The sequence below is a fragment of the Sorangium sp. So ce295 genome (assembly GCF_051527405.1).
GTDB classification, from domain to species: Bacteria; Myxococcota_A; Polyangia; order Polyangiales; family Polyangiaceae; genus Sorangium; species Sorangium cellulosum_B.
Genome location: NZ_CP150324.1, coordinates 806105 through 1036790, shown reverse-complemented (window position 1 = coordinate 1036790; position 230686 = coordinate 806105). Strand labels below are relative to the sequence as shown.

The window sequence follows — 230686 nt, the reverse complement described above, 5'->3', positions numbered from 1 at the left end:
CTTTCCGCGCCGCGATATGGGCGAGCGCATGCTCCACAGCTGTCCGCTGCCGGAGCACGGCGCGTCCTGGCCCGGTCTGCTGCAACTTCCGGAACTTGCCCTGCAGAGCTTCATCCTCGGCGATGGACACGGTCCGCCCTCGCCCCGAGGCAGCTTGCGTGCACTTGGCTCGGAGGGGGCACGCGCCACACTCCTCAGGGTCAAACTCGACCGTATCGCCCGGTTCGAACACCTCGATCTGTCCCGCTGGACACGTGATTGTCTTGGCGCGCAGGTTGATCTTGAAGTCGCGCTTGCTGAATAGATCGGGGCTGCGAGCCCGCTGCCCCCAAGGCTTCGAGAACACCTGGCCGCCCGCTCGGATCACGTCATCGACGACGGGACTGTTCACGTAGGCGCGATCGATGTGCAGTTCATCGAGGCGCAGCCCCTGATGCTGGACGTCCTTGGCGATCGGCGCGGCCCCCTCCTCTTCGGGCCGATTCGCCGGCGTGACCGCGCAGGCGACGATGACCGGAAGGTCAAGGTCGCGCGCGATATGTTCCTTATAGCCGTCGAAGCGCTTCGAGCGGCTCTTGCGACCGTGGCGCATCTCGGCGTCTTCAATGGAGACGCGGCGGTCAGGGGCAACGCCTTGCCGGATGCGAACGGTCCCATCCTCGGCTGTTTCCAGGTCCTGGTCTCGAACCTGTGTGACCGCCTCCAGATAGGTGCGAAGCGGCTGCTCGACGACGTCGTCCAGGTGGCGGTCGACCCACTGCTGCAGCGACGACACCTGCCGCTCCAAGATCTGAATCGCTGCCGCCTTCTGTTTCGGGTCGCTCCAGTCCAGGTCGAGCCCGGCCTTGATGCTGGGAGCCAGAAGCAGCGGGATGCCCGCCTTGCGGCAGATCTCCTCGGGCGGACGCTCCGTGATCTTCGACACGACGCGGACGATGCTGCGTGCAGCGTGGCCGAGCAGGTTGATCGTGTCCTCAACCCGCCCGGCTCCCGCTAAAGGGCGGCTATCGATGGCCACGCGCAGCGCCTTCGACACCGCACGCCTCTCGCCCTCGGTCATCGCGCCGGACCGAACAAGGGCCACGGTCCGCTCCAGCAGCATCCGGTCCATCTCGTGCGCGACCATCCGCTCTCGGAACGCCTGCAGCGCGCCCTGCGAGAACGGCGGCGTCGCCGCACCCAGGCAGCCGAGCACCATCTGCCAGCGCAGGTCGACGACGGACAACTCCACCGCTTCGGCATCCGATGCGCCGACGTAGCCTTGCAGCAGCGTGACCATGCACATCAGCGCCGGTGGATGCGGCGGCTCGCCTGCTCCCGTCGTCCGGTACATGCCCTCCAGCTGCTCCTGGAACGTCTCATCGAACAGCTCGTGCCGGTGCTGCCTGAGAAAGCCGAACAGTGCTCTCACGCGCGTCAGCCGCTTCATCAGCGCCTGTTCTTGCCGCGACAGCTCCACCGGCGGCGACCATCGTTCCATCCGTGCACCTCCGGACGCGGACGAGATCATGGCGCGACGAGACCGTCGAGCCTTGCATCGAAGCGACCAGAATTATCGCAAAATCAACCTGATCGGTCCTCTAGCAGTACGCCACCGGGCGAGGAGACGGACAAGGGGACAACGATTCGAGTTTATCAACGGCGGAGCGCCGCGATCTACGTCGACGACGTGGTGCGGGCCATTGCGTCCCTGGGCGAGGGGGGAAGGGCATGGGTCGAGTCGCGCGGCTCAGTCACCCAACGAGGCGTCGTCCGGCTTGACGAGCTCCTGCCTCGGAGCAGGGAGATCGTGCCCCCGCTGCCGCTCACGAGCGAATCAAACTCCTAGGCTCAGTTCGGAGCCATCCCGGGGGGGGGGTGAACAGCGGCCCTGACCATCCGCCTATAGTTTAATGATATAGTTTACCGACACATTTCGAGGACGCGTTTCTGAACCGCCCGAAGAGTGGGTCGAATAGTTTCTCGTCATCGGATGATTACGATTAGAGTTGGTATCCAAGCCTGCGCCATCAAACCCGTCACCACCTTTAGCCTGAAGGTGAACACCTGAAATATTGCGCGGGTGAGAACCGACGCCATCAGCCTGATATGTCCCAACCGCGTTCCCCGAATTACCCGTGCCATTTGCTCCCATTGGTCCACGGCTACTCGCGTCGGGATCCCGTCCCGAATTGCCACTCACACCACGGAGAAAAACACCACGATAATCAGGTATCTGGAAAGTCGGGCTTGCGCTCCCACCGTGGGTTGTCCCGATAGCGGCGAACAATCGCTTGTAACGCGCATCATTCCTATCGAATGATTGCCCGTTGCAAAGCAACCATCCCGGCGGTGCTTCGCTGCCAGCGTACGCAACAACTGTCCCCGCCGGCACCAGATCGATGGCCTGTGCTTGAGCCCTCCCTAGCGCTGCGTATGCTTCGTCAAGCGCAAGAAGTCCCTTATTGAAGCACTCGACGTGACTACCACACGCATCTGGGTACTTAATCGGCGGCGTCCGCTCTTGTGCGCATCCCGATACAAAAATAACAACAACGACAGAAAGATACTTCACTGAACGTCCCTCTGTTGAAGTCGCCGAAAGAATGCAGCGCGATTTTGGTACAGGTAAAGTTTTTGGGCCATTTCCGCCTTTGCAGCCGGAGTCGGCGCTGCACAACGCGCCGTGTTTGCCATCTCTGAAAGCTTGTCGTATCCCGCAGCGGTCTCACCCATCGACGTAGGGCTCGTAGGATCAATACGATTCAGCTTTAGCTCATACTCGCAGAGTTCTCCCGCGAAGTACTCCCATCGCCGAAATACCGCGGACGACGGGTCCTCCCGCGCACCAAGGAAACGGCTATAACAATGGGTGCGACGCGGCCATTTTACAGTTATCTCATCGTTGCCGCTGAAGGGACCCAAGGAAATTTCAACCCGTCCGTCCGGCATGACACGACAAAGAGTGCTATCTAGCAATGCTTCGAGCCGCGCAAACGTCCGATCGAGATTCTCTGAAAGCTGGGCGAAGAATGCAGCATTCAGCTCATGCGCGCGGGTTGCGGCACGATCAATTATTTGATTCAAAGAGCTCTCGAGCGTGCGAATGGTCACTAGCGCCCCTTGTGTAGCCTGTTCGATTCGCTCTTCCAGGATCTTGTCTACGCGACTGACGAGAGGATCCACTTTCTCGTCAATGAACTTGTTGAGTTCGTCGCGAAGCCCCTCTCCTGCTCCACTCGCGAGCCCCCGTACGACACCGCGAAGCCCCGAGACTGTTGCCAAGCCCGCGCCGAGCTCGTCAAAGACATTGGCTGAGGCTGTCTGTGGGGGCCAAATGATGGCAAACAGAAATGCCACCATTGTGATAATGGTCATGCACTTTCGCGGCACCTTCACCTCCCAAGATCTACGGTATACCTACAGTTGAACACAGTCAACAGGCGTTCGGGGCCACTGCCATACCGGGCCTTCGGTCTTTCGGGCACCGTTCGGGGATTCTCGACACGGGCGACGACCACCGGCTACTCATCGAAGCCGAATGTTCATTACGTCCGCCAGTTTGAACGGGAAGAAGGAAATCCGATTTTTTTGAAGATGTCAAGCCTCAACTGTGCCCCCGGGAGATCTCAAGATTGGCGTCGCATTCGCCTGGGAAATGCCAATAGGCTTGAGGTAGCCGGACCAGATTTTTTTGAATGCATCACGTTCATGAGCGCGTTCCGTTTTTTTCGGCTCCGAGCTGCTGCTGCGGCGGTGACGACGCGGCGCCCCTAATCGCGGTCGTTGGGGGGTGACGAAGCGCAACGCCCTGTAGCGAGAGTCGCCCTTATACCGGGCCACGAACGCGCCAACCCAGGCGCGCGCTTGGTCGAACGACACGAAGGGCGCAGGGTACATCCGGCCGGCACTTGACGATGCGAAACAGCGCCTCGAAGAAGGCGTTCTCAGCGCTGAGGCCAGGACGACTGATCGAGATGCACACGTCAGATTGGCCCAGGGTGGCGAGCATCATCGAGCCACCATGTAGGCGCCCCTCGCAGAGCGGTGCTCTTACATGGCGACAGGAACTGCCTTGCGCACTCCGCCCCTCTCCTAGAAGACGGACACCCGCTAAGGCGGCGGCCAGCGGACGCCGAGCCCCTGGTGCGGCGAGTCGGCGCTCAAACGGACGTCGTCCGCTGGAGCCGGCAGCGCGCGCCACACGTCGGGGTGCTGATCGGGCTGCTTGCCCTGGCTCTCGGCGAGCGCCTCGTAGAGCGCGCCCTGGTGGAGGACGTAGGCGCCCTTGGGGTACGTCACGGCGCGCTCGTCCGGGCTGAGCGTCGCGCGGTCGGTCCACCACTCCAGGCGCCGGTAGTCCTCGTCGAGGCCGCCCCCCATGAAGTCTCGGAAGCGGACCCGCTCCACCGCGACCATCGGATTGTCCTCGGCCTGCACGCTGTCGAAGAGCCACTTGATGAACGGATAGGGCCCGTCCACCTGGTTGCCCTTCAGGATGTGCGGGTTCGGCGCGTTGCTGCCCACCGCGAAGACCTGCACAGGCTCGTCCGCGTCGGGGTACACCTCGCCATAGTTGAAGTGGAAACCGAGGAAGACGTTGCGCTCGAAGCGTATCGTGGCGCCGGTGTCCACCGCGTGCGTGTACACCCCGCTCAGCGACGTGTCGGCGAAGTAGTTGTCCGTGAACGAGGCCGTGTCCGACGGCGAGCGCGGATCGCCGTCCACGCGCGTCGGGAACAGCTCGACGAAGAGGTCGCCCGTCCCGATCACGAGGTTGTGGTGGAAGCTCGAGCTGCCGTAGCGCTGGCCGAACTGCACGTTGCCATCCTGGTAATGGTCGAACGCCGACCGCCACCGGACCGCGCCCGGCCCGATGACGTTGTGGTGGATCTCGCAGTCCGAGCCGAGCTGCCCGACCTGCAGCGCCTCGGTGCCGGTGCGGAGGAACCGGTTATCGTACACCTCGAGGCGCTCGAACGCGTGCTGCGGCTGCGCCTGGGTGCTGCCGAAGTAGATCCCCTCCGAGCCGACGTCGTGCACGTAGAGGTCGTGGATCTTGACGTTGCGCATCGTGGCCTGCCCGTCGTCGTCGGTCTTGGCGACGATGCCGGCGAACTCGGCGCGCGTGACCTCGAGGGTATCCAGCTCGAAATCCGACGCTCCTCCGCCGATGGCCAGCCCCGAGAGGCCCTCTTTGCTGAACGCGTCGTCGATGAAGATGCCGTACGTCCCCTGGCCATGGGCGAACGCGCCCTCGGCGTGCCCCCGGAACCCCTCGTCTCCGGTCTTCGAGACAGGGTCGTGGCGGCCCGTCAGGATCCAGCCCTTTCCGCCCTTGATCACGAACACGTAGTTGGCGGCGTCGCCCCCGACCTTGACCTGTCCGCCGAGGTTCGTGATCACGAGCGGGCGCTCCGCGCTCCGCTCGGGCAGGCCGCCGAGCAGGATGCTCCGGTAGTGGCCAGCCGGAATGTAGAGCCGATCGAGCGCGCTCCAGTCGACCTCCGGGAACGACCCGGCGAGATCGGGATAGGCGATCTCGGGGAGCTCCCCCTCCCTCGGGGCCGGCTCCGGCAGCGTGAAGGTGATCGTCGGCTGGCCGAAACGACCGTAGGCCGGGACGCCCGGTGTCGAGCCCCCCGCGCCGGGCGAGGAACCACCGGCGGCGCCCGCGCCCGACGTGGAGCCGGAGGCGGCGCCCGCGCCCGGCGTGGCGCCTCCGGCGCCAGCGGTGGACTCCGCATCATCGCCATCGCCGCCGCACGCCGCCATCGCGACGAGCAGGACACCTATCCTCGCGCCTTGCCGCATCCGCAGGAGGATACGCCATCAACCGGGCACACCGCGCCGAAAGCCACGTACCGCGCGCCGGCGCGTGGGAGCTGGTGTTCCAATCCGGGTGGACATGATACCAGCTGCGCCGCTCAGCAGCGCTTCCCTCTCGTCAACCCACGCGTCTGACGGTGTGCGCACCGTCGTGCTGCCGCCTCGCCTGCCGGTAGCCGAGGGGGCTCACGCCGTGGGCGCGCGCGAAGGCGCGCCCGAACGCGGGCTCGCTTTCGTAGCCGACGCGGGCAGCGACGAGCTTCACCGGGAGCGTCGTCTCGCCGAGCAGGACCGCGGCGCGCTCGAGGCGCAGCCGGCGCACGTGATGGCCGAGCGGCTCGCCGAGGAGCGCCGTCGCGCGCGCCGCGAACGCGGATCGCGAGAGCCCGGCCGTCCGCGCGAGGTCCCCGAGCTCCCACGCGCGCTCGGGTGAAGCGCGCACCTGCGCGAGCGCGGCCGCGATCGGCTCGTCCCGGAGCGCGTCCCGCCGCGGCAGCGACGCCGCGGGGTCGCGCAGCGCGCTCGCGAAGAGCGCGTGCGCCCACGCCTCGCCGACGGAGCGGCGCAGCGCCGCCGACAGGGCCTGCGGGCCGGCGAGCAGCGCGAGCGTGTCGTTGAGCCAGCGCGCGAGCCCCGGCGTCGCGCCCGCGACGTGCACCGCCGGCGGCAGCAGGGCGACCCACGGGGCGCCCGCCGCGTCGACGTGCAGGTCGACGACGACGAGGCGCGTCTCCGGCGGGGCCTCCGTGGCCAGGGCGTCGTCGGCCACGGCGCGCATCCCGCGGCAGAGGGCCTCCGGGTGCGCGAGCGAGGTCGTCGGCCGATCGCGGATGGCGTGCTCCTCGGCGCGCGGCAGGAACACGAGCTCCCCCGCGCCGAGCGCGAGCCGCCGGCGCGCGACGTCGATCCACCCGCCGCCGCCGAGCGCCGCGTACACCCGGGCGGCGGCGCGCTGCGCCGGCTGCCGCTTGCCCCAGCGATCGCCGAGCGCGAAGCGCCTCACCTCGGCCTCGCGGAGCACGACGCTCCGGGCCAGCTCGTCGAACGCGGCGGACATGGCGCGATCGACTCTACATCACGCGGCGGGCCGCGCCACGCCGGCGCGCGCGACCCGCCGCGCGGGCGGCGCCGGCCGTGGACCGTGGACGCGCGGATCGGGGAGCTGGACGCGCGGCAATCGCGGCGTCCCTACGCTGTCCTCGTCGACACGAAAGGAAACGACATCCCATGACGCACCCCCCGCCGCATTCCGGGCCGCTCGACGCCGCGCAGGCGCTCGACGCGCTCCTCGATCTCATCGGTCGTGACATGAATCGCTGGCTCGACCTCTTCGCCGACGACGCGACCGTCGAGTTCCCGTATGCGCCGGCGCTCGGCGCGCCGGCGCGCCTCGAGGGCAAGGCGGCCATCCGGCGCCATTTCGAGGGCATCCTCCAGAGCTTCCACGGGCTCGAGCTCCGCGACGTGCGGCGGTATCCGACGACCGATCCCGACGTCGCGCTCGCCGAGGTGCACGGCTCGGCGACCATCGGGCCCGCGCGCAAACGCTACGAGCAGGACTATGTGATGATCGTCGCGACGAGGAACGGCCGAGTCGTGCGCTACCGCGAGTACTGGAATCCAGCGCCCGTCCTCGAGGCCTTCGGCGGCGAGCTCGACACGCATCGCGAGGGGGCGTCATGAGAACGCGCGCAGGGAGCGATGGGCCGCTCGTCCTGATCACCGGCGGGACGGGCACCACCGGGCGAGCCCTCGCCGCGCGGCTCGCGGCCGCCGGCGCGCGCGTCCGCACCGCGAGCCGGACGGCGACCGCCGCCCGCGACGGCGTGGAGCACGCCCGCTTCGACTGGGCCGACACCGCGACGCACGACGAGGCGCTCCGCGGCGCCGATCGCGTGTACCTCGTGGCGCCCGCGATGGTCGAGGATCCCTCGGCGCTCATGCTGCCCTTCGTCGAGCGCGCGCTCGCGAGCGGGGCGCGCCGCCTCGTCCTGCTCAGCGCGTCGCCCGTGGCAGAGGGGGGCCCCGGGCTCGGCCTCGTCCACCGCGCGCTCCGCGAGCGCGCTCCAGAGTGGACCGTCCTCCGACCGTCGTGGTTCATGCAGAACTTCATCGACCCGCGCCACCCGCACGCGGCGGCGATCGCCGGGCGAGGCGAGCTCACGACCGCGACGGGCGGCGGCCGCGTCGGCTTCGTCGACGCCGACGATATCGCGGAGGTCGCCGCGCGGGCGCTCCTCGACGGCGCGCCGCACAACACATCTCACATCATCACCGGCCCGGAGGCGCTCAGCTACGATGACGTGGCGGCCATCGTGTCCCGCATCACCGGCCGGGCGATACGCCACGTCCGCGCCGGCGAGGAGGACGCCCGCGCGTACCTCGTCAGCGCGGGTATCCCATCGCCCTACGCCGCGTTCCTTGTGAGCCTCGACCTCGCCATCCGCGACGGGGCCGAAGACCGCGTCACCGACGTCGTTCAGCGCGTGACAGGCCGCGCGCCCCGCGCCTTCGGCGATCTCGCGCGCGCCCACGCGCACGTCTTCCGCGGGGAGCCCAGCGCGCGCCGCGGCGGCCCGGCCGCGTAGCGACGTCGAACCGCCGAGCCCGCCGCATCCAGCCGACAAGCGAGCTCCACGACAACCCGCCTTCACGCTCTCCTGAGTTGTGCCCGACCCCACGGAGGCGACCACACCCCTCGTCGAGCTCCCCATTCTCCTGTAACCTGAGCAGCTGCGGGCAGGCAGCGCCTTCGCGGACACGGCACCTCAGGCGCTCATCGGGCCGGACAAGTCAAGGTCGAAGCACGACCGGGGGAGAGTGGCGATGGGGACGAAGGACCGCGTGGAAGACTGGCATGACGTCCTGGACAACGCTTCGCTCGGTGTCCACCTGGTGGACGCGAACGGCAAGATCCTGTGGGCGAACAAGCTCGAGCTCGAGCTCCTCGGTTATACGCGCGAGGAGTACATCAATCGACACGTCGCCGACTTCCACGTCGACAAGGACGTGATAGACCAGATCCTCTGCTCGCTCGCGGGCACCGGTATCTCGGAGACGGTCGATGAGCAGCTCAAGAGCGAGATGCTCCGGGGGCGTCGTGCCGGGTGAGCGGGCGCAGGCGATCCTACGCTACATCGAGCAGCTCAAGGAGGGAGACGCGGACGCAGCGCTCGCCGAGGGATCGGACCCTGGCGACGATCTCGGCGCGATCGCGGCGGCGCTGGGGGAGCTCGGGGATGCGCTGAGGGAGCGGGAGGAGCTCGTCCAGATCGCCCAGGCTGTCGCGGCGAGCAACCTGAGGCGGCTCGACGACCTCGCGCAGGAGCTCTCGCGCACGAGGGCCGTCAACGCGGAGCAGCAGGCGACGATCCGCACGCTGTCGGCGCCGATCATCCAGGTCTGGGAGGGCGTGCTGATGATGCCGGTGCTCGGAGCGGTCGATCTCTACCGGGCGGACCAGATGATGCAGGGGCTCCTCGGCGCGGTGTCGAACACCCATTGCAGGGTGGTGATCATCGATCTGACAGGCGTCGACTCCATCGACGCCTCGCTCGGGAACACCCTTCTGTCGCTGGTCCGCGCGGTGGAGCTCCTCGGGGCGAGGGGGATCATCGTGGGCATCCGGCCCGACGTGGCGCGCGGCCTCCTCGTGGACGGCGTGGACATGTCGCGGGTATCCACCTTCGCGCGGCTCCGCGACGCGCTCGTCCTCGTCATGAAGCAGGCGCCGCGGCGCGCGGGCCCGCTCAACTGACGCGCCGGGCAACGCCGGACGCGCGTCACCCGTGCCAGAGCTCCTTCACCCCGTCGGCCATGAACTGCACGGCGATGGCGGCCAGGATGAGGCCCATGACGCGCTCGAGCACGGCCATTCCGGACGCCTTGAGCGCCCGCTGCACGAGCCCCGCGCCGCGGAGCACGAAGTAGGAGGCCACGAAGGTGATGGCCACGCCGGCGAGCACCAGCCCCATGGCCACGGGGTCGTTGCCCTCGCGCGCCATCAGCACCATCACCGTGGCCAGGGCGCCCGGCCCGGCGAGGAGCGGCATGGCCAGGGGCACGAGCGCCACGTCCTCCTTCGCGATGCCCTCCTGCTCCTCGGACGGGGTGGTGCGCGTCGCCGAGGAGCGGGCGCGCAGCATGTCGAGCGCCGTGACGAGCAAGAGCAGCCCGCCCGCGACGCGGAACGCGGCCAGCGAGACGCCGAAGACCTTGAAGACGACGCCGCCGAAGAGGGCGAAGAACAGCATGAGCCCGCCGGCGACGGCGCACGCCCGCCGCGCCGTGCGCCGCACCTTCTCCGGCGGATCGCCCGCGGTCATCGTCAGGAACAGCGGCACGATGCCGAGCGGATCCACGACGAAGAAGATCGCCGACAGCGACACGAGGAAGACCGAGACGTAATGGGCCATGCTCATCGGATGCGTCGCGGCCCCCGCGGGCCAGGCGCATCTCCCACATCCCGGGCGGCCGCGCCAGAACAGCGCCGCGAGGGACGATGGTGCGGTAGCGAACCGGCGTGATCCGTCGGATCCCACGGGACTTCGGTGGGACGTGACCACGGATCGCATCCCCTCGGCACGACGCGATCGGGCGGCGGCTCGATCTGGCGACAGCACCGGAGGGGTGAGCAAGCTTGGGGCGTCGGTCGGGCCCAATTCCCGGATACCCCCACCAGCGTTGGTCTATCGTCCTGGATGAGGCGCGGTAGCTCCGCGGTGTGCCTCGTAGGCCCCCGGAGACGAGCAGGATGGGACGAGCAGGATCTCCATGGGCTCACGCCTGCCCGTCCGCTCGCTTCATCCGTCAAAGCCCCTCACCAGCGGAGCTCGTCCGGCAGGAACTCCGCGATCAGGTCCTTGTAAAACGGCTTCAGCCGCTCAACGTCCGGCGGGGCATCGGCCTTCGAGTACAGATCGTACGGGTTGAAGCGCCGCACCCATTCCATCATCCGCCGATCTTGCTCGTTCATCAGGTGCCCGTACGCGCCCTCGCGGTGCGCCGCGTAGAACGAGTGATATCGGATCATGGCGAGCGCCTCGAGCGGCAGGTGGTCCTTCACCACATGATAGAGGTACTCGTCGTGCCCCCACGACATGTGTATCCGGGAGAGCCCCGCGCCCTCCTCGTAAATCCCGCATGGCGTCTGGTACACCGGGTTGGCCATGTCCGGGTTCCGCGCGAAGAGCTCGGGGAAGACGATCCGGTCCGAGGTCGCACAGCCCACCGGGAAGGTGTCGCCCACCACGGCCCATTGCGGCTCGCCCCACGTGCACAGGATCTTCCCGGCGTCGTGGATCAGCGCGGTCAGCACGAACCACCGCGGCTGCCCGTCCCGCCGCGCCGCCTCCGCGGACTGGAGCGCATGTGCGATCTGCGACAGCTCCGTGTCTGGATCGCTGTCGTCGACCACCCGATCGAGCAGCTCGAGCGCCTCCCACATGCCCATCCGGCGCCGGTCGAGGCCGAGGTACTGCCGCTCTTTCTCCTGCACGAAGGCGAGCGTCTGCCCCTCGTGGTTCAGGCGGTAGAGCTCCTTCACGCTCGGCCGCGCGTCCTCGCGGTAATCGCGGAACGCCGAAATTTCCCTCTTTTCCGCTGCTGCGCGCGCGGCGCTCCCCTCCACACCCGACGTCTGCTCACGCTTCTCGCTCATCGCTCAGGCCCATAGCGTACCCCCCCAATCCAGCGCCAGCGCCTGAGACCAGCACGATATCGGAACGGCAAGTACGATCCGCGCGATCGGCTCGCGGTGCTGCGGGTCACCAACGTTTACGTTGTCGCTCAGTCGAGCGGCACCGGCGAGGACGCCGAGACGACCAGGTAATCGCGCGCGAAGGCCCCGCGCTCCTTCGCGAGGGCGAGCGGGACCGGCCGGTAGAGCAGCGTGGCGGTGACGTTCGCGGTCGCCGAGCAGCCCGCGGGGATCGCGAAGCCGTGCGACGTCACCGCGACGCTCCCCGGCGCGATGCGGTTGTCGCTGGCGATATCGACGGCGCGGTGCTGCGGCGCGTGCCGCGCGCCCGCCGGATCGACGAGCACCTTGGCGAAGGTATACCCCGCGGCGCCGGCGAACGCGGCGGCGGGCTGGCCGTCGGCGGGCGCAGCGGCGAGGGGCGCGCCGAGGTAGACGATATCCCCGTCCTGCGCGGGGATCGCGCCGCTCAGGGTGATCACGCCGCCGTCCGCCGCGACCACCCGCGCCTCGCCGACCGGCGCGCGGACCTCGAGGCCCTTGTCCGCGGCGTCGAGCGACGGGTCCGCGAAGCGGCCGATGCCGGTGTAATCGTCGTAGACTCCGGTCGGGCGGACGATCCGCACCACGTCGCCCGCCCTCGCGCGCGCCGCGCCCTCGTCCCAGGCGAGCTGGGCGCCCGTCAGGGCCGCGCCCTGGCCCACGCGCGCCTCCGCGAGCGCGCCCCCGGTGTCGTTCACCGTCATGCCGCTCGACGGCGAAAGGGGCGCGCGGCACGCCTCCGCCGCGACGAGCAGCACGAGCGCGCGCATCGGCTCCCCGGTCGGAACGGCGTGGCCCGCCGCGCCTCCGGCCAGGGAGACCGTGACCGCGAGCTCGCCCGACGCCGTTGATGCGTCGATGCGGACGTCGACCGCGCCCCGGATGAGCCGCGGGGACCCCTCCAGCGGGCCCCGGAAAATATGGGAGCGGACCGTCCCCGCCGGGCGGACGAAGCCGAGCGAGACGCTCGCGTTCGCCTCGTTCGTCACGTCGAGGCTGCTCTTCAGCGAGAGGACCCCTGGCATGTGGCAGGCCTGGCATTGCGTGGCCGGGCGGTTCCAGGAGCTCGCGGCCCACTCGGAGAACGTCTGATGGATCGGGAGCCCGTCTGGCCAGCGGACCGGATCGAGCGCCGCGCCCGGCAGGAGCGCCGCCTGCTTCTGCTCGTGGCAGCCGCCGCAGAACTCCGAGGCCGAGAACTTCGGCTGGTAGCTGCCGCCCATGAACCTGTTCGGCACGTCCGGCCGCGGGCCGAACATCACCTCCAGGAGCCTCGACGAGGGATCGGGCGAGCTCCTCTCCTGCGGGCGCTGGACGATCAGGGCCCCGGCGACCCCGGGCGGCTTGCTCAGATCGACGTCGCGGATCTTGTGGCAAGCGTCGCAGTGGTCGCCCTTCTCGAACGCGATGCCGGTGGCCTCGAGGAGGTCTCGCCCGCCCGCGGGGCCGTCGATCCCCGCAGCGTGGCAGTCGGCGCACGCGCCGAACGCCGCCGGGCGCACGGCCTCGGGCAGCGCGGGATCGTCGCACGAGGGCTGCGCTTCCCCGCCGCACGAGGGATTGAGATCCGGCAGCACGCCGCTCCCGAGATAACACCGCATCGCAGCGCCCCCCTCGCTGCCAGGGACGCGTCCGGCCTTCCAGCGCCCGCCCGCGGCGCCGCACGAGGCCTCGTCCGTGTGGGCCATCGAGACCCCGGCGTAGATGGCCTGGAGGAGCGGATTCCTGGCCGACCGCGCGTGCCCCGACTCGAGGAACTGGGCCACGAGCGTCGTGTGGCAGTGATCGCAGAACCGCGTCGAGTTGTGCGGGTCGCCGTCGCCCGGATCGCCGTAGGTGTAGCCGAGCGCGTTGTCCGGCGGCGACGCGCGGCGAAGGGCGATCTCCGCCGGCCCGTCGGGGACGACCTCGAATTCGATACCGTCCGTCCGGTATCCGATCTTCGCCGCGACAACGGTCGGCTGGCCCGGGATGTCCCGCGTGATCTCGATGGAGAACGCGCCGTCCGGGCCGGTCACGAGGGCCGGCTCCCCGCCGGCCTGCATCACGATGGCGCCCTCGAGCGGCGCCGCGCCGTCGGTGACGACGCCGGTCACCGTGAACACACGCGGCAGCTCCTCCAGGGCGCCTCCAAAGCCCGTGGCCGCGCTCACGTACGTGGTCGCCGTCACCGGGTGCGCGCCCGCGCCCTGGCCGCCGCCGCCGTGGCCGCCCGGCGGCGCCTCCCCCGCGCACGCGCCGCCGAGCACACAGGCGGCGAGCGCCGCCGGAAGCGTGGAGGTTCGCAGCCGGGTCAGGGGTCGCGCCGCCGTTCGCATCCCGGGGATCGCCACCGTAGACCCGGCGCGACCTCCTGTCGACGGCGAGAGGCTACCGCGACGTCCGGAGCTCCGAATACGGAGACGCCGGCGCTCCGGCCTTCGAGGGCTGCGCTACCGGTCGTTGCGGCGACGGCGAGGGCGGCGGGACAACCCCCCGCGACATCGGCCCCCACGACGGCGGGGGCGCCGGCGGCGGGGGCGCCGGCATCAGGGGCTGCCCCGGCGGATCGCCCAGCTCGGCCGCGCTGAGCTGCTGCGTGCTGCCATCCCCGGACAGCGTTGTCTCCGTCGCGGCTGCATAGGCCTCGGCGTGCTCGAGGACCCGCACGAAGTTCCCGCCCATCAGACGGAGGATGTCCGCATCCGAGTAGCCGCGACGGATGAGCTCCAGCGTGAGGTTCGGGGCCCCGGCGCTGCCTGCGAGCCCCTCCTTGAGCGCCTCGCTCCCCTCGAAGACGGAGCCGAGGGCGACATGCTCGATCCCCGCGATCTTCACCACGTGATCGATATGGTCGATGATCCGCCACAGCGGCGGCGTCTTCTGCCCCTCCTGGGTCCTGAGCTTCTCGATCTCCTCGCGGAGCGCCTTCGTGTCGCCCGGGAGCCTCTCGCCGAGCTCCTTGAGGTGCGCCCCGTACTTCTGCGCGAAGCGCGCCGACTGCTCGGCATATGCCTCGTCCAGGAAGAGCGCCCAGGAGTTCACCATGACGAGGCCGCCGTTCTCCGCGATCGCGCGCAGCATGTAATCGTCGAGGTCGCGGCGGCGGTGGCCGGCGGCGGGCATCGTGGAAGAGGTGATGATCGGCGCCCTGGCCACCTTCATGACGCCCTGGAACGTGCTGTCCGATCCATGCGAGACGTCGACAAGCATGCCGATCCGTTGCATCTCGCGGACCACGGCCTCACCGAAGGGGGAGAGGCCGCGGTCGCGGACGTACCCGGGATCGAGCGCGCCTCCCGCGGAGCCTGCCCAGTCGTTCGTGGTCATGTGCGTGAGCGCCATGGTGCGGACGCCGAGGCGATAGAACGAGCGCAGCGCAGGCAGGGAGTTCTCGATGGCGTGCCCGCCCTCGATGCCCATGATCACGGCGATCCTGCCTTCGCGCTCGGCGCGGCGCACGTCTTTCGCGTCGCGCACGAGCATCAGCGTCTCGCGGTGGCGCTCGATCTGACGGTGGGTCGCTTCGATGAGATCGAGCGCGCGGCGCGCGGCGCTGCCGCCGAGCCGCGAGGACGAAGGCGGCGCGGGCGCGCCGACGTGGATCGGGAAGAACGCGCCGGTGACGCCCGCCGCCTTGTTCCTGGCGACCTCCGCGGCCATCAGCTCGTCGTCCGAGCTCACCTGCGCGAACGAGCCGCCGAGGAGCAGCGAGGGCACGCCGCTGTGGCCATCCACGAGGATCGCCTTGGCTTGCAGCCGCGCGGCCCGCTGCTCCGGCGTCTCGAGCCCCGGTGGGGTCGCCGTGAGGTCGGGCGCCGACGTGTACCAGGGCCCGACGTCGGCGGCGGACGGCGCGAAGACATCGGGCGCCGCCGCGGGCGCGGGGGAACGAACGCAGGCCGCGAGCGACGCGGCGGCGAGCAGCGCGAGCATTGGCGAAGTGCGCATGACCGGATCGTACCATGCGAGCTCGGCGGGAAAGCCAGCCATGAAGGTGGCAGGATCGTGCGCCGGAGAGGCGAGGCAGCACCGCCGCTGGGCGCCGACATATCGGTCCAGGTGGCCCCTATGCCTTGATGACCCCCGTTGTGAGCCACCGGTGGAGCAAGGCTGGTGCCGCCGGCGCGCGCCGCGGAGCCGCGATCGGCCAGAGCAACCAACGGGTCGAAACCCCGGAAAAGAGCAGGGTCTTGAGCCGCCGAGGCGCCAGGGACGCCGAGAGAGTGCTCTGTTCTTGGCGGCAGGCGGCTCATTTCTCGCTCGATCGACGTGTTCGGCGCTCTAGACTCGAACGGAAGACCCGATGTCGCTCCGACAGCGCGATTACCTCCTCCGCATGATCGAGCAGCTGGCCGAGGCCATCGGCCGGATCGCCGGGCTCCGGCGCGCCGGCCAGCTCGACGAGGCGGAGCTGCTCGTCCGCACCACCGCCGACGGGCTCTTCGGCCCGATGCGGGACATGCTCGACCGGCTCGACGCCGCGGGCGCGGCCACCCTGCTCGGCGACCACGAGAAGATCGGCGCGTACGCGGCGCTCTGCGCGGAGCAGGCCGAGATCCTCGAGCTCCGGGGCCGGGCCGCGCCGGCGCTCGCGGAGCGCAGGCGCGCGCTCGAGCTCTACCTCGAGGCGGTGAGCCGCGCGCCCGAGGGCAGCCCCCGCGCGCAGGAGGCCGCGCGCGCGCTCCTCGGCCGGCTGGACGCCGCGCGCCTGCCGGAGCGGTACCGCGCCCTCGCCGCGAAGCTCGGCTGATCGGGGCAGCGGGGCTCGCCTGCCGCGCGCGCTGCGCCCCGCGGTGAATGCCAGGTTGCAACGGCGCTGGCGCGCGACCATGACATGGGGAACCCCTGTGGAGACGACCCCCTCGTCCGCCAGCTTCGCCGCGCTCGGCATCGCGCCTGCCCTCCTCGACGTGCTCGCCCAGCTCGGTTACGAGGAGCCCACGCCGATCCAGCGCGAGGCGATCCCCCACCTCCTGACCGGGCGCGACCTGCTGGGGCAGGCCGCCACCGGGACCGGGAAGACGGCCGCGTTCGCGCTGCCGCTGCTCCAGCGCCTCCAGATCGGCGGCGAGCCGCCCGGCCCCCCCCAGGCGCTCGTGCTCGTGCCGACCCGCGAGCTGGCGATGCAGGTGGCCGAGGCGATGCACCGCTACGGCCGCCGGCTCGGCGTGCAGGTGCTGTCCGTGTACGGCGGCCAGCCGTTCGGGCAGCAGCTGCGCGCGCTCCGCCGCGGGGTCCACGTCATCGTGGCCACGCCGGGCCGGACGCTCGACCACATCGGGCGCGGCACGCTCGCGCTCGACGGCATCCGCACCGTCGTGCTCGACGAGGCCGACGAGATGCTCGACATGGGCTTCGCCGAGGCGCTGGAGGAGATCCTCTCCGCCACGCCGGCGGCGCGGCAGACCGTGCTCTTCTCCGCGACGCTGCCCCCGCGGATCGCCGCGATCGCCGGCCGGCACCTGCGCGAGCCGGTGCGGGTCAAGATCGCGGGCGAGAAGGCGGCCCCCGGCGAGCTCCCCCGCGTCCGCCAGACGGCGTACATCGTGCCGCGGGCGCACAAGTCCGCCGCGCTCACCCGGGTGCTCGACATGGAGGACCCGTCGTCGGCCATCCTCTTCTGCCGCACCCGCAACGAGGTCGACGAGCTGACCGAGGCGCTGCGCGCCCGCGGCTACGAGGCCCAGGCGCTCCACGGCGGGTTCTCGCAGGAGCACCGCGATCGCGTGATGGCCCGCTTCCGCGCCGGCACGGCCGAGCTGCTCGTCGCCACCGACGTCGCGGCGCGGGGGCTCGACATCGAGCATGTCTCGCACGTCATCAACTACGACGTCCCCTGCGCCCCCGAGGTGTACGTCCACCGCATCGGCCGCACGGGGCGCGCCGGCCGCGAGGGCGCTGCGATCACGCTTGTCGAGCCGCGCGAGCACTACCTGATCCGCAACGTCGAGCGGCTCACCGGGCAGCGCATCGAGGCCGCCACCCTCCCGACCGTGGCCGACCTGCGCGCGCGGCGCCTGGAGCTGACGCGCGCCTCGCTGCGGGAGGCGCTCATCGAGGGCGGCGCCGAGCGGTTCCGGGTCGTGGTCGAGGCGCTCGCCGACGAGTTCGACGTGATGGACATCGCGGCGGCGGCGGTGAAGCTCGCCCACGACGCGACGGAGGGGGACCGGGAGGAGGACGAGGCGGAGATCCCGTCGTTCCGGCCGCCTCCGCGCGGGCCGGAGCGCGCCCGCGACGACCGCGCGCCGCGCGGGCCCGCGGGGCCGCGCGGGCGCCCGGGCGAGGCGCAGGCGCGGCCGCGGCGGGAGACGCGAGAGGGGCGGGAGACCGACGGCAACGTCGCCCGGCTGTACGTCAGCGCGGGGCGCGCCGCGGGCATCCGGCCGGCCGATCTGGTCGGCGCCATCGCGAACGAGGCGTCGCTGAGCTCCCGCGACATCGGCGCCATCGAGATCGCCGACGGCTTCTCCACGGTGGAGGTCCCGGCCGACGCGGCCGACGCCGTCATCGAGGCGCTGCGCGCCACACGGCTGAAGGGCCGCAAGGTCCAGGTCCGCCGGGACGACGCGGGGTCCCGCGAGGCGCGAGGCGGGGCGGCCGAGGCCCGAGGCGGGACGGCCGAGGCCGAGCCGCGCGCCGGCTCATCCGAGACCCGGAACGGCGCGGCGGGCATGGCGCCCCCGCGGCGTCGCCCACGGGCCTGAGCTCCATGACAGCCAGCGCTGGCGTCTGCTCCGCTGGAGAGCCGGAGAAGCGGTTCGTCATCACGACAGCTTTTTGTTCCTGGCGGCGCTCCAAGCGTCCCTGGCAGCCCTCACTGTGTGTCCCTGGCGGTTCGCGCGCCGCGCCGCTTCGCGTCGTTATCAGCCGCGGATGGCCAGCCCGCGTGTACCGAGGACGGTGAGATCGCGGGAAAGGGTCTCCGATGCGGCAATGTTAGCCGTGGCCTTTCGTTGCCCTTCGAATCGGTAGGATCCGGACCCGCGTCGTCGTCCCATCGACGGTGACAGTGCTCGAGGGTCGCCGACTGCAGACCAGTGAACGGCCTCTATCCCTTCGCCCTTCAGGAACGGTGCCCAGGTCGGCGAGAGGTTCATGTCCACCAGAACTTTCATGAAGCCTTCAGCGGGAGCTCGACCTCCTCGACACGCCATGCCGCATAAGAGAGCGCCGCCATCACGTCATCCCTCTCGAGGTAGGGATAGAGCTCGAGCACCTCCTCGACCGGGTGCCCCGCAGCCAGCAGTCCCAGCATGGTGCCCACCGTCACCCTCATCCCTCGGATGCAGGGCCGGCCCCCCATCACCGCGGGGTCGTGCGTGATCCGTTCCAGCAGCTCCGTCGGCATGCTGGCGAGGCTACCTCATCGTCGGCTCCTCGCTCCCGTCAGTTGCTTTCTCGGTGAATGCGCGACCGCACCGCCGGGCGGGCACGGCCGGCGCCCAAGCTGCCGCGGCCGGTCGCGGTGGCGGTAGCGGCGCGTTTCATGCTCACAGCAACGCGGGCATGGCCCCCCCGCGGCGCCGCCCCCCGGGCCTGAGCGCCACCGCCCCCCCGGGACGCCAGGCTCAGTCGGCGGTGGTCTTCCGCCGCTGGAACTGGGCGAACAGCGTAGCGCGGACGTCGTCGTGCAGCGGCTCACCCGGGAGCCCCTGGAGCGCGTCGATCGTCAGATCCATCTGCTTCAGGTAGGTGCGGCACCTGTCGCACCACGCGAGGTGCCGCGCGCAGCCCTCCTCCTGCTCGGAGGACAGCTTCCCCTCGCTTCTGTCGGTGATCATCTCGGTCAGCTGACAGCACGTGACGATCATGCGCGCTCACCCCCTCGTCATGTAGCGCTCGAGCGCGGCCCTGAGCTTCGATCGGCCACGGTGCAGGAGGACCCGCTGGTTCGCCTCGCCGATACCCAGGATCTCGCAGACCTCGTCGGACGGACACCCCTCCACGTCGCGCAAGAGGACCACCGCACGCTGTCCAGGCGCCAGCGTCTCGAGCTCTCGCTGAAGCACGGCCCCTATCTCCTTGCGCAGCAAGAGCACCTCCGGGCTCTGCTCCGTCCACGGAACAGGCGGAGTCGCCCAGTCACCGATGCTGTCGAATCGGGCCGGATCGACCGCCGGCTCGCCGCCGTGATCCCCGTCCTCCAGCCAGGAGACAGGGACCATGCGCTTCTCTCGAGCGCCCCACGTCCTGGCGCGGTTCGTCAGGATCCTGAACACCCATTCTTCAGCGCGGAGCGCCCCTCGAAGCGCACGAGCCCATCGAAGACCGCCGCCCAGGTGTCCTGGACGACCTCCTGCGCGCCGGCGGGGCCGGCGACCGCGCGGGCGAGCCGGAGCATGGGTGTGTGGAGCTGGGTCACGAGCTGCTCGAAGGCCTGCTCGTCCCCCGCGAGCAGCCGGCCGACGAGCGCGATGTCGTCCGCCGGCGCCGCGCAGCCGGGCGCAGCCGCGTTGCCCGGCGCGGCGGGCGCGGTGGGCGCGGCGGGCGCGAGGAGCGGGCCTATCTCGGCCGATGCGCGCTGCGCCGTTGCGGCCTGTTTGCCGTCGGCGGCGGCCGAGGGGTCATGGGACACGCGGAGCAGGGTATCACGCCGCCGAGCCCCGCATCAATCGACGCGGATCCGGGGCGGCTCGCCCCGCGGACGACGACGGCCGGCGCCCCGGTCAGAGCGATCTCAGCGCGTCCGCGACCTCCTTCGGCTTCGTCAGGAAGGGGGCGTGGCCCGCGTCGATCGAGATGACCTTCTCGCAGGGCAACGCCGTGTACTGCTGCTTCTGCTCTGCAGGGCTGATGGCGAGATCCTTGAGCGCCTCGATGTAGACCCGGGGGACCCTCCCCCACCTCTCCTCCGTGACATGGATCGGCTCGTCGAACGGCTTCGCGGGCTCCTCGCGCAGGTGGCTCTCGAGCCGCGCGACGTCCTCTGGAGAGCAATCCTGGCAGAAGGCGTCCGCTGCCCACCCCTCCTTGAAGGTCAGCGTCGTGCCGTCCTCCGAAGCGGCCGCGTACGCCTTGATCGCGGCCCCTTCGTCGTCGGCCCACTCCTGGCTCAGCGACTGGCCGTCTTTCATCAGGAAGGCGGTCAGGTAGACGAGCTTCTTCACCTTGTCGGGCCGCTGCTCGGCGGCCTGGCTCACCACGGTGCCGCCCATGCTGTGACCGACGAGGATCACGGGGCGCGAGGCGCTGTCGATGGCCTCCACCACGGCGTCGGTATAGGCCTCCAGGCCGGCGTCCGCGACGGGCGTCTGGTCCTCGCCGTGAGCCGGTAGATCGAGGGCGATCACCTCGTTGCCGCCGGCCTCGAGGAGCGGCACCACCTTGTCCCATGCCCATGCGCCCACGAAGGCGCCGTGGACGAGGACATACGTGTTCTTGTCCGAGCCCTGGGGCCCGCCGCCCCCCGTGCTCCCGTCCGTGTCGCTGCCGCCGCAGCCGGGCAGCGCGGACGACATGAGCGCAGCGGCCGAGATCATGGTGCCAGACCGCAGGACCTTGCGAAGCAGACCGTTCATGGATGTCTCCTCATCGTCGCGAGGCTCTCCTCGAGCGCGACGTCATCGGTATTTCGACGTGCGATGGATGCGCGCGCCCCTGCGCCCGGGCGTGTCCCCGGCGCCGCGACGGCTATCCCGCTACCTGCACAGTCTCGGAGGGGGGCCGAACGTTACAGCCCGATCAAGGAATCGTCCGAAGGCGGCCGGAGCCGCGTCCGCCAGTGGGATGGCGCCGCGCGCGGAGGCGCGGTGACAACCCGCGCGCCCGGCGGACCTGGTGGCGATGCGCGTTCTGGGCTAGACGCCTCGCCATGCCATCGGAGAGCGCCCTGCCTGGCGGAGACGATCTCGTCGCGCGCGACCGCCGCTGCGTGATGCACCCGTACGCCGCGCCCATCTCGAGCGCGCCGCTCTTCGCGGTCGAGCGTGCGGAGGGCGTTCGCCTCACCCTGACGGACGGCCGCGAGCTCATCGACGGCATGGCGTCCTGGTGGGCCGCCATCCACGGCTACGCGCACCCGGCGCTGACGGCGGCGATCAGCGCCCAGCTCGGGCGGATGAGCCACGTGATGTTCGGCGGGCTCACCCACGCGCCCGCGGTCGAGCTGTGCGAAACGCTGGTGGCGCTCACGCCCGAGCCGCTGACGCGCGTCTTCCTCGCCGACTCCGGATCCGTGTCGGTCGAGGTGGCCATCAAGCTCGCTCTCCAGTTCTTCATTGCGCAGGGGCGGCCCGAGAAGCGCCGCCTGATCAGCGCGCTCGCCGGCTACCACGGCGACACGTTCGGCGCGATGGCGGCCACCGATCCCGTCAACGGCATGCACCACCTCTTCCGCGGCGCGCTCGCGCAGCACCTGTTCGCGGAAGCGCCCGGGCCGGCGTTCGACGCGCCCTGGTCGCCGGACGCCCTGAGCAGCATGGCCGCGCTGCTCGAGCGGCACGCGCACGAGGTCGCCGCCGTGATCCTCGAGCCGATCGCCCAGAACGCCGGCGGGATGCGCTTCTACCACCCGCAGTACCTGCGCGAGCTGCGCGCGCTCTGCGACCGCCACGGCGTGCTGCTCCTCTTCGACGAGATCGCGACCAACTTCGGCCGCACCGGGGAGCTGTTCGCGTGCCACCACGCGGACGTCGCGCCGGACATCATGTGCCTCGGCAAGGCCCTCACCGGCGGCACGATGACCCTGGCCGCCGCGCTCTGCACGGAGCGCGTGGCCGCGACGATCGCGGGCAACGAGCCGCGCGTGTTCATGCACGGCCCGACGTACATGGGCAATCCGCTCGCCTGCAGCGCCGCGCTGGCCAGCATCCGGCTCCTGCTCGCCTCGCCGTGGCGCGCGCGCGTCTCGGCCATCGAGGCGCAGCTCCGCCGCGAGCTCGCCCCGTGCCGCGCGCTCGACGCGGTGGCCGACGTGCGCGTGCTCGGCGCCATCGGCGTTGTCGAGCTCAAGCAGCCCGTCGACACGGCGCGCGTGCAGCCGGCGTTCGTGGAGCGCGGCGTCTGGTTACGGCCTTTCGGGAAGCTGGTCTATACCATGCCGCCTTACATCATCGAGCCAGCCGACCTATCGCGGATCAGCGAAGCGATCGTGGGCGTGGTGTCGGGGCTCTGAGCCGCGGGACGGCGCGCCTCGGGTGAAGGGCGCCCTTGAATCGAACCTGGACGCCCGCCTGGTAACTCCGCCGTGCTAGCGTGCGCGCGCAAGCCATCGCTCCGGCGCACACGGAGCCCGCACGACGACGGGAGGTACGAACATGACCAAGGGCGCATGTCTTTGCGGAACGGTCCGCTTCGAGATCGACGGTCCGTTCCAGACCATGCTGAACTGTCACTGCTCGATGTGCCGTAAGTTCCACGGCACGGCGTTCACCACGGCCGTCGTCGCGCCGCTGCCCGGCTTTCGCTGGCTCGCCGGCGAGGACGCCATCCGCCCCTCCTGCGCGAGCGACCGCCGCTCCTTCTGCGCCACCTGCGGCTCGGCCACGCCGATGCTCCTCCCCGAGAGGCAGCTCGCCGTGCTCCATGCCGGCAACCTGGAGGGCGATCTCGGGATCGAGCCGAAGTTCCACCAGTTCGTCGGCTCCAAGGCCCCCTGGTACACGATCACGGATTCCCTGCCGCAGTTCGAGGAATGGCGGCCCGAGATGCAGGCGCCGGTCGTCTCGCGCCCAGCGGCCCCGCCGAAAGAGGGTGTCACCCAGGGGAGCTGTCTGTGCGGCGACGTGGCCTTCGAGTTCGATGGCACGCCCCTCCGCATGGTGAGCTGCCACTGCACGCGCTGTCGCCTAGGGCGCAGCGCCGCGCACGCGACCAACGTCTTCGTCGCCCTGGACAGCTTCCGCTGGATCCACGGCGACGCGCAGATCGCGAGTTACAAGGTGCCCGACGCGCGGTTCTTCACCGTCGCGTTCTGCAAGCGCTGCGGCAGCGCGGCCCCCCGCCTGTCACCCGAGCGCGGCTTCGCCGTGGTGCCCGCGGGCACGCTCGACACCGATCCCGGCATCCGCCCCGCAGCCCACATCTTCGTGGACTCCAAGGCGAGCTGGTTCCCGATCACCGACGACCTGCCGCGGTTCGCCGAGTACCCGCCCCAGGCCTGACGACGGCATCACGCGAGCTGCCACGGCACCGTCACCGTACGAGCAGTCCTGCAACGACCCCGTGCGCACGCGCGGTCACTCAGGCATCCGGGCGCCGCCCTGCCCGGAGCGCGTCTCGCCGAGCGAGCAGCCACGTGTGCGCCTCGCCCTCCGTGTCGAAGAGCTGCTGCGGGTAATGCCGTCCCGTGATCATCTGCACGCCCTTCGCGAGGAGGGTCAAGACGACGCGCAGGGAATAGCTCGCTCCGATGATCGCGACAGCATCGATGCGCGCTGCCCGCGCTCCTTCCGTCACCACCTTGCGCGCCGGCGCCGAGAGGGGGCCCGTGTGGCGCATGTCGGCGAGCACCAGGACGTCGCGGCCGCTCTCCGCCACGCGCCGGATCACGCCGAGGACAGCGCGCGCTCGGTCTTCCGTGACCTCGCCGTGGATCGCCACCCGCAGGATGCCGTCGGGCTCGTCACGAACGTCGGGGCTCACGTCGTTGAGGCCGAGATCGCTCATGCCACCCATGCTAGCGCCTCGACCGCGCGGCGGGGTGGCTACTCTCACGGTCCGCCGGGCTCGGCTCGATGTCCGAGGCGAGCCCGACGCCGAAGCGGGCCGCGCTCGCCCGGAGCGGCAGGAACAGCCCGACGACGGCGGCGGCGTGCACCGGGGCGAAGTAGGCGATCGCGACGAGGCGTGTGCTGCCCTTCAGGGTGGATCTCCCATGGCCTCACGCGGCCGCGCTGGAGCGGCCCGCCCGGCGGGGCCGGATCCGCGCGAGGCCGCGCGGATCCGCTCTGCAGGACGACGCCTCGATGCGCTGCGGCTCGAGCCCGAGCTCCCGCATCTTCTCCGCGTCCCAGGCCTCGATCGGATCGCGCCCGGCGATGTAGCTGCGTGATCGGTTGGCGAGCGGCGCGCGCAGGCTCATCACCTCGGGCGCCGACATGACGACGCACGCTTTGTAACGGGGCAGATCGCTCGTCATCAGCCGATTCCACACGTGGCGGCCCACGTTGTGGAGGCTCCCGAGCGCGCGGCTCAGGCGCTGGAAATGGTCGATCACCTCGGAGGGGTGCAGCCGGGGCGGGCGGTGGCAGAGGGTGTATCCATCGAGGTCCCGGCTGATCACCCCGGGAAGGAGCCGGCCCTCGGCCGCCACCTGCGCGAAGAAGGGCGTCTCCGGGTACGGGCAGACGATGCCCAGGAAGGTCGGGCAGTGATCGCCGAGATCATGCAGGTACTCGGGCACCCGCTCGAGGTAGTCGTTGGTGTCCCCGTCCGCGCCCACGAGGAGCCCGAAGGAGAGGACGATCCCGCTCGCGAACGCCCGCTGGATGACCTCCCGCACCTCGCTCAGCTTGTTCTGGCCCTTGTTCATCGAGCTGATCGACTCGGGGTTCAGCGACTCGAGCCCTGTGTAGACGTAGCGGCACCCTGCCCGCCCCATGAGGCGGACGAGCTCCGGGTCGCGCAGCACGTTGAACGTGAGCGCGCAGCCCCAGATCTTCTTGAGGGGCATCAGCGCCTCGCAGAGCTCGCGCAGGTAGCGAGGCGAGCCCCCCAGGTTGTTGTCGAGGAAGCTGAACACATTGTTGGTCACCCCCGGGATGCGCTGGTTGAAGATCATCCGGTCGCGGATGTCCCGGATCACGTGGTCGATGGGGCGATAGCGATACTGTTCGTGCCCGGTCAGCACGCAGAAGTTGCAGGAGAAGGGGCACCCGCGCGACGCCTCGATGCCGGGCAGGCGGACGAGGTTGTTCCGGTAATCGACAAGGTCATAGCGGTAGGTGGGGATCTGCTCCGGGGGCACCGGCGGGAGCGCATAGACGGGCTGGAGCTCGCCCCGCCGGAAGTCGGCGATGAGGGCCGGGAGGTTGGCCTCCGGGTCCTCCGCGACCACGGCGTCGAAGTGCTGCAGCGCGTCCGCGCGGAAATGGCTCGCGTGCCGCCCGCCGGCCACGGTGGTCATGCCTCGCCGCCGGAACAGCGTGGAGAGGACCTTGGTGTGCTCGTAATAGGCGTGCAGGTACGAGAAGAAGACCAGGTCCCAGTGGCGGTCGAGCGGGATGTCCGTTTCCTTCTCGTTGTAGAGCTCGATCTCGGCGTCGGGCGGGCACAGGGCCGCGAGCAGCTCGGGCACGGACGATTGCATGATCGAGCGCTCCTTGCGGAGCAGTCGGCTCGGGTGCGTATAGGTCGAGATGATTGCGATGCGCATCGAGGACACTCCTGGTTCAGTTCAGGACGTATCACACCCTCGAGGCAAGGAGGACGGAGACGAGGAGGCGGGCAGGAGCGGCACAAATGCGCACTACACTGGGCAGGGGTCAGCCCAGCGAGCACTCCACACGACATGAGGACACAGGAGGAACCTTGGTCGGCCCCCGGATCCCGAGGCGCTAACCAGGCTCGTCCGGTCGCGCGAAGGGCCCCGCTCCACCCCACCATCGGTCACCAACGTGGTCGTTCACGACCACGACCACGTAAACGTTCAGAGGCAGCAGAACGCGGCGCGAATCTTCGTTAACGCCTAGGCCCGGGTCCCACCCCCGTCATGGTCGCGTAGACGAACCGCACGATTTAGATGTAATTCACATCACAGTCTTCAACCAGATGATCATCGAATCGAAACATCTCCTCGCGCAGCATCCCGGGCTCCGGGGGTCGGCCGGACTGGCCAGTTGCGATTTCATGGAGACGTGACATTCACAACGCGCGTTCCAGCATAGCGTGAAAGTGGCCGCTGCTGTCTGCGTCGGCCATTCCTTGCAATCGTCTTCGAAGGCCAACAGGTGTCATCGTGCTAAAGTTACCCTTGTTCCCGCGCGCCCTCTCGCGCGCGGGGTATTCTCTTCTTCGGCGTGACCGCGTTCGATGGACGGCGGCCATGGCGCTCGCGACCGCCTGGGGCTGCGGCGGCTCGCCGGAGCTCGGTGAGCTCGGGACCGCCGAGCAGCCCGGCGATCTCGGGACCGCCGAGCTCGCCGCCACCCTCCCGAGCGGGCGCGTGGTCATCAGCCAGGTGTACGGCGGCGGGGGCAACGCTGGGGCCGTCTTCACGCACGACTTCATCGAGCTGTTCAATCGGTCGAACGAACCGGTGTCGCTCGCGGGGTGGTCCATCCAGTACGCGAGCGCCAGCGGCACGGGCGCCCTCGGGGCCACGACGACCCAGCTCACGGAGCTGCCCGCGATCACCCTGCAGCCCGGACTGTACTTCCTCGTGCAGGAGGCCGGGGGCTCGGGCAGCGGTGCGCCGCTCCCCGCCGCCGACCTCGTCGATCCGACCCCCATCAACATGAGCGGCTCGGCCGGCAAGGTCGCCCTCGTCCGGCAGGCCACGGGCCTCGGCTGCAACGGCGGCACCGCGCCCTGCTCGGCGGCCCAGGAGGCGCTGATCGAGGATCTGGTCGGCTTCGGCGGGGCGAGCTACTTCGAGGGCGCCGCGCCGGCGCCGGCGACCGCCAACGCGACGGCGTCGCTCCGGCAGGGCGCCGGCTGCCAGGACACGGGCAGCAACGTCGACGACCTCTCGACCGGGGCGCCTACCCCCCGCAACACCTCGACCGCCGCGCTCGAATGCGGCGGCGACACCCCACCGGCGGTGACCTCGACGGCGCCCGGCGACGGCGCGACGGGCGCCGACCCGACCGCGAGCCTGAGCGTGACGTTCAGCGAGGCGGTCGTCGCGGCGGAGGCCTTCGAGCTCTCCTGCGCGGGCAGCGCGCGCCCGATCGCGGTCAGCGGCGGCCCCCTCGCCTTCACGCTCACGCCGGCCGAGCCGCTCCCCCCGGGCGCGGCGTGCCTCCTCGTCGTGCGGGCGAGCGGCGTGCAGGAGCAGGACCCGGGGAGCAACGGGACGATCGACCCCTTGCCCGCCGACGTCTCGGTCTCGTTCACCACGGCGCAGGCGGCGCAGGCGCTCGCGATCCACGACATCCAGGGGCGCGCGCACCTCTCGCCGCGTTCGGGCGCGGTCGTGAAGACGACAGGCCTCGTGGCGACCTTGCGCAGCAACGGCTTCACCGTGGAGTCGCCGGCGCCGGACGCCGATCCGGCCACCTCCGAGGGGCTGCTCGTCTTCACCGGCGCCGCGCCGTCGGTGAGGGTCGGCGACCTCGTCGAGCTCACCGGCGAGGTCACGGAGTACCGCGCCGGCTGCGCGGACCCGTGCACGCCCTCCCGCGGCAGCGCGTACCACAACCTGACGGTCACCGAGCTCGCCCGCCCGCAGATCACCGTCCTCTCGAGCGGCCACGCGCTGCCGGCCCCGGTCTCGATCGGCTTCGCGCCCGGCGCGCGCCGCCCCCCGACGCAGGTCATCGAGGACGACGCCAGCGGCAGCGTCGAGGCCGCGAGCGGCTTCGACCCCGAGGCCGACGGCATCGATTTCTGGGAGAGCCTCGAGGGCATGCGGGTGAGCATCAACGCCCCGGCCGTCGTGGGCCCCACCCGCGAGTTCTCGAGCTCCGGGACCGCGGAGATCGCGCTGGTCCCGGGCGACCGCGACGCGGCCACGGGCGACGCGGCGGGCCTGCGCAGCGCGCGCGGGGCCGTCGTCGTCAGCCCCGGCGACTTCAACCCGGAGCGGATCCTGCTCCAGATCCCCCTGCGCGCCTCGCCGCCCGCGCTGGACGTGGGCGCCACGTTCGCCGGGCCCATCGTGGGCACGGTCGACTACAACTTCGCCAACTACAAGCTCTTGCCGGTCGACGAGGCGCTCCCCGCGGCGACCTCGACGCTCTCGCGCGAGGTCACGTCGCTCGGACCGCGGACCGCCGACGACCTCGACGTGGCCGCCTTCAACGTCGAGAACCTCGATCCGGGCGATCCGCAGGACAAGTTCGATCGCCTCGCGCGGATCCTCGTCGACAACCTCGGCAGCCCCGACCTCGTCGCGCTCGAAGAGGTCCAGGACAACAGCGGACCGACCAGCAATGGAGTGGTGGACGCCTCGACCACGTTCGCTCGGCTCATCGCCGCGATCGCGGCCGTGCCGGGCGGGCCCAGCACCTATCAATTCCGCAGCATCGATCCGGCCGACGGCACGGACGGCGGGGAGCCCGGCGGCAACATCCGCGTTGGCTTCCTGTTCCGGACCGACCGCGGGCTCGAGTTCGTCGATCGCCCGGGCGCCGGCGCCCTGACGCCGAACGAGGTGCTCGGCGGCGCGGGCGGCGTGTCGCTGCGCTACAGCCCCGGCCGCATCGACCCGGGCAATCCGGCCTTCGCCAGCAGCCGCAAGCCGCTGGCGGGCGAGTTCCGCTGGAACGGACAGCCGCTGTTCGTGGTGGCCAACCACTGGAACTCCAAGGGCGGCGACGAGCCGCTCTACGGGCGCTTCCAGCCCCCGACCCTCTCGAGCGAGGCCCAGCGGCGGCAGCAGGCCACCGTGGTGGCCGGCTTCGTGCGGCAGATCCTCGACAGCGATCCTTCCGCCAACGTCGTGGTCCTGGGCGACCTGAACGACTTCCAGTTCTCGGCGCCGCTCGGCATCCTCAAGGACGCCGGGCTGACGACGCTCATCGAGACGCTCCCGCCGGAGGAGCGCTACACGTACGTGTTCGACGGCAATGGCCAGTCGCTCGACCACGTGCTGGTCAGCGCCAACCTGGCCGGGCCGAAGCTCATTGGCTTCGACGTCGTCCATGTCAATGCGGAGTTCGCCGACCAGGCCAGCGACCACGACCCCGGCGTCGCGCGCTTCCGCATCGCGCCCGACATGGATGGCGACGGCGTGCCCGACGCGAGCGACAACTGCCCTGCCGAGCCCAACGCCGCTCAAGGCGACTCCGACGGCGACGGCCTCGGCAACGCATGCGACCTCGAGTGCATCAGCGTTCGTCGCGGCGCGTTCGGCGCCGTGCAGGACTCCTTCGTCGAGGGTCCCACGACGGGCTGGGCGTACGGCGCGTATCCCTACCTCATCACCAGCGCGAGCGCGGTCCAGCCGGCGACGGCGGTCCTCGCCTACGATCTGTCGTTCATCCCGGAGGGCTCCAGCGTGACCTCGGCGACGCTATCGCTGTCTTATGCCTGGAAGCCCGCGGGCAGCGTCGTGACCGTGCACCGCGTGAACGGCGCCTGGGAGGAATCGACGCTCCATGGGGGCGGGTTCAGCGGATACGGCCCTGCCGTCGAGGCCTCCCTCGCCACGCTGGCGCAGACCGACGCGTTCGTCACCGCCGATCTGACGTCCCTCGTGCAGGGCTGGGTCGATGGCGCTCAGCCGAACCACGGTGTCGCGCTGGTCGACGAGAGCAACAGGACGGACTTCCGCGCGAGCGAGTATCCCGACGCCGCGCGCAGGCCGAAGCTCGACGTCTGCTATCACGCGGCCGAGTGATCCGCCGGCTCGACAGCGCCTGTCCGCCCCATCGCTCTCGGTGACATCCCTCAGCCGCCGCGCCGCCCGCGGCTCCCGCGCCTGCGCAGGAAGTCGATGAACGCCGAGAGCTTGGGCGGCACGTGCGCCCGGCTCGGATAGTAAAGGAAGTACCCCGGGAAGGGCGGACAGAAGCCCTCGAGGACGCGCGCGAGGCGCTTGCCGCGGAGCTCGTCCCGCACCGTCGCCTCCAGGACGTAGGCGAGCCCGATGCCGTCGACCGCGGCGCGGACCATGAGATCGGGATCGTTGCACACGAGAGGCCCGCTCACGGCGATGTCGAAGTCCTTCCCGTTCTCGGTGAACTCCCACCTGTAGACGTTCTGGCTCGTGATCTGCCGGTAGTTGATGCACGCGTGCGCGTGCAGGTCGCGCGGGTGCTTTGGCTTGCCGCGCGCAGAGAGATACGCCGGCGACCCCACGACGGCGATGCGCTGGTCCTCGCTGACGCGGACCGCGATCATCTCGCTGTCGAGCGTCTCGCCGAGGCGGATGCCCGCGTCGAACCCTTGCGCGACGATATCCGCGAGCCCGTCCTCGATCGCCACGTCGACGCGGATCTCCGGGTAGGCCGCGACGAACGCCGCGAGCACCGGCTCGATCACCTGCCGGCACGCGATCCTCGGGACGTTCAGCCGCAGCGTCCCGGCGGGCCGATCGCGCAGCTCGTCGAGCGCCTCGAACGAGGCGCGGACCTCGGCGAGCGCGGGCCGGAGCCGCTCGAGGAAGCGGGCGCCGGCCTCGGTCAGGCCCACGCTGCGCGTCGTGCGCTGGAGGAGCCGCACGCCGAGCCGCCGCTCGAGCCCGGTGATCGTCTGGCTCACCGCCGAGGGCGTCACGCGCAGCTCCGCCGCCGCCCGGGTGAAGCTCCGCTTCTCGGCCACGACGAGGAGCACCGACAGGCCCGCCAGGTCGTCCTGGATCATGAAGCGCAGCTTAACATCCCGTGCAGATTCACCCCGTTATTCGGCGCAGCGCCGCGGCGTAGGCTCCCCGTCGAAGGCAGAGGAGAGAGACCCATGAGCACTGCAAACAGCGGATCCAGGATCTGGTTCATCACCGGCGCGTCCTCGGGCTTCGGCCGCGCGATCGCCGAGGAGGCGCTCCGGCGTGGCGACTCGGTGGTGGCGGCGGCGCGCGGCGAGGGCGCGCTCGCGGACCTCGCGGGCGAGGCGCCGGGGCGCGTCGAGGCCGTGAAGCTGGACGTCACGAAGCCGGACGACATCCGCCGCGGCGTCGCGGCGGCGCTCGCGCGCTTTGGCCGGATCGACGTGCTGGTGAACAACGCGGGCTACAGCCTGGTCGGCGCGGTCGAGGAGACCAGCGACGAGGAGCTCCGCGCCGCGATGGAGGCGATGTTCTTCGGCGCCGTGGCGCTCACCCGCGAGGTGCTGCCGCACATGCGCGGCCGCGAGAGCGGCGCGATCGTCCAGATCACGAGCATGGGCGGCCTCACGACGGGGCCCGGCTTCGGCGCCTATTGCGCCGCGAAGCACGCGCTCGAGGGGCTCTCGGAGTGCATGGCCGCCGAGCTCGCGCCGCTCGGCGTCCGCGTCCTCATCGTCGAGCCGGGCGCGTTCCGCACGCGCCTCTTCGGGGGCGCCTTCCGGTCGATGCCGGCGCTCGACGCCTACGCGCCCACCGTCGGCGCGACGCGCGCGTACGCGGCCGGGTCCGACGGATCGCAGCCGGGCGATCCAGCGAAGGCGGCGCGCGCGATCGTCGATGCGATCGGGCTCGACCCGATGCCGCTCCGCCTGCCGCTCGGCGCCGACGCGGTGAGCGGCATCCGCGCGAAGCTCGCCCGCGTCGCGGCCGACGTCGACCGCACCGAGGCGATCGCGCTCGACACCACGGTGGACGCCGCGGCGACCGGCGCGGAAACTTCCTAGCTCACCCCATTCCCCTCTTGTCGCAATTTTCTCAGCTGGCGAGTTTTCGTTTCCACCAGGATCAGCCCCGCCATCCGCTGGAATTCACCCCGGTCAAGGTACGTGATTCGTACCTGGAAAGGTCGCTGATCCATGATTCGCCACGTGCTCCTCGGCAGTCTGCTCCTCGCCGCCCTCGCCTCGTGTTCAAGCTCACCCTCCGAAGGATCGGACAACGCCGGTGGCGCTGGTGGTGCTGGTGCCTCTTCGACGGTGGCAAGCTCGAGCGGAACCGGCGGCTCTCCTTCGAGCTCCGCTTCGAGCAGCAGCTCCGCGGCCGCCAGCTCCGGCTCCGCCGGGGGCGGCGGTTCGGCGGCCAGCAGCGGCTCCGCGGGGGGCGGCGGTGGCGACGGTGGCTCGTCCGGGGAGGGCTGCTCGAAGGACATCAAGATCCCGACCCTGGCCGAGCTGACGGCGAACCCCAAGATGCCCGATCCGTTCACCTTCCTGGACGGCACCAAGGTGACCTCGAAGGCCGACTGGGCCTGCCGCAGGAAGGAGATCAGCCTCCTCGCCCAGGAGTTCATCTATGGCAAGAACCCTGGAAAGCCCGAGTCCATCGAGGCCACGTTCAGCGAGGGGAAGCTGGCCATCACCGTCTCCAACGGCGGGAAGTCGATCCAGTTCTCGGTGAGCATCAAGGCGGCCACGGGCGGAGGTGGCGGGCCCACGCCGGCGATCTTCAGCATCGGCGCGTCGGCGCCGGCCGGCGTGGCGACGATCGACTATGGGAGCGTCGGGGAGTCGCTCGCCAAGTCGACAGGGAGCCAGGGGCGCCGCGCGCCCTCGGGGTTGTTCTATGAGCTCTACCCCGACCACAAGTCCACCGGCTCGCTCATGGCGTGGGCCTGGGGAGCGAGCCGCGTCATCGACGCCCTGGAGATGACGACGGGCCACAACATCGACACGACGAAGCTCTCGGCGCTCGGTTGTTCGCGCAACGGCAAGGAGGCCGGCGTCATTGGCCTCTTCGACGAGAGGATCGCCCTCGTGGCCGCGCAGTCGCCCGGCTCCGGGCTGGCGAGCGGCTGGCGCCCCGCGGAGGCGGAGAAGGCCGCAGGGGCGAACGTCCAGACCGCCGCCCAGATCTTCGGGGAAGAGAACTGGATGGGAGACGCCTTCGAGGACTTCGGCAACAGCAACGTCAGCAAGCTGCCCATCGACCAGCACGAGGAGCTCGCGCTGGCCTGGCCGAGGCCGATCATCATCATGGAGGGCACGAACGACGGCTGGAACTGCCCGAAGTGCGTTTACACGACGATGAGGTACACCCAGATGATCTACGACGCGCTCGGCTCCAAGGACTACCTGGGCTTCCCTCACCCGAACCATGGTCACTGCGCTCAGGCGGGGACCTTCGCGGTGGAGTACTGGAACAAGTTCGTCGACCGGTTCCTCAAGGGACAGTCCGTGAGCACGGCCGACCTGTTCACCGAGAGCTTCACGTTTGACGTGGCCAAGTGGCAGGACGGGGACATCCCCACGCTGGATTGACGCGCTTCAGGCTTGCGCGCTCGCCTTGGGCCGGCGCGTCACTTCGCGCCGGCGCGCCGCAGCACCTCGGCGCGCTCGGCGTCGGTCGGCTCGCGCTGGCAGTCCTTCCCGGCGCTCTGCAGGACATCGAGCTGGCGGACGAGATCCTGGGGATCCACGCTCAGGCATCCTTCCTCGAACTCGGAGCACTCGGCGACCGAGAGCGCCGTCCCCGCGACATAGCGGCAATCGGGATCCCCGGGTGGGTACCTCAGGAAGGTGGAGGCATTCGTGAGGAGACACGCCGCGTCCGACGGCGTGTTCGCCTTCTTGCAGCGCGCGGCGGCGATGCGCGCCATCCGGTCCAGCTCGGCCGCAGGATACACGGGAACCCGGGGGCGGGCGGGCTCGGCGCTCGCGGCGCCGGCGGCCCGCGGGCCCGCGGCGGGCTGCGGCGCTCCGGAACACGCGCTGGCGAGGAGCGCGCACGCGCCGGCGAGGACGAGCAAGGACCCCCCAGGCCTCATGGAGCGACAAGTACCATACCCGCTTCATCGCCCGCAACGCAGCGAGGCTCCTCCAGCCCTCGCCGTCGCGCGGTCACGGGGGGACCGTGACGATGCGCCGGCCGGCGCACGCGTGGCTCGAGACGTGAGCAGACGGGGGCGACGCGACGAGGTAGAACCAGGCGGAGTGAACAGGGAGAGAAACGTGACCGCCGCGAAGTCCACCCGGAACGATGTGCAGGGCGCCCTGGAGCTCGCGGTGTTCGCCGGGGGCCGCGTGACGCGGCACCCGCTGCCGGCCGAGGGCCGGGTGTCGCTCGGGCGGTCGCCGGAGAACGACGTCCCGATCGACGACAGCTCCGTCTCGCGCCGGCACGCGATCCTCCACCTCGGCCCGCCCATCGCGATCGAGGACCTCGGGAGCGCGAACGGGACCCGCCTCCGCCGCGAGCGCAGCGTCGGGCCGACGACCAAGCTCCTCGAGCTCCAGCCCGAGGAGGGCAAGACGATGGAGCTCTCGGTCGGGGACGCGGTGAACCTCGGCTCGACGCTGATCGTGATCCTGCCGCGCGAGGGCGCCGCGAGCGCGGCGCCGGGCCAGGGGCAGGGCCAGCCCATCGTGCTCGACCCGGCCATGGAGCGGCTCTACGCGCTGGCCGAGCGCGTGGCCGGCGCGCCGATCACCGTGCTCTTGCTCGGCGAGACGGGCGCCGGCAAGGAGGTGCTGGCCGAGCACATCCACCGGCGCTCGCCGCGCGCGCAGGGGCCCTTCGTGCGGCTCAACTGCGCGGCGCTCTCGGAGTCGCTCCTCGAGAGCGAGCTGTTCGGCCACGAGCGGGGCGCGTTCACGAGCGCGGTCCAGGCGAAGCCGGGCCTCCTGGAGACGGCCGAGAAGGGCACGGTGATGCTCGACGAGGTGGGCGAGCTGCCGCCCAGCATCCAGGTGAAGCTCCTGCGCGTGCTCGAGGAGCGGAAGGTGATGCGCGTCGGGGGGCTGAGCCCGCGGCCCATCGACGTGCGCTTCATCTCGGCGACGAACCGCGATCTGGCGTCCGAGGTGAAGCGGGGCGCTTTCCGGGAGGATCTGTTCTTCCGGCTGAACGGCATCGCGCTGACGATCCCGCCGCTCCGGGCGCGGATCGCCGAGATCGCGCCGCTCGCTCGGGCGCTCGCCGATCGGACCGCGGGCGCGCTCGGGCGCCCGGCGCCGGCGTTCGCCCCCGAGACGCTCGCCGCGCTGGAGTCGCACCGCTGGCCCGGCAACATCCGCGAGCTGCGCAATGTCATCGAGCGCGCGGTCGTGCTCTCCGGCGGGGACACGCTGCTCCCGGAGCACCTCCTGCTCGACGCCGCCGCCGCGCTGCCGCCCTCCGAGGCGCGCCCCGCGGCGGCGCCCGTCGAGGCGCGCCCCGCGGCGGCGCCCGTCGAGGCCGCCGCGGCCTCCCTGGCCGACGTCGCGGGCGGCTTACGGAGCGAGCTCGACGCGATCGAGCGGCGGCGGATCGTCGACGCGCTGGAGCAGTGCGCGGGGAACCAGACGCAGGCCGCGGCGCTCCTCGGCATGCCCCGCCGCACCTTCGTGGCCCGGCTGAGCGCGTACGGCATCCCGCGGCCGCGCAAGGGGAAGGCCACGCGCTGACGCGGCGGATGGCGTAGCCCTTGAGCCATGGCACGAGCGGTGTGCTGACGAGGCGTCCGGATGGATCGAACGACGCGCAGGAAGTTCTACAACCTCTGCAACCCGGAGGAGGCGCTCGCGCCGTCGGATCCTCGGTGCGTCGATGTGGATGCGCCCGCCGGGGGCGCCCGAGGCATCCGCTGGGCGGCGGCGCTGGCGCAGGGCATCGAGCTCTCGGACCGTCCCGTATGCGAGCTCTTCACGGGGTTGCCGGGTGCCGGCGTCACCACCGAGTTCCGCCGCCTTGCGGCGCGCCTGAGCGACGACCGGGAGGCGAACCTGCTCGTCGTCCACATCGACGCGCACGAAGTGCTCGATTTCTCGAGCCCCATCGAGACGCCCGAGGTGCTCCTCGCCATCCTTCAGAGGACCGAGGAAGCGGTGGCCGCGGCGAGCGGAGCTTCATCGAAAGACCGGCTCCCGCGGCTGCAGAGGTGGCTCGCGGCCGCAGCGCCCGAAGGCGGCTGGGCCTCCGAGGAGCGGCCTGCCGAGCGGCTTCGCGCCAGCCCGGACGCGCGCGCCCGGTTCCGCGCGCGCGTCGAGCCCGAGCTGTCGAGCTTCGTCGACGAGGTCAGAGACGAGCTGATCCTCCTCAACGAACGGGCGCGCCGCGGCGGCCGGCGCGGCGTCGTCGTGATCCTCGACGGCCTGGAGAAACTGCGGGGGATGAGCACGAACCGGCGTGAGGTGCTGGACAGCGCCGAGCGCGTGCTCGTCCGGGGCGCTCCTGCGACCACGCTACCCGTGCACGTCGTCCTCACCATGCCGCCCGGCCTCGCGCTCAGGCTCGACGGACCGCCGCGCTTTCTCCCGATGATCGCTGTCGCCAATCGCGAAGGCAGGCGAAACGAGCAGGGACATGCCGCGATGCTGGAGATCGTCCGGCGGCGCGTGCCGGAAGAGATCCTCGTGGAGGTCTTCGGGGCGGAGGCGCAGGCCGGGCACCTCGAGCAGATGCTCCACGCCTCCGCGGGATGTCCGCGCGATCTCGTGCGTCTGCTCCGGGACTGCATCGCCGCGCAGCCGCTGCGCGAAGCCGAGTTCCGCAGGAGCCTCGCGGAGGTGGGCGAGGCGCAGCTATCGCTCGTTCCGGAGAGCGCGATCCCGTTGCTGTCCCGGATCCACAGGACGAAGGCGCTGGCGCCCAGCGGGCCAGAGGAGCGCGAGATCCTCGAGCGGCTGCTGTCGGACGGGGCGCTGCTCCGATACCAGCTGGACGGCGAGGCCTGGTACGACGTGATTCCAGCCGTCGGCCGCATTCCAGGCGTCTCCGTCGAGGGTTAGGGGCCCGTGGCCGGCGTGTGATACGGTCTACGCGCCATGGCGGACCGCGTTGTCAACGTAAAGCTTCGCAAGAAGTACTACAATCTCTGCAATCCAGACGAGTCGCTGCCTCCCGACGACTCGCGTTACGTCGACATCGACACGAAGAGCCCGGACGCGCGTGGCAGGAACTGGAGCGACGCCCTCGCCAATCGGATCGAGCTCTCTGAAAGCCGGTCTGCGAGTTCTTCACCGGCCTTCCTGGGTCAGGGAAATCGACCGAGCTCAAGCATCTTGCCGCACGTCTGAAGGACAAGGACGGCGCGAAGCTCCTGCCGGTGCTCATCGACGCCGAGACAGAGGTGCTGACGAGCGCAGAGCGCGTGTTCACGGGCGGGGCTCCTTACCTCCAGCTTCCTGTTCACGTCATCTACACGCTCCCGCCGGCGCTGGTCCTTCGCCTGAGCGAGCCGGTCCACTTCCTCCCGATGCTCAAGCTGTATGATCGGACGGGCAAGCGCGCCGATGGGTTCGAGGCGGCGCGCCAGATCGTCCGGCAGCGTGTGCCGGACGATCGGAGTTCTTCGGTGCGACGAGCGGCGAGGACAGGGTGGAGCGGCTCATCGAGTGGTCAGGCGGGTATCCCCGGGAGATCGTGCGGCTGCTCCAGACCTTCGTCGCCGAGTCGTCCCTGGATGAGCCGCTGTTCAAGCGCCTCCTCTCGATCGCGGCGGACCAGTATCGCAGGACGGTGCCCGAGAACGCGCTGCGGTGGCTTGCGCGCGTTCACGTCGAGAAGCGGCTGATCATCGACGATGACACGCACCGCGCCACGGTGGATCTGATGGTGCAGAACAATGTGGTCCTGCGATACCTGAACGATGCGGAGTGGTTCGATCTCCACCCGGCCGTGCGGGAGATGCCAGCGCTCCGCGACGAGATCACGCGCTTCCGGGCGGAACAGGAGGAGTTGCGTGAAGAGCAGGAGAGGTCAGCCCGGTCAGGAGGTTGAGGCGGTTTGGCCGAGCAAGTGGATCCCCTGACAGACGCGCTCCGGAGCGACGAGGGCCTCCTCCGGCTGGCGCACGGGCTCGCGCTGTCCGAGCGGTTCCATTTCTACCTGCTCGTCTGCGAGACGCCGCGCGTGGCGAGCGCGGCCCTGGACGTCCTCGCCGTGGAGGTCGCGGCCGCGCGCGAGGAGCCAGTGCGGCTGGTTCGGCTCGATCCGTACCGCGCGCACGCCGCGCTGGACAGGCCGATCCCGTTCGAGCTCCTGGCCGAGCAGGTGCTGGCGAGGCTCGTCTCGCCGGCGCCGGACGAGCGCGCGCCCGGCGTGATCTTCGTCGTGGATGCCTCGCGCGCGCTGCCGCAGGACGACGAGGGCTGGAGCCAGCTCTTCCAGCGGCTGAACGAGCAGCGAAACGGGATCGCCAAGGCCCTCGAGGGGCCGCTCGTGCTGGTGGTACCAGGACGGCTGGAGGCGGCCTTCGCGCACGCGGCGCCGGATTTCTGGTCCATCCGTAGCCTCGCGGTCGTGGTGGACGCGCCGCCGGGTGTCAGACCGGAGGCCGTGGAGCCGGCGGAGGAGCGACGAGAGCGGCTCGTCGAGCCCGCGCCGGAGCAGGCGTGGAGCGCTGCCGAGATAGAGGCCGAGGTCGCGGCAGCGCGGGCGCGCCTCGCGGACGCTACCGAGGACGAATCCGCGCTTTCGTCGCTCATCGTGTGGCTCGGCCGGCAGGTGCAGCATGAGATGGACCGGGGCACGCTCGACAGGGCCTTGCGGGCGGCCGAGGAGAGCTTGCTGCTGGAGCGGCGACAAGCCGAGAAGCATCCTGGACGCGTGGAGTGGCTGCATGACCTCTCCCTCAGCCTTGATAACGCCGGCGACGTCTATCGCGCTCGCGGCAACCTCGAACGAGCCCTGGCGGCCTATGACGAGAGCCTGTCCCTGCGACGACGCCTGCTTGCTCTCGACTCCGCGCGGCCGGAATGGCTACGGGACCTCTCCAGTCTGTCCTTGCGACGACGCCTGCTTGCTCTCGACCCCGCACGGCCGGAATGGCGGCATGACCTGGCCGCGTCGCTATCCCAGCATGCCATCACTGCCGAGGCGGCCGGGCGCCCTGCCGACGCGCTTTCCTTCTGGCGGGCAGCCCTCGACGAGCTCGACGATCTCACCCGCCGGCCAGCTCCGCTCGAGGCCTGGAACACGGCAGCCGCCACATGCCGCGCGGAGATCTCACGCCTCGAGGAATCACTCCAGCCGCATGATGCCAGACGCAGCGATCCACCCCCCGCATGAATGCGGAGGCGTCCGGCCTTTGCTCCCCACCATCCGGCACGACCCATGCGACCCGCGCCGCAGCTCACCGCGCCCCGACGGCGCAGGGCCTCACTTCGTGCCGAGGAGCTTCAGCAGCTCTGCCCGCTCGGAGTCGGTCGGCTCGCGGCTGCAGTCCTTGCCGGCGTTCTGCAGGGCCGCGAGCTGGTGGTCGAGATCCTTCGCGTCCACGCTCTGGCAGCCCTCCTCGAAATCGGAGCACTCCGCGACGGACAGCGCGGTCCCCGACACGTAACGGCAATCCGGGTCCTCGGGCCGGTATTTGAGGAATGGTGTGGCCTCGGTGAGGAGACACGACGAGTCCGAGGACGCATTCGCCTTCTTGCAACGCGCGGACGCGACGCGAGCCACCCTCCGCAGCTCCTCCAAGGGATAGCGGCGGCTCCGGGGACCGGCGGGGCCCGCCGCGGCGGTGTCGCCGGCCGGGGCCGCCGGCTGAGCGACGGCCACCCCCGGGGCACCACCCCCCAGGCTCTCCGGCGTCGACGGCGAGGGCGGCGGAGAGGAAGCGCACCCACAGGCGAGAAGCGCAGCAACTGTGATGAGATGAATTCCCCCAACCTTCATAGGCGACACATATCACACCTCGTCTTGCACTTTCAATGCAGAGCTCACCCGCCGAGCGCCGATCCGCGCGTCAAGCATAAACAGAAATTTACAGTACGAACACCCTATCGGACGACGAGGTGAGGTCCACACTCGGAACGGCTGTCGAGGACGCGCCGCGCGGCGCTCGCGCAAGCGCCGCTCGCGCAGGTCCTGCTCAAGTCGAGCGAGGGTGACCCGACCTGCTGCGCCGGGGCGCGAGAGCTCCTCGGATCCGGCCCGAATCCTCGTTTCCTCGCGGTGGCACGACGCCTGCTGAAGGCCAATCGCCGCGCGCAGCGCCGCTATCTCGGCAGGAGAGCGCGCAGGCACACCTCGAAGGGAGCTCTCTCATGATGCGTGCACTGTTCGCTTCGTTGTCCTTCTCGTTGCTCGCTGGTTGCGCCGTCGCGCCCGCTGGAGAGTCGGCCGCGGAGGAGCTCGCCCCGCCGGACGCGGGCGAGCAGGCGGCAGCCAGCGACGCTGTCGCCTTCTCCGGCTAACATTCCGAGCTTCCACACACGAGACGAGGAGTTCATCAAGCCATGAGCATTGAATCAACCACGGGCGAGCTGGGTGTCACGCGGGGAGACCTCCTGCCCAAGGGGACGGATGACCCGGGCCGAGCGCAGATCCCCATCGACTCGAAGCTCCGCTTCATCGAGACGAGCACCGGGACCCCGCTCGTCCATGTGGCCGTGTCGGGCTTGACGCCCCCCAGCGGATTCACGGCGAAGACCGAGTACTGGTCGAGGCTGACCCCCTTCAAGTCGAGGGCGATCACCCTGGTCTCGTTCGGGTTCACGAACCGCCCGGGAGCGCCGGATTACCCCAAGGAGTTCCGGGACTGGCTCGTCGGGGGCAGCGTCCTCTCGACGGGCCAGGAGGCGTCGGGGCAGCAGTGGACTCAGGGCGTCTACCAGCCGACCTCCCCGGCCAGCGCGCTCTACTGGGCCGTCGATCCGGACGGGCCGCTCGGGCGCCGGATCGGCCTCCTCGTGGAGCTCGGCAGCGCCGGCGAGCTGCGCAACGCGATCTGGTACAAGATGGATCGGCCCCAGAACGGCCTCATCTTCCAGAGCACCCCGAGCAAGCTGAACTTCACGCAGGTGTTCGTGGGGGATACGCCGTCGATCGATCCGCACCACATCGACCCTCAGAGCGCCTGGTACTACTACCATGGCTTGATGAGGCCCGCGTGAGCGGCCAGCGCGCTTGACGCCTCGCCCGGCGGCGCCGCCCCAGGCGCGCCCGGGCAGGCCTCCAGCGCTGGGCAGCGGAGCGCCGCGAGCCGCTCACCCCGGCGCGGGGCGCGCCAGCCGGAACCCGATCCCCCCGAAGCGATCCCCGGGCTTGCCCGCGAAGCGCCCCGCCGCCCGGCAGAGGTTCGGCGACGTCGACCACGCGCCGCCCCGCGCCGCGCGGAAATCCGCGTCGCCGTCGTCGGCCGGATCGAGCAGCACGACCCCCGCTTCGGTCCGCGTCCCCTCGCGCTTCCACGCGTTGATGCACCAGTCGCGCACGTTGCCCGCCGCGCCCCGCAGGCCATAAGGGCTCTCGTCCTGCGGGAAGTCGTCGACGGGCCGCCGGCCGGCGACGCCCTCGTGGCTGCCCAGCATGCAACCCCAGGTCGGCTCCAGGAAATCACCCCAGGGCATGCACCGGCCGTCGACGCCCCGCGCCGCCTTCTCCCATTCGAGCTCGTTCAGGAGGCGCCACGGCGCGCCCGTCCCGGCGGCGTACCACGCCGCATACCGCATCGCCGCCCGCCAGTGGACGAACGCGACGGGCATCCTCGGCTCCTCCTGGACGTCGGTCTGGATGCACCCGAGCCGGAAGCGGCCGTCGTCTCCCCGCTCGAACCGGAGCGAGTCCGGGCTCGATCCCGAGGCGGCGCGGCCGAGCGAGAGGCGCGGGCAGCACTCGAGGGCCTCGGCTTCCCGCCCGCTCGCGACGAGCGCGTTGAGGAAGGCGAGGTACTCGGCGTTGGTGACCGGGTGCCTCCGGACGATGAAGCCGTCACACCAGAGCCGCGTCCGCGGGAGGCTGTCTCCCGCGTCCGGATCGCCGCCGGCGAGGAACCAGCCCGCCGGCACGTAGAGGTCGTCCTCGCCCAGCTCGCCGAGGCGAAGCAGGCGCACCGGGTGGGCCCCCTCCCCGCCTGGCCGGACGCCGTCCCAGCGCCGCCCGCGCTCGATGAGCACGGGATACGACGCGTCGTGGTACCCCGGCGCGCGCAGCGTGAGGAGGTAGCTGCCGCGCGGGAGCGCCACCTCGAGCAGCGGCGTGGGGCCGAGCTCGCGCGCGAGCTCGGGCACGAGCCTCCGGTCGCGCTCGACGTAGCAGTGGAGGGAGACCTGCGCCCCCGCGGGCACGGTCGCCAGCGTGAGCGCCCCGTCGCCGGCGAGCAGCACCGCGTGGCGCCCGCGGTCGTGCTGCCGGAGGAGCGCCTCGGCGCGCGCCGCGCCCCGCGGATCCCGCGCCTCCTCGGCCTGGGTGAGCTCCTCGGCGTAGTGGTCGGCCAGCGCCTCGTGCGCCTCGCGGAGATCCGGCGCCTCGTTCAGCGCCGAGCGGAGGACCTGCATCCACTCGACCTGGCCGAGCGACGCCTCCCGCTCCAGGCGCTCCGCCTCGTCCTCGAGCCGCCACCCGCGCGCCTTCTGCTCGGCCGGATCGAACGAGCTCAGGCCGTCGAGGATCGCCCGCGCCTCGTCGCGCAGCGCCCGGGCGCGCGCCCGCGTCGCCTCGATCTCCGGCCGGATCGCGCGGGCATGGTCCACGATCGCGAGCGCGCGCTCGCGCCGCCGCGCGCCGTCGAGCCAGCTCCGGACGTCGGCGGCGAGCGCGCCCGCGTCCGGGGTGCGAGCCTCCGGGGCGAGCGCCATCGCGCGGGCGCAGATCGCCGCGAGCTCCGCGGGCACCTCGTGAGGGGCGCTCGCCTCGACCGGACTGAGCCGGCCGGTGAGGAGCGCGCCCCAGACCGCCGCAGGCTGGCCGCCGTAAGGGTGATGCCCGGCGAGGATCTCGTAGAGCACGACGCCGAGCGCGTAGACGTCGCTCGCCGCGCCGAGGCGATCGCCCTCGCCTCGCGCCTGCTCCGGGGCCATGTAGAGCAGCGTGCCCAGCACCTCGCCGGGCTGCGTGAGCGGGGCCGCCTCGATCACGTCCGCCGCGCCCGCGGCCCCGGGCGACCCGCGCAGCGACGCGGAGGGCCGCGCGAGGCCCCAGTCCATCACCAGGACCTCGCCGAACTCGCCGATCATCACGTTGGCGGGCTTGAGGTCGCGGTGCATCACGCCGCGGCTGTGCGCGTACGCCACGGCCTCGCAGACGCGGAGGAACGTGTCGACCGCCCGCCGCAGCGCGACGGGCGAGAGGCTCCCGCCGCCGGCCGCGTACGCCTCGGCGATCACCTCGCCGAGCGTGCGCCCGCGCACCTCCTTCATCGTGAACCACAGCCGCCCGTCCGCGAGCTCGCCGCACTCGTGCACCGGCACGATCCCCGGGTGCTGGAGCGCCGCGGTCAAGCGCGCCTCGGCGAGGAAGCGGGCGCGATCCGGCGTCGCGTCGCGCGTCTCGGACGACTGGATCTTCATCGCGAGCACGCGCCCCAGGATGCGATCGCGCACGCGGCGCACCTCGCCCATGCCCCCGCGCCCGATGCAGCCGAGATCCTCGTAGCGCTCCTCCGCGGACAGGCGCTCGGGGGCCGTGACGGAGATGGGCGGCGGCTCGGGCGCCGCGGCGCCCGGGGTCTCGCGCAGCCTGAACGTGACGTCCGACGCCGCGCCGGCCGGCGGCGCGCTACCCGCGTCGGTCGGGGCGGACGCGCCGCACGCGGGCTGCGTCAGCGCCATCCGCTCGCGCTCGCTGAGGCTCATGCGTCGTCCACTCCGCGGATCGCGCCGGGGAGCTCCCCAGGGCCGAGGTCCGCGCCGACTCTATCGTCCGGGCGCGCTGGGCTCAACCCGACAGGGGCTGAAAGACCCGATTTTCGCCCCCGTTGAGTCCATCCTCTCGCAAGCGATCGCTCTTCGCAAGACTGGTTCTTCGCGAACGTGGATCCACCTTGTCCGCCCCGCCGCGCCGACCCGGACCCGGGCGCGGCGGCACCCAGGAGGACTCCATGAGCGACGTCACCATCCTCTTCGGAAGACCCCATGTCCCTCAGCTCGCCGAGGATCGCTTCGAGATCGACGTGCTGGCCGCCGAGGAGCTCGGCATCGAGTCGTACGCGATCCCGCTCGATCCCGTCGTGAACGGCGAGCCGGAGCGCGCTTTGCGCCGGCTGCCGAGGCCCCGGCACCGGACGTGGATCTACCGGGGGTGGATGTTGAGCGAAGAAGAATACACGGGCCTGTACGAGGCCATGCAGGACCGCGGCGAGGAGCTCGTCGTCGATCCGGAGAGCTTCGCCGAGGCGATGTACATGCCCAACTACGTCCCGCTGCTCGGCGACAAGACGGCGCCCACGCGGTGGACCGAGGGCGAAGACATCCGGGAAGCGTGGGAGGCGGCGCTGGAGCTCGGGCCGCCGCCGTGGGTGGTCAAGGACCACGTGAAATCGGTCAAGGAGCTCTGGCATCGTGCGTGTTTCGTGCCCGAGGGCGCCACGTACGACGACTTCGCCGAGGTGTGCGAGAAGATCCTGGAGCTCCGCGGGGACCGCTTCGAGCGGGGGTTCGTCGTGAGAAAGTACCTTAACCTGGCGACGCTGCCCGGCTGGGCGCCCGGCCAGCGCCGCGTGACCGACGAGCACCGCCTCGTGTTCTGGGAAGGGCGGCTGGCGGCGCACGCGCCGTATTACGACGTGGACTCGACGCTCGAGCATCCGGCGCAGTTCGCCTATCTCGGCCAGGTCATCGGCTCCCCGTTCTTCACGGCGGACGTGGCCCGGCTCGAGCGAGGTGGGTATACGGTGATCGAGATCAACGACGGCGGCTGTTCGGTCTTCCCCGAGCAGATGGATCCGCGCGACTTCTACGGGGCGGTGCTGGGCTGAGGCGCCGGGGGCGGCGGCACGACGAGCCGACGGACGGCTCGCTCAGGAAAGATAGAGCGCAACGACGCTCCCGAAGAACGCAAGCATGCAAATCGCGACCCGCAGCCTGTGCCAATCACCCCAGCGCTCGAGCTCCGCCGGCAGGTCCTTGGGGTCGATGGATGCCTGCGCGAAGGCGGCGTTGGCGCGCTTGAAATAGCCGAAATAGATCGCGACCAGCGAATTCGCCAGCACAGCGGCGACCGTCGACACCCACGCAGCCCGGCTGGCTGCCAGCCAGGCAAAGACGGCCGCGACCAATGCGGCGGCAGGAGTTATCGCCGTGATAGGCGCAAAGAAGCGAAACAGGCGCGGCGCGTACTGGGGATGCAGACGATAGAACTCCTCCGCCTTCAGGGTCTTCCAGTAGGGCACCAGCAAAGCGCCTTCAGCCCAGAGCGCTCCCGCCAGCAAGCCCAGCAGCACCACGCTCACGACCAGACAGATCTCGAACAGAAAGTTCATTCCAGTCTCGCAAGAACCATGTCATTCGCGAACATGAGCCACGCGCAGCGCGCCAGGGACCGCTGAGCAGCCACCGGGAGCGTGCCGGCAAGATAGCTGCCCCGGGGCAGCGGCATGAGGGTGAGGGAGAGACATGGTCGGCCTCGACGATGCCCGAGACGGCGAAGCGTGTCGAGGTTGACGGAGCCGGGCGCGACACGACCGGCGACGTCTCTGTCTTTGCCTGTTTGCGGGGTCGTGGGGCCACACATGCCCCAGGCAGGATCCGGCGCCGGGTCTTCGGCGCTCGCGCGCAGGACGGGCGCCGGCGGCCTAGCTGCGCAACGCGGCCGTGGCCTGGGGCCGAAGCGCGGCGGGGCGCGGGCGCTTGACCATCTCGGCCTTCTTCGGCACGGACGGCCTCGCGTCGGCTCTCCAGGGCTGGAACCGCTCGTCCTTCCACATCACGAGGCCGCCCGACAGGGGCGCCTCGGGACCCGCATCGTCCTCGGACCGCAACCAGACGAGCGGCCGCGCCTCGAAGACGGGCTGCGTGCACGCGATGTCCTCGAACGCCGCGGACCAGGAGCCGGTGTTCCCGAAGAACACCCCGCCTTCCCAGCTCCCCTCCGGGTTGTGGGTGTGCCCGAAGATCACGGCCTTGGCGCCGTGCGCCCTGGCCACGGACCGCGCCGCCCGGTTCACGCCCTGCCAGACAGCGTCGAGCGTGGGCTTCGGCACGGCGCACTCGTACGCGACGAGGAGCGTCGGCGCGAGCAGCGCCGCCGCGGCGAGCCCCCCCGGCATCCAGCACAGGCACGCGAGCGCCGCGAGGATCCCGACCGCCGCGAGCCCGAGGCGATCCAGCCAGAGCTCGCGCGCCACGCGGCCGAGGCAGTCCTCGGCCGGCCGCGCGAACAGCCGCGCGTGCTTGACCACCGCCGGGAAAGGCGCGCCCGTCTCGCGGGCGGCCGCGGCGAGGTCCGCGCGCCGGAGCGCCCGGCGGCTCGGGTCGCGCCGGCGCACGAGCTCGATCATCGTGCGCAGCGCGCCCACGCCGAAGGCGAGCACGAGGGAGCGGCCAGAGAACAGGTAGTACCGCGTCCAGTGAGAGAGATAGCCGAAGCCCGAGAGCATGAACGACGAGTCGACGTGCGGGTTGAAGTACCCCATGCGCGACACGAGCAGGCGGCTCACGAGCGAGCCCATCGTCGGCTGGATCTCCCCCGGATTCCGGCCGAACGGCGCCATCGGGTAGCGATAACAGCAGTACGAGTCGTACTGATTGCCGTGCTCGACGATGACGCCGTCGTGCGTGCGGTGGAACCAGGCGCGGAAGGCCACCCGCGCCGCGAGCGCCGCGCGGAGCTCCTCGGTCGATCCCGCCGGAAGGCCGCCGTCCCGGGTAGCGAGCTCGTGCATGGCCGCGTCCACGACGCTCCGCTGCACCGCCTCGCGCACCTCGGGCAGCGTGAGCTGGATGTCGTGGTTGCCCGCCACGAAGACCGCGGTGTGCCCGTCCGCGACGATCCGGCCGACGGCCGCGACGAACACCGGGTGATCGCGCAGGATGGCCTCCATCGCCGGCACGGCGTGCTCGGCGGTGCGCGGCAGGTCGTGGACCACGCTCTCGTTGCCGATGACCCGAGGCGCATCCAGGTCGAAGATGTCGCCGTTCAGGACCAGCGTCAGCTCGTCGCGCTCCGCGCCGAGCCCCCCGGAGCCGCCCGCCCCCTTCCGGACCTCTCCCCGGAGCGCGTCGAGCATGGCCGCGATCTCCCCGTCCGGGGAGTACGGCGCCTGCCGATAGCGCATCCAGAGACCGTCGGTCGGCTCGAGCTCACATAGATGGATGTCTGAGATAGCCACCGTGTGATGCATCGGCGGGAAAACTGACATGAGCACGTCTCCACGCCAGCCACAGGACCGTCAAGACTTGGTGTCACCGGGCGTGGAGAGCGCCCTGCTGCAGTGCGCCCGGAGCGTGATCCAACGCGCAAACACGCTCAGCACACCTGTTCGCCACGGTGCATTCCCGTGAATGTCGCGCGCCTGCCACGAGCGGACTCGGAACGATCGAGCGCGAAGGGCATTGAGCTCTCGGCTCCTGGATTCTCACCAAGAGAGCAATCGACGAGCGGCCCCCCTCTGGTTGGGGCTCAGTCGCGCCGGAACACATGATGTTGTGGTCCTCCCGGACGCGGCGAAGCCCTGGCGAGCTCGACGAGCGGCCCCATCTTTCCTGGGCGGTCGCCGGCGCGATGTTCCGTCCGGGGGCGCGCGAGCTCTGGGGGCGCCGGCCTCTGGTACGATGCACACTGGCGGAGCGAGGTGGACGCAAACCATACTCGGTGGACGGACTGTCGAGCCCGTGTGGTGTTCCGCGGGGGAGCTCCGCGACAGAGAGGTGACCATGTCGACCCATTTCATCGACGGCAGCTGGGTGACCGGCGCGGGCGAGCCGTTCGCGAGCCGGAACCCCGTGACGCAGGCGGTCGTCTTCGAGGGGCGCGCCGCGAGCGAGGAGCAGGTCGACGCGGCCGTGACGGCGGCGCGCGGCGCGTTCGCTGCGTGGCGCGATCGCGGCCTGGAGGAGCGGGCGGCGCTGGTGAAGCGGTTCGCCGGTCTCCTGGGGGAGCACAAGGCCCGGCTCGCGGACGTGATCGGGCTGGAGACGGGCAAGCCGCGCTGGGAGGCGCTCACCGAGGTCCAGACGATGATCGGCAAGATCGACGTGTCGCTGATGGCCTGGCGCGAGCGGACGGGCGAGCGTCAGGCCGAGGCGGGCGACGCGACGGCCGTGGTGCGTCACCGGCCGCACGGCGTGGTCGCTGTGCTCGGGCCCTACAACTTCCCGGGCCACCTGCCGAACGGACACATCGTCCCCGCCCTGATCGCGGGCAACTGCGTGGTGTTCAAGCCCTCGGAGCTCACGCCGAAGGTCGCGGAGGAGACCGCGCGGCTCTGGGAGGAGGCGGGGATCCCGGCCGGGGTGCTCAACCTGGTCCAGGGGGGGAGGCGCACCGGCGTCGCGCTCGCCGGTCACCCGGGCATCGACGGCCTCTTCTTTACAGGCAGCTCCGGCACGGGCAACGCGCTGCACCGGCAGCTGGCGGGCCAACCGGAGAAGATCCTCGCCCTGGAGATGGGCGGCAACAACCCGCTCATCGTGCAGGACGTCGCGAACACCGAGGCGGCGATCCACCATATCCTTCAGTCGTCCTTCATCTCGGCGGGCCAGCGGTGTACGTGCGCGCGGCGGCTGCTCGTGCCGGCGACGGCGGAGGGCGACGCGCTGTTGGCGCGCCTGGTCGACGCGGCGTCCCGGCTCAAGGTGGGCAGGTACGACGACGCGGAGCAGCCCTTCATGGGCGCGGTGATCTCGCTCGCGGCGGCGGATCGGCTGCTCGCGGCGCAGGCACGGCTGGTCGCGCTCGGCGGCGAGGTGCTGCTGGAGATGCGCCGGATCGAGGAGGGAACCGCGCTGCTCTCGCCCGGTATCCTCGATGTGTCGGCGATCAAGGAGCTCCCGGACGAGGAGCATTTCGGGCCGCTCGTGCAGGTGCAGCGCTATGGGAGCTTCGATGAGGCGCTCTCGCTGGCCAACCGCACGCGTTATGGGCTCGCGGCCGGGTTGATCTCGGATCGCAGGGAGCTCTATGAGCGGTTCTGGCGGGAATCGCGGGCGGGGATCGTCAACTGGAACAAACCGCTGACGGGGGCGTCGAGCGCCGCGCCGTTCGGGGGGGTCGGGAGCAGCGGGAACCACCGGCCGAGCGCGTATTACGCGGCGGACTACTGCGCGTATCCGGTCGCGGGGCTGGAGGCGGCGGCGGTGGCGCTGCCTGGGCAGCTGGCGCCGGGGATGCGGCTCAACAGCTAGAACCGGCCGCCGGGGAGAGGGGAGGGGGCGCGCGGGGGCGAGGGGGGCCCTTCCCGCGGACTCGCGCCTTGTGGTGGGCTATGGCCGGCTGCGCGGGAGAGGGAGATCTGGGGGGACTGGCTGCGGAGCGGGCCGGCGCTCGGATCCGCGGGGCCCTTCCCCCTCGCCCCCGCACGCCCCCTCCCCTCTCCCCGGCGGCTCCAGGGTGGAACCAGGCGGGTTGGAGAACGGGGTGACGGGGGTCAGGAGGCGGAGCTCTGCGGGCCTAGCTCTACCGGGAGGGCGGTGAGGCCGCGCATGCCGGGGCTCATGCGCCAGGTCAGCGGCCCAGGGGAGAGCTCGGCGTCGGGGAAACGGCGCAGGAACGTGGAGATGACTGCCTGGGCCTCGACCCGGGCGAGCGCGGAGCCGGCACAGTAATGGACGCCTACGCCGAGCGAGATGTGACGGATGTCCGTGCGGCGGAAGTCGAGCTTGTCGGGGTCGGGGAACTGCGCGGGATCGCGGTTCGCCGCGCCGAGCACCAGGAAGGCACGATCCCCCTTCGGGATCCGCACGCCGTCGAGCTCGATGTCGTCGAGCGCGACGCGGCTCATCCACTGCACCGGAGAGTCGTACCGGAGCAGCTCCTCCACCGCCGGGCCGATCAGCGACGGGGTAGCGCGCAGCGCTTCGCGCTCGGAACGGTGGAGGAGGAGCGCGAGCAGGCCATTGCCGATGAGGTTCTTCGTCGTCTCGTGGCCGCCGAAGAGGAGCATGCAACACGTCGAGAGCAGCTCCTGCTCGCCGAGGATCATGCCCTGCTCCTCCGCGAGGATGAGCTGGCTGAGCAGGTCGTTGCCGGGGCTCTGCCGCCGGGCCGCGATCACGCCGCGGAAATAGTCCTCCAGCTCGGCCACGGCGCTCAGCGCGCCCCCCGCGATCTCCAGCGTCGGCCGGCCCGCGCCAAGGAAGCCGCTGAGCGCGTTGGACCAGCCCTTCAGCCGGTGACGATCCTCGGCGGGTACACCGAGCACCTCGCCGATCACGAGCAGCGGCAAGAGGTCGCCGAGATCGCGGAGGACGTCCATCCGGCCCGTCGGGGCGACCGCGTCGAGCAGCTCGTTGACCAGCGTCTCCACCCGGGAGCGCAACCCCTCGACGAGCCGCGGCACGAACGCCTTGTTGATCAGCGAGCGGATGCGCGTGTGCTCCGGCGGATCGAGCAGCAAGGCCCACGACGCCAGGTTGCGGCGCAACGGCTCCAGCCGCTGCCGCACCTCCTCAGGCAGCTTCGTCACGAAGGCGCTGGAGCGCTTCGCCGACAGGCGCGGGTCACGAAAGCCCGCCGCGACCTGGTCGTAGCGGGTGATGAGCCAGCCGTTGTAAGCCGCGCTGAAGTACACGGGCGCTTCCTGGCGCAACCTGGCGTACACGGGGTACGGGTTCGCGAGGGTCTCCGGCGACTGGAGGCGAAACGGATCGAGATCAGCGTCCGCCGCTGGATTGGCCGCGGGCGGTGCGTCGGGCTTCGGTGCGTCGGGCGAGTTCATCGGGCCAGGGTACGACGGTCACGCCCGCTTGGGAACCGGCGCGACCCACGCCCCCGCAGGCCCGCCCCAGGCCGGCCTCCCCGCCAGCGCACGGCCGCGCGTCCGCCCTTGGCTACAGCGGCTTCCGCCCCCCTCTGCACAGCCGCAGCAGAGCGGCGGTCTCCCGCACAGGAGACGGGCCCAGATCGGCGTTTTCGGCGCGCAAGCGCACTCCGGTGCGCTGAGCACCGAAAACGCCGAGGTGGGCCCGTCTCCGAAGCGGGTGACCGTCGCTCTAGGCCCAGAGCTTGATTCCGCCGAGCAGGCCAGCGACGTTGTCCACCACGACGGCGTTCTCGGGCAGCTTCGAGGCATCGAGCAGGCGCGCGTTGCCGCCGCCGAGGTAGAGCTTGCGGTAATTGAAGATCGGCTCGAGCTGCTCGATCATCTTGCGCACGCGCTTGTTCCAGCGCTTCGGGCCGATGCGCTTGCACTCGGCGTCGAACACGCGGTCCTCGTACTTCAGGTCCCTCTTTCCGTACGGATGGTGCCCGAGCTCGAGGTTGGGCACGTAGCGGCCGTCGATGTACAGCGCGCAGCCGAGCCCCGTGCCGAAGGTGAGCACCATCTCGAGCCCCCTGCCCTCGATGACGGCGAGCCCCTGGATGCCCGCGTCGTTGGCGACGCGGACAGGCTTGCCGAGGCGGCGCTCGACGGCCTCGCCGAGCGGGTAGCCCTTCCACTTCTCGTTGTCGAGGTGCGGCGCCGTCTTGGTCACGTTCTCCATCACCACCCCGGGGAAGCCGATCGAGACGCGATCGAACTCCCCCTGCGCCCTGGCGATCTCCTCGATGAGGTCGAGGATGGGGTCCGGCGAGGCCGGCTGGGGCGTCGGCACGCGCACGGGATCCGTCATCGGAGTCCCCTGCTCGTCGAGGATGGTGGCCTTGATCCCCGTTCCGCCGATATCGATACAAAGCGTGCGCATGGATCCCTCTGTCTCCCCCCGGAGCTCTTCCTCCGGGGCCGCCGCGGATGCGCCCACGCGCCCGCGTTCGCGGCGGACATAATCTAGAGCTCTGGCTGCGCGTCAACTGGCGCCGCGACGCCGCACGCCTGAGCGGGCGACCACGCCCCCTGCGCCCGCCCTCCCGCGCACACTCCGCCCGGCGCCGACCAGCGCGCACCCCGCCCCTCGGTGCCCGGCCGCCGCGCCGCCCGCCCCCGGGCGACGCTCAAGGCGAGCCGCAAGCGTCGCACGCGACGCTCGGCGGCGGCGCACCGTTTGCGAGCCCGTCGAGCCATTGCACGAGGCGCGATCCGCGCGACTCGAGGGTGTAAAATTCCGGCCGCCAGAGGATGCAGTGCGCGGAGCCGGCGGCAAGGAACGACCTGAAGTTCGGCGTCGACGCCTCGATCTCGGCGATCTCTGCCCTCATGGCGTCTGACCACGCCTGGGCGCCGCCGCCGCCCATCGCGTTGAAGAAGAAGACCTGGTCCTCATCATAGGCGGTGTTGTACTGCGACAGGCGCATGTCCGGGTAATGGGCGCCGATCTTCTCGTAGAGCACCGACAGCCGCGCGAGCTCGGCCGGATCGAGGCCAGGTATCCATGTGGGGTAAGCGCCCTCGGGCTTCCAGGAAGGAAGGCTATCCCTGAAGAACGTCTCCGTGATGATCCCTGCCCCGCTGTCGGCGAACTCGATGACCGACGCGCCCTTGTAGTGCTCTCGCAGGTGCGCGGACCAGAGGATGGCGCCATACGCGCCCGCGCTGCAGCCCGTCACGAAGATCTTCTCTGGCGCGGGGACGTTCTCGTAGATCCAGCCGAGCGCCGCGCGGACGTTGACGGCGCCCTTGTGCTGGATGGTGACGGCCTGGCTCCCCTCCCCATACGTGGCCACGTTGTCGCCCCAGTGGACGTCCCCGGTGCAATAGGGGATGTACACATGGTGCCACTCCTTGAAGGGGTTGTCCGGGTTCTCATGATCGTAGATCCCGGTCGTCAGGGCGTCCTCGCCGACCGTCTCCTGGAAGAGCGATCCCGCGAACGAGCACGTGGTCGCGTCCCAGCACGCGCCGCCGCCGCGGAACTCGACGATGAGGCGATTGACGGTGCCCGGACGGACGAAGTACTTGAACGGATCACCGCGCGAGCACGTCGTCTCGCCGCCCGGCTCGATGGAGCTCCAGCCGGACGGCAGGCTCAGGATCCCGCCCCGCGGCTCGCGGCTCGGATCTTCGTGCTCGGCGGACGTGCCGCCACAGCCGAGGACAGCGAGCGGGCAGAGCAGGAGTTGAACCGGAAGGGGCGGAACGATCGTGAATCGCATGGAGGGCAGAGAATACCACTCCATGACGCACGGGCATCACCCGCCGGTGACGGCCCGCTCGTGCCCTCGCGTCATGGCACAGGGGCGTGCTCTGCCCACAGCTGCGCGGCGGCCTCGCCGACCGCGCGGCGGATCGACCCCTCGTCGAGGCGGGCGCGGTCGCGCGGCGCGAGGGCGGCGCAGATGCCGAGCGCGACGAGGTAGAGGGCGCCGATGAGGCCGATCCAGCGCAGGCCGGACGCACCCAGGCGTGAGATGATCTCGATGGGCACGATCTGCGCGCGGATCTGGACGGCCCCGATCACGAGCACGGCGCGGTCGCCTTCCTGGAGCTCGATGTCGGCCGGGCCCGTCAACAGGCGCGCGAGCCCGTCGGCGCCGTGGAGGCGCGCCCGCGTCCGCCGCGGGACGTGCAGCACGTAGCGGGCGCCGATCACCTCCGCGATGACCGGAGCCGCTCTATCGAGCTCCCCCGACGGCACGCGCACGATGGACGCGGGCGTGTCTCCGATGTGCGCGCGCCCCTCCGCGAGCACGTGGCGGACGCCGAGCACGTCTTTGCCTCGGACGGCGACGAGCTCCAGCGCGCGCCGCGCAGAGGCGCTCGCCGCGGGCGGCCGCGACCTCCGGTCGCTGATGGGTTCGGCCGCCGATGCCTCATTAGGCCCTTTCGCCATACTCTCCAGCCCCCTTCGTCGGCCACCGGCAGGGCTCGACTCGACATGTCACCTGAAGACCCTGCCCCCGCGGCGCCGCCCCGCGCGCTTCCGCATCACGCCCCTTCCCTGGCTCTCTGGCATGGAGCGTTCCGTGGCCGAGCGCGCAGGGACGTGGCGGCCCGACGACCCGCGCCGGCCGGTGAGGCCCCGGAGGACGCGCCCTGCGACCGCGCGCCGAGGCGCGACGGGGGACGCCCTCCCCGGGGCAGCTCCGCCGCTCCAGAGGGGCGCGCGACGCGGCGCGCCGTGCCCGGCGCTCCGCCCCAATTTCGTGGCGCCCTCCCGGCGCTGGTGTAGATCGCCGCCCGTGAGGAAGCGCCCCCTCGGCAAGACGACCCTTCAGGTCTCGGAGCTCGCCCTAGGCACCTGGGGACTCTCCGGCGACGGCTACGGTCCCGTCGCCGACATCGAGATCGATCGCGTCATCGATCGCGCGCTCGCGGTCGGCATCGACCTCTTCGACACCGCCGACGTCTACGGCCGCGGCGAGATGGAGCGCTGCCTCGGCAGGCGGCTCCAGGGCGCCGGCGCGACGTTCGTCGTCACCAAGATCGGCACCGTTCGCGACGGCGATCCCCCGACGAAGCGCTTCGACCCCGCCCACCTCCGCACCGCGTTCGAGCGGTCGCAGGAGCGCCTCGCCCGCGAGGTGGTCGACGTCGTCCTGCTCCACAACCCCACCGTGGCCGCGATGCAATCGAAGGAGGCCCTCGCCTTCCTGAAGGACCTCAAGCAGGCCGGGAAGATCCGCGCCTACGGCGTGAGCGCCGGCTCCGCGGACGTCGCCCGCTCCGCGCTGCGCGACGAGGTCGACGTCATCGAGATCGCCTACAACGCCTTTTTCCCCGGCGACCTCCACGACGTCGCCGGCGACGTCTCCGAGTCCGGCGCGGGCGTCCTCGCCCGATCGGTGCTCGCGCACGGGCTGCTCGCCGGCCAGTGGAGCTCCGAGCGCGAGTTCTACCTCGACGATCACCGCTACCAGCGGTGGACCCGCGACGAGCTCAAGACCCGCATCCGCCAGCTCGACGCGCTCAGGCCGCTGGTCTCGGGCGCCGTCACGTCGCTCCGCTCGGCGGCCCTGCGCTTCGTCCTCGCGAACCGCGTCGTCTCGTCCGCCGTGCTCGGTCCCCGCTCGGTCGCCCAGCTCGACCAGCTCGTCCGCGAGGCCGGCATGCCGCCCTACCTCCAGGACACGGCGCTCACGGAGCTCTCCGTGCGCCTCAGGCAGGCCGGGATCGAGGTGTGAGCACGATGGACCAGAACGACAGGGAGCTCGACGAGATCGTCCGCATCGCGCGCGCCGCGGCGGCGATCGTGATGGACGTGTACGCGACGCCGTTCGCCGTCGAGATGAAGGGCCCCGGCGACCCGGTGACCCGCGCCGACCGCGAGGCGAACACGCTCATCTGCAGCGCGCTCGAGGCCGCGTTCCCCGGCGAGGCGATCCTCGCCGAGGAGAGCGTCCCGACCGGCGACGAGCTCGCCTCGCGCCTGCGGAAGGAGCGGGTGTTCTTCGTCGACCCGCTCGACGGCACGCGGGAGTTCGCGGACAGGAACGGCGAGTTCGCCGTGATGATCGGGCTCGCGGTCCGCGGCCGCGCGGCGCTGGGCGTCGTGGTGATGCCCACGACGGGCGAGGCTTTGGCCGGCCGCGCCGGCGAGGGCGGCGCCGCCTTCCTCGAGGCGAGGGACGGCAGCCGCAGGCCGCTCCGGGTCTCGGACGTGAGCGCGCCGGCCGACGCGACGCTCATCATCTCACGCTCGCACCGGCCGAAGGAGCTCGATCCGGTCCTCGCGCGGCTCGGCATCTCGAAGGTCGTCCCGTGCGGCTCGGTCGGCGTGAAGATCGCCCGGATCGCGACCGGCGAGGTCGACCTCTATGTGCACGGCGGGGGCGGCGCCAAGCTCTGGGACAGCTGCGCGCCCGAGGCCGTGCTCCTCGGGGCGGGCGGCAGCTTCACCGACCTCTCGGGCGCGCCCATCGACTACAACGGCCCCGGGCTCAAGCTCGGCCGCGGCATCATCGCCTCGAACGGCGCCCTCCAGGCCGCCGTCGTCGCCGCGGCGAGGTCGGAGCTCGGCTGAGGCGCGATGCGGGGGCAGGCCGAGATCGTCATCATCGGCGCGGGGATCATGGGCCTCGCGATCGCGTACAACCTCGCGCGGCACCACGGCGTCACCGACATCGTCGTCGTCGACCGGAGTTACCTCTGCGGCGGCGCCAGCGGGCGCAACGGCGGCGGGGTCCGGGCGCAGTTCTCGAGCGAGGGCAACATCCGGCTCATGCAGGAGAGCATCCGCATCTGCCGGGATTTCGCCCGCGAGATGAAGATCAACATCTGGTTCCGGCAGGGCGGCTACCTCTTCCTCGTGCGCAGCGAGGCGGGCCGCCGGACGCTCGAGAAGAGCGTCGCCGTGCAGAACGCGTGCGGCCTCGGGACGCGGATGCTCACCGCCAACGAGGCGCGCGCGATCGTGCCGCAGCTCTCGACCGACGGCGTCGTGGCGGCCAGCTACAACCCCGACGACGGCGTCGTGTTCCCGTGGCCGTTCGTCTGGGGCTACGCCGAGCGCGCGCAGAAGCTCGGCGTCGACATCGCCACCTTCACGAACGTCCTCGGCTTCCGCACGCAGGGCGCGCGGATCGAGGCCGTGGTCACCGATCGCGGCGAGATCCGGACGAACAAGGTCGTCAACGCGGCCGGCGCGTGGAGCCCCGAGATCGCGCGCATGCTCGGCGTGGAGCTGCCCAACCACCCGCACCGCCACGAGATCTGCTCGACCGAGCCGCTCAAGCCCTGGCTCGGCCCGCTCGTCGCGGATCTCTCGAACGGCCTCTATTTTTCCCAGTCGATGCGCGGCGAGATCGTGGGCGGCATCTCCAACGAGGACGTCCCCGACGGCCTCGACATGGGGTCGAGCCACAAGTTCCTCGCCCTGTACGCGCGGGCCCTCGTCACCGCGTGTCCCCTCCTCGGCAGCGTGAAGGTGCTGCGGCAGTGGGCCGGCTGTTACGACCTCACCCCGGATCAGAACCCGATCGTGGGCGGGGTCGACGAGGTCGAGCACTTCTACCAGGCCTCCGGGTTCATGGGGCACGGCTTCATGATCGCGCCCGTCATGGGCAAGCTCCTCGCGCAGCACATCGCCGAGGGCGCCTCCCTCCCCCTGTTCGACCGCTGGAACCTGCGGCGCTTCAGGGAGGGCCGGCTCCTCAGCGAGGCGATGATCATCGGCTGAGCGCCCGCCCCGGCGGCGCGGCGGCGGCGGCGGCGGCGGTTCGACGCGGCGCACGCGCCTCACGCGCCGCACGCGCCGCACGCGCCGCACGCGCCGCACATGCCGCGCCCCGCGCTCCCCCGCCGCGTCGCGCTTCGCCTATACTCGCGCCCCTTCGCCATGGGTCACCTCGTCCTCGTCACCGGCTCCTCGAGCGGCATCGGCCTCGCGACCGCGGTCGCGTGCGCGGCCGCGGGCCACCGGGTCATCGCCACGATGCGCCGCCCCGAGAAGGCGGGCGCGCTCCTCGCCGCCGCCGGCGCGCGGGGCGTCACGCTCGAGATCGAGCAGCTCGACGTCGCCGCGGCGAGCGCGCCCGACAGGGTCCGGGAGATCCTTCGGAAGCACGGCCCCGCTTACGCCCTCGTCAACAACGCCGGCATCGCGGTCGGCGGCGCCTTCGAGGAGCAGGCGGACGGCGACGTCCGGGCGCAGTTCGAGACCAACGTCTTCGGGCTGATGGCCGTGACGCGCGCGGTGCTCCCCGCGATGCGCGGCGCGGGGCGCGGCCGCATCGTCAACGTCTCGAGCCTCTCCGGGCTCATCGGCCTCCCCGGCGTCAGCGCCTACGCGGCGACGAAGCACGCCGTCGAGGGCTTCAGCGAGGCGCTGCGCTGGGAGGTCGCCCCGTTCGGCGTCCACGTCTGCCTCGTCGAGCCCGGCACCTTCAAGACCGAAATTTTCTATGAAAACCAGCGACGCGGCGCCCACGTCTCGCTCGACGGCCCTTACGGCGCGATGACCAGGGCGATCGAGCAGATCGTCCTGAAGGACGCCGCCAAGGCGCCGCCGCCCGCCCCGGTCGCGGCCGCGATCCTCCGCCTCATCGACGACGCATCGCCGCCTTTCAGGACCCTCGTCGGCCGGGACGCACGCGCGCTCGTCGCGCTGCGCCGTGTCATCCCCGACCGGCTCTTCGCCACGGGGATCCGCCGGCTCGTCTCGGCGCCGCGCTCGCGTTGACACGTTCTCTGGCGGCGAATAGCGTCGGCTTCGCCGTTTCCATGGCGGAGCGGCGCCACGTCGTGGCCGAAGGGGGGCCGCGCCCCCTGCCGCGCGCTGTTTTTGTCCACTTTCGTCCCCTCAGGCTAACGAAGGCTAGCCGCTGACCGCCTCTCCTGAAGCGCGCCGTGCGACGGCGAGGTCAGGCCGGCAGCATCACCGAGGTCCCGGAGGAAACACCATGTCCCGCTCAGCACGCAGCATCCTGCCGCTCCTTCGCTCGCTCCTCCTGGGGGCCGCCACCGCGTCGTCGATGGCGCTCTCCGCAGGCGTCATCGTCGGATGCGGCGACGAGAACGACCCCGAGACGCACGTCAAGCGGCTCGACGACCCGGCCACGCTCACCGCCTCCGTCAACCGGCTCGTCCAGTTCTTCGAAGACGCGATGACGCGTGACAACAAGGACCGGAACGGCCCGACCGTGAAGCCGCTCCTCGACAAGATCATCGAGCCGATGACGCAGAAGTGCGTGACCGGCGATCTCGACGAGCGCACGAACTCCAAGCTCATCAAGTTCATCTCCGACACGAGGGACCCGCGCGGCGAGGCCTGCCTCATCAAGGCGCTCAAGGACTACAAGCCCGAGTCCACCGAGGAGGACGTCCGCTGGGCCGTGCGCGGCCTCGGCGCGATGAAGTCGGAGAAGGCCGCCGAGCCGCTCATGGCCGTCTTCTCGAAGCTCCAGCACGGCAAGCCCAAGGGCTCGACGATCTCGCGCGACGTGCACGACGCGATGGTCGACATCAACAGCAAGTCCTGGGAAGACGGGCTCATCACGATGATCGGGCGCCCGATCAACGACCCGAAGGACGTCGGCACGATGCGGAACGAGCTGTTCTGGCAGATCACCGCCGCGGAGCTGCTCGGGTGGCAGCGCAGCGAGAAGGCGGTCGTGCCGCTGCTCAAGGTGGTGCTGTCGCCGTTCAAGGCCGACGCGGCCACGACGGCCATCCTGGCGCTCACGAAGATCGGCAAGCCCGCGATCCAGCCGACGATCGCGCTGCTCCAGGGCGATCAGAAGGAGCTCGTCGAGTACTCGAAGGTCGAGAACCTGAAGGGCGCCGGCGGCGACAAGGCGAACGCGGAGCAGAAGAAGGCCGCGGAGACCGCCCACGTCGCTGCGGCCGCGCTCGTCCTGGCGACGATCGGCCGGCAGGAGTCGTCGCAGCCGCTGCTCGCCGCGCTCGGGAAGGCCGAGGACGTGCCGCGCGCCATCATCGCGCGCGAGCTGACCAAGGTGCCGAGGACGCCGGAGACCCTCGCGGCCTTCCAGGCGGCCTACGAGAAGACGCCCGCGGGGCTCGAGATGCCGCCGGCCGGCATCAACGCGCGGGTGATGCTCGCCGAGGCGGCGAGCAACTTCTTCGACGCGAGCCTCGTGCCGTGGCTCGTGAAGACCGGCCTCGAGGCGCGCGGCGAGGAGGACGACGTCGCGCAGATCCGCGACGTCTCGCTGCAGACGGCGCTCAAGCTGATGAAGCCCGACCAGATCGCCGACGTCGACCGGCTCGCGGGCACCCGCACGAGCGGCGGCGGCACGGTCGGCAAGTCGATGGAGAAGGAGATCAAGATCGCGAAGGAGCTGCTCGGGGCCTGCGGCACCAAGCTCGAGTGTTACGTCGGCAAGCTCGGCGAGCCGGCGTCGCAGGCGAAGGAGACGCAGTTCCAGGGGATCAAGTCCGCCTACATGGCGGGCGTGCTCGGCACCCCCGAGGTCCGGCAGCAGATCATCGACGCGATGCCGAAGGTCTCGAACGCGGCCGTCCGCTTCGTCTCGGTCTCGGTCATCGACGCCCTCTCGCCGAAGGGCGACGCCGAGGTCGCGACCAAGCTGCAGAAGATCGTCGACGAGGGCGAGGCCTCGAAGGATCCCGAGAAGATCGCCGGCAACGCGCCCTTCAAGACGGTCATCTACCGCCTCACCGCCCGCGCGCAGTGACCGCCGCAGCGCAGTGCGCCCCGTCCGCGGTCGGGGCGCCTGGAGCGCCTGGAGCGCGCATGCGGGCACATCACCTGGATCCAGATTTTCCTTGATTGGCGCCGCCTGGGCGCGATGCTTGCGCGAGCTTCACGCGAAGCTCGCGCGAAGCTTGCGCGAGCTTCACTGACGCGCCTGGCTCCTGATTTTTCCTGGCGTCTCCGCCGTCTTGACGGTTTACTCCGGCCCTTGTCACGGGGTCTTTCCGGCTGAAGAACGAACCATGATCGTGCTCGAGGTAACCCAGGGTCTCGCTGCCGGGCGCACCTTCGAGCTCCAGGGCGAGCTGATCACGCTCGGGCGCTCGTCGGACAACCGCGTCGTCCTCGACGATCGCCACGTCTCCGGGGCGCACGCGCGCATCGTGAGCGGCGCCGACGGGGTGATCCTCGAGGATCTGCGCTCGACGAACGGCACGAGCGTGACGCGGCGAGGCGAGCGGCTGGAGCTCGGCGCGGGGCGCAGCGCGCTCGCCCTCCAGACGGGGGACGTCATCGAGCTCGGCTCCGGGGACGCGGTCACCCGGATGGTGGTGAAGATCCCGGAGGAGGCCGACGACGCGCGGGTCGTCTCGATCCGCCGCCTCGACGAGATCGAGCCTGCCGAGGCGAAGATCGAGCGCGACCCGAGCGCGCTGTCGGCGATGTACGCGGCGCAGAAGCGCATCGGCGCGGCGACCGATCTCGACGAGGTGCTCGCCGAGATCGCCGACGCGGTGCTCGCGCTCGTGCCGAGCTCGACCCACGTCACGGTGGTGCTGCGCGACGACGACCAGGAGCCGGGCGCGGCGCCGGCGGCGTTCGTGCCGGTGCTGACGCGGGTCCGGTCCGCGTCGGGCAAAGGGGGGCCGCCTGCAGGGCCCGTCCCGATCACGCGCAGCGTGTACCGGAAGGTGATCAAGGAGCGGGCGGCCGTGCTCGCCGCCGACGCGCCGATCGAGGTCGGGCAGTCCGAGTCGCTGATGGGCGCCTCGATCCGCAGCACGCTCGCCGTCCCGCTCTGGAAGGGCGAGGAGATCATCGGCGTGCTCCAGGCCGACAACCGGAGCGTGCCCGGGATGCTGAACGCCGGCGACCTGGAGACGCTCCTCGTGCTGGCCGCCAACGCCTCGCTCGCGGTGGCGAACGCCCGGCTCATCAAGCGGCTCGTGCTCGCCGAGGAGCGGCTCCAGAAGGAGAACAGCTTCCTCAAGGGGCGCGAGGAGCGCCGCCGGGGCGGCAGCGGGGGCGCGGTCGACATCATCGGCAACAGCGACGCGATGCGCAAGGTCATCGGGCAGCTCGACAAGGTCGTCGACACGCGCGTGACGGTGCTGATCGAGGGCGAGACGGGCACGGGCAAGGAGCTCATCGCCGCCGCCGTCCACTACCGCTCCCGCCGCCGCGACAAGCTGTTCGTCGCGCAGAACTGCGCGGCGCTGGCCGAGAGCCTCCTGGAGAGCGAGCTGTTCGGGCACAAGAAGGGGTCCTTCACGGGCGCCACCGAGGAGAAGAAGGGGCTGTTCGAGATCGCCGACGGGGGCACGCTCTTCCTCGACGAGATCACCGAGACGCCGCTGTCGCTGCAATCGAAGCTCCTCCGGGCGCTCCAGGAGGGCGAGATCCGGCCCGTGGGCGCGACGAGCCCGAAGCACGTCAACGTGCGCATCGTCGCCGCGACGAACCGGAACCTCGAGGACGAGGTGGCCAAGGGGCGGTTCCGCGAGGACCTCTACTACCGCCTCAAGGTCTTCCCGATCCGCCTGCCGCCGCTGCGAGAGCGGCGCGACGACATCTCGCTGCTCGCTACGCACTTCCTGGAGCGCTACGCGGACGAGATCGGCAAGCCCTGCGGCGGGTTCAGCCAGCAGGCGATGGAGCTCATGGTCGCGTACGACTGGCCGGGCAACGTCCGGGAGCTCCAGAACGAGGTGCAGCGGATCGTCATCCAGCTGGAGCCGGGGGCGTTCGGGACGCCGGAGCTGCTCTCGCCGAGGATCCGGCAGGTCGAGGGGCTCATCGCGCGGGCGGGGACGCCGAAAGGGTCGCTCAAGGAGATGATGGACGCGGTCGAGAAGTTCTTCCTCCTGGAAGCGCTGCGCGGGCACAACAACAACAAGACGAACGCGGCCAAGTCGCTCGGGATCACGCGCGAGGGGCTCCACAAGAAGCTCCGGCAATACGGGATCTGACGGGACACGGGACACGGGACGGAGAGGGCTTCCCGGGACGCGGGGGAGCCCTCGGGAGGGGGTGTCGCGCGCGGGGCCGACGGGGGGCCCTTCCCACGAACTCGCGCCTTGTGGTGGCTATGGCCGGCTGAACGGGGGAGGGAGAACCAAGGGCGAGTGGCTTCGATGCGGGCCGGCGCTCGGGTTCGTGGGGCCCTTCCCCCGCCGGCCCCGCGCGCGACACCCCCTCCCGAGGGCTCTTTCCGAGGGATGGGAAGAGCGGTTTCGAGGGGGCGCGCAGGCGGGCGGGGGCGGGGGGAGGATGCGGGGGATTTGCTGGGGGTGTCTACGCGGCGTGGCGGGGACGCTGGGGTCTGGCCGCGGGGGCGGGAGGGCGGCTCCGCTTATCGCTTCGGATTGGCGCGCATCTGCTTCGAGATCTGCTTCCAGCGCCGCTTCTCCTCGATTTTCGCGCGCACGTCCTGCTGGCCGGCGAGGTAGCGGCGCTCCGCACCCAGCTTGAGGTAGGCGCCGAGACGCTCGGGATCGAGGTCGCCGTCCTTGATGGCACGGAGCACCGCGCAACCGGGCTCGCCGTCGTGCGCGCAGTCCCGGAAACGGCAGGCCGCGGCGTGGGCCTCGACGTCGTCGAAGCCGGCCGGGGCGCTGCCGCCCGCGGACCAGACGCCGAGCTCCCGTATGCCCGGCGTGTCGATGAGGAGGCCACCTCCAGGGATCAGGAACAGCTCCCGGTGAGCCGTCGTGTGGCGGCCACGCTCATCCGACGCCCGGATCGCGCCCTCGAGCTGGACCTCCGCGCCGAGCAGGCGATTGCTGAGCGCGGACTTCCCCACGCCGGACGAGCCGACGAGGGCGATGGTCTCCCCTGCCCCGATCTCGGCGCGAAGCGCGTCGAGGCCGGCACCGGAGAGCGCGCTGACGAGCGCGATCGGCGCGGCAGGGGCGACATCCCGCGCCGCGTCGATGTACCGCTCCGGATCCGGGCAGACATCGGCCTTGTTGAGCACGAGGACCGGGCGAGCGCCGCTGTCGAGGACGGCGTCGATGTAACGCTCGATGCGGCGCAGGTTGAAGTCGGCGTTCAGCGACGTGACGATGAACACCTTGTCGATGTTGGCCGCGAGCACCTGGGCCTCCACCGTGGGCCCCGCGGCCTTGCGGCGCAGGCACGTGCTCCGCGCGAACGTGTGCACGATGTACGAAGGCCCAGCGCCGTCGCCCGGCCTGAGGCCCACCCAGTCACCGACGGTGGGGAGCGCCGCGCGGTCGGCTGCCTCGTGCGCGAGGCGACCGCTGACCACCGCGATGCGCGGGCCATCCGCCGTCTGAACGTGGTGCCTGGACGCGGAGGCGAGGACGACGCGCGCAGGCTGCACGGCATCCTTGAGACAGGCGAGCTGGCTCGCGAAGAAGGGAGTCCATCCAAGCCCGACCAGATCGGGCTGCATTTCGTGCTGCGAAGACGGATCAACGAGAGAATCGAGGCGAGTTTGCATGACGGACGAGCGCTCCATGGCGTTCGGCCGCGCCCGAGCTTCGGCGCGCGGCGATCGACGGACAGGGCGCGGCGGCGCACAAGCGCGCACGCGCCGGCCATTCCACGCGCGGGGCCGCCGCGGAGCGGAGCTCGTCGATCGATCAGGACGTCACGCCAGAAGGCACACCCGGCCAGGGCAGATCCCTGGGAGGGGCACGCGCTCAGGGCACACACGCGCCCCTCAGGGCACGCGGGCGACGTCGCGGAGACGTGGAGACGAGCTCAGCCGGCCGCGGCGGAAACGACGGCGGCGGCGCAATGGGTGTGCGATGTGTTGGCACTCATGACCTGACCTCCGCGTTCGGCTCACGTCACCACGACGCGACAGCACCTAGAATCCTATGGCCCCGCGCCGACGTCAAGCGCTCTCGGCTCGGCCCGGCCGCATGGGCAGCGAGCACAGCGCGCGCGTACGGAGCGCGCGTCATGCAACGAGCGCGCGGAGCCCGCTCTGGGGTGCAACGAGCGCGCGGAGCCCGCTCTGGGGTGCAACGAGCGCGCGGCGAGGCGCGGCGCATGCGGCGAAGCGGGGACGAGCGTGGGCCGGACGGAGGCGCGCGGGACGACGTGGGGCGCCCTCGTTCCAGGTGAACGACAGTGGGTCGACAATTTCCGCTCGGCCGATGGTTGCCAATGGTTGCCGATAGTTGAAAGACCGACGAAGCCGGACGAAGCCGGACGAGACCACGCCTTGCCGGCGAGGCCACCCCGCCCTCCGGCCCTGACGGCCGCGGAGGTTGCGAGGAGCGCCTCGCCGCACTAGGGTCCTCCGCTCCATGCCCACACACTTCGAGCTCGTCTCCGAATTCAAGCCGTGCGGTGACCAGCCTCGCGCGCTCCAGGAGATCTGCTCCGCTTTCGAGCAGGGCGAGGCCTTCCAGGTCCTCCTCGGCGTCACGGGCAGCGGCAAGACGTTCACCGCCGCCAAGGTGATCGAAAAGCTGCAAAAGCCGACCCTCATCATGGCGCCGAACAAGACGCTGGCGGCCCAGCTCTACGGCGAGATGCGGGACCTCTTCCCCAACAACGCCGTCCACTACTTCGTCAGCTACTACGACTACTACCAGCCCGAAGCCTACGTCCCGACGAGCGACACGTTCATCGAGAAGGACGCGATCATCAACGACGCGATCGACCGCATGCGCCACGCGGCGACGCACGCGCTGCTCTCGCGGCCGGACGTGATCATCGTCGCCTCCGTGAGCTGCATCTACGGCATCGGCTCGGCCGAGAGCTACCACGGGCTCCTGATCAAGCTCGAGCGCGGCACCGAGATCCGTCGCGACGAGCTCCTGCGGCGGCTCGTCGACATCCAGTACACGCGGAACGACGTCGATTTCCACCGCGGGACGTTCCGCGTCCGCGGCGACGTCGTCGAGATCTTCCCGGCCTACGAGGAGGCGCTCGCGATCCGGGTCGAGTTCTTCGGCGACGAGATCGAGGCCATCAAGGAGGTCGACCCGGTCCGCGGCAAGGTGGTGGGCCAGCTCGATCGCTACGCGGTCTTCCCCGGCTCCCACTACGTCACCGAGCAACAGCAGCTCAGGCTCGCGATCCAGGCGATCCGCGAGGAGCTGCGCGAGCGCATCGACTTCTACGACAGGGCCGTGCGCTTCCTCGAGAAGCAGCGTATCGAGCAGCGCACGATGTACGATCTCGAGATGCTGGAGCAGATGGGGTTCTGCAACGGCATCGAGAACTACTCGCGCCACCTCTCGGGCCGGAAGGCCGGCGAGCCCCCGCCGACGCTGATCGACTATTTCCCGAAGGACTTCCTCCTCATCATCGACGAGTCGCACCAGACCGTCCCGCAGGTCGGGGCGATGTACCGGGGCGACCGGGCGCGGAAAGAGACGCTCGTCGAGTACGGGTTCCGGCTCCCCAGCGCGCTCGACAACCGGCCGCTCAAGTTCGAGGAGTTCGAGCAACACTACGCGCAGGTCCTCTTCGTGAGCGCGACGCCCGGCGACTACGAGCTGCAGAAGTCGGCCGGCTCTGTCGTGGAGCAGATCATCCGGCCAACCGGGCTCATCGATCCGCAGATCCAGATCCGCCCGGTGTCCGGTCAGGTCGACGACCTGCTCGCGCGCATCCGGGAGCGGGTCGGCCGCGGCGATCGCGTGCTCGTCACCACGTTGACCAAGCGGATGGCCGAGGATCTGACCGAGTACTACACGGAGCTGGGCATCCGGGTCCGCTACCTCCACTCGGACGTCGACACGCTCCAGCGCGTGGAGATCCTCCGCGATCTCCGGCGCGGCGAGTTCGACGTGCTGGTCGGCATCAACCTGCTGCGCGAGGGGCTCGATCTGCCCGAGGTGTCGCTGGTCGCCATCCTCGACGCCGACAAGGAGGGCTTCCTCCGGAGCCCGCGCTCGCTCATCCAGACGATCGGCCGCGCCGCACGCAACGTGAACGGCGAGGTCGTGATGTACGCCGATCGCATCACCGAGGCGATGAAGCGCGCGATGGACGAGACGAACCGGCGGCGCGCGATCCAGGAGGCGTACAACAAGGAGCACGGCATCACGCCGGCCACGGTGAAGAAGGCGATCCTCGACCTGTCGCCCACCTCGGGCACGCGCGACTACTACGCCGTCCCGAAGGGCCCGGCGAAGCCCGCGGCCGATGCGGCGCGCGCCGCGGTGGACCTGGTCGACCAGATCGACGCGCTCCGGCAGGAGATGTTCGCTGCGGCGGAGAACCTCGAGTTCGAGAAGGCGGCGCGGCTGCGCGATCAGCTCCGGCAGCTCAAGGCACAGCAGGGGGACGGGGACGCCGGCGCGGCGCGCGAGGCGGCCGAGGAGAAGCCGGCGCGGGCGGGGCGGCCGGCGAGCCGGCGCGGGCCGGGCGGCAAGGGGGGCGGGCGGCCGGCGGCGGGCGGCAAAGGGGGCGGACGGGCGGCGGCGGGGCGAGGGGGCGGGCGCTACCGATAGCGACGGAGCCCGCGGGGGAGGAGGCTGCGCGCGCGGGGGGGCGGTGGGCCCTCCCACGAACTCGGGCCTTTTGGGGGGGCTGTTGCCGGCTGGACGGGGGAGGGAGGACCGCGCGGATGGGGCTGCGGGGCGGGCCGGCCCTCGGATTCGTGGGGCCCGCCCACCGCCCCCCCGCGCGCGCAGCCTCCTCCCCCGCGGGCTCTTTGTGGGGGGTGGGGGGGATGGGAAGGCTGCAGGCGCGCAGGCGGGGCGGGCCATGCGGAGCAGGAGGGCGTGGAGCACGGAGGGGGAGCGGTGGTTTGGCAAACGCTCTTTCGGTGAAGCATCGTTTTGCTTCGTGCAGCGAGCTATCGGCGTCGACCCTGCCGCGCGGCGCTGTTAAGGGGGCTCCGGCATGGCAGTCTCGTCCGATCCGATACTCGTCACCGTCACCGGCAGGGACCACCCCGGCATCACCGCTCGGCTCACGGGCATCCTCAGCGATATCGGCGCCACGCTGCTCGACATCGAACAGGTGGTGGTGCACGGAAACCTGAACCTCGCGCTCCTCGCGCTCTTCCCCGAGACACGCAGCGGACTCAAGGAGCTGCTGTTCGCCGCGAAAGAGCTCGGCGTGACGCTCGACTTCAAGCCGCTCGACGGGGGCGCGCCACGGCGCGCGCCAGGGAGCCGGTACGTGGTGACAGCCATCGGCCGCGAGCTCGGCGCAAAACCGCTGCACGACGTGGCCTCCACACTCGCTGCCCACGGCGCGAACATCGAGAAGATCGCGCGGCTGTCGGTCGAACGCCTCTCGTCGGTGGAGATCCAGGTGCTGCTCCAGCGCGAAGAGGAGGCCGACACCCTCAAGCAGGCCCTCCTCGCCCTCGCGACGCAGAACAGCTTCGATCTCGCGCTGCAACGCGAGGGCCTCTTCCGCCGGAGCAAGCGGCTCGTCGTGATGGACATGGACTCGACGCTCATCCGGATCGAGGTGATCGACGAGCTGGCGCGCGCGAAGGGCGTGGCGGAGGAGGTGGCGAAGATCACCGAGCGCGCAATGCAAGGGGAGATGGATTATGACGAGTCGCTCCGCCAGCGGCTCTCGCTGCTCCGCGGCCTCGACGTCGGCGTGCTGCGGAAGCTCGCCGCAGAGCTCCCCATCACCGAGGGCGCAGAGACGCTCATCCGGGTGCTGAAACGGCTCGGCTACCGGACGGCGGTGATCTCGGGCGGCTTCTCGATCGCAGCGGAGGCGCTGAAGGCACGGCTCGGGATCGACTACGCCTACTCGAACGCGCTCGAGGTCGCGAACGGACAGCTGACCGGCCGGGTCACAGGGCCGATCGTCAACGCGCAACGCAAGGCCGAGCTGCTCGAGACCATCGCCCAGGCAGAAGGCGTGTTGCTCGATCAGACCATCGCCGTGGGCGACGGCGCCAACGATCTCCTGATGCTGCAAAGGGCCGGCCTCGGCGTCGCGTTCCGCGCAAAGCCCAAGCTGCGAGAGGCCGCCGACACGTCCCTCTCCGCAAGCGGCCTCGACGCCATCCTCTTCCTGCTCGGCATCACCGAACGCGAGCTCCTCGAGGTGGCGTGAACAGCGCGACACGGCCCGTCCGCCCAGCAGCGGAGTCCCACGGGACACAGCGCCCCGCTTGACAGCGGCGCGCTGACCGGGCCCCCGCGGCCGTCCAGCACGGCGCCTCGCCTGGCCAGGCGACGGTGTGGGAGGGGCTGCGCTGGGCTCGTCGCTCGCTCGCGGCGCTCGGCCCTGCGCGGCGTTCGGCTCGCCAGCGGGCCGTCGTGCTATCCACCGGGGCCATGCGGCGGAGCGGGTTCACACGGCAGGCACGCTCCGTCGCCTGGAGCGGAGGTGATGCGTGAAGCGTCCGACGATCACGGACATCGCGTGGCGGGCGGGGGTATCCAAAGGAGCGGTGTCGTATGCGCTGAACGGCAGGCCCGGCGTGTCGGAGCCGACGCGCGAGCGGATCCTGGCCATCGCGGCGGAGCTGGGCTGGCAGCCGAGCAACGCGGCGCGGGCGCTCTCCGACGGCCGCGCCGGCGCCGTCGGCCTGGTCATCGACCGGCCCGCGCACATGCTCGGCATCGAGCCGTTCTTCATGCAGCTCATCTCCGGCATCGAGGCGGAGCTGTCCGAGAAGGCCGAGGCGCTGCTGCTCAAGGTCACGGAGGATCGCGTGGCCGAGGTGGAGACCTACCGCCGCTGGTGGGCCGAGCGGCGGGTCGACGGGGTGATCCTCGTCGACCTCTGCGACGACGATCCGCGCGTGAAGCTGATCGAGGAGCTGAAGCTCCCGGCGGTGGTGATCGGCGGCCCGGCGGGCAAGGGGCAGCTGCCCGCGGTGTGGAGCGACGACGCGAGCGCCATGCGGGCCGTCGTCGACTACCTGGCCGCGCTGGGCCACCGGTCGATCGCGCGGGTCGCCGGCCCGGCCGAGTTCGTGCACACCGCGGTCCGCACCAAGGCGTTCACCGCAGCCGCGCGCCAGCGGCGCCTGGATCGGGTGCAGACGGTCCACGCCGACTACACGGGCGAGGCAGGCGGCCAGGCCACTCGGCGGCTCCTGGCCGAGGCCTCGCCGCCCACAGCCATCGTCTTCGACAACGACGTGATGGCCGTGGCCGCGCTCGCGGTCGCCCACGAGATGCGCGTCCCCGTGCCGGAGCGCCTGTCGATCGTGGCCTGGGACGACTCGGCGCTGTGCCAGCTCGTCCACCCCGCCCTCACCGCGGTGCGCCGCAACATCGCCGAGCACGGCTCCCGCGCCGCCGCGCTGCTCCTCCGCCTCGTCGCAGGAGAGCCGGTCACCGACGACGAGTGCAGCGCGCCGACGCTCGCGACGCGGGGCAGCACCGCCCCGCCCCCCCGCGCATGAGCCGGCCTGGCCCGAGCGAGAGCCCGGCCACCCGCACGGGCACATAGACTGAACCGATTAAGTAACGTAAACTGAACCGATTAAGTAACCTGCCCGCCGCTCGCGCCGCGAGCGCCCGGCCCGCGCCGCGAGCACGGGGACGGACGGTGTTCGAGAGCGCCGCTCTGCATGATCAGGACGTGAGGACTATGCACCGCAATTTCGCCAAAGTCGCAGTTCGTCTACAGGCGGTCACCTGGCTGGGGGCCAATTTCTGGTCGCGGCGCGGCGGCCCGCTCATGTGGCAGAGCTATGATCCGTTCGTGGTCCGCGAGGAGCTCCGGGTGCTCGCCGATCACGGCCTGACCATGACCCGGTCGTTCTTCTACTGGCCGCACTTCATGCCGGAGCCGGACCGGATCGACGAGGACTGCGTCGCGCGTTATGCCGATTTCCTCGAGGCGCACGTCGAGGCGGGCCTCACGACGATCCCGACCCTCCTCGTCGGCCACATGTCCGGCGAGAACTGGGACCCGGCATGGCGGCGCGGGCGGGACCTCTACGGCGACGTGTGGATGGTGGCCCGGCAGGCCTGGTTCGCCGAGCAGATGGCGCGGCGCTTCGCGGGGCACCGGGCGGTGACGGGCTGGCTCGTCTCCAACGAGATGCCGATCTACGGCGAGCGCGAGCGCTCGATCCGCGAGAACGTCACGAGCTGGGCGAGCCTTGTCGTGCAGGCGCTGCGGGCCGGAGGGGCGAGCCAGCCGATCTCGATCGGCGACGGCGCGTGGGGCATCGAGGTCACGGGGAACGACAATGGGTTCTCCGTCCGCGATCTCGGCGCGCTCGTCGACTTCCTCGGCCCGCACGTGTACCGGATGGAGAACGACCTGGCGCGCCAGCACTACGGCGCGGCGTTCGTCTGCGAGCTCACGGGCTTCCTCGGCAAGCCCGTGGTGCTGGAGGAGTTCGGCGTGTCGTCGGCCTTCGCGTCCGACGAGAACGCCGCGCATTACTACCGGCAAGTCCTCCACAACACGCTGCTGGCCGGCGCCACCGGGTGGATCGGCTGGAACAACACCGATTTCGATCTCATCCACCAGGATCCCTACAGGCACCACCCCTTCGAGCTCCACTTCGGGCTGACGACCGTCGAGGGCCGCCCCAAGCCGCAGCTCGAGGAGATGGCCCGCTTCGCCAAGGTGCTCTCCGACATCGACGTCCTGGGCTGTGAGCGCGAGCCGGCCGACGCGGCGCTGATCGTCCCGTCGTACCTGGAAGGCGCGTTCCCGTTCACGGAGGCCGAGGACCGCAGCTACCTGTTCACGATGCTGCGGCAGGCCTACATCGCGGCGAAGGAGGCGGACCTGCCGGTCGGGCTGACGCGCGAGCGGGACGGGATCGCGGAGGACTGCCGGCTTTACCTGCTGCCGTCGGCCAAGCAGCTGACCGCGCCCACATGGCACCTCCTGGAGCGGCTCGCGTCCGCCGGCGCGGTCGTCTACGCGTCGTACTGCCACGGCACGCACGGGTCGCAGCGCGGGCCGTGGTACGCGCACCTCAACGCGATGTTCGGCGTCGAGCACCAGCTGCGCTACGGGATGATCGATCCGATCGAGGACGATCGCGCAAAGCTCACCTTCGAATGCCAGTTCGGCACGATCGCGGCGGGCACGACGCTCACGTTCCCGGTCTCCGGCACCGAGCACAGCCGCGCTTACCTGCCCGTGCGCCCGAGGGGCGCGGAGGTCGTCGCGGTCGACCAGCGCGGCCGGCCGGCGCTGCTGCGGCGCAAGATCGGGAGCGGCAGCGTCGTGCTCTGCACGTATCCGATCGAGCACTTCGCCGCGGCGACCCCGCGGATCAACCCGGAGCCGACCTACAGGATCTACGACGCGCTCGTCGAGCTCGCCGGCGTGAAGCGACCGGTGACGGTGGACGACCCGCGCGTCGCAGCCGACACGCTGCGCCACCGGGATGGCCGCCGCTTCGTGTTCCTTGTCAGCCAGGCGGATCAGCCGCTCACCGTGAAGCCCGCCGCGGCCTCAGGGCACCTGACGGAGCTGGGCGGCAAGTCCCCAGTCCACGCCGTGGAGCTCGCGCCGTACGACGTGCGGATCCTCGAGCTGCGGCCAGAGCCGCGGTAAGCGCGGGCGTGGCTCCCCAGGGTGCTGGTGCGCGATTCCCCTCCACGCGCGCTCGCACACCACCACCGCGTTCGCCAGCTTCAGTCGTGTCCCCCACCGTCTCCGGAAGCGCCGGTCCCGCGGCGATCGCGCGCTTCCATCTTCGCCTTCCCTTCCGGTTCCGGTTCCGGCGCGCTCGGCGCCGAGAACCGGAGCAGGAGCAGCCCGGCCAGCGAGACGACCATCCCCGCGAATGTGATGCTCCACGGCAGGACCTCTCCTTCGAGGAGGCCTTGCGCCCATGACGGCTTGAAATAGAGGAGCGACACCGCGAGCCCGTTGTTCAGGGCGTGAAGCAGCGCTCCGGGCAGCACGGAGCCGGTGCGGTGGCGCGCGTAGCCGAGCGCCAGCCCGAGCGAGAACGTCGGCAAGAGCCGGTACACCGACCCGTGCGCGAGCCCGAAGAGGAGCGCCGATACGCCGATCGCCACCGCGGGCCCGGCGCGGCGCAGGCCTGCGTAGACGAGGCCGCGGAACAGGAGCTCCTCGCAGACGGCCGGCGTGACGGCGACGAGCAGCAGGACGACCGGGTACGGCTGCCCGCCGAGCAGCACGAGCTCGCCCAGCTCTCGGGCGAAGGGCTCCGGCGCGGGGAACCACCGGAGGACGGTGCCGCCGATCGCGGCCCACGCGGCGACCCCGAGGAGCAGCGCCCCGGCGAGGCCCCGGACCGAGGCCGGCCTGAGGCCGAGCGTCGCCCGCGGCGAGTAGCCGAAGCCGGCGACCAGCGCGAGGGTCGGGACCAGGAAGAAGCCGACCTGCGAGACCGCGAGCTGGACCGCCACGCTGGTGCGGGCGATGAGCAGGCTGCCATAGAAGAAGAGCACCTGGACGCCCGCGAACGCCGCCAGCGAGAAGCCCGCCGAGGGCGCCCCGCCGGCCCGGCGCCCCAGGCCGAGCACGGCGCGCGCCGGCTCGTGCCCCCCGAGGAGCACGCTCTCGCGCTCGAAGACGCGCGCGGCGAAGAGGAGCGCGAGGCAGGCATAGAGCGCCGAGGAGACGAGCGCCGTGAAGAGGAGATCGGCCGGCGCCTCTCCGACGAACAGCGCCTTGATCAGCACCGCGATGTTGAGGACCGGGGCGTAGGCCGTCCACGGGTTGAGCTCGACCACCGGCAGGGCCGTGATGCCGGCGAGCAGCGAGAGCGGCAGGTACGCCGGCATGAGCGCGTTCTGACCGTCCTTGAAGTCCTTCGCGAACACGGCGAGCGCGAGGAACAGCGCCGAGAACAGGAGCGTGACCGGCACGAGCAGCACGAACGTCAGCGCGAAGGTGCCGGGGCCGACGACCATCGCGTCGGGCAGCAACCGGCTCACCGTGAGCGACATGCTCACCACGTTGCCGAGCGCCGTGAGCAGCGAGATGACCCACACGGCCAGGAACTTGCCCGAGATGATCTCGATGGGCCGCACGGGCGCGCACAGCAGCGTCTGCATCGTGCCGCGCTCCTTCTCGCCCGCCGTCAGATCGATCGCCGGGAGGAAGCTGCCGAGGAGCGACATCAGGATCAGCAGCATCGGCATCATCGCGCCGAGGATCTGGCCGACCTTGCGGCTGTCCGCCGCGACGTCGCGCGGCACGACGTCGAACGCGCGCGAGAACCCCTCGGGCAGGCCGCGCTCCGCCTCTCGATCCGCCACGATGGCCCTGCGGGCGCGCTGCAGCGCGCCCGCGAGGCGCGCCTCCGCCGTGGCCGAGTCGGCGCGGACCGAGTCGAAGTAGATCGCGACGGCGCCCTTCCCGCCGCGCCCGAGCTCGGCCCCCATCGAGGGCCACGGCACGAGCACCGCGTCGACCTTGCGCTCGCTCACGGCGGCGCGCGCCGCGGCGAGCACGGGGTTCTCCGGCTCGATCCACCTCGGCGGCTCGGCTTCGGCCTCGGGGGGCGCCGCCTCGCCGTCGTCCGGCGCGGGCTCTGGCCCCGCTGGCGGCGCGAGCGCCCCGGAGAGGAGCCCCTCGCGCACGTCGGGGGGCGCGCCGGCCCACGGCGCGAGCTCGATCTTGCCCGCCGCGGAGAGCCTCGCCTGCAGGCCCTCGGCGAGCTCCCCCCAGACCGCGATCCTGGACGGGCGCGCCTCGCGCGCGGCCGCCTCGACGCCGACGAGCTTGCTCATCGCGAGCGCGAAGAGCGGATAGAGGAGGAGCGGGACCACGACGAGGCGCACGAGCGTGCGCCGATCCCGGAGCGACTCGACGAGCTCCTTGCGGAGGATCGTCCAGACGATGGCGAGCCTCACGGCGCCTCAGCCCCCTGGCGCGGGCGCGCCGGCGCGCTCGGGCGTGTCGCGCGCCGCGCCCGGGCGGCTCCGCTCCACGTGGTGGAGGAAGGCGTCGGTCAGGTTCGTGGTGCCGGAGCGCCCGAGGAGCTCGGGCAGGGTGCCGGCGTCGACGACGCGCCCCTCGTGCATGAGGGCGATGCGGTCGCAGAGGTACTCGGCCTCGCTCATGATGTGCGTCGAGAAGAGGATCGCCCTGCCCGCGGCGCGCTCGCGCCGGATCGACGCGACGATGAAGCGGCCGCTGAGGATGTCGAGCGCGGTCGTCGGCTCGTCGAGGATCAGCACCTCCGGCTCGTGGAGGAACGCGCGCGCGATGTTGGCGCGCTGCTTCTGTCCCGTGGAGAGCGTGCCGCACGGCCGCGAGGCGAACGCGTCCATCTCCAGGTCGGCCACGAGCGCGTCGATCCGGCGCGAGAGCGCCGCCTCCTCCATGCCGTACAGCCGACCGAAGTAGCGGAGCACCTCGCGGGGCGTGAGCCGCTGGTAGAGCTGCGTGTCCCCGGAGAGGAAGCCGAGGCGCTGCTTCGCCTCGAGCGGCCTCGCGGCCAGGTCGACGCCGCCGACCAGGATCTGCCCCTGGTCGGGCGACAGGATGCCGGCGAGCATCCGCAAGGTCGTCGTCTTGCCCGCGCCGTTCGGCCCGAGCAGCCCGACGACCTCCCCGGCGTACACGGCGAGATCGACCCCGTCCACGGCCGTGACGCCGCCGTACCGCTTCACCAGACGCTCGGCGTACAGGGCGGGGCGCATGGAAGCGTCTCCTAGTTCGGCCCGCGGCGCGGCGCAAAGCGCCCGTCGGACGGACCCGCACGCAGCGCGTGCCGCGGCGCGCCGCCCCCCTGCTCGTGCCGCCCGGTCGCCTCCGTCCTGGCGGCGTGACGGCGCCGCCCCCTCGACGTCCGCCGCGGGCCCCCTAGACTACGCTGACGTCCATGCCAACGAGCCCGTCGATGCCCTATCGCGACCGTACGACGCCCGAGCCGGTCCAGTGCCCCTGCGGCCACGGTCGCGATCATTACATGGTGAGCGCCGAGGCGGAGTACCGCGTCCTCGGGTACATCCAGCTCGCGTTCGGGATCTCGGCCCGGCCGACGAAGGTGAAGTACAGGTGCCGGCGCTGCGACACGGTCTTCGCGACGACGAAGGATCCCGCGGTCCTCGACAAGCATTACTGACGCAGAGGCCTCCAGCGCGGTCAGGCACCTCCCCCTGCCGTGGTCGCCTCGCTCGGCACGCCCTGTGGCATACTCGTCGCCGATGCAGCAACGGCTCTTCACGATATCGCTCGTGATGCTCGGCGCGGCGGCCCTCCCGAGCGGCTTCCTGGCAGTCGCCTGCTCACCGGCGGAGCGCTCGTTCGGCGACAGCGGCGGCGGCGGGAGCGGCGGCGCGTCGCCGACCGGCAGCGGCGGTGCATCGCCGACCGGCAGCGGCGGCGCGTCGCCGACCGGCAGCGGGACTGGGGGCGGCGTGAGCGCCGGCGAAGGCGGGGGAGGAGGAACGGGCGCAGCTGGCGGAGGGGACACGCAACCATTGCCCCCGGAGGTCGTCGCCACCGGCCTTGACGACCCGTACTCGATCGCGGTCGACGACCAGAGCGTCTTCATCCTCTCCACTTCCACGCTGCTGCGTTGCCCCCTGGCAGGCTGCCCGGCTCCGGTGGTCCTCGCCGAGGGGCTCGGGCCTCCCACGACCGCCGCCATCGCCACTCCGTACCTCATCGGGGTGGATCCGAATTTTGTTCACTGGCTGAGCTCCCCCAACGATGGCGGGTCGCGCCGCTACTATCGGTGCCCGGCGGCCGGCTGCGTCTTCAAATCGCCGGTGGAAGTGTTGGAGTCCATCGTGAGCAACCTGAATCAAATCCAGGTGAGCGATGACGGCGTGGCGCGCATCTCGGACAAGTTCGATGTCCTCGAGTGCGATAACGGCCAATGCGAGCGGATCCGCTGCGTGAGCGCGGATGGGATCCGTTCGTTCGTCATGGATGGGACGACCGTCTACTGGGCCCACGCCACCGATCCAGGAGGCGTCTATTTCTGCGATCCCGGCACTACGGACGGCGCGATCCAGCTCCACGCCGAGCACGGCGTCGTCATGGCAATCCACGACGGGATTCATTACGTGATGAACGCGGCCAAGAGCACCATTTTCGCGTGCAAGAAGACCGGGTGTGGCGGCAGCCCGACGACCTTCGTCGAGGGCGAGCCGTCGTTGACCAGCATGGCTGTCGGCCCCACAGGCGTGTACTGGACCGCTCTCGGCACGGGCATGAGCGCAGACGGCGTCGTCAAGATGTGCCCGCTGGACGGCTGCGGCGGCGGCCCCCGGGTCATCGCCTCGAACCAGGCGCGGCCGACGAGCGTCCGCCTCCGGAACGGCTTCGTCTACTGGTCCAACCGCGGCTTGGCCGGAAGCCCGATGTCGGGTGAGATCGTGCGCGCTGGCCTCTGACGCGCGGCCGGGATCGCGGCGCGGGCGCCTGCGCTCGCGGCGGCGAGCAGAGCGCTCGACCTGCCGCCGGCCCGACCTCCCTGGCCGGCGGCCCGCGGCCCTCTCGCGCCGCCAGCAAGAACTCCTCGCCACTCGCTGCGTTTCAGGACACCCTGCGCGCTCGCCATGCGCGCCTCTCGCAGCTCGCTCCCCGCTCTCCCAGCGCACCTGCCGCGCGGGGGCCGACCGGCCTCCGCGACCGCCCGCCGCCGGAGCGCGCCATGAAAGGACGCGTCCTCATCGTCGCCGGCTCCGACTCGGGCGGCGGCGCAGGAATCCAGGCCGATCTCAAGGCGGTCACCGCGCTAGACGCGTTCGGCGCGACGGCGATCACCGCGCTCACCGCCCAGAACACCCGCGGCGTCGACGCCGTGTTCCCGGTGCCGCCCGACTTCATCGGTCGCCAGATGGAGGTCGTGCTCGACGACATCGGCGCGGACGCCATCAAGACCGGGATGCTCCACTCGGCCGAGGTCATCGACGAGGTCGCGCGCGTCTACGAGCGCCTCGGCCGCGGCGCGCCGCTCGTGGTGGACCCGGTGATGGTCGCCAAGGGCGGCGCCCGGCTGCTGAAGCCCGACGCCGAGGGCGCCCTGCGCGCCCGGCTCCTGCCGCTCGCGGCGCTGCTCACGCCGAACATCCCCGAGGCCGAGGCGCTGACCGGCGTGGTCATCGACAGCGTGGACGCCATGCGCAGCGCCGCAGCGCGGCTGCTCGCCATGGGTCCGCGCGCCGTGCTGCTGAAGGGGGGCCACCTCCCGGGCGCGACGGTCGTCGACGTCCTCCGGGTCGCGCCGGGGCCCGGCGGCGCCGGGCTGCCGGAGGGCGAGCAGCTGTTCGAGGACGCGCGCATCGAGACGCGCGCGACCCACGGCACGGGCTGCACGCTCGCCTCGGCCATCGCCGCGGGTCTCGCCCAGGGTCTCGCCCTCGTCCCGGCGATCGGGCGCGCGAGGCGCTACCTCCGCGAGGCGATGCGCTCCGCGCCGGGGCTCGGCCAGGGCCACGGGCCGCTGAACCACGCCCACACGGCGCGGCCGTTCCCCTGAACAGCGCGGCGCGCCGCGCGCGTCTGTGGACGGGCGCGACGGCCGCCACGACCACGGCGGCCCCGCGCCGCGGGCCCCGCACGGCGGCCCGGCGGCTCTGCGAAGGAGCGGCGGGGCGGCCCGGTGCGGCGCCGGACGGGCCGCGTGCAGCGCTTGTGCAACGACTCGTTGCGCCCGGCGCTCGAATGGACGACCCTGCGCGCAGTCCGTATCGGCGTCCCGGCGCGTCTCCTTCGGCGCCGTCGCGGAGCTCTTCCTCACCCTTCGTGCGCCCGTGGCCGTGACCAAAGATCCCCTCCCTCCCATCGACGTCGGAACGGTCATCAACGACCGCTACGAGGTCCTGAAGAGCATCGGCAAAGGCGGCATGGGGGAGGTGTTCTTGGCCTTCGACCGCCTGACCCAGCAACAGGTGGCGCTCAAGGTGGTGCCCGAGGCCTCCGCCATGCCCGGCGACGACGAGGCGCTGCGGCAGGAGGTGATCCTCGCGCAGAAGGCCCGCCACCCGAACGTCTGCCGCGTGCACGACCTGGCCCCGAGCCCGTGGGGCCCCATCCTCGTGATGGAGTACATCCCCGGGCAGACGCTCCACAACCACATCCGCAAGCGCAAGACGTCGGGCGGGTTCAGCGCCGACGAGTTCCGAAAGATCTCGACCGACGTCTGCGCGGGGCTCGCCGCGATCCACCAGCAGGGGCTCGTGCACGGCGATCTGAAGCCCGGGAACGTGATGGTCGCCGACGATCGGGCGGTCATCCTCGACTTCGGCTTCGCGAAGGAGCGCGCCCGCGCCGCCGTGCGCAAGCCGGGGGCGCCTCCGGACGGCGGGACGCCTCACTACATGTCGCCGGAGCGGCTGCGCAGCGGCGGCGCGAGCCCGGAGGACGACGTCTACGCGGCGGCGCTGACGCTCTGGGAGATGTGGACCTGCCGCGTCCCCGAGCCCGGCTACAAGCCGCGGCTCAAGACGATGAAGCAGCAGATCACGTTCGACGTGCCCGCCGCGCTGACGAACGACGAGATCAGGCAGATCTTCCGCGCGCTGAACCCGGATCCGCAGATGCGCCCGCAGGCGCGGCACATGCGGTTCTTCAACCCGACGCAGACCACGACCGCGCCGATCCAGCTGCCGCGCGAGCGCATCGATCCCGGCCCCGCGCCTGGGCGGGCCATCAAGACGCAGTTCACGCCCGGCGCGCAGTCGCTGCTCATCACGTACGCCACGAACGCGCCCGACAGCGTCACCACCCTGTTCCCGCTGCAGAAGCCGGTGCTCTCCATCGGCCGCCGCAGCGATCAGGACCTCGTCCTGGCCGAGGCGACCGTCTCCGGTTCACACGCGCTCCTCCGCTGGCAGACGGGCTCCTGGCTGGTCGAGGATCTCAACAGCACGAACGGCACGTACGCGGACTTCCCCTTCGAGCGCAAAGCGCAGGTCTCGCTGCTCCATGGGGCCGAGGTGCAGCTCGGCGAGTGCCGTCTCATGGTGGTCACGTTCGGGCCCGACTCGCCGCACCACGACAAGGCGAAGCGTTACCTCGCCCGGCGCGACGGCCTCACGGGGCTGCTCGTGCGCGAGTACCTGATGAAGGCCATCGACGAGGACGGCTTCTTCGCCGAGTGGGCCGAGGTGCCGATGCAGATCGCGCGCTTCGAGCTCCGCGGCCAGAACGGCCTCGTGAGCTTGCGCCCGACGATCCTCGAGATGCTCGCGCTGCGCAAGGCCGCGCTTCAGGTCGTCGATTTGACCCAGACGCTGCTGCTCAGCCTGACGCCGGCCGCGGCCGGGCGCACCGGCCCGCTCACGTTCGTCGTCTCCATCGTGGGTCCCAACCTGGACGAGGCCCAGCACGTGGTCGAGCAGGTCGTCGCGCAGGTGCAGGGCACGCTCCCCGAGACGCTCGAGCTGACCGCCACGCTCGTCAAGTGCGAGCCTGGCCGCCCCGCGCGCACGCTGATCGACTGAGGCAGACCGCCGGGTCGTCGCTCGACCGTCGCTCGACCACCGGGCGGTTGCTCGCGCGCGCGCTCCGTCACGAAGGCACGGAGCCCATCACCAGGCGCACCGCGCCGGCAGCACGCCACGCAGCACTGCACCCAGCGAGCGCTCTTGCGCAACGGGGCCGCTCCCAGGCCGGAGCAGCAAGCGGCTACTGGACGGCGAGCGGATGCTGGGCGGTGAGCGGCTGCTGGGACGGCCCGCTGCAGGCCTCGCCCGGAGCGGCGACGCGATCGAGCACCACCTCGCCGGCCGACTTCCGGACGTCGATCTCGCCCTGCCAGACGAGCTCTGCGCTGCCCTGAGCGTCGACGACGTCGCGCAGCAGCCGCACGTAGACCTTGCGCTGGGCGACCTCGGGGATCGCCACCGCGAAGTCGAACGCGCAGACCGAATCACACCTCGGGTTCGCCGCGTCGGGCTCGTCCCGCTCGGTGATCTCGTAGATGCTGTCGATCCTGTCGACGTGCATCGCGCGCTGGCCGCAACAGTTGAGCAAGAGCCGGCTGTTCGCGATCTTCAGAGCGCCGCTCGACGGGTCGTAGCGCCAGCGCAGGACCTCGGCCCCGCAGTAGCTCTCCTCCCCCTCGGAGGCGAGCCGCCGCTCCGGCTCCACGAACCCGCCGGCCTCGCTCACGAGCCCCACCTGCGCGGGCTCTGCCTCCAGGCACGCGCTCAGAGCAAGCAGCGACCCCACCGTTGCAAGCGCTCCACAGACCCCCAGGTACTTCATGCCCCGATTTCCTTGGCTGTCCCGCGACACTGTCAAAATACGCCCAAAAGGCAAAGAACCAGGGCCTCTAGAAACGCGCTTCACGTATCCGCTACTTGCGCCTAGGGATTCAGCTGCAAGCCAACGTACATAAGGTGCGCACATGCGCCGCACCCCGGAGCAGCTGCACGCACATTCGAGTATGATCTACGGGTTTCTGGAAACCTTGTCCAGGCGAAAGTGGCAGAGTTAGCCCGATTCTCTGACCATGAACGTCATGGTCGACCAAGCTCCTCCATCATCCTCCACCATCCCACCCCATGACGCGCTGCCATGCGCTGCCATGCGCGGCGGCACATTCGCGAGGTCCCCCCTGTCGACCGCGGATGCGAGGTGCTGCGGAGCGATCCGAGGGCGTGTGTTCAGCGCCTCATCGCGCGGCGACCGTCTTGCTGCGCTGGCGCGGGGAGCCCTTCGCCTGGCAGCCGGCTTCCGCGGGGGTTTCGTCGAGGACGACCGCACCGGCGGAGACACCCAGATCGAGGGAGCCGCTCCAGATCACGGCCGGGCCGCCCTGCTGATCGACGACGTCGCGCAGCAGCTTCACGTAGACCTCGCCCCGCGGGACGTCGCGCACGCCGACGGACAGATCGAAGGCGCACTGCTCGCTGCAGCGACCTCCGGCGCCGTCCGGCGCGTCCCGCTCGGTGATCTCGAAGAGGCTGTCGATCCTCTCGACGTGGATCGCGCGCTTCCCGCAGCAGTCGAGCATCAAACGGGCATCGGCAAGGCGGAGCGTCGCCGCCGGCTCATCGTACTGCCAGCGCAGCACCTCGGCGCTGCAGTAACCTCCGTCCTCTGCCGCGGCGAGCCGGTGCTCCGGGTTCCTGAACCCCCCCTGCTCGCTGATCCTCGCCTCCTGAACCGCCGCCACCTGGCTGCAGCCACCGGCGCAGAAGGCCCAGACGATCGCGATGGCGGTCCAGATACGGCTCGACACCATGCACTTCTCCATTTCCTCTTGGCTGGCTGGCCAGGGCGGTTCGTCCCAGTTTCGGTGCAATTTTCCAGCCAACTCTCCCCCTGAGCAGTCCGGAGGCTAACCGCGACCGACGCGGCGGGCCAAGGAAGCGGGGCTGCGAGCGGTCTCCCTTCACCTTCGCTCGCAGCAGGGGTGTGGGAGGGCGCGCAGGAACTACCCACGTTAGACGTGCCCGGACGTAAAAAGTTGTCGGGGAGAGAACGCCTGGCTCAGCCACGATGCGGGCGGCCCTCGTTCGGACACACGCCGGATGTCCGGGCCGTGCCCCGAGGCTCGCCCGCGTCAGTTCTTCGCTTCGACGGCCTTGCCGGGCGGAAGGGGATCCCAGCGCAGCGAGTCCCCGAGGAGGTTCGAGATGCGCTTCGGGCGCTGCCCGTCGACGCGCATGACGTAGAGCCCTGGCCCCTCGCCGGAGGTGCGCGTGGAGAAGAACGCCACGAGCCGCCCGTCGGGGCTGCAGGCCGGGTACCCGTTCCTGCCCTGATTCTGGGTCAACCGCACGAGGCCGCCGCCCGTCTCCCCCGAGGCGACGAGGTCGGTGTTCTTTCCCACGCCGACGGCGTAGACGGCCTTCACGCCGTCGGGGTGGTTGCAGAACGTGGGCGCCGAGGCGAAGAGCCCGTCCGGAGAGATCGCCTTGCCGCCGACGTAGATGCGCTGTCCGTACCTGCCCTCGCCGGAGAAGGCGAGCTTGCCGGTCGGCGTGAACACCGGGTGGAGCGCCATCCCCACCTCGGACGCCGGCTTGATGCTCTGGAGATCGGGCCCGGAGAACAGCTTGATCGTCGACCCCACCCCGATGCTGAGGGCGACCTGGGCGCGATCCTTCGAGAACGCGATCCCGTAGACAGAGCCCTTCACGGGCAGCGCGAGCGGGCCGCCGGCGGGCGTGAAGACCTTGTACTCGTCGCCCTTCACGCTCGCCGCGTAGTGGAGCTGCTCGTTCTTCCCGAACGCAGGGGCGATGGCGGTCTGGTCGGGCGGCGAGACGGCCCTGGCGTCATGGCCGTCGGCGTCGATCGTGAAGACACGCCGCAGCGCGCCCGAGCCCGAGGCGAACGTCATGTGGCTGGCGAAACCGCCGTTCTGGCCGGTGAGGGCGCCGATCAGCTGGTCGGCCACCCGGTGCGACTCGAAGCGCACGTCGCGGAGGGGCACGATGAACTTCTTGTCGAACACCGGGGCCTGCCCGCGGTTCACCAGGAACGCCTGGCCGACGAGCTCGACCTTGTCAGCGGCGACCTTCTTGCCGCTCACGCTCACGACCGCCTCGACCCCCTTCGCGGACCACGCCTTCACGTCCACTGGGCTGTCGGAGAGGTACAGGCCGTCGGGCGCGGCGCTGTCGGGCAGCACCTCGAACTCGCCGCACAGCTCGAGGTCGCGCCGGACCACGCTGTGGATCGTCACGTCCTCGGGGTCCGAGACGAGCGACGGCAGGACGCCGATCTTCGGGAGCGGACGCGTCGCGCCGGCCACGACCGTGATGTGGCCGAGCAGCTCGTCCGGGTTGGGCGGCGCCGCCGAGGAGGCCGGCGCCTGCGCAGGAGCAGGGGGAGCAGCGAGCGCGGCGGCGGCGAGCGCCAGGGCGCCGAGGGCGTATCGAGCTAGTCGCATGTGGTCTCTCTACAGACGAACGTGACGCTGACCTGCTTCTGCCCGAGGTTGGGATAATTCTCGGGCGGCGGCGGCAGCGCCTGCCCCTTCGCCGCCTCGAGGGTCGCCTGCGCGGCCGCGTCGAAGGCGGGATTCCCGCTCGGCGTCAGCGTGTAGCTCACCATCTGCCCGTCGGACAGCACGATGACCGCGCGCGGCTTGTGCTTCGTGAGCTCCTCCGGCGGGAGCCCCGAGCCGTTCACGCGGAACCTGCTCGAGAACCAGCCCGCGATGCGGGCCAGGTACAGATCCACAGCGCGCGCCTTGAGGGGATCGGTCTCGGTCCCCTCCTTCACGCCGTCCTCGTGGCCCTCCTGGTCCACGTTGGCGGCCGGGGCGGCGTCGGTCTTCGGATCGAGCTCGGTGTCGACCTGCTTCGCGATCTCGGCGTCGGGCGGCGGCGGCGCGGTGCCCGCGTCCGCGATCTTGACCTCCGGGGGCGGGATGTCCGCCTCGGTCTTGCCCGCGCTCGGCGACACGAAGGCCTTCTGCTCGACGCGCGGCTTGGGCGTCTGGCGCACCCACCGGTCGGGCAGCTTCATCTTGTCGCGCGTGCCGCCCAGCTTGAGCAGCGGCGTGTCCATGTCGAGCACCGGCACGACCTTCACCGGGACGCTCGGCCCCTTCTCGATCTCGGGCGCCGCCGCGGGCACCGTGAGGTCGGCCAGGCTGACCGCGACGGCGGCCCCCGCCTGCACGGCCATCGCCACCGCGACGGCCAGCGCGATGTCCCGCGGGCGGAAGTCGCTCGCAGGCCGGCGCTGCCCTGACGGCGTCCTCGGTCCGGGCGCGCGCGCCGCAGCCGTGCTCACGGCGCCGATCCCCCGGGCCGCGGCGCGGCTCCCCCGGGTCGCGGCGCCGTTCCCCCGGGTCGCGGCGCCGTTCCCCCGGGCGGCGGCGGCGCGCCCTCCGGCTCGATCTCCGGCTGGACGAGGAGGTTCAGGCCCTCGACCCCCGCGGCCCGGGCGGCGGCGACGACGCGCGCCACGGCGCCGTAGCGGGCGTCCTTGTCGGCGCGGATGTAGAGCTCCTTCTCCTTCTGCACGCGCCCGTTCGAGGCGAGCACGCCCTCGATGTCGGCGGTCGCGTCGTCCTCGCCGAAGAGGATCTTCTCTTCCTTCGTGACGGTCACGACGAGCTTCGTGTCCTTCGTCGGCGCCTCCTCGGCGGAGACGTTGGGCAGCTCGACCCGGAGCCCGGCCGTGAGCAGCGGGGCCGTGACCATGAAGACCACGAGGAGCACGAGCATCACGTCCACGAGCGGCGTGACGTTGATGTCGCTGAAACCGCCGCCGCCGCGCCGCCTGCGCCCTCCACCGACCGACATGCCCATGATCCGCCCCGCCCCTCAGCCCTTCGGCATCACCGGCGTGGGCCGGTCGCTCGACCGCTGGAGCGCCAGCGGGATGGACTCCTGCATCCCCCGCGCGGAGAGCGACGCGATCTCCACCCAGCCCTCGCTCGCGGCCTCGAGCGCGGCGAGCAGGTCGTCGACGCGCTTGTTGATCCCGTTGTACGCGATGACCGCCGGGATCGCGGCGAACAGCCCGATCGCGGTCGCGATGAGCGCCTCGCCGATGGCCGGGGCGACCACGGGCAGCGACGCGCTCTTCTGCTGACCGATGCGGAGGAACGCGTCCATGATCCCGTAGACCGTGCCGAACAGGCCGATGAACGGCGACGCCGCCGCGATCGACGAGAGCGTCGGCATGAGCGCGCTCGCCCGCTGCGTCTCGGTCACGATCGCCCGCTTCGCGATCGAGTCGAGGAGCCGGCTCGTCCCGACGCGGCGGCTAAGCTCCATCACGACGCGGGCGCCGGGCGCGTCCGCGTGCCGCTGCGCGAGCGCGAACAGCTGATCCGGCGAGTGGGCGTGCGCCGACTCCTGCTCGAACCGCGCCTGCAGAGAGGCGAGCCGCGCGAGCTGGAGGACCTTGAGGACGGCGATCACCCAGACGAGGATGGCCGCGAAGATCAGCAGCCACACGACCAGGAAGACGGGACCGGAGGCGTGGAGGACCAGGGAGACGGGATCGAGCTTGATCGGGACCGTCGTCGCCGGGTCAGGGGCGCTCTGCAGGAAGGCCATTTCGATCTCTTCGGGTCAGGGAGTCGGCTCGTCAGGGTTCCGCGCGCGCGGCCCCGTTCAGTGGAGTTTGCGGCCGCGGCGCCCTCTCTCGCCTGGAAGCGCGGCCGTGGCCCTCTTCAAGTTCGCCCGGCGCCGCACGCGGCGCGCGGTGCTCAATCCGCGAGCAGGATGTCGACCTTCCGGTCGCGCGCCCAGCCCTCTTCGTCCGTGCCGGTCGCCTCGAACTCGCCCTTCGACGAGGTCGCGATGCGGCCCTGCTCGAGGCCCTTCTTGCCGAGGTACTCCGCGACGCTGCCGGCGCGCTTCTGGCCGAGGCCCAGGTTGTACTCCGTCTCCCCGCGGGGGTCGGCGTGGCCGATGAGCTTCATCCCCTTGCCCTTGAGCGGACCCGAGACGAAGCAGCGCGCGAGCGCGTCGAGCGCGCCCGCCGCCTCGCCCTCGATGGACGTCGAGTCGAACGCGAAGCGGGCGGTCGGTAGATCGCCGCAGGCCTTGAGGATCTTGTCGTCGATGCGGATCGAGCCGCTCGTCGGCTTCTCGGTGTCCTGCTTCGGGGCAGGCGGGGCGGCGGTCTTCGCCACCGGAGGGGGCGCGACGTCGCTGGCGACATTGGCCGGCGGCTGCGGATCGGAGCCGCAGCCGGCCGCGAAGGCGGCAAGGGGCGCCGAGACCACGAGGATCAACGCAGGCAGTTTTGTCATGGGCATGCCGTTACCACGCCGGGAGGCGCGTTGCAGCATTTTGAGCGCCCGCCGGCGAGCCGGCGCGCCCGGAGGACAGGCATTCCGTTAAAGTGCCGCGATGCATCGCGCGATCCAGGCGCGGGAATATTTTGGGCACCAACGGGTTGGCCCGCCCCGCGCCCCCCGGGCCCTCGGCTCCGCGCTCCTCTCGCTCGGCGCAGCGGCGTCGGTCGCGCTCGCCGCCCCTCACCCGGCGCGGGCCGAGGCGCCGGTGCAGCGCACGTTCTTTCGCCTGCCCTCGTCGAACGGCTTCGGCGCGGTGCTCCTCGATCTGGGCGCGGCGAGGCTCACCCACTTCCGCGAGCGCCTGTTCGCCACCGAGGAGCCGCTCCTCGACGAGCGCGGCGAGGAGGTCTGGATCGGCAACCAGCCGCAGGCCGTACGCACGCGCGATCTGCTCTACGACGCGTACTTCGGGCTGCGCTCCGACGGGCACCAGCGGTGGCTGACCGAGGTCCCCGTCGACCTCGACGCGAGCGGCTACGCCGGCTGGACCGACGGGCAGCGCGGCGGCACGGGCGTCGTCACAATGGTGCAGCGGGTCGGCAACCTCGAGTGCACCCAGCTCTTCTTCGCGCCGCAGGGCCTGCCGCAGGCGGGGTTCGTGATGGCGATGCGGGTCGAGAACCGGGGCGAGCGGCCGGCGGAGGGCGTGTCGGCGTTCTCGCTGCACAATTTCCACCTCGGCTTCGGTCGCCCGGGCGTGATGGCGGACATCGGCGAGTCGGGCGAGACCATCACCTACGACGCGAGCCAGGGCCGGCGCGACTTCCTCGAGCGCGCCTTCGCCGGCGTGGTGGTCGCGCGCGCGCTCGAGCCCCCCGCGCGCCACGGCGCCTCCAGGGCGGGCAGCCCGCCGGACCTCGACGTCTACCGGATCGTCGCGGACGACGGCGGCGCCGACCTGCCGGACCTCCACGGAGCCGCGCCCACCGCGGACGGCGCCGTGAGCGCGTTCCAGTGGGACCTCGGCAGCATCGGCCCCGGCGAGGCGCGGTGGGTCGGCGCGGCGTTCGCGCACCACGGCGACCCCTCGGGCGCGGCGGACCCGCTCGTGCAGGGCGCCCTCGACGCGTACCTCGGCGCGAAGCGCGCGGCGGAGGTGGTCGCGGACGAGATCGCCGCGTACCGCGCGTTCCAGGGCTCGATCCGGGTGCCGCCCTCGGCGTCGCCCGAGGAGGCGGCCTTGCTCCGGCAGTCGGCCGTGACGCTCCGGATGGCGCAGTCCCGCGAGAGCCACGCCTTCTTGCGCGAATACCTGACGCGGGACTTCGAGCCGCGCGCCACGCGCTTCGGCGCGACGCTCGGCGGACCGCCGGCCACGCTGCCGGCCACCATCGCCCACCGCGGCCACGGCGCCGTCCTCGCGAGCCTCCCGCCGGGCGAGTGGACGGTCGCCTGGATCCGCGACGGCGCCTACGCCACCGTCGCGATGGCCGCCCTCGGCATGCAGGCGGAGGCGCGCGACGCGCTGGGATTTTACCTCGACGCGGAGGCAGGGCGCTTCCAGGGCTGGAGCGAGCTCGCTTCGTACGACATGCCGCCGTACCAGATCAGCCTGGTGCGCTACCACGGCTTCGGCGTCGAGGAGACCGACTTCAACGACTTCGGACCGAACCTGGAGCTCGACGGGTTCGGCCTGTTCCTCTGGGCGCTGCGCCAGTACGAGGAGCTCACCGGGGATACGGGCTTCGTGGACGAGCGCTGGGCCGCCGCGTCGACGAAGGTCGCGGACGCCCTCGTCGCGCTCATCGATCCGGACACGGGGCTCGTCCGGAAGGACTCGTCGATCTGGGAGACCCACTGGAACGGGCGCGAGCGGTCGTTCGCGTACACGAGCATCACCGCGGCGCGGGGCCTGTGCGACGCGGCGGCCATCGCGGAGCGGCGGGGCGAGGCGGACCGGGCCGCGGCGTACCGCGGCGCAGCGGAGCGGCTGCGCGCCGCGATCGCCGCGCGGCTCACGGACGCCTCGGGCGCGCTCGCCGCGAGCCTGGAGGAGCTCGCGTCGGGCGCGGGCTACTGGGACGCGGCGGTGCTCGAGGGGATCGCGATGGGCCTGTTCGATCCGCAGGGGCGCATCGCCGCGGCCACGCTCGCCGGGCTCGACGAGCACCTGCGCGTCCCCGCGGGCGCCGGGTGGTCCCGGAACGACGACCGCACCGATCACGCCGGCGCGGACGACCTGAGCCCCTGGGGCAGCGAGTACGACAGCGCCGAGTGGGTCGTGACCGACCTGCGCGGCGCTGTCGCGGCGCGGCTCATGGGGGACGTCGCGCGCTCGGACCGGCTGCTCCGGTGGGTGCTCGATCAGTCGGCCGCGAACTACCTCGCGATCGCGGAGACCTACGACGAGATCCGCGGCACCTACAAGTTCAACGCGCCCATGGTGGGGTTCGGCGCGGGCGTCTACGCGCTCGCGCTCGCGGCGCGCGACGGGCTCGTCGTCGGCCCGGCCTGCGGCGCGTACTTCGAGGAGAGCGCCGCGAGCGGCGGCGCCGGCGGCGGCCCCCCGAGCACCGGCGCCGGCGGGGCGAGCGCCGCCGGAGCGGGCGCCGCCGGCGCCGACGCCGCCGGCGGTAGCGGCAACGACAGCAACGGCGGCAGCGACAGCAGCGGCGATCTCCGGGAGGACGCCGGCTGCGGCTGCCGCCTCGCGAGCAGCGGCCCTGGCGCCGCGCCCTCGGCGCTCGCGGCGGCCATGGCCGCCGCTGGCCTCACGCGACGGCGCCGGAGGGCGCGGCGCTGACGCTCGCCGAGCGCGCGCCCTCGGCGCGGGCTATTCCTCGCTGGTGTCGGCCTGGCGCTGCGTCTCCGCAGCGGCGGGCGCCGGAGGATCGGCGACGGCTGCAGCCATCGCGTCGGTGAGCGACATCGGCGCCTGAGGCCGCGACACCTCCTCGGACGCGAGCGAAGGCGACGGCTGACGCTCAGGCCGGGCGCGGGCCCCCGAAGCGGCGGGCGGGCGCACACCCGCCCCGGAGGCCTCGCGCGCGCCCGCCTCCGCTGCGGCGCGCGGCTGCGGCGCCGTGGCGGGCTCGGCGGCGCTGGCCTCGTCCTCGTCGGCCGCTCGCGCGCGCGCGTCGAGCCCGCGCAGCGCCGTCCTCCGGGGGCCGGGCGCCTCGACCGGCGCGCGCACCTCGCGCGCGATCTCCCCGGCCCGGGATACGCCGCGCTGCGCTGCAGGCGGCACGTCATCCCTCGGCGCACGCGACATCCGGCCGACGATCAGCGTGAGCCCGACAGCGATCACCAGGGCGGCGGCCACGGTCGCCGCCGCGAGGATGCGCACGCGGGCCCGTGATCGCGCCAGCGAGGGCACCGCGACGGGCGCGAGCGCGTCGTGGACGCGCATCACGTCGCTCACGCTCGGCGCATCGAGCCCGACCGGCGCCGTGCCCGCGAACGCGCTCGAGGCGGTCGCCGCGGTCGACTCCGCGCCCCGGATCGCCTGTGGCGTCGTCAGGCCCACCGCCGCCGGAGCGACCGGGCCGCTGCCCGGCGCGACCGAGCCTGCCGCCGGCGCGCTCGTCGGCGGCGCGGCGGGAAGCGTCGCGATGAACGACTTCAGCGCGAGCGACCGGAGATCCATGATCGTCGGGTCATCGTCGCTCCGTGGCACCGAGGGCGCGATCGATCGCCGGAGCGGCGGAGGAGGCCGGCTCGATCGCCGGCCGGCGCCTCCCGCCGGGGGCGCTGCCGCACCCCTCCCGTGCGCACGGAGCATCGCACCGCCGCAGACGCTGCACTCGAGCGCAGCCCCGCCGCGCGCGTCGCTCGACACCGTGGTGACGATTCCGCAGATTTCGCAGGTAACGTCCATGAGCCCCCCGCAGGCCTCGCGACACGACAGCGCCGAGCGCCCGCCACGCCAAACTGTGATTCAAATTACATCTTGAGTATGGCGCGCGAGGGGCGGCCATGCATGCGGTCTCCGCGCGGCATTTCCGAGAATCGAGCGCGTGACGGCGTTGCAGTGCCATCCCGGACGGTCGACACCGGCCGAGAGCCGTCCTGGACCGAAGGTTTCCCGGCTGGGCGCTTGCGATGCCGGCCTTCGGGCCGCTGTGGTAAGAGCCGCGCTTCGATGTGGTCGGGAGCGGACCACCGGTCCGCTCGACGTGGTCGCCGCTCCCTGCCGGGGGTCACGCTGACATGGGTCTGGGGGCCGCGACCGGCCTCCGAGTCGCCCGGAGGAGTTCGAGAATGGGTCTCAGCGAAACGCTGCTCGATGCGAACAAGAAATCCAAGGTCGTCGCCGACTGTTGCACGCTGGTCGACGAGGAGGTGGCTTCGAAGAGCGGACTCTCCGGCCTGGCGGTCAAGGCCGGCTACGCGGCCGTGAAGGGCATCAAGCCCGGCTTCATCCAGCAGGTGGTCGAGAAGCTCCTGCCCGAGTTCGCCAAGAAGCTCGATCCCATCTGGACCGAGGCCACGAGCAGCGGCAACCCGAGCTCCTTCTTCACGTCGAACCGCTCGCGGATCGCCGACGCGCTCCTCAGCATCACCGACGAGAAGGCGAAGTCGTCGTCGAGCGGCGTGGTGCGCGGCACCTACGAGAAGCTGCGCGGCTCAGCGAAGAAGAACGTCGAGGAGGCGGTTCCGCGCCTCGCCCAGCTGATCCAGAAGCACTCAGCCTGAGCGGCTCGGCGCAGCGGGCCCGCTTCGCGCCGGCCTGCTGCGCGCCGCACCGAGGCGCCCCCGCGGCCGCGTGCGCGGCGGAGGGCGCCCCTGCGATCGGCGCTCAGCCAGGCTCGCCGAAGCTGCGCGCGAAGAGGTCGCGGATCGCGTCGCGGCCGGCGTCGTTGAGATCCTGCGTGCCGATGCCGGCGAAGTTCTCGCAGGTGATGCTCGGCTGCCGCGCCATCTCCCAGGCCGAGCCGCTCCAGCGGAACCAGCCGCGCTTCTCCTGATCGTAGACGAACAGCTGCTTCTTCCAGAGGCGCGCGAGCTCCGCGCCCCAGCCCGTGCCGCCGCGCACGGTGCCGTCCTCCTGGAGCGTGCCCACGACGAAGACCTGGCTGGCCGCGTTGATCTGGTGCCAGATCGTCTGGAGGATGTTGCGCACCAGCGGGATCTCGCTCAGCACGCGGCCGAGGCGCCGCGACACGTAGACGAGGCTGAAGTCGCCCTTGCGCAGCTCGTCGTCCCCCAGCACGACCACGCCGCGCTGGCGCTCGAGGAGCCGGTGGCCCTCGAAGCTGTAGTTCAGCTCCTGCACCCCGTACCGCTCGGCGCACGCCCCGAACTCGGCCTCGGCCCCCTTGGCGCCGCCCGAGTGCACGCGGAAGGTCCGCGGGTCCTTCGGCCGCTCCGAGGGGGGCCGCACGTCCTCGTCGATGACGCGCATCGAGTGGGGATCGAGCCGCAGGTGGAGATCGGCGAGATCCTTGTTGCCGTGGTCCTTCAGCAGCCGCAGGCGAACCACGTCGCGCTCCGGCTGCAGGTAGACGACCACGTTGAGGTGCCGCTCGACCTTCTGGAGCGCGGCAGGCAGCTTGCCGGGAGGGCCCGCCTCGTCGACCTGGGCCGCGACCCAGACCTCGGCGGAGCGCTCCTTCGCGAGCCGCCCGAGCGCCTCCATCGCCTGGTCCGACGCGACCGCCACGTCGAAGCCGTCGACGATGATCACGTCGGGCTCGAAGTGGGCGACGCCGCGCGCGAACGCCACCGTCTCGAGCATCTTCTCGACCCACAGGCGCGCCGCCTCTTCCGGCGCGTCGGCCGACGCCTTCACGTGGCCGAGGTGCGAGTAGATCTGCCGGTGCCGCTCGACCTCGAGCCGGACGGCCTCCGGCTCCTCGAGCCGCATCGACTGCGCGAGATCGTGGAAGATCTCGTCGTAGTACGCGCGGACGTGATCGACCGCGTTCTCGTGCGAGATGTGGAGCACCCGGCGATCCCGCAGCAGATCGTCGAGCGCGATCTGCACGAGCAACGCCGTCTTGCCCACGCCGGGCCGGGAGACGATGACGCCGACGTTGCCGCGACCCAGCCCGCCGTGCATCGACCCCTCGAAGACCCGCATGGGGCTCCGCTCGTTTACCTCTTTGCGGTACATGCCGACCCCCTCACTTGGCCTTCTTCGCCTGCTCTTCCCGGTATTTCTTGATGAGCTCCTCACCAAGCGCCGCCGGAAGAGGAGCATAGCGCGAGAACTCCATCGTGAACTCGGCTTTGCCCTGGGTGGCGGAGCGAAGGACCGTCGAGAAGCCGAACATGTCGGAGAGCGGCACCTCGGCCTCGACGCGGCAGAAGCCGTCTGCCTCGGTCGAACCGACGATGATGCCGCGCCGCTGCATGAGGATGCCGACGATGCCGCCCTGGTACTCGCTCGGCCCCTCGCAGGCGACCTTCATCAGCGGCTCCAGGATCTGCGGGCCCGCCTTCGGGTAGGTCTCGCGCCAGGCGCCGCGCGCGGCCTCCTGGAAGGCGATGTCGGACGAGTCGACCGCGTGGGCCGCGCCGTCGTTCAGCGTGACCGACACGCCCGTGACGGGCGCGCCGATGAGCTGCCCCTTGGCGAGCATCGACACGAAGCCCTTCTCGACCGCCGGGATGAACTCGCGCGGGATCGCGCCGCCGACGACCTGATCGTCGAACCGGAACGGCGCCTCCGTCCACGGCTCGATGAAGCCGCCGACCTTGCCGTACTGACCGGAGCCGCCGGTCTGCTTCTTGTGCGTGTAGTTGAAGTCGACGCGGCGCGTGATCGTCTCGCGGTACGCGACGCGCGGCGGGCTCGTGACCACCTCGGCCGCGTACTCGCGCTTCATGCGCTCGATGTAGACGTCCAGGTGGAGCTCGCCCATGCCCTGGATGATCGTCTCGCCGCTCTCCGGATCCGCCCCGACGCGGAAGGTCGGGTCCTCCTTGGTGAAGCGGCGCAGCGCCTTCGACATGTTCGCCTGGGCCTTGTTGTCCTTGGGCGTCACGGTGAGCGAGATGACGGGGTCGGGCACGTGCATCGACGTCATCGCGACGCTCAGGGTCCCGTCCGTGAAGGTGTCGCCGGAGTTGCAGTCGATGCCGAACATCGCGACGATGTCGCCCGCGCCCGCGGAGTCGATGTCCTCCATCTCGTCCGCGTGCATGCGGACGAGCCGGCCGACCTTGTGGCGCTTGCCCGTGCGGGTGTTCGTGATCTCGCCGCCGCGGGCCAGGTTGCCCTGGTAGACCCGCAGGTACGTGAGCTGGCCGAACCGCCCGTCCTCGAGCTTGAACGCGAGCATCACGAGCGGCTTCTCCGAGTCGCTCGACAGGACGACCTCGGCCTCGTCCTTGTCGAGATCCACGGCCTTGTTCGTGATGTCGGCGGGCGTCGGCAGGTAGCGGGTCACGCCGTCGAGCAGGACCTGCACCGCCTTGTTCTTGTAGGCCGACCCCATCATCACCGGGACGATCTGGAGCTTCACGGTCGCGTCGCGGATCGCCTTCTGGAGGAGCTCCTCGGTGACGCGCTCCTCGAGGATCGCCTCCGTGAGCTCGTCGGAGTACATCGAGAGCGCGTCGAGCATCTCCTCGCGCGCCGTCTTCACCTCGTCGGCCATCTCGGCCGGGATCTCGCCGACGACGATCTTCTCGCCGTTCGCCCCCTCGAACCGGTAGGACTTCATCGCGATGAGGTCGACGACCCCCTCGAACTTGTCCTCGAGCCCGATGGGCAGCTGCAGCAGCACCGGGTTCAGGTTGAGCTTCTCGCGCAGCTGCGCGCGGACCCGCAGCGGGTTCGCGCCGGCGCGGTCGCACTTGTTCACGAACGCGATGCGCGGGACGCCGTAGCGGCGCATCTGGCGGTCGACGGTCAGCGACTGGCTCTGCACGCCGGCGACGGCGCAGAGGACCAGGATCGCGCCGTCGAGCACGCGCATCGCGCGCTCGACCTCGATCGTGAAGTCCACGTGGCCGGGCGTGTCGATCACGTTGATCTGGTGCCCGTTCCAGAAGCAGTGCGTGGCCGCGGACTGGATGGTGATCCCGCGCTCGCGCTCGAGATCCATCGAGTCCATCTTCGCGCCGACGCCGTCCTTGCCCTTGACGTCGTGGATGGCGTGGATCCGCTTGGTGTAAAAGAGGATGCGCTCGGTCAGCGTTGTCTTGCCCGAATCAATGTGGGCGCTGATCCCGATGTTGCGCAGCTTGGACAGTTCGCTGATCACAGAAGGCTCCCCGCCGCGCACCCGTGAGGGCGTGCCCGTGGAGGGCGTGCGGCACGCATCGAACGTCAGCCAGGCGGCGCACTCTTGCGATCGCCCAGTCAGAAATTCGGCGCGGCTCTTAATTCGGCCCCATGGCCAGCGCCAGGGGGAAAATGATCGCGCGTGAACATTTCACGCTACTTGGCTTGAATCCTGGAAAGCCCGACCGTCTCGTCCCACTCGGATCCGTAGCCGTCGTAGTGGATGCGGTAGCGCTCCTGCCCCACGATGCCGGTGACGACCGCCGGGTACATCTGCCCGTGCCACTCGACGCGGACCCTGTCGCCGATCTTGTAGACGTTGGTCTGCGACGCCTGCAGCCCCTTGCTCCGGACCTTGGGCGGCGGCGGCGGGTGGACGACGTTGCCCTCGACGAGACCGCGGATCCGTTCACGAGGTACAACTTCGTCCCAGATGTCGTCGTACCCCTGGTAGTGGATCTTGAACTTCGTCGGACCCAGGACCTCGATGACCTCGGCCGGGTAGACGTTCCCTTCCCACGTCACGAGGACGTGATCGCCGATGGCGTATTGGCGCTTGCAGCCCCCCAGAACCAGGGCGAGGGCCAGCAGGAGGGCCGCGGCGTGAGCGCGCGCTGCGGGCATAACTTCCCGCTCGCCTTACCGTCCTCGCCAGCGCCCCGCAAGAGGCTTCGCTCAGGGACGCGCGCGGGTCGGCGCTGGACGGCGCGACGGCGCGACAGCGCGACGGCGCGACGGCGCGACGGCGCCGGGCCACGCCATGCCGTGCCGGGCCATCCTGCCGCAGGCCGCGCCATGCCGTGGTGCGCCGTCCTGCCGCACGCCCGCCGCGCCCCGTCTAGACGCCCCCCCAGGGCGCTGCAACGGGGCACGAACCCGTGTAGAGAACGCCCATGACCCGAGATGTTCGTCCTGGTACGGGGACCCTCTCCCGCCCGTGCCCGTGCGGCTCGGGGCGCTCGTACCGCGAGTGTTGCGCCCCCTGCCATCTGGGCGATCGCGAGGCGCCCGACGCCGTGACGCTCATGCGCTCGCGGTACGCCGCCTTCGCCGTCGGAGACACCGCCTACCTCTGGCGGACGCTGCACATGGGCCACATCGACCGCGGGCGCGACAGGGACCAGGTGCTCCGCGAGCTGAAGGTGACGATCCACCACCACCGGTACCGGGGCCTCCAGATCCTCGACAGCCTGCAGAGCGGCGACTCCGCGTCGGTGCTGTTCCTCGCCAAGATCTTCGAGGCAGGCGTCGATCGCTCGTTCGTCGAGCTGTCGGATTTCCTCCACGACGGCGAGGGCTGGCGCTACCTCCACGGCGTCGCCATCCCGCGCGCCCGCATCAGCGTCCCGCCCGACGAGCTGACGATCGCCCGGTTCTCATCCCTCGCCAGCTGACCGGCCTCGCCGGCCGAGCGGGCGCTCGGGCGGCCGATGCGCCCTGGGCCCGCTGACCAGGCCCTCGGGTGGGCGATGCGCCTCAGCCAGCCGACAGGCCCGACGCGCGGGCCTCGTGCCACCCCATCGCCTCGACCACGGCGCGGTTCTTGTCCATCCACACCGCGATGCGCTCGCGCGTCGTCCGGTAGGCGTACTCCAGGATGGCGCGCCGCGCGCGCAGGTTGGCGGGGTTGTGGAGGAACAGCAGCGCGTCGTTCTGCGCGGGCTCGAGCACGAGGACCTGCATCTTGCCCTCGGCGTGCGCGCGCCCCACCGCCTGGTGGAGCCGCGCGTGCGCGCCGATCCGCATCGCCTGGTTGAAGATCCAGAGCATGCCCTTGTCGCGCACGCTCTCGCGCACCCCGTGCCCCGTCGGGACGGGGCGGTGCGCGGTGGAGACGGGCACGAGCGGGCTCACGACGATCGTGAGCTCCACGCCGGCGGCCTGCGCGAGATCGAGGTGCGCCACGTGGCCCAGCCCGCCGTCGAGGTAGTGGCGGTGCTCGACGCGCACCGGCGAGAAGAACAGCGGCAGCGCGAGCGACGCCGCGCAGGCGAGCGACACCGGGACGTGGTCGAACCCCTCGGCGCCGAAGACGACGCGCTCGCCCGAGTCGAGGTCGTGCGCCGGGATGCGCAGCGTCCGCGGCATCGCGCGGAACGAGTTCGGGATGCCGCGCCTCAGGAAGAACTCGCCGAGGAACCGCTCGTAACGATCGAGCTGGAAGAGCCCCGCGGGGAGCGAGTCGTTGAAGCGATCGAGCTGCTCGAACAGGTACTGCTGCGCCGGCGCGTTCGGGGTCGCGTCGCCCCGGGTCGTGAGCCGGACGATCGCGTGGCGGAGCGCGACCAGGCTGGTGCTGAGCGCGCGCCGCCACTCGCCGACGTCGAGGTGGAGGAGGTGGCTGCGCTCCAGCGGGAAGAAGTTGTCGACCGGATCGAGCAGGGCGCGGTAGAGCCGCTCGATCGGGATGCCGCCCGCCAGGGCCGCGGCGACCGCGGCGCCGCTGCCGTGCCCGAGGTAGAGCGAGAAGCTCTGGTTGTCGATCCCCTCGACGCCATCCTCGAGCGCCGCGAGCGCGCCGATCTGGTAGAGCGCGCCCGTCAGGCCGCCCCCTGGCAAGCAGAGGCTGACCCGCGCTCGCTTCGCCCCGGCGCGCGGGGCGGCGCGGCCCTCGCCGCTCGCGTCCACGGTCCCGGACGAGCGGCCCTCGCCGTCCCCCGCTGCGATCTGCGCGGCGCGGCTCTCGCCGCCGCCTTGGCTCCCGAACGCCGGCATCATGAGAGGTCCTTTTCCCTCGCGCGGGCCGCCCCCTCGGCGCGACGGCCGAGGACGCAGGCGAGCGCGGTCAACACGAGCGCAGAGGCGGAGCTCACCGCCACGAGCCACACCGGGCTCGCCGCGGCGTCGGGCAGCGCGGCGCCGGCGGCCGAGGGCGCGCCGTCGACGGCCCCAGCGCCCGCCGCGGAGAGGAGCGAGAAGCACTGGATGGCGTTGTAGGTGCCGTGGAGGAGGATGGACGGCAAGAGCGAGCCGCTCGCGACGCGGAGGACGCCGAGGGCCGCGCCGAAGATCCCGATCGGCAGGAACTTCTGCCACCCGACGTGGGCCACCGCGAAGAGCGCGGCCGTGATCGCGATCACGAGCGGCGCGCGGTGCGTCCAGCGCAGCGGGCGGGCGAGCGCTCCCCGGAAGAAGACCTCCTCCAGCGCGGGGCCGAGCACGATGAAGATGAGGCCGAGCGCGGCCCGCTCGGGCGCGCTCGCGTCGACGAAGACCCGGACGAGCTCGGCGTCGTCGATCCCCGACGGCCAGCGCGCCTCGATCGCCGTGTAGAGCGCGGCGATCGGCCCCTCGAGCGCGAAGCCGAGCGCGATCGCGAGCGGATAGAACGCCACGTGCGTCCCGCGCAGCCCGAGGAACTGCCGGATCGACGCGCGGGGCGCGTGCACCTGGAGCACGCCGAAGAGCCCGAGCAGGTACGCCGCGGCCTGGCACGCGAAGCTGCCGATGACGTCGAGCTTCGGCGCCGCCCGGAACGAGCCCGCGCCGTCGAGCGCCGGCTCCATCCGGAAGGAGGAGATCAGGCCGAGCAGGAACAGGAACAGCGCGGTGACGCCCACGGTCCAGCCGATGGCCCCGGGGATCGACATCGGTCGCTCCTCGCCGCCTCGCCGGACGAGCGGACCGGGCCCTCCGCCGCTCGGCGGAGGGTCGGGGGTGCCGTGCAGATCGCTCATCGACCTCGCAGATAAGGCAGGACGCCCCGCTTCACGACCGTGTCCGTGCCGAGGCGATCGCTCGTCTCCGGGTAGTCGATCGTCGTGTGCAGCCCCCGGCTCTCGTGCCGGGCGGAGGCGCAGCCGACGATGAGCTCGGCCACGGTGGCGATGTTGCGCAGCTCGAGCAGATCCCGGGTGACAAGGTGCTTCCAGTAGTACTCGCGGATCTCCTCCTGGAGCAGGGAGATCCGCCGGGCGGCGCGCCGGAGGCGGGCGTCCGACCGGACGATGCCGACGTAGTTCCACATGGTGCGGCGCAGCTCGTCCCAGTTGTGGGCGACGACGACCTCCTCGTCGCTGGCGACCGCGTTGCCGACCTGCCACTCGGGCACCTCGGGGAACGGGCTCTGCCGGAGCTCGGCGATCTGGGTGCCGAGGCGCGCGGCCGCGCGCTGGCCGAAGACGAGCCCTTCGAGCAGCGAGTTCGAGGCGAGCCGGTTCGCGCCGTGCAGCCCCGTGCACGTGCACTCGCCGATCGCCCAGAGCCCGGGGATCGTCGTCCTGCCGTAGAGGTCGGTGGTGATCCCGCCGCACATGTAGTGGGCAGCCGGCACGACGGGGATCGGCTGCGCGGTGATGTCGATGCCGTAGCGGAGGCACTGCGCGTGGATGGTCGGGAAGTGCTCGCGGATGAAGCTCGCGGGCCGGTGGGTGATGTCGAGCAGCACGTAGTCCGAGCCGGTCCGCTTCATCTCGAAGTCGATGGCCCGCGCCACGATGTCGCGCGGCGCGAGGTCCTTGCGCGGATCGTGGCTGGCCATGAAGGCCGTCCCGTCGGGCAGCCGGAGGATGGCGCCCTCGCCGCGCAGCGCCTCGCTCACGAGGAAGCTCTTTGCCTCCGGGTGGAACAGGCACGTCGGGTGGAACTGGTAGAACTCCATGTTCGCGATCTCGGCGCCTGCCCGGTAGGCCATGGCGACGCCGTCGCCCGTCGCGACGTCGGGGTTCGTCGTGTAGAGGTAGACCTTGCCTGCGCCGCCGGTCGCGAGCACGGTCGCCCGCGCGAGGTAGGTCTCGACGACGTGCGGCTTCGAGGCTGGCCGGTGCCGGGGCGCTGGCCGCTCCGAGTCGCGCGGCCGCGGCCTGCCCTGGTTCAGCGCGGCGTCGGTCTCGTCGAGCACGTAGGCGCCCGCGCAGATGTCCGGCCCCCCGAACCGGGAGAGCGGGATGAGGTCGATCGCCGTGTGGTGCTCGGCGAAGCGGATGTTCGGGTTCTGCCGGGCCTGCTCGAGGAGCGCGCGCTCGATCTCGAGGCCGGTCGCGTCGGCGGCGTGCACGATCCGCCGCGCGGAGTGCCCCCCTTCGCGCCCGAGGCGCACCTGACCGTTCTCGTGATCGAACTGGGCGCCCCGCGCGATGAGCTCGCGCACCCGCTCGGGCCCCTCCCGCGCGCAGATCTCGACGACCACCTCGTGACAGAGGCCTGCCCCCGCCTCGAGCGTGTCGGCGATGTGCGCCTCGGGGGAGTCGTCCGGGGCGAAGACCGCGGCGATGCCGCCCTGGGCGTACTTCGTGTTGGACTCGTCGCGCGCGCGCTTGGTGACGATGATCACCTCGCCGTGCTCGGCTGCCTCGAGCGCGAAGGTCAGCCCAGCCACACCGCTACCGATGACGAGGAAATCGGTCGTTATCGCCACGGCCAGGAGGGTAGCAGGAGCGGGGCGCACGGAGGTAGGCCGTGGTGCGCTTCCTGCGTGCGACGGCGCTGCGGCCAGGCGTTCGGGCGGGAGGCCGGCGTGGCCGGGGAGAGCCGAGCGCTGGCGTGAGCCTGCTCGAGGTGTGGGCGCGCGCACGGGCTGATCGCGCTCATGGAGGAGCGCCTCGGCCGTTGTCGACGCGCGCCGGGGCGCACGTCGCGCGCTCGTGCTCGCAGCGCGAGCTCATGAGCGCAGTCCATCCATCGGAAGCCGCGACTCGCGAAGACGCGACTCGCGCAGCAACTCGCGAGACGCAGCGAGGATGCCCGAGATGCGGTGTTCTGGCACGACACGACAGGTTCCCGGAGAGCACATCAGAGCCAGCGTCCCCCACACCCTCTGGTCGACTCGCTCGATCCAGACCCTTCGTGAAGGGGCCTCTCGCTCAAGAGTCCTCGCTTCTGCGGTGCACCGAGGGCACGAGCATCAACTTGGGGTGACGCTTGCTTCGCGCTTTGGGGCCACCTGCCAGGCGTGGGTTCTTCGCCCACAAGAGGCTCTGCGACGCGGGCAGTCTGGGCCCTGACGGCGGCGCAAGCTCCTCCGCTGCCGCCTCTTCGCGAGCGGCCCGCTCCGCGATGCAGTGCATACAATACTTCTCAGGATCCCAGTCGATGTCCTCGAGACCCAGCCTCCGTACCCACATCCGCTCCCACTCCCCCATCTTGCTCAAGCTGGGGCGCTTACCAGAGGGAGGGGGGTCGTCTCCGCGGGACCTTCGGCGCTTCGGCATGGGACTCCTTGAATTCGGGCGGCGCCCATTCTGCCGGCAACGAATGAGCTCGCCAAGGGGTTTCTTCGAATCAGCGTTGCCGTTTTGCCGAGTTACGTTCAGCCATCCGAAATTGCCACGAAATCATACCGTCTCTCATTTTTTCTGGAGCGCTCGCCGCGATCAGCAGTCCAGCGGGCTCTGCTCGCCGCTCCACCCCTTCGCCGGGCAGTCCGCCGAAGCCGCGGGGTCTGCCGCTAACTCCGCTCGCTCCGGCGCCCGGCCTGGCTCCCGGGAAGATCGCCGCCCCGCCCTTCGCGCCACGACGTTCGCCCCCCAAGAACGCTGCCCACCCCCGGCCCGTGCTCGGCCCTCCGGGCCTGCGCGCGGTCCGCCCCTCCCAAGTCCCGCGCTTCGCGCGGGACGGGAGGGGCCGCCTCGCCACAGCCTCGCTGCGCTCCGGCGCTTCTGCGCCGCTCCTCCTTACGAAGTCAACCCACAGACCCCGCCACACGTGCCAGGACGCACATTGCCTGCTCGAGCTCGCCGTTCTCATGAGCGCACTCCATCAGCAGGCTCGCCGCCAGGCGCAGCTCACGGTGCGCTGCGAGGATGCCGGCGATGCGCTGCTCGGACATCGAACCCCAGAGGCCCCCCGAGCACGCCAGGAAAATGTCGCCCGGCTCCGTGTTCTCGACCTGAGCCGTCACTTCCACTGCTGCGTCGCAGCCGAGCGCGCGAGTGGCCGCGCTGGCGAGTTGCCTCAGCACGGCTGCGGCATCCGGCGAGATGGATCCGTTCAACGCCCCACCGTCGGGCGCCGCAACCTCACGCGTTCGCGCCTGCAGCTTCCCCCCACGGAACCGGTAGATGTGCATATCGTCGGCGTAGGCGATATACGCCGCCCCTGGCGCGAGGAGTACACCGGCGAAGCTCACCTGCACGCCGCTCGGTCGCGGCCCCAGACGTTCATCCTCGGAGCGGCCTGTTTGGCGCGGGCTCATCATGAGCCGCACTTCGTCCCGGCACTGCGACGCAATCATCTCACCAGCACCAAGGTCGTCCACGCTGGCTGCGTCGACAGCGGGATGCACCATCTCGATCGCCGTGCGGGAGACGCCCTGTCCGCCAGGCCGGCCCGTGACCAGGAAGAGCCCCAGGCAAGGCAACTCCCCAGCGCGCTCCTCGTTGCTCGCACGACGCCTCGACACGAGGGCATCCGCCCCTGCCTCGATGGCGATCGTTGGACGCACCATCCTCCACCTCGCACGCTCGTCGCAAGGACGAGCCGAGTCAGCGCGCACCACGCTCGCGGTGCGCCGGTCTCCTGTTCTGTCGCCCAGCGCGGCGTGCTGCCGCCGTGCGCCCTCTCGGCGTGCTCAGGTCGTCAGCGGCTGCTCGCTCGAGCTGGGAGCTCGCGACGGGACCTTTCGCTCAAGCGCTCAAAAATCATCGCGCACGAGACGCGCCAGTCGCACCATCTTCAGCAGCAGCCGCCTGCAGCGGCCCTTGCTCCGCCCGCTTCGCCTACCCGCCCTCGGAGGAATCTTCTCCCACCCAAGGCTCACCCGCAGCGTCGGTCGGTTCCCCGACCGTGCGGCAAGCTCCTCCATCACAGCTTCCCAGGCCGCTCGCTTCGCGATGCAGTGCTCGCAGTGCAGCTCGGGGTCCCACTCCACATCCTCGAGACCCAGTCTGCGCACCCACATCCGCTCCCACTCCCCCATCCCGCTCGGACTGGGGCGTCTTCCGGAGGGAGGGACATCGTTTCCACTGGAATTCCGGCGCATCGGCAGGGCGCTCCTTGGATCGAGCGGCGCGCATACTGCCGGCCATGAAAGAGCTCGCCAAGCGTTTTCGTCCAGAAATCGATATCTTTCGACTACTTACGCGAAGCCAGGCCGGGTCGTCATAAAATCGTACGGTCGTCCTCACTTTCTCCGCCGCTCGTCGGTGGCAGCGGCCCACCAGGCTCTGCTTGCCGCCCTCCGTGTCGCCTACGGGACACACCTCGCCCCTTCGATGACGCTTCGCGCGATCGTCACCACCTCCTTGCGCCGCACCTCGCGGCGGCGGGCGGCGCCAGCGATGACGCCGCCCGCGACCTCATCGGTCGCTCACGGAAATTCCTGCTCCGCCGCCACCGTGCCTTCCGCGCCCGCGTTCCCCGACACGTTGTTGCTTCCGCCAGGCCCCCCAGCGCCCGGCGTGCCGGGTTGCAGCATCGTCTGCCCTTCCTGCTTCACCGCCTCGCCTCGGTAGACGATCGCAAGCGACGGCCCGCCGAGGCCTCCTCCGCCGGGGCCGCCGTTGCCTCCCTGGCCTCCCTGCCCGCCAGCGCACGCAGCCTTCGACCCGCCCACGCCCACGCCGCCAACTCCGCCGAGACCACCGAGCCCACCTGGCTGAAGGTCGCCGCCGGCACCTCCCTTGCCTCCGTTGCCGGCCTTCAGCACGCAGTCCTTCAGCGTCACCTTCCCCTCCACGCTCGCCAGCGCGATACTCGCTCCGCCGGCTCCGCCGCCTTGGCCGGGTAGCCTGCCGCAACCACCGGGGCCCCCGCTGCCTCCGCTCGCTCCTGCTCCCGGCATGGCCCCCGAGCAGATCGCCGCGCCGCCCTTCGCGCCGCCGCCTCCGCCCCCACCTTGCCCGGGCGTGCCTGCTTTGCCGGAGCCGCCGCTCACGCCCTTGTAGCCGGATGAACTCAGCGAGCCGAGACCACTCGCAGCCTTACCGAAATCCCCCGGCGTACCGTCGGCGCCGCCATCGCCCGTTCCGTTCGGTTCAGGACCACCGCAACTCCAAGCCCCTGCCGGTGGTTCTCCGACACCTGCCGCCCCAAATGGCCCACTCTGACCTATCTGGCCGGCATCGCCGTTGTTTACCCTGCCAGCGCCGCCCCCTCCGCCGATCGACAACGCTCCGCCACACGCATTTTCGATCTGGGCTCCTCCCGGTAGCATGCTATCGGGTGCTCCTGAGGTGTCCAGATCAGTACATGCATCGGTCCCCGCGTTCCCAGGCGATGCCTGGGCCGGCACTTCGCTCGGTGCATCCTCTCCCTCGGCACCATCCGCTCCGTTCCCCGCGACCAGCTCGCAGCGCACCAGCTCGACCTCCGAACGATCCACCAGCACCGCGATCGACGACGCTCCCGGTGCCTGCGCATCCGCTGCGCGCATCGACACGTCCTCGATCCTCACCGGGCCATCGCCCCGCGTCACCTTCAGCGCGACCCACTCTCCGTCGGGCGCGACCACCGTCTTCGCCGTTTCGCCGATCCATCGCCACCCGTTCGCGCAGTCGAGACCGCCGAACAGCCCCATACCCGCGGGTACCTCCACCGCCTCGGCGAACTCCTCCGCACACGCGTACACCGCGCCTCCCTTGTCCGCTGCCCGCTCGATCGCTGCGCTCAGCGTCTTCACGGGCTCGGCCTTCGTCCCGTCACCCGCGTCGTCGCCGCTCGCCGACACGAACACGCCGCACGTATCGCTCACGGAGGACGTCGACTCGCTCGGAATGCACCCTTCGGGCGTGCCACCGGCATCACCGCCCGGGAAGTGACCGCACGTGAGCAGGAACTCGCAGTCGTCGTCGAGCCCCGTCGATAGATAGTCGCAGCCGCTCGCAATCACCGATGCGGCGCTCCAGCTCATCCACCACGTCAGCCGCCTGTTCTTCATTGTGCTCACCCTCGCTCCACTCACCATGATCCCACGACGAAGACACCGCCCCCGCCTGCGTATGTCTGCGGCAACACGCGCAGCGCGCGACCCGTCGAAGCGGCGCGTTGAGGCCACAGCGCATACGTGGCTGCGGCGATCGCCAGCGCCCCCGACACCGCATAGCCGACCACGGACACCGTGCCGAAACGAGCCGCGCGTCCCGCCTCACGCTCCACGTCGCGGCATCTGTCGATCAAGTCACTCGGCGGCTCGATGCACCGTGCATGCACCTGCCGGATCTCCGCTCGATGTCCATCCGCGTCGCGCCGCGCATTTCTCGACGCCACCGTCATCCCGATCCCCACGCCGAGCCACACCGCGCTCGTCGCCCCCAGCGTGATCACTGGCACCCAGTTCCTCTTCGGCGGCGGTGGCCGCTCCACCGGCATTGCAGGCGGATGCTCCACCACCGGCGCACCGGCCGTCACGCCCGTATCCCCCTCCGTCGTCGCCCCCGCCGCCTGTGCCTCGCCCTTCGCGAGCACCAGGGCCGGCGTCATGTCCCTGGCCTCTCCTTTCCTCGAAGCAGTGACAGTCGACGAGCCGCACTCCTGGCCCCACGCAACGCGCGTTGGTGTGCAGCACAGCACGATGGCCACAAGAAGGCTGCCCACCCCCGGCCCGTGCTCGGCCCTACGGGCCTGCGCGCGGTCCGCCCCTCCCAGGTCCCGCGCTCCGCGCGGGACGGGAGGGGCCCCCTGTACCACGGTGACGCTCGCTCCGGCGCTGCGGCTCCGCCATCGGGCCGCGCCTCGAAGCTCTCCCGCTGCGCAAAAACGACCTGCTGCCGGGCTCCCTTCAGCGACCGTCGGATAACATCCGCTCTCGCGGCCCGACGCAGAAGAAGTCAGCAGATCAACGGTACCTCCGCCCGCGCCTTGGGCAGTCCACTCGGTGGTGGTGAAGTTGTCAGCGCCGGGGAGCCCACCGTGCCGCGTCTCCGCGACAAAAGAGTCCCTATCACCCCGGCGCGGGGTGCGTCCAACCATTTCTTGTCTCTCCTTCAGCTCAGCTGCTTGCGGCGCACAGCGCTGATCCGTTGCTCTTCCGCATTGCGTTCAGCTATGAAGAATTCTCACTCATCCTCACCGCGCTGCTCACTTCACTCGCCACAGCTCGCATTGCCCATGAAGCTCCAACATGCTCCGCTCATGCTCGCCTCGCCGATATTTCCCCACTAGGCACCGAGTCTCCGCCCTCGTTCGCTGTGCCCCCATGAAATTCACCAAGGGCTTTCTTCCGATACTGAAGCTTTTTGCCCAATTACGCGTAGCCGTGCGGGATTGTCGCGGAATCGTACTGTCGTCTTCACTTTCTCCATCGCTCGCCGGTAGCAGCGGTCCACCGGACTCTGCTGGCCGCCCTCCGTGCCGCCTACGGGACACACCTCGCCCCTTCGACGGCGCTTCGCGCGATCGTCACCACCTCCCTCCCGCTGCTTGCCCGCGGCGGCGGGCGGCGCCACCGGCGACGCCGCCCGCTACCTCATCGGTCGCTCACGGAAATTCCTGCTCCACCGCCGCCGTGCCTGCCGCCCCCGCGTTCTCCGACACGTTGTTGCTGCCGCCAGGTCCGCCAGTGCCAGGCGTGCCGGGTTGCAGCATCGTCTGCCCTTCCTGCTTCACCGCCTCGCCTCGGTACGCGATCGCGAACGACGGCCCGCCGAGGCCTCCTCCTCCTGGACCACCGTTGCCTCCCTGGCCTCCCTGCCCGCCAGCGCACGCAGCCTTCGACCCGCCCACGCCCACGCCGCCAACTCCGCCGAGACCACCGAGCCCGCCAGGCTGAAGGTCGCCGCCGACACCTCCCTTGCCTCCGTTGCCGGCCTTCAGCACGCAGTCCTTTAGCGTCACCTTCCCCTCCACGCTCGCCAGCGCGATGCTCGCTCCTCCCGCTCCGCCGCCTTGGCCGGGTAGGCCGCCGCAACCACCGGGGCCCCCGCTGCCTCCGCTCGCTCCTGCTCCCGGCATGGCCCCCGAGCAGATCGCCGCGCCGCCCTTCGCGCCGCCGCCTCCGCCCCCACCTTGCCCGGGCGTGCCCGCTTCGCCGGGTCCGCCGCTCACGCCCGCGTAGCCCGACGAGCTCAACGTGCCGAGGCCACTTGCGGCGAGACCGGCGTCGCCCGCGGCACCATTGTCACCGCCCTGACCAGTGCCACCGGAAGCGCAGCTCCAGTTGCCTGCCGTCGGCTCTCCGGAACCTGCTGCGCCGAGGGCGCCTGACGCTCCGACGTCCCCGCCAGTGCCATTGGTTACGTTACCATCACCACCACCACCGCCAATCGACAGCTCGCCGCCGCACTCGTTGACTACCTGGGCGCCGCCGGACAGCGTCACATCTGGTCCCGGCGTACCATCGAGGTCGCTACACGCATCCGCTCCGGCGTTCCCAGGCGACGCCTGCGCGGGCACATCGCTCGGCGCATCCTCTCCCTCCGCCCCATCCGCTGCGTTCCCCGCAACCAGCTCGCACCGCGCGAACTCCGCCGTCCCTCCATCCACCAGCACCGCGATCGACGACGCCCCCGGTGCCTGCGCATCCGCCGCGCGCGCCGATATGTCCTCGATCCTCACCGGGTCCTCGCCCCGCATCACCTTCAGCGCGATCCCCTCTTCGCCCGGGGCCACGGTCGTCTTCGCCGTCTCGCCGACCCAGGTCCACCCGTTCGCGCAATCGAGGCCGCCGAAGAGTTTCGCTCCCGCTGGTAGTTCAACCGCTTCCTCGAACGTTTCGGCACACGCGTAGACCCCTACCCCGTCCTCGGCAGCGCGCCGGAGCGCCACGGCGAGCGTCGCGACAGGCTCGGCACGCGTACCGGCATTGTCGTCGTTACCGGTGGAAGCCACGAAGATGCCGCAAACATCATCCACGGCGCCTTCGATCTCGCTCGGCACGCACCCGGAAGGCACGACTTCGCTGCCCCTGCCCCGGTACTTCTCGCACGTGAGCATGAACTCGCAGTCGTTCTCGATGTGGTACCAGAGCCCATCGCAGCCACTCGCAGTCAATACAACAGCGACAGCCGTTCCAAGCAGGGTTCGCCCAAGCGTTCTCATCGTTCGTTCTCCGGCTCGACTCACCACGTGCTCACCATCACAACGCCGAGGCCATCAACCCGCGGCTCGGGCAGTACGAGCAGCGCTCTCGACTTCTCGCCGCTTGTCACTGGCCACAGGACGTAGGTAACGGCGGCAGCGGCGAGAACGCCCGACGCGATGTAGCCGCCCACCGCGACATCCCCCAGCAGACCTGCGCGCTCACCCGAGCGCTGGAGCTCCTTGCATCTCTCTGCGAACGACGGCGACTCCAGGCAACCTCCGCCCGCGGCAAAGATCTGGTCCTTCTGCGCGCGAGCCTCCGAGTTCGCGTTGTTCGACGCCACCGTCATCCCGATCCCCACCCCGAGCCCCACCGCACTCGCCGCGCCCAACGCGATCACCGGCACCCAGCTCTTCTTCGGCAGCGGCTGCGGCTCCACCGGTCCCGCAGGCGGCTGCCCCACCACCGGCCCACCAGCCGTCGCCCCCGCCGCGCTCGCCCCCCCCTTCCGTCGTCGCCCCCGCCGACGCCCGCGGTTCGGCTTTCACCGGCGTTATCGCCAGCTTCGCCTCCGCCGTCCCCCCCTTCGCCACACTCACCGTCTGGTTCGCCGGCTCGTAGTCCATATGCGTCGCCTCCACCCGGTGCTCGCCGGGGTCGACGAACACCTCCCCTTCCAGCGGCGCCCGCCCCACGCTCTTGCCGTCCACCAGCACTTCCGCTCCCGCCACGGTGACCGACACCTTCAGCGCGCCCACCTGCGCCCGCGACTCCGCCAGCCACTTCTCCGCGTTCGGCTTCAGCTTCGCCACACCCTTCAGCAGCGGCCAGTTCCTCAGCGCGAACGACAGGTACGTCGCTGCTTCCTTGTGCTTCTTCAGCTGATACTCCGTATTTCCGAGGTTGTACGCCACGTCGAACGTCGGGTTCAGCTCCCACGCCGACTCCAGCTCCGCTTCGAAATACGGGTCTGACGCCGTGGCAGACGACACCCCGAGCTCTTCGCCCCACGCAGCACGCGCTGGCGCGCAGCACAGAAGAGCAGCGAGAAGATAGCTGCCCACCCCCGGCCCGTGCTCGGCCCTACGGGCCTGCGCGCGGTCCGCCCCTCCCACGCCCCGCGCTACGCGCGGGACGGGAGGGGTCTCGGTCACGACGGCCACTCCGCGTCCAGCGCAGCGGCGCGTCCGCCCCCTCGCGCCCCGCGGCTCCCCCGCCACGAAAAAGCGATCTGCTGCCGGGCTGCCTTCAGCGACCGTAGGATGGTATCCGGGTTTGCGGCCCGACGCAGAAGCAGTCAGCAGATCATCGGTCCCTCCGCCCGCGCCTCTTGCGATCCACTCCAGGGTGGTGAAGTTTTCAGCGCCGGGCAGCCCACCGTGCCGCGTTTCCGCGACAAAAGAGTCCCTATCACCCCGGCGCGGGGTGCGTCCAACCATTTCTTGTCGCCTCCTTCAGCTCAGCTGATCGCGGAGCTCCGCGCTCGTCCGCATTGCTTTCAGCTCGCTGAAATTCTCATTTCATCCCAACCATCGTCGACTTTCACTGGCCGCAGCTCGCATTGCCCGCGAAGTCCCAGCACTCGCCCGTTGTCCCCAGATCGCCGGCGTTGCCTCCCGGACCACCGACGCCGCCCTCGCCCACTGTGCCCGCCACGAAGTTCGACAGCGTCACCGCTGCTCCCGGCGACACTGCGTACGCAAGTCCTACCGCATGCCCGCCTCGACCGCCTGCACCGGGACCGCCCGCTCCGCCTCGGCCGCCATCCCCGCCTTTGCAGCCGGGGATGGAGGGGGACACCCCCGATGCTGCTCCACCGGAGGCACCAGCCCCACCGTTGGCCCCGCTCTGTCCGGCGACTCCATCTCCGCCCTTGCCCGCCTTGCCCACCGCAACGGTGACGTCGGTCAGCACAAGCTTCGTCCCGAGACTCACGATCCCGATGCTCGACCCGCCGGCCCTTCCGCCTCCGCCTCCCTTGCCGCCGCAGCCGCCAGCGCCGCCTCCGCCGCCGCTGGCGCCAGGACCAACCATCGGGTTCGCTGAGGGCCCGCAGAACAGCCCTGCTTTCGCACCTCCGCCGCCACCTCCCCCTTGACCACGCGTTCCAGGTATGCCGATGCCGCCGTCGCCACCCTCGATTCCGGCCAGCGTCAGCGTCGTGTCACTGCTGGCCACGCCAGCCATGCCGCGAGTTCCGCTCTTCCCGACTGTGCCGGGCTTGCAGTCGCCGTCTGGATCCGTCTGCCCCGTGCCGCCTAGCCCGGACGCGCCGGGGTTCGGCTCCGGCAACGGCGCGCCATCCGCCCCCTTCTGTCCGTTACCCTCGTCGGTACCCGTCATCCCGCCGAGCCCACCGACGCCCCCGCGCGTCTCACCGTCCTCACACGTCGTCACACCGGGCTCGCCGCCGAAGACAACGGTATTGCACGCATTCGACAGCTCTGCCGGTGCGCTCGTCCCCGCCTGCGGCGCCTCCGTCGGCGGCTCGCCGTTCGCGCCGTCCATCGCATCGCCCGCGGTCACATCCACCTGCGCCAGTTCCGCCTCGACGTCCGCCACCGCCACGCCGATCGACGACCCGCCCGGCTCCGTCGCGCTCGCCGCGCGGATCGCGAAGCTCCTCAGCTTCGCCCCGCTCGCGCCTTCCGTCATTGTGAGCGCCACCGCGCCCGCTGGCCCCTCGATGGCGCTCCGCGCCTCCTCGCTCCACGTCCACTCCGCCCCACAGTCGAAGCCTCCGATCACCTCGACCTTGGCCCCAATCGTCACGCTCTCCGCGAACGCCCCGCTAGTGCACGCCAGCACCCGCTTGCCGTCCGCGTTCGCCACCGCCTCCGCGAGCGACGCGTACGGCTTCGCCTTCGTCCCATCTCCCCCCGCTTCTGCCGTCGCCCTCACGAACACAGCGCACTCGTCGGTCACGGTGCTCGCGTTCTGCGTCGGATCAGCCTCGCATACCGGGTTCGGCACGCTGCCTCCGGTGCCTGACGGATAGAAATGACCGCACGTAACCAGGAGCTCGCAGTCGTCCGCGAGGTGGCTCCAGAAGCTATCGCACCCCCCTACCGCCAAGACGAACGTCAACCCGCCCACCGCTTTGCGCATGTTCCGCACGTGCTTTGCCTTTCGGAAGTCCATCACCAAGCCCCCATCACGGCCAAGCCCGCACCACTCGAGTGCACCACGGGCAGAACAAGGGTTGGCTCCGTGCGCTTCGACTTCGGCCAAAGCGCATAAGTCACTGCACCGATCGCGAGCACGCCCGAAGCGATGTATGCGACCCGAGCAACGTTCCCCAATGTGTCGGCACGCGATGCGTCGCTCCGCACCTTTTCGCATGGCCCGACCCACGACGCTTCAGGCCTCACGCACTGCGCACCGGCCTCAATGATCGCGGTGCTCTGCGTGTGGGCATCCCCGCTCGCGTTGTTCGACGCCACCGTCGTCCCGATCCCCACGCCGAGCCCCACCACGCTCGCCGCCCCCAGCGCGATCACCGGCACCCAGTTCTTCCCCGGCGGCGGCTCTACCGGCGCCAGCGGCTGCGCCACCGCCGGCCCACCGGCCCCCGCGAACGACCCGTTCGCCCCCCCCTCCGTCTTCACGCCCACCGACGCCTGCGGCGCGGCTTTCACCGGCGTTATCGCCAGCTTCACCTCCGCCGTCCCTCCCTTCGCCACGCCCACCGTCTGGCTCGCTGGCTCGTAGTCCAGATGCGTCGCCTCCACCCGGTGCTCGCCGGGGTCGACGAACACCTCCCCTTCCAGCGGCGCCCGTCCCACGCCCTTGCCGTCCACCAGCACTTCCGCTCCCGCCACGGTGACCGACACCTTGAGCGCGCCCACATGCGCTCGCGACTCCGCCAGCCACTTCTCCGCATTCGGTTTCAGCTTCGCCACACCCTTCAGCAGCGGCCAGTGTCTCAGCGCGAACGACAGGTACGTCGCTGCTTCCTTGTGCTTCTTCAGCTGGTACTCCGTATTTCCGAGGTTGTACGCCACGTCGAACGTCGGGTTCAGCTCCCACGCCACGCGCAGCGCCTCCTCGGCTTCGTGGTACTTGCCCTCCAGATAGAGCGACTTCGCTTTGTCGACGAGCGCCTCGGCACGCTTCGTCGCGTCGGCGGCGCTGGCAGGCGCCGTCCCCGGCGCGACAGGCGGCGCCGCCGGCTGCGCGGCAGCGATGTCAGGGGCGGCCATCAAGGTCGCAACGGTCAGCACTACAGCAAGCGATCGGCTGGTCATCATCATGGCTCCACGCGGTCTCACTCCATCCATCGTTCGTCTTGTGGCCGCTCCGTAGGCGCAGGCGCGGCAGGAGTCTGCGGTCGATGCGGCACCACACCCGTCGGCCGCGCGGGCACAGGCGACACCGGCGCTGGCGGCGCCGGCGGCGCTGGCGGTTGGCTCGCCGTCGCGGTGTCATCGAGGCTTGGCTCGACCGCCTCCGGCGGTGCCGGCGCTGCCGGTGGCAACAGCTCCGAGGCCTCCGGCGGCGCCTGCGTGCTCGGCGCTGGCGCCCCGCTCGGCGGCGGCGCCGGCTCCGGCTCTGTCGGCGGCTCCCCTCGCCCCAGGATCCTCGCCAGCACGAACGGGCTGCTCACTGCGATCACCGCCAGCACCACCATCAGCCACGTCGGCATCCACTGCCGGCGCCCTCCAGTCGCCGGCGTCGCTGCCGACGCCTTCGGCACCGCGACCGGCGGCGGTGTCACCGGCAGCAACGACGACGGCAGCAGCGCCTTGTCGATCGGCGGCAGCGCTCGGTCCGCCCACTGGCTCGGCGCCATCGCTCCCGGCTGCTGCACCGGCACGCCCTGCTGCTGCACCGGCGACCGCTGCGGCGCAGCCGCGCCCCCGAACACCGGCACTCGCTGCGTCACCAGCGCGCCGTGCTGGTGCACCGGCGCGCCTTGCGCCACCGTGCGCTGCGCCGCCGTCACGCCTTGCTGCAGCACCGGCACCTGCTGCGTCATCGCCGCCCCGTGCTGCACCGGCGCGCCCTGCTGCACCGGCACGCCTTGCGCCGCCGTGCGCTGCGCCGCCGTCGCGCCTTGCTGCAGCACCGGCACCTGCTGCGTCATCGCCGCCCCGTGCTGCGGCGCCCCCGCCCCGTACGCCCCTGCCTGCTGCGGCCCCGGCACCGGATACGGCGGCGGCACCGCCTGCACCGGCAGCGGCGTCCGCGCCGCTTGCCCCGGAAACGGCGGAGGCCCCGTTCGCTCCTTCCCCAGCGCTGGCACCACCGGGAACTGGAACAGCGGCTGTCCCGTCGCCTTCTGCTGCTGCATCTCCGACAGCGCACGGTCCAGCTCCGGGTTGTTCTGCGCCTGCCGCAGCTTCTGCTCCGCAACCTCAGGATCCGCCTCCCGCCGGATGCTCTCGAGGTCCGGCAGGTACTGCCGGATGTCGTCGCTGTCCTTGTTGCTGCCCATCGAAGACCTCTCTCCTCAGCGACCACACACTAGAACGGCCTACACCCCGCCGTGGCGCATGGCCCGGCTGGCTTCGCGCCCTGTTGCTTCGCAGGCGCGGCCGGCTTCGCCGGCGCCACCTTCTTCCGCTCCTCGATCACCCTCAGAAACGACGGCTTCTGACGCTTCGGCATCGGGTAGAAGTCCTCGTCGTCCTCCGCCTCCGCCGGCGCTGCCTTCACCCCCGCAGCTTTCGCCGGCTCTGCCGCTGCCTTCGCCGCCTCCGCCTGCGCCTTGGAAGAAGGTGCCTCGGCCTCTGCTGCCGCCCCCTTCGCAGCCGCGTCGGCTGCTGCCGCCTCGGCCGTGCTCGCCGCCGCTGCGCTCGCCGTCGCCTCCGGCGCAGGCGCCGCCGGCACCGCCTCGACCGGCGGCGCCGCCACCGGCACCGCCTCGGCTGGCGGCACCGCGCTGGCCATCGCGCTCTCCACCGGCGCCGCCGATGCCGCCGGCTCTCCTGTCACCAGCGCCGGCGCCGTGTCGCGCGCCGAGCGCAGCCCCAGCACCACCCCCACGCCCCCCAGCGTCAGCGCCAGCGCCACCAGCGGTGCCAGCACGTACGCTCTCGGCGCCCGCCGCGGCTGCGTCAGCAGCGCCGCCGGCGCCGGCGTCGTCGGCGTCTCTTTCCTCAACGCCTCCACCGGTCCCGCGCTCGGCGCCGTCACCGAGCTCGGCGCCGCTGGCCACGCTACGATCGGCGGCGCCGTTCCCGGTCGCGACGCTTCCGTCGCCAGGAGCTGCGGCGTCACGTACGGCAGCTCCACCTCCTGCGGCGGCGGCGGTGACGCTCGTCGTGCCTCCCTCAATGGCACCGCGTGCTGCGTCTCCATTACTGGCAACGGCGGCGGTCCCGCATACGCCTGCGGCAGCGGCGCCGGGCCTCCGTGCGACTGCGGCAGCGGCGGCGGTCCCGCATACGCCTGCGGCATCGACACCGGGCCTCCGTGCGACTGCGGCAGTGGCGGCGGTCCCGCATACGCCTGCGGCATCGGCACCGGCCCTCCGTGCGACTGCGGCAGCGACACCGGGCCTCCGTGCGACTGCGGCAGCGGCGGCGGTCCCGCATACGCCTGCGGCATCGGCGGCGGCGGTCCCGCATACGCCTGCGGCATCGACACCGGCCCTCCGTGCGACTGCGGCAGCGGCGGCGGTCCCGCATACGCCTGCGGCATCGACACCGGCCCTCCGTGCGACTGCGGCAGCGGCGGCGGTCCCGCATACGCCTGCGGCATCGACACCGGCCCTCCGTGCGACTGCGGCAGCGACGGCGGTCCACCGTGCGACTGCGGCATCGGCACCGGCCCCGCGTAACTCCCCGCCCTCACCTCCGCCGGCGGCTGCGGCATCGCCGCCGCCCCCGCTCGCTGCGCCATCCGCTCCGCCCACGCCCCCGACAGCTTCGCCGTCGACTCCAGCGGCTTCAGCGCCGGCAGCGGCTCCGTATGCCCCACGCCCCGCCCCCGCGGCACCCGCGACGACGGCGCGAACGGCAGCGCGCTCGCCGGCGCCACGAACTGCTCCAGCGGCGCCGTCTCCCCGTGCACCACACGCCGCGCCCGCTTCTCGCCCTGCTCCGCGCCGCCTCGCTCCATCCCGCCCTCCTGCCCCGCCTCCTCCGTCTCCTCCTCGCCCGCTCCGCCCTTCTCCTCCTCCACCGGCGCGCTGTCCTCCAGCGCCACCCCCGCGAACGCCGCCTGACGCTCCGCCTCCATCCGCTCCCGCGCCAGCCGCTGCGCCAGCACGTGCCCCGCAGGCACCGTCTCTCTCAACAGCCCCCGCAGGTCACGCGCCACGTCGTCGAACCTCGGATACCGCTCCTCACGGTCGATCGCTATGCACCGCGCCACCACGGGCCACACGAACTCAGGGCAATCCGGCACGATCTCGTGCACTGGCTCAGGCGCCGCCACAAGGTGCCCTGTCAGCGTCTCCTCCGCCGTCGCTGGCTCGCTGTCGTCCAGGAACAGGTGCTTCCCTGTCAGCACCTCATAAAAAATCGCTCCGAACGCGTAGATGTCCGTGCGCCCGTCCGGCCTCGCCCGCTCCACGCGCTCCGCCTTCCTCGAGCTCGTGTACAGCAGCTTCACCTGCTCCGGAGAGATGTACCTCACCGTACCCACGTCCGGCAGATCATCGGTGTTCATCCCGCCGTCCGCGAACTTCGCTATCCCGAAGTCCAAGAGCCACACGTGCCCCTTCGCGTCCGCCTTCGTCCCCACCATGATGTTCTCGGGCTTCAGGTCACGGTGCCATATCCCCTTCGAGTGCACGAACGTCATCGCGTCCGCCACCTGCAGCATCACGTGCATCGCGCTCAGGAAGTCCAGCCGGTACGCCTTGTTCAACAGCTTCCTCAGCGTCCTGCCCTCGAGGTAATCCATCACGATGTACGCCACGTGATCCGGCGACACCCCGGCCTTCTTCATCCTCACGATGTTCGGGTGCTTCAGCTTCGGATAGAACTTGCACTCCTGCCGGAACCGCCTCGCGAAGTCCTCTCTCTTCAGGTGCCGTGGCAGCATGCACTTGATCGCCACCACATCCTCCGAGTAGTCCTCCACTGCCTTGTACACCTCTCCCATCCCACCCGCGTCGATCACCTCCGTGATCCGGTAGTCCAGGAACACGTCCCCGGCCTTCAGCGCCTCCCGCGCCATCACCACACCCCCATCCCGCGAAGCACCAGCGCCGCGATCGCAGAGAACACCGCCGTGCTCGCGAGCGTCAGCCCCGCGAACACCCACGCGTCCACCGGCGCCGCCTCCGCCGTCACGCCTCCGCCGGCCCTCACCCCGCTCGTGCCCTCCGCCACCGCCTCGAACCACGCCCTGCTCTGCGGTCCCCACCCTGCCTCCGCCGCCGGCGCCCGCCCCGCTCTCCAGGTCCCTCCGCCTTCCGCCAGCTCCCCCGCGATGCGCCCCAGCTCTTCCCCGAACGCCTCGGCGCTCTGGAACCGCTCCTCCGGCCGCTTCGCCAGCGCCTTCAGCACCGCACGGTCCAGCTCCGCCGGGATCTGCTGCCCCGCGTACCGCGACGGCGGCGCCGGCGGCTCCACGACGTGCGCGCGCAGCACCCCCAGCGCGTCCTCGACATGGGCGAACGGACCGTGCCCCACGACCAGCGTATACATCAGCAGCCCGACCGCATACACATCCGCCCGCGCGTCCACGGGCTGAGATCGACCATCAATTCGAAATGAAAATGCATAGGACATGAGAATAGAAGAGAGGGATGCCCTCCCCCGGTCGGTGCTCGGCGCTTCGCGCCTGCGCGCCGCCCGCCCCTCCCAAGTCCCGCGCTGCCAGTTCGCAGGGTCATGGGGCCACCTGACGGCGTTTTTCGCAGGGTCATGGGGCCACCCCAATCGCAGGAGGATGGGGCCACCCGCGCGGGGGCGTGACCCAGTTTTTCGCAGGGTCATGGGGCCAGCTTCCGAGGTTTTTCGCAGGGTCATGGGGCCAGCTCGGGACGCCGCGGTCGGGATCTGAGACGGGCTCCTTCCGATGACGGCGCGGGTCGCCGTCGGAAGGAGCCCGATGCCCTACCGAGAGCTGATCATGGTTGACATCAAGGAAATGCTCCGCCGTCGTGCGGCGGGGCAAAGCGCGCGTCAGGTGGCGCGCGAGACGGGGTTCGATCGCAAGACGGTCGGCAGGTACTTCGAGGCCGCAGCGACGCTGCCACTGCCACTCGACCGCGAGCCGACGGACGAGGAGATTCACGCGATCGCCCAGCGCGTGCAGGCGCGCCCGGTGCCCGACGCGAGCGACGAGAGGAAGCAGATCGACGCGCATCGCGTGCGTATCGAGGCCTGGCTCGCTCAATCTCGCCCGCTGAAGCTGCGGAAAATCCACACGCTGCTCCAGCGCGACCACGGCGTCACGGCGAGCTACGACACGCTCTGGCGCTTCGCCAAGGAGGAGCTCGCGTGGCGCAAGAAGACGCCGACGGTTCGTGTCGCTGATACCGAGCCCGGCGAGGTCGCGCAGGTCGATTTCGGCCTCATGGGCAGGCTGTTCGATCCTGCGACGCAGCGAGCTCGCAATCTGTGGGTGCTCGTGGTGACGCTCGTGTACAGCCGCTACCAGTTCGTGTGGCCGTCGTTCGAGCAGACCACCGTGGCGGTGTGCGCGGGCCTGGATGCCGCGTGGCGGTTCTTCGACGCGATGGCGCGCGTGATCATCCCGGACAACATGAAAGCCATCGTGCTGCGCGCCGACGAGCTTGCCCCCGTGCTCGTGCCAGCCTTCCTCGACTACGCGCAGACGCGCGGGCTGTTCGTCGATGCCGCGCGTGTCCGGTCGCCGAGAGACAAGGCGCGTGTCGAGAATCAGGTCGCCTACGTGCGGGAGAGCTGGTTCGACGGCGAATCGTTCACGAGCCTCGACGACGCGCGCGTGTCGGCTGAGCGGTGGTGCCGCGACGTTGCCGGCGCGCGCGTCCACGGCACGACGCGCGAGGTACCGCGCGAGGTGTTCGAGGCGCGCGAGAGGAGCGCCATGAAGCCGGCGCCGGCAGCACCGTTCGACGTGCCGTACTGGACCGACGCGAAGGTGCACCCCGATCATCACGTGCAGGTGCTCCGGTCGCTCTACAGCGTGCCCACCCGCTACGTCGGCAGCACGGTGCGCGTCCGCGCCGACAGCGCGTCGGTGAGAATCTACGCCGGTACGGAGCTCGTGAAAGTGCACGCGCGCGTCGCGCCGGGCAAGCGTTCCACCGATCCGAGCGACTACCCCATGGGCAAGGACGTCGCAGCGGTGCGCGACGTCGCCTCGCTCATCGCGAGCGCGAAGACGTGCGGAGTGCACGTCGGCGTCTACGCTGAGCGACTGCTCGCGGTGCCATTGCCCTGGACGCGCATGCGGCTGGTCTACGCGCTGCTGCGTCTGTGCAAGAAGTTCGGTAATGGGCGTGTCGAGGCGATCTGCCAGAGCGCGCTCGCGTTTGATGTCATCGACGTGCAGCGCGTGGCGCGCATGCTCGAGACGGCGAAGACGCCGGCGTCACCGTCCACGGGGCAGCGCACGGTCGTTGCGCTGCCCGCGCCGCGGTTCGCGCGCAGCACGGAGCACTTCGCGACGCGCATGCCGGCGGCTGCCGCGACCAAGGAGGACTCGTGATGAGCTCGAGCGATGTCGACCCTGCGCTCATCACAGCGCTCAAGCGCCTTCGTCTCGGCCGCATCGCGGCGACGCTGCGCGAGCGTCTCCTGGTCGCCGAGAAGCAGTCGATGGGACACGAGGAGCTGTTGCTCATGCTGCTCACCGACGAGATCGCGCGCCGCGAGGCCAGCGCGACGGAGAGCCGCGTACGCGACGCCGGGCTCGACCCGGCCATGCGCCTGGAGCTCTGGGACAAGACCGCGAAGGTCAGCTTCGACAAGCGTCTGCTCGGCGGGTTCACGAGCCTACGCTTCCTCGAAGAGCACAAGCACATCGTCATCCTCGGCTCTGTCGGCGTGGGCAAGACCTACCTCGCGAACGCGCTCGGACACCTCGCGTGCCAGCACGGCTACAGCGTGCGCTTCTTGCGCGCGGACGCGATGCTGCGCAGGCTGCGCCAGAGCAGACTCGACAACTCACGCGACGCCGAGATGGTCGCGCTCACGACCGTCGACCTGCTCATCCTCGACGACTTCGCGCTCGAGGCGATGAACAAGGAAGAGAGCCGCGACGTGTACCAGCTCTTCCTCGAACGCACAGGCAACGCTTCGATGATCGTCACGAGCAATCGCGACACGGCTGAGTGGCTCGCGATGTTCGACGACGTGCTGCTCGCGCAGAGCGCCGTCGATCGGTTCAAGAACGCGGCGTTCGACTTCATCATCGACGGGGAGTCGTACAGACCGCGGCTCAAGCCGAAGCTCGACGAGAGCACCACGGCCGCGCTGGTGCCCGCGCGCAGCAAGCCGCCCACCCACCCACGCGGCAGGCGGCGATGACCGCTGCGGCCCCGGCGAGGACGTCGAGCCTGGGGCCGCGCCTCTGACCCCTCGCTCCGAGCGGCGTGCCTCGCCCACCCTCGTCGATGGGACCGCTGGTGTTGCTGGGGGCGGGGCGAACCTGCCTGCTCCTGAGCGTCGCGGACCCTGCCGGGATCTACCGGGGGCCTGGGTGGCCCCATGACCCTGCGAAAAGAGAGACGTCGCCGGTCGCTGCGCGCCCGGCTCCGGGGACCTCGACACGCTTCGCGGTCTCGGGCATGGTCGAGACCGATCACGGTGTCTCCCCCTGGCCCCATGACCCTGCGACGGGGTGGCCCCATGACCCTGCGACGTGGCACGCGCTACGCGCGGGACGGGAGGGGTCGCCTCGCCATGGCCTCATCGACCTCCAATGTTTATGCACCGCTCCCCCTTCGAGCGCCTGCTCAGACGTGACCGACGCGCGCGAGAAGACACGTCAGCTGCTCGGGCTCGCCGTGCTCATAAGCACAGTCCATCAACAAGCTCGCCGCTAAGCGCAGTTCACCGTGCGCCGCAAGGATCCCGCTGATGCGGTGCTCGGGCACCGAGCCCCAGAGGCCACCCGAGCTCACGAGGAAGACGTCGCCTGGCTCGGTGCATTCAACCTGGGTCTTCATCTCCGTCGCAGCCTCGCAGCCGAGCGCGCGTGTTGCCACGTTCGCCTGTTGGGCAAGCATGGCCAGTGCGTCCGTCGAGACGGATTCCTCCGACACGCCACCGTCTAGCGCCACGAAACCACGCGTTCGCTCCTCCAACCTGCCGCCGCGGAATCGATAGATCCGCATCTCGCCGACGTAGGCGATGTACACCGCCCCCGGCGCGAGCAGGACACCGGCGAAGCTCACCGGCGCGCCGCTCCGGCCCGGACGATCGCCCTCGCGGCGGAAATGACAGGTTCGACGAGGACTCATCATGAGTCGCACTTCGTCCCGGCACTGCGGTGCAGTCATCTCACCAGCACCACCTCGTTCCGTACTACCTTCCAAGCATGCGTGCACCACCTCAACAGCAGTACGGGAGACAACCTCTCCGCCGAATCCACCCGTGACCAGGAACAGCCCCAGACAGGGCAGCTCACCCGAGCGCTCCTCGTTGCTCGCACGACGCCTCGACATGGGGGCATCCGCCCCCGCCTCGATGGCGAGCGCTAGACACACCATCGTCCACCTCGCACGCTCGTCGCACGGACGAGCCGAGTCAGGGCGCACCACACCCGCGGTGCGCCGGTTTCTACTCTGTCGCCCAGCGCGCCGTGCCGCCGCCGTGCGCCCTCGGCGTGCTCAGCCCGTCAGCGGCTGCTCGCTCGAGCTGGGAGCTCGCAACGGGGCCACTCGGTCAAGCGCTCAAACGTCCTCGCGATCGAGCCGCGCCAATCGCACCAGCTTCAGCAGCAGCCGTCTGCCATGGCGCCTGCTCCGCTTCATTCGCCCACCCATCCTGGATGGGCTGGGCCCATAGCTCACCCGCCGCTTCGGTCGGTTCCCCGACCGTGATGCAAGCTCCGCCATCACCGCTTCCCGAGCCGCTCTCTTCTCGATGCAGTGCTCGCAGGACTCCTCCGGATCCCACTCGACGTCCTCGAGACCGAACCGCCGTACCCACATCCGCTCCCATTCCACCCTCGCGCTCAGGCTCGGGCGTCTTTCCAAGGGAGGGACATCGTTTCCGCTGGACTTCCGGCGCATCGACAGGGCGCTCCTCGGGATCGCGCGTCGTGCATTCTGCCGATAACGGAAGCGCTCTCCAAGGGATTTCTTCTGAAATTGAAGCCTTTTCGCCCAGTTACGCTTAGCCAAGCGGGATTGTCACCAAATCGTACGGTCGTCCTCACTTTCTCCGCCGCTTGTCGGTGGCAGCGGTCCACCGGGCCCTGCTCGCCGTGTCGCCTACGGGACACACCTCGCCCCTTCGATGGCGCTTCGCGCGATCGTCACCACCTCCCGCCCGCCGCTGCCCGCGGCGGCGGCGGGCGGCGCCACCGGCGACGCCGCCCGCTACCTCATCGGTCGCTCACGGAAATTCCTGCTCCACCGCCGCCGTGCCTGCCGCCCCCGCGTTCTCCGACACGTTGTTGCTGCCGCCAGGTCCGCCAGTGCCAGGCGTGCCGGGTTGCAGCATCGTCTGCCCTTCCTGCTTCACCGCCTCGCCTCGGTACGCGATCGCGAACGACGGCCCGCCGAGGCCTCCTCCTCCTGGACCACCGTTGCCTCCCTGGCCTCCCTGCCCACCAGCACACGCGTTCTTCGACCCGCCGACCCCCATGCCACCAACACCACCGAGCCCGCCGGATCCGCCCGGCTGGAGGTCGCCCCCCGCACCTCCCTTGCCCCCCTCGCCCGCCTTCAGGACGCAGTCCTTCAGCGTCACCTTCCCCTCCACGCTCGCCAGCGCGATGCTCGCTCCGCCGGCGCCGCCGCCTTGCCCGGGCAGCCCACCGCAGCCACCAGGCCCGCCGCTGCCTCCGCTCGCCCCAGCTCCCGGCATGGCCCCCGAGCAGATCGCCGCACCGCCCTTCGCGCCGCCGCCTCCGCCGCCGCCTTGCCCCGGCTTGCCCGGTCCGCCAGCTCCGCCGCTCATGCCCGCGTACCCCGACGAGTTCAGCGTGCCCGGGCCGCTCGCGGCAACGCCGGCGTCGCCGCGGGCGCCGTTGTCACCAACACCAGCGCCACCATTTGTGCCGCCGACATTGCAGTTCCAGCCATCGCCACTCTCTCCGAGTCCGCCAGATCCATTTCCCGCGCTCACTGGCGTTCCGATATCTCCGCCGGTGCCATTCAGCACATTTCCATCACCACCACCACCGCCGATCGACAGCCCCCCGCCGCACTCGTTGACCACTTGGGCGCCACCGGACAGCGTTGTGTCTGGACCCGGCGTGCCATCAACATCGCTGCACGCGTTCGTGCCGGCGTTCCCAGGCGACGCCTGCTCTGGTGCCTCGGGGTCCGCATCCTCTCCCTCCGCACCATCCGCTCCCTTGCCCGCGATGAGCTCGCACCGCGCCAGCTCAACCGTCGTTCCATCCACCAGCACCGCGATCGACGACGTGCCCGGTGCCTTGGCATCCGCTGCATGCACAGACACGTCCTCGATCCTCACGGACGCATCGCCCCGCGTCACCTTCAGCCCGATCTCCTCTTCCGCCGCTTCGGGGGGCGCCACGACCGTCTTCGCCGTCTCGCCGATCCAGGTCCAACCGTTCGCGCAGTCGAGTCCACCGAACACCGCCGTGCCCGCAGGGATCTCCGCCGCTTCTGCGAATGTCTCTGCGCACGCGTACACCGCGCTCTCCTGATCCGCCGCCCGCGCGATCGCCTCGCTCAGCGTCTTCACAGGGTCCGCCTTTGTCCCGGCGCCCTCGTCGTTGCCGCTCGCCGACACGAACACGCCACACGCGTCCCCTACCGCCTCCGTCGTCTCGCTCGGCACGCAGCTCGCTGGTGTCCCGCCACCGGTTCCAGCTTGAACGAAGTAGTCGCACGTCACCATCCGCTGGCAATTCCCTGTCACATCGAGCCACAGCGCATCACAGCCGCTGGCCATGATGGCGATCGCCGCAGTCGCCCATACCCGCTGCTTCGCTTGGATTCTCATCTTCTTCTCTCTGCAGCTCGTCACCAGACGCCAAGCAGGGTGACCCCTGCGCTTTGAGCCCCTACTTCAGGCAGTACGCGCAATGGCGCCGCCACCCGCGCCTTGGGCCGCGGCCACAGAGCATAAGTCACCGCGGCGACGGCAAGCACGCCTGACGCTGCAAACGCGACTCGTGCCCCATTGCCGAACGTTTCCTCGCGCGAACCTGCGTCATACAGCTCCGTGCAACGATCCACGAACGCGCTCGGCGGTCGCTTGCACTGCCCGCCTGCGTCAATGATCGCACTTCCCTGCGCGTCGACATCATCGCTCGCAGCATTCGACGCCACCGTCATCCCGATCCCCACGCCGAGCCCCACCACGCTCGCCGCGCCCAGCGCGATCGCCGGCACCCAGCTCTTCCCCGGCAGCGGCGGTGGCGGCTCTACCGGCGCCGGCGGCTGCCCCGTCACCGGCGCCCCCGCCCCCGCGAACGACGCGTTCGCCCCCCCCTCCGTCTTCACGCCCGCCGACGCCCGCGGCTCGGCTTTCGCCAGCGCCATCGACAGCTTCACCTCCGCCGTCGCTCCCTTCGCCACACTCACCGTCTGGCTCGCCGGCTCGTAGTCCAGATGCCTCGCCTCTATCCGGTGCTCGCCGGGGTCGACGAACACCTCTCCTTCCAGCGGCGCCCGGCCCACGCTCTTGCCGTCCACCAGCACCTCCGCTCCGGCCATGCTGATCGTCACCGTCACCGCACCCACCTGCGCCCGCGACTCCGCCAGCCACTTCTCCGCATTCGGCTTCAGCTTCGCCACACCCTTCAGCAGCGGCCAGTGTCTCAGCGCGAACGACAGGTACGTCGCTGCTTCCTTGTGCTTCTTCAGCTGGTACTCCGTGTTCCCGAGGTTGTACGCCACGTCGAACGTCGGGTTCAGCTCCCACGCCACCAGCAGCGCCTCCTCGGCATCTTGGTACTTGCGCTCCAGATAGAGCGACTTCGCTTTGTCGACGAGCGCCTCGGCCCGCTTCGTCGCGTCCGCGGCGCTGGCAGGCGCCGTCCCCGGCGCGACAGGCGGCGCCGCCGGCTGCGCGGCAGCGATGTCAGGGTCGGCCATCAAGGTCGCAACGGTCAGCACTACAGCAAGCGATCGGAAGTTCATCATCATGGCTCCACGCGGTCTCACTCCATCCATCCTTCGTCTTGTGGCCGCTCCGTGGGCGCCGGCGCGGCCGGAGTCTGCGGTCGATGCGGCACCACAGCCGTCGGCCGCGCGGGCACAGGCGACACCGGCGCTGGCGGCGCCGGCGGCGCTGGCGGTTGGCTCGCCGTCGCGGTGTCGTCGAGGCTTGGCTCGACCGCATCCGGCGCTGCCGGTGGCAACAGCTCCGAGGCCGCCGGCGGCGCCTGCGTGCTCGGCGCTGGCGCCCCGCTCGGCGGCGGCGCCGGCTCCGGCTCTTTCGGCGGCTCCTCTTGCCCCAGGATCCTCGCCAGCACGAACGGGCTGCTCACCGCGATCACCGCCAGCACCACCATGAGCCACGTCGGCATCCACTGCCGGCGCCCTCCAGTCGCCGGCGTCGCTGCCGGCGCCTTCGGCACCGCGACCGGCGGCGGTGTCACCGGCAGCAACGACGACGGCAGCAGCGCCTTGTCGATCGGCGGCAGCGCTCGGTCCGCCCACTGGCTCGGCGCCATCGCTCCCGGCTGCTGCACCAGCGCCCCCTGCTGCTGCACCGGCACGCCCTGCTGCTGCACCGGCGCCCGCTGCGGCGCAGCCGCGCCCCCGAACACCGGCACTCGCTGCGTCACCAGCGCGCCGTGCTGGTGCACCGGCGCGCCCTGCTGCACCGGCGCGCCTTGCGCCGCCGTGCGCTGCGCCGCCGTCGCGCCTTGCTGCAGCACCGGCACCTGCTGCGTCATCGCCGCCCCGTGCTGCGGCGCCCCCGCCCCGTACGCCCCTGCCTGCTGCGGCCCCGGCACCGGATACGGCGGCGGCACCGCCTGCACCGGCAGCGGCGTCCGCGCCGCTTGCCCCGGAAACGGCGGCGGCCCCGCTCGCTCCTTGGCCAGCGCAGGCACCACCGGGAACTGGAACAGCGGCTGCCCCGTCGCCTTCTGCTGCTGCATCTCCGACAGCGCGCGGTCAAGCTCCGGGTTGTTCTGCGCCTGCCGCAGCTTCTGCTCCGCAACCTCAGGATCCGCCTCGCGCCGGATGCTCTCGAGGTCCGGCAGGTACTGCCGGATGTCGTCGCTGTCCTTGTTGCTGCCCATCGAAGACCTCTCTCCTCAGCGACCACACACTAGAACGGCCTGCACCCCGCCGTGGCGCATGGCCCGGCTGGCTTCGCGCCCTGTTGCTTCGCAGGCGCGGCCGGCTTCGCCGGCGCCACCTTCTTCCGCTCCTCGATCACCCTCAGAAACGACGGCTTCTGACGCTTCGGCATCGGGTAGAAGTCCTCGTCGTCCTCCGTCTCCGCCGGCGCCGCCTTCACCCCCGCAGCTTTCGCCGGCTCTGCCTTCGCCGGCTCTGCCGCTGCCTTCGCCGCCTCCGCTTGCTCCTCGGGAGCAGGCACCTCGACCTCCGCTGCCGCCCCTGTCTTCTCCACGGCTCCGGCCTCCACCGCCGCCTCGGCCGCACTCGCCGCCGCGCTCGCCATCGCCTCCGGCACGGGCGCCGCCGCGCTCGCCTCGGGCGGCGGCGCTGCAGCCGCCGCGCTCTCGGTCGGCGCCGCTGCTGCTGCCGCCGTGGCGCTCTCGGCCGGCGCCGCCGTTGCCGCCGGCTCTCCTGTCACCGGCGCCGGCGCCGTGTCGCGCGCCGAGCGCAGCCCCAGCACCACCCCCACGCCCCCCAGCGTCAGCGCCAGCGCCACCAGCGGCGCCAGAACGTACGCTCTCGGCGCCCGCCGCGGCTGCGTCAGCAGCGCCGCCGGCGCCGGCGTCGTCGGCGTCTCTTTCCTCAACGCCTCCACCGGTCCCGCGCTCGGCGCCGTCACCGAGCTCGGCGCCGCTGGCCGCCCCGCGATCGGCGGCGCCGTTCCCGGTCGCGACGCTTCCGTCGCCAGGAGCTGCGGCGTCACGTACGGCAGCTCCACCTCCTGCGGCGGCGGCGGTGACGCTCGTCGTGCCTCCCTCAATGGCACCGCGTGCTGCGTCTCCATTACTGGCAACGGCGGCGGTCCACCATACCCCTGCGCCCCCGCGTGCGACGCCGGCCCGCCCTGCGCCTGCGGCATCGGCGGCGGCGGTCCCGCATACGCCTGCGGCAGCGGCGCCGGGCCTCCGTGCGACTGCGGCAGCGGCGGCGGTCCCGCATACGCCTGCGGCATCGACACCGGGCCTCCGTGCGACTGCGGCAGTGGCGGCGGTCCCGCATACGCCTGCGGCATCGGCACCGGCCCTCCGTGCGACTGCGGCAGCGACACCGGGCCTCCGTGCGACTGCGGCAGCGGCGGCGGTCCCGCATACGCCTGCGGCAGCGGCGGCGGTCCCGCATACGCCTGCGGCATCGACACCGGCCCTCCGGGCGACTGCGGCAGCGGCGGCGGTCCCGCATACGCCTGCGGCATCGGCACCGGCCCTCCGTGCGACTGCGGCAGCGACGGCGGTCCACCGTGCGACTGCGGCATCGGCACCGGCCCCGAGTAACTCCCCGCCCTCACCTCCGCCGGCGGCTGCGGCATCGCCGCCGCCCCCGCCGCTCGCTGCGCCATCTTCTCCGCCCACGCCCCGGACAGCTTCGCCGTCGACTCCAGCGCCTTCAGCGCCGGCAGCGGCTCCGTATGCCCCGCCCCCCGCCCTCGCGGCACCCTCGACGCCGGCGCAAACGGCAGCGCGCTCGCAGGCGCCACGAACTGCTCCAGCGGCGCCGTCTCCCCGTGCACCACCCGCCGCGCCCGCTTCTCGCCCTCCTGCCGCGCCTCCTCCGTCTCCTCCTCGCCTGCTCCGCCCTTCTCCTCCTCCACCGGCGCGCTGTCCTCCAGCGCCACCCCCGCGAACGCCGCCTGACGCTCCGCCTCCATCCGCTCCTGCGCCAGCCGCTGCGCCAGCACGTGCCCCGCAGGCACCGTCTCTCTCAACAGCCCCCGCAGGTCACGCGCCACGTCGTCGAACCTCGGATACCGCTCCTCACGGTCGATCGCGATGCACTTCGCCACCACCGGCCACACGAACTCCGGGCAATCCGGCACGATCTCGTGCACAGGCTCCGGCGCCGCCACGAGGTGCCCTGTCAGCGTCTCCTCCGCCGTCGCCGGCTCGCTGTCGTCCAGGAACAGGTGCTTCCCCGTCAGCACCTCGTAGAAGATCGCCCCGAACGCGTAGATGTCCGTGCGCCCGTCCGGCCTCGCCCGCTCCACGCGCTCCGCCTTCCTCGAGCTCGTGTACAGCAGCTTCACCTGCTCCGGAGAGATGTACCTCACCGTACCCACGTCCGGCAGATCATCGGTGTTCATCCCTCCGTCCGCGAACTTCGCTATCCCGAAGTCCAAGAGCCACACGTGCCCTTTCGCGTCCGCCTTCGTCCCCACCATGATGTTCTCGGGCTTCAGGTCACGGTGCCATATCCCCTTCGAGTGCACGAACGTCATCGCGTCCGCCACCTGCAGCATCACGTGCATCGCGCTCAGGAAGTCCAGCCGGTACGCCTTGTTCAAGAGCTTCCTCAGCGTCCTGCCCTCGAGGTAATCCATCACGATGTACGCCACGTGATCCGGCGACACCCCGGCCTTCCTCATCCGCACGATGTTCGGGTGCTTCAGCTTCGGATAGAACTTGCACTCCTGCCGGAACCGCCTCGCGAAGTCCTCTCTCTTCAGGTGCCGTGGCAGCATGCACTTGATCGCCACCACATCCTCCGAGTAGTCCTCCACTGCCTTGTACACCTCTCCCATCCCACCCGCGTCGATCACCTCCGTGATCCGGTAGTCAAGGAACACGTCCCCGGCCTTCAGCGCCTCCCGCGCCATCACCACACCCCCATCCCGCGAAGCACCAGCGCCGCGATCGCAGAGAACACCGCCGTGCTCGCGAGCGTCAGCCCCGCGAACACCCACGCGTCCACCGGCGCCGCCTCCGCCGTCACGCCTCCGCCGGCCCTCACCCCGCTCGTGCCCTCCGCCACCGCCTCGAACCACGCCCTGCTCTGCGGTCCCCACCCTGCCTCCGCCGCCGGCGCCCGCCCCGCTCTCCAGGTCCCTCCGCCTTCCGCCAGCTCCCCCGCGATCCGCTTCAGCTCCTCCCCGAACGCCTCCGCGCTCTGGAACCGCTCCTCCGGCCGCTTCGCAAGCGCCTTCAGCACCGCACGGTCCAGCTCCGCCGGGATCCGCTGCCCCGCGTACCGCGACGGCGGCGCCGGCGGCTCCACGACGTGCGCGCGCAGCACCCCCAGCGCGTCCTCGACATGGGCGAACGGACCGTGCCCCACGACCAGCGTATACATCAGCAGCCCCACCGCATACACATCCGCCCGCGCGTCCACCGGCTGGCACTGCGCCTGCTCCGGCGAGGCCGTCCGCGGCGTCCCCACGAGCAGCCCGGCCTCGGTCGGATACGCCGGCCCGTCCAAAGCAGGCGGCGCCCCCGGCGCCGCGCCGGCCAGGGCGCCGTCGAGCACCTTTGCGACGCCGAAGTCGAGCACCTTCGCGACCCGCGTGTCGCCCGGCGCCGCCGCCCCCGGCGCGCACAGGAACACGTTGTCGAGCTTCACGTCGCGGTGGATCACCCCCACCCGGTGCGCCGCCGCGAGCCCCGCCAGCACCTGCCGCACCAGATCGATCGCCTCGGCCACCGGCAGCGGACCGCGCCGCTGGAGCTCCTCCCCGAGCGTCCACCCTTCGAGCCGCTCCATCACGAAGTACGGGCGCCCCGACGGCGTCTGCCCCAGATCGAGCACCGACACCACGTGCGGCGACGAGACCGCCGCCAGCGCCCGCGCCTCCACCTGCAGCCGGTCCGCGAACCGCGGATCGTGCGCCAGCGCGCGGCGGACCAGCTTCACCACGACCCGCTTCCGGAGCGCGCGGTGCTCCGCCTCGACGACCTCCCCCATGCCCCCACGCCCGAGCACCCGGAGCGCACGGTAAGGTGTCCCTTCCAGCACATCCCCTGCGGCGCCGGAGGGCCCTGAGCTGTCTGACGTGCGGCGTGCCACCACCGGCGAGGTCTCCTGAGATGGAAATCACGACGAGGGGGCCCGTTCAGACAAAGAAAATGCACGGGCGATGTCGATTCCTGAAAAACGACGTTGATTCGAGGTGTTACCCCCCACCGAGGCCCGGCCCGCCGCCCGCCCCGGCGCACGGTCCAGGCTCGCCGCCCGCCGCGACCTCCCGGGGCGCGACAAATCGATCCCGGCGTGTCGCTTTCCTTGTCTGAACCGGCCAGCCCACAGTGATTTAGGAGAAGGAACGGGCGCCGCACGCACGCGGGCCCCCTGCGCGAGGTCCCATGACGCACGACGCTTCCGACCAGCACGACGACCTGGAGCCGCCCGGCGACGCCGATCCCATCGTGGAGGCCTGTCTCGCCGACGCGCTCGGCCCGTACCTCGGGGTGCTCTCCCCCGAGGAGCTCGAGGATTACCGCAGGTTCCTCACGGTCTTCATCACGACCCACCCGGCGGCGGCGCCGCTCCACGCTCGCTTGCGGGCGAAGGGCTACGTCCCGGCCGGGAGCGGCGCTGTGGCCCGCGAGGGCGGAGGCGCGAGCGAGGAGGCGGCGGCGCCCGACGACGGGACCTCCGGCGGGCGGCATTGATCAGGGACCGGCGTCCTCCTCCTTCATCTCACCCTCCGCGGGAGCGCATCATGGCGGCGCTCCCCCTCGCTCGCCGCGTCGCCAGGGCGACCGCGCGGATCTACGGCGTGCGGACGCGCCAGGGCATCGAGGACTGCGAGCAGACGGCCTACCAGGCCCTCCTGGAAGCCGGGCTCGGGTTCGATGAAACACGCGGCGTCCCCCTCGGCATCTATGCCTGGAAGCGGGTCGCCGGCGCCGTGATGCGGCAGCTGACCCGCGACGTGCCGATCCGGCGCGCCGGCGCCGCCGCCGCGCTCGACGCGGCCGAGTCGGTGCGCGACACCGGCGATCCGTTCAGCGACGACGACGACGACGCGTCGGGCCAGCTCATGGCCCATTGCCGGACGCTCGCCTTCACCCGCTTCGTCGGGGACACGGGCGAGCGGCTCAGGGCGCCCCCGGAAGACGCGCTCGCGCGCACACGCGCCTTCGAGGCGCTCGCCGGGGCGCTCCGCGGCCTCGACGAACGGGAGGCGCGCCTCATCGAGCTTCGGTACTGGCAGGAGCTCTCGTGGGCCCAGGTCGCCGCGGCGCTCGGCGTCCACGAGAAGTACGCGACCCGCATGGACGAACAGCTACGGAAACGCCTTCGGGGCGATCTGCAGGCGAGCCACGTCGAGGAGCCGCCGCCGAGCGAGGGGACCTGAAGAGACCTCCGCGCCGGACCACCCGCGCTTCCGGCGCAAAAGGCAATTACAGGCGATAACACCGTCCTCCCCCCGAGCCCCTCTCGAGCCGCGAATTGGCCGTAATTGAGCGGTAATCGCGCCGCGGCGCCCCTCCCGGACGCGCACTGGACCGACTCGAAATCTCGCGCCGCGCAAAAGAGCATTTACAACGCCCATCCTGCCTGGGAGCGTGACGGATGGTGCATTCCCCGGCGCGTCGCCGGAGGACAACCAAGGAGGCACCATGGCCCTCAAAGACCTCTCTCCTCGTCAAATGGTCCAGATCACCGGCGCCTGGCTCGATCCGGAGCGCGAAAGGCCTCGCCTCGCGTCGTTGAAGCGGTGTGCCCCGCTCATCGACGATATCGAGGAGGCGCACGAAGGCGTCTTGAAGTCGCACCGGCGGCAGAAGAAGGCGGACGACCAGATCTCCGAGATCCAGCAGAAGCTGGTCGCGACCGATCAGATCCATGATCGCAAGGCCCGCGGCGCCCATGCGGTGCTCACCGGCTTCGCCGATCTGGCCGACGATGCCGAGGACGCGGCGATCTACCTCGAGATCCGCGATCAGCTCTTCGCGGATGGGCTCAGGTTCATCGGGGCGAGCTACAGCGATGAGGCGGGCGAGGTGAAGCTCGCGCGCGACCGGCTGACGCCGGAGTCCAAGGCGGCGCTCAGGGCGCTGCCGACGCCGGGGGGCAACCTGCTCAAGGCGGTGCAGGCGTGGTTTGCCGCGGGCGACGAGCTCGGCAAGCTCGACGCGCAGCGGATCCACCTGCATGCGCAGGAGCGGCCGGATGGGGCCGACCCGCGCGGCGGGCAGCTCCGGGCGCGCAACCGCTGGATCAAGGTGGTGCGCAGCGTCCTCCAGATGCTGGAGCTCGAGGGGGCCGATGAGGAGACGGCGCGCCGTCTGCTCGCGCCGCTCCAGCGGGAGGCGGCCAAGGCCGAGCGCCGGCGCTCGGGCGGCAAGGAGGAGACCGAAGTGGAAGGCAGCGCGCCGCCCGACGCCGGCGAGCCAGCAATCGACGAGGGAGCCCCGGCGACCGGCGTGGATTGACGGGGCCGCCCCTCCGACGGGGCCTCCTGGCAGACTCGCTCCGTTAATCCCCCCTCCGACGGGGCCTCCTGGCAGACTCGCTCCGTTAATCCCCCCTCCGACGGGGCCTCCTGGCGAACTCGATCCGTTAACCACCCCCCTCCGACGGGGCCTCCTGGCAAACTCGATCCGTTAACCACCCCCCTCCGACGGGGCCTCCTGGCAGACTCGCTCCGTTAATCCCCCCCTCCGACGGGGCCTCCTGGCAAACTCGATCCGTTAACCACCCCCCTCCGACGGGCCCTCTTGACGGACTCCATCCATCAAGAGCCCCCTCCGCCACCCCCTCTCAACGGCGCGCATCCATCAACGCCCCCCTACGCCACCCCCTCACAAAGGATCACCTCTGTCTCCCCGCGCGCCGCGAGGCCCCTCACACGGCTCGCGCCCTTCGAATAGGCCGTCGCGCCTGCTTGACGCACCACGTCGGCGCTGCCATGACCGGCTCCCTCCGCCTCGGGCGTGCTGTTTCAGCCGCGCGCGCCGGGTCCACGCATGGGGCCGCCGGCCCGGCTGCCGCAGGCGTGGCGCGTCCTTGCCGAGGCGGACTACGCTCTGCGTTACCACACAGCAACAGGAGCCACCGAGCCGTGAAGATCCTCGTTCCGCTCAAGCGCGTCGCCGATCCGGATAACGCGAACAAGGTGAAGATCCCCGCTTCCGGGGACAAAATCGAGACGACCGGGCTCGAGTGGAAGCCGAACCCGTTCGATGAGTACGCGCTCGAAGCGGCGCTCCGCCTGACCGAGGACGGCAAGGCGCCGAAGACGCGGGCGGGCGAGGTCGTCGTCGTCACCTTCGGACCGAAGGAGACCGAGCAGACCCTCCGCGCCGCGCTCGCCACCGGCGCCGACAAGGCCATCCGGGTCGACGTCACCGACGACAAGCTCGACGGCGACCTCGTGGCCCGCGCGCTCAAGACGCTCGTCGAGCGCGAGAAGCCCGACGTCGTGCTGATGGGCAAGCAGGCCGTCGACGGCGACTCCAACCAGGTCGGCCAGATCCTCGCCGAGCTGCTCGACTGGCCGCTCGCCACGTTCGCCGCGACCATCAAGGAAGAGAAGGGCGCGCTCCTCGTCGGCCGCGAGGTCGACGGCGGCGTCTCCACCCTCCGCGTGCGCCTGCCGGCCGTCGTCACCGTCGACCTGCGCATCGTCGCGCCGACCAGCGTCTACTCCCAGAAGACGGCGCCCGCGTTCAAGTACAACGACGGCGTCCGCTTCGCGGCGCTCCCCGCGATCATGGCCGCCAAGAAGAAGCCCCTCACCGAGGTGAAGCTCGCCGACCTCGCCGCGGACCAGGCGCTCAAGGTCCAGTACAGCGCGTTCCAGCCGCCCCCCGCGCGCAAGGCGGGCATCAAGGTGAAGGACGTCAGCGAGCTCGTCTCGCGCCTCAAGAACGAGGCGAAGGTCATCTGACGGGACGCAGCAGGGACAAGACCGGACGCGACAAGAGGCCGAAGACATCGAGGGTGCCGCCGACGCGGACCCCGACCCGCAGCGGCGGGTCGTGCAGGAGGGATCATGGCTGACGTTCTCGTGGTGGCCGAGGCCGCCGATGGAAAGCTGAAGAAGACGACCCACTCCGCTGTCACGTTCGCGAGGCAGGCGGCGGCGGCGCTCGGCGGGACGTACTCGATCCTCGTGATCGGCGACGCCCTCGGCGACGCGGCCGCCGAGGCGGCGACGCTCGGCGCGGCCAAGGTGCTCGTGGCCCAGGCGAGCTCGCTGAAGGACTACGTCGCCGAGCGCTACGTGCCGACCGTCGCGGCGGCCGCCAAGGGCGCCGCCGTCGTCGTGGGCACCGCGAGCGCCTACGGCAAGGACCTGCTCCCGCGCGTCGCGGCGCGGCTCTCGGCAGGGTTCGCGAGCGACATCTCCGAGCTCCTCCCCGAGGGGAGCAAGCTCAAGTACAAGCGCCCCATGTACGCCGGCAACGCGTACGGCGTCTGCACCGTCTCGACCCCCGTCCAGGTCGTGAGCGTCCGCCAGAGCGCGTTCGCCGCCGCCGAGCCCACCGGGTCGACGTCGCCGATCGAGCAGGTCGCGGTCGTCCCGCCGAGCGCGGCGGCCGAGCGCGTCGAGTTCGTCTCCTTCGACCAGGTGAAGAGCGAGCGCCCCGAGCTCGCCGAGGCCAAGGTCGTCGTCTCCGGCGGCCGCGCCCTGAAGGAGCGCTTCAACGAGATCCTCGACCCGCTCGCCGACGTCCTCGGCGCCGCCGTCGGCGCCAGCCGCGCCGCGTGCGACGCCGGCTACGCCGCCAGCGACCTCCAGGTCGGCCAGACGGGCAAGGTCGTCGCCCCCTCGCTCTACGTCGCGGTCGGCATCTCGGGCGCCATCCAGCACCTCGCCGGGATGAAGGGCTCGAAGGTCATCGTCGCCATCAACAAGGACGCCGACGCGCCCATCTTCCAGGTCGCCGACTACGGCCTGGTCGCCGATCTCTTCGCGACCGTGCCCGAGCTCGTGAAGCAGATCCAGGCAGCCCGCAGCTGATCCTCGCGCGACCGACCCCGCCGGGGTGCACCTCGTCCGCCCTCCAGGGACGCGGGCGTACCCCGGCTCACCGGATGAGTCCGTCCAGCGAGGAGTTCACGTTCACGGGCGCGATTTCCGTGTCAGGTCGCGCACGTAGCATCTTGTTCGCGTCCTGCGGCCGTGGGATCCCTTGACCTCTATGCCCGAACGCCCGGACATGCCGATCGTCGCGGCGCTCGCGCAGGCGCGGGCATTGCTGTACGACACGGCCAGGACAACGGAGCAGCGGCGGCTCATCGGCCCGACGGTCATGGAGATCGACCGCGCGATCGTGAGCCTCGATCCGACCGCGAGCGCCTCCTTCGAGCTCACGCCGCTCGCGGCGTCGGTGCCGCCGGTCGACACGGAGATCGAGGCGCTGCGCCGCGAGGTCGAGCGGCTGCGCGTGATCACCCAGCACGAGCGCGGGCTCCTCGACGCGCTCCTCAGCGAGAGCCCGCACGGCATCATCGTCTCCGACAGCCAGGGCAAGCTGATCCTCCAGAACCGCGCCTCCGAGCGGATCTGGGCCGGCAGCTCCACGGCCGAGAACGTCGAGGGCTGGGGGCGCTACCGCGCGTTCCACCCCGACGGGCGGCCGTTCGAGGGCGGCGACTGGTCCATGGCGCGGTGCCTGTCGCGCAGGGAGACCGTCCCCGCGGAGGAGATCCACTTCCAGCGCTTCGACGGCACCCACGGGATGCTGCTCGGCAGCTGCGCGCCGCTCTTCTCGCCGGAGGGCGAGATGCTCGGCGCGGTGTCCATCTTCGCCGACATCACCCAGTTCAAGCAGCTCGAGGCGGACCTCCGGGTCAGCAAGACGAAGTTCTCGACCACCCTGAAGAGCATCGGCGACGCGGTGATCTCGACCGACGGCACCGGGCGGATCGACTTCATGAACGCCGTGGCCGAGACGCTGACCGGCTGGACGCTCGACGAGGCGAAGGACCGCCGCCTGTCCGATGTCTTCCGGATCATCTCGGAGCAGACGCGCCACGACCTCGACAACCCCGTCACCGAGGTGCTGCGCCACGGCGGCATCATCGGGCTCGACGACACCACGCTGCTGCTGCGCAAGGACGGCTCGGAGCTCGCGATCGACTCGAACGGCGCGCCGATCCGGAGCGAGGAGGGCGAGCTCGTCGGGCTCGTGCTGGTCTTCCGCGACGTGACCGAGAAGCGGCTCGCCGACAAGCGGCGCTACTTCATCGGCGAGGCGAGCCGGCAGCTCGCGCTGTCGGGCCTCGACTACGAGAGCACGCTGGCCAACGTCGCCCGCCTCGCGGTGCCGCACATCGCCGACGCCACGGTGGTGGACATCGTCGAGCCGGACGGCTCGCTGGGCCGGCTCGCGGCCGTGCACGCGAGCGACACGAAGAAGGCGCTGGGGCGGGATCTCCCGGCCCGCTACCCGACCGATCCCGAGGTGCCGCGCGCGGTGCACGCGGTGCTCCGGTGCGGCGAGTCGCTCCTGCTCCCCGAGGTCGAGGGCATGGCGTGGCAGCGCGCCGCGTCGCTGAAGCCGGGCAACGAGTGCTGGTCCGGCGCGCACGACCCGGCCTACCTCGCGCTGCTCCGGGAGCTCGGCGTCCGCTCGGCGATGATCGTGCCGCTGCGCGCCCGGGACCGGACGCGCGGGGCGATCACGCTGCTCTCGACCGAGCCGAGCCGGCGCTACACCGTCGAGGATCTCGCGCTCGCCGAGGAGCTCTGCAACTTCGCCGCGCTCGCGCTCGACAACGCCCAGCTCTACCGCGAGTCGCAGCAGGTCAACCGCGCCAAGGACGAGTTCCTCGCGACGCTCTCGCACGAGCTCAGGACCCCGCTCACCGCGATCCTCGGCTGGGCGCGCATGCTGCGGCAGGGCTCGCTGAAGCCGGACACGCACGTCCGCGCGCTGGAGGCGATCGAGCGCAACGGCACGCTCCAGGCGCAGCTCGTCGAGGACCTCCTCGACGCCTCCCGCATCATCACCGGCAAGCTGCGGCTCGACGTGATGCTGGTCGACCTGCCGCCCATCATCAACGCCGCCATCGACGCGGTCCGCCACGGCGCGGACGCGAAGGGCATCGAGCTGCTCGTGCAGCTCGACCCGAACGCGGGGCCGATCTCGGGCGACCAGACGCGGCTGCAGCAGGTGGTGTGGAACCTCCTGTCGAACGCGATCAAGTTCACCCCGCGCGGCGGCAAGGTGTCGATCCAGCTCGGCAGGGCCGAGGGCATGGCCCGCATCCAGGTGAGCGACACGGGCCAGGGCATCGTGCCGGAGTTCCTGCCGTATGTGTTCGACCGCTTCCGCCAGGCCGACAGCACGAGCACGCGGCCGCACAGCGGGCTCGGGCTCGGCCTTGCGATCGCCCGCCACCTCATCGAGCTCCACGGCGGCACGGTGAAGGCGGAGAGCGCCGGGGACGGCAAGGGCGCGACGTTCACGGTGGACATCCCGCTCGCGCCCCGGGGCGCCATCGCGGCGCTCCGGAGGGCCGACGGGCTGGTCCCCCTGTCCAACGAGCTGGAGCCGACGCTCCAGGGCGTCCGGGTGCTGATGGTCGACGACGAGCCGGACGCGCGGGAGCTCGTGACCACGGTGCTGGAGCGCAAGGGGGCGAGCATCACCGCGGTCGCGACGGTCGACGAGGCGCTGTCCGCGATCGAGCGCGAGAAGCCCGACGTGATCCTGAGCGATCTCGGGATGCCCGGTGAGGACGGCTACAGCCTGATCCGGCGCCTGCGCGCGCAGAGCCCCGAGCAGGGAGGGCGCATCCCCGCCGCGGCGCTGACCGCGTACGCGAGCGCCCAGGACCGCACCCGCGCGCTGCTGGCCGGCTTCCAGTCGCACGTGCCCAAGCCGATCGAGGCGTCGGAGCTAGCAGCCGTGATCGCCAACCTGGCCGGCCGCACCGGCTAGGACCGCCCACGCCCACCCCAACGTCAACGTGGTCGTGGACGTCCACGTGGACGTGGACGTCAACGTGGTCGTGGACGTAAACGGCCAGACGTCAACGTAGACGCCCCCCGGCCAGGAAGCCCCCCCGCTTCCCGTCGGCACGCCCAAACGACGAAGGGCGGCCATCAGGCCGCCCTTCGTGGATCCCCAGATGAACTGAGTCGGGGCGAGAGGATTTGAACCTCCGACTCCTCGGTCCCGAACCGAGTGCGCTACCAGGCTGCGCTACGCCCCGTTCGCTGCCCCAAGAGCAACGCCCGCTGAACAGCGGGCGCGCAACATCGCCAAGAGCGAGCCGCTTGTCAATACGAAATGATCACGGCTCCACCGCTGCACCGCGGGCGCGCACGGTATCCCCGGGAGCGCCCGCGCGCCGCATGAGCGCCAGATGACAAAAAGCGGCAAGAATTCGCTCACTTCGGGGTCGCCCCGGCGCCCCGGACGTTTCACGAAGCCAAGAATCGTGGGAGCGCAAGAAAAATGTCCCGTCCTAACTTGCTCAGGCCGTGTTAAAGTGTCACTGGAATCCCGATGTTGCCGAAAGGAAGCAGAGAGCGAGGCGTCTGGTGCGCCGGTGAGGGCCTCGCCCCCTGCTCGCGCAACTTGAGCAGGGGACCGCACGGGCGGCCCCTTCCAGAACGGACCAGGGCGACCGGCCGGCTCCGGCGGTCGTGACGTGAGAGGAGGAACAGGTGGCAATTGAGCTTCCCGCTGTACGCATTCTGATCGTCGACGACGACCGCGCGATCTGTGACTACATGCAGACGCTTCTCGAGCGCGACGGGTACCAGGTCAAGACGCTGGGCGACCCCACGACCGTGGAGGAAGAGGTGCGCACGGGCGGCTATCACCTCATCATCCTCGACCTGATGATGCCGAAGCTCGACGGCATCGAGGTGCTCAAGCGCATCCGCAAGGTCGACAACGACATCGCCGTCGTCATCTTCACCGGCTTCCCCAACCTCGAGAGCGCCGTCGCGTCTATGAAGCTCGACGCGGTCGATTACATCAAGAAGCCGTTCAACGTGGACGAGTTCCGCGAGGTGCTCGCCCGCGTCATGCGCAAGAAGGGCCTCGCGCGCACGCCCGAGGAGCAGCTCCACCGCGTCATCGGCGACACGATCAGGAACCTCCGCAAGGACAAGGACCTCACGCTGAAGCAGATGGCGCGCCGCACGGGGCTCAGCGTGTCGCTGCTGTCGCAGATCGAGCGCGCCGAGTCGTCGGCGTCCATCTCGTCGCTCTACAAGATCGCGGTCGCGCTCGAGTCGCGCATCCAGGACCTCTTCGGCCACTACTGATCCGCTCGCCGATCGGCGACGCCTGGCCCGCCGCGCGCCCAGCGTGGACAGCGTGGACGCGCGCGCGCCCGGGCCCAGCGCCGGCTCAGCGCCGCGCGCCGCGCTCGATCGCCGCGTCGAGCTCGTCGAGCGCGAGGCCGGCGATCGCCTCGACCCGCGCGCCCGACGTGTCGAAGACGATCACGTACGGCAGCTTCGAGATCTCCTTCAGGTACCGCCGGGCGAGCGGGCTGTCCCAGTCGACGATGTCGAGCTTGCGGTACGCGACGTCCTTGCGGGCCTCGAGCACCGTGACCATGTGCGCGTCCAGCTTGCGGCAGGGCATGCACCAGGCCGCCACGAAGTCGATGACCGTGACCTTGCCCGGGACGATCTGGGCGCCGAGGTCGGGGATGTCCGCGCCGCCATCCTCGATCGTCCGGGCGTCCGCGCCCTCTGGGAACGTCGCCCAGCCGAGGTACTGCCCCTGGCCGGCGCCGAGCACCGCCTCGAACCCCTCGTCGGCGGCGAGCCGCTTCACCGTCCCCGCGACGTCGAACGACCGCGACGCGGTGACGGAGATCTCGGCGCGGCGCCTGTCGAAGGCGGCCGAATAGACGCCCGGGCGCTCGCGGAGATCCGCGACGAGCTCGGCGCCGCACGCCTCGCAGTCGATCTTCCGCAGCGAGACGACCGTGGTGCGCGCGCCCTCCGGGGCGGGCTGCGCACCGCCGCAGGCAGCCGCAAGGCTGCCAAAGGCGACCAGCCAGCCGCCGCAGGCAGTCAGCCAGCCGCCGCGGGCAGTCAAACCGAGGGCCGAAGAGAGGGCGTTCGCGCTTCGCACCGCGTCCTTCGAGGTACCTTGCCCGCCTTCTCCGCGCGGCGCAACGTCGTGTAGGCTGGGCCGCGATGAGCTCCGTCGTGACCCGCACCCTGCCGGCCGATCACGTCACGCCGGTCCGCGCCTACGCCGCGCTCCGCGCCCAGTCGCCGGGCCGGTCGTCGTTCATGCTGGAGTCCGCCCTGCCCGGCGAGCGCTGGGGCCGCTACGCGATCCTCGGTTACAGGGCGCGCGCCGAGACCCTCCTCCCGAGCGGGTTCGACCCGTTCGCGACGCTCGCGGACGGGCTCGCGCAAGCCTCGGCCGCGGACACGCGGAATGCGCCGGACGCACAGGGCACGGCGCGCGACCTGGCGGCCCGCGTCTGTCAGGCCTGGGTCGGCTTCCTCGCGTACGATGCGGTGCACCTGCTCCTCGGCGTCGAGCCGTGGCCCGACGAGGCCTACCTCGGACGGGTCATGAAGGACGCGACCGTCGTCGTGTTCGACAGCGTTGCGCAGACCATGACGATCGCCGGCCAGTCGCAAGGCGCCGTGAGCCGATGCGCCTGGGAGCTGTCGCACGGGCCAGAGCAGATGAGCCTCCCCGCGCTCGATCCGCACGCCCTGCCAGAGCACGTGGAGACGCCGGTGGCCGACGAGGACTTCGCCGCGAAGGTGGCCGCCGCGCACGAGCGCGTCGCGGCCGGCGAGGCGAAGGAGGTCGTGCTCGCCCGCAGGTTCCGAGCCCCGCTGCGCGGCGCGGATCCGTTCGACGTGTACCGGGCGCTGCGGGTGCTCGCGCCGTCGACCCACCTCTACTTCCTCGACTTCGCGGAGTCGCCGTTCGCGCCGGGGCTCACCGTGGCAGGCGCGTCGGGCGAGACGCTCGTCCGCGTCGAGCGCGATCCATCGGCGGGGCCGAGCGCGGGCGACGCGTCGCCCGTCGAGGCGCTGCGCGCCGCCTTCGCGCGCGGCAGCGCGGTCGGCGCGCCGGCGGCGCATGCGAGCGGCGTCAGCCGCCGCCTCGAGGTCGGCCCGCGCCAGATCTACGGCGGCTCGGTCGGGTACTTCGGGCCGGAGGGCGCGGAGATGGCGCACACGCTCGGCGCCGTCTGGGTCGAGTCGGGCTACTTCGAGACGATGACCGGCGCACGCATCGGGAACGGGAGCGACCCGCGCGCGGCGTCGGAACGGACGCGCGGCGACGCGCGCGCGGCGCTGTCGGCGATCCGCGCGGCGCAGGAGGCGCGCAAGGCGAGCGACGCGGCCGCGGAGAAGAGGGCCGCCGCCGAGAAGGCCGCTGACGACGACGCGGTCCGGAGCGCGTAGCGCGCAGCGCTCAGTCGTGCAGCAGGCTCTGGCGCACGCGCGCGCCCGTGGGGGCCGCCCCCGTGGCGGTGCCTGGCCGCGCGAGCCGCGACGAAGCGGTGGCCTGGGGCGCGGTTGCCGCCGCGCGGGCGCCGCGCTGAGGAGGCTCGGGAAGCGCCGGCCGAGCCGGCGGCGAGGCGATCGCCTCGAGCGCTGCGGCGCGCGCCGCCTGCGCCTTGCCGGCGGCGAGCACCGCCGTGAGCACGGCCGCCCTGGCGCCGGTCGCGGCCATCGCGGGCCTCGGGCGCTCGGGCCGCGTGAGGGTCACGAACGTCGCGACGCCCATCAGCGCGACGAGGCCGGCGGGGAGGAGCCAGCCCAGGCGCGCAGGCGCCGCGAGACCGCGCAGCACGTTGGCGCTCTCCGCGCCGAGCAGCGTGTCCGGCGGCGTCGTGCGGCTCGCGGTCGGCGGCTCGGAGCCGGCCTCCGGCCCCATGATGGCGCGAGGGGCCGCCGCGTTCCCCTGCGCGAACGCCGCGACCGGCGCCCGCACCGAGGCGATCCCGGAAGCGCGCGCCGACAGGGGCGGGCGCTGGAGGCCAGAGGAGGGAGGCGGCGCGTGCTCCGCGATGCGAGCGAGCGACGACACCATCTCCTCGACCGAGCGGAAACGCCGGGCCCGGTCGCGCGCGAACGCCTTCTCGAAGAAGCCGTCCAGCGCGGCAGGCAGCCTCGGCGCGAGCCGCGTCGCGATGGGCACCGGCGCGAGCAGGATCTTCGAGGCGACGACGCTGGCGATGTCGCCGGGGAACGGGAGGTGACCGGTCACCGCGCGAAACAGGATCGCGGCCAGCGACCAGAGATCGGTCTGCGCGTCGAGGGTCCGCTCCGCACGGATCTGTTCCGGGCTGAGGTAGTGGAGCGCGCCCGCGCTGATCTCTGCCGCGATCTCGCCGACGAGCCGTGGCGCGACCGCCCTCGGGAGGCCGAAGTCGAGCACCTTCACGACCTCCTCGTCGCCCTCCAGCGCGAGGAAGAGGCTCTCCGGCCGGAGGCCCTGGTGAAGGAGGCCCGCCGCGTGGGCGGCCTGCAGGGCGTCGCCGGCCTGCGCCGCGACGCGCGCGGCCTCGTCCAGCGAGAGCCGGCCGCGCCGGACGAGGCGCGCCGCGAGATCCTCGCCGGAGAGCAGGTCCATCGCCAGGTAGACCACGCCATCCTCGGTGCCGTGATCGCGCACGCTCACGACGTGCCGCGACGAGAGCTCGGCGGCGGCGCGGACCCAGCGGTCGAGCCAGAGGATCTCCCCCGTGGCGCCGGCGTCGGGGTCGAAGAGCTTCAGGGCGACGCGAACGCCCAGCTGGAGCTCGCGCGCGGCCCAGACCGAGCCGCGGTCGCGCGCGATCCGCGCGAACGGACGCGCGAGCTGCCTCTCCAGCAGATACTTCCCCCCAACGATGGTGCCCGGTGAGATATCCATGGGTTACCTGAGCCTCCTCCCCCACCGTAAAGTTGCACATACGCCATGCGGCGCAATTTGGCGTTGCGGGTCGCTGCACGGTTTGCCTGTGCGACCGCCTCGACCGTGCAGGCGGCGGGAGCGTTCGCACCGCCCGCAGCGCGCGGGAAGAGGCGAGTCGTAGCGTGGAGCACAAGGAGCCTGTCCCGGTTGGGGCGGAACTAGGGTGCTGAGGGCTGCGGGTCGGGCGAAAACCGGAGCGGTACGACGAAGCGCAGGTCGCCGCCCTCCGGCGCCGGGAACGTGAGCGCTCGCGCGCGCCGGAGCACGCAGCGGGTGAGCCGTTCGTCCGGGAAGCGCGACTCGGCCTCGAAGGCCTCGTCGACGGCGCCGCTGTCGGTCACGTGGAAGCGGATCGCGAGGCGGCCCCAGAGCGCCGGCGCGCCCGCGAGGGCCTCTTCGTAGCAGCTCCGCCACGCGGGCAAGGCCTCGGCCAGGGCCGCGGAGATCGCGTCCGGCGGGAGCTCGCCCGGGCCAGGAGCGAGGACGGACGGCGGAGGCTCGACCGGCTCGTCGCCCGGATAGACCTGCAGCGTGGCCGTGACCGTCGAGCCGGCCTTGGCCCTGGGGAGCGGGAGCGACCGGGCGCGCGCGGTGAGGCACGAGACGACGTCCGGCGCGGAGAGCGTGGACGAGGTGGCGCGCGCCCCCGTGACCTTGCCGGCGCGGCTCACCGTGAGCCGCACCGTGGTCTTGCCGTGCAGCGTCGGGTCCCGGTACGCGCGCAGGCGGTAGCACGAGTAGACGTGGATCCAGAGGTGCCGCCGGGCGATGCGCTGCACCTCGCTCGCCTTGAGCGGACCCTTCACGTGGTCGATGTCCACGATGATCCTCGGCAGCGGGTGCCCCTCGGTCGGAGGCGGCGGCGCGGGGGGATCCCCCCTGCCCCCGGCGTTCCAGCGATTCTGCTCCGCCACCTCGGCCTGGCCGCGAGGGACGAGGTGGCGGCCGAGCTTGTAGGGCGGATCGATCGCGATCGAGGGCCCCTGCGAGGCGCCTCGCGCGTCGCCCTCGGCGGCCGCCGCGGACGGGTCCCCGAGGGAGGCGCCCGGCGCCGCAGGCGAGACCGCCGGAGGCGCGGCCAGGGCGCGCGGCTCAGTGGAGGAGGCGGCAGGCGCCAGGGCGTCCACTCGCCGGGGCGGACGCCCTGGCTGGGCGGCGGCCGCGGCGGAGAGGCCGGCGGCGCGCGAGGCTGGGCGCGGCGGCGCCGGCGAGGCGCACGCGGCGAGCGCGATGGCCACGGCGAGGAGCGGACCGTACGCGCGGCCCGCGCCGCACCGCGAGGCCGCGCTCAGAACCGGAGATCGCCGCGCGGCGCCTCCACCTTGCCCTCGAGCGCGTCGATCGCCTTCGCGACCTCGGGGTCGTCGACGGTGGGGACGTGCACCACGAACTTCACGTAGAGATCCCCGGGCTCCTTCGCCTTGCGGGCGATGCCCTTGCCGCGCAGCCGCATCACCTGGCCGGTCTGGGTGCGCGCCGGGATCTTGAGCGTCACCTCGCCGTCGGGCGTGGGGATGCGGATCTTCTCGCCCCGATAGGCCTCGCCCAGGGTGACGGGGACGTCGAGGTGGAGGTCGTCGCCCTCGCGCTTGAAGAACGGGTGCGGCGTGACGTGGATGTTGAGCAGCAGATCGCCGGGCTCGCCGCCGCCCATGCCCGGCGCGCCCTGGCCGCGGATGCGCAGGCGGCTGCCCTCGGCGGCCCCGGGCGGGACGCGCACCGTGACCGGCTCGGGATCCCCCTCGCGCTGGAGCTGGAGCGTCGTGCCGCGCACCGCCGACACGAAATCGATGGTGAGGTTCTGCTCGATGTCGCCGCCGCGGCCGCGCGCCGGCTGCGGGCGGCGGCCCGCGCCCCCCGCGCCGGCGCGGCCACGGCCAAAGAGGTCGCCGAGGATGTCGCTGAGGTCGCCTCCGGCTTGGGCGTTGCCGAAGATCTCCTGGACGTCGAAGCCGCCGGGGCCGCGGCCCCCGCCGCCGGCCCGCGCGTTCGCGTAGCGGCGATAGGCGCGGGCGCGCTCCGGATCGAAGTTCTGCGAGAGGCTCTCCTCGCCGAACTCGTCGTAGAGCGCGCGCTTCGTCTTGTCGCTCAGCACCTCGTGAGCCTGGTTGATCTCCTTGAACTTCTGCTCGTTGGCCTTCCCCGGGCTCTTGTCCGGGTGGAACTTCATCGCGAGCTTGCGGAACGCCTTCTTGATGCTGTCCTCGTCCGCGTCGCGCGAGACGCCGAGCACGGAGTAGAGATCACGAGCCATGGTCGTCCGTCATCGTTCTGGTCCGCGGGAGGTGCGAGCCGCGCGGACCGCTGCGGGCCTTCATCGGGCCGAAACCTAGATCTGCCGTCGGTCCTCGTCCACTGGGGGCAGCCGCCTGCACGAGCGTCAGCGGTGGAACGCGCGCGGCGCGGCGCGCCTCAGGCGCTCACCCGGAATGTCGTACCGGTGGGAGAGTCGGCAACCTCGATGCCGTCGCGCTCGAGCTCCTTCCGGAGGGCGTCGCCCCGCGCGAAGTCCTTCGCGGCGCGCGCCGCGGCGCGCTCGGCGAGCTTCGCCTCGATCGCCTGCCGGGTCGTGCCGAGGAGCCCGAGGCGCTGCTCCTGCGTGCGGGCCTGGTAGACCGGAGACGGCGTCTGCAGCAGGCCGAGGACGTCGAGCAAGGACCGCAGGGCCGCGTGGAGGCGGCGCGCGAGCGGCGGGGCGGCGCGGGCGACGTCCTGGTCCTTCCCCCGCCGCTGCGCGGCGTCGGCGAGCTCGTTGGCGGCCTTGGCGACCTCGGCGATGATCGAGAGCACGACGGGGGTGTTGAGATCGTCGTCGAGCGCGGCGGCGGCGCGGCCCGGCGCGCCGTCGGCGAGCGCGGCGAGCGCCGCGAACCCCTTCGGGAGCCGCGCCGGCAGCTCCGGCGCGGCGCCCTCGCCGGCGTCGGGCGGGCCGGCGAGCGCGGACAGTCGATCGAGCGTCGCATACAGGTAGTCGACGCGGCGCTCGGCCTCGACCACGCCGGGGAACACGACGCGGCCGTCGTCGCGCTTGTGGGTGTCGAACTCGAGCGGGCCCCGGTAGTGGACCGTGAGCAGGAAGTAGCGGAGCGCCTCCGGGTCGTTGCGCGCGTAGACGTCGCGGAGCTTGACGAAGTTGCCGAGCGACTTCGCCATCTTCTCCTTGTCGACGTTGACGAAGCCGTTGTGGATCCAGATCGAGGCGAGCGGCGCGCCGTCCGGATCGGCAGCCTCGCTCTGCGCGATCTCGTTCTCGTGATGGGGAAAGACGAGATCCATGCCGCCGCAGTGGACGTCGAAGCCGGCCCCGAGGTAGCGGCCCGCCATGGCGGAGCACTCGATGTGCCACCCGGGGCGCCCCTTGCCCCACGGGCTGTCCCAGCCCCACCCGCCGGGGGCGACCCCCTTCCAGAGCGCGAAGTCGAGCGGATCGCGCTTGTCCTCGCACGGACCGACGCGCGCGCCGACCCGCAGCTCGTCGAGGTTGCGCTTCGAGAGCTTGCCGTAGGAGGGGAAGCTGCGGACCGAGTAATACACGTCGCGAACGTCGCGAACGTCGCCGGGGCGCTCGACGACATAGGCCGCGCCTCGCTCGATCAGCCGCTCGACGAGGGCGATGACCTCCGGGATGTGCTCCGAGACCTTCGGCTCGACGTCGGGCGTCAGACAGCCGAGGGCGGCGACGTCGTCCTGGTACAGGCGAGCCATCCGCGCCGACAGGTCCATGGGAGGCTCGCCGGACTCGGCCGACCGCTGCAGGATCTTGTCGTCGACGTCCGTGACGTTTCGAACGTAGACGACGCGGAGGCCGCGCGCCCTCAGGTGGCGGACGAGGATATCCGGGGCGAGCGCGGCGCGGCCGTGCCCCACGTGCGCGACGTCGTAGGTCGTCGGGCCGCAGCAGTACATGCGGACCTCGCCAGGCCGCCGTGGGGCGAGCGGGGCGAGCTTCTGGGTCAGCGTGTCGTGGAGGCGCAGGACGGACATCGGCCGGGGGTCTATCAAGGCGGGCGGATGCTGTCACGGGCCCGCGTGCTTAAGGTGGTCACGATGCTGCCCGTCCGTGACCAACTGCCGACCCGCAAGCTGCCGGTCGTCAACTACCTGCTGATCGCGCTCAACGTCCTCGGTTTCTTCTGGATGCGATCGACGATCGCTGCCGGGTTGCCGCCCGACCGGCTGCTCTCGGCGTGGGGCCTCGTCCCCGAGCAGCTCCTGGAAGCGCCGAGCGACGCGTGGTGGACGGTCTTCAGCAGCATGTTCCTGCACGATCCGACGGGGTGGGCCCACCTCGGCGGGAACATGCTGTTCCTCTGGATCTTTGGCGACAACGTCGAGGACGCGCTGGGCAGCGCCCGCTACGCGGCCTTCTATGTGCTGTCCGGGATCGCCGCCGCGGGCGCGCAGATCATCATCGATCCCGGCTCGACGATCCCGATGGTGGGCGCCTCGGGCGCGATCTCGGGCGTGCTGGCCGCGTACGCGTCGCTCTACCCGCGATCGCCGATCACGGTGCTGAACCCGATCTTCCTCCTGTGGTTCATCTTCGGGCTGTTCCTGGAGCTCCCGGCGTGGCTGGTCATCCTCGAGTACTTCGTGGTGAACCTGCTGAACGGGCTCGGCTCCATCGGCGTGCGCGGCGGCGGCGTGGCGTTCTTCGCGCACCTCGGGGGGTTCGTCGCCGGGCTCTTCCTCGTCCGCATCTTCATGACAGGGCGCACCCGGCGCGAGCACGAGCGCTGGCAGCACTTTCGCCCGTCCCCCCGGCGCCCCGCTGCCCGCCGGTCCCCGCCGTGGGACGCGCCGCGGCGAAGAGACTCCTGGTGACGGCGAGGATCTCGCCGGAACGGCCGGGCTGCTCGCGGTTCGCCCAGGATGCAAAAGCGTGATAGCGTCGGCCCGCAGCGATGCGACGACCCCTTCGAAGGCGCCTCACCGCCGCGGGTTCTGCGGGCGAGGCAGCGGACCCCCGAGCCTGGCTGCTCGCCGTCGCGATCGCGCTCGCCGCCTGCGGAGGGCCGTCGTTCGACGGAACGGTCTACCGCGGCACGGACGTGGCGTTCCGCGTACCCCCGGCGCCGGCGAGCTGGGAGCGGCTCGAGGTGTCGGACGCGGCCGTGGCGTACCGCGACGACGCGAACGGGGCGACCATCGCCCTCAACGGGCGCTGCCGGAACGAGGAGGACATCCCGCTCGTCTCGCTGACCAACCACCTCTTCCTGCACTTCACCGAGCGCGAGGTGCTGAAGCAGGAGGTCGTGCCGTTCGACGGCCGCGAGGCGATGCACACCGTCATGTCGGCGAAGCTCGACGGGGTGCCGAAGGTCTTCGACATCTGGGTGCTCAAGAAGAACGGCTGCGTGTACGACATGCTCCTCATCGCCGATCCCGCCCGCTACGCCGGAAGCGAGCCGGCGTTCACGCGGATGGTCCGCGGCTTCTCGACCCTGCGCACCGATGACCGATGACGACTGATCGCAAACGGCCCGTGGCGCCGCCGCCCGCCTCGAACGGCCCGCCGGCCGCCTCCTCCGGCGGGGGCTCCACCAGCGTGCCCCCGCAGAGCCTGCAGCCGACGAGCGTGCCCCCGCAGAGCCTGGCGCCGAACAGCCTGCCCCCTCCGCCGCTCCCCCCGCTGCTCGCCCGGATCAACGAGAACGCGGTCGGGTTCGTCGAGCACCTCGGGCAGTTCGGGCGGATGACCTGGGGGGCGCTCAGGTCGATGTTCGAGCGGCCGCTCGAGATCCGCTCGACCCTCTACCAGATGGAGGCGCTCGGCGTCCGCTCGGCCGCCATCGCGTCGGTGACGGCGCTCTTCGTCGGGATGGTCATGGCGGTGCAGTTCGCCATCGGCCTGCAGAAGTTCGGCGGCATGGAGTACACGGGCCGCATCATCGGCCTGTCGTTCTCGCGCGAGCTGGCGCCGACGCTGACGGCGGTGATCGTCGGCGGCCGCATCGGCGCCGGCATCGCGGCCGAGGTCGGGTCGATGGCCGTCACCGAGCAGATCGACGCGATCCGCGCCCTCGGCGCCAGCCCGCTGAAGAAGCTCGTCTTGCCGCGGCTGCTCGCGAGCATCGTGGTGATGCCCGTGCTCGGCGCGTTCGCGCTCGTGCTGGGCTTCGGCGGGGCGATGCTGGTCTGCGCGACCGAGTTCGGCATCCCCGCCGGCTTCTTCCTGAGGACGGCGCTCGGCTCGGTCACGTTCAACGATTACTTCAGCGGGATGTACAAGACGCCCTTCTTCGGGGCGATCATCGCGCTCGTCGGGTGCCACTTCGGGCTGATCACGCGGGGCGGAACGGAGGGCGTCGGCCACGCAACCACGCGCACGGTGGTGGTGACGTCGATCACCATCCTGATCGCCGACTTCTTCCTGACCAAGATGTCCATCCTGCTCTTCCCGACCCGGTGAGCAGGGGCGGTCCGGGAGGCGCCCAGATGCCGCCGACGTCGCCGCGAACGCTGGCCGGGCTCCTGCCGGCGCTGCTGGCCGGGGTGCTGTTCGGGGTGCCGTTCGGGGTGACCGCCTGCCAGGGGGACGCCGGGAGGGAGGGCGGGGTCGCGGAGGCGAGCGACGGCGGCGCCGCGCTCCCGGAGGGCACGCCGGCGCCGCGGCGGCCGACGCGGCACTACCACCTCCGCCGGACGGACGACGGGTGCGAGCTCTTCTGGATCGACGGGGATCTCGTCTCCGCGTCCCAGGCGGTCGTGTGCCCGCCCGACCTCGAGGTGGGCGAGCGCCTCCGCCTGACCGGCAAGACTTGCCTCCGCGAGTCGGCGCAGACCCCCGCGCGCGCCGTGCCCGTCGTCTGCCCGCTGCCGCTCATGACGATGGAGAAGGCGGACAGGGCGCCGCCCGACGCCGGGGCGCCGCCCGACGCCGGCAAGCGAGACGGCGGGTAAGCGACGGGCAAGCGGCGGGGCCATCGAGGGCACAAGCGCGCAGCCGCCCACGTCCCTGGAGCATCGTAGTCCGGGGGGGTAGCGTCATGCGGCACGCGGATACCGTCGTGATCGGATCGGGCGCCGGCGGGCTCACTGCGGCGCTCGCGCTGGCGCGCGCGGGACAGAAGGTGCTCGTCGTCGAGCAGCACTACCTGCCCGGCGGGTGGACGCACAGCTTCTCGTTGAATGGGTACCTGTTCAGCCCGGGAGTCCATTATATCGGCGGGCTCGGCCCGGGGGGCGCCGTGCGGCGGCTCTACGAGGGGCTCGGGCTCTCGGGAGATCTCGAGTTCTGCGAGCTCAACCCGGATGGGCTCGATCACCTGATCATCGGCGACGAGCGGCTCGACGTGCCCAAGGGCCTCGATCGGCTCATCGCCCGGCTCACGGCGCGGTTCCCGCACGAGGCCGCGGGGATAGCGCGGTATTTCCGTGTGCTGCGCGGGGTCAACGACGATCTCGGGCGCCTCGAGGCGATGCTCGAGTTCCCGAGGGTGCTGCTCGCGCCGTTCAAGGCGCCGAGCCTCGTGCGCTGGGGCCTCCGCACCCAGGAAGATCTGCTGGACGCGACGATCCGTGATCCCCTGCTGCGCGCGTTCCTTTCGGCGCAGGGGGGCGATCACGGGCTCTCGCCGTCGCGCGTGGCGCTGCCGGTCCACGCGGGCATCGTCTGCCATTACACGGACGGCGGGTACTACCCGCGCGGGGGCGCGAAGCGCATCCCGCTCGCGATGATCAGGGCCCTTCGCCGGCTCGGCGGGCAGGTGCGGACGCGCGCGCGGGTGAAGCGCATCCTCGTCGAGCAAGGGAGAGCGGCCGGCGTCGAGCTGGAAGGGGGCGAGGTCCTGCGCGCGGCGAGCGTCGTCTCGAACGCGGACCCGGCGATCACCTATGGAGAGCTGCTGCCGCCCGAGCTGACCGCCCGCGAGCGCCGCAAGGTCCAGCGGATGGAGTACTCGGTCAGCCTGCTCAGCGTGTTCTGCGCGGTGGACATGGACCTCCGGTCGATGGGTTACGACTCGGGCAACTACTGGTGGTACCGCGGGCGAGACGTGGGGCGCCTCTACGAGCGCATGGAGCACCAGCTGCCGCGCGGGGCGGTGGACGGGCTGTTCCTGACCATCACGACGCTGAAGGACCCGGGCCACCCGACCCGGGGCGACCACCACACGATCGAGATGTTCACGTTCGTGCCCCACGGCCCCTTCACGCGCTGGGAGAAGACCCGCACGGGCGAGCGAGGGGCGGAGTACGAGGCGTTCAAGGCGTCGATCGGAGATCAGATGATCGCGGCGGCGGAGAACGTCATCCCAGGCATCTCGCGCGCGCTCGTGTTCCGCTCGGTGGCGACGCCGCTGACCAACGACTTCTACTGCGCCACGTACCGCGGCGCCGCCTACGGCACCGCCAAGACGAGGTGGCAGCTCGGCCCGCTGTCGTTCTCCATCGGGACGAGGATCCCGGGGCTGTACCAGTGCGGGGCGAGCACGCTGAGCCACGGGGTGGCAGGCGCCGCGATGTCAGGCCTCATGGCCGCGCAGCGGATCACGGGCGCGGCGCGCGCGGAGGATCTGCTCGGGCCGGCCGACGGCTCGCTGCGGATCTACCCCGCCGATCGGCCGGAGGAGTGGCTGCACGAGCGGAGGAAGCCGAGCGCGGCGGCGCAGGCGGACACGGGCGACGAGGTGCCCGAGTGGACGTGAGCCGCGCTTGAGCCGCGCTGCCGCCCTAGCGAGCGCTAACCGGCCGGCGCCCTGGACCGGAACGTGATCTGCACGAGCGGCATCACGTCGGGATCGTCCTGTGTCTCCCGCTCGAACTGGAGCACGTCGTAATAGCCGCACCGGGGCCTGCCCGGGTAGTCGCGGCAGACCTCGGGCCGGGCCTCGTAGATGGTGCAGCCGCGGGTCGTGAGATCGAGGAAGCGGCAGACCCGGCCGAGCACCGGATCCGACTGCCGCCGGAGGATGCGCTCGTCGTTGTAGCGCTTCGTGAAGCGCGCCTCCGCGGCCTCGAGCGTGAGGCCGAAATGGCGGGCGAGCCGCCGCAGGTCGCGCGGCGTGACCTCGACCCGCTCGTAGATGGAGCAGCAGTAGGCCGGGCACTTCGAGCAATCGTAAGAGACGCGGGGCTTGGCCTTGAGGGTCGTCGTCATGGATCGTGGGGGACGTGCCTTCACTCGTTGAAGCCGAGCTGCTCCCGCGCCTCGGTCAGGCCGTCGCTCACGGCGAAGACGATGAGGTCGCGCGCCTCGGCGTTGCGCCCGATCCAGGTGACGCGGTCCTTGCCCGCGGCGGGCGGCGCGTTCGTGTTGCCGCCGGACCAGGCGATGCCCGTGAGGACGACGTTGATGTCGCCCACGGCGAGGAACGCGGCCCGGTTCCCCCAGCCGTTGATCGCGGTGTTCAACGTCGAGGCGCGGTTGCCGATCGAGCCGATGACGTCGGCGGCGAGCACGCTGATCTTCGGATCCACGCCGCCCGCCATCACCCGCTCGATGCGGCCGTGGTACTCGCGCAGGCGCCCGGCGTCCGCGCCCTGCGGCGACCACGACGGGACGAACGCCTTCAGGTAAGCCGCGAGCAGCGGCCAGAGATCGATCGGCGCCGTCCGCGAGAAGGCCGAGGCGTTGGTCTGGAGGATCTTGACGGCGCGGTGGATGAGGGCGAGCCGGACGTCCTCGCGCGGCGAGGTGACGAGCGCCTGGCCGAGGACGATCTTGGGCGGGCTCGTGGACGCCGGCACGCAGACGGCGCCGAGCGCGCCCGTCATGTAGACCTGCAGGCCGGGGAGGCCGTACGCCGCGCCGATGCCGCGCGCCAGATCGGTGATCTCGGCGTGCTGGGGCGGCAGCGGCGTCGCGCGGATCGAGTCGAGATCGAACGGCACCGCGGCGTCGAGCAGCGGGCCCGTCTTGAGCAGGAGCTCCCGGAACGCCGGGGTCATGAGCTCCGGCGCGAGGTGGGCGTCGAGGCGGGCCGCGCCGGCGGCGTTGCCCGCGCCGCCCATCGCGGCGTCGCGGCCGTCGAGCGCGTCGACCGTCGCGCGCGCGATCTTCGCGGCGCCGGCGCGTCCGCGGAGCTCCGCGACCGTCGCGACCGTCGAGAAGAGGTAGGGCTCGAAGCGGCCGGTGTTGAGCGCGCGGCGCGCGTCGGCGAGGGCGCGATCGAGCAGGGTGGTCGCCGCGGAGGCCTGCTCGGTGCGCTGGTAGTAGCTGGCCAGCGCGCCGAGGGCGAAGTCGTCCTTCGGCCACGTCTTGCGGGCCGTGAGCAGCGTGGCCTCGGCCTTCTTGGCGTCCCCCATCGCCTCGTAGATCTCGGCGAGCTCCGCGGTGCGGCGGCACTTCTGCTCGGGCGCCTCCGCGGCGCTGATGAGGAGGTTCTGCTGCTCGAGCGCGCGGGCGCCGTCGCCGGCGCGCTTGTAGAGCGAGACGAGGCGCTCGCGCGCGCTCACGTCGCCCGGCGAGCGCTTCAGGATCTCCTGGTACGCGAGCTCGGCGCGCTCCGCGTTCGGGAGGTGCTCGTCGTAGAGCTCGCCGAGGCGGAGGTAGATCGCGACCTGCTTCGCGGGCTCGGGCACGAGGCGCGCGAGGCGGATCCACGCCTGCTCGGCGCCGGCCCAGTCGCCCTCGCCGGCGCAGACGTCGGCGAACGCGGTCAGGGCCTCGACGTGATCGGGGTTCGCGTCGAGCGCGGCGGCGAGCGCGCGCTTCGCGGCCGCCGCGTCGCCGACGTCGGCGAGCGCCCGGCCGCGCAGGACCTCCATCTCGACCCGCTCCGCGGGATCCGTCACCGCCTCGAGGCGGCGCTCGAGGAGCGCGGCGAGCTCGGCGCGCGCGCCCTCGGCGATGTAGATGGCCCTGAGCCGCGAGAAGACGTCGGCGTACGACGGATCGACCGTGGCGACCGCCTCGAGGACGTCGCGCGCCCGCGCGACGTTCTGGACCTTGTCCTGCCAGAGCACGGCCGCGGCGTAGAGCGAGTGCGCGCGCCCCTCGGGGCCGACGCTCGCGCCCGCGGCAGACTCGAGCGCCGCGGCGGCGGCCGCCGGGTCGCCGCCGCGATCGAGCGCGTCGGCGAGATCGAGGTGCGCGACGAGGTAGTGCGGGACGAGCGTGATCGCGTGCCGGAAGAAGGCGACGGCGTCCTCGATCGAGCCCGCGAGCAGGGCGTCCCTGGCGGCGCGCACCGAGAGGGCCGCGGCCTCGGACGGGCGATCGGTGCGCTCGATGAGCTGGCGATCCGCCTCGATCGCGAGGGCGTGATCCGCCTTCGCGCGGGCCTGGGCGGCCATCTGGCGCAGCGCCCAGATGCCGCGGGGCTCGTTCCTGTACGCGATCTGGACCGGCTCGAGCGCCTCCTCCCACGGGAGCACGCGCAGGCGCAGCCGCGCCGACAGGAGCGCGTGGGCGATCGCCTCCGGGCCGTCGAGGACACGCGCGATCTCCAGGGCGATCGGCTCGAGCTCCTCGTCGCGGCCCTCGCTGATGAGGTACGAGGCGACCCGGCGGAGCGTCGGCAGGTGGTGCGGCGTCTCCTCCAGGATGGATCGGCGCCAGAGCAGGGCGCTGCCGGCGTCCTTGCGCCCGTGCTCGTCCAGCTCAGCGAGGCGCTCGTAGATGTCGAGGCGCTCCGCCGCGTCCGCCGCCTCGCGGGCGCGCGGGATCAGGGCGTCGACGAGCTCTCCTGTGCCGTGGCCCGCGACGGCCGCGCGGTAGAGCGCGATCGGCGCGAGCGCGTTGTCCCCGGCGGCGATCGCCTGGCGGGCGCACGCGGCGGCCTGCGCGAGATCGCCGGCGCGCTCGTGGTCGAGGGCGGCCTCGAGCGCGAGGCGAGCGGCCTCGATGCCCGCGGCGGCGCGGTCGTCACCCGGGCGGCCGGCGTCGCCATCACCGCCTGCGTCGAGGGCGCGCAGGAGCTCGGCGGCGCGCTCGGCGCGCCAGGAGGCGCGGTCGGCGGGCGGCTCCGGCGCGAGCCGCTCGAAGAGCTCGCGCAGGCCGATGTCCTGGGGGCGCGAGCGGTGCGCCGTCTCGAGGAGCGACGCCGCGGCCGCGGGGTCGGCCTCGGCGACGAGGAGCGCCTCGCGGACGAGATCGTGGGCCCGCTCGAGGGGGTCGGCCGCGCCCTCGCGGCGGGTCCTGAGCCACTCGAGGAGGCCGTCGCGGTCGACCCGGGCGCGCGCGCTCCGCTCGCCGAGGTGGAGCGCGACGGGGAGCTTCGGATCGATCTGGGCGGCGCGCGAGAGCAGGCGCTCGCCCTCCTCGTTGTCGCCGCCGTCGAGCAGGCGGATCGCGGCCTCGGTGACGAGCACCGCGGCCCGCGGCCCCTCGTCGAGCGTGAGCGCGTGCTCCGCGAGGATGCGGGCCGCGCCGACGCCGCTCTCCTGCGCGGCGCGGGCGCGCGCGGCGCCCTCGTGCTGCGGGTCCGCGGCGCGGGCGCGATCGAGATCGCTCATCGCCGCGCGCTGATCGCCCGCGATCTCCGCGAGGACGGCGGCGGCGAGCGCGCTGTCGCGCTCGGACGCGACCTCGCGCAGCGACGCCACGGCCCTGGCGACGCGGGCGCCGCGATCGCCGTCGAGATCGAGCTCGAGCGCGAGCGCCCGGAAGAGCGGGCTCTCCGGCGCGGTGTCGCCGTACGTGACGACCGCGCGGGAGAAGGCGTCGCTCGCGTCGACGCCGCCCTCGGCGGGGACGGCCTCGCGCGAGAGCGCGCGGCCGAGGGCCGCGGCGGCGCGGGCCCTCGGGCCGCCGAGGGGGCGCACGCCCCTCGACGCGGGCGCGCCGTCCACGGAGGCCACCGCGGCGTCGCCGCCGGCGTCGCTCAGGGCGGCGCTCGCCGCGGCGCAGAGCGGCGCGAACTCGGGATCGTCGGCGAGGGCGTCGAGCCACGGGTCGATCTCGCCCGCGGCGCCGCCGGCGAGCGCCGAGAGGACGATGCGATCGGCCGGCGAGAAGGCGCCGCCGGCGTCGCCGTCGTCGAGCGTCGCGTCGCGCACCGCGGCGGCGTCGCCGAGCTCGATCGCCTGCGCCGCGAGGGCGCGGCGCGCCTGGCCGCCGTGCGAGCCGGCGGCGACGCTGCGGAGCGCGCCGAGCGACGCCGGGCGGGTCTCCTTGCGCGCGGCGCTCAGCGCGGCGGTGAGCCACGCGACGGCGGGCGCGAGCGAGGTGCCGCGCAGGGGATCGAGGGTCGCGAGGCCCTCGGCGAGGTCGCCGGCGCCGAGCAGGGCGCGGGCGCGGAGCAGCGCCTCGTACGGCGTGGCGGGGGCGGCGCGGCCGCGCGCCGGCCGCGGAGCGCCGCGGTGCGCTGCGACCTGAGCGCTCGCGGCGGCGAGCGGCGCGAGCTCGGGCGCCTCGGGGAGGCGGAACTTCGCGAGCACGGCGGAGGCAGCCGCGTCCGAGTCCGGCGCGGCGAGCGCCTCGCAGAAGCGCTGGACGTGCGCGCGGGGATCGGCGGGGTGCGTCCGCGCCGCGAGCTCGAAGCGTTTGTGGGCGCCCTCGGGATCCGCGAGCGGGATGCGGCAGAGCTCCGCGCCGAGCACGAGGTTGTGGCAGCGCGCGACCGGCGTGCCGAGGACGCGGGTCTCGCTCTCCAGCGCCTCGAGCGCGGCGGGCAGATCTGCCTCGCGCATCAGGAGGCCGCGGAGCTGGCGGTGCGCGAAGATGAGGCTCGGGGCGAGATCCCGCGCCTCGGCGGCGATGGCGCGGGCGGTGGCGTCCTCCCCGGCCATCACGTAGAGCTCGGCGACGGGAAGCAGCGCGCGCGCCCGGGCCGCGGGGTCCTCGATGAGCTCGGCCTCGGAGCGGAGCCACGCGGCGCGCGCCGCCCACACGTCGCGCTGCTGCGACTGGACGAGGATCGCGCTCGCGTCCTGCTCGCCGTCGAACACCGAGGCGGGCGGCGGGATCGACGGCAGCGGCGGGAGGCTCTCGGGCGCGCGGGAAGGCGCCGATGACAACGGGCCCGAAGGAGGCGCCGACGGGACGCGCGCTGACGAAGACGGGCGCGGCGGCGACGACGACGGCACGCGCGACGACGACGGCACAAACGATGACGGCGACGGCACGAACGACGACGACGGCCGGACGTGGGACGGCGCAAACGGGCGTGGCGACGACGACGACGGCGCGCGCGACGACGAAGACGGGCGCGGCGGCGACGACGACGCGCGCGGCGATGAAGGCGGGCGCGGCGGCGTGAAGGCGACGCCGCTGTCGGGTCTCCGGGTCGCGACGCGCGTCTGCGCGAGATCGTCCTCGAGCTCTTCATCGGTCGGCTCGGCCGACCCGCTGAGCAGGCTGGACTCGTCGACGAGCTCGCCGGGATCGCTGTCGGCGGCGGGCTGATCCCAGCGGCTGGCGGAGGCGGACGACTGGCCGGTGTACGGCCGGGTCGTGGGCCCAGGCTCGTCGAGGGCGTTCGTCTCCTCGTCGTCGATGCCGTGCGTCTCCTCGTCGTCGAAGGCGTGCGCGTCCGCGAACCGGCCGCTGCTGGCGCCGCTGGGCGGCGCGAACTCGAACGGGGAGTCGCCGCCGTCGGGGATGGGCGTCGCGCGGTCGCCCGGCTCGGCGGTGTCCTCCTCGAACACAGGCTCCCGGCGCACCGACGGCGGCGGCAGCGGGGGCGGCGGGGCGGCGGGCTGGGGGCGCGGCGCCGTGAACCTCGCGGACGGGGCCGGCGGCGGGATCTTCGGCGTGCGATCACCGGGCGCGCCGGGCGTGAGCTCCGCGCCGAGCGACGCCTTCACGTCGCCCGGCCTGCTGCCCGAGCGGGGCGGGGCGGCGGGGCGGGGCAGCGACGGGGGGCGCGGCGGCGGGATGGGCGCCGGGGGCCGGCGCGTCCCGTGCAACGCCGGCGCCGAGGTCACGACCCCGTCGTCGGCGTCCTCGGCGCGCTGATCCTCGAACAGCATGTCGAGCAGCGCGTCGCTCTCTCCGGCGCTCTGCGCGGGCCTCGCGGGCACGGGCACGGGCTCGCGGGAGAACAGCTGCTTCAGGCCGCCTTCGCCGGCGCGCTCGCCCTCCTCGGCGCCGCGGATCGACTGGATGAGCTCTTCGGGGATCTTCGCGAGGAGCGTGGCCTCCTCGACGTCGCCCTCCGAGACCGCCGCGCCGTACATCGCCGGCGGGGGAACCGTGATCTTCTCCTGCGACGGCGCGCCCTCGTCGCCGCCGCCGCCAGAGGAGCTCTTGGATTGCGGATTCTTGCTCACCGGACCCCCATGCCGAGCTTCTTCCGGAGCTCGAGGTAGCTCTGCGAGAGGACGAACGCGACCAGCTGGCGCGCCCGCTCGCTCTCGGCGACGACACCGCCGAGCTGCTCGCGCGGGGTATTGAGGATGTCCGAGAGGACCAGCGAGACGTCGCCTGCGGCGATGACGGCCATGCGATCGATGCTCCTGCGCGCGGCCTGCGCCCAGCGGAGCGGGTCCTGCTGGCTCGAGACGATGCGCTGGCAGACGTCGGCGATGGCCTTGCGGGTCGCGCGCGACATCTCCTTGTGGATGGCGCGCGAGACCTCGCCGAAGACGGCGTAGGGCGGCTGCGGGACCGTGAAGCCCGCCTCGATGCACGCGGCCGCGACGAGCGAGGCGACGGTGCTGTCGTCCCGCGTCCTGAGCGAGGAGATGCCCCGGCGCAGCGCGAACGCCTCGCGCGCGATCGCCGAGCGCGAGGCGGCGTCGAGCGGCGTCGTGATCTCGGCGCCGAGCACGAGCGCCGGCAGCTGGCCGTAGACGCCGGTCGCGCCGCGAGGGCTGGGGCCGCCGACGTAGAGCTCGAAGTCCGTCTCGAAGCTGAGCGCGCCCATCCACTCGGCGACCGCCACGCGCAGCGGGTGGCCGCCGCGCGAGTCGATGCGGTCCTTCTTGCCGACGCCGAGCGACACGAGCGACGGGCCGAGCGCCATGCAGATGGTCTCGGCCATCTTCGCGAACAGCTCGCCGACGGGCCCGGTGTCGAGCGGATCGGCGATGTCGGCCATGGCCTTGGCGTCGAGGGCGATCTGCGGCCGCGCCGGGACGCGGGCGTCGATCTTCCTGAGCTCCGCGGAGATGCCGTCGTCGATGCGGACGAGCGAGACGAGCGCGCCGAGCGTGGCCTGCCGGAGCGCCGCGTCCTGCCCCGCGCCGGCGATCTTCGCGAGGAGCGCGACCCGGGCCGCGTCGAGCGGCTCGACCGCGAGCGCCTGGATCAGCGTCGCCTTGGCGCGGCCGAGCACGCGGGTGCGGAACGCGGGCTCGTAGTCGGTCGTGAGGACGAGATCGATCGCCTCGCCGTCGTCCGGCGCCTCTTCGAGGAGCTTCGCGACGGCCCGCTCGGCGCGGCGCGGCGCGCCGAGCTGATCCCGGTAGATGGCCATCGCGAGGCGCGCCGCCTCGATCCGCCCCTCGGGGGTGTCGCGCTCGACCATGAGCTCCTCGAGCAGGCGCGTCGCCTCGTCCCAGGAGCCGACCCGGGCGGCGACGCGGACGAGGCGCTCGCGGACGACGAGCGTCGACAGCCCGGCCCGGTGCAGGCCGATCAGCACCTCGAGCGCCCTGTCGTGCTCGCCGAGCTTCTCGTAGGCGTCGACGGCCGTGATCCCCGACATGAGGCGCTGCTCCCCCGGCGCCTTCGCGACGCGCGAGAGCTCGGCGTAGAAGGCGGCCGCCTGGCCGAGGTCGCCCTGCGCCTTCGAGATGTCGGCCGAGAGCGCCAGCGCGCCGATGTGATCCGGCTCGAGCAGCGTCACGTTCTCGAGCGCGGCGAGCGCGTCGTCGAGCCTGCCCTTCTTGCGGAGCACGCGCGCGCGCTCCCAGAACAGCTTGCAGAGCTCGAGGTCGTTGTCCGCCACGCCGAGCCGCCTCTCGATGATGTCGAGCAGCCGGTCGTCCTCGTTGCGCGCGCGGACCCGGCGGAACAGCCGGTCGAAGGCGACGCCGCGCCGCGGGTCGCGCGCGAACGCGCGATCGAAGGCGATCTCCGCGTCGTCGTGGGCCTCGGTGTGCTGGAGGAGCAGGAGCCCAGCGCTCTCCCAGAACCCCGCGCCGCGCGCGTCGTCCTTGCAGAGCGCCCCGAGCTGCGCCGAGGCGAGCGCCGTCGACACGGGGTCGCGCAGCGCCTCGGACGTCGCGCGAACGCCCTCCCAGGCGGCGACGTCGTCGGGCCGCCGCTCGACGACCGCGCGGAACGCGGCGAGCGCGCGCTCGTGATCCCCGGCCGCGAAGTCCGACCAGCCCGCGAGGCCGAGCGCGGTGAGCTGCGCCTCCTCGCCGAGCGCGTCGCCGAGCCCGTGCAGCGCCGCGGCGCGGCGCCGCGGATCGCAGCCGGGGAGCGCGAGCTCGAGGTTGGCGAGCTGCGCGGGCGCGTGCTCGCCCGTGAGGAACGGCCGCGGCAGGTTCGGCTGATCGAGCGCCCCGACGATCGCGGCCGAGGCCTCCATCGCGGCGCGGGCCTCGCCCTCCATGTGCCGCGCGAGCGCGCTCCGCGCGGCGACCTCCGCCTCGCGGTCCTCGGCGCCGAGCGCGGCGCCGAGCCACTCGAGCTCGGCGTGCGGGCTCGGGTCGGCAGCGGCCCACGCCGCCGCGCGCGCCGCGGTGCGCGCGCGATCCTGGTCCAGGGTCCGCGCGAGGCGGAAGCGCTCGGCGTGCGCGATCGTCGCGGCGCCGTCGCCGCGCTCCTCGATGTAGTCGAGCGCGCGCTCGACGGCGCTCCGCTGCTCGAGGGCCGGCTGCCAGAGGAGGCGCCCGAGCGCGGCGGCCAGGGCGAGGTCGTCGCTCGCCTGCGACTCCAGCGCCTCGAGCGTCGCGAGCGCCTCGTCGGCGTCGCCGCCCTCGGCCGCGCCGACCTCGAGGCCGAACCGCGACAGCGCGAGCGCCGCCGGGTCCTCGCCCGCCTCGCCGGCGACCTCGAGGGCGCGGCGCCGGCTCTCCAGATCGCCCGCCTCGTGGCCGCGGAGGGCCCAGGTGAGCGCCGTCGCGCCGGCGCGCGGCGCCTTGCCGCGCGCCGCCTCGAGCTCCTCGACGGCGCGCCCGCGCTCGCCGGCGCGCCAGAGCAGGATCGCCGCCTCGATGTGCAGCGCCGCCGAGAGATCGGCGTCGTCGATCGCCGCGGCGCAGGCCGACAGCGTCGCGGCCGCGGCGGCGGGGCTCCCGGCGCGCCGGTGGAGCTCGGCCAGGAACACCGCGACGACCTCGTCGTCCGCGGATCGCTCGAAGAGCGCGCGGAGCCGGCTCCGCGCGCGATCCAGATCGCCGCCGCGCGCGCTGCGCAGGGCAGCGACGAGCCACAGCCCGCGCGCGGTCTCCTCGCCCTCGACCTCGGCGAGCGCCTCGATGACCGTCGGCGAGCGCCGTGGGCCTGGGGCGCCGGGCTCGTCGCCGCGCTCGCGCCGGCTGCGGACGAGATCGACCGCGAAGGCGCCGAGCGCCCGCCCGAGCCACGCGTTCGGCGTGGCGCCGTCGTCGGCGCCGGCGTCGGCGAGCTCGGCGAAGGCGCCCTCGGCGCCGTCCGCGTCCCCCCGGAGGAGGCGGCTCCGGCCGATCTCGAACCACAGGCTCGCCTTCTCGGCCGGGTCGACGCCCGTCGAGAGCAGCCGCTTCGTCGACTCCTCGTACCAGGCCGCGTCGCCGCGGAGCGCGGCGAACGACCGGCCGAAGCGCGCGAGCACGCCCGGGTGGACGCCGGCCATGCCGGCCTGCGACAGGGCCGCCTTCGCCGCGCCGACGTCGTCCGTCCGCACCGCCCAGACGTAGGCCGCGAGGAGCAGCGCGCGCCCCCTCGCGTCGTCGCTCGCGTACGAGGCCGCCGTCGCCTCGAGCGAGGCCGCGAACGCGGACGGGTCCTGACCGTCTCCGAGGAGATCGATCTCCAGCGCGCGGGCCGGGATGCACTGCGGGTCGGCCGCGAGCGCGCTCCGGAGCGCCGCGAGCGCGGCCTCGCGATCGCTCGCGAGCGCCGCCGCCTCGGCGACGCGGAGCCACAGGGCCGCGGCGCCGGGCCCGCTCGCGCCGCGCGCGATCTCCTGCTTGGCCAGGCTGGCGGCGGCCTCGGCCTCGCCGGCGGACTCGAGCGCGGCGATGCGCGCCCGCCCGAGCAGCGTCGACTGGGGCAGCCGCTCCGCGGCCCGCTCGAGGAGCGACGCGAAGCCGCCCGTCCCGGCCCGCTGCGTCAGCTCGGCGGCGCGGAGCCACGCATCGGCCGCGTGCTCCGGCTTGCGCAGGGTCCGCGGGACGCCGTTGGCGTCGCCGCTCGCCTCGTCGTCGAGCGCGTCGGCGATGAGCTCCGCCTGCCCCTCGAGGGCGCGCGCGAGCGCGCCGAGGTCCTCCTCGCGCCGGGCGATGACCTCGAGCGCGAGCTGCGACCTGAAGCGCGCCCGCCCCTCCAGCGCGGCGGCCGCGTCGAGCAGCTCGTAGGCGCGCTCCACGTTCTCGGTCGCCGCCGCGAGGTCGGCGAGCTCGATGAAGAGCAGCCCCTTCCACGTCGCGTCCGTCGCGAGCTCCGCGCGGGCCTCCAGCGCGCGCATCCGGCCGGCGAGGTCCCCTTCCTTGGCCGCGATGAGCTCGAGCTCGAGCCACGGGGTCGCGTCCTCCGGGTTGCTGAGCGCCGCCTCTTCGAGCGCCTCCTTGGCCGCCGCGAGGTTCTGCTCGTGGTCCTGGAGGTACGCCGCGCGCTCCCAGAACGAGCGCGCCCGCTCCTCGGGCGTGGCCGCGGCGCGCGTGAGCGCGTCGAGCAGCTTGCCGAGGTTCTTGATGGACTTGCGCCGCGTGAGGATGCGGACCAGCGCCTCGAGCGGCTCGCGGAACTGGGGATCCGCGTTGAACGCGGCGAGGTAGTCGCGCGCCGCCGTGGGCTCCTCGCCGAGCGCCTCCTCGAGCGCGCCGAGCTCGTGCAGCAAGAGCGCCTGGAGCTGTCGCTCCGGCTGCTCGCCTTGCTCCGCGCGCAGCCGCGCGATCAGGGCCGTCATGCTCTCCGCTTGCCCCTCGGGTGCCTGAACCGTCATCTCGCTCGCGACGCCTCCGAACGGGGTCTCATCTGTGCGCACCGCATGACGATGGCGGAGAGTAGCGAACCGAACCTGACGGAGTAAAGCGCGCCGGGCAGGGAGCGGGCTCGAAGAGCGTCGAGCGGCGTCGAGTGGCCTGGCCTGGCCTGGCCGCGCGCGATCGGTGGGTCGAGCGGCGGACACGGATGTGCGGGCGCCCGCGCCCGGCGAGGAGATCCGCGGAGCGCGCCGGTCGACCGCGTAGGCCGCCGGAACCGCCGGAAAACGAAGAACGGTGGGCGCGCTCGCGCGCGGCGCGACACGCGCGAGCGGGCGGAGGTCGCTCGCTCGCGAGGAGGAGGCGGGGCTACGGGGCTGAGGAGGAGGGAGCGCGTGTCGGCCGGGGCGCCGCGCGCTGCGGGGCGGCGCGGTCGATCGAGCCGCCGGAGCGCACCTGGCCCGGCTGCCGGGCTAGGCCCTGCCCAGCACGGCGTCGAGCTTGTCGTTGACCTTCGACTCGACCATGCCCTTCATCGCCTTCAGCAGGAACGGCAGATCGATCTCCACATGGACCGCGGACGCCTCGACGCGAACGAGGCCCTTCGTCCCCTTCGCGGCGCCGCCCGGCGCCTCGAACCGGATGACGTCGCCATCCCATCGCCACTGGATGCCGAGCTTGTCTTCCATGCCCCGCGCAAGCTCTTCCGCGCGCTTCCTGGCCTCGTCCTTGGTGAGCGCGTGCTGCCGACGGATGTCGATCGTCGCCATACGGTATCTCCACTCGTTCGCGTCCACGGCGACGCGCCGCGCGCGGTTCGCTTTACTTACTCGATCCGACGCGCGATCCAAAAGCCGCGCGGCGTGTCGACCGGGCCGCTCACGCCGCCCTTGGGGAGGCTGAACAGCTCGTACTCCGGCGCGGGCTCGAGCACGCCGCGCGGGATGTAGCCGAGGTCGTCGGTCGACCCCTTGTCGCCCTTCTCGATGGCGGCCTTGAAGTCCGTCTTGGCCACCTCGGCGAGCTCCCTGGCGAGCGCCAGCGCGGCGTCCTTGGAGCGCGCGGTCGGCGCCGCGCCCTGCGCGCCGCGGTACTGGATGAGCACGACGCCGAAGCGCACCTTCTTCGGCGCCTCGGCCGGCAGCGAGGGCGGCGCCTCTCCCGAGAGGAGCGTGACGCCCGCGTCGGATCGCCCCGCCGGCTCGGGGCCGCGCTCCTGGACGATGCCCTCGGCGCCGGCGTCGCTCCCCGCGTCGGCGTCGCCCGCCGCGGCCGTCGCAGGCGAGGCGGCGGCGTCGGCGGCGTCGGGGCCTGCGTCGGCGGGCGCGCTGGCCGCGCCGCGCCCCTTCGAGCCGCCGTGCGTGATGACGAACGCCAGCGCGCCCGTGAAGAAGAGCGTGTAGATGACCGCCGTCGAGCGCTGCATGAGCGGCAGCGCGTTAGCACAGGTGGAGGACGCTTGGCGAGGCCGCGATGGCGACACGCGCCGCCTGCCAGACGGCGTCGCCGCTTCGTTACCGTCCCCGCGCCCCTCCGTCCCCGGCCGCGCCGCGTCTGCGCGCTGTCCGCTTCCTACTTCCGGACGAAGCACGCGACATGCCCGAGGAAGTCGCCGATTTGAGGGCGCCCGGCAGAAGAGGCGATCCTAAGGACCACAACCCCTGCTAGTAAGGAGAGCGGATGTCGGGGCATCCCGGCCTTTTGTAGGCCGAACGAGCGTGGGGGCGCCTGCGAAGGCGCTCGCAGCGCCGGCATCGGGTCGGGAAGCATGATCAAGGTCGAGTGCGACGGGTGCAAATCGCCGTACCAGGTCGACGAGAAGCGTGTCCCCCCTGCGGGGCTCAGGATGCGCTGTCCGAAGTGCGGTACGAGCTTGCTGGTGACCAAGGGGGGCGCAAGCGCAGCGCCCGCGCCGACGCCTGTGCCCACCCCCCCGCCGCGGGCCGGGGCGGGAGGCCTTCAGCTCTCGGAGCGGAGCGCCCCGGCGGCGCCCGAGGACGCCGATCTGCCCATGGCGGCTCCGGAGGACATCGCATTCCCCGCGGTCGCGCCTCCCCGACGCCCCGGGCCGGCGCCGGCGCCGGTACCGACGCCGCCGCGCCGCGCGGCGCCCGCGGTGCCTGCGCCGCCCGCGCCGCCTCCTGAGCCGCCGGGTCCGGAGGTCTTCGGCGAGATCGGCTTGCCGGACGTCCCCGATCGCCCCGCCCCGTCCGATCGGCGAAACGCCAAGACGGTGCCGCAGCGGCGCGGCTTCGGAGAGATCGATCTCATGGTCGAGCTCCCGAGCCCGACGGACGCCGAGGTGCAAGGGCTCAACCCGGACGATCTGCCGGTCGTCTACGGCAATGCGACCGGGGCGCCGGTGGCGCTCCCGGCGCGATCGCGCGCGGAGTCCCGCACCGCCCCGGCGACGCCGACCGCGTTCGCCGGCACCGACCTGCCGGCGCGGGTCGAGCCGCTGCCTCCGAGCAGCCGGCGCACCCTCGGGTTCGGCGATCGAGAGTCGGCGCCGGGCGCCCCCTCGAGGCCTGGTGCGCGGGACGCGGGGCTCGGCGGGCGAAACGCCGGGGCCACCACGCAGCCGCTCGGTCGCGGGCGCACCCGCGGCGCGGGGGACGCGCCCCCGCGCGTGGTCCCGGAGTACGATTTCGGAGACCTGGACGACGACGCGCCCCCGGCTCCTCCGGCGCGCTCCAGCAGCGGATCCATGTCGTTCGGCTTCGGCGAGCTCGAGCTGCCGCTCGAGGGCGACGGCGACGCCGAGCTCCCCGCGATGTCCGCGGGCGACCTGCCCATCGTCGCCGGCGATCTGCCGAGCTCGGCCCCGGCCGTCATCGGCATGCCCGCCCCGTTCTCGAACACGGGCCTGCCCACGCCGGCTTCCGCGCCGCTCCCCTCGCCGGCGCGCGCCGGGCTCCCGACCGCGGCCCAGGCGGGCTTCCCTTCTCCGACCGCCGCGGGCTTCCCTGCCCCGGCCCCCGCGGGCTTCCCCTCGAAGTCCACCGGCCCCGCCCTCCCCTCGAAGGCCGCCGGCTCCGCCCTCCCCTCGAAGGCCACCGGCGCCGGCTCACCTGCAGGACCGGGGACCATCGTCGGCGCCGAGCTCTTCGACGAGGCCCCGCCGGACTACGACGACTCGCGCGTGGGCGCCGCATTCCAGGCGCCCGGGCCGCGCCCCCTCCCGCCGCAGGCAGCGCCGGAGCCGCCCAGCAGCGGCGCCATGCCGCCCGTCGACTTCGGCGCCCTACCCCCCGCCGACTTCCTCGCCGCGCCGCCCGCCGACGCCCGCGCCGCGTCCACCACCGGCTTCGGCGCCGCGCCGCCCGCCGACGCCCGCGCCGCGTCCACCACCGGCTTCGGCGCCGCCGATTTCGGCGACGAGATCGCGCTCGGCGAGAGCGTCACGCAGCTCGCCCCCGGCGGCGCGCCCACGCCGTACGATCCGTCCGACCGCTCCGCGAACTTCACGCAATCGCCCGCGGACGCCGACGATCGGGGCATCGAGCTCAGCGAGCCGCACCCCAGCGTCGGGGACGAGGTCGACCTCACCGGCGCGGGCACCGAGATCGGCGACCTGAGCGCCGGTCCCGGCGCGCAGGCCGAGAAGCCCGCGGCGACCACGGAAGCGCCGCCGCAAAAGTCGAAGATCAAGCGCTACGTCGTGGCGGCGCTCGCGGTCGCCGCCGTCAGCGGCGGCGCGCTCGCGCTCGTTCCGGACGTCGGCGCCTTCGGCGTGAACCTCATCAGCGACCGGCTCAACGCCTTCGCGCACGAGGGGGCGCTCGCCGAGCTCCGCCAGCGGACCCAGACGGCCTTCGCCAAGGACACCGCGTCGGCCGCCAACGGAGCGCTGAACGACGCGAACGCCACGCGGGCCAATGCGCCGCGCCACCGGGCGACCATGGCCTACGCCGCGTACATCGCCTTCGCGCGGAGCATCCGCTTCGGGCACCGGACCGTCGACGACGCCTTCGGCAAGGAGATGCTCACGCTCGCGAGCTCCCAACCGGGCGACCTGCTCTCCCTGGCCGTCGCGGCGCAGGCCGCGGCCAGCGGCGAGCTCCCGCGCGCGCGGCAGGCCGCGCAGGCGCTCGCCGCGCAGCTCAAGGACGACGTCGATCTCGCTGTCCTCGCGGCCGAGATCGAGCTCGCCGCCAGGGACGCCCCCAAGGCGATCGCGGCGTGGCAGCACGCGAGCGGCCTCCAGAAGAGCGCGCGCACGCTCTACGGCCTGGCCCGGGCGCAGATCCTCGCCGGGGACACCGCGGGCGCCGAGGCGAGCGCCCGCGGCGCGCTCGAGGCCTCGCCCGACCACGTCGGGGCCCGCACGCTGATCGCGTCGCTGATCTGGCAGACCCCGGGCCGCGAGCAGGAGGCGCTCGATCTGCTCGGCAAGGTCACCGGCGACGGCCCGATCCGGGCCGCCGCGAGCGACCCCGAGATCGTCGACGCGTACACGCTGCTCGGCGCCATCCACCTCGCGAGGTCGCGCATGAGCGCGGCGGAGCAGGCCTTCGCCGCCGCGGTGAAGCTCGACCCGCAGGCGGTGCGCGCCCTGATCGGCAACGGCGAGGTCCTCTACCGGTCGGGCCGCTACTCCGAGGCGCAGGCGCGCTTCGAGGCCGCGGCCCGCGCCGACGCACAGAACCTCGCCGCGCAGCTCGGCAAGGCGAAGACGTGGCTGGCGCAGGAGCGCATGAAGGAGGCGAAGGACCTCCTGAAGGAGCTGCAGAAGACCCACGCGGCGGCCCCCCAGGTCGCTTACTGGCTCGGGCGCACCGAGCTCGCGCTCGGCAACAAGAAGGACGCGGAGCAGGCGTACCTCGACGCCGTGAAGTCGACGCAGAACCTCCCGGAGGTCGTCGACGCGTACGTGGCGCTGGCGTCGCTCCTGTCCAGCATGGGCCGCAACGAGGCGGCGGCGGAGAGGCTGTCGGAGGCGACGGCGAAGTTCCCGGACCTGCCCGCGCTGCACAAGGCCAAGGCGGAGGTCGCGCTCCAGACCGGGCGGTACGACGAGGCCCGGCAGGAGCTCGAGCTCGCGCTCGCGAAGGAGGACGACCTCGGCAGCCAGTTCAAGCTGGGCGTGGCGTACCGTCGCCTGCGCCGGTTCGAGGAGGCCGCGAAGATCTTCGACAAGGTCACGGCGGCCGACAAGGACTACCCGGGCCTCGCGCTCGAGCGCGGGCTCCTGTTCGAGGAGACCGGCCAGAGCGAGCGCGCGCTGGAGATGTACGCCGACGCGCTCCGCAAGGCGCCGAACGACATCGACCTGAAGCTGCGCGTCGGCTCGACCCAGGTCATGGCGGGGCACGCGAGCCAGGCGGAGCCCATCCTGCGCGACGTGCTCAAGGACCGCGCGAACTCCGCCGAGGCGAACCACTTCCTCGGCCGCGCGCTCCTCGTGCGCGGCACGAACATGGCCGAGGCGCTGCGCTTCCTGGAGCGCGCCGCGGAGCTCGATCCGAACCGCGCCGAGTACCACCTCTACGTCGGCTGGGGCGCCAACGAGACGGCCCAGACGGCGCGCGCGGAGATAGCGCTGAAGCGCGCGCTGGAGCTCGACGCGGAGCTCGGCGACGCGTACTGGCAGCGCGGCGTGCTGCTGCAGAAGCAGGGGGCGAGCCGGGACGCGCTGGCGGATCTCAAGATCGCGCTGGAGAAGAGGCCGTCCCGCTACGAGGCCTACGCGACGATGGCGCTCTGCTACCAGGATCAGGGCAACTGGGCCGCCGCGGAGGAAGCGTGGCGCAAGGCGATCGCGGCCAACGACAAGGTCCCCGAGTGGCACTACCGCCTCGGCAAGATCTACGCGTCGCGCGGCAACCGGGCCGGGACCGCGAGCGAGATGGAGCAGGCGGTCACCCTGGGCGAGGCGCCGGACCGCTCGACCCCGCCGTGGCTGTTCGACGCGCACTTCCTCCTCGCCGAGGCGCTCCGCGCGGCGAACAACCGCGAGAAGGCCGTCCACCACTACGAGCGCTTCCTGGAGACGGCGCCGACCGACAACGCCTACCGGCGCGACGCGGAGCAGGCGCTGGAGGGCCTGGGGGCGGGAAAGGGGCGCTGAGGCGGAGCGAGCGCCCGGCGCTCGGCTATCCTGGCGGATGACCCCCTCCGTCAACGCCCGCCTCGCGGTGCGCGCCGACATGCCCGAGGTCGCGCGCTTCGCCGCGCAGCTCGTCCGCCTGCACCACGCCCTCGATCCGCACCGCTTCATGTGCCTGGAGCCGATCGAGCCGGGCTACGAGCGATGGCTCACGGGCGAGCTCGCCAACCCCGACGCCGCGATCGTCGTCGCCGAGCGAACCGGCGCCGAGCCGGCGCTGGTCGGCTACGCCTACGGCCGCCGGGAGCCGCGCGACTGGAACAGCCTCCTCGACACCTGCGGCGCCCTCCACGACATCTATGTCGCCGAGCCCGCGCGCCGGCTGGGCGCGGGCGCGATCCTCCTCGGGGCCGTCATCGCGCGCCTCCGGGCCCTGGGCGCGCCGCGCATCGTGCTCCACACCGCGACGCAGAACGCCGCCGCGCAGCGCCTGTTCGAGCGGTTCGGCTTCCGTCGCACGATGATCGAGATGACGCTCGGGCTCGAGTGACCGCGGCGTCCGCTCCGCTATCGGCGCGCCGGCCGCTCCTCGATCCGAACATCCGAATCCGATGTCGCCCCCGGCGCGCTGGCCGAGGGTGATGGACTCATGAGCTTCGGCCTTCCCGGCCCGATCCCGAGAGCTCCGCGGCCGTCTGGACCCACACCATCGTGTCGCGCGGCTCGCCCGCGGGCGTCAGGGCGTTCGCCTCGAGCGTCGTCACATGCCGGTACCCGAGCCGCCGGGGCACGGCGGCGCTCGCGGTGTTCCGCGGATCGCAGCGGATCTCGACGCGGCTCACGCCGAGCTCCTCGAGCGCGACCCGGGTCAAGCCTGCCACCGCCTCGGTCGCGTAACCGCAGCGCGTCGCGGTTTCCCGGAGCCAGTAGCCGATCTCGATCGCGCCCGGGCCGATCCGGGGATGGAGCCCCGTACCCCCGAGCACGGCGCGCTCGTCGCGCGTGAAGATGCCATAATGAAAGTCGCGTCCTGCCGTGAAGTCGTCCCGGAACTTCTCCAGGAGCGCCGCGGTCGCCTCCACGGAAGAAGGCTCGTGCACGGCCCACGGCATCCAGGGCCGCAGGTGCGCAAGGCTGGAGTCAATCGCATCCCTGATCAGAGGTGCATCCTCGGGCCGCCACGCTCGCAGCGTCAGCCGAGCGGTCAGGATGCGGTCCGGCGGGCGCTCACCTGTCATAGCGTCGCTCCATGCCTGTCGCCGTCATGCACTCGACGACGGTGATGCTGTCTTGCCCAGGCCATCGGCCCACGCGACGGTCACGCCCTGAACCATGCAAACCATGGAGTGCTCCGGCGTCGAGGCGAGCAGTCGTCACGCCGCGGAGCTTACAACGAAGAGCTCCCTCGCACATCGGAACAATGCCCACCACCGCCGCGACCATCCCCATCGCACGCCGGTCCACACACCTCTTGCCGAGGACATCGACGCGACCGCGGAGCGTCTTGACATGTCCGTCATAGCAGACTACTGTCCGTCATAGAAGAGTAGGACAGAAAACATCAGCGCGCCCTCCCGGCACAACGGGAGGAGGTCCACGTCCACGCCCGCGCGTGGACGACGGATGACCGCTCGAGCAGAGGTGCCATTGGCTGAGGTGGCGCGGGCTGCGAACCATGACACGAGGAGGAAGGATGAAGATCTGAGCACGCCTCATCTCGACGGACGCGACGTCTCCCGGGTACTCGACAGGGGCCGACCATCCATCAGCAGAGGCCTTCCCACGCCCCACGCCGGATTCACTGCTGCCTCAGCAGCACATCACCAGCAATCCCTGCTCCCGTCGCAGCAAGCGCGCGGCCAGCGCGGACGATTGTGATCCGTTCCTGCAGTTCCTGCAATAAAGCCCTGGCACGCTCCCTGCTCCCTGCCACGACGACGGCCCGTGAGCGGAGCGCCCCTCCTGCCTGAGAGCAGGAGAGCTCTTCGCGTGGCGCACGCCATCAAGGAGAACAGGATGACGAAGCTGCGACTCTACAGCGCGAAGGCGTTCACCCAGCTGCTCAGGGCCGAGACGCGGGACCAGGAGGCGGAGGGGCGCAAGGCGCTCGGCGAGGTGCTCGCGTTCATCGAGCGGGAGGCGCTGGCGAGGTCGTCGGGCCAGGGACCCTACTGGCTCGGCGCCGAGCTCAGCCTCGTCGATGTCTCGTTCTATCCATGGTTCGAGCGGCTGCCGGCGGTCGGCCGCCTCCGCGACTTCTCCATCCCCGCGGAGCTCACGCGGCTCCGGGCGTGGATCGAGGCCGTGCAGGCGCGCCCCGCGGTCCGCGCCATCCAGAATCCGGTCGAGTTCTACGTGGAGCGCTTCGCGAAATTCGTGAAGCCGGCGGCCTGAGCGGCGCCGAAAGACAAGGGACATCATGTTGAGACTCTGGGGTCACAAGAATTCTTCGAACGTGCAAAAGGTCCTCTGGGCGCTCGACGAGCTCAAGCTCGATTTCGAGCGCATCGACGCCGGCGGACCGTTCGGTCGCGTCAAGGACGCCGACTATCTCACCCTCAACCCGAACGGGCTGGTCCCGACGCTCGAGGACGGCCCGCTGGTGCTCTGGGAGTCGCACGCGATCGTGCGTTATCTGTTCTCGCGCTACGGGTCGCCGCCGCTCCAGCCGAGCGATCTCGCCGACAGGGCGCGCGCCGACGCCTGGACCGACTGGCAGTTCGGGACCCTGTGGCCCCCGATCCGGACGCTCCTCGTGCAGCTCGTGCGCACGCCCGAAGAGCGCCGCGATCAGGGCGCGATCGAGGCCGCCCGCAAGTCGGCGCTCGCCGCGCTCGGGATCCTCGACAGGCAGCTGTCACGGCACCCGTGGGTCGCGGGAGAGTACTTCACGTTCGCCGATATCCCCCTCGGGGTCGCGGCGCAGCGGTGGTACAACCTGCCGGCCGAGCGGCCCGCGCTGCAGCACGTCGACGCGTGGTACGGCCGCATCAAGCGCCGGCCTGGATTCGAGCGCTGGGTGGATCTGCCCCTGGGATGAGAGCGGGGCGCATCTTCGTGCGCTACGGGCTCATCCGCAGAGTGAAGCGCGCTGCGGCGTAATTTCGCTCGGTCGCCCGCTCCGCCCTCTCGTATCCACCTCGCCGCTCGCGGACGGCCCCTCAGAACATCGGCAGCTCGGTGTCCAGCCCGAGGAGCACACGGCCCTGGACCTCGCGCGTGTGCGGGGCGACGAGGGCGTGCTGCGTGACGGCGTGAACGTCGCGGAAGCTGCGTTGAAGAGGGCTCTCCGCGTAGAGCGCCGTGGCGCCGCCCGCCGTGTACGCCAGATCGACGGCGCGCGCCGCGCCGAGGGCGGCGTTCGTCGCGGCGAGCCGGACGCGCGCCCGCTCCCGCAGCGAGATCGGCCTGCCAGAGACCGCGGCGTCCCAGACGGCGCCGACGGCCTCGAAGAGGTAGGCCCTGGCCGCGCCCAGCGTGGCCTCGGCCTCGGCCACGGCGAGCGCCGTCGAGGGCCGCGTCGCGAGCGACGTCGTCATGCCGCTCGGCCGCTTGGTCGCCGCGAGCCGGACCAGCTCATCGATGGCCGCGCGCGCCATCCCGAGCGCGGTCGTCGCGACCGCGCTCGCGAGGAAGCCGAAGAGCGGGAACACGAAGAGAGGCCCTGGATGCGTCGGAGCCGTCATCGGGAGTCGGATGCACCGGCTGCTCGGCACGAAGGCGTCCACGACCGCGAAATCGTGGCTCCCGCTGCCGGCGAGGCCGGAGACGCTCCACGTATCCAGGATCTCGCACTCCGAGGCGCGGAACATCGGCACGACGGCCTCGGGGACGCCCCCGGGCAGCAGGCGCGGGGCCATCCCGTCGAAGACCACCGCGGTGCCGCCCAGCCAGTCGCAATGATGACAGGCGCTCGCCATCGCCCACCTCCCGGCGACCCGATATCCTCCCTCGACCTCGACCGCGCGCCCGCTCGGCGCGAAGACGCCGGCGGTCACGACATCCGGGCTCGCATGCATCTCTTTGCCCCCCTCCGCCGGGATGTACGCTTCGAACGCGCCGGTCGTGCCGCAGATCATGGCGCACCACCCTGCGGCGCCGTCGGCGCGCGAGAGCTCCTCGATGACCTGCAGCGCCGTGAGGGGGTCGGCCTCGAGCCCGCCCAGCGCGCGCGGACGACACATGCGGAAGATGCCCGACTCCCGGAGCGCCCTCGCGACCGGATCGGGCAAACGGCGCTCGCGCTCTCCCCGCTGGGCGTGCTCCTGGATGATCGGAACGAGGCTCCGCGCCGCGTCGAGGAGCGACGCGGGGGCGGCAGAGGACATCGCGGTCATGGTGCTCGACTCACCCCTTCCTTGGCGGCTGCGCATAGCGCTCTTCTTCAGCGTAGTACTCGGGGAACCCGACGATCTCCTGGAGCGCCGCGAAGCTCATCCGCGGGTCGGGGTGCCGGCCGGCGCGCAGGGCCGCGAGCGCCTCGCGCATGGCGGCGGCGGCGACCGAGAGCAGGGTGAGCGGATAGGCCGCGATCTTGTAGCCGATCGCCTCGAGCTCGGCCGGCGGGAGCACCGGTGTCCTGCCGTGATCCACCATGTTGGCCATGGTCGGCACGCGCACCTCGCGGCAGAACGTTCGCATCTCCTCCACGCTCTCGGGCGCCTCGAGGAACACGATGTCTGCCCCGAGATCGGCGAACGCCCGCGCGCGGGCCAGCGCCTCGTCGAAGCCGTGCGTCTGGCGGGCGTCGGTGCGGGCCATGATGAGCACGCCGGCGCCCTCGTCGCGCGCGTCCACGGCGGCCTGGACGCGGGTGAACGCCTCGTCGCGGGGCACGACCTGCTTGCCGCGCGTGTGGCCGCAGCGCTTGGGGGCGACCTGGTCCTCGATCATGACGCAGGCCAGCCCGGCCTGCGCATAACCGCGCACCGTGCGCTTCACGTTCATCGCATTGCCGTAGCCCGTGTCGCCGTCGCCGAGCACCGGAATCGAGACGGCGCCGCAGATCGCCCGCGCCTGATCGACCATCTCACCATACGAGATGAGCCCCGTGTCGGGCGCGCCGAGGCGCGCGGCGGAGACCGCGAAGCCGCTCATGAACGAGAGCGAGAAGCCGGCCTGCTCGATCAGCCGCGCCGACAGCGCGTCGAAGCAGCAAGGCATGACGAGGAGGCCGGGCGAGGCGAGCAGATCGCGGAGCTTCTGAGCGGAGGACACGGCGGGGACGATACCGCGATCGGCCGCCCGTGAGGCAAGCGCGAAGGGCCGAGAGGCGCCGCGCGCCGCCGCGCGCCCGGCCAGCGCCCGCACACGCAAGAGGGAGGGACGTGGGCGCGCGCCGGCGTGCGTTCCTGTTGCGGGCCCCCGGCGGCCGGGGGCAGGATGGGCCCCGTGATGATTCCGCACAGGAGAGGGGCATGAGCACGGTTTCGGTGAAGGAGATCGCGATCGACGGCCGCCCTGCCAGCGTCCACGTGGGCGGGCAGGGCGAGCCGCTGCTGCTGGTGCACGGCGCCTGGGGCGGGGCGTCGCTGCACTGGGCGCCTGTCTGGGAGCGATTGGCGGAGCGCTTCCAGGTGATCGCGCCCGATCTGCCCGGCATCGGGCGCACGGACGCCCCGGGGCTCGGCTCCCTGGGCGCCTATGCGCGCTGGCTGGAGCGGCTCCTGGACGAGCTGGGTGTCTCCAGCGCGTGGTGCGTCGGCAACTCCTTCGGCGTCTCGGTCGTATCGAGCTTCGCTACCCTGTTCGCGGCGCGCTGCCGAGGGCTCGTGTTCGTCAACGGCGTTCCCATCCCCCCGCTGCCGCGCCTCGTCGGCTGGCTCGGAGCGCGGCCGCTGCCCCGCCGGGTGCTGCGCGCGTTGATGCGGAAGCAGACCTATAGCCCCGGGGTCCTGAGCCGCGCCTACGCCGATCCCGGCCGCGCCCCGGCTGCCCTGCGGGAGGTCCTGGAGAGCGCCAATCCACCTCAGCTGGAGGCGGTGCTCGACGCCGCCATCCATGGAGGTCTCCGGGCCCCGCTCAGCCTGAATCCCCTCCTCGTCTGGGGCGAGGCGGACCAGCTCCTCGGCAACAGCGCGGACGACGCGAAGAAGCTTCACGCTTCGCTGCCGGGGTCGCAGCTCACCTTCATCCCGGCGACAGGGCACATGCCGCAGGTGGAGAACCCCGAGGCGTTCGTCGACGCGGTCTCGCGGTTCATCGAGGCGCGCGCGATCGCCGCCCGTCCGCGCGGCTTCGGCGGCCAGGCCAGCCCGGGCGCATGAGCGCCTGGGGTGCACGGGCGCATCTCCCTCAGGGCATCGTGGTGACCCGAGCGCGCTTTCCGAGCTGGACCGCGGCGTAGAGCAGATAGAGCCCGGCGATCCCGACCAGCACGTAGATGATGCGGCTGAGCGCGCTGAGCCTGCCGAAGAGCGCGGCGACCACGTCGAACTCGAACAGCCCAACGAACCCCCAGTTGACGGCGCCGATCACGACGAGCGTGATCGCCGCCCACGTTAGCCCTGAGATCCCACGGTTGACCTGCTCCATGACCCCGGCAGAAGCACGTGCCGCGCCGCGCGATGCGTGCACCGCGCGCCCGCTGCGGCGCGACAGCGCGTCGCGCTGACGCCGCCGGCTCGCCTCGCCGTGCTGACGCCGCCGGCTCGCCTCGCCGTGCTGACGCCGCCGGCTCGCCGCGCCCGTCAGGCCGCGGCGCTCACGCCGGCGTGACGTCGAGCAGGGAGGGCAGGATCGCGCCGGAGCCGCCGGTGAACACGACGTCGCAGAGGCCGGAGATCGCGCTCGGCTCGACGTTGACCTCGGCGATGAGGGCGCCGTGGCGCTTGGCCATGGGGACGAAACCGGCGGCGGGATACACAACGGCCGACGTACCGACGACGAGCAGGAGATCGCAGCCCTCGACGCCGGCGGCCGCCGCGGCGAGATCGCTCTCCTGGAGGGCCTCGCCGAACCAGACGACGTGCGGGCGAAGGACGCCGCCGCAGCCGCAGCGCGGCAGCTCCGCCGCCGTGAAGCGGCGGGCAGAGGCCTCCGGATCGGGCGAGCCGCTGCCAGCGAAGGCGGGGGTGATGGGCACGTCGCGGTTCTCGGTCACGCTCCCGCACGAGAGACAGCGCACCTGCCACAGCGAGCCGTGGAGGCGCACCGGGCTCCTGGAGCCCGACTGCTCGTGCAGGCCGTCGATGTTCTGGGTGATCAGGGTGAAGACCCTGCCGGCCTCCCGCCACCGCGCCTCCAGCTGCGCCAGCGCGTGATGACCCGGGTTCGGCGCGCAGCCGAGGGCGCGCTCCCGGCGGTGATTGTAGAACTCCCAGACGAGGCCCGGATCGCGCCGCCACGCCTCGGGCGAGGCGAGGCTCGTCGCCTCGTAACGCCGCCACAGCCCCCCAGCGCCGCGGAACGTGGGGATACCCGACTCCGCCGAGACGCCTGCGCCGGTCAGGACGGCGATCTTCCTGGCACGGCACAGGGTGGACTGGAAGCGCTCGCGGCTCGTTTCGCTCATCACGGACCCCTGAGGATAGATCGAGAGGGAGGCGGGCGGAGGACCCGACCCGAGCTCCCGTCGATTTCGGGTGTAAGCCGGCCGAGACGACCGCGTTTCCCTGGCACTCGGACGCGCCGAGCCCCGCCACAGCGGGCCCCGGCCGCGAGAGCCCTTCGTCGGCTCGCCGGATGACCGGCGACACGCGGCGTTCACGCAGCGAAAGCGGCGAAGGGCCCGTCTCGCCCGTGGAAAACGCACGATGGGGCAGCCGCGCGTGCGGCCCCCGCAAGGACCTGTGTGTGGCGATCGGCGATGGCCGACCCACGAGAACGTACAGCAGGGATCCGCCCTCGCGATCCCCTTCAAGGAGGACACCTCAATGCGCACCCGGCCCCTCGATCTCGTCGCCCCCGCCCTCGTCACCGCGCTGCTCATCGGCTGCGGTGGCTCCACGCCTGCCCCCACGGCGGCGACCGCATCGGCCGCGCCGACCGAGGCCCCCGCCGGGCGAGCCACGCAGCCGGAGTTCGACGCGGCGCAAGACGAGAGCAGCGCGTCCGACGCCAAGCGCGAGGAGGCCGCGGCGAGCGCCCCTGACGCCGCGCCCGCCGCGGAGGCCGCGCCGCCGCCGGCCCTGCCCGTGGCGGCCGCCCCTGTGGCGCCCTCGCCGGGGCCCGCGCAGTCCCGGGCGACCAAGGCGGGCGCCGCGCCCGGCGCGGACGCGCGCGTCCGCGTGACGGGCGGCGCGCCCGCGCCCAAGAAGGCGCCCGCCCCGGCGGCGACCGCCGTGGCGCGCCCCGCGGCCCCGCCCCCGGCCGTCGCCGTCACAGCGCCCGAGCCCCAGGGCAGTGAGACGTACCGGGACTACGGCGTCAACCCGGTCGAGGACCCCGCGAAGGACCGGCTCTCGACGTTCGCGATCGACGTGGACACGGCCTCTTACGCCATCGCGCGCCGCAAGATCATGGATGGCGCGCTGCCCCCGGTTCAGGCCGTGCGCGCCGAGGAGTTCCTCAACTACTTCGATTACGGCTACGCGTCGCCCGCGACAGGCCCGTTCGCCGTGCACCTCGCGGCCGCGCCCTCGCCGTTCACGTCGGGCCACCACCTCGTGCGCGTGGCGGTCCAGGGCAAGCGCGTGCCGGTCAAGGAGCGGACCCCGGTGCACCTCGTGTACCTCGTCGACACCAGCGGTTCGATGCAGTCGCCGGACAAGATCGAGCTCGCGAAGAAGAGCCTGAAGATGCTCACCGACACCCTCAAGCCGGGGGACACCGTCGCGCTCTGCACCTATGCGGGCAGCGTGCGAGAGGTGCTCGCGCCGACCGGCATCGAGAGCAAGGGGAAGATCCTCGCGGCCCTCGCCGACCTCACCGCGGGCGGCTCCACCGCCATGTCGAGCGGCATCGATCTCGCGTACAGCCTGGCCGAGCGGACGCTCGTGAAGGGGCACGTCAACCGCGTCATCGTGCTCTCCGACGGAGACGCGAACGTCGGCCCGACCTCCCACGACGAGATCCTGAAGACCATCAAGCGCGCGAGGGACAAGGGGATCACGCTGTCCACCGTCGGCTTCGGCCAGGGCAACTACAAGGATCTCATGATGGAGCAGCTCGCCAACCAGGGCGACGGCAACTACGCCTATATCGACAGCGAGGCGCAGGCGCGGCGGGTCTTCTCCGAGCAGGTCGGCGGGATGCTCCAGGTCATCGCCCGCGACGTGAAGATCCAGGTCGAGTTCGACCCGAGCTTCGTCAAGAGCTACCGGCTCATCGGCTACGAGAACCGCGACGTGGCCGACCGGGACTTCCGGAACGACAAGGTGGACGCCGGCGAGATCGGCGCAGGGCACAGCGTGACGGCCATCTACGACGTCGAGCTCAAGGCCACCGCGCCGAAGGGCGAGGGCGCGACGCCGGTCGTCGTGCGCCTCCGCCACAAGGCGCCGCTCGGCTCGAACACGGCCGAGGAGACGCTGGTCAAGATGGCCCCGGGCGCCGTCGCCCCCACCTTCGACGCGGCGCCGGCCGACTTCCGCTTCGCGTCCGCGGTGGCAGGGTTCGCGGAGGTCCTGCGCCACAGCCCGCACGCGCGCTCCTGGAGGCTCGCCGACATCGAGAAGATCGCGAGGGCCGCCGCGTCCAGCAAGGGCGATCAGCAGGAGTTCATCGGCATCATCCGCCGCGCCGGCGCGCTCGCCCATGGCAAGACCAACGCCGTGGCCGTGAACGCCGACTGACGCGCGCGCCGCCTCGTTCGTGGTATGCGGCGGTGATGGGATTGCTCGCGATCTGCGGCTCGATCACCGCCGATCTCATCGGCTACGGCCCGCGGCTGCCGCGCCCCGGCGAGTCGGTGCTGGGCCGCCGGTTCCTCGTCGCGCCGGGCGGCAAGGGCGCGAACCAGGCGGTCGCGGCGGCGCGCTCCGGGGCGCGCGTGCGGCTCGCGGGCGCGCGCGGCGACGACGCCCACGGCGAGCTCTGCGCGGCCGCGCTCGCCGCCGACGGGGTGGAGCTCTCCGCCGTGGCGGTCCACCGCGGCGCCACGACGGGCGTGGCCCTGATCTGCGTCGACGAGGCCGGAGAGAACCAGATCCTCGCGATCCCCGGCGCCAACGCGCTCGTCACGCCGCCCTCGCCGTGCGGGGCCTCGGTCTGGCTCTGCCAGGGCGAGATCCCGGCCGCGGCGATCGACGGCGTGCTCGCGGCAGCGCGGGCCGACGGCGCGCTGTCGATCTGCAATCCGTCGCCCGTCAACGCCATCGATCCCGAGCTCGTCGGCCGGTTCGATCTCGCCGTGGTCAACGAGATCGAGCACGAGGCGCTGCGCGGTCACCTGCCGGAGCGCGTGGTGCTCACGCGCGGCGCGCGCGGCGCGGTGCTGCTGCCGTCGGGCGAGGAGCTCCCCGCCCTGCCGGCCCGCGCCGTCGACACGACGGGCGCCGGGGACGCCCTCACGGGCGTGCTCGCCGGCGGGCTCGCCTCCGGGATGGCGATCGAGGCCACACTCCGGTTCGCGATCGCGGCGGCGGGCATCTCGGTCGAGCGCGAGGGGTGTCAGACATCGTATCCGACGCGCGCCGAGGTGGAGCGCCGCCTCCAGCGCGCCACGGCTCCGTGACGGCCTCTCCTCCCGGCGTCACAGGGCACCTCGCCCATCACGCCCCCCCTCGCGGTGAGCGCCACGCTTCCGAGACATGACGCTGCACGTCGCCTGCAAGGGCGGCTATCCTGGCGGCATGACGAACTTTCGCGGGCCTGCGATAGCAGCGCTCGTCAGCCTCTCGGCCTGCAGCGTCCAGGAGCGCAACTTCGCGGGCGGGTCGGGCGGGTCGGGCGGGTCGGGCGGCGGTGATGGCGCCGGGACGACCGAACCTTCCAGCGCGAGCGCCGGCACGAGCGCGTCGACCGGCACGAGCGCGTCGACCGGCACGAGCACGACGACCGGCACGAGCGCGTCGACCGGCACGAGCGCGAGCGCCGGCACGAGCACGACGACCGGCTGCACGCAGGTCGAGGATTGCTTCAACGGCGGCGACGACGACTGCGACGACGCCGTCGACTGCGCGGACTCGGACTGCGCGGAGGGCGCGGTCTGCCTGACGGCACCCACGAACTTCGAGCCCGGCGTCGTCGTGGACGCGACCGAGCCGTGCCCTGACGGGTTCACCGCGAAGGAGACGCTCCTCTTCCGCGGCCTCTCCGGCAGCGGCTGCCAGGGCTGCGGCTGCACGCCGAACCCCACCGACTGCGCGGCGGATCTCTACCTCTACGCCGACGAGTCGCAGTGCGAGGCCGACCAGGCCGGGACGCGCGGCACGCTCGCGAAGCGGGTCGGGTTCACGTGCGACGCGAAGCCGATCAACAACGGGTTCGTCGACTGGGGCGGCGTGCGCGCGGGCCTCTTCGACGTGATCCAGAGCTGCACCGCGACCGGCACGGCGATCCCCGCGCCGGCGACGTGGAAGGAGTCCAGGAAGTTCTGCCACGCGATCGCCGGCGCGGGCTGCGGCGCCGGCAAGGCCTGCGTCCCGAGGCAGGGATCGCCGGCGACGCAATGCGCGCTCGTGTCCGGCAGCGCCACCTGCAGCGGCTATGCGCGGCGCGAGAGCGACTGGTTCCGGGGGTACAACGACACCCGGACGTGCTCGTCGTGCGCGTGCACCGCGAGCGGCGGCGACTGCAACTACGTGCGCGTCGAGCTCGGCAACGACTACAGCTGCTTCGATCACGCACAGATCTCGCAGGGCGGGCGGTACTGCGGGTACGCCTACTCGCCCCCGGCTCACCTCGTCGGCACGCCGACAAACTCCACCTGCACCGCGCGCACGAGCCTCAGCGGCTCGCTGGATCCCACGGGGCAGTCGACGCTCTGCTGCGTCGAGTAGCGGATGCTCGTGCCGCGCGCTCGCAGGCAGCTCCTCGCCGCGCTCCCGGCCGCCGCCGCGGCCGGCGCGCTCGCGGTGGCCGGCTGCGCCGAGCCCGCCGCGGTCCGCGCCGCGCCGGCCACGCCGCGCAGCGCGGGCGCGACGTCGACCGCCGGCGCCGGCGCCGGCGACGCGTCCTCGCCCGCGGGCGCGGGCCCGGCGGCGCCGGCGGCGGGCCCCGAGCGCCGGGCCAGCCTCCAGTACCACCTCGACGATCGCGCGTTCCCCTCGCCGCTCATCGACGCCGTCGTGGCGGGCCAGCCGGCCGTGCTGATCGTCGACACCGGCGCCTCCCACCACGTCCTCGCCCGCTGGCTCGCCGACGAGCTCGCGCTGCCCCTCTCGACCGCGGGCGACGTCGCCGTCGACCACGCGGGCAGGCCCCTCGCGGTGTCCCGCCTCGAGGACGCGAGCCTCGCGCTCTCCGGGTGGGGCCGGGTCGAGGTCTCCGCGTTGCTCGTCGTCCGCATGCCCGACGTCCTGCAGCGCATCGGCATCGGCGGCATCGTCGCGCCTCAGGAGCTGGCGGGGCCGGGACGCGCCGTCGTGCTCGACCTGCGCGAGGGCCGGATGACCGAAGCTCCGCGCGGCGAGGCCGCACGCGCGCTCCGGGCGCGGTTCGGCGAGGCCGCCATCGTGGAGCTCGCCCGCTGCGGCGGCCCGAACCAGGGCAGCGAGCTCACCGCCAGGGCGAGCGTCGAGGGGATCGACGTCACGCTGAAGATCGACTCGGGGGCGTCGCACAGCTCGCTCTTCGCCGTCTCCCCCGCGGGGAAGCGGCTGTCGCGCCGGGCGACCGGCGGCAGGAGCGCCTACGCCGCCTCAGGCAAGCACACCGTTCCCGTCCTTTCGGGCGCTCGCCTCCGGATGGCGGGGTTCGACGCCGCCGCGGAGTTCGATCTTCTGCCCGGCGAGCGGCGGGCGACCTGTCCGTCGGACGGATTTGCCGGCATGGATGTGCTCCGCACCTGTGTGCTGGTGCTCGCCGAGGACGGCGGCCTCGCGGCCTGCGCCCCGCGGTGACCCCGTGAAAGACCGCGCGACGCGCGTTCGGCGCGAGCGCGGCGCGTGATCGACGAGGCGCGCTGCGGAAACCGCGGCGCGGTCAACGAGGCGCCCCGCGGCGACCGCGGCGCGACCGGCGCCGAGCCAGCGGGCGGACCGCCATGCCTCAGCGGAGGCGCGATGCGTCGTGGTAGAAGGGGCGCACGCGTGGACGCCTCTGTCGCCGCGGCGGAGGGGAGAGATCCGTTCCTCCGCGAGTCCGGGGCGCCCGCGGCGCTCGGGAGGCATCATGACGACAGGTTTCGAGTTCTTGACCCAGGACGACGAGCGGCTGCTGCTGGAGAAGTCGAGCTGCGTCACCTACCGACCGGGCGAACAGATCCTCGAGGAGGGCTCGCGAAGGCAGGGCATCTTCATCGTGCGCAGCGGCCTTGTCGGGGTCGAGGTCGCCCACCTCGGGCGCGGCGTGGCCCTCCGCCAGCTCGGCCCCGGCGCCATCTTCGGCGAGATGTCGTTCCTCGAGAGCGCCGCCGCGAGCGCCTCCGTCGTCGCCCGCGAGGAGTGCACGCTCGACGTCATCGAGGGCCCGTATGTGCACTCGCTCCTCGCCTCCGTCCCCGGGCTCGCGGCGCGCTTCTACCAGTCGCTCGCGATCATGCTCGCCCAGCGCCTCCGCGAGAACACCGCGATGCTCCCGCCGCTCCTCGTCGAGGACGTGCCGCAGGTCAACCGCTTTCACGCGGCGAGGACGGGCCAGGCCGGCACCAACAACATCCCTCCGAAGCTCATCGACACGGTCGAACAGTTCAAGTTCGAGATGATGATCGCCGACAGGATGGTGAAGGAGGCCAAGCAGCCCGAGGCGGAGATCCAGGAGAAGGTGAGCGCCGCGTGCCAGACGATCGTGTCCGCGCTGCGCGAGCACATCGAGCGCGAGCGCCACCTCGAGAAGGGCATCGGCGCCTATGTCTTCCGCGAGACGTTCTCGCTCTTCATGCTGAGCCGCACCGTCGACCGGTGTTACACGAAGCCGCGCGGCTACGCGGGCGACTTCTACACCATCGAGATGATGTACAACGACGAGCCCGCGGGCGACGGCCGCCTCGGCCGCTTCATCGACCAGTGGGGGCTCGCCATCGACGCCTGCCGCGCCGTCAAGAACCGGAGAGGCGTGCTGAGCCGCGCGATCCGGGACGCCTGCAGCGGGCACGCGTCCGGCCCGGTCCACATCACCAGCCTCGCGAGCGGCCCCGCCCGGGAGCTGTTCGACCTCTACGCGGAGGGGGGCGAGCTGCCCGACATCAAGGCGACGTGCATCGATATCGACAACCAGGCCCTCGCCTACGCGGCCGGCATCGCCGACCAGCTCGGCGTCATGGACCGCTTCAGCTTCGCGCAGGACAACGTCGTGCGGCTGGCCCACGGCCGCGGCAGGACGGTGCTCAAGCCCCAGCACATGATCTACAGCATCGGGCTCACGGACTATCTCCGCGACGATCTGGTCGTGAGCCTCCTCAATTGCATGCACGACAAGCTCCTGCCCGGGGGCGTCGCGGTCGTGGGCAATTTCGGGGTGAACAACCCGAGCAAGGCGTTCATGGATCACGTCCTCGAGTGGGAGCTGATCCACCGCAGCACCGATGATCTCAGGACCCTGTTCGCCCGGTCGAAGTTCGGGAGCACCCCCGTCGAGGTGCTCGCCGAAGAGGCGCAGGTGAACCTGTTCGCCTTCTGCACCAAGTGGTGACTACCGAAGCCAGCGCACCTCGTATTCGCACGTGGGGTGTCCCTCGAAACGGCACTTCGTGTGGAGGCTCTGGCCCCCTCGCGCGCCCGAGAGCCGGAGCGCGTTCTCCTGCCACGCCGGCACCGCGTCTCTGCAGATCTGGCGCCCCGGGTCGGACTGCGGGTCGACCCCCAGGTAAAGTATCAGCCGGAAGAACCGCTCTCCCTCGGCGAGGGGCGCGAGCCGGCCGCCGTTGAAGTACATGCCCCACATCACGCCGGCCTGCCGCATGACGAGCGCGGGCGTGCCCAGCTTGAGCAGCACCTTGTGCGCCAGCGTCAGGTCCTGCTCGGCCACGTAGGCCGCGAGATCGCGGATGACGCCGGACCGGTTGGGCCACCGCGAGATCTCGTCCGCGATCGCGTTCCAGACCGAGATGGGATACCAGCTGTGCGCCGCGAGATCGGGCGCCGTGAACACCGCCCGCGCGGCGGCGGGCAGCTTGGCGTCGAGGGCGGACATGGCCTGGCTCCCCCACCGCGTCTGCAGGTAGGTCCTCGTGTGCATGAGCGCCGACCCCCGGATCTTCATCGCCAAAGCCGCCCGTCCAGGATAGATGCACCCGGGCGGCGGGGGCCAGCGTGGCGCGCTGCGGGCCGCCTCGCACGCGCGCCCACACGCCGGCGATCGCGCGCGAAGGCGCCGTGAGCCCGCCTCCCGCGGCGCACGAGCGCGCTCACTGCAGGCGCTCGGCGGTCGGAGCCGGCGGCGGGGCGCCGCCGGAGCCCTTCGCCCGTCGCGCCTGCGCGGACGCGTCGAGCACGGCGCGCACCGCCTTCGCGAGCTGCGTCGGCGTGTACGGCTTGGCGAGGAAGTGGGCGACCCCGTCGAGCAGATCGGTCTGGAGGAGGGCGTCCTCCGTGTAGCCCGAGGCGTAGAGCACGGGCAGCGGGGCGCGCGCGCGGGCGAGCATCGCCGAGAGCGCGGGGCCGCGCGCGTCCGGCAGGACCACATCGCTCACGAGCAGGTGGATGGGGCCTGGATAGGCGGCCGCGAGCGCGATCGCCTCCTTGCCGCTCCGCGCCGCGAGGACCGAGTAGCCGAAGGAGCGCAGCGCGGCGACGCAGAGCTCGCGCACCTGCGCCTCGTCCTCCACGACGAGCACGGTCTCCACGCCCCCGACGGCGGCCGCGGTCGCCCTCACAGGCTGCTCGCAGGGCACGCCGCGCACGCGCGGGAAGCAGATCGTGAAGCGCGTGCCCTGGCCGGGGGCGCTGGCGAACCAGATGTGGCCCCCGTGCTGCTTCACGATGCCGTGGCACGTCGCGAGCCCGAGGCCCGACCCCTTGCCCGGCTCCTTGGTCGTGAAGAACGGCTCGAACACGTACTTCTGGACGGCGTCGTCGATGCCCTGCCCTGTGTCCGTGACCGTGAGCTCCACGTAGTCTCCGGGCTCGATCTCTGGCCCCCACCCCCCGTCGCCCGCGCCGAGCGCCCTGTTCGCCGTCTCGATCACCAGGCGGCCCCCGCCGGGCATCGCGTCGCGCGCGTTCACGGCCAGGTTCATGAGCAGCTGCTCGAACTGCCCCCGATCGATGTGGATGGGCCAGATCTGGCTCCCCGGCAGCACGACGAGCTCCACGTCCTCGCCCACGAGCGGGCGGAGGAGCGGCTCGACCCCGAAGATCAGCGCGTTCGGGTCGACGACGCTCGGCTGGATCAGCTGCTTGCGCGCGAAGGCGAGCAGCTGCCGCGTGAGCGCCGCGGCCCGCTCCGCGGCGGTGCCGATCTGCGTGAGGTGCTCGGCGACGGGCGACGCCGCCGGCACCTTGCGCACCGCGAGCTCCCTGTGCCCGAAGATCGCGGTGAGCATGTTGTTGAAGTCGTGCGCGACCCCGCCGGCGAGGCGCCCGATCGCCTCGAGCTTCTGGCTGTGCAGGAGCTGCTCCTCGAGGCGCCGGCGCTCGGTGATGTCGAGGCTCGTGCCGACCAGCCCGGTGATCGTCCCGGCGTCGTCCGTGACCAGCTGCGCCGCCATCTGCACGTGGCGCAGCTCCCCGCTGGACGGGCGCACGACGCGGCACTCGACGGGGCTCGCGATGCCGAGCGGCGACGCGGTCTCCGCGCCGCCGAAGACCCGGTGGCGATCCTCGGGGTGGATGAGGCCCGCGAAGAGCTCGAACGTCGGGCGCACCGAGGGATCGACGCCGAGGATGTTGTAGAGCTCCTCGGACCAGCGGATCGTCCGCGACGCGATGTCGTAGGACCAGCTGCCCACGTGGGCGATGCGCTGCGCCTCCTTCAGCATGCGCTCGCTGCGGCGGAGCTCCTGCTCGGCGCGGCGGCGCTCGGTGAGATCGACGACCGCGCCGAAGTAGCGCGACGGCGGCCCCGCGCCCTCGACGAGGGGCAGGCTGCTCAGCAGGCACTCCCGCACCGTTCCGTCCCGGTGGCGCACGCGGAACGCGACCGCGCCCGCCCCCTCGCCTGTCTCGTTCGCCAGCACCAGGAGGGCTTGCAGCCGCTCCCGGTCGTCGGGGTGGACGGCCTCGAGGAAGGTCTCCGTCGAGGGCGTGTCCGTCTCGGGATCGCGGCCCAGGATCCGGAAGAGCTGCCGCGACCAGGTGGTGCTGCTCTGGCCGAGCTCCCAGAGCCAGTTGCCCATCTGCGCCGCCTGCTCGCCCTCGTCGAGCTGCCGCCGCGCCGCCTCGACGAGGGCGGATCCCCTCGCGCTGCCCGGGTCTCTGGCCGGCGCGTCCGGGCCTCGCGCAGCGGCGCTCCGACCTGGCGCGCGGGCGTGGGCCAGCTCCCGCTCCAGCTCGGCGACGCGCGCGCGGAGCGCGTCCAGCTCACGGCTCCCAGCGGTGCTCATGGCCGTCCCGTTCCTCGCTGGGGCAGAGCGGTGCTCATGGCCGGCCATTGTATGCCGCAGGCGGCCCGCCGGGGACTCCTCATTCTGCGGCCCCCGCCTCGGGCGCGCCTGGTTCTGTGCGTCAGCAATCCCGCCGGTGATCGCTGACGTACAGAGCTAGCTCCGCCGGCGCAGGAGCAGCGTTCGCGTGATCTCCACGACCTTTTCCTTCACCCGGCCGTCGGCCTTGCCGAGCTCGGGCGTGAACAGGTCGGCGCCCTGCTCGATCAGGGCGCGCGGCGGCGTGTTCTTCACGCCGACGATCCGGAAGGTGACGCTCCCGGCGCCGCTCTTGGCCTCTTCCCTGGCGATCACCTTCGACGCGGCGAACAGCGTGTCGCCCGCGAGCACGCCGCTCGGGTGCGCCCCCTCGTCGAGGCCGAGGTCCCAGACGCCGCACCCGGCCGTGTCGCGGCTCGAGAGCGCGAGCACCCAGGACAGCACGAGCCCCCCGTGGACGACCCGCGTCTTCGCGAAGGAGCTCGATCTGGAGTACTGCTCGTCCACGTGCAGCGGGTGGGAGTTGCGCAGGAGGGTCGCGAGCTGCATGTGCTCGCTGTCCCCGATGGTCCTGCCGACCTCGTGGGTGATCACGTCGCCGACCTCGAAGTCGTCCCACGTGCAGGCGAAGCCGCCCTGGCGCGCCGGCGGAGGCAGCGGGCCGTCGAGCTCCTCCGGGAGGCGCGCCGGCGGCGCGTCCGGCTGCGCGACCGCGTGCGGCGCGTCCGCGGGGCGCTCCGCGACGCGGCCGGGGGGCACGAGCGCCTTGCGCTCGAACGAGCAGACGAGCAGCCCGTCCTGGTTCACCACCTGGGTCCTGACGTGCACGACGCCCTTGTCCCCCGTCGAGACCGGCTTCTTGCCGATGACCAGCGAGCTCGCGCGCAGCGTGTCCCCCGGATAGCAGGCCGCCGGGAACCGGACGTCGGTGTACGCGAGGTGCGCGATCGCCTGCTCGCTCACGTCGTGCACGCTGAAGGAGATCCCGAGGTTGAGGAGCAAGAGCGGGCTCACCGGCCTGTCCCTGAGCCCCACCGACCGGGCCGCGACGCGGCTGGCGTAGGTCGGGATCGCGTCCTGGAAAGAGGCCGCGAAGAGCGCGAGCATCCCCTCGTCCACGGTGACGTCCCAGGGGTGGGCATACACCGCGCCGACCGTGAAATCGTCGAGCTTGCGGCCGTAGCGAGGAGAGCGGACGCGGACCATCGGTCCGCGCGATCATGGCACAGGCGCGCTCGGCTGACGACGTCGCGCGCGTCGCGGCCCTGCGCACATGCCCGCTCGCCGGCTCGCGTCGCCGGCCGCCCGCTCGCGACCGCCGCAGTCGCTCGCGCCTTGGAGCGGTTCTCGCCCGCCCCTGGCACACGCGACTCAGAGCGGCGGTCTCCCGCACAGGAGACGGGTCCAGATCGGTGTTTTCGGCGCGGAAGCGCACTCCGGTGCGCTGAGCACCGAAAACGCCGAGATGGGCCCGTATCCGAAGCGGGTGACCGCCGCTCTAGGGCAGCGGCCCTTCGAGCAGGGCGCGCGCGATGCCCTGCGCGAGCACCTCGTGCGGGCCCAGCTGGAAGAAGAGGCTGCGGGCGTCGAGCAGGAGCCTCGCCGCGGTCGAGCTCTCCGCGTAGCCGCTCGCCCCGTGGAGCTGCATGCAGGCGTCGGCCGCGTCCCAGGCCACGCGGCTGGAGAAGAGCTTCGCCATCGCCGACGTGAGCTCGCACGGCTGCCCCGTGTCCGCCACGTGCGCCGCGGCGCGCGTGAGCTGCCGCGCGGCGGCGACGCGCGCGATGAGCCCTCCGAGCCGGTGCGCCACGCGCGGGAAGGAGATGAGCTGCGACCCGAACTGCACGCGCGTCTTCGCCCGCTCGAGCGCGAGCTCCAGCGCGGCCTGCGCCACGCCCACGCCGCACGCGGCCGCGTAGGTGCGGCCGGTCACGAGCGCCCGCTGGATCTGGGCGATCCCCTCGCCCTCGCGCTCGCCGAGCAGGGCCTCGCGGCCGATCTGGAGCCCCTCGATCCGGAGCTCGTAGTGCCCCATGCCGCGCTGCCCGAGCGCCCGCAGCTCGGTCCCGGCCATCCCGGCGTCCGGGAAGTCGGCGCCCGGCGCGCCGCGCCGCTTCGCGATGACGAAGAGGCTCGGCCCGAGCGGCAGCTGCCCCTGTCCTCCCGGCGTCGTGGTCCTCGCGAGGGTGAGCACCAGGTCGGCGCGGGACGCGCCGGTGACCCACGCCTTCTTTCCGATGAGGAGGTAGCTGCCGTCGGCCTGGCGCTCGGCGCGCGTGACGACGCGCGCGAGGTCCGACCCGTACGCCGGCTCCGCGAACGCGAGGGCGCAGCGCGCCTCGCCGTTCGCGATGCGTGAAAGCCAGGTCCGGCGCTGCAGGTCGGTGCCGGATCGGGCGAGCAGGTCCGACGCGATGGAGGCCGTCATGGTGAGCACGCCGAAGCCGAGCGAGCCTCGCGCGAGCTCCTCGATGGCGGTCGCCATGGCGGCCACGCCGAGCCCGTCGCCCCCGTGCTCGGGCGCGGTGGCGAGCCGGAACACGCCGAACTGCCCCATGCGGCGGACGATCGACTCGGGGATGAGCCCGTTGCGGCGGTGGATCTCGGGGGCGAGCGGCTCGACGAGGCGCTCGACGAAGTCGCGCATGTTGTGCCGGATCCAGCCGACGCGCTCGTCCTCCGCGCCGGCGCTGGCGGGGATGCCCTGCTCGGCGGCCGCGCGCGCGATCGAGGCGACGGCGACGCCGGAGCCCGCGTCGCGCGCCCACGCCGCGACCGCCGGGTGGCCGATCGCCTTGGCGACCTCGTCGTCGCGGAGCTCGAGCTCGCCGAGCGGCGCGATCTCTCCGCCGCCCAGATCGACGCCGCCGCGCAGCGACAGGAGCAGCGCCCCCGCGTGCGCCTCGGCGACCGCCCTGGCCTCCCCGCCCGCCTCGCAGGCCCAGCTCGCGAGCGAGCGGCAGGCCTCGATCTCCGCGTAGAGGTGGGCGAGCGCGTGGGCGGCGACCTGGTGTCGATCGAGCAGCATCCGCGACACGTGCAGCGGCACCGCGGCGCCCGCCCGGACGAAGCTCGCGCTCCTCGGCGCGCCCCGGAGGGCGGTTCCCACCGCGCTCCCGACGTCCACCACCCGGTCGCGGAGGCGCCCGCGCGCGACGCGCGCGAGCTGCTCGGCGGAGGTGATCGCCTCGCGCATCCCCCCGGGGCTGTCGGCCTCGAGCTTTCGAGAAACGATCGTGGCGTGTTGCTCCCGAATCGCCCTCATCCCCCGATCCCCCCGCTTGCGGACTATGACCCACGCCTCGCTTCACGGGACGCAGGACACAGCGCCTTACCACCGCGCCACAGCCACGCTCCCCGCGGCAGACGCGGAAAGGCCCGCCGAGGATGCCACCCCAAACCGCGTTCGTCGAGCCTGGGCGCAGCCTCACTATCGCGAGGCGACAGCGCATTAAGGCCCTCCCTGAATCTGCTCAACGTCGGTTCACGTCGGCTTCATTCGGTTCACGTCGGCTTCACGTCGGTCCACGCCGGCTTCACGTCGGCTTCACGCGTTCCGTCCCGCGACGCGCAAACAACCCAGCTCCACTCCCGATCATCAGTCTCAGACGTCCCGAGTCCCCCCGACGGCCGCCCCTCTCGGACGTACGTCAGGCCGCCCGAGCCGTTACATGGAGCTCACGGTCGGAAGCGCCGCCGAAGGCCCCCTGCAGACCCGGAGGAGCCTGTCCCCCAGCTCGACGGCCCACGACCGCACGGCGTCCGCCCGCGGGCACTGCGGCACCGCCTCGACCGCGTCCTGGATGAGCCGCTGCAGCAGCCGGGTCGTGCCGGAGAGCCCGAGCTCCAGCGCCGTGTTCGGGCGCCCGAGCGCCCCGTCGCGCCCCGCCGGCTTGCCCATGTCCTCCGGCCTCCCGACCAGGTCGAGCACGTCGTCCGCGACCTGGTACGCCTCGCCGATGCGCTGCCCGAGATCGCCCCAGGCGGCCCCGTCCTGGCCTGCGGAGAGCGCGCCGAGGGTCGCCGCCGCCTCGAAGAGCGCGCCCGTCTTCGCGCGCCGGTAGGCCGAGAGCGGGACCTTCGCCTCCGACTCCCACGCCTGCCCGGCGATGATCCCCTGCGGCATCCCGACGCCGCCCCCGAGCACCTCGAAGAACCGGACCGCCCTGCGCGCGTCGGTCACGCCGCTCGCCATCGCGTGGAAGGCGCCGCGCGCGAGCGCCTCGAAGGCGAGCACGATGAGCTGATCGCCGGCGAGCACCGCGATCGGCTCGCCGAAGGCCCGGTGGACGGACGGCCGGCCGCGCCGGATCGGCGCGTCGTCGAAGCAGGGGAGGTCGTCGTGGACCAGCGACGCGCAGTGGATGAGCTCCACCGCCGCCGCCGCGGCGTCGGCGGCCTCCGGCGCGGGATCGCCGTACGCCGAAGCGACGGCCAGGCAGAGGCGCGGACGGATGCGGGCGCCTCCAGGGAACACGGCGTGCTGCGTCGCCGCCAGGAGCCCGGGCGGCGACGCGGGCGAGGAGAGCGGCTCGATGGCGGCGAGGAGGACGCGCTCGATCCGGCGATCGAAATCCATGGGGGGCGAGTCTTGGCGAGCCTCAGGGGCTTGTCAATAGTTTGAACATTAGTTAAACAAAGTATAGACAAACTACCTCCGACGCGTACACTCCGACCATGGCGGACAGGAGAGATCGCGTCGTGGTGATCGGCGGGGGTATCGGCGGTCTGACCTCGGCCGCGCTCCTTGCTTCGAGCGGGCTCGACGTGGTGCTACTCGAGCGGGCGCCGCGCGTCGGCGGAAAGATACGCCAGGCGGTCCTCGGGGACCGCCGCGTCGACGTCGGCCCGACGGTGCTCACGATGCGGTGGGTCTTCGACGAGATCTTCGCGTCGCTCGGGCTCCGCTTCGAGGACCACGTGTCGCTCCGCCGGGCCGAGACGCTCGCGCGCCACGCCTGGCCGGACGGCTCGACGCTCGACCTCTTCGCGGACGGCGAGCGCGCCGCGGACGCGATCGGCGCGCTCGCGGGGGCGCGGGAGGCGGACGGGTACCGCCGGTTCAGCCGGTACGCGCGCGAGATCTTCGACGTGGTGGAGGCGCCGTTCATGCGCGCGGAGCGGCCCACGCTCAAGACGATCCTGAGCACGGCGGGCACCCTGGGCGTCGGCGGGATGATGAAGATCGACGGGCACCGCACCCTCCACCGCGCGCTCGGCGACTTCTTCACGGACGCGCGCCTCCTCCAGCTGTTCGGGCGCTATGCGACCTACTGCGGCTCGTCGCCGTACCTCGCGCCTGCGACGCTGAGCGTCATCGCGCACGTGGAGCGCGAGGGCCTCTGGCTCCCCGAGGGCGGCATGGGCCGCGTCGCCGAGGCGCTCGCCGCGGCGGCGGCCCGCGCCGGGGCGACGCTGCGCTGCGGCGCGCACGTCGCCGCCATCGAGGAGGGCCGCGGCCGCGCGACGGGCGTCGTGCTCGAGGGCGGCGAGCGCATCGAGGCCGACGCCATCGTGCTGAACGCCGACCCCGCGGCGCTGCGGGCCGGCCTGTTCGGCGAGCGCGCCGCCCGCAAGGCGCCGGGGAGCGAGCCGCGCTCGCTCTCGGCCGTCACCTGGGCGCTCGTGGCCGAGGTGAGCGGCTTCCCCCTCCTCCGGCACAACGTCTTCTTCTCCGGCGACTACGAGGCCGAGTTCCGCGCGCTGTTCGACCGCGCCGAGCTCCCGCGCGACGCCACGGTCTACGTCTGCGCCGAGGATCGCGGCGACGCGCCGGCGCACGAGCCCGGCGGGGTCGGGGCGAGCGCAGGCGCCGACGGAGGCGGAGAGCGGCTGTTCTTCATCCTCAATGCCCCTGCGACCGGTGATAAACACACCCCCTCATCGACGGAGATCCACGAATGGGAGCAGCGCGTGTTCCAGCAACTGCAGCGGTTCGGCCTCTCGCTGAAGAGCACGGGCGCCTCCCCGGTGGCGACGACGCCGGCGGACTTCGAGCGGATGTTCCCGGCGACGGGAGGCGCGCTGTACGGGCCGGTGTCCCACGGGTGGAACTCGACCTTCGCGCGCCCGGCCTCGCGCTCGAAGCTCCCGGGCCTGTACTTCGCCGGCGGGAGCGCGCACCCGGGGGCGGGCGTGCCGATGGCGGCGCTGAGCGGCCAGCTCGCGGCGCGGAGCGTGATGGAGGACCTCGCTTCGACCTCGAGATCCCGAGCGGGGGCTACGCCTGGTGGTACCTGGACGCGGTGAGCGACGACGGGCAGAGCGCGATCACGATCATCGCGATGCTCGGGAGCGTCTTCTCGCCCTACTACGCCAAGGCGCGATCGCGCGGCGCCGCGGACCCGCTCATGCACTGCGCGATGAACGTCGCGCTGTACGGCGCGCGCGCCGATCGCTGGGCGCTGACCGAGCGGCCGCGGGGCGCGGTCTCCAGATCGCCGCGGTCGCTCGCCATCGGACCGAGCCTGATGGAGTGGTCCGGGGGTGAGCTCCGTGTCTCGTTCGACGAGATCACGGCCCCTCTGCCGTCCCGGCTCTCGGGGACGGTGCGCCTCCGCCCGTCCGTGCCCGGGCCCGCGGCGGACGGCGCGCACGATGGCGTCGCCCTGGATGGGCGGGGGCTCCACCGCTGGACGCCCATCGCGCCGATCGCGCGGGCCGAGGTCGAGCTCGCGCACCCCTCGCTGCGCTTCTCCGGCAGCGCCTACCTCGACACGAACGCCGGCGACGAGCCGCTCGGCCACGCCTTCGAGCGCTGGACCTGGTCGCGCGCGCTCGGCTCGGACGGGATCGCCCTCACCTACGACGTCCGGCGCCGCGACGGCACGCGCATGCTCCTCTCGCCCGCGTTCGACGCGGCGGGCGGCGCGCGCGAGCTCCCGCCGCTCGCCCCGCGGCCGCTCGGCGACACGCGCTGGGGCCTGGCGCGGGAGATCGCCGCCGACCCGGGGTCCGCGCCGCGGCTCCTCCGCACCCTCGAGGACACGCCGTTTTACGCGCGCTCCCTCGCCGCCGCGACGTTCGGCGGCAAGCCGGCGACGGTCGTCCACGAGGCCCTCTCGCTCGACCGCTTCGCCAGCCCCTGGGTGCAGCTCCTCCTGCCGTTCCGCATGAGGAGGGCGCGATGACGCTCGCGATCTGGATCGGCACGGCGCTCGCCGCCTTCGCGATCATGGAGGTGTGGGCCGCGCTCCTCCACGGCAAGGTCTGGCACCACGCGCTCTGGCGCATCCACCGCACCCACCACGCGAAGCGGCGCGGCGCCTTCGAGCAGAACGACGCGCTCGCGTTCCTCCACGCCCCGATCGCCGCCGGGCTCATCATGTACGGCAGCTGGGCCGCGCCGGGGCCGCTGCGCGAGGCCGCGTTCGGCTTCGGCCTCGGCATGACCGCCTTCGGCCTCGCCTACGTCCTGGTCCACGACGGGCTCGTCCACGGGCGGCTCCCTGTCTCGGGCCTCGCGCGCATCCCGTACCTCGCGCGCGTGCGCGACGCGCACCGCGTCCACCACGGCACCGGCGGCCCCCCGTACGGCCTGTTCCTCGGGCCCCTCGTCCTCGCGCGCCGCGGCGTCGCGGGAGGCCGCGCCCAGCGCGCCGCGCAGCGGGCGCGGTAGCCCTTTAGCGGGCGCGGTAGAGCTCCCGCGCGAGCCCCGCTCCCCAGCGGCCGATGGCCCGGAGCGGCAGCGTGCTCACGACCTCGCGGTACACCTCGGGCCGCCGCGCCGCCGTCTCCCGCAAGAACCTCACGAAATCGGCCGGCTGCATCTCGTCGCGCAGCAGCGCCGCGTACGCGTCGTTGCCCATCGCGTGGAGCACGGCGAAGGCCGTGTCGAGGAGCGCGTTCATCTCCCCTGCCCTCGCCCCGCCGGCGGGCTTCGCCATGAGGGCCGCGAGCGCGCCGGTGCCCGAATGCACAGGCGCGTCGCGCGCCGTGGCCGACGTGGCCGACGTGTGACGCGCGCCCGGCTCCCGGACGGCCCGCGCCAGATCGGCGGCCGTCGCCGCGAGCTCGCGCACGTTCGCGCCGAAGCCGCAGAACGTCAGCGGCGAGTGCCGCGCCGCCGCGTCCCCCACGAGCCGCACCCGGCGCCCCGGCGCGCGCGGCGCGGCCGACAGCCGCGACCAGCCGGGGATGAAGCCGAACGTCGGGCGGACGAGGCGCGCGTCGCCCTCCTTGTAGCGCGACAGGAGCCGGAAGAACCGCGCGTAGAGCGACAGGAGCGCGCCGGGGCCGACGTCCCCGGAGCGCGCGTAATAGAAGAGGTAGACCGTCGTCTCGCCCGGCCGCCCCGGGAACGCCTCCCAGAGGTGCTGCCGGCCCTCCTCGACGTCCTCCGTGGTGGCGAGGATCTCGCCGACGTCCGGCCGGATCCGCCGCTCCCCGTCGCCCTCCGAGAGCCCCGTGAGCACGCCGCCGACGGTCGGGCAGAGGAGGTCCGCGGTCGCGTAGGGGCTCGCCGCGCCGCGCGCGTCGATGAGGAGCCGCGCGGACAGCGCGCGCGGCGCGGCGCCCGGCTGCGCCTCGGCCACGGCGAGCGCGACAGCGTCCGGCCCCTCCGCGTGCCCGAGGAGCGCGTGCCCGTCGAGCAGCGTCACCCCCAGCGCCTCGGCCCGGGCCCGCGCCGCGGCGAGCAGCCCCGCCGCGTCGATGGCGTGGTCGAGCACGCCGCGCACCGGGTACGTCCCGCCGCCGTGCCAGCGGCAGAGCCCCTCGACGTAGCGGGCGATGACGAGCCGCTCGATCTCGTCCCTCGCGAAGATCCCCGACGCCGACAGCGCGGCCACCTCGGCCGTCCCGGCGTTCCACTCCCGGTGCGCGGCGCCGATCCGCGCCCGGTCGAGCACCGCGACGCGCAGCCCTGCCGACGCGAGCAGCGGCGCGAGCAGGAGCGACAGCCCGCCGCCCGCGACGACCACGTCGTAATCGGCGGTCGCGCCCCGATCCGGCGGCCGCGGCGAGGGTCCCGGTCGAGGCGCCGGCGCGGCCCGCACCGCGTCGAGGTGCTCGAGGCGCGCGAGCAGCGCGTCCCCGCCCGCCTCGCGCACGCGCCCCCGCGCCGCGTCGATCTCCCGCGCGGCTGAGCCCGGCGCGCCGCCGGCGCTCATCGCGCTCCCACCAGGGCGCTCATCGCGCCGCCTCCAGGAGGAAGCGGACCTCGTCGAGCGGCGGCGCCGCGCCGTGCTCCCGCGCCTCCGCGGGCGCGACGGACCTGCGGAGCAGCGCCCGCAGCACGAGCCACGCCTTGCGGCCCGGCGACACCACCGCGCGCGTCGACACCGAGTCGAAGCCTTGGCGCGCGATGACCCGCCCGATGTCCGCGTAGATGAGCCGCGCCGCCTGGATCGCGGGGCGGCAGTCGCGCGGCAGCATCGGGATGCCGGCGCCCGCGCGGAGGTAGAGCACCTCCGCCTCGGCGAGCAGCCGCGCCACGATCCGCCCCAGCCGGTCGTCGAACACCGGCCGCGCGAGCCACCCGTCCGGCGCGATCCCGGCCTCCCGCATCCAGGCGAGCGGCAGGTAGATCCGACCGCGCCGCGCGTCCTCGCCGACGTCGCGCGCGATGTTCGTGAGCTGCATGGCGACGCCCAGGTCGCACGCCCGCGCGAGCGCGTCGGGCCCTCGCGCCCCCATGAGCGTCGACATCGTCGCGCCCACGGTGCCCGCGACGCGCGCCGCGTAGGCGTTCAGGTCCGACAGCGTCTCGTAGCGGCGCCCCTCCGCGTCCCATGCGAACCCCTCGAGCAGCGCCTCGATGAACGCGCGCGGCAGCCCGTGCTCCGCCATCACGTGGGCGAGCGCGCGATCGACCGGGCTGTCGTCCGGCCTGCCCGCCGCGGCGCGCGCGAGCCGCTCCCGCAGCGCCGCGACGGCGGCCGCGGCCGCGGACGGCGGCGCGTGCTCCCCGAGCTCGTCGACCGCGTCGTCGGCGACCCTGCAGAACGCGTAGAACGCCGCCGCCGGCTCCCTCACGCGCGCGGGCAGGAGGAGCGCCGCCGCGGCGAAGCTCTTCGACCCCTTGCGCAGGAGGTCCCTGCACGCGGCGAAGTCCGCCGCCGACGCCTCAGGCGAGCTTCGATGCATCCGGGACCACCTGATCCAGCACGCGGGCCGACGAGAGCACCCCGGGCAGACCGGCGCCCGGGTGCGTGCCTGCCCCGACGAGGTAGAGGCGCTCGACGTCCTCGCTCGCGTTGTGGGGCCGGAAGAAGGCGCTCTGCGTGAGCACCGGCTCCGGCCCGAACGCCGCGCCCCGGAACGACAGCAGCCGGTCCTGGAAGTCCTGCGGCGTGAGCAGCCGCGAGCTCGCGAGCGCGCCCTCGAGCCCCGGCAGGAGCGTCGCCTCGAGCAGCGCCGAGATGGAGCGCCGGTACCGCTCCTGGACCCTTGGCCAGTCGGTGCCGCTGAGCAGGTTCGGCACCGGGGACAGCACGTAGAACGCGTCGCAGCCGGGCGGGGCGAGGGCCGGATCGGTCGCGGTCGGGCGGTGCAGGTACAGGCTGAAGTCGTCGGCGAGCACGTGCTTCTCGAAGATGTCCTCGAGCAGCGGCCTGTACCGCGGGCCGAGGAGGATCGTGTGGTGAGCGACGTCCGGGTACTGCCGGCGCGTGCCGAAGTACCACACGAAGAGGCTCATCGAGTAGCGCTGCCGCTCGATGCGCCGGTCGGTCCAGCGCTTCCGCGCCTCGGGGGGCACGAGGTGCCGGTAGGTCCACGCCGAGTCCGCGTTCGAGACGACGACGTCGGCGGCGAGCCGCTCCCCCGACGCGAGCTCCACGCCCCGGGCGCGGCCGCCCTCCACGGAGATGCGCCGCACCTCGGCGCCGCACCGCACGGAGCCGCCGAGCCCCTCGATGAGCGACACGAGCCCCTTCACCAGCGCGCCCGTGCCGCCGATCGGGAAGTGCACGCCCCAGTTGCGCTCGAGGAACGCGATCAGGCTGTAGATCGAGGTCGTCGAGAACGGGTTCCCGCCGACGAGCAGCGGGTGGAAGCTCAGCACCTGGCGCAGGCGGTCGTCCTTCACGTGCTTCGCGACGAGGCCGTACACGGTGCGATAGCTCTCGAGCCGCACCATGTCCGGCACGATGCGCGCCATGTCCATCCACGACCCGAACGGCACGTGGGCGAGCTCCTCGAACCCGACGCGGAAGATCGCCTCGCTCCGCCGGACGAAGCGCTCGTACCCCTCGACGTCCCCGGGTGACAGGCGCGCGACCTCGGCGCGCATCGCGGCGGCGTCGCCCGTGTAGTCGAACGTCGCGCCGTCGTGGAACCGGATCCGGTAGAACGGCGCCACGGGCCGCATGTCGATGTCGTCGGCCATCTTCCGGCCGCAGAGCTGCCAGAGCTCTTCCAGGAGGAACGGCGCCGTGATGACGGTCGGCCCCGCGTCGAAGGTGAACCCGTCCTGGCGGTGGACGTACGCGCGCCCGCCCGGCTGGTCGAGCTTCTCGACCACCGTGACGTCGTAGCCCCGCACCCCGAGCCGCACGGCCGCCGCGAGGCCCCCGAAGCCGCTGCCGATCACGACGGCGCGCGGCGCGCGCGCTCCGCGGAAGACGCGGCCCGCGAGCGCCGCGCCCGCCGCTCGCGGGGGAGCGGCCACCTCGTCGCCCGGCGAGGCGTCAGGCCTGGCCGGATGCGCCGGATCCTGCGCCGAAGCGCTGGTGTTTTGCATGACGCTCAGTATAATGTTTGTCCTAGCCTTTGACAAAGGCGAATGACGAACGCGAAAGACGTCGGCAGGAGGGGGTCTTTCTGGGCCTCGCTGCCCGCCGTTCCGATGCATCCCGGTGCGCCGGACCGGCGCGGACGGCCGCGGCTCGGCGGGTCCTAGCAAGGTTTATCCAGTTGAGCCGCTACAGAATCCATGTCGTTTCGGAGATGTGTGGCGTGTCCTCGGCGACGCTGCGCGCGTGGGAGCGCCGTTATGGCGTGCCGTCGCCCGCGCGCACGGCGTCGGCGTATCGCCTGTACAGCGACGACGATGTGGCGGTGATCAAGAAGATGCGCGACCACGTGAACGGCGGGATCGCCGCGGCCGAGGCGGCGCGCATGGTGCTCGACGCCGCGGGGCCGCGCGCGCCGGTGGGCACGAGCGGCGGCGACGCGTTCGCCGGGGCGAGCGAGCGCATCGTCGACGCCGCGGTCCGGTTCGATCCTGACGGCCTCGAGGCCGAGGTGAACCGGGCCCTCTCGCTCGGCCCGGCGGTGACGATCTTCGAGCGCGCGCTCGGCCCGGCGCTCGAGCGCATCGGCGATCTCTGGCACGCGGGGAAGATCACGGTCGCGCAGGAGCACCTCGCCTCGCAGGTCCTCGGCGCGACGCTGCTGCACCTCTTGCGGCTCGCGCAGCCTGGCGAGAGCGGGCGGCGCGTGCTGCTCGCGGCCTTCGCCGACGAGGATCACGTGCTCGGGCTGTTCGGCATCGGCCTGCGCTTCTGCTCGTGGGGCTTCCGCTCCGTCGTGCTCGGCGCGAGGACGCCGCCCGCCGCGATCGCGCGGGCGGTCGAGGCGCTCGCGCCGGACCTCGTCGCGCTGACGGTCGCGATCCCGCCGCTCCCGCCGTCGGCGCGCGAGCTCATCGACGCCTACGCGGACGCGTGCCGTGGCGTGCCGTGGATCGTGGGCGGCGCGGGCGCCGGGGCGCTCCGCTCCTTCATCGAGGCGCGCGGCGGCCTCGTGGCGGCCGCGGAGGCGGCGGAGATCCGCGCGCAGGTCGAGTCCGCGCTGCACGCGCGGCGGCGCCGCAGGGACGGGCGCTGAGCGCGCGCCCCTCCGGCCGGCGCGTTCGCTGCGGTCAGCCCTCGACTTCCTTGCGGAGCAGCTCGAGGACCCGGCTCTGCGACTCCGGCTTGAGGGCGCCTTCGGCCGCGAAGAGCACGTGGCCGTTCTTGCCGACCACGACGACGTTGCTGACGCCGCGGCGGAGCTTGTAGGCCGTACGGAAGGAGCCGTCCCAGTCGCAATAGACGGTCCCGCCGACCTTCCTCGACTCCTCCCGGATGGCGTCCTTCACGAAGCCTTTCGCCGGCCAGAAGTCGTAGGAGCTGACGTCGGCGATCGCGGCGACGGCGATGCCTCGCCGGTAGCGGTCGCCCTTCGTGAGCTTCGCCAGCGCGTCCTTGAGCGCCTGGTTCTGGGCCTTCGAGTCCTTGTCCTCGTAGACGATGAGGATCGGCTTGCCTTGAAGCGCCTTGAGCCGGAGCTCGCGCCCGTCCGCGTCCTCGACGCGCGCGTTCGGCGCCCGGTCCCCCTCCGAGGGCAGCGCCAGCGCGGCGCCCGAGATCAGCGCCAGGGACAGCGCCGCCGCAGAGGAGACCGAGCGGAGGCGGGCGGCAAGGACGCCGCGGCGGCGGGGGGCGGGCGGGCAGGGCTGCATATCCTGGGTTTCTAGCGCTTTCCGGGACGTGCTCCCAGGGCTGTTCGAGGCGGCAGGCTCCACCGGGCGCCGGCGTGGCTGGCCCCGCCGACGGCCGGCTGGCGTGGCTCGGCCTCCGGGGCGGTGGCCGGCGGGGCGGCGCAGGGAGCCGCTCCGGGAGCCGGAGAGGTCGCGCTCGCCCGCCTTTCCCTGCCTCTCCCTTCGGTCTGACGAGTCCGGTCGCCGCCGCTGCTCCCGCCGATCTGCCTCGGGGGGACGACGGCGCGCCGTGCTCTTGACACCCCACGTGCCGTGCAAAGATTGGGCGGTGCGAAGAGACCGGCTCTCGGAGCCAAGGTCCCGTAACGCTACAACAAATCGGCCGTCGCGAGCAGGTTGACGGCGCCGCGGGCGGAGCCCGGGCGCGCGCCGCGCGCGGCGGTCATGGAGGATTGACCATGCTGCACCGAACCACGGATTTCGATCGCGCGTTTGCCATGATGGATGAGCTTCGCCGGCGCCTGGATTGGGTGTTCGAGGAGGCGGACGCGCCGCGCGCGTCGCTCCGCGGCGACTTCGACCAGACGTCCCGGTACGTGGGGGGTCCGCGCGTCTACCTGTTCGACACGGGGAGCGCCCTTGTCGTCAAGGCCGATGTTCCGGGTCTGACGGAGAAGGATGTCCAGATCTCGCTGAATCAGGACGTCCTGACGGTGAGCGGCGAGCGCAAGTCGGATGCGCCGGAGGGCTACCTCGTCCACCGCAAGGAGCGGGGCGCGGTGCGCTTCAGCCGGAGCTTCACGCTGCCGAGCAAGGTCGATCCGGAGAAGACGACAGCGGTCCTGAAGAACGGCGTGCTGACGCTCACGCTGAACAAGGCCGCCGAGGCGCAGCCGCGTCAGATCGCGGTGACGGCGCGCTGAGCGAGCCGGGAGCTGAAGAGCGAACGAAGAAGAGGAGAGCGACGATCCAGCGACGAGCGGATCTGGAGTGTACCGAGGAAGGAGCGATGAACATGAGCACTGATCGCAGCTTGACCCACCGTGCCGAGAGCAACCCCGAGAAGATCCAGCAGCGCCCCGCCGTGGCGCCGGCGGTCGACATCTACGAGAGCGCCGAGGAGCTCCTGGTCGTGGCAGATCTCCCGGGCGTGACGCAGGATCGCCTGGCCGTCCGTGTGGAGAAGGGGGAGCTCACGTTCGAGGGCCGGCGGACCGAGGCGGCCGAGCGGGAGAAGGGCGTGGAGGGCCTGCCGGACTTCCGCCGCAGCTTCGTGGTCCCGCAGGGCATCGATTCCGAGAAGATCTCCGCGGATCTCCGGGCGGGCGTCCTGCGGATCCACCTGCCGAAGAGCGCGTCGCTCAAGCCGCGTCAGATCCCGATCAGCGCGAGCTGAGGCGGGGTGCCAGGTGTCGAGGATGAGGAGCGCTGTCCCGGACGAAGCAAGATCGAGGTGACGCGGCGCTGATGTGTGGTGGGCACCGGCTCAAGGAGCTCTCCTGTACCGGTGACCGGCCTGCGGGCTGCGCGTGCAGGCTCAAGGCTCTATCAACGCCGCATTGTTGCCGAGGAGCGTCAGCGTCCACCTCGCGTCCTCGCCGCACGCGGTGCCCTCCACATGCCGCACCTCGAGGATAAACCAGAGCTCATCGGGATCGGCGAAGCGGTCGTTCCACGTCACGTAAAATGATTCGGGCGTGCCCTGCCCTCTGACGCCGGACGCAAAGCAATTCGGTGCATCGACTTCAATTTGTCCTTGGTAAGCGATCAAATCGAAGTTCATCCCCGGCGGAGACTCGAGCGTGGCACGGAAGTGCTCGGAGCTGGCCTCATCTGCATTGTCGACGATCAGGATCTTGAACCACTTCGACGTGGTCCCCGTCACCGTCATCGAATCAGCCTCGACGTCGCCCGAGATACTGCCGAGAGCCTCTGCTCCCGTGCAGGTATTGGGCGCCGCATGGTCGCACTCGGCCACCGCCCCCCCGCCGCCGTCGCCTCCGTCGCCTTCATTGCTCCCGACGTCGCCGCCCACGCCCTCAGCGCCGCCGGCCCCGGTGGAGCCGGCGCTCACGCTCGAGCTAGAACTCGAGCTCACGGAGAGGTCTTCCCCTCCGGCGCCACCATCACCGCCGAGTCCGCCGCCGCCGGCCTGCTCCTCGTAATAGCCGGGCAGCAGATCGTCGGTGCCGTTGGCGCACGCGGCGACGGTGAGAAGGACCGCAGGAACGACAAGCAGCCGACCGGGCGTGTGCATTGCACGCATTCTATCTGCTCTCGCGACAGCGGTCCAAGGAAGCCACGAGGCAACGTGAGATACCGCAGCGTCGTTCATCACCGCCGGAAACGGCGGCAACCGTTCAAGTTGCTTTCATCACTACAGACCTGAATTTCCGCGAAAGTCGATGAAGACTCGACCCGGAGCGACGGGCGGGAACGTCCACGATACACCTCTGGAACTCGATGCCTCGCGTGCCGCCGTAGAACGAGAATGAAACCTCGCCTCCGGACCCCCCCTGGAGACCCCTCCAAGCGAGCGCGGCCTGGAGCGGGCCAGGGGCACCGCCGCACCACGCCGCCGCGCTCCCTCCCCGACCCGCCGCGGGCCCGCGCCGTCCCGGCTGGTGTCGGCGCGCTTCCGCGCCGTCCCGCATTTCGATAGTCTCGGCACCGCTGAAGCCCGCCCTCGACGCCTTGCTCTCCCTGCGCGCGAAGACGCTGCTGGCGATCGCCGCCACGCTGCTCGGGCTCAGCTTTGCCTTGTACGGCGTGTCCTCGAGGGCGCTCCTCGCCAACTCGATGGCCGCCGAGGCGCAGGACACCCGCCGTACGGTGCAGGTGGCGCTCAACCTCTTCCGCCAGGCCAGCAGCGACTTCAACGCGCGCTGGACCGACTGGAGCCAGTGGGATGACGCCTACGCGTTCGTGCAGGACGGTAATCAAGAGTTCGTTCGCTCGAACCTCGTCGCCCAGCTCTTCGACATCGCCCGGATCGATCTCGCGGTCTTCGCCGGCGCAGACGGAAGGCCCGTGTACAGCACCGGCTACAACCACGCCACGAAGAGCTGGGCCCCCCTGCCGCGCGGCATCGAGGAGCGGCTCCGCATCGGCGATCTCCTCTTCGGGAGGGACGCGCCCGGCAGCGCCGTGCGAGGCGGCATCGTCCTCCTCCCGGACGGGCCGATGCTCCTCTGCTCCCAGCCGAGCGTCGGCAGCTCCGGCCGCGGACCGGTCGCCGGCACCGTCACGTTCGGGCGCTTCTTGACCGACGCCGAGATCAAGCGCCTCACCGAGCCCGCCGGCCTCTCGCTCGCCGTGCACCGCCTCGACGATCCCCAGCTGCCCGACGACTTCCGCGAGGCCCGCGCCGCCCTGTCCGACCGCGACCCGATCCTCGTCCACCCGCTCGGCAGCGATCGGATCGCCGGATACACCGTCCTCAACGACATCGACGGCAAGCCGGCGCTGCTCGTGCGCGTGGACAACGACCGGGCCATCCTCAAGATGGGCCATGACACATTGCGTTATCTCGTGCTCGTGACCGTTGTCGTGGGCCTGGTCTTCGGCGGCGTGACGCTGCTGCTCCTGGAGAAGCTGGTGCTGTACCGGCTCGCCCGCCTCAGCCGGGAGGTCACGGAGATCGGCGGCGTCGGCGACCTCTCGGCGCGGGTCGCAATGCCGGGCACCGACGAGCTGTCACGCCTCACCGGCTCGATCAACGGCATGCTCTCGGCGCTGGAGGCGAACGCGCGGCGGCAGAGCCAGCAGAAGGCGGCGCTCGAGCAGGCGAAGGCGGCGGCCGAGCGAGCTCATGAGCGCTCGGACCGGCTCCTCCTCAACATCCTGCCGAGGACGATCGCCGATCAGCTGAAGGAGCACGAGCAGCTCATCGCCGAGCACTTCGAGGAGGTGACCGTCCTCTTCGCGGACATCGCGGACTTCACCCCGCTCGCCGCGCGGCTCCCCCCGGCGGAGCTCGTCGGCCTGCTCAACCGGATGTTCTCCTCGTTCGATCAGCTCGCCGAGCAGCACGGCCTGGAGAAGATCAAGACCATAGGAGACGCCTATATGGTCGTCGGCGGGCTGCCGGCGCAGCGCCCCGATCACGCGAGGGCCATCGCGCGGATGGCGATCGCCATGACGCACACCGTGCGCCAGTTCGTCGGCGACGACGGCGAGCCGTTCCAGCTCAGGATCGGCATCAACACCGGGCCTGTCATCGCCGGCGTGATCGGCAAGAAGAAGTTCAGCTACGATCTCTGGGGCGACGCGGTGAACGTGGCGAGCCGCATGGAGTCGAGCGGAGAGCCCGGCCGGATCCAGGTGAGCGAGGCGAGCTATTCCCTGCTCGCGCGAGATTTCCTCCTCGAGGAGCGGGGCCTCGTGGCGATCAAGGGCAAGGGCGCGATGAAGACCTATTGGCTCATCGGCGAGAACACACCGCAGTAGCGCGGCGCGCGGCGCGCGTCGCGACCCACGCTCGTTCGCGCTCGTTACCCCGCGATTGACAGGCCCCGGCCGATTGACAAGGCCAGGCGGGCGTGCAATGGCTGCCGGCCCGATGTCAGACCAGGAGCGACGCGCCCTCATGGACAAGCAGGCCCCGAACGAGACGACGCTTCCCGTCACCGTCCGCGAACCGGGCCCCGGAGAGGACCGCGACGAGCTCGTGCGCCTCCTCTTCGGCGACGCCGCGGCGTCGGCCAGGCGGCCCGAGGAGTACGAGGCGCGCTATCCCCGGCGCGCGCTGCCCAAAGGCGCGATGGTCACCCGCTACGCGCCGAGCCCGACCGGGTTCATGCACATTGGCGGCATCTTCGTGTCGCTCATCAACAAGCGGCTGTCGCTCCAGAGCGAGGGCGTCTTCTATCTCCGCCTCGAGGACACCGACGTGAAGCGCGCCATCCCCGGCGCGCTCGACACCATCGTCGACTCCCTCGCGCGCTTCGATCTCTCCCCTCAGGAGGGCGTGCTCCGCGCGCCGGCGAAGGACGGAGACCCGTCGTCGCGGGGCGAGTTCGTGCAGCAGGGCAGCTACGGCCCCTATATCCAGACGGAGCGGGTCGAGATCTACCGGGATTACGCGATCGATCTCATCCGCCGCGGCTTCGCCTACCCCTGCTTCTGCACGGTCGAGGAGCTCGACGCCATCCGGCAGGAGCAGATGGCCCTCACGGTGAAGCCCGGGGTCCACGGCCGGTGGGCGAAGTGGCGCGACGCGCCGCTCGCCCGGGTGAAGGAGGCGCTCGCGGGCGGCACCCCGTTCGTGCTCCGGCTGCGCGCCCCGGACGACGTCTCCGGCCGCGTCGAGTGGAAGGACGGCGTGAAGGGCGTCATCTCGATGCCCGTCAACGATCTCGACACCATCCTCCTCAAGTCGGACGGCATCCCGACGTACCACTTCGCCCACGCGATCGACGATCACCTGATGCGCACGACGCACGTGATCCGAGGCGACGAGTGGATCTCGTCGATGCCGCTCCACCTGCAGCTCTTCCGCACGCTCGGCTTCAGGCCGGTCGAATACGCCCACGTCCCGCCCATCCAGAAGCTCGATCGCGTGGAAGAGGTCGACCCGGAGACGGGCGAGACGAAGGTCTCGGACGCGCGGCGCAAGCTGAGCAAGCGCAAGGACCCCGAGGCGAACATCGCCTATTACCGGGAGATCGGCGTCCCCGAGACAGGCACCATCGAGTACCTCCTCAACATCGCCAACTCGGCGTTCGAGGACTGGCGCAAGGCGAACCCCGACAAGCCCTATTCCGCCTTCCCCCTCAAGCTCAACAAGCTCGCCCCCGGCGGCGCGCTGAGCGACATGGTGAAGCTGAAGAGCGTCAGCCAGGCGGTCGTGAGCCGGATGAGCGCCGAGGACGTCTATGCCCAGGGCCTCGACTGGGCCAGGGAGCACGACAAGGAGCTCGCCGCGCTGATGGAGCGAGATCCGGAGTACACGAAGCGCGCGCTCGGCATCGAGCGCGGCGGCAAGAAGTCGAACAAGCGCATCACCACCTGGCCCGACCTGCGGGCCCAGCTCTTCTTCTTCTACGACGAGCTCTACAGCGGCGTCGACGCGCTCGATTTCCCCGAGAACGTCCCGGAGGGCGATCGCCAGCCGCTGCTCCGGCAGATGCTCGACACCTTCGACCCGGCCGACTCGAAGGAGGCGTGGTTCGAGAAGATCCGGCAGATCGCGGTGGCCTCGGGCTACGCAGGCGAGGTGAAGCAGTACAAGGCCTCTCCCGAGTCGTGGAAGGGCCATGTCGGCGACGTCTCGATGCTCCTCCGGGTCGCGGTCTGCGGGACGAGGAACAGCCCTGATCTGACCGAGGTCATGGCGGTGCTGGGTGAGCCGCGCGTGCGGGCGCGCATCGCGCGCTTCCTCTGAGGCGCGGCGTGGCGAGCCCGCGGGCCGCGCGACGAGGGCGCGGCCGGCAGCGGCAGGAGGAAGAGCGATGAGCGAGGTGTGCCGGTTCGCCCCGTCGACCACCGGGCCCGCCCACCTCGGCACGCTCGCCGCGGCGCTGCTCTGCTGGCTGGACGCGCGGTCGCGGGGCGCGCGGCTGGTCCTCCGGCTGGAGGACCTCGATCCCGACCGCTGCCGGCCCGAGTTCGCGCGCGCGATCGAGGAGGATCTCGCGTGGCTCGGGCTCGATTTCGACGAGCGCGTCGAGCAGCACGCGCGGAGGGCGCACCACGAGGCGGCGATGGACCGGCTCGAGGCGCTCGGCGCGCTGTACCCCTGCTCCGCGACGCGCGAGGAGGTGCGCGCGATCGGCCGGCGCGCCCCGGACGGCGGCTTCGCCTACGACAACCGCGCGCGCTGCCGCGCGCTGCCGCCCGGCGGGTGGCGCGCGAGCGTGGAGCCGATCCGGGCGCGGCTGCCGGACGGCGTGTTCCGGCCCCTGGACGAGGGCGGGCTCGACCTGTCGCAGGAGCCCGCGCTCGCGATGGGCGATCCCGTGGTTCGCCGGCGCGACGGCGCCTTCTCCTACCAGCTGGCGGTGGTGGTCGACGACGGCGCGGCGGGCGTCACGCGCGTCGTCCGGGGGCGCGACATCGCGCCGAGCACCGCGACGCAGGCCGCGCTCCAGGCGCTGCTCGGGCTGCCAGCGCCGGTCTACCGGCACCACCTGCTCCTGCTGGAGGAGCGCGGCGGCAAGCTGGCGAAGACGCACGGCGCGGCGCGCGGGGCGGCGCTCGCCCGGAGCGCGCCCGCGCTCACCGGCGCGCTCGCCTGCTGCGTCGGCCTGCGGGATCGCCCTGATCCGTGCACGCCGGCTGAGCTGCTCCGCGAGTTCGACTGGTCGCGCGTCGCGACCGCGGACCGCGTCGTGAGCCTCCGCGACGGCTCGCTCACGCTGACGGCGAGCGGGCCCTGAGCGGCGCGTAGATCAGGCGGGGAGCGGCGAGACGGCGCGTCCCAGCATCGGGAGCCACGTGAGGATCGCGTTCGGCCGCGGGAAATCGTCGTCGTCGTCGTCGTCGCGCCGGCCATCACGCCCACGGCGGGAGCGGCTGCCAAACAGCGTCCAGGCGCGCCACGCCTGCTCGGCGAGGTCGCGCGCCCGTCCCGACGAAGTGTCATGTCCAAGGAGCATCATGTGTGGCTGCCGCTTACCACAGGTCCAAGTCGGCGCGCCAGTGTTCCACGCCGAGGCCACGCGAACGTGACCGTCCCGATGACGGGCCGTGGTGCCCGGGCCGTCCCAGCTCGCTTCTTCCCAGTGCCCGGAATGCAACCCCTACAGGGCGCGCTGGACGCAGCGACCTGACGCTCGACCTCCCGGCTCGTGACCGCAACATCGCTTCCTGGCGACCCTCGCTGGAATGCGCCATCACGTCGCCCGGACTCGTTCATGGCCATCGCCCCCGCCGCCCTGAAGCCGTCGTCGCCCTTCGCCGCCTTCACATCGCGCGATTTTCGCGTCTACGCGGCGGCCCGCCTTCTGGCCACGGTGGCCTACCAGATGCAATCGATCGCCGTGGGGTATCAGATCTACGACCTCACGCGAGATCCGCTCGCGCTCGGTTATGTGGGGCTCGCCCAGTTTCTCCCTGTCGCGGGGCTTTCCCTCGCGTCGGGGCACGCGGCGGATCGCTTCGATCGGCGGCGGATCCTCGTCCTTTGCTACCTCACCTCGGCGCTCGCGGCGCTCGCGCTCTTCTTCCTCGCGCGCTCGCCGAGCCCGAACCTGCCGGCGATTTACGGGGTCCTCGTGCTCCTCGGCACGGTGCGCGCCTTCCAGGGGCCGGCCGGCTCGGCGCTCCTGCCGACGCTCGTGCCGACGGAGCACTTCCAGAACGCGGTGACGTGGCAATCGACGCTCTGGCAGGTCGGCGCCATCGGCGGGCCGAGCCTGGGCGGGCTGCTCTACGCGCTCTGGAAGGCGCCCGCGCCCGTGTACCTGAGCGCGAGCCTCGCGCTCGCCGCGGCGTGCGCCGGGCCCCTGGCCGTGCGGGCGCCCGCCGGCCGCCTGGAGAGGAAGCCGCCGTCGCTCGCCACGGCGCTCGCCGGGCTGCGCTACGTCTACCGGAAGAAGGTCCTCCTCGGGTCGATCTCGCTCGACTTCGTGGCCGTCTTCCTGGGCGGCGCGGTCGCGCTGCTGCCCATCTACGCGACCGACGTGCTCGGGGTCGGCCCGCAGGGGTTCGGCTTCCTGCGCGCCGCGCCGGCCGTCGGGGCCGGGCTCATGGCCGTGGTCCTCGCCTTCCGGCCCATCACGCGGCGCGCCGGGCCGAGGATGCTCCTCTGCGTCGGGCTCTTCGGGCTCGCCGCGGTGGTGTTCGGCCTGTCGCGGAGCTTCCCCCTCTCGCTCGTCGCGCTCACCGTGATGGGCGCCGCCGACATGGTGAGCGTCGTCGTGCGGATGACCCTGGAGCAGCTCGCCACCCCGCCCGAGATGCGCGGCCGCGTGAGCGCGGTCAACATGGTGTTCGTCGGCGCCTCGAACGAGCTCGGAGAGCTCGAGTCGGGCACCCTCGCGAGGCTCATCGGGACGGTGCCCACCGTGGTGTTCGGCGGCCTCGGGACGATCGCGGTCGTGCTGCTCTGGGCACGGCTGTTCCCCGAGCTGCGCGCGGTCGACCGGCTCGAAGACACGCGCGCGACCTCCGAAGAAGACGCCGCCGAGAAGGCCTGACGCGCGCCTCGCGTCGAGCGCGCGCGCAGCACATCATCGCTCCCAGCCCGGTGAGGGCCAGTCGCTCTCTCGAGGACTGGAGGCGACCACTCCATTCGTGAGCCCCGCGGCGAGAGCACGAGACGACTCGGCGCGAATTTGACCGCGAGCACACCCGCAATCTCTCGAGGCCGAGCGCGACATACGCAACAAGCGTAACAAACGTAACAAACGTAACTGAACACGACCGAACACGACCGAAAACAACCGAACACAAATCCAGTGCGAACCGGTGCGAAAACGATTGCGCACCACGTACGACGCACCGCTTCCCAGATCATTCGCAATTTGACGAGGACGTTATAATGCACACTGAGCGGCACGCCATCATACAACGCACCACGACAATCCCAGCCAGACTGTCCGAATTGCTTGACACAGAGGTATCCCATGACCTTACATGTCTTATGGATACGATTATCGCGTGGGCTGTTGGTATCATGATGACATGGGCCCCGCCTGGGAAGAGCTTCATCAAGGACGCGGTCGAGACGCCCGAGGAAGGCCGCGCGCGCTACCACGAGATCGCGCGCGCGGCGGCGAAGGTTGCCTATGATCCTGCATTGAAGCCGCTCTTCGGAGGCCCGCGCGGTCGAGCCGAGACGATGGCGCTGCTCTTATCGATCGCGTATTTCGAGAGCGGTTACCGTCGCGACGTGGACCTCGGGCTCGGGAAGCTCGCGCGCGGCTCGGGGCTCGACTCCTGTCTGCTCCAGGTCCGCGTCGGCGCCGGCAAGACCCGGGAGGGGTGGTCTCACGAGGATCTCGTCGGGGATCGAGAGAAATGCTTTCGCGCGGGACTCGCGCTGATCAAGGGATCCTTCGGGGCGTGCCGCAAGCAGGAGCCGCGCGACCGGCTCAGCGCCTACACGCGCGGCAGGTGCATCGACAACGACAAGCATTCGAGGGCGCGCATTGGACGCGCGCTGAACGTGCCGCGCGCGCCGATGACGGACGCGGCGGTGCTCGCCGCAATGCCCGGGCGCGCCCCCCTCCCCGCGGCGCCGCCGAGCGCGCCGTCCGCGACCGGAGCGGTCAGGACGGTCGCACCAGCCGGGACCGCCGGAAACGACAGCTAACGAGGCGAGGAATGAGGGGGATTGGCCGGCGCGCGAGCGCGTCGCGATCGCCCCGCGCACGACCGCTCCGGCCGCGCCAGACGACCGCAGGAGGCGCGCTCAGCCCCGGATCAGGTTCGTGGCCGCCTCGGCGGTGAGATAGCTCTTGCTCTTCATTCCCAGGCGGATCGACGACAGGCTCACCTCCGTCTCGCCCTGGAGCGCGGCGATCGTCAGCGCGTTGTGGCAGTAGATGTTGATGAGCTTCGGGCTGCCGCCGCTCCTCGCGTGCAGCAGCTGCTGCGACGCGAGGCCCAGCTGGAGCCCCCGCCTGCTCCCTCCGACCGAGCACATCCTGAAGTCGATGTATTCGATCATCTCCTGCTGCGTCATGCCGGGCAAGAGGAGCGACTGAGCGCCGGAGTAGAGCTCGCGCGGCACGCCGTTCGAGGCGAGGGTCGCGGGGAGATCGGGGGCGCCCACCAGGATCATCGAGAGCTTGCCCGCCGGGGCGCAGCGCAGGATGTCATGGAGCTCCATCAGGAGATCGTGATCCTCCGGATCGACGCCGTCGACGACCAGCACCGCGATCGCGTCCGACCCGGCGCGGAGGAGCGCTTGCCCGAGGAACGCGTCGACGAGGAACTGCTGGCTCAGCGTCGGTGTGATGGCCGTCGCCCCCACCTGCCTGCACAGCGACACGAGCGGCCGCGTCCCGAAGAGCAGCTGCGGCTCGACCGAGAAGACGTGGATCCGCGGGACCTTGTTCTTGATCATCTCACAGACGAAGGTCCGGCCGCTCCCCGGCTCGCCCACGAGGATCGCCGGGCGCTGCCCGGCGACGATCTGCGACGCCAGCGTCCTCAGGATCCAGGCATAAGGGCCTGCGTCCCAGAAGAAGCTCGGCTGCCGGATGTCGCTGAACGGATAGCCGGTCAGCCCGAAATGATCCCGGTAGCTGTACTGGCCGGTGAAGTGCCCGACGGCGGTCGAGCTGTTCACCAGGATCGTGCCCGTCGGCGTCGCGAGCGGGCCCCTCGGCGGCGCTGGGAGCTCGCTTATCCTCGTATCGGAGAGATCCATGGGCGCGCCGAGCAGCGCGCTCTTCGGCTCCGACATCTCTCGCGGCCTGACGCTGCTGCGCCGGAGCATCAGCATGTCCTCGAGGAACGCCACGATGTGCCCGGCCGACGGCCGCTCCTGCGGCCTCTTCGCCATGCAGCGGCGCAAGAGCTCCGCGAGGAGCGGGTCGATGTCCGGCATCGCCAGCTTCGGATCCGGGACGGCCGCGTGGCAGTGCGCCTGGAAGCAGCCAGCGAGATCCCGCGCCGAGAAGGGCGTCCTGCCCACGAGCAGGTGGTAGAACGTGCAGCCGAGGCTGTAGATGTCCGACGGAGGCGCGATGTCCTGCCCGGTCCATTGCTCCGGGCTCATGTAGAACGGCGTGCCCTCCAGCGTGCGGGCGGAGCTGCTCCCGAGCGGGCCGCTCTCCGGATGGGACGCCAGGCCGAAGTCGGCGATCTTGAGCGTCCCCGACGCATTGAGGAGGAGGTTGGCGGGCTTGACGTCGCGGTGGGAGATGCCGAACGACGCCGCGAGCTCGAGCGCCGCCGCGGCCTCGCGCATCTTCTCGATCCCGAACTGCTCCGGCAGGCGGCCGCCGTGCTGCTTGGCCGCCTGCGCCATGGTGAGGCCGTGGACGTACTCCATGGCGATGTAACGGACGTCCTCGTCCTCGCCGACCTGGAAGATCTGCACCACGTTCGGGTGGAGGAGCCGCGCCGCCGCGCGCGCCTCGCGCAGGAAGCGGTCGCGCCGCTCGGGATCGGTGTCCGCGCTCCCCTTCGCGATCAGCTTCACCGCGACGTCGCGCTGGAGCACGCTGTCCCTGGCCAGGTACACGGCGCCCATCGCGCCGATGCCGAGCAGCTGGATCAGCTGGAACGGTCCCAGCCACTGTCCCGCCAGGTGGGTCAGCGTACTCGCAGGCTCCGCGATCATCGGACTCTCATTCCCATCTTGCCATCAAACCCGTGCGCTCGCCGGGCGAATGCGTCGGCTTCCAGTCCACGACCCGCTCACGACCCGCACGAGGAGCTCACAGCTGCCCCGGGCCGGGCCCCGCGTCGCTCCGCGCCCGACCCCGCCCCAGGATGTGTCCCATCGTGAACGCGGAGAGGACGAGGACCGTGACGATGATCGGCACGGCGTAGGTCGCGAGGGACGCGATGTTGGGCACGGCGCCCGCGCCGGCCGCGGCGCCCGCGCCGGCCGCGGCCTTGTCGGCGCCGCCCACCGTCATCAGGATGGCCGTGGCCATCGAGGCGGCGATCGAGAGCAGGGCGATCGCGAGCCCCGCGGCGAGGCCGCTCGGGCCTGTCGGCTCCAGGACGACGGGCGCCGCCGCCGGCGACGCGATCCCCGGCGAGGCGACCGGGACCGTCACCAGCGGACCGTCCAGCTTGACGTGGACGTTGACGACCATGTCCTGGCCCGCCCACGGGATGACGAGCCCCTGCGGGCTCGCGCTCGCGGCGACAGGTTGCGCTGCGGATGCCGGGCGCGCCGCGGCCCGGGATTCCTCGTGGTGGATACCGCTGGTCATCATGGCCTCATGGGCAGGGTTGGTCTGGTAGTGCAGCGTGTCGGCGTCCTCGTCGAGCGGGCCCGGGCGCCGCTTCGCCGGCATCACCTCCGTGACGCTCGACGGCGCCGGCGCGCGCTGCTCCGAGAGCGGCGGCCGCTGCGCGGGCGCCCGCTCCCGCGCGGGCGCGGCGTCGGCCTTGCGACCGCCCCCGCTCGCGACGTGATCTGCGGCCGCCTTCTTCATGACGTCCGCGATCACGCCGTAGACCTCGGTCCATGCCGACTCGACGTCGCGCGTGAAGCCGTCGCCCAGCCCTTCGCGCAGCGTCCAGAGCAGCGCCTCGCCCACCACGTCGTAATGCCGATCGACGACCATGTAGCCGTGGTGCCGCACGCCGAGCGCCTGGAGCACCGGCACGAGCCTGCCCAGGTTGTTCAGCCCATCGACGGCCACGGCGAGCGTCTGCATGAGCTTCTTCTTCTGCTCGGCCATGTCGTTCTTGAACAGCGGCCGCACCGACGGATCGAGCTCGAAGAGGCGGTCGTAGAAGAGCGCCGCCGCGGCGTCCGAGATGGGCATCACCTTCGCCCACGATCGCTGCACGAGCTCGATCGTGCGCAGGCTGATCGGCGCGCCCGCCGGCGCCGCGGCGGGCGCGGGCGGCGGCGGCGGGTCGCCCTGCCAGGGCGGCACGACCCCGACGAGCGTCCGCGAGGCCTTGGTCGACGAGGGCGGCGGCACCGACTTCGGCAGCTGCACCGCCTGCTCCACGGGCGCCGAGCGCTGCGCCGGCTGCGAGGAGCCGAGCCGCGGGGCCTCCCTCCCGGCCGGCGCCGGCGAGGGGTGCGCCTGCGCGCCGCCCACGGCCGAGTGCGCCGCGGCGGCCTTCTTCATGACGTCGGAGACCACGCCGTAGACCTCTTTCCACGCGGACTCGACGTCGGCGGAGAAGGAGTCGCCGAGCCCCTCGCGCAGCGTCCAGAGCAGCGCCTCGCCCACCACGTCGTAATGCCGATCGACGACCATATAGCCCTGGTGCCGGACGCCGAGGGCCTGGAGCACCGGCACGAGCTTGGGCAGGTTGTTCAGCCCATCGACGGCCACGGAGAGCGTCTGCATGAGCTTCTTCTTCTGCTCGGCGATATCGTTCTTGAACAGCGGCCGCACCGACGGCTCGAGCGTGAACAGCCGCTCATAGAACAGCGCCGCGGCGGCGTCCGAGATGGGCATCACCTTCGCCCAGGACCACTGCACGAGCTCGATGGTGCGCTGGCTCAGGAGCTCCGGCGGCTGCGCGCTGCGCGCCTTGTTGAGGAACTCGGGCGCGCCGTACGCCCCCGGCCCTCGCTGGGTGGCAGGCCCCGTGGAGGGCAACGCCCGCGCCGCCGGCGCGGGCGCGCTGGCGCTGCGTTGCGGCTTGGCAGCATCCCCCGGCGTCGCAGCGCCGCGCGTGTTGGTCGAGGGTGCGAAGGGATCGTTCGGTTTGGCCATCGTGGTTGTCCGCTGGAGGTTACCGGGAATGCGCCGGTGAGGTGCGCGCCGCGGCGCGCGTGTTCAGAGCACAGGAGCCGCCTCTACCGCCATCCTACATCAGGGGGCCGGCGCCTGCCTACGGCGCGACGAGAGGGCTGCGCCGCCGGCGCGAGACGCCCGTGGAAGCGCGCGCCACGCCTACCAACGCCCCACGAACGCGCCACCAACGCGCCACCAACGCCCGGCCAAGGCGCAACGAACGCACGACGAACGCGCACAGATCGCGGCGACCTCGCCGGGGGCGCGGCTGCGCGACGAGCGGACCGGGGCCGCGGATGTGGCGCTGGCGAACCGCACCTGTGCCGGCCCCGTAGCGCGGCGCACTTCCCGAGCGACACCGCCGACGGACAGGGCATCGGAGCGGCGGCGCGCCGGAGCCGCAGAGAGCGATGGAGTTCGCGCCATCGACGCTCGTCGACGCTCGATGTTCCAGAAGGGGTGAGCGTCTTATCGCCCTTGCGCGCGAGCCGCGCCGTGCCGCCGCGCTCCGATGGAACGACTCGGACCCAGGGCGCGCGAGGCCGCCGGGACGACCAGGACCTCTCCCGAGAGGCACACACCAAGCGAGCAGGCAAAGCGCGCGACGAGCAGCGCTCGCCTGAAGCGGCCGGGCGGCGGGATCGCTCAGACCGCCTCTCCGGTCTCACGCTCGGCGCAAGCGGACAGACCCTGAAACGAAAAACGCGAGGTGGCCTTTTCGGCCAATCCTCGCGTCCTCTTGCTACTTGGGTCGTGGTTGCGCGGGCGGGATTTGAACCCACGACCTTCGGGTTATGAGCCCGACGAGCTACCAGGCTGCTCCACCGCGCGAGAGGGAATCTACTCACGGCCTCGCTTTGGTCAAGGATTCTCTCACGGCCCGGTGTCGATTGTGTCCATCTCCCCCTCGGAGGCTTTCCGATGCCTTCCAAGGCCTGCCGAGGGAGGCGCAGCTCGGCTGCGCTCGAGCGGCCCCTTCGTCCCCCTCCCCCTCCCCTTCGTCCCCTCCCCCTCAGCCCAGCCAGTCCGGCACGAGCGGCGACGGCGCCGCCGTCGAGATCACCCAGAGCTGGTGCGCCGCGCGCGTCGCCCCGATGTGGAGCAGGTGCCGCGACTCGTCGTCCGCCGGGTAGGTCGACGCGTTCACGTCGACCAGCACCACGTAGTCGTACTCGAGGCCCTTCACCTGCCGGACCTCGGTCACCTCGACGCCGGGGCGGAACGCGAACTCGTAGGCGCGCACGCGCCGGAGGTTCGGGATCTCCGCCATCCTGAGGGCGTCGTAGTAGACATCCGCCTGCTCGGGGTGGCGCGCCAGGATCGCCAGCGTCGCGCGGGGCTCGCGCGCGAACAGCGGGCGGATCGCGTCGGCCAGGAACGCGACGGCCGCCCCGGCGCTCGGGAAATGGTGGTGCTCGACCGGCGCCCCGCTGCGCGGGGCGAGGGGCGGCGTCGGATCCGCCAGCGGGCCCAGCACCCCACGGGCGAACGCGAGCACCTCGCGCGTCGAGCGGTACGCGATGCGCAGCGGCTCGACGTCGACCCGCGACAGGCCGAGGTCGTCGAGCGTCGCCCGCCAGTCGCGGAAGCCGGAGTCCATGAAGAGCCGCTGCGCCGTGTCGCCCGCCAGCGTCACGCTGCGCGGCTCGGCCACGACGCCGAGCAGCACCGCGAGGTCGATCGGCGCGAGATCCTGCGCCTCGTCCACGAAGAGGTGCTCGTAGACGAGCACGTTCTTGCCCTTGCGGAGCTCGCCCCGGAGCAGCTGGTACGCCCGCAGGAGGAGCGCGTCGTCCTCGGGGTCGAGCACCGCGCGGTCGTCGCTCGAGACCTCGCGCCCGTCCCCGCCCCGGTCGTCGTCGTCGTCCGCGGGCTCGTCGGCCATCGCCGCCTTGCGCTCGGCGCGGTCGCCCGGGTCGAGGTCGAGCACGGCGGGGCAGCGGTCCGCGCACCAGCGCCACGCCCGCTTCACCTGCTCCGGGCCGAACTCCGGGTCGCCCGCCGCCTCGAAGGCCGCCAGCACCCGGTCGAGATCGGTGAGCACGTCCGCCCAGAACGCGAGGGTGCCGCGCGAGTCGCGCCGCGCCCGCGCGTCGTCCTTGAGCTCCGCCGCGCGCTGCTCGAGGAGGTGGAGCATCGCCGGGTGGGTCTTGTAGCGGGTCACGACCGAGGGCGTGTTCTCCTCGATCGGCGCCTCGAGCCACGGGAACGCGCGCTTCCGGGCCGCGCGCGCCCACTCGGAGAACGTCTCGACCGCGATGCCGCCCAGGCCGAGCGCGGGGAGGGCCTCGCTGATGTACGCGCGGAGCGCGGGGCTGCCGACGATGACGAGCATCTTGTCGGCGGTGAAGCGGCGGCCTCCGTTGTAGGAGAGGAAGGCGAGCCGGTGGACGCCGATCGTCGTCTTGCCGCTGCCGGCGCCGCCCTGGATGACCACGATGCCGGCGTCCGGCTTCGAGATGAGCTCGAACTGCCGCGGGTCGAGGAGCGCCGCGATCTCCGGGAGGTGCCGGTCCTCGCGGGCGTGGAACGCCGCCCCCGTCCCGAGCCCGCCGCGCGCGCCGCCCGCCGCCGCGCGCGCGATGTCGCGCATGTCCTCGGGGCGCACCGCGCTGCCCTGCCCGCCGGAGAGCTCGGTCGCCCGCGTCGCGATCTCGCGGAAGCCGCCCGAGGGCCCGCGCACGAGCGTCCCCTGCGGCGCTGAGATGCGATAGAGCTCGCCGTCGTCGATGGTCACGGTGCGCCGCACGAGCACGGTGCCCTCGACGTCGCGCTCGCCGAAGGTCTCCTCGTACTCCGCGCCCTCCTCGTAGCGGTAGTAGATCTGGCTGACCGGGGCGTGGCGCCAGTCGACGATCCGCACGCCCGCGCTCGCGTCGACGAGCGTCGTGCGCCCGATGAGGACGTCGCGCTCGGGGCGGCCCTTCTCCCGGAGGCGCAGGTGGCCGAAGTAGGGCGACTTCGGATCGACGGGCTCGACGACGTTCTCGCTCCGCCGCGCGGCGATCCCTTGCAGGCGCTCCATCTGCTGCACCAGCGCCGGCACGTCCTCCAGCCGCGCCGCCGCGATCTGATCGCGCAGCGAGAGGAGCTGCTCCTCGTAGTTCTCGACAGGCGGCGGGCGCGACGGCTTGGTCGCGGCGGCGGCGAGGTGCGCGGTGACGCGGGCGAGCAGCGCCTCCTCCTCGCGGACGATCGCCGCGCCGTGCTCGCTCAGCCCGGCGCCGGGCGCGCCGTCCGCAAACGTGGGCGACGTGGGCGGCGCGGGCCGGGCGGACGTCGTGACGGTGGCCGAGGACGGCGCGGTGGACTGCTCTCGGGTGGGCGTGGGGCTCGTAGAACGATTCGCGGTCACGGGGATGCCGATGCGATGGTGGATGAGGTGACAGGCTGAGCCGGAGCGTCAGCACGCCAGACATCCGTCGCGGCCCGTTGACGCAGGAGGGTCGGACCTATTGACCGATCCGGCACAGCTCCGCAACCGCCGCGTGGGGCCCCCCACGCTATCCGCGTTTCGGCGCGTTTTCACGGGCCGGCGCGCGCCTCGACGGGGCGGTTCGCGCCTCGGCGTGCGCCTCGACGGGCCGGCGCGCGCCACGCGAGCGCCCTCGGTGCGTAACGTGCCCCGCGTCCGAGGGCGGATCCGCCGCGGGCGGTGGCGTTCTGGATTGAGGTCGCGTGGGCGGACGCCGTACAAGGCAGCGATGCAAAACTGCGCGACCCGGTCCGACCGGCTCCTCGAGCTGATCCTCTTCTCGCTGCGCGATCGCGGGGCGCTCTGCGCGCTGGTCCTCGCCGCCTACCGGGTCGAGCTGACCAGCCTGCTCGACCGCGTCTCCTCGGGCTCGATCGGGGACGACGACGATCGGGAGATCGCGCCGCACGCCCGGGGGGATCGCGCGGGTGGATCCCCGGCGCGCGCCCGCGCCGAGGGGCGCCGTACGGAGGCCCGGATCAGCGAGGAGGACGCGTTCCTCATCTACGATCTCGCCGGGTGCATCGCCGAGGCGGCGGGCGCGGCCCGCCTCCCGGTCGTCCGCCGCGACGCGCTCGCCCTCCGGGAGAAGGCGGCCGAGGTGCACGCCGGCGGCGAGCGCGCTGAGCGGGACATGTTCGCGGCCGGGCTCAGGGTGATCGACCGGATCCTCGACGCGGCCCGCGCGCAGCCCTCGCCGCGGAGCGAGCCCGCGAGCAAGGATCTGAACTGAGCGGAACCGAGCGGGACCGCGCGGGACCGCGCGGGAGCGTGCACGCCGGGCGCTCCATCGATGGCCTGCTCCCTGCACCGGGTGCCGCCGCGGGGCGCTCCGCCTCGGTCCCTGGGGCGGGCTCGCGTCCCGGCGGGTCGCGCTCGCGCCGAAGGACAGCATGAGCATCCCCTGCGCCGGCTCCCTCTCCGCGCCGCGAACGCTGCGAAGCCCGCTGTGGCGCGCGGCCGCGAGCGCGCCGATGCGCGTCTCCTTCGCAGGGGGTGGCAGCGACCTGCCCGGCATCGCCCGACAGGACGGCGGGCGTGTCGTGGGCGCCGCGATCGATCTGCGCGTGCGCGTGATCGTGGAGCCGTTCGATCGAGGCTGGGTGCGGCTCGAGCTCGCCGCGCGCGGCGAGGGGCGGGCGGAGCCGCACCCGACCGAGGGCCCCGGCGGCGCCGGAGGGGCGCGCGTCCTCCTGCGGCGCCGCGCGGATCCTCCGCGCGACGATCTCGCGTTCCGCCTGGTCGAGGCGACGCTCTCCGCGGCGGGCGTGGGCGACGGGGTCGCCCTGCGGGTGGAGAGCGAGACGTCGCCCGGGGCCGGCCTGGGCGGCAGCGCGTCGGTCGCGGTGGCGGCGCTGTTCGCGCTGCGCGCCTCGATCGGAGAGCCCGTCGCGCCGGAGGATCTGGCGCGCGAGGCGGTCGCGATCGAGCGCGAGCGCCTGCGCAACGCGTGCGGCGCGCAGGATCAGGTGTTCGCGGCGTTCGGGGGGCTGCTCGATCTCGCCTTCGACGCCGGCGGCTGCTCCGGGGTGCGGCCGCTCGCGATCGGCTGCCCGGACCTCGTGCCCGCGCTCTCGGCGGGGCTGCTGCTCGTGGACACGGAGGTGCGGCGCGTGTCGGGCGAGGTGCTGGATCGGATGGACGCCGGCTCGGCGTGCGACGCGAAGGGTGAGCTCGTGGCGGCGGCCGGCGAGGTCGCGCGCGGCTTCGAGATCGGCTCGCTCTCGCTGGTGCTGTCGGGCATGCGCCGGGGCGCGGCCGCGAAGGTGCGCCTCTCGAGGGCGGCGAGCGCGATCGCGCTCTCGCTGGAGCGGCGGCTCGACGGCCTCGGGGTCGAGGTCCTCCGGGTGTGCGGCGCAGGCGGCGGCGGGCACATCCTCGTGTGGGCGCCCGCCGAGCGCCACGCGCGCATCCTCGAGGCGCTCGGCCCCTGCCTCGTGCGGCGGCCCGCCCTCGGCGCCCCCGGCGTGCGGCTCGACGGGGGTTGACGCGCGGCGCTAGGCGCTCGTCCTGAGGCGAGCCTTGCGCGCGCCGCGCTCGAGCGCGAGCCCGATGAGGCGCTCGATCAGCTCGCGCGGGGGGATGCCGCTCGCCTCCCAGAGCTTCGGGTACATCGAGATCGCCGTGAAGCCGGGGATGGTGTTGATCTCGTTCACGTAGAGCGCGCGATCGGGCGAGAGGAAGAGGTCGACGCGGGCCATCCCCGACGCCTCCAGCGCGCGGAACGCGCGGAGCGCGACCAGCTGCACGGCGTTCGCCTCGGCCGGGGAGAGGTCGGCCGGGATCCGGATCGTGGCCCCGTCGGCGTCGATGTACTTCGCGGCGTAGGAGTAGAAGCCGTCGGCGTGCCCGACCACGATCTCGCCGGGCACGGAGGCGATGGGGTCGTCGTCGCCGAGCACGGAGCACTCGATCTCGCGCACCCCCTCGATGCCCTGCTCGCAGACGATCTTCACATCGAACTCGAAGGCGTGCTCGACGGCCGCCTCGATCTCGGAGCGCGCCTTGACGCGCCGGACCCCGACGGACGACCCGAGGTTCGCGGGCTTGACGAAGATCGGCCCGAAGCCGGCGCTTCCGGCGGCGGAGAGGGCGGCGATCTGGTCGATGCACGCGCCGCGATCGCGGTCCCACGCGGCCCGGCGGAGCGTGACGTGGGGGACGATCGGGATCTCCGCCTCGCGGAGCAGGCGCTTCATCACGTCCTTGTCCATCCCCACGGCGGAGCCGAGCACGCCGGAGCCGACGTACGGGACGCCGGCGAGCTCGAGCAGGCCCTGGACGCAGCCGTCCTCGCCCGTGGGCCCGTGCAGGACGGGGAAGACGACGTCGATCGGGGCGCGCGCGCCGCCCGGCACGGTCAGCGTGGCCTCGCCAGCGGGCCCGGGGTGGGCGTCGAGGGCGATCTCCGGCATCGCCTCGTTCAGCCGGGCGAGGCGGGGGTCGCGCGCCGCGCCGAGGAGCAGCGCCTCTTCCTGGAGCAGCCAGCGGCCGGACTTGTCGATACCGACGAGCACCGGCTCGAAGCGGTCGCGGTCGAGCGCCTCGACGACGAAGCGGGCGGACAGGAGGGAGATCTCGTGCTCGGCCGAGCGGCCGCCGAAGAGGACGGCGACGCGCACCTTGGCAGGGTTCGGCATGGCGGCACCGTAGCCGCGATCGCGCGCCGGGGCGAAGAAGCCGGCTACTCGGAGAGGCTACTCCGAGAGGACACGGAACGACTTGCGGACGGTCGCCATCGCCACGCGTGCGACGTGGCCGTCGGCGAGCTCGACGTCGACGGCGGTGAGCTGGCCCTGGCGCTCGATCAGCCTGGCCACGCTCACCCTGGAGCCCCGGGCGACCTCGGCGCGCGCGACCTTGACGTCCGCGAGCGCCTCCAGCTGAGCGCCGACGGCGATGCCGTTCTCCACCTTTGCCGGCGCTTCCTCGGTCGCCCTCGCCGCTCCGGCGGGGACGACAACGGCCAGCGCCGCGACGACCGCAACGAGGAGGCCGCCCGTCGTGCTCCTTCGACTGCAGGTGAGCATCGGGCCCGATTCTACGCGGAAGGAGAGCGATGTCACCTGCGTTGTCACCGGATCGGGTGGTCCGTCCGGGGAGCCCTCCGCGACGACATCGAGCGCGCCTGTCGGCGCGGAACGCAGGGGTGCATCGTCCCCATGGATGGAGCATGCCCCAGGGAGCGGGCGCCCCGAGCAGGGAGCTCAGCGCGCTCAATCAGGGCCGCGCCGGCGAGCTCGACAAAAAGGGTCCCAATCTGCGGACCTCGCTCGTGTCCGACAAAGGCGAGGAGACATGATGAAACCGCGATCGCTTATTCCAGTCACAGCCGCGCTGCTGTTTCTCGGCGTCTCGATCCCCGAGGCCGCTGCGGAGGACAAGACACCGACCAAGCAAGAGAATTATAGCTATACGTTCACCGATGATCTGCTGGATGCCTCGAACAGCTCCGCGACCGGCGCCATGCTCCAGGTCCGACAGCCCGGGCGTCGCGACAGGCTGCTCCGACCGAGACTCCACTTCGTGCCGGAGATGCTCAAGTCGATCGAAACGATGTGATGGGGCGCGCCGCCTTCTCGACGGAGGAGGAGCCGACGAGGAAAGGAGCACGCATCGGTCGATCGGCCCCGCCCACGGGACGGAACGGGCACCGCGCCGAAGCTAGGCTCCGGTCAATTTCCGGCGCCGCTCGCGCACCTCGCCGAGCTTGAGCACGATCTCGTGCATCCTGCGTTGCTCACTCTCCACCATCTGCTCGAGCTCGCGCTGAAACCATGCGCCGAGCGTGCTCTCGATCGGGCGCGGGAGCCCCAGATCGCCCGGCTCCTCGGTCACCCAGAGGAGCTGCAGCCCGGAGGCCTCCAGCTGGTTGCGCGCGTACTGCATCGCGAGCTGGATCGCCTGCACACCGTCGATCCCGTACACGCACTTGCTGCATCCGTCGTCCAGGCCCTCGAAGACGACGGGACACGCCCAGTCCACCCCAGGAGGGCTCACCTCGAACGGCCGCCCAATCTTCAAGATGATCTCTCGCCCAGGCTGACCTTCCACGCTGTAGCGACGCTCCGCGATCGGCGAATCCTTCTCATCCATCCGATGAGGCTACTACGAGAACTCGACCGCGCAAACCACGAGCCAGCGAAGGTAGCTGGTATGCACATTTTCCCAGCACCGGCGGCGCCTGTTCCGTGGCTGCGCTCGGCAGAACTCCTCCCTGGCTTCGTACGAAGCTAGAGCGTCTCGTCCAAGTCGAATCCTTCTTTCGCGATACCATGGGTTCCTCCCTCTCGTGATGGGGACAAGCAGGCGGGCTTGGGCCACCAGCGTCGAGGTTCGCAAGGCGGGTGACCTGGAGAGCACGTTCGATGTCGGTCACGCGCAAGTATCGGCGCAGGTCCAGGCGAGGCGTCCGACGCCGCCGAGCGAGCTCAGGGAGAACATCATCGCCCTCACGTGCGCGATCCAGCCGATGTGCCGTCGGCAAAGTGGGGCCGCGTGACCCACCCCGCCCAAGGCGCGCGCTTCGAGCGGCTGCTCTCTGCTGGAAGCACCGCGATGTCTGATAGATTGCGCCCGTGATCAGCGACTCCATCGAGCTCCACGCCGGACCGTTCACACCTTCGGACCTGCGCGTCGTCTCGTTCCGCGGGCGTGAGGCGCTCTCCGAGCTGTTCTCGTTTCAGCTCGTGGTGCAGGCGGTCCCCGACCTCGAAGGCCGCGACGCCGAGCTGCTTGGCCGCCTCGCCTCTTTCATCCTGCGCGATGGCCGCGGCGCCGAACGCCGCATCGAGGCGCTCGTCGACCAGGTGCGCGCAGACGCCACGTTCACCCCGCGAACCGGTCCCACCTGGCACATCCGCCTCGTCCCCCCGCTCGCGCTGCTCCGGCGCCGGACCACGAGCCGCATGTTCCAGGACGAGACCGTGCCGCAGATCCTCGAGCACGTCCTCGCCGCAGCCTCCCTCCCGGTCGAGCTCCGCCTCTCGCGGACGTACGCGGTCCGGAGCTACTGCGTGCAGTACCGCGAGAGCGACCTAGCGTTCGTGCGGCGGCTAGCTGCCGAGGAAGGCATCGTCTTGTGCTTCGCGGACGCGCCGGCCGGGGTTCCAGGCAGCGTGGCCCGCGCGCCGGTGATCTTCCTCGACGACCCGGCGCACTACCCCGCGGCGTTCGGCAACGGGTCAGGCATCCTCGTCCTACGCCCTGAGGAGGGGCTGACACCCACAGGGCTCGAGATCGTCGCCTTCGGCGTGCAGCGCTCGCTCAAGCCCAGCTCGGTGCATCTCCGGGACTACGATTTCCGCCGGCCGAACCTGGTCCTGAGGGAGCGGGTCGGGAACGCGGCGAGCGGGCAGCCTGCGCTGGACGTGTACCAGCACCACGCCGACTACGACACACCGGAGGTCACGCCAGACCGCGCGCGGGTTTTCCTGGAGCAAACCCAGCGCCGATCGGTCGAGGGCAGCGGCGAGAGCTGGGCCCGCGCGCTCGCTCCAGGACGCCGCTTCGAGCTCAGCGCCGAGGCCTCCCCCGGGATCGAGGGCTCCTACGCCGTGACCCGCGTCGCGCACGAGGGACACACCCCCGAGCTGTCCGGCCGCCCCGCGGAGCGCACCTACCGCAACCGCTTCGAGTGCATCCCAGCAACGGCGCTGCTCAGGCCGCGTGCGCCGACGCGCAAGCCGAGGCAGGTCCTCGAGACGGCGGTGGTCACCGGGCCGGCAGGGCACGAGGTGCACACCGACGAGCATGCGCGCGTGAAGGTGCAATTTCACTGGGACCTCGATGGGCAACGCAACGAGAAGAGCTCGGCCTGGCTGCGTGTCGCTCAGAGCTGGGCGGGAGCGTCGTTCGGCTCGCAGTTCATCCCGCGCGTCGGCATGGAGGTGCTGGTCGGTTTTCTCGGCGGGGACACCGACTGCCCGGTGGTGCTCGGGTCCCTGTACAACGCGACCCATCCGCCGCCGTTCCCGCTGCCGGGAGAGAAGCTGAAGAGCGGCCTGCGAACCCAGAGCTCGCCCGGCGCGGGCGGGGCGAACGAGCTGTCCTTCGACGATCGTGCGGGCGAGGAGCGCATCGGCATCTTCGCAGAGCGCAACCTCGAGGAGGTTGTCCAGCACGACCACACCACGATGGTCGGTCACGATCGGCGGATCACGGTGCAGGGCGATCGCACCGTCACCGTGAGCCGGGACCAGACGACTTCCGTGCAGGGGAGCCGCACCGAGAGCGCCGCCGGGTCGGCGATCGAACGGATCGGCCAGAACCGGCTCCTCGCGGTGCAGGGGTCGCAGCACGTGGCCGTCGATGGCGACTCGAGCTGTGTGGTGGGGAGGGATCTGGACGTCACGATTAAGGGCCGCCTGGGCGCGACGGTCGGCACCGAAGAGGACGAGGCCGTCGCGACGCTCGACGTGCATGGGGACGGCACGCTGGCGACCACGGGAAGCGTGCGGGTCAAGGCCACCCGGTCGCTGCGGCTCTCGTGCGGGGCAAGCACCATCGAGCTGACCCCGGACGAGATCAAAGTCGACGCCAAGGCCATCACCATCCTGGGTGGCAGTTCGGTCTCGCTCCTCGGCAAGGGGCCGGCGCTCTACCTGACGGACAAGGCGCTCGTCGACGCCAAGGCGATCACCATCAAGACGCCGCAGTCGTTCCTGAAGCTGGACGAGGACGCGAGCCTGCAGGGCAAGCTGGTGAAGCTGAACTGCGACGCAGTGGATGACGGGGAGGAGCCCGAGCAGGAGAAGGAGCCGCTGAAGTCGTTCCGCGTCCGCGTGGCGGACGTCTACGAGAAGCCGTACGCCCACAAGAAGTACCGGCTGATGGTCGACGGCGTGAAGTACGAGGGCCAGACGACCGACGATGGGATGGTCGAGCAGGACCTGCCGCCGACAGCGGAGACGGGCGAGCTCGTGGTGTGGATCAAGGAACCCAACAAGGAGCCGACGCTGAAGTGGCGGCTCAAGCTCGGCGACCTGCCGCCCATGGACACGCCGCACGGGATACGGCTGCGGCTGAAAAACCTCGGCTACTACCGGATCACCGAGGGACAGACCGAGGGAGCGGAGGTCGCTGCGATCAAGGCGTTCCAGCGCGATCAGGGCCTTGAGCCAACCGGCGTCCTCGACGACGAGACGCGCGGCCGGATCGAGGCGGCGCACGGGCATTGACCGGACCGATGATTTGATGCTGCGGCATGAATCCACGAAGAAGGGACTGAACCCATGCGTCCGCCGAGATCCGAAAACGGTGCTTACCTAGCCGCTGTCATCGTGGCATGTGCCCTGATTTCCTGCCGGCCAGGCGGCGCTGCGCCAGGTACCCCCGCGCTCGGCGGAGACGCCGCGCAGCGTGCACCGGGCGCCGCGGGGCCATCTTCCCCGCGACCAGAGAGTTCGTTTGACAAGGTCGCTGATCTGCCCGGCCGCACGGCCCGTCTGTGGCCCCTGGAAGGCGGCCAGATCCTGCTGGAGCGCAACGGCACCTCCTTTGCGTTGATCGATGGCGATCATGTAGGGCCGACGGCAGAGATAGTCGAAGGTCTGCCTATGGAGTCCTCCGTACCCGAGGGAGAGGTGAAAACCCTCGTCGGGCGCTGGCCCGATGCGGTGTGGATGGTCTTGCGCACCGCGGACAACTCGAGCCGGACCTATCCCTTCTACCATGAGAGCGTGTTCCGCCTCGGAGGTGCTCGCTGGAAGATGGTCCACCAGGTACCAGAAGGCGACTACTCCGATGACCTCTACCAGGGCCTGTGGGATCAAGGCCGAGGGTGCTTGGTCGGCTTGCTCGTGGACAAGGAGGACGCCGCCGACGCCTGGACGGCACACGGGGAGGTGCTCGATTGCCCTGGACAACCCGTGCCGCGTCCCTCGTTCAAGGCGACGAACGATAAGAAGTACGGGATAACCGCGGCGCGGGGCTGGCACTCGGGAGACGTGCTGGCGATCGAGGCGCACGCTGCAATGAAGGAGGGCGAACCTGTTCCGGTCCGGCTCGTCCTGTCCCGACCGGGGCCTCCGAACAGGACCGAAATTCTCCTCCCACTGCCGCCCGAGATCCAGCGCGACAAGCGGAAGTTCTACCCATGGGGCATCCGGCTGCTCGGAGAGAGTCCGACCGACGTCTACGTCGTCGGCAGTCATGAGCTCGGTATGGAGGCGCCTTATGGGATCTACGGGCCTTACCCGGCGGAGGATATGCCGCCGCCCATGCTCTTCCATTTCGACGGGACCGCTGTCGCGGAGATGCCTGCTCCGCCGACAAGGAGGATCTTGAATGCCGCTCGCGGGCAGGACGGCACGTTGGTGATCCTCAGCCTGGCGCGAGACGCTTCCCGAGGTGGGAAGGCTGTGGAGGTCTGGGCTCTCCCGCGAGGCGGCGCCTGGATGCAGGTACCGATGCCCGTCGATCCAGAGGCGAAGGCCGCGTACGTGCCGGAAAGCGTCGCGGTGCGGTCGCGGTCCGAGATCTGGGTCGTAGGCGTTCACGAGAAGAGTGAAAAGGATCGTCGGCTCGCCCTCTTCCGCTCCCACCGCCTGACCGAGATCGCGCCGGGCTCGAGCCCGACGCACGGTGCCGGTAGCCAGCTCCGCAGGACATTCGGTCGCCCAATGCATGCTCACGTGCCGGCGATCGTTGCAAGCCGCCCCCTGGCTCCTGGTACACTGCACCACTGATCAGCAATCTCTTCGATTTGGCACCGAACGGGCGGCGGCAGAAGCGAGCAGGGACATGGCAGCACGAAGCGTACTGTGCACTCTGGTGAACTCTACGGGCGAGCCGCTCACGTTCGTGGGCCCTCCTCAGCTCGACCACGGGATCCTCACCCCGGGCCAAGAACCACCACCCACGTGCGGAGCGACAGCGGTCTGGTCGGCCGAGTCCGACGGCTTCATGACCGGCACCGAGGGCCGCGTGACCTACCGCGGATCGAGTGGCTCGGTGACGCTGTACTGGAACAACCCGTTCGTCGGCGGCAACGACTACGGCGCCGCCCCCGGCGGTGCTTACATCCTCACCAAGGTGCAAGGCCCGAAGGTGGGCAGCAACGTGAACGCCACCTACGTCGTGGACCGCAGGAAGGAGCCGGTTTTAGCGTCGGAGCCGGAGGCGGATGCCGCCGACGGGGCCGTCCCCGCACAGGCACCACCGCTGGTCGAGCGGCCGGAGGAGCCCGGAAAAAGCAGCCACGTGCCCAAGGGGACAGGGCAGGTCACCGTGATCAGTCCCAAGGACTGGCTCGTCGACATCGCCTGGCAAGCCGTCAACAGCATCGAGTGGAGCCCGCTGGTCCTCGAGATCACCGAGAACCGACACGGCAGCCAGAGCGGCGCTGCGTGTCCGGGCATGCTGCCTACCTTCCCTGGGGTCAAGGAGAACGGGAAGTGCCAGCGACCGCACGAGGCGAGGGCAGCGGCACGAGAGGCGAAGTACACCGCAGCGCTCGAGCGGCTCAAGAAAGAGGGAATGGAAGAGGCGCTCGCCAGAGTCAAGGCGCGCGAGGAATCGAACATGGTTCCGAATGACTTTCACTCCTGGTGCGGCGACTTCGTATCCTGGGTGTTCTGGAAGGCCTGGGTCTTGCGTGGCAGTCCGGAGGACAAGATCACGCGCGCGGAACTCGGCAAATTCCTTAACCGTGAAGCCATCAACGGTGTGTGGACATTCGGACAGAACCTGAACATGGTGGAGGCCTATGCAAAGGGACTCCCGCTGGAAGTATTCCACCAGAACCAGCAAGCGAAAGGCACGCCCACCGGCCTCCTCGTCTGGCATCCTCCGGGAGACGGGTATGCGCCCAGGCCGGGAGATATCTTCATGGCCGACCGCAAAGCCGGAGGTCACATATCCATTGTTGCATCCTGTGAGGCTGAAGCGTTCTACGCCCAGTCTGATAAGCAACGGCAGCGTCCGCATTATCGATTCATGACGCTGGACGGAAAATCCTTCGATTTCCGTGACGACGACGGCGAGGCTGGCTGGAACGAGGCCCTGGCGAATCTCAGCCCCGAAGAGCGCAAGAAGATCCAGCTTCCGCAAGGAAGGTGGCAGGGTGTTGCCCAGAACAAGCGCAGCACCGATGGAAAGAAGGATCCGCTCCGCGGTTTCATCGACACCTCCAAGCTCAGGGAGGCCCTCGGGTACCGTTGATACGGGAATAGAGCAGAATAATGACAGCGCGCAACGTACTGTCCGTTCTGGTGAATCAGATCGGCGAGCCACTCCCATTCGTGGCTTCTCCTCAACTCGACCACGAAGTGCCGTGAGCGGCGCAGGATAGCTCGGAGAGAACATGCAGTCGCAGACCCCCAAGCCAGGAAAGCCCGCCGCGAAGCAAGGCGACAAGGTCATCGGCGTCGACACGCACCTGGTGATGGTGCCCTCTCCCGGCGGGCCTGTGCCGACGCCGATGCCGATGCCGTTCAGCGGGGACCTGTCCGGCGAGCTGAGTGCGGATGTCCTCATCGAGGGCAAGCCGGCCGCGGTCCAGGGGAGCACTGCGGCGAATGCACCCGCGCACGTGCCCAATGGAGGTGCCTTTCAGCGTCCTCCGTCGAATCAGGCTCGGATCCAGGCGGGCAGCGAGACGGTGCTGATCAACAACAAGCCGGCCGCGCATCTCGGCGATCCGGCGCTGACCTGCAGCGACCCGGCCGACGCGCCGAACGGAAGGGTGCTCGCGTCCGGCACCGTGCTGGTCGGCGATTAGGGGCCAGGGATGGCGGCAGCCACGAAGCCCGCATCGGGAGCACAGGAAGCGAGCGGAGGGGTCTCGCTGGCGCAGGTTGCGGCCGTTACGGCGGCGGTGACCGAGGGGTTCCCGCTCGAGGACGTGCTCGCAGTCGAGGGGCTGACGCCGCGCGCGTTCGCCCGGGCCGATCTCGCCTGGAAGCAGCGGCTGGTCGCCGAGCCGGAGCTGCTCGCGGCGTACGAGCTGGAGCTGGCGCAGGCCGAGGACTGGCTGGAGCGATCGGTCGAGCCGCTCGCGGAGGACGCGGCCGCCTGGGCGAGCTTTCTCGCCGCCTTTGAGGCGCATCCGGCGCCGTTCGAGCTGCTGCACGGGAATGATCTGGGCATGAACGACGTCTCGCGGCTCCGCCGCCGCTGGGCGCGGCGCGTGGAGGAGGATACGAAGCTCGGCGAGCTCCTCGTGGAGCTTCGTGCGAAACCTGGGAAGCTTGGACCGCTCCGGGTCGGCTCCCGTGTGCTGAGACCGTCGAGGGTGGCTGACGCACGGGGAGCGGCGAACGCGCCCACAAACGATCCCACCGCAGCGGTGATGCCCCGCAAGCCCGGTCTGGGCCTGGCCGAGTACGCGGCGCTGTGCGCGGAGCTCGAGGCGCTGCCCGAGCAGCGCAAAGGGGTGTTGCGGCGCCACGGTTTGGAGGACGAGGCGGCGCTCGCCGCGCTTCATCGGGGGTGGCGGGTGATGCTGGGGCGCGATGCGGTGCTGGCGAAGGACTTCGAGCGGCTGGAGGCGCACCACGCGCACCGCCTGGGGATGCTCCTCGCCCGGGCGCGGAACGTCGCTGACGTCGAGCGCTCGATCGCGCCTCGCGCCGCCTTGTCTGCGCCGTCCGCGCCGTCTTCCGGCGGGGCGGCGGCCCCGAAGGCGCTGCAGGGCACGGGACCCCTGCTGGACGTGCCCCGAGCCGCGGTGGTCCCCTTCATGCCCGCGCAAAACGCAATCTCGATCGAGAGGGCCGAACCGAAGCCTCCGCGCGCTGCGGAGTCGCTCACCGGCACGGCGCCCCTGCCCGATATTCCACGGGGGGCGGCGCTGCCATTCCCGCGGTCCACCGTCTCGGCGGCCGTGAAGCCCCCGCCGCCCGTGGTCGCGGAGACCGGGCCGCTCGTGGACGTCCCCCGCGGCCCAGCTCTGCCGTTCGCGCCCGGGGCATCGGAGGCTCCTCGGCCACCCACGCCGACAGCCCAGCCGCAGCGGCCACGGGCACATCGGGAGGCCGTGGTGACATCACCGGTGCAGGCGCTGCCGGGAGGCCCGGCGATTCCCTTTGCCGAAACGGCTCCGGCGAGGCTTGCCGGAGCGCCGGCCTCATCGAAACGGGCTCCGCAGGCTCCGGCTCAGCTCGGAGAGACGTCCCTGAGCCTCGAGATCCCCCGTGAGCTGTTGAGGCAAACCGCGAGCGCGCAGGCGGCGGTGGCCGGAGCCACCTCCCAGAGCTCCACGACGCCGCCATGTCCCTCGCCGTCGAGCAAAGCTGGCACGAGCGGTCCAGCGCCCCTCGCCGAGCCGATCGACATCGTCCTGCCGCTCGCCCAGTACGCCGCGCTCTGCGCCGAGCTGTCCCTGTTCCCTGACGCGGCCGAGGAGATCTTCCGGCGATACGGGCTGAGCTCCGCCGAGAAGCGGTCAGCGGTCGATGCAACCTGGAAGGAGCGGCTCCGCGAGCGACCGACGGAGTACGCACGATGGCAGGAGATGTTCCGCCAGTGCCATGCGCACTTCGCGAAGCGCGGTAGGCCTGCGGGGTAATCCACCTCGATCTCGCCATCGGGCTCGCCCGCTGCTCCGCGACACGGAGCCGCTCATCGAGCCGGCGCGAGCCCCTCATGGGCCTCCGCCACCTCCTCGTCGCCTGCCTTCGCCGCCGCGTCGTGGTCCGCCGCCGCCGCCCGGCCGTCATCCGCTGCTGCCGCCTCGTTGTCATCGCCCGCTGCCGCAGCGATCGCCGTCTCCTCGGTCGACGGCGCCATGCCGGTCGGCGGCGGCGAGAGCGTGGTTCCCTTCTCGGTCAGCTGCACGCGGAACCGGAGCAGGAACGACAGCCCCAGCACGCCCGCCACGCCGGGGAGGTCCTCCACGATCGCGAGCTTCACGCTCGGGGCGGAGGCGCCTTCCACCTCCAGCCGGCCGGCGACGGCGAGCTTCGCCTCCTGAAGGCCGCTCGGCGTCCACACCCGCAGCACACGCGGCCCGGCGGAGAGGCCGATCCGGTCCGCGAACGCCCTCTGTACAAGCACGTGGCTCACCATTGCATCGACGACGAAGACGCCCTTTTCCTTGCCGTCGATCGCTGCTTCGCCTCGAGCCAGGCGGTCCTCCCCGCGCTGCAAGAGCGCCTGTCCGGTGACGGCGAGAGGCTGGCACTCGGCCGAGGTGGCGAGCTGGCTCGCCATCTCCATCACGGTGAAGCCAGACCACCGCACGAGCCGCGTCCCTTCATCGGCATGGTAATAGAGGAGCTGGGCGAGCGGCGCGATGCTGTCGCACGGGCGGCGGAGATCCTGATAGACGCGCGCCAGGTGGACGGGCGCCCCCCGCTGGTGCGGGCGGAGCGCGATGCATTGCTCGTAGTCGGCGGCCGCCTCCTCGAGCTTTCCCTGGCGCTCCCGCGACTCGGCGCGCCCGCAATAGGCGTCCCCGTCGGCCGGGCTCTGCTCGATCAGCCGCGTCGCCGCGCGCTCCGCCCCGGAGTACTCTCCGCGGCGGTCGTGGGCGGCGCGGATCTTCCAGAGCAGCCTGGGCCCGTGGCCGCACGCCGCGAGGAACGCCTCGCTGCGCTCGATCACCTCGCGATCGCGATTGGCGCGACGGAGGAGCTCGGCCAGCGTGAGCATCAGGTCCTCCTCACAGGGGTTCGCCTCCAGCGCGCGCTCGGTCGCGGCGAGGCCCTCCGGCGGTATCCGCACGGCCGCGGCAGCGTGGATGTACGCCGCCGCGACGCCGCCCACCGCCGCGAGCAAGACCGCCGCGACGCCCGCGCTCCTGAGCGCGCGACCGCGCCGGATCGCACGCTCGCAGCCAGGGCAGGCGACCCCGTGGGAAGCGGAGAAGGAGACGCACACGTGGCAGACGGGAGCGCCGCAGCGCGCGCACTCCTCCGTCGAGGGGGCGAGAGCATGAAAGCGGCAGCGCGGGCCTTCCTCGATACGAGTGCGATATGCCACCCTCCCAGGCTAGCATTGCTGGGAGAAGCGCACGACGCGCTCGCCGCTCGAGATAGAGACCTACAGCATCCAGCTGCCGACGCCGCGGAGTGACACAAGCGCGCCGACCGGCGGCGATCTGTACGCGACCCCCACGCCATCCACCGAGAAATCGTTGCGCCGGAGCGGCACCAGCGCGGCGGCGCCGACCTCGAAGCCGAGCGGACCTGCCAGGCTCGCCAGCGACAGCTCGATCGGCACCGCCAGCCACGTCTTCTCGACGGCGTCGTTCCGCGTGAAGCCGCTGGCCGCCACCTTCAGCCGGCCAGCGTGAACGCCGGAGCACACGTCGAAGCGCAGGCCTCCAACACCCGCGGCCGCGAAGCAGGCGCGCACGGCGCCGCCGAGCATCGTCTCGCGGAGCTCGCCCGGCCCGAGCTCCAGCGTCTGCGGGACGAGCCAGAGCGCGCCGATCGCCGCTCGAAATCGCGCACCGCCGATGCCGAGGTCCGCGGAGAGCGCGGGCGCGAAGGGACGCACCACGCCGAACAGGCCGGCAGCGCCCGCCGCCAGCGTGAGCCGCGTGGCGCCACGTCCGGACGTCGACGCCTCGCGCTCGCCGCCGCCGGCGCCCGCTGGCGCGGGCCGCGCGACCGGCGGCCGCTCCGCCGAGGCGCTGGGTGAAGGTGCCGGCGCTGGAGGCGCGGGCGGCGGCGCGTCGCGCGCCTCGACCCCGGGCTCCTGCGGGGACGACGCCTGCCCGTCGGAGTCGAGCAGCAGCGCGAGCGTCACCGCGGTCGCCTGCTC

At 71.8% G+C, this 230686-nt stretch carries 175 protein-coding genes and 2 tRNA genes (2 of these 177 cut by a window edge); 81 read left to right on the top strand and 96 right to left on the bottom strand.

Annotation, left to right across the window (positions count from 1 at the left end; translation table 11 throughout):
* From WMF11_RS03910 to WMF11_RS03890, 5 genes are all read right to left on the bottom strand, one after another.
* Positions 1-1480, bottom strand: the 5' portion of a protein-coding gene (locus WMF11_RS03910; RefSeq protein WP_437974976.1) for an IS1182 family transposase. 110 nt of this gene lie to the left of the window's left edge; the window shows 1480 of its 1590 coding nt (coding positions 1-1480); it begins with the start codon at positions 1478-1480; its stop codon lies off the left edge, out of view.
* Positions 1481-1882: 402 nt separating this feature from the next.
* Positions 1883-2554, bottom strand: coding sequence for a tail fiber protein (locus WMF11_RS03905; protein ID WP_437976460.1), 672 nt, complete (start codon positions 2552-2554; stop codon positions 1883-1885).
* On the bottom strand, positions 2551-3357 hold the full coding sequence (locus tag WMF11_RS03900; RefSeq protein WP_437976459.1) for a hypothetical protein: 807 nt from the start codon (positions 3355-3357) through the stop codon (positions 2551-2553). Before WMF11_RS03900 ends, WMF11_RS03905 begins: the two co-directional genes overlap by 4 nt.
* A 735-nt stretch (positions 3358-4092) precedes the next feature.
* Positions 4093-5793 (bottom strand): right-handed parallel beta-helix repeat-containing protein, encoded by a 1701-nt coding sequence (locus tag WMF11_RS03895; protein WP_437976458.1) that lies wholly within the window; start codon positions 5791-5793, stop codon positions 4093-4095.
* Positions 5794-5926: 133 nt separating this feature from the next.
* Entirely contained in the window at positions 5927-6865 is a 939-nt protein-coding gene (locus tag WMF11_RS03890) for a helix-turn-helix domain-containing protein (RefSeq protein ID WP_437976457.1), read from the bottom strand.
* A gap of 170 nt (positions 6866-7035) precedes the next feature.
* On the opposite strand from WMF11_RS03890, the gene WMF11_RS03885 reads away from it, so the two are divergent.
* The 4 genes from WMF11_RS03885 to WMF11_RS03870 all read left to right on the top strand — a co-directional run bounded on the left by WMF11_RS03885 (position 7036) and on the right by WMF11_RS03870 (position 9565).
* Positions 7036-7491 (top strand): nuclear transport factor 2 family protein, encoded by a 456-nt coding sequence (locus WMF11_RS03885; protein ID WP_437907060.1) that lies wholly within the window; start codon positions 7036-7038, stop codon positions 7489-7491.
* Positions 7488-8396, top strand: coding sequence for an NmrA family NAD(P)-binding protein (locus tag WMF11_RS03880; RefSeq protein WP_437907059.1), 909 nt, complete (start codon positions 7488-7490; stop codon positions 8394-8396). Before WMF11_RS03885 ends, WMF11_RS03880 begins: the two co-directional genes overlap by 4 nt.
* 238 nt (positions 8397-8634) lie before the next feature.
* Positions 8635-8919, top strand: a complete 285-nt coding sequence (locus WMF11_RS03875; RefSeq protein WP_437976456.1) for a PAS domain-containing protein — start codon at positions 8635-8637, stop codon at positions 8917-8919.
* Positions 8873-9565 carry an STAS domain-containing protein gene (locus WMF11_RS03870; RefSeq protein WP_437976455.1) on the top strand — a complete coding sequence of 231 codons (693 nt, stop codon included), beginning with the start codon at positions 8873-8875 and terminating at the stop codon, positions 9563-9565. Before WMF11_RS03875 ends, WMF11_RS03870 begins: the two co-directional genes overlap by 47 nt.
* A 25-nt stretch (positions 9566-9590) precedes the next feature.
* Here the strand turns inward: WMF11_RS03870 and WMF11_RS03865 are convergent, their stop codons facing one another.
* The 4 genes from WMF11_RS03865 to WMF11_RS03850 all read right to left on the bottom strand — a co-directional run bounded on the left by WMF11_RS03865 (position 9591) and on the right by WMF11_RS03850 (position 15478).
* Positions 9591-10223, bottom strand: coding sequence for a MarC family protein (locus WMF11_RS03865; protein WP_437549562.1), 633 nt, complete (start codon positions 10221-10223; stop codon positions 9591-9593).
* Positions 10224-10627: 404 nt separating this feature from the next.
* Positions 10628-11467 (bottom strand): inositol oxygenase family protein, encoded by an 840-nt coding sequence (locus tag WMF11_RS03860; RefSeq protein ID WP_437976454.1) that lies wholly within the window; start codon positions 11465-11467, stop codon positions 10628-10630.
* Between the two features lie 128 nt (positions 11468-11595).
* The gene (locus WMF11_RS03855) at positions 11596-13866 is read right to left on the bottom strand and encodes a hypothetical protein (protein WP_437976453.1); all 2271 of its coding nucleotides are present in this window, start codon (positions 13864-13866) and stop codon (positions 11596-11598) included.
* 52 nt (positions 13867-13918) lie between these two features.
* The gene (locus WMF11_RS03850; RefSeq protein ID WP_437976452.1) at positions 13919-15478 is read right to left on the bottom strand and encodes a dipeptidase; all 1560 of its coding nucleotides are present in this window, start codon (positions 15476-15478) and stop codon (positions 13919-13921) included.
* Positions 15479-15833: 355 nt separating this feature from the next.
* Between WMF11_RS03850 and WMF11_RS03845 the strand changes: the two genes are divergently transcribed.
* Both WMF11_RS03845 and WMF11_RS03840 read left to right on the top strand, forming a co-directional pair.
* A complete protein-coding gene (locus WMF11_RS03845; RefSeq protein ID WP_437549557.1) occupies positions 15834-16280 on the top strand; it encodes a hypothetical protein in 447 nt (148 codons plus the stop codon).
* A 79-nt stretch (positions 16281-16359) separates the two neighbouring features.
* Complete coding sequence (locus tag WMF11_RS03840; RefSeq protein ID WP_437976451.1) at positions 16360-18237, top strand: DEAD/DEAH box helicase; 1878 nt, start codon at positions 16360-16362, stop codon at positions 18235-18237.
* 407 nt (positions 18238-18644) lie between these two features.
* Here the strand turns inward: WMF11_RS03840 and WMF11_RS03835 are convergent, their stop codons facing one another.
* From WMF11_RS03835 to WMF11_RS03815, 5 genes are all read right to left on the bottom strand, one after another.
* Positions 18645-18881, bottom strand: coding sequence for a DUF433 domain-containing protein (locus WMF11_RS03835; RefSeq protein ID WP_437976450.1), 237 nt, complete (start codon positions 18879-18881; stop codon positions 18645-18647).
* A 220-nt stretch (positions 18882-19101) separates the two neighbouring features.
* Complete coding sequence (locus WMF11_RS03830) at positions 19102-19314, bottom strand: anti-sigma factor family protein (RefSeq protein ID WP_437976449.1); 213 nt, start codon at positions 19312-19314, stop codon at positions 19102-19104.
* Positions 19315-19350: 36 nt separating this feature from the next.
* Entirely contained in the window at positions 19351-19698 is a 348-nt protein-coding gene (locus WMF11_RS03825) for an RNA polymerase sigma factor (protein ID WP_437976448.1), read from the bottom strand.
* A gap of 38 nt (positions 19699-19736) precedes the next feature.
* Positions 19737-20108: an RNA polymerase sigma factor gene (locus WMF11_RS03820; RefSeq protein WP_437976447.1), complete on the bottom strand. Its 372-nt coding sequence runs from the start codon at positions 20106-20108 to the stop codon at positions 19737-19739.
* A gap of 91 nt (positions 20109-20199) precedes the next feature.
* A complete protein-coding gene (locus tag WMF11_RS03815; protein WP_437549552.1) occupies positions 20200-21051 on the bottom strand; it encodes an alpha/beta fold hydrolase in 852 nt (283 codons plus the stop codon).
* 293 nt (positions 21052-21344) lie between these two features.
* On the opposite strand from WMF11_RS03815, the gene bioA reads away from it, so the two are divergent.
* Both bioA and WMF11_RS03805 read left to right on the top strand, forming a co-directional pair.
* Positions 21345-22646, top strand: a complete 1302-nt coding sequence (gene bioA / locus WMF11_RS03810; protein WP_437976446.1) for an adenosylmethionine--8-amino-7-oxononanoate transaminase — start codon at positions 21345-21347, stop codon at positions 22644-22646.
* 142 nt (positions 22647-22788) lie between these two features.
* Positions 22789-23634: a GFA family protein gene (locus WMF11_RS03805; RefSeq protein WP_437976445.1), complete on the top strand. Its 846-nt coding sequence runs from the start codon at positions 22789-22791 to the stop codon at positions 23632-23634.
* Positions 23635-23713: 79 nt separating this feature from the next.
* On the opposite strand, the gene WMF11_RS03800 is transcribed toward WMF11_RS03805, so the two are convergent.
* From WMF11_RS03800 to WMF11_RS03790, 3 genes are all read right to left on the bottom strand, one after another.
* Positions 23714-24139: an STAS/SEC14 domain-containing protein gene (locus tag WMF11_RS03800; protein WP_437976444.1), complete on the bottom strand. Its 426-nt coding sequence runs from the start codon at positions 24137-24139 to the stop codon at positions 23714-23716.
* A gap of 10 nt (positions 24140-24149) precedes the next feature.
* Positions 24150-24290 carry a hypothetical protein gene (locus tag WMF11_RS03795; protein ID WP_437976443.1) on the bottom strand — a complete coding sequence of 47 codons (141 nt, stop codon included), beginning with the start codon at positions 24288-24290 and terminating at the stop codon, positions 24150-24152.
* Positions 24291-24353: 63 nt separating this feature from the next.
* The gene (locus tag WMF11_RS03790; protein ID WP_437976442.1) at positions 24354-25847 is read right to left on the bottom strand and encodes a B12-binding domain-containing radical SAM protein; all 1494 of its coding nucleotides are present in this window, start codon (positions 25845-25847) and stop codon (positions 24354-24356) included.
* A 669-nt stretch (positions 25848-26516) separates the two neighbouring features.
* On the opposite strand from WMF11_RS03790, the gene WMF11_RS03785 reads away from it, so the two are divergent.
* Positions 26517-29975 carry a DNRLRE domain-containing protein gene (locus WMF11_RS03785; protein ID WP_437976441.1) on the top strand — a complete coding sequence of 1153 codons (3459 nt, stop codon included), beginning with the start codon at positions 26517-26519 and terminating at the stop codon, positions 29973-29975.
* Positions 29976-30025: 50 nt separating this feature from the next.
* Here WMF11_RS03785 and WMF11_RS03780 read toward each other — a convergent pair whose 3' ends face one another.
* Positions 30026-30940 (bottom strand): LysR family transcriptional regulator, encoded by a 915-nt coding sequence (locus tag WMF11_RS03780; protein WP_437976440.1) that lies wholly within the window; start codon positions 30938-30940, stop codon positions 30026-30028.
* A 93-nt stretch (positions 30941-31033) separates the two neighbouring features.
* On the opposite strand from WMF11_RS03780, the gene WMF11_RS03775 reads away from it, so the two are divergent.
* Positions 31034-31906 carry an oxidoreductase gene (locus tag WMF11_RS03775; RefSeq protein ID WP_437976439.1) on the top strand — a complete coding sequence of 291 codons (873 nt, stop codon included), beginning with the start codon at positions 31034-31036 and terminating at the stop codon, positions 31904-31906.
* 252 nt (positions 31907-32158) lie between these two features.
* Positions 32159-33439, top strand: coding sequence for a glucuronyl esterase domain-containing protein (locus WMF11_RS03770; RefSeq protein WP_437976438.1), 1281 nt, complete (start codon positions 32159-32161; stop codon positions 33437-33439).
* 38 nt (positions 33440-33477) lie between these two features.
* On the opposite strand, the gene WMF11_RS03765 is transcribed toward WMF11_RS03770, so the two are convergent.
* Positions 33478-33945: a hypothetical protein gene (locus WMF11_RS03765; protein ID WP_437976437.1), complete on the bottom strand. Its 468-nt coding sequence runs from the start codon at positions 33943-33945 to the stop codon at positions 33478-33480.
* 184 nt (positions 33946-34129) lie between these two features.
* Here WMF11_RS03765 and WMF11_RS03760 point away from each other — a divergent pair, with 184 nt between their 5' ends.
* From WMF11_RS03760 to WMF11_RS03740, 5 genes are all read left to right on the top strand, one after another.
* Positions 34130-35563 carry a sigma 54-interacting transcriptional regulator gene (locus WMF11_RS03760; protein WP_437976436.1) on the top strand — a complete coding sequence of 478 codons (1434 nt, stop codon included), beginning with the start codon at positions 34130-34132 and terminating at the stop codon, positions 35561-35563.
* A gap of 60 nt (positions 35564-35623) precedes the next feature.
* Entirely contained in the window at positions 35624-36886 is a 1263-nt protein-coding gene (locus WMF11_RS03755) for a hypothetical protein (protein ID WP_437976435.1), read from the top strand.
* 36 nt (positions 36887-36922) lie between these two features.
* Entirely contained in the window at positions 36923-37174 is a 252-nt protein-coding gene (locus WMF11_RS03750; protein WP_437976434.1) for a hypothetical protein, read from the top strand.
* 301 nt (positions 37175-37475) lie between these two features.
* Positions 37476-37877, top strand: coding sequence for a hypothetical protein (locus WMF11_RS03745; protein ID WP_437976433.1), 402 nt, complete (start codon positions 37476-37478; stop codon positions 37875-37877).
* Positions 37878-38009: 132 nt separating this feature from the next.
* Positions 38010-39167 (top strand): hypothetical protein, encoded by a 1158-nt coding sequence (locus tag WMF11_RS03740; RefSeq protein ID WP_437976432.1) that lies wholly within the window; start codon positions 38010-38012, stop codon positions 39165-39167.
* 90 nt (positions 39168-39257) lie between these two features.
* On the opposite strand, the gene WMF11_RS03735 is transcribed toward WMF11_RS03740, so the two are convergent.
* Positions 39258-39557: a hypothetical protein gene (locus WMF11_RS03735; RefSeq protein WP_437976431.1), complete on the bottom strand. Its 300-nt coding sequence runs from the start codon at positions 39555-39557 to the stop codon at positions 39258-39260.
* 587 nt (positions 39558-40144) lie between these two features.
* On the opposite strand from WMF11_RS03735, the gene WMF11_RS03730 reads away from it, so the two are divergent.
* Positions 40145-40294, top strand: a complete 150-nt coding sequence (locus WMF11_RS03730; protein ID WP_437976430.1) for a hypothetical protein — start codon at positions 40145-40147, stop codon at positions 40292-40294.
* A 42-nt stretch (positions 40295-40336) separates the two neighbouring features.
* The gene (locus WMF11_RS03725) at positions 40337-40993 is read left to right on the top strand and encodes a hypothetical protein (protein ID WP_437976429.1); all 657 of its coding nucleotides are present in this window, start codon (positions 40337-40339) and stop codon (positions 40991-40993) included.
* Between the two features lie 93 nt (positions 40994-41086).
* On the opposite strand, the gene WMF11_RS03720 is transcribed toward WMF11_RS03725, so the two are convergent.
* On the bottom strand, positions 41087-43672 hold the full coding sequence (locus WMF11_RS03720; RefSeq protein ID WP_437976428.1) for an SUMF1/EgtB/PvdO family nonheme iron enzyme: 2586 nt from the start codon (positions 43670-43672) through the stop codon (positions 41087-41089).
* Between the two features lie 245 nt (positions 43673-43917).
* On the opposite strand from WMF11_RS03720, the gene WMF11_RS03715 reads away from it, so the two are divergent.
* On the top strand, positions 43918-44793 hold the full coding sequence (locus tag WMF11_RS03715) for an ATP-grasp domain-containing protein (protein WP_437976427.1): 876 nt from the start codon (positions 43918-43920) through the stop codon (positions 44791-44793).
* 42 nt (positions 44794-44835) lie between these two features.
* Here WMF11_RS03715 and WMF11_RS03710 read toward each other — a convergent pair whose 3' ends face one another.
* Entirely contained in the window at positions 44836-45297 is a 462-nt protein-coding gene (locus WMF11_RS03710; RefSeq protein ID WP_437907005.1) for a hypothetical protein, read from the bottom strand.
* A 312-nt stretch (positions 45298-45609) separates the two neighbouring features.
* Entirely contained in the window at positions 45610-47145 is a 1536-nt protein-coding gene (locus WMF11_RS03705) for a hypothetical protein (RefSeq protein WP_437907004.1), read from the bottom strand.
* Positions 47146-47689: 544 nt separating this feature from the next.
* Here WMF11_RS03705 and astD point away from each other — a divergent pair.
* Complete coding sequence (gene astD, locus WMF11_RS03700; protein WP_437976426.1) at positions 47690-49159, top strand: succinylglutamate-semialdehyde dehydrogenase; 1470 nt, start codon at positions 47690-47692, stop codon at positions 49157-49159.
* A 242-nt stretch (positions 49160-49401) separates the two neighbouring features.
* Here astD and WMF11_RS03695 read toward each other — a convergent pair whose 3' ends face one another.
* The 4 genes from WMF11_RS03695 to WMF11_RS03680 all read right to left on the bottom strand — a co-directional run bounded on the left by WMF11_RS03695 (position 49402) and on the right by WMF11_RS03680 (position 53680).
* Complete coding sequence (locus tag WMF11_RS03695) at positions 49402-50691, bottom strand: cytochrome P450 (RefSeq protein WP_437549516.1); 1290 nt, start codon at positions 50689-50691, stop codon at positions 49402-49404.
* 274 nt (positions 50692-50965) lie between these two features.
* Positions 50966-51658, bottom strand: coding sequence for an ROK family protein (locus WMF11_RS03690; RefSeq protein ID WP_437907002.1), 693 nt, complete (start codon positions 51656-51658; stop codon positions 50966-50968).
* 247 nt (positions 51659-51905) lie between these two features.
* Positions 51906-53003, bottom strand: coding sequence for a pectin acetylesterase-family hydrolase (locus WMF11_RS03685; protein ID WP_437549512.1), 1098 nt, complete (start codon positions 53001-53003; stop codon positions 51906-51908).
* A gap of 71 nt (positions 53004-53074) precedes the next feature.
* Positions 53075-53680 (bottom strand): hypothetical protein, encoded by a 606-nt coding sequence (locus WMF11_RS03680; RefSeq protein ID WP_437549510.1) that lies wholly within the window; start codon positions 53678-53680, stop codon positions 53075-53077.
* A gap of 349 nt (positions 53681-54029) precedes the next feature.
* Here WMF11_RS03680 and WMF11_RS03675 point away from each other — a divergent pair, with 349 nt between their 5' ends.
* From WMF11_RS03675 to WMF11_RS03650, 6 genes are all read left to right on the top strand, one after another.
* Entirely contained in the window at positions 54030-54971 is a 942-nt protein-coding gene (locus WMF11_RS03675; protein ID WP_437907000.1) for an aldo/keto reductase, read from the top strand.
* A gap of 5 nt (positions 54972-54976) precedes the next feature.
* Positions 54977-55810, top strand: a complete 834-nt coding sequence (locus WMF11_RS03670) for a 3'(2'),5'-bisphosphate nucleotidase CysQ family protein (protein WP_437976425.1) — start codon at positions 54977-54979, stop codon at positions 55808-55810.
* Positions 55811-55816: 6 nt separating this feature from the next.
* Positions 55817-56965, top strand: a complete 1149-nt coding sequence (locus WMF11_RS03665; protein ID WP_437906998.1) for an NAD(P)/FAD-dependent oxidoreductase — start codon at positions 55817-55819, stop codon at positions 56963-56965.
* A gap of 159 nt (positions 56966-57124) precedes the next feature.
* A complete protein-coding gene (locus tag WMF11_RS03660) occupies positions 57125-57967 on the top strand; it encodes an SDR family oxidoreductase (RefSeq protein ID WP_437976424.1) in 843 nt (280 codons plus the stop codon).
* Between the two features lie 220 nt (positions 57968-58187).
* Complete coding sequence (locus WMF11_RS03655) at positions 58188-59945, top strand: hypothetical protein (protein WP_437976423.1); 1758 nt, start codon at positions 58188-58190, stop codon at positions 59943-59945.
* A 262-nt stretch (positions 59946-60207) separates the two neighbouring features.
* Positions 60208-62154, top strand: coding sequence for a sigma 54-interacting transcriptional regulator (locus WMF11_RS03650; protein ID WP_437549501.1), 1947 nt, complete (start codon positions 60208-60210; stop codon positions 62152-62154).
* Positions 62155-62537: 383 nt separating this feature from the next.
* Here the strand turns inward: WMF11_RS03650 and rsgA are convergent, their stop codons facing one another.
* Entirely contained in the window at positions 62538-63602 is a 1065-nt protein-coding gene (gene rsgA / locus WMF11_RS03645; protein ID WP_437906995.1) for a ribosome small subunit-dependent GTPase A, read from the bottom strand.
* Between the two features lie 865 nt (positions 63603-64467).
* Here rsgA and uvrB point away from each other — a divergent pair.
* The 4 genes from uvrB to WMF11_RS03625 all read left to right on the top strand — a co-directional run bounded on the left by uvrB (position 64468) and on the right by WMF11_RS03625 (position 71635).
* Entirely contained in the window at positions 64468-66627 is a 2160-nt protein-coding gene (uvrB, locus tag WMF11_RS03640; RefSeq protein WP_437976422.1) for an excinuclease ABC subunit UvrB, read from the top strand.
* Positions 66628-67021: 394 nt separating this feature from the next.
* Positions 67022-68206: a phosphoserine phosphatase SerB gene (gene serB, locus WMF11_RS03635; protein ID WP_437549495.1), complete on the top strand. Its 1185-nt coding sequence runs from the start codon at positions 67022-67024 to the stop codon at positions 68204-68206.
* A gap of 283 nt (positions 68207-68489) precedes the next feature.
* Positions 68490-69509, top strand: coding sequence for a LacI family DNA-binding transcriptional regulator (locus WMF11_RS03630; RefSeq protein WP_012233297.1), 1020 nt, complete (start codon positions 68490-68492; stop codon positions 69507-69509).
* Between the two features lie 188 nt (positions 69510-69697).
* Positions 69698-71635 (top strand): glycoside hydrolase 5 family protein, encoded by a 1938-nt coding sequence (locus WMF11_RS03625; RefSeq protein WP_437976421.1) that lies wholly within the window; start codon positions 69698-69700, stop codon positions 71633-71635.
* 80 nt (positions 71636-71715) lie between these two features.
* Here WMF11_RS03625 and WMF11_RS03620 read toward each other — a convergent pair whose 3' ends face one another.
* Both WMF11_RS03620 and WMF11_RS03615 read right to left on the bottom strand, forming a co-directional pair.
* Positions 71716-73911, bottom strand: coding sequence for an ABC transporter permease subunit/CPBP intramembrane protease (locus WMF11_RS03620; RefSeq protein WP_437976420.1), 2196 nt, complete (start codon positions 73909-73911; stop codon positions 71716-71718).
* Between the two features lie 6 nt (positions 73912-73917).
* Positions 73918-74703, bottom strand: coding sequence for an ABC transporter ATP-binding protein (locus tag WMF11_RS03615; protein ID WP_437906991.1), 786 nt, complete (start codon positions 74701-74703; stop codon positions 73918-73920).
* Positions 74704-74903: 200 nt separating this feature from the next.
* On the opposite strand from WMF11_RS03615, the gene WMF11_RS03610 reads away from it, so the two are divergent.
* The 4 genes from WMF11_RS03610 to WMF11_RS03595 all read left to right on the top strand — a co-directional run bounded on the left by WMF11_RS03610 (position 74904) and on the right by WMF11_RS03595 (position 79461).
* Positions 74904-75128, top strand: a complete 225-nt coding sequence (locus WMF11_RS03610; protein ID WP_157907469.1) for a hypothetical protein — start codon at positions 74904-74906, stop codon at positions 75126-75128.
* An 82-nt stretch (positions 75129-75210) separates the two neighbouring features.
* The gene (locus WMF11_RS03605) at positions 75211-76407 is read left to right on the top strand and encodes a hypothetical protein (protein ID WP_437976419.1); all 1197 of its coding nucleotides are present in this window, start codon (positions 75211-75213) and stop codon (positions 76405-76407) included.
* Positions 76408-76667: 260 nt separating this feature from the next.
* The gene (thiD, locus tag WMF11_RS03600) at positions 76668-77495 is read left to right on the top strand and encodes a bifunctional hydroxymethylpyrimidine kinase/phosphomethylpyrimidine kinase (RefSeq protein ID WP_437976418.1); all 828 of its coding nucleotides are present in this window, start codon (positions 76668-76670) and stop codon (positions 77493-77495) included.
* 280 nt (positions 77496-77775) lie between these two features.
* Positions 77776-79461, top strand: coding sequence for a protein kinase domain-containing protein (locus tag WMF11_RS03595; protein ID WP_437549480.1), 1686 nt, complete (start codon positions 77776-77778; stop codon positions 79459-79461).
* Between the two features lie 184 nt (positions 79462-79645).
* Here WMF11_RS03595 and WMF11_RS03590 read toward each other — a convergent pair whose 3' ends face one another.
* From WMF11_RS03590 to WMF11_RS03560, 7 genes are all read right to left on the bottom strand, one after another.
* Positions 79646-80227, bottom strand: a complete 582-nt coding sequence (locus WMF11_RS03590) for a hypothetical protein (protein WP_437906988.1) — start codon at positions 80225-80227, stop codon at positions 79646-79648.
* A gap of 409 nt (positions 80228-80636) precedes the next feature.
* Positions 80637-81209: a hypothetical protein gene (locus tag WMF11_RS03585; RefSeq protein WP_437906987.1), complete on the bottom strand. Its 573-nt coding sequence runs from the start codon at positions 81207-81209 to the stop codon at positions 80637-80639.
* A gap of 321 nt (positions 81210-81530) precedes the next feature.
* Positions 81531-82865, bottom strand: coding sequence for a tolB protein (locus WMF11_RS03580; protein ID WP_437906986.1), 1335 nt, complete (start codon positions 82863-82865; stop codon positions 81531-81533).
* The gene (locus tag WMF11_RS03575) at positions 82856-83716 is read right to left on the bottom strand and encodes a TonB C-terminal domain-containing protein (RefSeq protein ID WP_437549473.1); all 861 of its coding nucleotides are present in this window, start codon (positions 83714-83716) and stop codon (positions 82856-82858) included. Before WMF11_RS03575 ends, WMF11_RS03580 begins: the two co-directional genes overlap by 10 nt.
* Positions 83713-84231, bottom strand: coding sequence for a biopolymer transporter ExbD (locus tag WMF11_RS03570; protein ID WP_437976417.1), 519 nt, complete (start codon positions 84229-84231; stop codon positions 83713-83715). Before WMF11_RS03570 ends, WMF11_RS03575 begins: the two co-directional genes overlap by 4 nt.
* A gap of 21 nt (positions 84232-84252) precedes the next feature.
* Positions 84253-84993, bottom strand: coding sequence for a MotA/TolQ/ExbB proton channel family protein (locus tag WMF11_RS03565; RefSeq protein WP_437549469.1), 741 nt, complete (start codon positions 84991-84993; stop codon positions 84253-84255).
* A gap of 152 nt (positions 84994-85145) precedes the next feature.
* Positions 85146-85694 carry an OmpA family protein gene (locus WMF11_RS03560; RefSeq protein ID WP_437297730.1) on the bottom strand — a complete coding sequence of 183 codons (549 nt, stop codon included), beginning with the start codon at positions 85692-85694 and terminating at the stop codon, positions 85146-85148.
* Between the two features lie 100 nt (positions 85695-85794).
* Here WMF11_RS03560 and WMF11_RS03555 point away from each other — a divergent pair, with 100 nt between their 5' ends.
* Complete coding sequence (locus tag WMF11_RS03555) at positions 85795-88485, top strand: glycoside hydrolase family 15 protein (protein ID WP_437976416.1); 2691 nt, start codon at positions 85795-85797, stop codon at positions 88483-88485.
* Between the two features lie 30 nt (positions 88486-88515).
* On the opposite strand, the gene WMF11_RS03550 is transcribed toward WMF11_RS03555, so the two are convergent.
* Positions 88516-89328, bottom strand: a complete 813-nt coding sequence (locus WMF11_RS03550; protein WP_437976415.1) for a hypothetical protein — start codon at positions 89326-89328, stop codon at positions 88516-88518.
* A gap of 614 nt (positions 89329-89942) precedes the next feature.
* Here WMF11_RS03550 and WMF11_RS03545 point away from each other — a divergent pair.
* Positions 89943-90377, top strand: coding sequence for a DUF6918 family protein (locus WMF11_RS03545; protein ID WP_437906982.1), 435 nt, complete (start codon positions 89943-89945; stop codon positions 90375-90377).
* Between the two features lie 103 nt (positions 90378-90480).
* On the opposite strand, the gene WMF11_RS03540 is transcribed toward WMF11_RS03545, so the two are convergent.
* The 3 genes from WMF11_RS03540 to WMF11_RS03530 form a co-directional block, all read right to left on the bottom strand.
* On the bottom strand, positions 90481-91797 hold the full coding sequence (locus tag WMF11_RS03540) for a hypothetical protein (protein WP_437906981.1): 1317 nt from the start codon (positions 91795-91797) through the stop codon (positions 90481-90483).
* A 10-nt stretch (positions 91798-91807) separates the two neighbouring features.
* Positions 91808-93895, bottom strand: coding sequence for an elongation factor G (gene fusA, locus WMF11_RS03535; protein ID WP_437976414.1), 2088 nt, complete (start codon positions 93893-93895; stop codon positions 91808-91810).
* 176 nt (positions 93896-94071) lie between these two features.
* Positions 94072-94539 carry a Tudor-knot domain-containing protein gene (locus tag WMF11_RS03530; RefSeq protein WP_437549458.1) on the bottom strand — a complete coding sequence of 156 codons (468 nt, stop codon included), beginning with the start codon at positions 94537-94539 and terminating at the stop codon, positions 94072-94074.
* Between the two features lie 269 nt (positions 94540-94808).
* Between WMF11_RS03530 and WMF11_RS03525 the strand changes: the two genes are divergently transcribed.
* Positions 94809-95309: a YchJ family protein gene (locus tag WMF11_RS03525; RefSeq protein WP_437549456.1), complete on the top strand. Its 501-nt coding sequence runs from the start codon at positions 94809-94811 to the stop codon at positions 95307-95309.
* Between the two features lie 82 nt (positions 95310-95391).
* On the opposite strand, the gene WMF11_RS03520 is transcribed toward WMF11_RS03525, so the two are convergent.
* From WMF11_RS03520 to WMF11_RS03460, 13 genes are all read right to left on the bottom strand, one after another.
* Positions 95392-96633 (bottom strand): patatin-like phospholipase family protein, encoded by a 1242-nt coding sequence (locus tag WMF11_RS03520; protein ID WP_437549454.1) that lies wholly within the window; start codon positions 96631-96633, stop codon positions 95392-95394.
* Positions 96630-97592: a CPBP family intramembrane glutamic endopeptidase gene (locus WMF11_RS03515; protein ID WP_437976413.1), complete on the bottom strand. Its 963-nt coding sequence runs from the start codon at positions 97590-97592 to the stop codon at positions 96630-96632. The genes WMF11_RS03520 and WMF11_RS03515 overlap by 4 nt, the downstream gene beginning before the upstream one ends.
* The gene (locus WMF11_RS03510; protein ID WP_437906978.1) at positions 97589-99271 is read right to left on the bottom strand and encodes an L-aspartate oxidase; all 1683 of its coding nucleotides are present in this window, start codon (positions 99269-99271) and stop codon (positions 97589-97591) included. Before WMF11_RS03510 ends, WMF11_RS03515 begins: the two co-directional genes overlap by 4 nt.
* A gap of 1263 nt (positions 99272-100534) precedes the next feature.
* A complete protein-coding gene (locus WMF11_RS03505) occupies positions 100535-101299 on the bottom strand; it encodes a PP2C family protein-serine/threonine phosphatase (protein ID WP_437976412.1) in 765 nt (254 codons plus the stop codon).
* A gap of 861 nt (positions 101300-102160) precedes the next feature.
* Positions 102161-103729: a PGRS family protein gene (locus WMF11_RS03500; protein WP_437976411.1), complete on the bottom strand. Its 1569-nt coding sequence runs from the start codon at positions 103727-103729 to the stop codon at positions 102161-102163.
* A gap of 20 nt (positions 103730-103749) precedes the next feature.
* Positions 103750-104271, bottom strand: coding sequence for a hypothetical protein (locus WMF11_RS03495; RefSeq protein WP_437976410.1), 522 nt, complete (start codon positions 104269-104271; stop codon positions 103750-103752).
* A 996-nt stretch (positions 104272-105267) separates the two neighbouring features.
* Complete coding sequence (locus tag WMF11_RS03490) at positions 105268-106779, bottom strand: PGRS family protein (protein WP_437976409.1); 1512 nt, start codon at positions 106777-106779, stop codon at positions 105268-105270.
* Positions 106780-107028: 249 nt separating this feature from the next.
* A complete protein-coding gene (locus tag WMF11_RS03485; RefSeq protein WP_437976408.1) occupies positions 107029-107802 on the bottom strand; it encodes a PEGA domain-containing protein in 774 nt (257 codons plus the stop codon).
* A gap of 550 nt (positions 107803-108352) precedes the next feature.
* Positions 108353-109918 carry a hypothetical protein gene (locus WMF11_RS03480; protein WP_437976407.1) on the bottom strand — a complete coding sequence of 522 codons (1566 nt, stop codon included), beginning with the start codon at positions 109916-109918 and terminating at the stop codon, positions 108353-108355.
* A 32-nt stretch (positions 109919-109950) separates the two neighbouring features.
* A complete protein-coding gene (locus tag WMF11_RS03475) occupies positions 109951-111063 on the bottom strand; it encodes a PEGA domain-containing protein (protein ID WP_437976406.1) in 1113 nt (370 codons plus the stop codon).
* 14 nt (positions 111064-111077) lie between these two features.
* Complete coding sequence (locus WMF11_RS03470; protein ID WP_437976405.1) at positions 111078-112247, bottom strand: hypothetical protein; 1170 nt, start codon at positions 112245-112247, stop codon at positions 111078-111080.
* A 29-nt stretch (positions 112248-112276) separates the two neighbouring features.
* A complete protein-coding gene (locus WMF11_RS03465) occupies positions 112277-114940 on the bottom strand; it encodes a protein kinase domain-containing protein (protein WP_437976404.1) in 2664 nt (887 codons plus the stop codon).
* Positions 114940-115452, bottom strand: coding sequence for a hypothetical protein (locus WMF11_RS03460; protein ID WP_437976403.1), 513 nt, complete (start codon positions 115450-115452; stop codon positions 114940-114942). Before WMF11_RS03460 ends, WMF11_RS03465 begins: the two co-directional genes overlap by 1 nt.
* Positions 115453-115819: 367 nt before the next feature.
* On the opposite strand from WMF11_RS03460, the gene istA reads away from it, so the two are divergent.
* Both istA and WMF11_RS03450 read left to right on the top strand, forming a co-directional pair.
* Positions 115820-117406, top strand: coding sequence for an IS21 family transposase (gene istA, locus WMF11_RS03455; protein ID WP_437974280.1), 1587 nt, complete (start codon positions 115820-115822; stop codon positions 117404-117406).
* Positions 117406-118227, top strand: coding sequence for an ATP-binding protein (locus WMF11_RS03450; RefSeq protein ID WP_437743789.1), 822 nt, complete (start codon positions 117406-117408; stop codon positions 118225-118227). The genes istA and WMF11_RS03450 overlap by 1 nt, the downstream gene beginning before the upstream one ends.
* A 428-nt stretch (positions 118228-118655) precedes the next feature.
* On the opposite strand, the gene WMF11_RS03445 is transcribed toward WMF11_RS03450, so the two are convergent.
* The 6 genes from WMF11_RS03445 to WMF11_RS03420 form a co-directional block, all read right to left on the bottom strand.
* Positions 118656-119201: a PP2C family protein-serine/threonine phosphatase gene (locus WMF11_RS03445; protein WP_437976402.1), complete on the bottom strand. Its 546-nt coding sequence runs from the start codon at positions 119199-119201 to the stop codon at positions 118656-118658.
* 1060 nt (positions 119202-120261) lie between these two features.
* Positions 120262-121845, bottom strand: a complete 1584-nt coding sequence (locus WMF11_RS03440; RefSeq protein ID WP_437976401.1) for a PGRS family protein — start codon at positions 121843-121845, stop codon at positions 120262-120264.
* 20 nt (positions 121846-121865) lie between these two features.
* Positions 121866-122993: a PEGA domain-containing protein gene (locus WMF11_RS03435; protein WP_437976400.1), complete on the bottom strand. Its 1128-nt coding sequence runs from the start codon at positions 122991-122993 to the stop codon at positions 121866-121868.
* A 14-nt stretch (positions 122994-123007) separates the two neighbouring features.
* Positions 123008-124099, bottom strand: coding sequence for a hypothetical protein (locus WMF11_RS03430; RefSeq protein ID WP_437976399.1), 1092 nt, complete (start codon positions 124097-124099; stop codon positions 123008-123010).
* Between the two features lie 29 nt (positions 124100-124128).
* Entirely contained in the window at positions 124129-126792 is a 2664-nt protein-coding gene (locus WMF11_RS03425; protein ID WP_437976398.1) for a protein kinase domain-containing protein, read from the bottom strand.
* The gene (locus tag WMF11_RS03420; protein ID WP_437976397.1) at positions 126792-127979 is read right to left on the bottom strand and encodes a serine/threonine-protein kinase; all 1188 of its coding nucleotides are present in this window, start codon (positions 127977-127979) and stop codon (positions 126792-126794) included. The genes WMF11_RS03425 and WMF11_RS03420 overlap by 1 nt, the downstream gene beginning before the upstream one ends.
* A gap of 293 nt (positions 127980-128272) precedes the next feature.
* On the opposite strand from WMF11_RS03420, the gene WMF11_RS03415 reads away from it, so the two are divergent.
* The 6 genes from WMF11_RS03415 to WMF11_RS03390 all read left to right on the top strand — a co-directional run bounded on the left by WMF11_RS03415 (position 128273) and on the right by WMF11_RS03390 (position 135814).
* Positions 128273-128581, top strand: a complete 309-nt coding sequence (locus WMF11_RS03415) for a hypothetical protein (protein WP_437906965.1) — start codon at positions 128273-128275, stop codon at positions 128579-128581.
* Between the two features lie 50 nt (positions 128582-128631).
* On the top strand, positions 128632-129270 hold the full coding sequence (locus tag WMF11_RS03410; protein WP_437976396.1) for a sigma-70 family RNA polymerase sigma factor: 639 nt from the start codon (positions 128632-128634) through the stop codon (positions 129268-129270).
* 265 nt (positions 129271-129535) lie between these two features.
* Positions 129536-130351: a hypothetical protein gene (locus WMF11_RS03405; protein WP_437549433.1), complete on the top strand. Its 816-nt coding sequence runs from the start codon at positions 129536-129538 to the stop codon at positions 130349-130351.
* 629 nt (positions 130352-130980) lie between these two features.
* Positions 130981-131808, top strand: a complete 828-nt coding sequence (locus tag WMF11_RS03400) for an electron transfer flavoprotein subunit beta/FixA family protein (RefSeq protein WP_437549430.1) — start codon at positions 130981-130983, stop codon at positions 131806-131808.
* 105 nt (positions 131809-131913) lie between these two features.
* Positions 131914-132885, top strand: coding sequence for an electron transfer flavoprotein subunit alpha/FixB family protein (locus tag WMF11_RS03395; protein ID WP_437976395.1), 972 nt, complete (start codon positions 131914-131916; stop codon positions 132883-132885).
* A gap of 181 nt (positions 132886-133066) precedes the next feature.
* Positions 133067-135814 (top strand): ATP-binding protein, encoded by a 2748-nt coding sequence (locus tag WMF11_RS03390; protein WP_437976394.1) that lies wholly within the window; start codon positions 133067-133069, stop codon positions 135812-135814.
* Between the two features lie 200 nt (positions 135815-136014).
* Here WMF11_RS03390 and WMF11_RS03385 read toward each other — a convergent pair.
* A tRNA-Pro gene (locus WMF11_RS03385) sits at positions 136015-136088 on the bottom strand.
* Positions 136089-136545: 457 nt separating this feature from the next.
* Here WMF11_RS03385 and WMF11_RS03380 point away from each other — a divergent pair.
* Positions 136546-137154 (top strand): response regulator, encoded by a 609-nt coding sequence (locus WMF11_RS03380; RefSeq protein WP_012233257.1) that lies wholly within the window; start codon positions 136546-136548, stop codon positions 137152-137154.
* Positions 137155-137239: 85 nt separating this feature from the next.
* Here WMF11_RS03380 and WMF11_RS03375 read toward each other — a convergent pair whose 3' ends face one another.
* The gene (locus tag WMF11_RS03375; RefSeq protein WP_437976393.1) at positions 137240-137977 is read right to left on the bottom strand and encodes a TlpA family protein disulfide reductase; all 738 of its coding nucleotides are present in this window, start codon (positions 137975-137977) and stop codon (positions 137240-137242) included.
* A 65-nt stretch (positions 137978-138042) separates the two neighbouring features.
* Here WMF11_RS03375 and WMF11_RS03370 point away from each other — a divergent pair, with 65 nt between their 5' ends.
* On the top strand, positions 138043-139284 hold the full coding sequence (locus WMF11_RS03370; protein ID WP_437976392.1) for a chorismate-binding protein: 1242 nt from the start codon (positions 138043-138045) through the stop codon (positions 139282-139284).
* A gap of 10 nt (positions 139285-139294) precedes the next feature.
* Here WMF11_RS03370 and WMF11_RS03365 read toward each other — a convergent pair whose 3' ends face one another.
* From WMF11_RS03365 to cysS, 4 genes are all read right to left on the bottom strand, one after another.
* Positions 139295-140740 (bottom strand): protein kinase domain-containing protein, encoded by a 1446-nt coding sequence (locus tag WMF11_RS03365; protein ID WP_437976391.1) that lies wholly within the window; start codon positions 140738-140740, stop codon positions 139295-139297.
* Positions 140741-140940: 200 nt separating this feature from the next.
* Positions 140941-142020 (bottom strand): AgmX/PglI C-terminal domain-containing protein, encoded by a 1080-nt coding sequence (locus WMF11_RS03360; protein ID WP_437976390.1) that lies wholly within the window; start codon positions 142018-142020, stop codon positions 140941-140943.
* Between the two features lie 50 nt (positions 142021-142070).
* Positions 142071-143036: a DnaJ C-terminal domain-containing protein gene (locus WMF11_RS03355; protein WP_437906955.1), complete on the bottom strand. Its 966-nt coding sequence runs from the start codon at positions 143034-143036 to the stop codon at positions 142071-142073.
* A gap of 158 nt (positions 143037-143194) precedes the next feature.
* Positions 143195-144766, bottom strand: coding sequence for a cysteine--tRNA ligase (gene cysS, locus WMF11_RS03350; protein WP_437976389.1), 1572 nt, complete (start codon positions 144764-144766; stop codon positions 143195-143197).
* Between the two features lie 63 nt (positions 144767-144829).
* Here cysS and WMF11_RS03345 point away from each other — a divergent pair, with 63 nt between their 5' ends.
* The 5 genes from WMF11_RS03345 to WMF11_RS03325 all read left to right on the top strand — a co-directional run bounded on the left by WMF11_RS03345 (position 144830) and on the right by WMF11_RS03325 (position 149430).
* Positions 144830-145606: a rhomboid family intramembrane serine protease gene (locus tag WMF11_RS03345; RefSeq protein WP_437976388.1), complete on the top strand. Its 777-nt coding sequence runs from the start codon at positions 144830-144832 to the stop codon at positions 145604-145606.
* Positions 145607-145686: 80 nt separating this feature from the next.
* Positions 145687-146247 (top strand): hypothetical protein, encoded by a 561-nt coding sequence (locus tag WMF11_RS03340; RefSeq protein ID WP_437549412.1) that lies wholly within the window; start codon positions 145687-145689, stop codon positions 146245-146247.
* Positions 146244-147194, top strand: coding sequence for an MlaE family lipid ABC transporter permease subunit (locus WMF11_RS03335; protein ID WP_437906952.1), 951 nt, complete (start codon positions 146244-146246; stop codon positions 147192-147194). Before WMF11_RS03340 ends, WMF11_RS03335 begins: the two co-directional genes overlap by 4 nt.
* 26 nt (positions 147195-147220) lie before the next feature.
* Entirely contained in the window at positions 147221-147685 is a 465-nt protein-coding gene (locus WMF11_RS03330) for a hypothetical protein (RefSeq protein ID WP_437976387.1), read from the top strand.
* Between the two features lie 86 nt (positions 147686-147771).
* Complete coding sequence (locus WMF11_RS03325; RefSeq protein WP_437976386.1) at positions 147772-149430, top strand: phytoene desaturase family protein; 1659 nt, start codon at positions 147772-147774, stop codon at positions 149428-149430.
* Between the two features lie 35 nt (positions 149431-149465).
* On the opposite strand, the gene WMF11_RS03320 is transcribed toward WMF11_RS03325, so the two are convergent.
* The 5 genes from WMF11_RS03320 to WMF11_RS03300 form a co-directional block, all read right to left on the bottom strand.
* Positions 149466-149882, bottom strand: coding sequence for a YkgJ family cysteine cluster protein (locus WMF11_RS03320; RefSeq protein ID WP_437976385.1), 417 nt, complete (start codon positions 149880-149882; stop codon positions 149466-149468).
* 20 nt (positions 149883-149902) lie between these two features.
* Entirely contained in the window at positions 149903-155938 is a 6036-nt protein-coding gene (locus WMF11_RS03315; protein WP_437976384.1) for a hypothetical protein, read from the bottom strand.
* Positions 155935-160707, bottom strand: coding sequence for a hypothetical protein (locus WMF11_RS03310; protein ID WP_437906948.1), 4773 nt, complete (start codon positions 160705-160707; stop codon positions 155935-155937). The genes WMF11_RS03315 and WMF11_RS03310 overlap by 4 nt, the downstream gene beginning before the upstream one ends.
* A 453-nt stretch (positions 160708-161160) precedes the next feature.
* Positions 161161-161457: a polyhydroxyalkanoic acid system family protein gene (locus WMF11_RS03305; RefSeq protein ID WP_272097713.1), complete on the bottom strand. Its 297-nt coding sequence runs from the start codon at positions 161455-161457 to the stop codon at positions 161161-161163.
* 56 nt (positions 161458-161513) lie between these two features.
* Positions 161514-162113, bottom strand: a complete 600-nt coding sequence (locus WMF11_RS03300) for a peptidyl-prolyl cis-trans isomerase (RefSeq protein WP_437906947.1) — start codon at positions 162111-162113, stop codon at positions 161514-161516.
* A gap of 342 nt (positions 162114-162455) precedes the next feature.
* Here WMF11_RS03300 and WMF11_RS03295 point away from each other — a divergent pair, with 342 nt between their 5' ends.
* A complete protein-coding gene (locus WMF11_RS03295) occupies positions 162456-166757 on the top strand; it encodes a tetratricopeptide repeat protein (protein ID WP_437976383.1) in 4302 nt (1433 codons plus the stop codon).
* A gap of 37 nt (positions 166758-166794) precedes the next feature.
* The gene (locus WMF11_RS03290; protein WP_437976382.1) at positions 166795-167286 is read left to right on the top strand and encodes an N-acetyltransferase family protein; all 492 of its coding nucleotides are present in this window, start codon (positions 166795-166797) and stop codon (positions 167284-167286) included.
* A 97-nt stretch (positions 167287-167383) separates the two neighbouring features.
* Here WMF11_RS03290 and WMF11_RS03285 read toward each other — a convergent pair whose 3' ends face one another.
* Positions 167384-167974, bottom strand: coding sequence for a GNAT family N-acetyltransferase (locus WMF11_RS03285; RefSeq protein ID WP_437976381.1), 591 nt, complete (start codon positions 167972-167974; stop codon positions 167384-167386).
* Between the two features lie 778 nt (positions 167975-168752).
* Here WMF11_RS03285 and WMF11_RS03280 point away from each other — a divergent pair.
* Both WMF11_RS03280 and WMF11_RS03275 read left to right on the top strand, forming a co-directional pair.
* A complete protein-coding gene (locus WMF11_RS03280; RefSeq protein ID WP_437976380.1) occupies positions 168753-169130 on the top strand; it encodes a glutathione S-transferase C-terminal domain-containing protein in 378 nt (125 codons plus the stop codon).
* 25 nt (positions 169131-169155) lie between these two features.
* Positions 169156-169776 carry a glutathione S-transferase family protein gene (locus WMF11_RS03275; protein ID WP_437976379.1) on the top strand — a complete coding sequence of 207 codons (621 nt, stop codon included), beginning with the start codon at positions 169156-169158 and terminating at the stop codon, positions 169774-169776.
* A 121-nt stretch (positions 169777-169897) separates the two neighbouring features.
* Here WMF11_RS03275 and WMF11_RS03270 read toward each other — a convergent pair whose 3' ends face one another.
* Positions 169898-171073, bottom strand: coding sequence for an acyl-CoA dehydrogenase family protein (locus WMF11_RS03270; RefSeq protein ID WP_437976378.1), 1176 nt, complete (start codon positions 171071-171073; stop codon positions 169898-169900).
* A 10-nt stretch (positions 171074-171083) separates the two neighbouring features.
* Positions 171084-171953, bottom strand: a complete 870-nt coding sequence (locus WMF11_RS03265) for an isocitrate lyase/PEP mutase family protein (RefSeq protein ID WP_437976377.1) — start codon at positions 171951-171953, stop codon at positions 171084-171086.
* 200 nt (positions 171954-172153) lie between these two features.
* On the opposite strand from WMF11_RS03265, the gene WMF11_RS03260 reads away from it, so the two are divergent.
* The gene (locus WMF11_RS03260) at positions 172154-173002 is read left to right on the top strand and encodes an alpha/beta fold hydrolase (protein WP_437976376.1); all 849 of its coding nucleotides are present in this window, start codon (positions 172154-172156) and stop codon (positions 173000-173002) included.
* A gap of 28 nt (positions 173003-173030) precedes the next feature.
* Here the strand turns inward: WMF11_RS03260 and WMF11_RS03255 are convergent, their stop codons facing one another.
* Both WMF11_RS03255 and WMF11_RS03250 read right to left on the bottom strand, forming a co-directional pair.
* Positions 173031-173270, bottom strand: a complete 240-nt coding sequence (locus tag WMF11_RS03255; protein ID WP_437549382.1) for a DUF378 domain-containing protein — start codon at positions 173268-173270, stop codon at positions 173031-173033.
* 169 nt (positions 173271-173439) lie between these two features.
* Positions 173440-174249 carry an SIR2 family NAD-dependent protein deacylase gene (locus WMF11_RS03250; RefSeq protein WP_437976375.1) on the bottom strand — a complete coding sequence of 270 codons (810 nt, stop codon included), beginning with the start codon at positions 174247-174249 and terminating at the stop codon, positions 173440-173442.
* A gap of 361 nt (positions 174250-174610) precedes the next feature.
* Between WMF11_RS03250 and WMF11_RS03245 the strand changes: the two genes are divergently transcribed.
* The 5 genes from WMF11_RS03245 to WMF11_RS03225 all read left to right on the top strand — a co-directional run bounded on the left by WMF11_RS03245 (position 174611) and on the right by WMF11_RS03225 (position 181409).
* On the top strand, positions 174611-176470 hold the full coding sequence (locus WMF11_RS03245) for a vWA domain-containing protein (RefSeq protein ID WP_437976374.1): 1860 nt from the start codon (positions 174611-174613) through the stop codon (positions 176468-176470).
* A 35-nt stretch (positions 176471-176505) separates the two neighbouring features.
* Positions 176506-177351 carry a ribokinase gene (locus tag WMF11_RS03240; protein ID WP_437906935.1) on the top strand — a complete coding sequence of 282 codons (846 nt, stop codon included), beginning with the start codon at positions 176506-176508 and terminating at the stop codon, positions 177349-177351.
* A 76-nt stretch (positions 177352-177427) separates the two neighbouring features.
* Positions 177428-178618, top strand: a complete 1191-nt coding sequence (locus WMF11_RS03235) for a hypothetical protein (protein ID WP_437976373.1) — start codon at positions 177428-177430, stop codon at positions 178616-178618.
* A gap of 3 nt (positions 178619-178621) precedes the next feature.
* Entirely contained in the window at positions 178622-179680 is a 1059-nt protein-coding gene (locus WMF11_RS03230; RefSeq protein ID WP_437976372.1) for a retropepsin-like aspartic protease, read from the top strand.
* A gap of 271 nt (positions 179681-179951) precedes the next feature.
* A complete protein-coding gene (locus WMF11_RS03225; RefSeq protein ID WP_437906932.1) occupies positions 179952-181409 on the top strand; it encodes a cyclic nucleotide-binding domain-containing protein in 1458 nt (485 codons plus the stop codon).
* Here WMF11_RS03225 and WMF11_RS03220 read toward each other — a convergent pair whose 3' ends face one another.
* The 5 genes from WMF11_RS03220 to WMF11_RS03200 all read right to left on the bottom strand — a co-directional run bounded on the left by WMF11_RS03220 (position 181410) and on the right by WMF11_RS03200 (position 188878).
* Positions 181410-181979 (bottom strand): hypothetical protein, encoded by a 570-nt coding sequence (locus WMF11_RS03220; protein WP_193790775.1) that lies wholly within the window; start codon positions 181977-181979, stop codon positions 181410-181412. It lies immediately after the preceding gene.
* Between the two features lie 145 nt (positions 181980-182124).
* The gene (locus tag WMF11_RS03215; protein WP_437976371.1) at positions 182125-184260 is read right to left on the bottom strand and encodes an ATP-binding protein; all 2136 of its coding nucleotides are present in this window, start codon (positions 184258-184260) and stop codon (positions 182125-182127) included.
* Positions 184261-184416: 156 nt separating this feature from the next.
* Positions 184417-185505 carry a MaoC family dehydratase gene (locus WMF11_RS03210; protein WP_437906930.1) on the bottom strand — a complete coding sequence of 363 codons (1089 nt, stop codon included), beginning with the start codon at positions 185503-185505 and terminating at the stop codon, positions 184417-184419.
* A 292-nt stretch (positions 185506-185797) separates the two neighbouring features.
* A complete protein-coding gene (locus tag WMF11_RS03205; protein WP_437906929.1) occupies positions 185798-187564 on the bottom strand; it encodes an acyl-CoA dehydrogenase family protein in 1767 nt (588 codons plus the stop codon).
* A gap of 402 nt (positions 187565-187966) precedes the next feature.
* The gene (locus WMF11_RS03200; RefSeq protein ID WP_437906928.1) at positions 187967-188878 is read right to left on the bottom strand and encodes a polyprenyl synthetase family protein; all 912 of its coding nucleotides are present in this window, start codon (positions 188876-188878) and stop codon (positions 187967-187969) included.
* A gap of 98 nt (positions 188879-188976) precedes the next feature.
* Between WMF11_RS03200 and crtD the strand changes: the two genes are divergently transcribed.
* Genes crtD through WMF11_RS03185 form a run of 3 tightly spaced genes read left to right on the top strand, consistent with a single transcriptional unit; the run spans position 188977 to position 191917 of the window.
* Entirely contained in the window at positions 188977-190548 is a 1572-nt protein-coding gene (crtD, locus tag WMF11_RS03195; RefSeq protein ID WP_437976370.1) for a 1-hydroxycarotenoid 3,4-desaturase CrtD, read from the top strand.
* The gene (locus WMF11_RS03190; protein WP_437906926.1) at positions 190545-191429 is read left to right on the top strand and encodes a carotenoid 1,2-hydratase; all 885 of its coding nucleotides are present in this window, start codon (positions 190545-190547) and stop codon (positions 191427-191429) included. The genes crtD and WMF11_RS03190 overlap by 4 nt, the downstream gene beginning before the upstream one ends.
* Complete coding sequence (locus WMF11_RS03185; protein ID WP_437976369.1) at positions 191426-191917, top strand: beta-carotene hydroxylase; 492 nt, start codon at positions 191426-191428, stop codon at positions 191915-191917. Before WMF11_RS03190 ends, WMF11_RS03185 begins: the two co-directional genes overlap by 4 nt.
* A gap of 4 nt (positions 191918-191921) precedes the next feature.
* Here the strand turns inward: WMF11_RS03185 and WMF11_RS03180 are convergent, their stop codons facing one another.
* The 3 genes from WMF11_RS03180 to WMF11_RS03170 are packed head-to-tail and all read right to left on the bottom strand — an operon-like array spanning position 191922 to position 195982.
* Entirely contained in the window at positions 191922-193409 is a 1488-nt protein-coding gene (locus tag WMF11_RS03180) for a lycopene cyclase (protein ID WP_437976368.1), read from the bottom strand.
* A 19-nt stretch (positions 193410-193428) separates the two neighbouring features.
* On the bottom strand, positions 193429-194385 hold the full coding sequence (locus tag WMF11_RS03175; protein ID WP_437976367.1) for a phytoene/squalene synthase family protein: 957 nt from the start codon (positions 194383-194385) through the stop codon (positions 193429-193431).
* Positions 194366-195982 carry a phytoene desaturase gene (locus WMF11_RS03170; protein WP_437976366.1) on the bottom strand — a complete coding sequence of 539 codons (1617 nt, stop codon included), beginning with the start codon at positions 195980-195982 and terminating at the stop codon, positions 194366-194368. The genes WMF11_RS03175 and WMF11_RS03170 overlap by 20 nt, the downstream gene beginning before the upstream one ends.
* A 29-nt stretch (positions 195983-196011) precedes the next feature.
* On the opposite strand from WMF11_RS03170, the gene WMF11_RS03165 reads away from it, so the two are divergent.
* Positions 196012-197070 carry a MerR family transcriptional regulator gene (locus WMF11_RS03165; RefSeq protein WP_437976365.1) on the top strand — a complete coding sequence of 353 codons (1059 nt, stop codon included), beginning with the start codon at positions 196012-196014 and terminating at the stop codon, positions 197068-197070.
* A 34-nt stretch (positions 197071-197104) separates the two neighbouring features.
* On the opposite strand, the gene WMF11_RS03160 is transcribed toward WMF11_RS03165, so the two are convergent.
* Complete coding sequence (locus WMF11_RS03160) at positions 197105-197686, bottom strand: YtfJ family protein (RefSeq protein ID WP_437549351.1); 582 nt, start codon at positions 197684-197686, stop codon at positions 197105-197107.
* A 437-nt stretch (positions 197687-198123) separates the two neighbouring features.
* On the opposite strand from WMF11_RS03160, the gene WMF11_RS03155 reads away from it, so the two are divergent.
* On the top strand, positions 198124-198588 hold the full coding sequence (locus WMF11_RS03155) for an Hsp20/alpha crystallin family protein (RefSeq protein ID WP_012233212.1): 465 nt from the start codon (positions 198124-198126) through the stop codon (positions 198586-198588).
* Positions 198589-198680: 92 nt separating this feature from the next.
* Positions 198681-199061 carry an Hsp20/alpha crystallin family protein gene (locus WMF11_RS03150; RefSeq protein WP_437906921.1) on the top strand — a complete coding sequence of 127 codons (381 nt, stop codon included), beginning with the start codon at positions 198681-198683 and terminating at the stop codon, positions 199059-199061.
* A gap of 141 nt (positions 199062-199202) precedes the next feature.
* Here WMF11_RS03150 and WMF11_RS03145 read toward each other — a convergent pair whose 3' ends face one another.
* Positions 199203-199922, bottom strand: coding sequence for a hypothetical protein (locus tag WMF11_RS03145; RefSeq protein ID WP_437906920.1), 720 nt, complete (start codon positions 199920-199922; stop codon positions 199203-199205).
* A gap of 437 nt (positions 199923-200359) precedes the next feature.
* Between WMF11_RS03145 and WMF11_RS03140 the strand changes: the two genes are divergently transcribed.
* From WMF11_RS03140 to WMF11_RS03130, 3 genes are all read left to right on the top strand, one after another.
* Positions 200360-202114, top strand: coding sequence for an adenylate/guanylate cyclase domain-containing protein (locus WMF11_RS03140; protein WP_437976364.1), 1755 nt, complete (start codon positions 200360-200362; stop codon positions 202112-202114).
* Positions 202115-202253: 139 nt separating this feature from the next.
* Positions 202254-204050, top strand: coding sequence for a glutamate--tRNA ligase (locus WMF11_RS03135; protein WP_437906918.1), 1797 nt, complete (start codon positions 202254-202256; stop codon positions 204048-204050).
* Between the two features lie 67 nt (positions 204051-204117).
* A complete protein-coding gene (locus WMF11_RS03130) occupies positions 204118-205044 on the top strand; it encodes a glutamate--tRNA ligase family protein (RefSeq protein WP_437906917.1) in 927 nt (308 codons plus the stop codon).
* Between the two features lie 12 nt (positions 205045-205056).
* Here the strand turns inward: WMF11_RS03130 and WMF11_RS03125 are convergent, their stop codons facing one another.
* Positions 205057-205266 (bottom strand): hypothetical protein, encoded by a 210-nt coding sequence (locus WMF11_RS03125; RefSeq protein ID WP_437549338.1) that lies wholly within the window; start codon positions 205264-205266, stop codon positions 205057-205059.
* Between the two features lie 255 nt (positions 205267-205521).
* On the opposite strand from WMF11_RS03125, the gene WMF11_RS03120 reads away from it, so the two are divergent.
* Both WMF11_RS03120 and WMF11_RS03115 read left to right on the top strand, forming a co-directional pair.
* Positions 205522-206805, top strand: coding sequence for an MFS transporter (locus tag WMF11_RS03120; protein ID WP_437976363.1), 1284 nt, complete (start codon positions 205522-205524; stop codon positions 206803-206805).
* A 479-nt stretch (positions 206806-207284) separates the two neighbouring features.
* The gene (locus WMF11_RS03115; protein ID WP_437549335.1) at positions 207285-207923 is read left to right on the top strand and encodes a hypothetical protein; all 639 of its coding nucleotides are present in this window, start codon (positions 207285-207287) and stop codon (positions 207921-207923) included.
* 99 nt (positions 207924-208022) lie between these two features.
* On the opposite strand, the gene WMF11_RS03110 is transcribed toward WMF11_RS03115, so the two are convergent.
* The 4 genes from WMF11_RS03110 to WMF11_RS03095 form a co-directional block, all read right to left on the bottom strand.
* Positions 208023-209903, bottom strand: coding sequence for a protein kinase domain-containing protein (locus WMF11_RS03110; protein ID WP_437906915.1), 1881 nt, complete (start codon positions 209901-209903; stop codon positions 208023-208025).
* Between the two features lie 97 nt (positions 209904-210000).
* The gene (locus WMF11_RS03105) at positions 210001-211980 is read right to left on the bottom strand and encodes a globin family protein (RefSeq protein ID WP_437976362.1); all 1980 of its coding nucleotides are present in this window, start codon (positions 211978-211980) and stop codon (positions 210001-210003) included.
* 775 nt (positions 211981-212755) lie between these two features.
* A tRNA-Met gene (locus tag WMF11_RS03100) sits at positions 212756-212832 on the bottom strand.
* 181 nt (positions 212833-213013) lie between these two features.
* Positions 213014-215356, bottom strand: coding sequence for an ATP-binding domain-containing protein (locus WMF11_RS03095; RefSeq protein WP_437976361.1), 2343 nt, complete (start codon positions 215354-215356; stop codon positions 213014-213016).
* Positions 215357-215705: 349 nt separating this feature from the next.
* On the opposite strand from WMF11_RS03095, the gene WMF11_RS03090 reads away from it, so the two are divergent.
* Complete coding sequence (locus WMF11_RS03090) at positions 215706-216209, top strand: hypothetical protein (RefSeq protein ID WP_437976360.1); 504 nt, start codon at positions 215706-215708, stop codon at positions 216207-216209.
* A gap of 160 nt (positions 216210-216369) precedes the next feature.
* On the top strand, positions 216370-217464 hold the full coding sequence (locus tag WMF11_RS03085; RefSeq protein WP_437976359.1) for a GHMP family kinase ATP-binding protein: 1095 nt from the start codon (positions 216370-216372) through the stop codon (positions 217462-217464).
* 9 nt (positions 217465-217473) lie between these two features.
* Here WMF11_RS03085 and WMF11_RS03080 read toward each other — a convergent pair whose 3' ends face one another.
* Together WMF11_RS03080 and WMF11_RS03075 are read right to left on the bottom strand one after the other, a co-directional pair.
* Entirely contained in the window at positions 217474-218616 is a 1143-nt protein-coding gene (locus WMF11_RS03080; RefSeq protein ID WP_437906910.1) for a D-alanine--D-alanine ligase family protein, read from the bottom strand.
* A 57-nt stretch (positions 218617-218673) separates the two neighbouring features.
* Positions 218674-219006: a hypothetical protein gene (locus tag WMF11_RS03075; protein WP_437976358.1), complete on the bottom strand. Its 333-nt coding sequence runs from the start codon at positions 219004-219006 to the stop codon at positions 218674-218676.
* A 268-nt stretch (positions 219007-219274) separates the two neighbouring features.
* On the opposite strand from WMF11_RS03075, the gene WMF11_RS03070 reads away from it, so the two are divergent.
* A complete protein-coding gene (locus WMF11_RS03070; RefSeq protein WP_437906908.1) occupies positions 219275-219538 on the top strand; it encodes a hypothetical protein in 264 nt (87 codons plus the stop codon).
* A 102-nt stretch (positions 219539-219640) separates the two neighbouring features.
* Here the strand turns inward: WMF11_RS03070 and WMF11_RS03065 are convergent, their stop codons facing one another.
* Positions 219641-220072 carry a DUF6968 family protein gene (locus WMF11_RS03065; protein WP_437976357.1) on the bottom strand — a complete coding sequence of 144 codons (432 nt, stop codon included), beginning with the start codon at positions 220070-220072 and terminating at the stop codon, positions 219641-219643.
* A 482-nt stretch (positions 220073-220554) separates the two neighbouring features.
* Between WMF11_RS03065 and tssI the strand changes: the two genes are divergently transcribed.
* The 5 genes from tssI (at position 220555) to WMF11_RS03040 (ending at position 228485) form a co-directional block, all read left to right on the top strand.
* Positions 220555-223155 (top strand): type VI secretion system tip protein TssI/VgrG, encoded by a 2601-nt coding sequence (tssI, locus tag WMF11_RS03060; protein ID WP_437976356.1) that lies wholly within the window; start codon positions 220555-220557, stop codon positions 223153-223155.
* 54 nt (positions 223156-223209) lie between these two features.
* Positions 223210-224664: a hypothetical protein gene (locus tag WMF11_RS03055; RefSeq protein ID WP_437976355.1), complete on the top strand. Its 1455-nt coding sequence runs from the start codon at positions 223210-223212 to the stop codon at positions 224662-224664.
* A 217-nt stretch (positions 224665-224881) separates the two neighbouring features.
* Complete coding sequence (locus WMF11_RS03050) at positions 224882-226138, top strand: hypothetical protein (RefSeq protein ID WP_437976354.1); 1257 nt, start codon at positions 224882-224884, stop codon at positions 226136-226138.
* Positions 226139-226280: 142 nt separating this feature from the next.
* The gene (locus WMF11_RS03045; RefSeq protein WP_437976353.1) at positions 226281-226697 is read left to right on the top strand and encodes a PAAR domain-containing protein; all 417 of its coding nucleotides are present in this window, start codon (positions 226281-226283) and stop codon (positions 226695-226697) included.
* Positions 226698-226706: 9 nt separating this feature from the next.
* Positions 226707-228485, top strand: coding sequence for a hypothetical protein (locus tag WMF11_RS03040; RefSeq protein ID WP_437976352.1), 1779 nt, complete (start codon positions 226707-226709; stop codon positions 228483-228485).
* Positions 228486-228538: 53 nt separating this feature from the next.
* On the opposite strand, the gene WMF11_RS03035 is transcribed toward WMF11_RS03040, so the two are convergent.
* The gene (locus WMF11_RS03035) at positions 228539-229900 is read right to left on the bottom strand and encodes a retroviral-like aspartic protease family protein (protein WP_437976351.1); all 1362 of its coding nucleotides are present in this window, start codon (positions 229898-229900) and stop codon (positions 228539-228541) included.
* A gap of 60 nt (positions 229901-229960) precedes the next feature.
* Positions 229961-230686, bottom strand: the 3' portion of a protein-coding gene (locus tag WMF11_RS03030) for a hypothetical protein (RefSeq protein ID WP_437976350.1). It continues 258 nt past the right edge of the window; the window shows 726 of its 984 coding nt (coding positions 259-984); the start codon falls outside the window, past its right edge — the gene reads right to left on this strand; its stop codon occupies positions 229961-229963.

What these genes read in the sequence shown, in the direction of transcription:
- WMF11_RS03550 (WP_437976415.1), bottom strand. Translation starts at nt 89,328, where the DNA reads ATGGATCTCCGGTCGCTCGCGCTGAAGTCGTTCATCGCGACGCTTCCC.
- WMF11_RS03450 (WP_437743789.1), top strand. Translation starts at nt 117,406, where the DNA reads ATGAGCTCGAGCGATGTCGACCCTGCGCTCATCACAGCGCTCAAGCGC.
- WMF11_RS03755 (WP_437976435.1), top strand. Translation starts at nt 35,624, where the DNA reads ATGGATCGAACGACGCGCAGGAAGTTCTACAACCTCTGCAACCCGGAG.
- WMF11_RS03865 (WP_437549562.1), bottom strand. Translation starts at nt 10,223, where the DNA reads ATGGCCCATTACGTCTCGGTCTTCCTCGTGTCGCTGTCGGCGATCTTC.
- WMF11_RS03205 (WP_437906929.1), bottom strand. Translation starts at nt 187,564, where the DNA reads ATGAGGGCGATTCGGGAGCAACACGCCACGATCGTTTCTCGAAAGCTC.
- serB (WP_437549495.1), top strand. Translation starts at nt 67,022, where the DNA reads ATGGCAGTCTCGTCCGATCCGATACTCGTCACCGTCACCGGCAGGGAC.
- WMF11_RS03615 (WP_437906991.1), bottom strand. Translation starts at nt 74,703, where the DNA reads ATGCGCCCCGCCCTGTACGCCGAGCGTCTGGTGAAGCGGTACGGCGGC.
- crtD (WP_437976370.1), top strand. Translation starts at nt 188,977, where the DNA reads ATGGCGGACAGGAGAGATCGCGTCGTGGTGATCGGCGGGGGTATCGGC.
- WMF11_RS03495 (WP_437976410.1), bottom strand. Translation starts at nt 104,271, where the DNA reads ATGACGCCGGCCCTGGTGCTCGCGAAGGGCGAGGCACAGGCGGCGGGG.
- WMF11_RS03775 (WP_437976439.1), top strand. Translation starts at nt 31,034, where the DNA reads ATGAGCACTGCAAACAGCGGATCCAGGATCTGGTTCATCACCGGCGCG.
- WMF11_RS03900 (WP_437976459.1), bottom strand. Translation starts at nt 3,357, where the DNA reads ATGACCATTATCACAATGGTGGCATTTCTGTTTGCCATCATTTGGCCC.
- WMF11_RS03075 (WP_437976358.1), bottom strand. Translation starts at nt 219,006, where the DNA reads ATGCTCACCTGCAGTCGAAGGAGCACGACGGGCGGCCTCCTCGTTGCG.
- WMF11_RS03320 (WP_437976385.1), bottom strand. Translation starts at nt 149,882, where the DNA reads ATGACGACGACCCTCAAGGCCAAGCCCCGCGTCTCTTACGATTGCTCG.
- WMF11_RS03325 (WP_437976386.1), top strand. Translation starts at nt 147,772, where the DNA reads ATGCGGCACGCGGATACCGTCGTGATCGGATCGGGCGCCGGCGGGCTC.
- WMF11_RS03050 (WP_437976354.1), top strand. Translation starts at nt 224,882, where the DNA reads ATGACCGGCACCGAGGGCCGCGTGACCTACCGCGGATCGAGTGGCTCG.
- WMF11_RS03090 (WP_437976360.1), top strand. Translation starts at nt 215,706, where the DNA reads ATGCAAAACTGCGCGACCCGGTCCGACCGGCTCCTCGAGCTGATCCTC.
- WMF11_RS03480 (WP_437976407.1), bottom strand. Translation starts at nt 109,918, where the DNA reads ATGCGCAAAGCGGTGGGCGGGTTGACGTTCGTCTTGGCGGTAGGGGGG.
- WMF11_RS03560 (WP_437297730.1), bottom strand. Translation starts at nt 85,694, where the DNA reads ATGACAAAACTGCCTGCGTTGATCCTCGTGGTCTCGGCGCCCCTTGCC.
- WMF11_RS03415 (WP_437906965.1), top strand. Translation starts at nt 128,273, where the DNA reads ATGACGCACGACGCTTCCGACCAGCACGACGACCTGGAGCCGCCCGGC.
- WMF11_RS03180 (WP_437976368.1), bottom strand. Translation starts at nt 193,409, where the DNA reads ATGAGCGCCGGCGGCGCGCCGGGCTCAGCCGCGCGGGAGATCGACGCG.
- WMF11_RS03785 (WP_437976441.1), top strand. Translation starts at nt 26,517, where the DNA reads ATGGCGCTCGCGACCGCCTGGGGCTGCGGCGGCTCGCCGGAGCTCGGT.
- WMF11_RS03215 (WP_437976371.1), bottom strand. Translation starts at nt 184,260, where the DNA reads ATGAGCACCGCTGGGAGCCGTGAGCTGGACGCGCTCCGCGCGCGCGTC.
- WMF11_RS03690 (WP_437907002.1), bottom strand. Translation starts at nt 51,658, where the DNA reads ATGCGCACGCTTTGTATCGATATCGGCGGAACGGGGATCAAGGCCACC.
- WMF11_RS03610 (WP_157907469.1), top strand. Translation starts at nt 74,904, where the DNA reads ATGCCCTATCGCGACCGTACGACGCCCGAGCCGGTCCAGTGCCCCTGC.
- WMF11_RS03835 (WP_437976450.1), bottom strand. Translation starts at nt 18,881, where the DNA reads ATGCCGACGGAGCTGCTGGAACGGATCACGCACGACCCCGCGGTGATG.
- WMF11_RS03130 (WP_437906917.1), top strand. Translation starts at nt 204,118, where the DNA reads ATGAGCGAGGTGTGCCGGTTCGCCCCGTCGACCACCGGGCCCGCCCAC.
- WMF11_RS03065 (WP_437976357.1), bottom strand. Translation starts at nt 220,072, where the DNA reads ATGGATGAGAAGGATTCGCCGATCGCGGAGCGTCGCTACAGCGTGGAA.
- WMF11_RS03210 (WP_437906930.1), bottom strand. Translation starts at nt 185,505, where the DNA reads ATGGTCCGCGTCCGCTCTCCTCGCTACGGCCGCAAGCTCGACGATTTC.
- WMF11_RS03445 (WP_437976402.1), bottom strand. Translation starts at nt 119,201, where the DNA reads ATGACTGCACCGCAGTGCCGGGACGAAGTGCGACTCATGATGAGTCCT.
- WMF11_RS03260 (WP_437976376.1), top strand. Translation starts at nt 172,154, where the DNA reads ATGAGCACGGTTTCGGTGAAGGAGATCGCGATCGACGGCCGCCCTGCC.
- WMF11_RS03525 (WP_437549456.1), top strand. Translation starts at nt 94,809, where the DNA reads ATGACCCGAGATGTTCGTCCTGGTACGGGGACCCTCTCCCGCCCGTGC.
- WMF11_RS03625 (WP_437976421.1), top strand. Translation starts at nt 69,698, where the DNA reads ATGCACCGCAATTTCGCCAAAGTCGCAGTTCGTCTACAGGCGGTCACC.
- WMF11_RS03390 (WP_437976394.1), top strand. Translation starts at nt 133,067, where the DNA reads ATGCCCGAACGCCCGGACATGCCGATCGTCGCGGCGCTCGCGCAGGCG.
- rsgA (WP_437906995.1), bottom strand. Translation starts at nt 63,602, where the DNA reads ATGCAGCCCGATCTGGTCGGGCTTGGATGGACTCCCTTCTTCGCGAGC.
- WMF11_RS03710 (WP_437907005.1), bottom strand. Translation starts at nt 45,297, where the DNA reads ATGAACTTTCTGTTCGAGATCTGTCTGGTCGTGAGCGTGGTGCTGCTG.
- WMF11_RS03250 (WP_437976375.1), bottom strand. Translation starts at nt 174,249, where the DNA reads ATGAGCGAAACGAGCCGCGAGCGCTTCCAGTCCACCCTGTGCCGTGCC.
- WMF11_RS03305 (WP_272097713.1), bottom strand. Translation starts at nt 161,457, where the DNA reads ATGGCGACGATCGACATCCGTCGGCAGCACGCGCTCACCAAGGACGAG.
- WMF11_RS03080 (WP_437906910.1), bottom strand. Translation starts at nt 218,616, where the DNA reads ATGCCGAACCCTGCCAAGGTGCGCGTCGCCGTCCTCTTCGGCGGCCGC.
- WMF11_RS03585 (WP_437906987.1), bottom strand. Translation starts at nt 81,209, where the DNA reads ATGGTGTCGAGCCGTATCTGGACCGCCATCGCGATCGTCTGGGCCTTC.
- WMF11_RS03160 (WP_437549351.1), bottom strand. Translation starts at nt 197,686, where the DNA reads ATGCAGCCCTGCCCGCCCGCCCCCCGCCGCCGCGGCGTCCTTGCCGCC.
- WMF11_RS03555 (WP_437976416.1), top strand. Translation starts at nt 85,795, where the DNA reads ATGCATCGCGCGATCCAGGCGCGGGAATATTTTGGGCACCAACGGGTT.
- WMF11_RS03200 (WP_437906928.1), bottom strand. Translation starts at nt 188,878, where the DNA reads ATGGATTTCGATCGCCGGATCGAGCGCGTCCTCCTCGCCGCCATCGAG.
- WMF11_RS03605 (WP_437976419.1), top strand. Translation starts at nt 75,211, where the DNA reads ATGCAGCAACGGCTCTTCACGATATCGCTCGTGATGCTCGGCGCGGCG.
- WMF11_RS03335 (WP_437906952.1), top strand. Translation starts at nt 146,244, where the DNA reads ATGACGACTGATCGCAAACGGCCCGTGGCGCCGCCGCCCGCCTCGAAC.
- WMF11_RS03665 (WP_437906998.1), top strand. Translation starts at nt 55,817, where the DNA reads ATGCGGGGGCAGGCCGAGATCGTCATCATCGGCGCGGGGATCATGGGC.
- WMF11_RS03780 (WP_437976440.1), bottom strand. Translation starts at nt 30,940, where the DNA reads ATGATCCAGGACGACCTGGCGGGCCTGTCGGTGCTCCTCGTCGTGGCC.
- WMF11_RS03290 (WP_437976382.1), top strand. Translation starts at nt 166,795, where the DNA reads ATGACCCCCTCCGTCAACGCCCGCCTCGCGGTGCGCGCCGACATGCCC.
- WMF11_RS03870 (WP_437976455.1), top strand. Translation starts at nt 8,873, where the DNA reads ATGAGCAGCTCAAGAGCGAGATGCTCCGGGGGCGTCGTGCCGGGTGAG.
- WMF11_RS03255 (WP_437549382.1), bottom strand. Translation starts at nt 173,270, where the DNA reads ATGGAGCAGGTCAACCGTGGGATCTCAGGGCTAACGTGGGCGGCGATC.
- WMF11_RS03340 (WP_437549412.1), top strand. Translation starts at nt 145,687, where the DNA reads ATGCGACGACCCCTTCGAAGGCGCCTCACCGCCGCGGGTTCTGCGGGC.
- WMF11_RS03185 (WP_437976369.1), top strand. Translation starts at nt 191,426, where the DNA reads ATGACGCTCGCGATCTGGATCGGCACGGCGCTCGCCGCCTTCGCGATC.
- WMF11_RS03155 (WP_012233212.1), top strand. Translation starts at nt 198,124, where the DNA reads ATGCTGCACCGAACCACGGATTTCGATCGCGCGTTTGCCATGATGGAT.
- WMF11_RS03875 (WP_437976456.1), top strand. Translation starts at nt 8,635, where the DNA reads ATGGGGACGAAGGACCGCGTGGAAGACTGGCATGACGTCCTGGACAAC.
- WMF11_RS03295 (WP_437976383.1), top strand. Translation starts at nt 162,456, where the DNA reads ATGATCAAGGTCGAGTGCGACGGGTGCAAATCGCCGTACCAGGTCGAC.
- WMF11_RS03330 (WP_437976387.1), top strand. Translation starts at nt 147,221, where the DNA reads ATGCCGCCGACGTCGCCGCGAACGCTGGCCGGGCTCCTGCCGGCGCTG.
- WMF11_RS03310 (WP_437906948.1), bottom strand. Translation starts at nt 160,707, where the DNA reads ATGACGGTTCAGGCACCCGAGGGGCAAGCGGAGAGCATGACGGCCCTG.
- WMF11_RS03515 (WP_437976413.1), bottom strand. Translation starts at nt 97,592, where the DNA reads ATGAGCGATCTGCACGGCACCCCCGACCCTCCGCCGAGCGGCGGAGGG.
- WMF11_RS03840 (WP_437976451.1), top strand. Translation starts at nt 16,360, where the DNA reads ATGACATGGGGAACCCCTGTGGAGACGACCCCCTCGTCCGCCAGCTTC.
- WMF11_RS03405 (WP_437549433.1), top strand. Translation starts at nt 129,536, where the DNA reads ATGGCCCTCAAAGACCTCTCTCCTCGTCAAATGGTCCAGATCACCGGC.
- WMF11_RS03120 (WP_437976363.1), top strand. Translation starts at nt 205,522, where the DNA reads ATGGCCATCGCCCCCGCCGCCCTGAAGCCGTCGTCGCCCTTCGCCGCC.
- WMF11_RS03355 (WP_437906955.1), bottom strand. Translation starts at nt 143,036, where the DNA reads ATGGCTCGTGATCTCTACTCCGTGCTCGGCGTCTCGCGCGACGCGGAC.
- WMF11_RS03235 (WP_437976373.1), top strand. Translation starts at nt 177,428, where the DNA reads ATGACGCTGCACGTCGCCTGCAAGGGCGGCTATCCTGGCGGCATGACG.
- WMF11_RS03720 (WP_437976428.1), bottom strand. Translation starts at nt 43,672, where the DNA reads ATGAGCCTCAGCGAGCGCGAGCGGATGGCGCTGACGCAGCCCGCGTGC.
- WMF11_RS03230 (WP_437976372.1), top strand. Translation starts at nt 178,622, where the DNA reads ATGCTCGTGCCGCGCGCTCGCAGGCAGCTCCTCGCCGCGCTCCCGGCC.
- WMF11_RS03655 (WP_437976423.1), top strand. Translation starts at nt 58,188, where the DNA reads ATGTCCCGCTCAGCACGCAGCATCCTGCCGCTCCTTCGCTCGCTCCTC.
- WMF11_RS03725 (WP_437976429.1), top strand. Translation starts at nt 40,337, where the DNA reads ATGAGCATTGAATCAACCACGGGCGAGCTGGGTGTCACGCGGGGAGAC.
- istA (WP_437974280.1), top strand. Translation starts at nt 115,820, where the DNA reads ATGCCCTACCGAGAGCTGATCATGGTTGACATCAAGGAAATGCTCCGC.
- WMF11_RS03370 (WP_437976392.1), top strand. Translation starts at nt 138,043, where the DNA reads ATGAGCTCCGTCGTGACCCGCACCCTGCCGGCCGATCACGTCACGCCG.
- WMF11_RS03730 (WP_437976430.1), top strand. Translation starts at nt 40,145, where the DNA reads ATGATGCGTGCACTGTTCGCTTCGTTGTCCTTCTCGTTGCTCGCTGGT.
- WMF11_RS03435 (WP_437976400.1), bottom strand. Translation starts at nt 122,993, where the DNA reads ATGATGATGAACTTCCGATCGCTTGCTGTAGTGCTGACCGTTGCGACC.
- uvrB (WP_437976422.1), top strand. Translation starts at nt 64,468, where the DNA reads ATGCCCACACACTTCGAGCTCGTCTCCGAATTCAAGCCGTGCGGTGAC.
- WMF11_RS03500 (WP_437976411.1), bottom strand. Translation starts at nt 103,729, where the DNA reads ATGAAGAACAGGCGGCTGACGTGGTGGATGAGCTGGAGCGCCGCATCG.
- WMF11_RS03240 (WP_437906935.1), top strand. Translation starts at nt 176,506, where the DNA reads ATGGGATTGCTCGCGATCTGCGGCTCGATCACCGCCGATCTCATCGGC.
- WMF11_RS03280 (WP_437976380.1), top strand. Translation starts at nt 168,753, where the DNA reads ATGACGAAGCTGCGACTCTACAGCGCGAAGGCGTTCACCCAGCTGCTC.
- WMF11_RS03890 (WP_437976457.1), bottom strand. Translation starts at nt 6,865, where the DNA reads ATGTCCGCCGCGTTCGACGAGCTGGCCCGGAGCGTCGTGCTCCGCGAG.
- WMF11_RS03505 (WP_437976412.1), bottom strand. Translation starts at nt 101,299, where the DNA reads ATGGTGCGTCCAACGATCGCCATCGAGGCAGGGGCGGATGCCCTCGTG.
- WMF11_RS03115 (WP_437549335.1), top strand. Translation starts at nt 207,285, where the DNA reads ATGATGACATGGGCCCCGCCTGGGAAGAGCTTCATCAAGGACGCGGTC.
- WMF11_RS03565 (WP_437549469.1), bottom strand. Translation starts at nt 84,993, where the DNA reads ATGGCCTTCCTGCAGAGCGCCCCTGACCCGGCGACGACGGTCCCGATC.
- WMF11_RS03300 (WP_437906947.1), bottom strand. Translation starts at nt 162,113, where the DNA reads ATGCAGCGCTCGACGGCGGTCATCTACACGCTCTTCTTCACGGGCGCG.
- WMF11_RS03410 (WP_437976396.1), top strand. Translation starts at nt 128,632, where the DNA reads ATGGCGGCGCTCCCCCTCGCTCGCCGCGTCGCCAGGGCGACCGCGCGG.
- WMF11_RS03540 (WP_437906981.1), bottom strand. Translation starts at nt 91,797, where the DNA reads ATGTACCGCAAAGAGGTAAACGAGCGGAGCCCCATGCGGGTCTTCGAG.
- WMF11_RS03150 (WP_437906921.1), top strand. Translation starts at nt 198,681, where the DNA reads ATGAGCACTGATCGCAGCTTGACCCACCGTGCCGAGAGCAACCCCGAG.
- WMF11_RS03395 (WP_437976395.1), top strand. Translation starts at nt 131,914, where the DNA reads ATGGCTGACGTTCTCGTGGTGGCCGAGGCCGCCGATGGAAAGCTGAAG.
- WMF11_RS03175 (WP_437976367.1), bottom strand. Translation starts at nt 194,385, where the DNA reads ATGCATCGAAGCTCGCCTGAGGCGTCGGCGGCGGACTTCGCCGCGTGC.
- WMF11_RS03580 (WP_437906986.1), bottom strand. Translation starts at nt 82,865, where the DNA reads ATGCGACTAGCTCGATACGCCCTCGGCGCCCTGGCGCTCGCCGCCGCC.
- WMF11_RS03430 (WP_437976399.1), bottom strand. Translation starts at nt 124,099, where the DNA reads ATGGGCAGCAACAAGGACAGCGACGACATCCGGCAGTACCTGCCGGAC.
- WMF11_RS03105 (WP_437976362.1), bottom strand. Translation starts at nt 211,980, where the DNA reads ATGGCCAAACCGAACGATCCCTTCGCACCCTCGACCAACACGCGCGGC.
- WMF11_RS03220 (WP_193790775.1), bottom strand. Translation starts at nt 181,979, where the DNA reads ATGAAGATCCGGGGGTCGGCGCTCATGCACACGAGGACCTACCTGCAG.
- WMF11_RS03805 (WP_437976445.1), top strand. Translation starts at nt 22,789, where the DNA reads ATGACCAAGGGCGCATGTCTTTGCGGAACGGTCCGCTTCGAGATCGAC.
- WMF11_RS03110 (WP_437906915.1), bottom strand. Translation starts at nt 209,903, where the DNA reads ATGATCGCGGAGCCTGCGAGTACGCTGACCCACCTGGCGGGACAGTGG.
- WMF11_RS03570 (WP_437976417.1), bottom strand. Translation starts at nt 84,231, where the DNA reads ATGTCGGTCGGTGGAGGGCGCAGGCGGCGCGGCGGCGGCGGTTTCAGC.
- WMF11_RS03850 (WP_437976452.1), bottom strand. Translation starts at nt 15,478, where the DNA reads ATGCGCACTTCGCCAATGCTCGCGCTGCTCGCCGCCGCGTCGCTCGCG.
- WMF11_RS03345 (WP_437976388.1), top strand. Translation starts at nt 144,830, where the DNA reads ATGCTGCCCGTCCGTGACCAACTGCCGACCCGCAAGCTGCCGGTCGTC.
- WMF11_RS03040 (WP_437976352.1), top strand. Translation starts at nt 226,707, where the DNA reads ATGGCGGCAGCCACGAAGCCCGCATCGGGAGCACAGGAAGCGAGCGGA.
- WMF11_RS03170 (WP_437976366.1), bottom strand. Translation starts at nt 195,982, where the DNA reads ATGCAAAACACCAGCGCTTCGGCGCAGGATCCGGCGCATCCGGCCAGG.
- WMF11_RS03545 (WP_437906982.1), top strand. Translation starts at nt 89,943, where the DNA reads ATGGGTCTCAGCGAAACGCTGCTCGATGCGAACAAGAAATCCAAGGTC.
- WMF11_RS03670 (WP_437976425.1), top strand. Translation starts at nt 54,977, where the DNA reads ATGGACCAGAACGACAGGGAGCTCGACGAGATCGTCCGCATCGCGCGC.
- WMF11_RS03135 (WP_437906918.1), top strand. Translation starts at nt 202,254, where the DNA reads ATGGACAAGCAGGCCCCGAACGAGACGACGCTTCCCGTCACCGTCCGC.
- WMF11_RS03860 (WP_437976454.1), bottom strand. Translation starts at nt 11,467, where the DNA reads ATGAGCGAGAAGCGTGAGCAGACGTCGGGTGTGGAGGGGAGCGCCGCG.
- cysS (WP_437976389.1), bottom strand. Translation starts at nt 144,766, where the DNA reads ATGTCCGTCCTGCGCCTCCACGACACGCTGACCCAGAAGCTCGCCCCG.
- WMF11_RS03275 (WP_437976379.1), top strand. Translation starts at nt 169,156, where the DNA reads ATGTTGAGACTCTGGGGTCACAAGAATTCTTCGAACGTGCAAAAGGTC.
- WMF11_RS03800 (WP_437976444.1), bottom strand. Translation starts at nt 24,139, where the DNA reads ATGAGCGATCTCGGCCTCAACGACGTGAGCCCCGACGTTCGTGACGAG.
- WMF11_RS03715 (WP_437976427.1), top strand. Translation starts at nt 43,918, where the DNA reads ATGAGCGACGTCACCATCCTCTTCGGAAGACCCCATGTCCCTCAGCTC.
- WMF11_RS03045 (WP_437976353.1), top strand. Translation starts at nt 226,281, where the DNA reads ATGCAGTCGCAGACCCCCAAGCCAGGAAAGCCCGCCGCGAAGCAAGGC.
- WMF11_RS03680 (WP_437549510.1), bottom strand. Translation starts at nt 53,680, where the DNA reads ATGGCGAAAGGGCCTAATGAGGCATCGGCGGCCGAACCCATCAGCGAC.
- WMF11_RS03590 (WP_437906988.1), bottom strand. Translation starts at nt 80,227, where the DNA reads ATGAAGTACCTGGGGGTCTGTGGAGCGCTTGCAACGGTGGGGTCGCTG.
- WMF11_RS03845 (WP_437549557.1), top strand. Translation starts at nt 15,834, where the DNA reads ATGTCGCTCCGACAGCGCGATTACCTCCTCCGCATGATCGAGCAGCTG.
- astD (WP_437976426.1), top strand. Translation starts at nt 47,690, where the DNA reads ATGTCGACCCATTTCATCGACGGCAGCTGGGTGACCGGCGCGGGCGAG.
- WMF11_RS03465 (WP_437976404.1), bottom strand. Translation starts at nt 114,940, where the DNA reads ATGGCGCGGGAGGCGCTGAAGGCCGGGGACGTGTTCCTGGACTACCGG.
- WMF11_RS03285 (WP_437976381.1), bottom strand. Translation starts at nt 167,974, where the DNA reads ATGACAGGTGAGCGCCCGCCGGACCGCATCCTGACCGCTCGGCTGACG.
- WMF11_RS03470 (WP_437976405.1), bottom strand. Translation starts at nt 112,247, where the DNA reads ATGGGCAGCAACAAGGACAGCGACGACATCCGGCAGTACCTGCCGGAC.
- WMF11_RS03855 (WP_437976453.1), bottom strand. Translation starts at nt 13,866, where the DNA reads ATGCGAACGGCGGCGCGACCCCTGACCCGGCTGCGAACCTCCACGCTT.
- WMF11_RS03365 (WP_437976391.1), bottom strand. Translation starts at nt 140,740, where the DNA reads ATGGATATCTCACCGGGCACCATCGTTGGGGGGAAGTATCTGCTGGAG.
- WMF11_RS03085 (WP_437976359.1), top strand. Translation starts at nt 216,370, where the DNA reads ATGAGCATCCCCTGCGCCGGCTCCCTCTCCGCGCCGCGAACGCTGCGA.
- WMF11_RS03530 (WP_437549458.1), bottom strand. Translation starts at nt 94,539, where the DNA reads ATGCCCGCAGCGCGCGCTCACGCCGCGGCCCTCCTGCTGGCCCTCGCC.
- WMF11_RS03650 (WP_437549501.1), top strand. Translation starts at nt 60,208, where the DNA reads ATGATCGTGCTCGAGGTAACCCAGGGTCTCGCTGCCGGGCGCACCTTC.
- WMF11_RS03825 (WP_437976448.1), bottom strand. Translation starts at nt 19,698, where the DNA reads ATGGTCCCTGTCTCCTGGCTGGAGGACGGGGATCACGGCGGCGAGCCG.
- WMF11_RS03695 (WP_437549516.1), bottom strand. Translation starts at nt 50,691, where the DNA reads ATGAACTCGCCCGACGCACCGAAGCCCGACGCACCGCCCGCGGCCAAT.
- WMF11_RS03070 (WP_437906908.1), top strand. Translation starts at nt 219,275, where the DNA reads ATGATGAAACCGCGATCGCTTATTCCAGTCACAGCCGCGCTGCTGTTT.
- WMF11_RS03660 (WP_437976424.1), top strand. Translation starts at nt 57,125, where the DNA reads ATGGGTCACCTCGTCCTCGTCACCGGCTCCTCGAGCGGCATCGGCCTC.
- WMF11_RS03765 (WP_437976437.1), bottom strand. Translation starts at nt 33,945, where the DNA reads ATGAGGCCTGGGGGGTCCTTGCTCGTCCTCGCCGGCGCGTGCGCGCTC.
- WMF11_RS03790 (WP_437976442.1), bottom strand. Translation starts at nt 25,847, where the DNA reads ATGCGCATCGCAATCATCTCGACCTATACGCACCCGAGCCGACTGCTC.
- WMF11_RS03245 (WP_437976374.1), top strand. Translation starts at nt 174,611, where the DNA reads ATGCGCACCCGGCCCCTCGATCTCGTCGCCCCCGCCCTCGTCACCGCG.
- WMF11_RS03055 (WP_437976355.1), top strand. Translation starts at nt 223,210, where the DNA reads ATGCGTCCGCCGAGATCCGAAAACGGTGCTTACCTAGCCGCTGTCATC.
- WMF11_RS03685 (WP_437549512.1), bottom strand. Translation starts at nt 53,003, where the DNA reads ATGCGATTCACGATCGTTCCGCCCCTTCCGGTTCAACTCCTGCTCTGC.
- WMF11_RS03885 (WP_437907060.1), top strand. Translation starts at nt 7,036, where the DNA reads ATGACGCACCCCCCGCCGCATTCCGGGCCGCTCGACGCCGCGCAGGCG.
- WMF11_RS03750 (WP_437976434.1), top strand. Translation starts at nt 36,923, where the DNA reads ATGGCGGACCGCGTTGTCAACGTAAAGCTTCGCAAGAAGTACTACAAT.
- WMF11_RS03425 (WP_437976398.1), bottom strand. Translation starts at nt 126,792, where the DNA reads ATGGCGCGGGAGGCGCTGAAGGCCGGGGACGTGTTCCTTGACTACCGG.
- WMF11_RS03830 (WP_437976449.1), bottom strand. Translation starts at nt 19,314, where the DNA reads ATGATCACCGACAGAAGCGAGGGGAAGCTGTCCTCCGAGCAGGAGGAG.
- WMF11_RS03475 (WP_437976406.1), bottom strand. Translation starts at nt 111,063, where the DNA reads ATGATGATGACCAGCCGATCGCTTGCTGTAGTGCTGACCGTTGCGACC.
- WMF11_RS03880 (WP_437907059.1), top strand. Translation starts at nt 7,488, where the DNA reads ATGAGAACGCGCGCAGGGAGCGATGGGCCGCTCGTCCTGATCACCGGC.
- WMF11_RS03440 (WP_437976401.1), bottom strand. Translation starts at nt 121,845, where the DNA reads ATGAGAATCCAAGCGAAGCAGCGGGTATGGGCGACTGCGGCGATCGCC.
- WMF11_RS03270 (WP_437976378.1), bottom strand. Translation starts at nt 171,073, where the DNA reads ATGACCGCGATGTCCTCTGCCGCCCCCGCGTCGCTCCTCGACGCGGCG.
- WMF11_RS03225 (WP_437906932.1), top strand. Translation starts at nt 179,952, where the DNA reads ATGACGACAGGTTTCGAGTTCTTGACCCAGGACGACGAGCGGCTGCTG.
- WMF11_RS03895 (WP_437976458.1), bottom strand. Translation starts at nt 5,793, where the DNA reads ATGCGGCAAGGCGCGAGGATAGGTGTCCTGCTCGTCGCGATGGCGGCG.
- thiD (WP_437976418.1), top strand. Translation starts at nt 76,668, where the DNA reads ATGAAAGGACGCGTCCTCATCGTCGCCGGCTCCGACTCGGGCGGCGGC.
- WMF11_RS03125 (WP_437549338.1), bottom strand. Translation starts at nt 205,266, where the DNA reads ATGATGCTCCTTGGACATGACACTTCGTCGGGACGGGCGCGCGACCTC.
- WMF11_RS03815 (WP_437549552.1), bottom strand. Translation starts at nt 21,051, where the DNA reads ATGAACGGTCTGCTTCGCAAGGTCCTGCGGTCTGGCACCATGATCTCG.
- WMF11_RS03520 (WP_437549454.1), bottom strand. Translation starts at nt 96,633, where the DNA reads ATGATGCCGGCGTTCGGGAGCCAAGGCGGCGGCGAGAGCCGCGCCGCG.
- WMF11_RS03145 (WP_437906920.1), bottom strand. Translation starts at nt 199,922, where the DNA reads ATGCACACGCCCGGTCGGCTGCTTGTCGTTCCTGCGGTCCTTCTCACC.
- bioA (WP_437976446.1), top strand. Translation starts at nt 21,345, where the DNA reads ATGCCATCGGAGAGCGCCCTGCCTGGCGGAGACGATCTCGTCGCGCGC.